Source organism: Pseudomonas sp. B21-036 (genome assembly GCF_024748925.1).
GTDB lineage: Bacteria > Pseudomonadota > Gammaproteobacteria > Pseudomonadales > Pseudomonadaceae > Aquipseudomonas > Aquipseudomonas palmensis.
Window position 1 is genome coordinate 1,992,758 of record NZ_CP087178.1, and the last position, 226,129, is coordinate 2,218,886.

Sequence of the window (226,129 nt, forward strand, 5' to 3'; positions counted from 1 at the left end):
CGAGGCGCTGCTGGGCGGTTTGCCGCAACAGCCGCTGGTGCGCTCCGAGTACCGTGGCGTGCAGTTGGAGGAAATGGACCTGGACGGCCTGCTCAAGGCCGCCCCGCAACTGGCGCTGGTGGACGAGCTGGCCCACAGCAACGCACCCGGCAGCCGCCACGCCAAGCGTTGGCAGGATGTGCAGGAGCTGCTGTCGGCCGGTATCGACGTGTACACCACGGTCAACGTGCAGCACCTGGAAAGCCTCAATGACCATGTGCGCGGCATCACCGGCGTGCAGGTGCGCGAAACGCTGCCCGACTGGGTGCTGCAGGAAGCCTTCGAACTGGTGCTGATCGACCTGCCGCCGCGCGAGCTGCTCGAACGCCTGCGCGACGGCAAGGTGTACGTGCCGGAGCAGGCGCGGGCGGCGATCGATGCGTTCTTCACCCAGACCAACCTGACGGCCCTGCGCGAGCTGGCGATGCAGACCGCCGCCGCCCAGGTCGATGCCGACCTCGCCCACGGCTACCGCAGCCTGGGCCAGGATGCGCCGGCGCTGCGTGGGCGCCTGCTGGTGGGGGTGGATGGCGATGCCCAGGCCGAGCGTCTGGTACGTCATGCCAGCCGCGTGGCACAGCGCCGCCACCTGCCCTGGAGCCTGGTGCACGTGGACAACGGCCGCCTGCGCGACGAAACCGCACGCCAGCGCCTGCAGGCCGCCCAGCAGCTGGCCGAGCGGCTGGGCGGCGAAGTGGTGGTGCTGCGCGCCGGCGAGGTGGCCAACACCTTGATCCAGCATGCGCTGGAGCGGCGTGCGAGCCTGGTGCTGGTGGGCCAGTCGCGTGATCGGCTGCGTCGGCGCTGGTTCGGTGCCGGTGTGGCGGCGCGCCTGTTGCGCGAGGCCCACGGGCTGGAAATCAACGTGCTCGACCGCGACGCACAGCCAGAACCGGTCAGCGCTCCGGTGGCGCGAGCCTGGGCCTGGCGCCACTACCTGCTGGCGCTGCTTGCCACCGTGCTGGCCAGTGCACTGGCCTGGGGCGTGGCCGGTGTGCTGGCGCTGCCCAACATCTCGCTGGTGTTTCTGGCAGCAGTGCTGCTGGTGGCGGTGCGCAGCAGCTTGGGCCCGGCGCTGGTGTGCGCCGCGCTGTCGTTTCTGGCCTACGACTTTCTGTTCATACCGCCGAATTTCTCGCTGAGCATCCAGCGCGAGGAGGACGTGCTGACCCTGGTGTTCTTTCTGCTGATGGCCGCCCTGACCGGCAACCTGGCGGCGCGCCAGCGGCGTCAGTTGCAGGCGCTGCGCGAAACCCAGGAGCAGACCGGCCAATTGCTGGACCTGACCCGCCGGCTGACCGCAGCCACCGACCGCCAGGCGGTGTTCAATGCCGCCAGCCACCACCTGGAGGGCTGGACGGACGTGCAGATGTGCCTGCTCGAACGCGATGCCGAAGGTCGCCTGCAGGTGGCCAGCGGCGGTGCCCTGCAGTTCAATGACACCGAGCGGGCGGCCGCCGACTGGGCCTGGCAGCATGACCAGGCCGCCGGCCTTGGCAGCGACACCTTGCCCAACGGGCGCTGGTGGTGGTGGCCGCTGTCGGTGGAGGAAGGCCCGCTGGCCCTGCTGGGGGTACGCCCGCGCGAGGGCCAGGTGCTGACGGCTCAGCGCCGGCGCCTGCTCAAGGCCCTCAGCCAGCCATTGGCCCAGGCCCTGGCCCGGGCGCGGCTGGCCGATCAGCTGGAGGCGGCGCGCCTGCACGGCGAAACCGAGCAGTTGCGCAGTGCCTTGCTGGCCTCGGTGTCCCACGACCTGCGCACCCCGTTGACTGCCATGCGCGGCAGCATCGACAGCCTGCTGGCACTGGGTGAGGCAATCAGTCAGCACGACCGTCGCGAGCTGCTCGAAGGCACCCGCGACGAGGCCGAGCGCCTGGACCGTTACATCCAGAACCTGCTCGACATGACCCGCCTGGGGCATGGCGGGCTCAAGCTCGCGCGGGACTGGGTGGCGCCGACCGACATCGTCGGCAGCGCCCTGAGCCGCCTGCGCGTGGTGCTGGCCCCGTTGCAGTTGCGCACCGAGGTGCCGGCAGAGCTGCCGCTGCTGTTCGTGCATGCCGCACTGATCGAGCAGGCCCTGATCAATGTGCTGGAGAACGCGGCACGCTTCTCGCCGGCCCACGGGCGCCTCGAACTGCGGGTGAGTGTGGAAGGCGAGCAGCTGTGCCTGGCCGTCGCCGACGAGGGCCCGGGGATTGCGCCGCAGGACCGGGCGCGCATCTTCGACATGTTCTACACCGCTGCGCGCGGGGACCGGGGCGGGCAGGGCACGGGGCTGGGGCTGGCGATCTGCCAGGGCATGATCGGCGCCCATGGCGGGCAGATCCGTGTAGAGGACGGCATCGATGGCCGTGGCACCTGCATCACACTATGCTTGCCGCTTCCGGCCCAACCTGAACTGGACAGCGAGACCCCATGAGCCAGACCGCGACCGTGCTGGTCATCGACGACGAACCGCAGATCCGCAAGTTCCTGCGCATCAGCCTTGGCTCGCAGGGCTACAAGGTGCTGGAGGCGGGCACCGGTGCCGAGGGCCTGAGCCAGGCGGCGCTGGGTCGGCCGGAGCTGGTGGTGCTCGATCTGGGGTTGCCCGACATGGACGGGCAGCAGGTGCTGCGCGAACTGCGCGAATGGAGCCAGGTGCCGGTGCTGGTGTTGTCGGTGCGGGCCAGCGAAGTGCAGAAGGTCGAGGCGCTGGACGGCGGGGCCAATGACTACGTGACCAAGCCGTTCGGCATCCAGGAGTTTCTGGCGCGGGTGCGCGCGTTGCTGCGCCAGGTGCCCCAGGCGGTGGCCGAAGAGTCGGCGCCGCGCTTCGGCCCGTTGACCGTGGACCTTGCCTACCGGCGCGTGACCCTGGCGGGCGAGGAGGTGGCGCTGACCCGCAAGGAGTATGCGTTGCTGGCGCAACTGGCGCGTCACCCGGGGCGGGTGATCACCCAGCAGCAGTTGCTCAAGGATATCTGGGGCCCCACCCATGTGGAGGACAGCCACTACCTGCGCATCGTGGTGGCGCATGTGCGGCAGAAACTGGGGGACGACCCGACGGCGCCGCGGTTCATCGTGACCGAGCCGGGGGTGGGGTATCGGTTGATCGGGCCGGAGCAGGCTTGAGGGCCTCTTCGCCGGCCTAGCGCCTCTCGGCCTCATAGTTGTCCAGCGTATCGCGTGCAATCTCGCGTCCCAGCGCGATCAGCTCCGGCGCCTTGTAGAACTCGAAGAACCGGCACACCCGCTTGGGCACGTTGATCAGTACATCCGGCGGGTAGCCGGCGATCTTGTACTGCGCCAGCGACGTCTGCATCACCTCGAAGCTCTGGTTGATCAGGTCCAGCAGCGAAGCCGGGCCCACGTTGTCGACAATGAACGAGCCGGCTGCCGATTTCGGCGCGCCGTCAGTCTCGGGCGCCGCCGAGGGCTGCTGCGCCTCGGGCTCGGCCGCATCGCTGAGCCACGGGTTGGGCGCCGCCTGCTCGATGCGGATCAGCCCTTCGGCGGCCTTGCGCCGGAACGGCAGGTGCGAGCCCAGCGAGTTGATCAGGTTGTCGAAGCGCAACTTGAACGCTGCCGGCCGCTCGATCACCGGCAACTGGTAATGCTTCTGGTTGGTGGAGTTGAGGTTCACCGCCACGATCAGGTCGCAGTGGCTGGACACCACCGGGATGATCGGCAACGGGTTGAGGATGCCGCCATCGACCAGCATGCGGTTGCCCTGCACCACCGGGGTGAACAGGCTGGGGATCGCCGCCGAGGCGCGCATGGCCTGGTGCAGGCAGCCTTCCTGGAACCAGATCTCCTGCTGGTTGGTGAGGTCGGCCGCCACTGCGGTGTAGGGGATGCGCAGGTTCTCGATGTTGACCTCGCCGACGATCTTGCGGATCTGCCCGAACACCTTCTCGCCGCGAATCGCGCCCAGCCTGAAACTCACGTCCACCAGGCGCAGCACATCCAGGTAATCCAGGCTCTCGATCCAGCGTCGGTATTCGTCGAGCTTGCCGGCGGCGTAGATGCCGCCGATCACCGCGCCCATCGAACAGCCGGCAATGCAGGCGATGTCGTAGCCGCGCCGCTCCAGCTCCTCGATCACGCCGATGTGTGCATACCCTCGGGCGCCCCCCGACCCCAGCACCAGTGCTACGCGTTTGCTCATGGTCGTTCCTTGCGGCTGTTCTGCTCGTGGGCCTAACAATGCACCCATTCAGGGCTGTGCTTCAATCGTGACAAGCGCTGGGCTACGCTGAGCAGGGCACTTTTCAGCGTGCGTGCCGTCGAAGTGCCACCCCGAACATTTTCCTTTTGAGGTAACACCGATGAAAGCCTGGATCTGCCTGCCCCTGATTGCCCTGGTACTGAGCGGCTGCGCCGGCAAGACGGCGTACCGGGACAGCTGCGCCAATCAGCTGGATTCGGCCTGGAAGGAGCTGGACCTGGCCAAGGCCGAGGGCTTCGCCGGCACGGTCAGCTATTCCAAGGCCCTGTCGCTGCTGACCGGCGCCAAGACCCAGCAGCAGTTCGAAGCCTTCGAAGGCTGCAGCAACAAGGCCGAGAAGGCACGCTTCTACATCCGTGAATCGCGCGCCGGGCGCTGAGGGAGGACCAGGCCATGTCGGCAATGCTCGACCATGTGATCGCCCAGGTGCTGACCCTGCACGTGCGTCTGCTGGCCTGCCAGGCGCGCCTGGCGGCCAATACCGACAGTGAGGCGCTGCATGACCTGCGTACCAGCGTGCGTCGCCTGCGCAGCCTGCTGCGGCCCCTGCGCGGGCTGCCGGGGGTGGACAAGCTGGAGGATGCTGCCGCCGAGCTGGGGCGCCTGACCACGCCGCTGCGCGATCGCGAGGTGCTGACCGCGCAGTTGCTCGAACGCGGGCTGCCCGAGGTGGCCCGCCAGCAGCTTGGCGACCCGGCCCGCACCTTTGCCCGGGTGGCGGCCAGCGCCGAGCTTGCGCGGCTGCTGGCGATCATCGATGCCTTCCCGATGTTCCTGCGCGCGGCCCAGCGCCAGGGCCTGGTACGCCGCCTGGAGGCGCGGGTGGGCAAGCGCCTGCACAAGCAGTGGCGCAACCTGCAGGCTGCCATGAACGACCCGGCGCACGACCGCCACCGCCTGCGCCTGCTGATCAAGCGGGTGCGCTATGGCGCCGAGGCCTATCCACAGCTCGAACGCCTGCGCCCGGCCCTGCGCCGCGGGCTCAAGCGCGCCCAGGGCGATCTGGGCGACTGGCACGACCTGTTGCAGTGGCTGTTGCAGGCCGAGCAGCAGCCTGGCCTGGCGCCCTGCGTGGCGCACTGGCAGGCGCAACAGGCGGCGGCCGAGCAACGTGCCGACCGCACGCTGGAGACACTGCTGAGCGAAATCCAACGTCGATAAGTCGCGTGTTTGGCGCAAATGCGGCCTGTGCGCGGCGCGGCGGCTGGTTAACATCGCCACATTTGCCCACTGGTCGAGGTCCCGATGAATTTTTCCCAACTGCTCACCGCCGTGCGCCTGCAGCCCCAGGCGGTGACCATCCCGGCCGAATGGGCCCAGGGGCGTGCCTGTTTCGGCGGGCTGATGGCGGCGCTGGTGTACGAGGCCATGCACGCCAAGGTCGCCCCGGACCGTCCGGTGCGCTCGCTGGCCATCACCTTCGTAGGGCCGGCCGAGCCTGGGGTGCCGATCAGTTTCGAGGTGGAGCTGTTGCGTGACGGCAAGGCGGTCAGCTCGCTGCTGGGGCGCGCGGTACAGAATGGCCAGGTGGTGACCCTGGTGCAGGGCAGTTTCGGTGCCGGGCGCGATTCGGTGGTGCAGGTGTCAGGGCTGGCGCCGGTGCCGATGAAAAGCCTTGCCGAGTCCAGCCCCGAGTTGCCCTTCATCAAGGGCGTGACCCCCGAGTTCATTCGCCACCTGGCCATGCGCTGGGGCATTGGCGGCTTGCCGTTCAGCGGTAGCCGGTCACGCGAGATGGGCGGCTGGGTGCGCCTGCGCGGTGAGGATGTGGTCGAGGAGCCGGTGACCGAAGCCCACCTGCTGGCGCTGGTCGATGCCTGGCCACCGGCGTTGATGCCGCACCTGAGCAAGCCCGCTGCCGGCAGCACCCTGACCTGGACCATCGAGTTCGTGCAGCCGGTGGCCAGCCTGACCACCCTGGACTGGTGCCAGTACTGCGCCCAGATCGACTACGCGCGTGACGGCTACGGCCATGTGGCGGCCGCCTTGTGGAACGGAGCCGGTGATTTGCTTGCCATCAGCCGCCAGACGGTGACCGTGTTCGCCTGAATCACTGGCGCTGGCGCTCCACCGCCACACCGGCCAGCAGGCCGATGACGCCGACGGCCAGGGTGCCCAGGTCGGCGTCGAGCGCGCCGCTCAAGACCAGCAGCGCGCCGATGGCCAGCAGCGGCAGTGCAATCAGCTGCAGCGCGATGTTGGTGGGGGTACGAGGGGCGTGATGCCAGTGGGGCAGGTGAAACAGGTGCTTGTTCATCACGGTTCTCCTCAAGGTGCAAAACGGATAACCCAAGCGTAGTTTGGCCCCCGCCAGGGGGCCAATTGCGCGCGGCTATCGCGTTTATAGCTTGAGTTGACCGATGGCCTTGTTCAGCTCGCCGGCCAGGGTGGCCAGTTCGCTGCTGGTGGTGGCCGAGTCGACGGTCTGCTGCACGGTCTCTTCGGTCACGTCGCGGATGCTCACCACTGCGCGGTTCATCTCTTCGGCCACCTGGCTCTGCTGTTCGGCCGCCACGGCGATCTGGGTATTGCTCTCGCGCATCTGCGCCACCGCGCCGGTGATCTCCGCCAGGGCCTCGCCGGCTTCCTGGGCCTGCTTGACGCAGTCGTCGGCCTTGAACGAGCTCTCGGTCATGAACTCCACCGCATCGCGGGTGCCGGCCTGCAGGGCAGAGACCATGGTGGTGATTTCATCGGTGGAGCTCTGCACGCGCTTGGCCAGGTTGCGCACCTCGTCCGCCACCACCGCGAAACCGCGGCCCAGGTCGCCGGCACGGGCCGCCTCGATCGCCGCGTTGAGGGCCAGCAGGTTGGTCTGTTCGGCGATGCTGTGAATCACCCCGACCACGCTGTTGATCTTCTGGCTGTCCTCGGCCAGTTGACGGATCATCTCGGCCGTCTGCTGCACGCCGGTGGAGAGCCCCGAGATCGACGACTGCACGCGGCTGACCACGTCCTTGCCGCTGCCGGCCAGGGTGTCGGCGCTTTGCGACAGGTCGCGTGTGGCACCGGCATGCTGGGCGATGTGGTAGACGGTGGCGGTCATTTCGTTGATGGCGGTGGCGGCCTGGTCGGTTTCGCTCTGCTGGCCGAGCATGCCGTGGCGCACCTCGTTCATGCTGGCGGCCAGGCGCGCGGCGCCGGCATCCAGCTGCGCGGCGGTTCGCGCCACGGTGTTGACCACGCGGTGGTAGGTGGTCTGCATGGCGTTGAAGGCGCTGGCCATCTGGCCGATCTCGTCGCCGCAGGACAGCGGCACCCGTGCCGACAGGTCACCGGTCTTCTCGACGTGCAGCATCACGTCCTTGAGGATGTTGAGCTGGCTGAGCAGGAAGCGGATCAGCAACTGCGAGGCGCACAGCATGGCCAGCATCAGGATCAGTACGCACACCGCATAGTTGACGAAGCGGTCGGTGAACACCTGCGCCATGCTCGGGGCCTGGGCCAGTACCGCGATCTGCTGGCCATCGCGCTGGATGACCTGCGCACCGATCAGCGGGTCGCTGCCCAGCAGCGGCATGCCGTTCAGCTCGACCCAGCCCTGGGCAGTGGCCAGGGCCGGCAACGCCTGGCCATCGAAGGTGGGCGCCTGCCCGGGTGTGAAGCTGACCCAGGTGGCGTTCTGCGGCAAGGCCTGGCCGGCGGGCCAGGCGGCCAGCAGGCGGGCTTCGGATTGCACCCGGGCCTGGGCCGTCTCGGCCCTGGCGCGGGTTTCCAGGTGCACCGCATACAGCACCACGAACAGGGTTGTGACGAAGGCGACTGCGTTCACCGCCCAGAACTTGTACTTCAGTGAGATATTGCTGAGCCAGGCACCCATGGATAGGTCTTCTCTGATTGAGCGGAAACAATTTGGCAAGGTGCCATCAGTGTGCCAGCCAATTCAAAGACAAATCTTGATATGCGTCAAACTATGTCGGGGAGCCCGAAGAAGCGCCGGGCGCAGTCGCTGGTGTGCGCAGCCACTTGCTCGGGTGTCTCGCCCCGGTGCAGGGCCACTTCGCGCAGCACTTCGGGCAGGTAGGCCGGTTCGTTGCGACCGCTTTTGGGTTTGGGGCGCAGGGTCCGGGGCAGCAGGTAGGGGGCGTCGCTCTCCAGCATCAGGCGGCCAGTGGGGATGCTGGCAACCAGCGGGTGCAGGTGGGTACCGCGACGTTCGTCGCAGATCCAGCCGGTGATGCCGATGTGCAGGTCCAGGTCCAGGTAGCTGAACAGGGCGCTGCGCTCGCCGGTAAAGCAGTGCACCACGGCGGCTGGCAGGCGGTCGCGGTAGTCCTTGAGAATCTGCAACAGGCGTTCGTTGGCATCACGCTCGTGCAGAAACACCGGCATCTGCAGCTGCACCGCCAGCGCCAGTTGTTCTTCCAGGGCCTTTTCCTGTTGCGGGCGCGGCGAGAAGTCACGGTTGAAGTCCAGCCCGCATTCACCCACCGCGTGCACCCGTGGCTGTTCGAGCAGCGCGCGCAGATGGCGCGCGGTGTCGCTGTTCCAGCTGCTGGCATCGTGGGGGTGTACACCGGCCGTGCTGAACAGGCGCCGGGCCTGCGGGTCGAGTTGCTCGCACAGGTGTAGCGCGGCTTCGCTGCCGGCCAGGCTGGTACCGGTCACCAGCATCTGATGCACCCCGGCGGCCTCGGCACGCTGCAAGATGGCCTCGTGCTTGCCGTCGAAACTTGGGTTGGTCAGATTGACGCCGATGTCGATGAGTTGCATGGTGCTACCTCAGGTTGTGCGGCAAAAGCGCTTGGCAGCGCCGGAAAATACCAATAACGCCAAGAACTTCAAGAAGTTGTCGCGGTCTTTTGCGGTCAATTGTCACGGACCGACCGCTCATTATGGCGTCAAATACTCAATCGCGGCCCTTTGCCGGAGACCGGATGACGCGATCACTTTGGCTTTTTTTGCTGTGTGTGGGCCTGCTGTGCGCCGGCCCGGCCCACGCACGCCTGCCCGGCCCGCAGCAGGCGGTGCCTGCGGCCAAGGTGCGCGACCTGGCGCAGATCCGTGAAAGCCGGGTGTTGCGCGTGCTGGTCAACCAGAGCCGCAACAGCTCCGGCGAAGTCAAGGGCCAGCCGGTGGGCATCGAGTACCATCGGCTGATCGCCTTCGAGCACTACCTCAACGGGCGTGCCCGTGACGGTCAGCAGATCCGCCTGAAGATCATCCCCAAGGCCAAGGACCAGTTGATCGGCGCATTGCAGCGTGGCGAGGGCGATCTGGTGGCGCCCGGCGAGCTGATCGATTTGAGTTCCACCCGCGGGGTGATGGCCAGCGACCCGGTGCTGGAGAATGTGCCGCTGGTGCTGGTGGGGCGCAAGGGCGAACGGACCTACCAGCGCGTCGAGCAGCTTGCCGGCCGCACCGTGACCCTGACCAGTTCGAGTGCGGCAGGCGATACCCTCCACGAAATCAACCAGCGCCTGGCCCTGCGCAAGCTGGCGCCGCTCAAGGTGGAATGGGCGGACCCCAGCCTTGCGGTGGAGGATGTGCTGGAAATGGTGCAGGCCGGCATCTTCCACCTGACCGTGGTCGAACAGCCGATTGCCCGGCGCTGGGCGCAGGTGATGCCCAAGCTGCTGGTGCAGCGCAAGGTGCAGCTGGCCCAGCCCGAGGCGATGCATTGGTACGTGCGCCGCGACGCGGCGATGCTGCACGCCAGTGTCGATCGCTTCCTCAAGGGGTATCACGCCCCGGCCGATCAGGATGTGGCGTTCGAGCGTATCTACCGGCGCCTGTACAAGGTGCATTACCCGCTGGCCCAGGCCAACCGCCAGCGCCTGGAAAAACTGCGGCCGGTGCTGCAGCGTCACGCCCAGGCCCAGAACCTGGACTGGCTGAACCTGGCGGCACTGGCGTTCAAGGAGTCGGCCCTCGACCCGGCGGCCAGGGGCGCAGGTGGCGCCCATGGGCTGATGCAGATCACCCCCGGTGCGGCGCAGCGGGTGGGGATCAGCGATATCGCCAATGTCGATGGCAATGTACAGGCCAGCGCGCGCTACCTGGCACTGATCCGGCGCAAGTTCTTTTCCAGCAACCAGCTCAACGAACGCGAGCGCATGGCGTTCGTGCTGGCCGGCTACAACCTGGGGCCGGAGCGGGTTCAGGCCATGCGGGCCGAGGCGCGGCGACGCGGCCTGAACCCCAACCAGTGGTTCTTTCAGGTAGAGCGTGTGGCGCTCGAGCAGGTGGGAATGGGGCCGGTCAGCTATGTTAATAGCGTCAACAAGTACTTTCTGGCATTCGACCGCGAACGCGACGCGCTGGAAGCCCGGGGACGAAAAGTGGCCTCACGCAAGTAATCGAAAATTACGATTTGTATGTGCAGATAATCGCGATTTTAACATTTGAAAATATGATTAAGATGGCGACCTCTACCACACACCTGCATCGCTTAAGGAAGACAGCATGAACGCCATCAACTCCGTATTGTTCACCCGCGCCGGCTGGGGCATTACCGTACTGCGCATCTTCATCGGCATCATCTTCATGGCCCATGGCTCGCAGAAGCTGTTCGGCCTGTTTGGTGGCGGCGGGCTGGCAGGCACCGCGCAGTACATGGAAAGCCTGGGGCTGACCCCGCCGACACTGATGGCGGCGCTGTCCGGTGGGGCCGAGTTCTTCGGCGGGCTGGCACTGGTCATCGGCCTGCTGGCACGCCCGGCGGCCCTGGCGCTGGTGGGGTTGCTGCTGGTGGCGATTTTCTCGGTGCACATCGGCAACGGTCTGTTCATGGCCAACAACGGCTATGAGTTCGCCCTGGCGCTGCTGGGTGGCGCGATTGCGGTACTGGTGGAAGGGGCGGGTAGGGCGTCGGTGGACCGCATGATCGCCAAGTGAGCCTTGGCGTTGTGGCAAAAAAAGGGCCTGCATTGCAGGCCCTTTTTTGTGCCCGACCCGGCTGCTTGCTTCTGCGGCAACGCAGGCGCCTTCAGGGGCACCGACAGGTGCAGGAACCGGCGTCGCCGTCGAATGCGAGAAACTCGCTTGTTTTTCCGGCGTCCGGGTCGTTTATCAGACGATGGCATTGTTGACAGCCGGGCCGGCGCTTCTCTAGGATGTTGGCTTGCGCCGATTTAAACAGCTACTTGCGGGGCGCAGGAAGACCACCAGCAGGTCGTCCGAATACCGCTAAAGCGCTGGTTCGGTGACGCCTCGCACCGCAGCCCAGCGGGATCTGCGAGGCACAGAGAAGTACACCATGAGTTGCCCACGTACCAGCGTTTGCCTCACCCCTCTCCCTACCAGCCAGGCGACTCGCACGCCGCGCATTATGCTGAGCGGCAAACACCAGCCGACCCTGCTGCGCTACCTCGATGGCTGGCCCCGCCCCAAAGGCCGCGCCACGGCGTTCCTGATCCAGTTCGCCGACTCCTGCGAAACCCTCGCCCGGTTCGGTAACGACCGTTTCGACCTGGCCGTGGTGCAGGCGCCCTCGAGGGCCGATGCCGCCGAAGTGATCCACCACCTGACCCGCGTCGCCCGCCAGGGCTTGATCACCCGCGCCTGATCGCTCAGGGGTACTCGATCTCGACGATGTACACCGTCTGTTCGCCAGTCGGTGTCTGCACCCGCACTTCAGCGTCCAGCGCCTTGCCGATCAGGGCGCGGGCCAGGGGCGAATCGATGCTGATCAGGCCCAGTTTCAAGTCCAGCTCGTCGGGCCCGACGATGCGGTAGCGCGATTGTTCGCCGTCTTCGTTCTCGACCGTGACCCAGGCCCCGAAGTACACCTTGTTCGGGTCGCTGGGCCGTTCGCTCACCACTTTCAGGTTTTCCAGGCGCTTGGTCAGGAAGCGCACGCGGCTGTCGATTTCGCGCAGCATCTTCTTGCCGTAGGTGTACTCGGCGTTTTCCGAACGGTCACCTTGCGCTGCTGCCTCACTGACCGACTGGGTCACCTGGGGCCTGCGCACATGCCACAGTTCATGCAGCTCGGCGCGCATGCGCGCCTCGCCCTGTGGGGTGATCAGTGCGGTGCCGGCAGTGCGGGGCGGGCGGTATCGGCTCATGGGCTTCCAGGCTCGGGTAGGTAGCCGCCGAGTCTATCAGCCCTCGCGAAGCACTGTCAGCGGGCTGGCATTGAGCGCCCGGCGCGTGCCGAATACCCCCGCACCCCCCACCAGCAACGCACCGATCACCGGCAACAGCAGCAGCCACGGGTGCGGGCTCCAGTGCAGGTCGAATGCGTAGCGGTACAGCAGCAGGCTGATCAGTTCGGTGCCCAGCGCCGCGAGCAGGCCGCTGGCAGCGCCCAGCAGGCCGAACTCGATGCGCCGGGCCTTGACCAGCAGGCTGCGGCTGGCGCCCAGTGCCCGCAGCAGCGCACCCTGGTGGATGCGCTCGTCCAGGGTGGCCTGCAGCCCGGCGAACAACACGGCCAGGCCCGCCGCCAGCACGAACAGCAGCACATACTGTACCGCCAGGGTCACCTGGGCCAGGATGCTGCGCAACTGCTCCAGCAGCGCATCGACCTGCAGGATGGTGGCTGCCGGGAACGCTCGCGACAGGGCCACCACCTGCTGGTCGTGGCCTGGGGCCAGGTAGAAGCTGGTGAGATAGGTGGTCGGCAGGTCCTGCAGGGTGCCGGGCTGGAAGATCATGTAGAAGTTGGGCTGGAAACTGTCCCAGTTGACCGTGCGCAGGCTGCTGACCTGTACCTGGCGCTCCAGGCCACCGATGCTGAAGGTCAGGGTGTCGCCCAGCTTGAGCTTGAGGCTCTCGGCCAGCTGCGCCTCCACCGACACGCCGGGTAAGGCATCGGCCGTTGGCTGTGCCTGCCACCACTGGCCGGCGCTCAAGGTGTTGCCCTGGGGCAGGTCGGCGGCCCAGGTCAGGCTCAGGTCGCGCTGGACGGCGCGGTCACCGGTGGATTCCTTGCTGACGATCTCGCGCACCGGCTCGCCATTGATGAGCGTCAGGCGCCCGGGAATCACCGGGAACAACGGCGCGGCATGGACCGAGAATTCGTTCAGGCGCTGGGCGAAGGTGTCCTTGTCGTCCGGCAGGATGTTGAGCACGAAATAGTTGGGAGCATCCTTGGGCAGCTGGTTCTGCCAGGTGTCGAGCAGCTCGGTGCGCAGCAGGGCGATCAGGGCCATGGCCAGCAGGATCATGCCGAAGGCCAGCGACTGGCCTGCCGCCGCCAGCGGATGCTTGAGCAGTTGCCCCAGGCCCAGGCGCCAGGCCAGCGGGGCGCCGGCCAGCAGCCTGCGCAGGCTGCGCAGGCCGAGCAGCAGCAGACCGCCCAGCACCAGCGCGGCCACCAGACCACCGCCGAGCAGGGCGAAGGTCAGCAGCAGGTCCAGGCTCAGGCGCCACATGATGAGGCCCAGGGCCAACAGCGCTGCGCCATACACCAGCCAGCTGCTTGCCGGCACCGGCAGCAGGTCGCGGCGCAGTACACGCAGCGGCGGCACCCGGCCCAGCGCTGCCAATGGCGGCAGGGCGAAGCCGGCCAGCGCCACCAGCCCGGTGGCGATCCCGGCCAGGGCCGGGGCGATGCCACCTGGCGGCACCTGCGAAGGCAGCAGGCCCTGCAGCAGGGCGAACAGACCCAGTTGCGCCAGCCAGCCGAGCAATGCGCCCCCCAGGGCTGCCACGCTACCCAGGATCGCCAGTTGCAGGCAGAACAGGCTCAGCGCCTGGCGCCGGGACAGGCCCAGGCAGCGCAGCAGGGCGCTGGCATCGAAGCGGCGCATGGCAAAACGGCTGGCCGACAGCGCCACGGCCACGCCGGCCAGCAGCACCGCCACCAGGCTGGCCATGTTCAGGTAGCGTTCGGCCTTGCCCAGTGCACCGCCGATCTGCTGGTTGCCGTCACGCGAGTCGCGCAGTTGCTGGTGGGCGGCAAGCCCCGGCTTGGTAGCCTGGGTGTAGCTTGCCAGGGCCTGGGGCTCGCCGCGCCACAGGTCGCGGTAGGTGACCCGGCTGCCGGGCTGCACCACGCCGGTGGCATCCAGGTCAGCCAGGTTCATCAGCACCCGCGGAGTGAGGCTGTAGAAGTTGCCGGCGCGGTCCGGCTCATAGGTCAGCACGCGGCTCAGGCGCAGGGTCTTCATGCCCACGTCGACGCTGTCACCGATCTTGAGGTTCAGCGCCGCCAGCAGGCGCGACTCGACCCAGGCTTCGCCCGGCGGCGGACCACCGCCGGCCACGTCCGGCCCGTAGGCCTCGGCGGCACTGCGCAGCTCTCCGCGCAGCGGGTAACCCGTGCCGGCAGCCTTGACACTGGAGAGCTGGATGCCGTTGTCGGTGGCGATCACGCTGGAGAACTCGACCACTTTCGCATGGGCCAGGCCCAGCTGCTCGCCGTTGCGGATCTGTTCCGGGGTGGCCGGGGCGCTGCCCTGCAGCACCAGGTCGGCGCCAAGGAACTCGGTGGCACGCAGCAGCATGGCGCCGTTCAGGCGGGCGCCGAAGTAGCCGATGGCGGTGCTGGCGGCCACGGCCACCAGCAGGGCGAAGAACAGCACGCGCAGTTCGCCGGCGCGTGCATCGCGCATCAGTTGACGCAACGCCAGGCTCGGCAGGCGCAGAAACGACAGGTGTGCCATCTAGGGCTCCAGCGGGGTGACCAGGTGGCCGGCTTCCAGGCGAATCAGCCGTCCGCAGCGGTGCGCCAGGCGTTCATCGTGGGTGACCAGGACGAGGGTGGTGCCGCGTTCCTTGTTCAGTTCGAACAGCAGGTCGCTGATGCGTTCACCGGTGTGGCTGTCGAGGTTGCCGGTGGGCTCGTCGGCGAACAGCACCGCAGGCTCGGCGGCAAAGGCGCGGGCAATTGCCACCCGCTGCTGCTCGCCGCCGGACAACTGGCGTGGCGAATGGCTCAGGCGCTGGCCCAGGCCGACCCGTTCGAGCAGGCTGCGGGCGTGTTCGCGGGCATCGCGGCGTCCGTCCAGCTCCAGCGGCAGCATCACGTTCTCAAGGGCATTGAGGCTGTCGAGCAGCTGGAACGACTGGAACACGAAGCCGACATGCTCGGCGCGGACCTGGGCGCGCTGGTCTTCGTCGAGCGGGCCCAGGTCGTGCCCGGCCAGTGTCACCGAGCCTGCACTGGGCAGGTCGAGGCCGGCCAGCAGGCCGAGCAGGGTGGACTTGCCCGAGCCGGAGGCGCCGACAATGGCCAGGCTGTCGCCCTGTTTCAATTCCAGGCTCAGTTCGTGCAGGATGGTCAGGTCGCCTTCCGCGCTGGGGACCACTTTGCTAAGGTTGCGCGCAGTCAAGATGCTGGGGCCCATGGAGAATCCAATGCGAGTGTGGTTATTGAGTGCAGGCCTGGCCTTGCTGTGCATGGCCCAGGGCGCATCGGCAGGAACGGTGTTGATCGTTGGGGATAGTATCAGTGCCGCTTTTGGCCTGGATACCCGTCAGGGGTGGGTTGCCCTGCTCGAACAGCGGCTCAAGGCCGAGGGTTTCGATGACAAGGTGGTCAATGCCTCGATCAGTGGCGACACCAGTGCGGGGGGCCAGGCGCGGCTGCCTGCGCTGCTTGCAGAGCACAAGCCCAGCCTGGTGGTGGTGGAGCTGGGTGGCAATGACGGGCTGCGCGGGCAGGCACCGGCGCAATTGCAACAAAATCTTGCCTCGATGATCGATCGCTCCCGTGATGCCGGTGCCAGGGTGCTGCTGCTGGGCATGCGCCTGCCACCCAACTATGGCAAGCGCTACACCGATGCGTTCGCACAGGTGTATGCCGATCTTGGCAAGGAAAAGGACGTGCCGCTGGTGCCGTTCTTTCTCGAAGGGGTAGGTGGCGTGCCCGAGCTGATGCAGGCCGATGGCATCCATCCGGGGCAGGGCGCCCAGGCGCAGTTGCTGGAAAATGCCTGGCCATCAATAAAACCGCTGCTTTGACGCTTTTATACTGATCGGCTTTCGGCTAATGTTGCGCCCCCGATTTGGAGCCCCCGATGCCGCGTCCCGCCTGGTCCCTGTATGCCTATCAATTGATCGAGCCTGACGAACAGCTTGACCTGTTCGCCTGCCAGGAGAGTCGCGTCCACCTGATCGCCCGCCAACTCGAACTGGGCGGCTCCGTCGACCGTACCCTGTGTGGCACCCTGTTGCCGGCGCAACCGCGCTGGTCGGGTGTGGAACGCAGCATCTACCGTGACCAGCGCCTGTGCCGCCTGTGCCGGGCGATCCTCGAGGCGCAGCGGCGCGGCACGCGTCCGGTATGGCCCGAGCTGCAGGCCTGACGTCGGATCTTTTACGTTTGGCAAGGGTTCTGTGCCCGGATGCCTCCCGATCCCGCAGGGGGCGGTGTACAATTGCCCGCTTGACCCACCTGAATTAGCGAAGGATTTCCCGGATGTTGCCGCGCTTTCCCGCCGTCACCCGTTGCCTGTCCCTGGCCGCCCTGCTGGCGGCGGGCCCTGTTGCCGCTCTGGAGTTCCCCCTGCCGCCGCCGGGCGAGGATGTCATCGGCCAGGTCCAGGTGATCAAGGCCAAGTATGAGGACACCTTCGCCGACATCGGTACCGCCAACGACCTGGGCTACCTGGAAATGGTCGCGGCCAACCCGGGCGTGGACCCCTGGCTGCCAGGCGCCGGCACCGAGATCGTGCTGCCGACCCGTTTCATCCTGCCGCCGGGCCCGCGCGAAGGCATCGTGATCAACCTTGCCGAGTACCGCCTGTACTACTACCCCAAAGGCGAGAACGTGGTGCACACCTTCCCGCTGGGCATCGGCCGCGAAGGCTGGGGTTCGCCTATTGCCAACACCAAGGTCACGGCCAAGACGCCGAACCCGACTTGGACCCCACCGGCCTCGATCAAGGCCGAGCACGCCGCCGACGGTGATCCGTTGCCCAACGTGGTGCCGGCCGGCCCGGACAACCCGCTGGGCCCGTTCAAGTTCACCCTGGGCGTACCGGGCTACCTGATCCACGGTTCCAACAAGAAGTTCGGCATCGGCATGCGTACCAGCCATGGCTGTTTCCGCATGCTCAACAACAACGTGCTGCAACTGGCGAGCATGGCCCCGGTGGGGACTTCGGTGCGCATCATCAACGAGCCGTACAAGTTCGGCCTCAGTGGTGGCAAGGTCTACCTCGAGGCGCATACCCCGCTGGATGACAAGGGCGACCCGTCGGTGGTCGACAAGCACACCGCAGTGATCAATGCCCTGCTCAAGCGCGAAGACCTGGCCAACAACCTGCGCATGAACTGGGACATGGTGCGTGACGTGGTGGCGGCCGAAGATGGTATCCCGGTAGAGATCGCGGTGCCGGGTGACGCCAGTGCGCCGATGGTATCGAGCGTTCCGCTCGAAATGCAGTAACCCGCTTGTGTTTGCACGAGGCCCGCTTCATGCGGGCCTCGTCGTTTGCGCAGGACGGTTCTGCAGGCAATAAAAAAGCCGACCCACAGGTGGGTCGGCTTTTTAACAATCCCGAGGGATTATTACTTGCGGCTGGCTTTTTCCAGCATACGCAGAGCGCGCTCGTTAGCTTCGTCAGCAGTTTGCTGAGCTTTCTGAGCGGCGGCCAGAGCGTCATCAGCCTTGCGGTAGGCTTCATCGGCACGAGCTTGTGCACGGGCTGCTGCGTCTTCGGTTGCAGTCAGACGGGCTTCGGTTTCTTTGGAGACGCTGCTGCAACCGGTGGCCAGTACTGCGGCCAGAGCCAGAGCAGAGAATTTCAGAACGTTGTTCATCGTGTTCCCCTTCAAGGACTTTCTATTAAAGAGCCATCTCTCAACAAAGAGAAACTGGCCGGCGTACATAGTACCCATTACTTGTAGTAAGTAAACTGACCGAGCGCAAGAACCGGAAAAAAATTGCGCGGTTGCGCAGGCCGCCCCGGCGGGGGTGTGAAAAGAATGCAGGCGCTTTTGTAGCGGCGCTGAAACACCGCTGTAAATGCGTCTTTGTAGTGAACTAAAAGTGACTCCAAGTGTCATTGTTCGTCTTACCACTACATCATCCGGCTACTGTTGGCAGTGTGGCTCGCTGCCGTGTTCGCATGCTGCAAGTGCAGGTTTTTTACGATCAAGTACCTTGAGCATCTGTGCACTGGGCGCCTACTATTTGTGGGTGCTCAGTTGCCAGAGAACAACCAGGCTGTTCTCGCTGTCCAAACGGGCACGGGGTGGCGTAGAGGTTCCTTCGCCGGACAAACATCGGTAAGGTAAGGGTCTGACGAGAAGACCCGCGAGGAGTAGTGATGAGCGAGGCGTTGTCCATCCACCATGACCAGGCTGGTCATCAGTTCGAGACCAATGTGGACGGTCATCGTGCCTACCTGACCTACATGGACCTGGGTAAGCAGACATTGGATATCTACCGCACGTTCGTGCCCAATGCGCTGCGTGGGCGAGGCATCGCTGCGGCACTGACCGAAAAGGCCCTCGCCTATGCCGAGGACATGGGCTACACCGTGATCCCCTCGTGCTCCTATGTCGAGCGCTACATGGAACGTCATCAAAAGCATTCCAACAAGGCCTGAGCCTGCTGACACCCTGTTGAAAACGAAAACGCCGGGCATTGCCCGGCGTTTTCGTTGATGGCTTTCAGCCGCGGTTGCGCTTGGGCAACACGTCCTTGAGCTTGGCGCGCATGCTGCGCACGGACTTCTCGGTGGCTTCCCAGTCGATGCAGGCATCGGTGATCGACACGCCGTACTGCAGTTCGGCAAGGTCCTTGGGGATGGCCTGGCAGCCCCAGTTGAGGTGGCTTTCGACCATCAGGCCGATGATCGACTCGTTGCCTTCGAGGATCTGGTTGGCCACGTTGTCCATCACCAGCGGTTGCAGGGCCGGGTCCTTGTTGGAATTGGCGTGGCTGCAGTCGACCATGATGTTCGGCTTGATCCTGGCCTTGGCCAGGGCCTGCTCGCACAGGGCGACGCTGACCGAATCATAGTTGGGCTTGCCGTTGCCGCCGCGCAGCACCACGTGACCGTAGGCGTTGCCCTTGGTGGTGACGATGGACACGCCACCTTCCTGGTTGATGCCCAGGAAACGGTGCGGGCTGGAAACCGATTGCAGTGCGTTGATCGCCACGGTCAGGCCGCCGTCCGTACCGTTCTTGAAGCCGACGGCCGACGACAGGCCCGAGGCCATCTCGCGGTGGGTCTGGGATTCGGTGGTGCGCGCGCCGATCGCCGACCAGCTGATCAGGTCCTGCAGGTACTGCGGGGAGATCGGGTCGAGGGCTTCGGTGGCGGTGGGCAGGCCCATTTCCGCCAGATCCAGCAGCAGCTGGCGACCGATGTGCAGGCCGTCCTGGATCTTGAACGAGTCATCCAGGTACGGGTCGTTGATCAGGCCCTTCCAGCCCACCGTGGTGCGCGGCTTCTCGAAATACACGCGCATCACCAGGTACAGAGTGTCGGCGACTTCGGCCGCCAGCACCTTCAGGCGCTCGGCGTATTCATGTGCGGCCTTGAGGTCATGGATCGAGCAGGGGCCGATCACCACGAACAGGCGGTGGTCCTTGCCGTCGAGGATATTGCGTACCACTTCGCGGCCCGCGGTCACGGTCTGCAGGGCGGTGGCGCTGAGTGGAATGTCCTTCTTGAGCTGATCGGGGGTGATCAAGGTCTCGTTGGAGGCAACGTTAAGGTCGTCGATCGGTAAATCAGCCATCGTGTTACTCGTCAGGTCACGGGTGCCGGCCGCCAGCTACCCGCGCGGCGGAGCAGCATGATTGAACGCGGCGGGGTGCCGAACCTTAGCGCGTTACACCGTGATTCGACAATGGGCAGGGCCCGCTTTCCTGCCGCTTTGGCCCATTGGTATGGGCTTTTCTGATCAAAAGTGCCGTCACCCGACACGCTCGCAGGTTGCGGGCGGCAGCGCCCGGCCTGATAGTGTGTCGATTGTTTGACCTTATGGCGCCCGATGCAGGGCAGTGCGGAGCAGAGCGGCGATGAGCAAAGGCCTTGGCGACAAACTGGTGGTAGCCATTTCATCACGGGCACTGTTCGACCTCAGCGAGAGCCATCGACTGTTCCTGGCCGAGGGTGTCGAAGCCTACCGCCAGTACCAGATCGAGCACGAAGACGAATACCTGCAACCGGGTGATGCGTTCCCGTTGGTGGAAAAGCTGCTGGGCCTCAACGCCAGCCTCGGCCAGGCCCGGGTCGAGGTGGTGCTGGTGTCACGCAACAGCGCCGACACCGGGCTGCGGGTGTTCAATTCCATCGAGCATTATGGTCTGGGTATCTCGCGGGCAGCCTTCGTTGGCGGGCGCAGTCCGTATCCGTACCTGGCCGCCTTTGGTTGCCACCTGTTTCTGTCCACCGATGCAGAAGATGTGCGCCGCGCACTGGACGCCGGCTTTGCCGCTGCCACCATCCTTTCCGGCGGGGCACGGCGTGCGGCCAGCGCGGAGCTGCGTATCGCCTTCGATGGCGATGCAGTGGTGTTTTCCGACGAGTCCGAGCGCGTCTATCAGCTAGGCGGCCTGGAGGCGTTCCAGGCCAGCGAGCGCGAGTCGGCCCGCGAGCCGCTGCGCGGCGGGCCGTTCAAGGCCTTCCTGGCGGCGCTCAACGTGCTGCAGAAAGAGTTCCCCAGTGGCGCCTGTCCGATTCGCACCGCACTGGTGACGGCGCGCTCGGCGCCGGCCCACGAGCGGGTCATCCGCACCTTGCGCGAATGGGACATTCGCCTGGACGAGTCGCTGTTTCTCGGCGGCCTGGACAAGTCGGCGTTTCTCGAGGCGTTCGCGGCCGATGTGTTCTTCGACGACCAGGCAGGGCACTGCGAACGCGCCAGTGCAGTGGTCGCCACCGGCCATGTGCCCCACGGCATCAGCAACGAACGTACCCCCGGCTAGGCCGCCTGGCAGGGCGCCGGACGGCTCTGCGCGTCGTTTTGGCGCTGCTAAGCTGAACCTTGCCCTGCCGTATCGGCAGCTAGGAGGTCAAATGATCCGTTCGATGCTGTGTGCCACCGACCTCGGTTGTTACTCCCCTTATGTCATGCAACACGCGCTGGCGCTGGCACGCAGCTTCAGCGCCGAACTGTACGTGGTCCATGCCGTGGAACCGATGGGCCAGTTCGCCGAATCGCTGCTGGAAAGCTACCTTGATGAACATACCCTGTCCCATATGCGCGGTCGGGCGCTCAATACCGTGATGGCGAACATCGAACAGCGGGTGCTGGAGAACTTTCAGGATGAACTGGGCGAGAAGGAAGACCTGGCGCTGATCCGCGCGGTGCGGGTACGCCAGGGCGACCCGGCCGACGTGATCCTGGAGCAGGCCCAGCGCCTGAGCGTCGACCTGCTGATCGTCGGCAGCCACAGCCAGGGCGCCGGTAGCGAGATCCCCTTGGGGCGCACGGCGGTACGCGTCCTGCAGCTGTCGCCCGTGCCTGTGTACATGGTGCCCCTGGCGCAGTACCTGGGGCGGCGCAAGTCATAGGGGAGGCGGTGTAGGACGTTGTAAGAAAGCTGAAGAAATAGTTCTAGATTTATTCTTCAAACCACTAATATAGTTATAACTCGTCGCTGCTGCCGGTGACGCCCAGTTGATTTGAGGGATACCTATGAAGCTTCAACAATTGCGCTACATCTGGGAAGTGGCGCACCACGACCTCAACGTCTCCGCGACAGCGCAGAGCCTGTATACCTCCCAGCCGGGGATCAGCAAGCAGATTCGCCTGTTGGAAGACGAGCTGGGTGTGGAAGTGTTCGCCCGCAGCGGCAAGCACCTGACCCGCGTGACCCCGGCAGGTGAGCGCATCATCACCACCGCCGGCGAGATTCTGCGCAAGGTCGAGAGCATCAAGCAGATCGCCCAGGAATTCTCCAACGAGAAAAAGGGCACCCTGTCGATCGCCACCACCCACACCCAGGCACGCTACGCCCTGCCGCCGGTGATCAGTTCGTTCATCAAGCAATACCCTGAAGTGGCGCTGCACATGCACCAGGGCTCGCCGATGCAGATCGCCGAGATGGCGGCTGACGGTACCGTCGACTTCGCCATCGCCACCGAGGCCCTGGAGCTGTTCGGTGATCTGGTGATGATGCCGTGCTACCGCTGGAATCGTTGCGTGGTGGTGCCGCAGGGTCACCCCCTGACCAAGCTGCCCAAGCTCACCCTGGAGGCGTTGGCCGAATACCCGATCGTGACCTATGTGTTCGGCTTCACTGGCCGCTCCAAGCTCGACGAAGCCTTCAGCCATCGCGGCCTGACCCCCAAGGTGGTGTTCACCGCGGCCGATGCCGACGTGATCAAGACTTACGTGCGCCTGGGCCTGGGCGTGGGCATCGTGGCCAAGATGGCGGTGGACACCAAGCTCGACAACGACCTGGTGGTGCTCGATGCCAGTGAGCTGTTCGAGTCCAGCATCACCAAGATCGGTTTCCGTCGTGGCACCTTCCTGCGTGGTTTCATGTGCGACTTCATCGAGAAGTTCGCGCCCCACCTGACCCGTGAAGTGATGGCCAAGGCCATCCAGTGCCACAACAAGCAGGAACTCGAAGAGCTGTTCGCTGGCGTCGAACTGCCAGTGCATTAAGCCCTTGCAGTGCCTTCAGGCCGCCAGCACGGTGGCCTGAAGGCGCTCCTGCAGATAGCCCCGCGAGCAGGTAGCCCAGCCACTGGCCACGATGCCCTTACTGCTGACGCGATGTCTGGCAGGTGGGGCCAGGTGCTGCGCTCAGGGTGTGCATGTTCAGCCCTTGGTAATCAGGTTGCCGGCGTGCAGCCCGCATTCCTTCTGAGTCGACTCCTCCCACCACCAGCGGCCTTCGCGCTCGTGCTGGTTGGGCAGTACCGGGCGCGTGCAGGGTTCGCAGCCGATGCTGATGAAGCCGCGTTCATGCAGGCTGTTGTAGGGCAGCTCGAGCATGCGGATATAGCCCCACACCTCTTCGCTGCTCATCTGCGCCAACGGGTTGAACTTGTACAGGGTGCGCTCGGGGGTGGAGAAGGCGCTGTCGATTTCCAGCGCGGCCACCTGGCTGCGGGTGCCCGGGCTCTGGTCGCGGCGCTGGCCGGTGGCCCAGGCGCTGACGGTGCTCAGCTTGCGGCGCAGCGGCTCGATCTTGCGGATGCCGCAGCATTCGCCGTGGCCGTCCTTGTAGAAGCTGAACAGGCCCTTTTCCTTCACGAAGGGGTCGAGTGCACTGCGATCAGGGGAAAGGATCTCGATCGGCAGCTTGTACTGCTCGCGCACCTGGTCGATGAACCGGTAGGTTTCCGGATGCAGGCGGCCGGTGTCGAGGCTGAACACCTTGACGTTCTTGTTCAGCTTCCAGGCCATGTCCACCAGCACCACGTCTTCGGCGCCACTGAAGGAGATCCACAGGTCGTCGCCGAAGTGTTCGAAGGCGAGCTTGAGGATGTCCTGCGGGGACTTGTTGGCATAGGTCGCGGCGAGGGCGGCGACGTCGAAGGGTTGGCTCATCAGGCGGCTTCCGGTCATTGAATGGCGCTTGGCGCTCGTAATGGGCGAATGTTAACAAAAATTGCCGGGTTAGACGGCGCGCCTGTAGAGTGCGCCTTCCATTTTTAGCGTTGTTCGAGGAGTGAGCTGTGGAAATTGCCTGTCTCGACCTGGAAGGTGTACTGGTCCCGGAGATCTGGATCGCCTTTGCGGAAAAAACCGGAATCGAATCGTTGCGGGCCACCACCCGCGACATTCCCGATTACGACGTGCTGATGAAGCAGCGCCTGCGCATCCTGGATGAGCATGGCCTCAAGCTCTCCGACATCCAGGCAGTGATTGCCACGCTCAAGCCGCTGGACGGCGCCATCGAGTTCGTGGACTGGTTGCGCGAGCGTTTCCAGGTGGTGATCCTGTCCGACACCTTCTACGAATTCTCGCAGCCGCTGATGCGCCAGCTGGGTTTCCCGACCTTGCTGTGCCACCGCCTGATCACCGACCAGAGCGATCGTGTGACCGGCTACCAACTGCGCCAGAAAGACCCCAAGCGCCAGTCGGTGCTGGCATTCAAGAGCCTGTACTACCGGGTGATCGCGGCGGGTGACTCGTACAACGACACCACCATGCTGGGCGAGGCGGATGCAGGCATCCTGTTCCATGCGCCGGAAAACGTGATTCGCGAGTTCCCGCAGTTCCCGGCGGTGCATGATTTCGAGGCGCTGAAGAAAGAGTTCATCAAGGCCTCGAACAGGTCGTTGAGCCTGTAATACCGCCTTCTCCGGCAAGGCCGGCTCCTGCACGCTGTAGGAGCCGGCCTTGCCGGCGAAGCGTTCTAGAGGCCCTGCAGGGTCTGGAGCAACACCCTGACCTTGGTGATCGACTCCTCGTACTCCGCCTCCCACTGCGAGTCCGCCACCACCGCACCGCCTCCCCAGCAGCACACCTGGCCGTCCTTCACCAGCAGGCTGCGGATGGCGATCGAGCTGTCCATCTCCCCGCGCACGTCCACATACAGCAGCGAGCCGCAATACAGTGCACGTCGGCTCGGCTCCAGTTCGTCGATGATCTGCATCGCCCGAATCTTCGGCGCCCCGGTGATCGAGCCGCCGGGGAAGCTGCCGGCTATCAGGTCCAGCGCATCCTTGCCCGGTGCCAGGCGTCCGGTCACGCTGCTGACCATGTGGTGCACGTTGGGGTAGCTCTCCAGGCTGAACAGCTCCGGCACCTGCACCGAGCCGGTAGCGCAGCTGCGCCCCAGGTCGTTGCGCAGCAGGTCCACGATCATCAGGTTCTCGGCGCGGTCCTTGGTGCTGGCCAGCAGCTCGGCAGCATTGGCGGCATCCTGCACGGGGTCGGCGCTGCGCGCACGGGTGCCCTTGATCGGGCGGGTTTCGACCTCGCCCTGGCTGACCCTGATGAAGCGCTCGGGCGAGAAGCTCAGCAGCGCGCTGCCATCGGCCAGTACCTGATAGCCGGAGAAGGGCGTAGGGCAGGCAGCCCGCAGCGCCTGGTAGGCCGTCCACGGGTCGCCCTGGCAGGGTGCGCGAAAGCGTTGGGTAAGGTTGATCTGGTAGCAGTCGCCGGCATGGATGTACTGCTGCACCCGCTCGAACGCCTGACGGTAATCCTCGGCTGCGAGGTCGCCGCGCATTGGCGCCGCAAGCCTGAATGCGCCGGTTGCCGTCGGGGCGTCGTGCTCGAACAGTGCCACCAGGCGCTCGCGTTCGGTGGCGGGCAGCGCCGGATGAAACACCAGCTGGCTGCGCTGCAGCTGATGGTCGCTGATCAGTGCCCAGGCATACAGCCCCAGGCTTGCGTCACCCAGCCCCAGGTCGTCGCAGGCAATGGCGGGCAGGCGCTCCAGGCGCCGGCCGAAGTCGTAGCTCAGGTAGCCGATCAGGCCGCCGGCGAACGGCAGCTCGACACCTGCCGGCAAGTGCGCGCGCCCAAGCCCGGCCAGTTGCTCGCGCAGGCGCTGCAGGTAGTGCTGGCCGTCTTCTTCGGCGTCCGGGGTCAGCGTGCACAGTGGCCAGGCGCTGAGCAGGTCGAAGCGCCCACGCACGGCGCCAGGCCGTGCGCTGTCGAGCAGCACGGCGCCAGGTGCCTGGCGGATACGGGCAAAGTAGGCGGCCGGGTCGGCCTGGTAGGGCAGGGGGTGAAGTGTGCAGGTCGGCATTCGGGTGAACAGCTGTCGAGGCGGGGCGAGCATTGTAGCCCTGTGCAGGCGATGCTCCTAGCGGATCGGCGACCGCCCTGTGCGCGGCTGCGCCAGGGCGGTGGCAGATTACTGCGCCGGGATGTGGCCGAACAGTTCCTGGGCGAAGCGCACGCGCTCTTCGACGCTTTCCTTGATGCCATTGCTGGCCAGTTCCTCAAGGTGCGCCTCGACGGCGTGGGTGCGCAGGGTCAGGCCGCAATCGTTGGCGATCTGGATGTTCAGGCCGGGGCGGGCGTTGAGTTCCAGGATCAGCGGGCCCTTGTCCTGGTCCAGCACCATGTCCACGCCGATGTAGCCCAGGCCGCACAGTTCATAGCAGCCGGCGGCCAGCTTCATGAAGCCGTCCCAGTTGGGCAGTTGCACGCCGTCCACCGCATTGGTGGTGTCGGGGTGCTTGCTGATGATGTTGTTCAGCCAGGTACCGCGCAGGGTCAGCCCGGTCGCCAGGTCCACACCCACGCCGATGGCGCCCTGGTGCAGGTTGGCCTTGCCGCCGGACTGGCGCGTGGGCAGGCGCAGCATGGCCATGACCGGGTAGCCCATGAGCACGATGATGCGGATGTCCGGCACGCCTTCGTAGCTGATGCTCTTGAAGATCTGGTCCGGGGTTACCCGGTACTCGATCAGCGCGCGGTCGCGATGGCCACCCAGCGAATACAGCCCGGTGAGGATGCTTGATACCTGGTGCTCGATTTCCTCGTGGGTGATGATCTTGCCGGACACCGTGCGGTAGCGGTTCTCGAAGCGGTCGGCGATCACCAGGATGCCGTCACCACCGGCGCCCTGCGCCGGCTTGATGACGAAATCGCTGCGCCCGCCGATGATCTCGTCGAGCTTGTCGATGTCCTTTTCGGTGGAGATCACCCCGTACATTTCCGGCACGTGGATGCCGGCCTTGATCGCCCGCTCCTTGGTGATGATCTTGTCGTCGACGATCGGGTACAGGTTGCGCTTGTTGTACTTGAGCACGTAGTCCGCGTTGCGCCGGTTGATACCCATGATGCCCCGGGCTTCCAGGGCCTTCCAGGTTTTCCATAGGCCGAACATCAGGCGTCAGCCTTCACGAAGGCCTTGAAGCGCACCAGCTCCGTCAGGCGGTAGCCGCGGTAGCGGCCCATCGCCAGCATGAAGCCCACCAGAATCAGCAGCACCGCCGGGAAGGTGAACACGAAGTACACCAGTTCGGGCACGCTCATCAGCAGGTGCGCGACCGAGGCGGCGAACAGGGTGCCGATGGCGACTTTCATGGCATGGCCGCCGCCGCGTTCCTCCCAGGTGATCGACAGGCGTTCGATGGTCATGGTCAGAATTACCATCGGGAACAGTGCCACCGACAGCCCGCGCTCCAGGCCCAGCTTGTGGCTGAACAGGCTGATGGCCGCGATCAGCACCACCACGAAGGTCAGTACCACCGACAGGCGCGGCAGCATCTGCAGCTTCAGGTGTTCGAGGTAGGAGCGCAGGGTCAGGCCCAGCGCGGTGATCACCGTGAACAGGGCGATACCGAAGCCCAGCTGGGTCTCACGGAAGGCCAGGGCGATCAGCACCGGGGTGAAGGTACCCAGGGTCTGCAGGCCGATCAGGTTGCGCAGCACCAGGATCACCAGCACGCCGATCGGGATCATCACCATGATCATGAAGGTCTGCTGGGTCTGCAGCGGCAGGCCGTACAGCGAGTATTCGAGGAAGTCGGCGTCGGTGTTCTCGTCGGTCAGCTTGGCCAGGCGGATGGCGTTCATCTCGCTGTTGTTCAGGCTGAAGCTGACGTTGACCTTCTTGCCGCCATCGACGGTGATCAGCGGGTCATCGCCGGTCCACCACAGCAGGCGGTCGGCCGGCAGGCCCTGCTCGCCGGTGTCCGGGTTGAAGTACAGCCAGTCGTTGCCGTTGAAGCTGCGCAGCCACAGTTCCGGGCTCTGCGGCTGGTCGGCCAGCAGGCGGATGGTGTGCACCTTCTCCACCGGTACGTGGGCGATCGACAGCAGCAGGTCGATGACCTTGGCCTTGTTCAGCGAAGAGGCATCGCCGGCCAGCAGCAGCTTGACGTTGTCGTCGTTGGGGTTGTTGACCCGCTTGATGGTCTCGCTGACGAAGGTCTCGACGTCGGCCGAGTGCTGGCGGATAGGTGCCATCAACGCTTCGGCGGCGATCTTCTCCGGCCCTTCGACCGGCTGGCTGTCACGGAAGGTCGGGCCCTTGATCTTGACCTTTTCGCTGCTGTAGCGCTTGGTCAGTACCAGGCGGTAGTAGAGGGTCTGGTTGCCCTTGGCGCGCCGCGCCGACCAGGTCACCTTGCGGTTGCCATCGACACGGTTGACGCTCACGCCGTAGTTGTTGGAGATGAAGCTCTCATTGAGGCTGACGTAGTCGTTGCTCAATGGCGGCACGAACATCTGGATCTTGATCGGGTCCTTGGGGCTGGCGACGAACTCGACCTTGGCATCGATGTTCCACAGGTCGTCGGTTTCGTCTTCGGTCACCGGGATGCCGAGCATGAAGATCTGGTACGCCGTGATCGACACACCCAGCAACACCAGGAGGGTGATCAGGACTTTCAGATGAAGGGTAAGAGAGCGCATCGAAATTACTCTGCGGTATGAGCGTCAGTGGCGCAGGCAGGTTTGCCGGCAGCGTATTTAAGGCTTGGGTCGACCAGCGCGTCGAAGTGCTTGAGCGCCTCGGAGCCGATCAGTAGCGGGTACTGGAAGGCACTGCGGTCGGTCAGGTTCACTTCGATGCTGCGCAGGGCCGTACCCATGCAGATATTCAGCGCGATCACCGGGCGGGAGGTATAGGCCTTGCCTTCGTCCGGGTTGTAGTCACCGGCGCGTCGCTTGATCTTGCTGACACGAGCCAGTGGTCGTTCTATCGGATGCGAATGGGCTGCGTCAATTGCCAGATAGAAGCGCACCCACGATTCGCCGTTGCGCTTGAAGCGCTTGATATCGCGCGCGCTCAGCGAGGCGGTCTTGGCCCCGGTGTCGAGCTTGGCCGCAACCTCGAGGTCGATATCGACAAGGCGGGCATATTCATTGAGGCCATAGACAGTCTTGTCTGCCGCCTGGCTCAGGGCAGGCAGCCCACAGAGGCTGAGTAACAGTAGAAAGGGTGTGAGTCTCATAAATCCTGACGCGATGCTGTGGGGGTTTGCCCCCTCAGAGGCGGCGGCATTCTACCACGCTGGTGTGTCGATGCCAGCGGCTGGAGTCAGACAACACCGACAGACACGAAGTTCGTTCTTAGGCGATTGTCGACAATATTGAATTTGTCTTTGACTGGGGTGGCTTAATTAGCTAATTTTAGCCCTACAGATTTTCAAGGTGTCGACAATATGCTGGATGCAGCCCAAGCCTCCGCCCCCCTTCAGGAAGATTCGGAGACGCTTTCCGAAAACGTCTTCCGGCGTATCCAGGCCGCGATCGTCAAGGGCGAGATCGCCCCCGGCAGCAAGATCTCCGAGCCGGAGCTGGCGCGTACCTACGGCATCAGCCGCGGCCCGCTGCGCGAGGCCATCCACCGCCTGGAAGGCCAGCGCCTGCTGGTGCGGGTGCCGCACGTAGGGGCGCGGGTGGTGTCGCTGAGCCATGCCGAGCTGATCGAGCTGTACGAGATTCGCGAGTCCCTCGAGGGCATGGCCTGCCGCCTGGCCGCCCAACGCATGAGCGTAGCCGAGATCGACGAGTTGCGCCGGGTGCTCGACACCCATGAGCGTGATGCCGCGTTCCAGGCCGGGGTGGGCTACTACCAGCAGGAGGGCGACTTCGACTTCCACTACCGCATCATCCAGGGCAGCGGCAACCGCACCCTGGTGCAGATGCTGTGCGGCGAGCTGTACCAGCTGGTGCGCATGTACCGCATCCAGTTCTCCGCCACGCCCAACCGCCCGCACCAGGCGTTCGCCGAACACCACCGGATTCTCGATGCCATCGCCGACCGTGACGGCGAGCTGGCCGAATTACTGATGCGCCGCCACATCGGCGCATCCAAGCGCAATATCGAGCGTCATTACAAAGACGCCACCGCCCCTAGCCCACGAGGTGAGTCATGAGTCAGAAAAGCAGTCCCGGCCAGCGTTTTCGCGATGCAGTCGCCGCCGAGCACCCGCTGCAGGTCGTCGGCGCCATCAATGCCAACCATGCGCTGCTAGCCAAGCGCGCCGGGTTCAAGGCCATCTACCTCTCCGGTGGCGGTGTGGCGGCAGGCTCGCTGGGCCTGCCCGACCTGGGCATCACCGGCCTGGATGACGTGCTGACCGACGTGCGCCGCATCACCGACGTGTGCGACCTGCCGCTGCTGGTGGACGTGGACACCGGGTTCGGTTCGTCGGCGTTCAACGTGGCGCGCACGGTCCGCTCGATGATCAAGTTCGGCGCCGCCGCCATTCATATCGAGGACCAGGTGGGCGCCAAGCGCTGCGGCCATCGTCCGAACAAGGAAATCGTCTCGCAACAGGAGATGGTCGACCGCATCAAGGCGGCCGTGGACGCGCGTACCGACGACAGCTTCGTGATCATGGCGCGTACCGACGCCCTGGCGGTCGAAGGCCTGGAGGCCGCGCTGGATCGCGCTGCGGCGTGCATCGAGGCCGGTGCCGACATGATCTTCCCCGAGGCCATCACCGAGCTGTCGATGTACAAGACCTTCGCCAACCGCGTGAAGGCGCCGATCCTGGCCAACATCACCGAATTCGGCGCCACGCCGCTGTACACCACCGAAGAGCTGGCTTCGGCCGACGTGTCGCTGGCGCTGTATCCGCTGTCGGCGTTCCGCGCCATGAACAAGGCGGCCGAGAACGTCTACACCGCGCTGCGCCGCGACGGCACGCAGAAAAACGTCATCGACACCATGCAGACTCGCATGGAGCTTTACGATGCCATCGACTACCACGTGTTCGAGCAGAAGCTCGACGCACTGTTCGCTCAGAAGAAGAGCTGAACCGCAGCACACCGCAATTAGCCGATTCCCATAACAAATTCAAAAGTGGAGAAAACCAATGGCCGAAGCAAAAGTACTCAGTGGTGCCGGCCTGCGTGGTCAGGTGGCCGGGCAAACCGCACTGTCGACCGTGGGCCAGGCCGGCGCCGGCCTGACCTACCGTGGCTATGACGTTCGCGACCTGGCCGAGCACGCGCTGTTCGAAGAGGTCGCCTACCTGCTGCTGTACGGCGAGCTGCCGACCCAGGCCGAGCTGAGCGAGTACCAGCACCAGCTCAAGGCGCTGCGCGACCTGCCCCAGGCGCTCAAGGAAGTGCTCGAGCGCATTCCGGTCACCGCCCACCCGATGGACGTGATGCGTACCGCCTCCTCGGTGCTCGGCACCCTGGAGCCGGAGCTCAACTTCGGCCTGCAGCACGAGAAGACCGACCGCCTGCTGGCGCTGTTCCCGGCGGCCATGTGCTACTGGTACCGCTTCAGCCACCATGGCGTGCGCATCGACTGCACCAGCGACGAAGACACCCTGGGCGGGCACTTCCTGCACCTGTTGCACGGCAAGAAGCCGAGCGAGCTGCACGTCAAGGTGATGAACGTTTCGCTGATCCTGTACGCCGAGCACGAATTCAACGCCTCGACCTTCACTGCCCGGGTGTGTGCCTCGACCCTGTCGGACCTGTACTCGTGCGTGACGGCGGCCATCGGCTCGCTGCGCGGGCCGCTGCACGGTGGTGCCAACGAGGCCGCGATGGAAATGATCGAGCGCTTCAAGACCCCGCAGGAAGCCGTTGCCGGCACCCTCGGCATGCTCGAGCGCAAGGACAAGATCATGGGCTTCGGGCATGCCATCTACAAGGAGTCCGACCCGCGCAACGAAGTGATCAAGGGCTGGGCGAAGAAGCTCGCCGACGAGGTGGGCGACACCGTGCTGTACCCGGTGTCCGAAGCCATCGACAAGACCATGTGGGAACAGAAGAAACTGTTCCCCAATGCCGACTTCTACCATGCCTCGGCCTACCACTTCATGGGTATCCCGACCAAGCTGTTCACCCCGATCTTCGTCTGCTCGCGCCTGACCGGCTGGGCGGCGCATGTGTTCGAACAGCGTGCCAACAACCGCATCATCCGCCCGAGCGCCGAATACACCGGCGTCGAACAGCGCAAGTTCGTGCCAATCGAACAACGCTGAGACTGGCGTGCAGTACCTTTGATATGGCCCTGCCGAACCTGGTGGGAGCGGGCTTGCCCCGCGATAGCCGCTGCGCGCAGTAGCTGATACCGCGCCGATGCCATCGCGGGTCGAGCCCGCTCCCACAGGGGGCGGGGTATGCCATCAGGGGGACTGCGCACCGCCGACTTATCCGTGATTGAGTCCCGCGTCCATGAATACTGAATTTCGCAAGCACCTGCCGGGCACCACGCTCGACTACTTCGACGCCCGCGCCGCCATCGACGCCATCAGCCCCGGCGCCTACGACAAGCTGCCCTATACCTCCCGCGTACTGGCCGAAAACCTGGTGCGCCGCTGCGACCCGGCAACCCTCGATGCCTCGCTCAGCCAACTGATCGAGCGCAAGCGCGACCTCGACTTCCCCTGGTACCCGGCCCGCGTGGTGTGCCATGACATCCTTGGCCAGACCGCACTGGTTGACCTTGCCGGCCTGCGTGACGCCATCGCCGACAAGGGCGGCGACCCGGCCCAGGTCAACCCGGTGGTGCCGGTGCAACTGATCGTCGACCACTCGCTGGCCGTGGAGTGCGGCGGCTTCGACCCGCAGGCGTTCGAGAAGAACCGCGCCATCGAAGACCGTCGCAACGAAGACCGCTTCCACTTCATCAACTGGACCAAGAAGGCGTTCAAGAACGTCGATGTGATCCAGCCCGGCAACGGCATCATGCACCAGATCAACCTGGAGAAGATGTCGCCGGTGATCCACGCCGAGCAGGGCGTGGCCTATCCCGATACCTGCGTCGGTACCGACAGCCACACCCCCCACGTGGATGCCCTGGGCGTGATCGCCATCGGCGTCGGCGGCCTGGAGGCCGAGAACGTGATGCTGGGTCGTGCGTCCTGGATGCGCCTGCCGGAAATCGTCGGCGTGCAGCTCACCGGCAAGCCGCAGCCAGGCATCACCGCCACCGACGTGGTGCTGGCGCTCACCGAGTTCCTGCGCAAGGCCAAGGTGGTAGGCGCCTACCTCGAGTTCTACGGCGAGGGCGCCCGTGCGCTGACCCTGGGCGATCGCGCGACCATCTCCAACATGGCCCCCGAATACGGCGCGACGGCGGCGATGTTCTCCATCGACCAGCAGACCATCGATTACCTCAAGCTCACCGGTCGTGAAGACGCCCAGGTCAAGCTGGTGGAAACCTACGCCAAGGTCGCCGGCCTGTGGTCCGACAGCCTGGTCAATGCCGAATACGAGCGTGGCCTGCAGTTCGACCTGTCGAGCGTGGTACGCAACATGGCCGGCCCGTCCAACCCGCATGCCCGGGTGGCCACCAGCGAGCTGGCTGCCAGGGGCATTGCCGGGCAATGGGAAGAGGTGCCGGGGCAGATGCCTGACGGCGCGGTGATCATCGCTGCCATCACCAGTTGCACCAACACCAGCAACCCGCGCAACGTGATCGCTGCCGGGCTGCTGGCGCGCAATGCCAACAGGCTGGGGCTGACGCGCAAGCCGTGGGTCAAGTCGTCGCTGGCGCCAGGCTCCAAGACCGTGGCCCTGTACCTCAAAGAGGCGGGCCTGGAGGATGAGCTGGAGCAGCTGGGCTTTGGCATCGTGGCGTTTGCCTGCACCACCTGCAACGGCATGTCCGGCGCTCTGGACCCGGTGATCCAGCAGGAAATCATCGACCGCGACCTGTACGCCACCGCCGTGCTGTCGGGCAACCGCAACTTCGACGGGCGTATCCATCCGTATGCCAAGCAGGCCTTCCTGGCCTCGCCGCCGCTGGTGGTGGCCTACGCCATTGCCGGTACCATCCGTTTCGATATCGAGAAGGACGTGCTGGCCGTGGTGGGCGGCAAGGAAATCCGCCTCAAGGACATCTGGCCCAGCGACGAAGAGATCGATGCAGTGGTCAAGGCTGCGGTCAAGCCGGAGCAGTTCCGCCAGGTGTACATCCCGATGTTCGCCGTGCACGAAGACACCGGGCCCAAGGTCGACCCGCTGTACGACTGGCGCGCCATGAGCACCTACATCCGTCGCCCGCCGTACTGGGAAGGCGCGCTGGCAGGCGAGCGCTCGCTCAAGGGCATGCGCCCGCTGGCGGTGCTGCCGGACAACATCACCACCGACCACCTGTCGCCGTCCAACGCGATCATGCTCGACAGCGCCGCAGGCGAGTACCTGGCGAAGATGGGCCTGCCCGAAGAGGACTTCAACTCCTACGCCACCCACCGTGGCGACCACCTGACCGCGCAGCGCGCGACCTTCGCCAACCCCAAGCTGTTCAACGAGATGGTGCAGGAGAACGGCAAGGTCAAGCAGGGTTCGCTGGCGCGTATCGAGCCGGAGGGCAAGGTGACACGCATGTGGGAGGCCATCGAGACCTACATGCAGCGCAAGCAGCCGCTGATCATCGTGGCCGGTGCCGACTATGGCCAGGGCTCGTCGCGCGACTGGGCGGCCAAGGGTGTGCGCCTGGCCGGTGTCGAGGCCATCGTGGCCGAGGGCTTCGAGCGTATCCACCGTACCAACCTGGTGGGCATGGGCGTGTTGCCGCTGGAGTTCAAGCCGGGCACCGACCGCAAGACCCTGGGTATCGATGGCAGCGAGACCTATGACGTGGTGGGGCAGCGGACACCGCGGGCCACCTTGACCCTGGTGATCACGCGGCGTGACGGCGAGCGCCTGGAGGTGCCGGTGACCTGCCGTCTGGACACGGCGGAAGAGGTGTCGATCTACGAGGCGGGCGGTGTACTGCAGCGCTTTGCCCAGGACTTCCTCGAGTCGTCGGTGGCTTGACGTACACCTGACCTGTAGGAGCCGGCTTTGCCGGCGAAGGGAGCGACGCAGGGTGCATTGATGTACCAGCCCCTTCGCCGGCAAGGCCGGCTCCTACACAGGATTGTGTTGTATTCCAGAGGACACATGTTTCCATGCCACACGTACCCCAGATCAGAATCCCCGCCACCTACATCCGTGGCGGCACCAGCAAAGGCGTGTTCTTCAACCTCGAAGACCTGCCCGAAGCCGCACAGCTCCCCGGCGCCGCGCGCGATGCGCTGCTGCTGCGGGTTATCGGCAGCCCCGACCCCTACGGCAAGCAGATCGACGGCATGGGCGGGGCCACCTCCAGCACCAGCAAGACAGTCATCCTGTCGCGCAGCATCAAGCCCGGGCACGACGTCGACTACCTGTTCGGCCAGGTCGCCATCGACAAGGCCTTCGTCGACTGGAGCGGCAACTGCGGCAACCTCTCGGCGGCAGTCGGCTCGTTCGCCATCAGCGCCGGCCTGGTCGACGCCAGTCGCATCCCGCGCAATGGTGTGGCTGTGGTGCGCATCTGGCAGGCCAACATCGGCAAGACCATCATCGCCCACGTACCGATCACCGAAGGCGAAGTGCAGGAAACCGGCGACTTCGAACTCGACGGCGTGACCTTTCCGGCCGCCGAAGTGCAGCTCGAATTCCTCGACCCGGCCGCCGACGAAGACGGCGCGGGCGGCTCGATGTTCCCCACCGGCAACCTGGTCGACGACCTGGTGGTGCCCGGTGTCGGCACCTTCAAGGCAACCCTGATCAACGCCGGCATCCCGACCATCTTCATCGACGCCCAGGCCCTGGGCTACACCGGCACCGAGCTGCAGGACGCAATCAACGGCGACCCCGAGGCCCTGGCGCGTTTCGAAACCATTCGTGCCCACGGCGCCGTGCACATGGGCCTGATCGAGCACGTCGAGCAGGCCGCGCAGCGCCAGCACACGCCCAAGGTGGCGTTCGTGGCACCGCCGGCCGACTACCAGTCCTCCAGCGGCAAGACCGTGGCAGCGAGCGATATCGACCTGCTGGTGCGTGCGTTGTCGATGGGCAAGCTGCACCACGCCATGATGGGTACGGCAGCGGTGGCCATCGGCACCGCGGCGGCCATCCCCGGCACCCTGGTCAACCTTGCTGCCGGTGGCGGCGAGCGCAGCGCCGTGCGCTTCGGTCACCCCTCGGGCACCTTGCGCGTGGGCGCCGAGGCGCGCCAGGTGAATGGCGACTGGACCGTTACCAAAGCAATCATGAGCCGCAGCGCTCGCGTGCTGATGGAGGGTTGGGTACGCGTACCTGGCGATACCTTCTAGAGGCAGCGGTGCTCGGCTCTCCTTTCACCCCATGTGAACAGAGAGACGACAATGAGTGCCAATGTTGACCTGAACGACCGCCCCGACTACGACCGGGTCCTGCAGGACATTGCCGACTATGTCCTGCACTTCAGGGCCGAGCCGGGGGAGGCGCTGGACACGGCGCGCAACTGCCTGATGGACACCCTGGGTTGCGGCCTGCTGGCGCTGCGCTTTCCCGAGTGCACCAAGCACCTGGGGCCGCTGGTGGAGGGTACCGTGGTGCCCCATGGCGCGCGGGTGCCCGGTACCGCGTACCGCCTCGACCCGGTCAAGGCGGCCTGGGACATCGGCTGCATCGTGCGCTGGCTGGACTACAACGATACCTGGCTGGCCGCAGAATGGGGTCACCCCTCCGACAACCTCGGCGGCATCCTCGCGGTGGCCGACCACCTCTCGCAAAAGCGCGTGGCCAACGGCGACGCGCCGCTGACCCTGCACACGGTGCTCGAGGCCATGATCATGGCCCACGAGATCCAGGGCGTGCTCGCGCTGGAAAACGCTTTCAACCGGGTGGGCCTGGACCACGTGCTGCTGGTCAAGGTCGCATCCACGGCGGTGTGCGCCCGGCTCATGGGCGCCAATCGCGAGCAGTTGCTGGCGGCCCTGTCCCAGGCCTTTGTCGATGGCCAGGCGCTGCGCACCTACCGCCATGCCCCCAATGCCGGCTCGCGCAAGTCGTGGGCGGCCGGTGATGCGTCGAGTCGCGGGGTGCGCCTGGCGGACATCGCCCTGCGCGGCGAGATGGGCATCCCCGGCGTGCTCACCGCGCCGCAGTGGGGCTTCTATGACGTGCTGTTCAGCCATACCAACAAGGACCTGGCGCTCAAGCCCGAGGGCAAGCGCGAGTTCAGCCTGTCGCAGCCGTTCGGCAGCTACGTGATGGAGAACATACTGTTCAAGATCAGCTTTCCGGCCGAGTTCCATGCGCAGACCGCCTGCGAGGCGGCGGTGACCCTGCATCCGCAGGTGCGCAATCGCCTGCATGAAATCGAGCGCATCGTGATCACCACCCATGAGTCGGCGATTCGCATCATTTCCAAGGTCGGCACGCTGGCCAACGCAGCGGACCGGGACCACTGCCTGCAGTACATGACGGCGGTGCCGCTGATCTTCGGCAACCTGGTGGCCGAGCATTACGAAGATGATTTCCATGCGGCGCACCCGACCATCGACCGCTTGCGCGAGAAGATGGTGATCGTCGAAGACCCGCGTTTCAGTCGCGAGTACCTGGAGGCCGACAAGCGCTCGATCGCCAACGCGGTGCAGGTGTTCTTCACCGACGGCTCGAGCACCGAGCAGGTGGTGGTGGAGTATCCCATCGGGCACCGGCGCCGACGCGCCCAGGGCATCCCGCTGCTGGAGGACAAGTTCAAGGCCAACCTGGCGACGCGGTTTACTGCGCAGCGTTCGGCCGAGATCCTTGCGTTGTGCAAGGATCAGGCGAAGCTTGAGGCGACGGCGGTGCATCGGTTCATGGATCTGTTCGTGATCTGAGGGGCGAAGCTTTTCAGAAGACAACAAAAAGCCCCGCCAATTGGCGGGGCTTCTTTTCACGCTAAGTCAGCTTACGCTTGAACGACAGGGATATTGGCGTTCGCAGCGGCTTCACGGAACTCGGCGATCTGGTCGAAGCTCAGGTAGCGGTAGATGTCGGCAGCCATGCTGTCGATATTCGCCGCGTACTCCATGTACTCCTCGACGGTTGGCAGCTTGCCCAGGATCGAGGCAACGGCAGCCAGTTCGGCGGAGGCCAGGAACACGTTGGCACCATCGCCCAGACGGTTCGGGAAGTTACGGGTCGACGTCGACACAACGGTCGAGTTCGGCTCTACGCGTGCCTGGTTACCCATGCACAGCGAGCAGCCCGGCATTTCCATGCGCGCGCCAGCCTTGCCGTAGATGCCGTAGTAGCCTTCCTCGGTCAGCTGGTGAGCGTCCATCTTGGTCGGCGGCGACAGCCACAGACGGGTTGGCAGCTGACCCTTGACCTTGTCCAGCAGCTTGCCGGCAGCGCGGAAGTGACCGATGTTGGTCATGCACGAACCGATGAACACTTCGTCGATCTTCTGGCCCTGGACGCTGGACAGCAGGCGAGCGTCGTCCGGGTCGTTAGGAGCGCAGAGAACCGGCTCCTTGATATCGGCCAGGTCGATCTCGATGACTTCGGCGTACTCGGCATCGGCGTCGGCCGACAGCAGCTCGGGCTTGGCCAGCCAGGCTTCCATCGCCTGTGCACGGCGCTCCATGGTGCGCGCATCGCCGTAGCCTTCGCTGATCATCCAGCGCAGCAGGGTGATGTTCGACTTCAGGTACTCGGCAATGGCTTTTTCAGGCAGCTTGATGGTGCAACCGGCAGCCGAACGTTCGGCCGAGGCGTCGGACAGTTCGAATGCCTGTTCCACGGTCAGGTCGTCCAGGCCTTCGATTTCCAGGATGCGGCCGGAGAAGGCGTTGATCTTGCCCTTCTTCTCGACGGTCAGCAGGCCTTTCTGGATGCCGTAGTAAGGGATGGCGTGAACCAGGTCACGCAGGGTGATGCCTGGGTTCAGCTTGCCCTTGAAGCGCACCAGTACCGACTCCGGCATGTCCAGTGGCATCACGCCAGTGGCAGCGGCGAAGGCGACCAGGCCGGAACCGGCCGGGAACGAGATGCCGATCGGGAAACGGGTGTGCGAGTCACCACCGGTACCGACGGTGTCCGGCAGCAGCATGCGGTTCAGCCAGCTGTGGATGATGCCGTCGCCTGGACGCAGGGACACGCCGCCACGGGTGCGGATGAAATCCGGCAGGGTGTGGTGGGTGGTCACGTCGATCGGCTTCGGATAGGCCGCGGTGTGGCAGAACGACTGCATGACCAGGTCGGCCGAGAAGCCCAGGCACGCCAGGTCTTTCAGTTCGTCACGGGTCATCGGACCGGTGGTGTCCTGGGAGCCGACGGTGGTCATCTTCGGTTCGCAGTAGGTGCCAGGACGAACGCCCTTGCCCACTGGCAGGCCGCAGGCCTTGCCGACCATCTTCTGGGCCAGGGTGTAGCCCTTGCCGGTGTCGACAGGTGCTTCAGGCAGCTTGAACAGGTCGGTCGGGCCCAGGCCCAGCTCGGCGCGCGCCTTCTCGGTCAGGCCACGGCCGACGATCAGCGGGATACGACCACCGGCGCGGACTTCGTCCAGCAGCACGGGGGTTTTCATCTCGAAGGTGGTGATGACTTCGTCGGTACCGTGCTTGCACACCTTGCCGGCGTGCGGGTACAGGTCGATCACGTCGCCCATTTGGATGTTCGACACGTCGAATTCGATCGGCAGGGCGCCGGCGTCTTCCATGGTGTTGTAGAAGATCGGGGCGATCTTGGAGCCGAAGCAGAAACCGCCAGCGCGCTTGTTCGGCACGTAAGGGATGTCGTCGCCGAAGAACCACAGCACCGAGTTGGTCGCCGATTTACGCGAGGAACCGGTACCGACCACGTCACCGACGTAGGCGATCGGGAAGCCTTCGTTGCGCATCTGCTCGATCTGCTTCATCGGGCCGATGGCGCCTTGTACGTCCGGCACGATGCCGTCGCGGGCCATTTTCAGCATGGCCAGGGCGTGCAGCGGGATGTCAGGGCGCGACCAGGCGTCCGGGGCAGGGGACAGGTCGTCGGTGTTGGTTTCGCCGGTGACCTTGAAGACGCGCAGGCTGATCTTGTCGGCCAGGGTCGGACGCTTCTTGAACCACTCGCCGTCAGCCCAGGACTGCAGTACCGCCTTGGCGTGAACGTTGCCGTTCTTGGCTTTTTCGGCCACGTCGTGGAAGGCGTCGAACATCAGCAGGGTGTGCTTGAGCTGTTCGGCGGCAACGGCGGCCAGTTCGGCGTCGTCCAGCAGCTCGACCAGGGTGGCGATGTTGTAGCCGCCCTGCATGGTGCCCAGCAGTTCAACGGCGCGCTGCTTGCTGATCAGCGGGGAGGTGGCTTCGCCCTTGGCGACCGCCGACAGGAAACCGGCCTTGACGTAGGCGGCTTCGTCCACTCCTGGTGGTACGCGGTTGGTGATCAGGTCGACGAGGACGGCTTCTTCGCCAGCGGGGGGATTCTTCAGCAGCTCGACCAGGCCTGCGGTTTGTTCGGCGTTAAGCGGCTGGGGCACGATACCCTGGGCGGCACGCTCTTCGATGTGTTTGCGGTAGGCTTCAAGCACAGTTATTACCCTCATCAGTGGTCCCAAATGGGTGTCCGGGACGCTCATCCAGAATGGCCGGCACCCATGCGCAATACGGCTTTTTGAGCCGCGTAGCCAGGGTTGCAGGACATCCTTACAGAAGCTGCTTTCAAAGTTTTACGCCTGTAGAACGGAGGCTGATGAGGGCTGGCGCGGTGCATTCGATGTTCGAATACCCCGAGCCAACGCCGTTCTACCGGATCAACTGTGCTCGTGACGCTTTGAAAACAGCTTCTAACGGACATTGCTGCCTTAAAAAGGCCGGGTGATTCTACGGTAAAAACGCGCCAAAGGTAAGGCGATTGCAACGACTTTACGGCGTGACCCTCGTTAGACAAAGGGCTAACATGGCCGTCTGTTCCATCGCCATGCCGTTGAATCTTTCATGTCCAATCAGTCAATAAAAACGCCTTGTGTCGGCCTGTGTTCCACGGTTTACGGGGACCTGGTGTGTCGCGGGTGCAAGCGTTTTCACCATGAGGTGATCCACTGGAACGGCTACAACGACGATGAAAAGCGTGCGGTGTGGCTGCGCCTGGAACACCTGCTGGTGCAGGTGATGGCGGCCAAGCTGGAGGTGTTCGACGCCGACAAGCTGCGCGGCCAGCTGGAGCTGCGCAAGATTCGATTCGTGCCGCATCAGTCCGAGTATTGCTGGGCTTATCAGCTGATTGCGCGGGGCGCGCGGGTGATTCGCGAGCTGGAAGCGTACGGGATGGTGCTGCTGCCGGAGTTTCGCGACTGGGAGCTGCCCGAGCTGCGCGATGCCATCGATCGGGAATTCTTTCTGTTGTCCGAGGCGCATTATCAGCGCTACATCGCGCCGGGCTTTCTCAAGGATGCGCTGGGTTAAGCGGTGTTCCCATCGCGGGTCACGCCCGCGCCCACTGGATCACCGCTTACCCTGTGGGCGCGGGCTTGACCCGCGATGGGGTCTTCAGCCTCTGGCCAGCTCGTCCAGGTGCTTCACCTGGTCCTCGGTCTTGAGCACCAGCACATCGCATTCCAGCGAATCGAGCACCACCTCGGCGGTGTTGCCGATCAGCGCACCGGTAATCCCGCTACGCCCCACCGTACCCATCACCGTCACCACGGCTTCGTACTTTTTAGCCGTGTGCGGAATCAGCACGTCCGCCGGGCCTTCGGCCACATGCAGGCGATCGTCGGCGATATCGAATTCGGCCTGGAACGCAGCGCATTCGTCGCGGTACTTCTTCTCGATGGTGTCCTTGAGCTGGTACACCGGGTCCGCCGCCGAGAGCATGGGCGAGGGGTGGGCGCTGATCACGTGCAGGTTGCCCTTGGCCACGCTGGCAATGGCATAACCGTGGTCGATGATGCTGGCGTGCAGCTTGCGATGCTCCTGATCGTCGTTGCCCACGTCCACCGCCGCCAGAATCACGCCACCGGTCCAGGGGCGCTCGGTCTTGACCATCAGCACCGCGCACGGGCACTGGCGCAGCAGTTTCCAGTCCGAAGGCGTCAGCAGGAACTTCTTCAGCGCGTTTTCCGGCCGGTGTTCCTTGATCACCAGCTCACAGCCTTCGGCTTTCTGCACGTCGATGATCGACTCGTGCAGAGTGTCGTGCCAGGCCTGCTCATAGGTGACATTGTCGTAGCCATCGTCGTGCAACTGGCTGGCGAGCAGGCTGAGCAGGGCACTGTGGTCCTGCTTCTTGTCGCACATCAGCAGGTGCAGGCGTGCCTTGGTGACGCCGGCGATCAGCTTGGCGCGGGTCAGGGCCTTGCTGTGGGCGTGGTCGGGGTCGAGCACCACCAGGATGCTGCGAACTTCTAAAAGCATGAGGGAGAACTCCTTCGACAATGGCATGCGATGCCTGACTATAGTCGGCGCCCCGGATGCGGTGGATGTTGATATGCATCAAGCATAGTCACTGGTGATCGCCACTGCCGCCGGTATAATCGCCGGTCTTGTCGACACCCCATGCCCGTTTGTGAGCCTATGTCCCTTATTCCCGAAATCGAAGCCTTCCTCGCCTGCCGCACCCCGGATGCCTGGGTCGATGCCGCCCTGGCCGACCAGGAGACGATGCTGATCGACCACAAGAACTGCGAGTTCAAGGCCGCCAGCACGGCGCTGAGCCTGATTGCCAAGTACAACACGCATGTCGACCTGATCAACATGATGTCGCGCCTGGCCCGCGAGGAGCTGGTGCATCACGAGCAGGTGCTGCGCCTGATGAAGAAGCGCAAGGTGGCCTTGCGCCCATTGTCGGCAGGGCGCTATGCCTCGGGGCTGCGCAAGGTGGTGCGCGCGCACGAGCCGGTGAAGCTGGTGGACACGCTGGTGGTCGGCGCGTTCATCGAGGCGCGCAGCTGCGAGCGCTTTGCTGCGGTGGTGCCGCACCTGGACGAGGAACTGGGCAAGTTCTACCACGGGCTGCTAAAGAGCGAGGCGCGCCATTACCAGGGGTACCTGAAGCTGGCGTATCAGTATGGCGAGGCGGCGGATGTGGAGCGCACCGTGGAGCGGGTGCGCGAGGTGGAAGCCGAACTGATCACCACGCCGGACGTGGAGTTTCGCTTCCATAGCGGCGTGCCGGCCTGAAGCATCGCGGGCCAAGCCCGCGCCCACAGGCTGATGACCCATCCTGTGGGAGCGGGCTTGGCCCGCGATACGGGCGCCGCAATACCTCCTTTTGTCGATCAAATAGAAAGCAAGCTAATTAATGCTTGGCCATTCGCTGCCTGAGCAGTAATATCTGCGGCATCCACTGCCTAAGCAGGTATCTCCCTTCATGCAGCACTTCACCCCCGAAAACTTCCAGTCCTGCACCATCGGCATGCTCCTGGGGCGCGCCGCACTGGTGAAGGACCGCATTCTGGACAGCCACCTGCAGGACTTCGGCGTCACCGCCGCGCAGTTCAAGGTGCTGATCATCGTGTCCCAGTACGGGGTCGATACCCCCGCCGAACTGTGCCGTTTCCTCAGCCTGGACAGCGGGTCGATGACGCGCATGCTCGATCGTCTGGAGCAGAAGGGCCTGATCGCCCGCAGCCGCTGCCCGCAGGACCGGCGCCAGGTACGCCTGGAGCTCACCGCCGATGGCGATGTGCTGGCCGGCCAGTTGCCCCAGATCGGTGCCTCGGCGATGAACGAGCTGGTTGGCGTGCTGGCCCCGGACGAGCTCAAGACCCTGGAAAAAATTCTGACCAAGGTGCTGCTGGCGGCCGGCGATGCCGTCACCGCTCTGCGCGTGGAGGCCCAATGAAACCACGAGCCCTGCGTGCCGGTGCAAGCCTGCTGGTGCTTGCCCTGAGCCTGGCCGGTTGCGCCAACTACAGTGGCCTCGATACTCAGGGCCGGCGCCTCGGCGCCGCCGACCTGCAGGCTGGCAAGACCCTCGGCGGCGTTGCCCTGTCGCCTGCGGCCTGGCCCAAGGGCGACTGGTGGACCCGCCTTGGCGACCCGCAACTGAACAGCCTGATCGGCGAGGCCTTGCGCGACAGCCCCGACATGCAGGTTGCCAGCGCCCGTGCCCATCAGGCCAGCGCCGCAGCCTACGCTGCCGACGCCGAGCGCATGCCCACGCTGGATGCCAGCGCCGGGGTCAGCCGCTCGCGCCTGGCCCGTGACCAGGACCCGACGGGGCAGGGCGGCAGCTACTCCACCCTGCGCAGCCTGAGCGCGACCTTCAACTACACCTTCGATCTCTGGGGTGGGCAACGCGATGCCTGGGAAGCCGCCCTGGGCCAGGCCCGTGCCGCCGAGGTGGACCGCCAGGCCGCACAACTGACCCTGGCCGCCGACGTTGCCCGTGCCTACAGCCAGCTGGGCCAGGCGCACATCGTCAACGACCTGACCCAGGAAGACCTCAAGCGTACCCGCCAGATGCTCGAACTCAGCCAGCGCCGGTTGGCCTCGGGTATCGACAGCCAGTACCAGCTGCAGCAGACCGAAAGCCTGGAGGCCAGCTCCCAGGAGCAGGCCATCAATGCCCAGAAGCAGCTGCGCAGCGCGCAGATCGCGCTGGCGGTGCTGCTGGGCAAGGGCCCCGACCGTGGCCAGCAGATCGCCCGCCCCAATGTGCTCAAGCCTGCTGCGGTGGCGCTGCCCTCGGTGCTGCCGGCCGAGTTGCTGGGCCGGCGTCCGGACCTGGTGGCCGCGCGCTGGCGGGTCGAGGCGGCGAGCAAGTCGATCGATGCGAGCAAGACACGCTTCTACCCCAACCTCAACCTGAGCGCCGCCGCCGGCACCCAGGCACTGCTGGGCGATGCGATCTTCGGCGCGCCGAGCCGCTTCTTCAACATCGCCCCGACCGTGTCGCTGCCGATTTTCGACGGCGGGCGCCTGCGCGCCGACCTCGATGCCCGTGATGCCGACTACGACCTGGCCGTGGCGCAATACAACAAGAGCCTGGTGCGTGCACTGGGCGAGGTCAGCGACAGCATCGACCAGTTGCATGCACTGGGCCAGCAGATTGCAGCCAAGCAACGTGCCACCGACATCGCCCAGCAGTCCTACGACACCGTGATGCAGCGCTATGGCTCCGGCATCGGCAACTACCTGGATGTGCTGAGCATCGAACAGCAGCTGCTGCAGTCGCAGCGTCAGCTGGCCGAACTGAACGCCGAACAGATCGACCTGTCGATCCAGTTGATGCAGGCGCTGGGGGGCGGCTACCAGGCCGACACCCAGGCCGCCGCATTGCCCTCGACTTCCCGCAATCAATAAAACGCCAAGGTATTTCTCATGGCCACTGCATCCTCCCCGGACACTGCCCCTACCGAGCAGGACCTCAACAATCAGCGCAAGCGCAAGACGCTGCTGCTCGGGCTGCTGGTGCTCGTACTCGTACTTGGCGCCGGTGTGTGGGCCTGGCACGAGCTCTACGGACGCTGGAGCGAAAACACCGACGACGCCTATGTGAACGGCAACGTGGTGGAAATCACCCCGCTGGTCACCGGCACCGTCACCAGCATCGGCGCCGACGATGGCGACCTGGTGCACGCCGGCCAGGTGCTGATCCAGTTCGACCCGAGCGACACCGAGGTCGGCCTGCAGAGCGCCGAGGCCAAGCTGGCCCGCGCCGTGCGCCAGGTGCGTGGGCTTTACAGCAACGTCGACGGGCAGAAGGCCCAGGTGGCGGCGCGCAAGGCCGAGCTGCAGAAGGCCCAGGAAAACTACAACCGACGCAAGACCCTGGCCGCCGGCGGGGCGATCTCGCAGGAGGAGCTGTCCCACGCCCGTGACGACCTGGCATCGGCACAAAGCGCGCTGAGCAATGCCCAGCAGCAGCTCAACACCACCACCGCGCTGGTCGACGACACCGTGGTCTCCTCGCACCCCGAAGTGCAGGCTGCCGCCGCCGACCTGCGCCAGGCCTACCTGGACAATGCCCGCACCACCCTGGTGGCGCCGGTCACCGGCTATGTGGCCAAGCGTACGGTGCAACTGGGCCAGCGCCTGCAGCCGGGCACCGCGACCATGGCGGTGATTCCGCTGGATCAGCTGTGGATCGACGCCAACTTCAAGGAAACCCAGCTGCGCAACATGCGTATCGGTCAGCCGGTGGACATCGTTGCCGACCTGTACGGCAGCGACGTGAAGTACAGCGGCACCATCGACAGCCTGGGCGCCGGTACCGGCAGCGCCTTCGCCCTGCTGCCGGCGCAGAACGCCACCGGCAACTGGATCAAGATCGTCCAGCGCGTGCCAGTGCGGATCCACATCAACCCCGAGCAACTGGCCGAACACCCGCTGCGGATCGGCCTGTCGACCCAGGTCGACGTCGACCTGCACGACCAGAGCGGCCCGGTGCTGGCGCAACAGCCGCCGCAGAAAGCCTCGTTCGCCACCCAGGTGTACGACCGCCAGCTGGTGGAGGCCGATACCCTGATCGCGCGCCTGATCCATGACAACAGCGCCGCCAGCGGCAAGACTGCGCAGCGATGAGCGGGCAGGCTTCGTTCACCCCGCCAAGCCTGCTGCTGACCACCATCGGCCTGTCGCTGGCGACGTTCATGCAGGTGCTCGACACCACCATCGCCAACGTCGCCCTGCCTACCATCTCCGGCAACCTGGGGGTGAGTTCGGAGCAGGGCACCTGGGTCATCACCTCGTTCGCGGTGAGCAACGCGATAGCCTTGCCGCTGACCGGCTGGCTGAGCCGGCGCTTCGGCGAGGTGAAGCTGTTCATCTGGGCCACGCTGCTGTTCGTGCTGGCGTCGTTTCTGTGCGGTATCTCGCAATCGATGCCCGAGCTGGTCGGCTTTCGCGTGTTGCAGGGCGTGGTGGCCGGGCCGTTGTACCCCATGACCCAGACCCTGCTGATTGCGGTGTACCCCCCGGCCAAGCGGGGTATGGCCCTGGCGCTGCTGGCGATGGTCACGGTGGTGGCGCCGATTGCCGGGCCGATACTCGGTGGCTGGATCACCGACAGCTACAGCTGGCCGTGGATCTTCTTCATCAACGTGCCGATCGGCCTGTTCGCTGCCGCCGTGGTGCGTCAGCAGATGCGTACCCGGCCGGTGAGCACCAGCCGCCAGCCGATGGACTACATCGGGCTGTTGAGCCTGATCGTCGGGGTGGGGGCATTGCAGATCGTGCTCGACAAGGGCAATGACCTGGACTGGTTCGAGTCCAGTTTCATCGTCATCGGCAGCCTGATTTCGGTGGTGTTCCTGGCGGTGTTCATCATCTGGGAACTGACCGACAAGCACCCGGTGGTGAACCTGCGCCTGTTCGCCCACCGCAACTTTCGCATCGGCACCATCGTGCTGGTGGGCGGGTATGCGGGGTTCTTCGGCATCAACCTGATCCTGCCGCAATGGCTGCAGACCCAGATGGGCTACACCGCCACCTGGGCGGGGCTGGCGGTGGCGCCGATCGGCCTGCTGCCGGTGCTGATGTCGCCGTTCGTGGGCAAGTACGCGCACAAGTTCGACCTGCGTGTGCTGGCGGGGCTGGCGTTCGTGGCAATCGGTGCCAGCTGCTTCATGCGGGCAGGGTTCACCAACGAGGTGGACTTCCTGCACATCGCCCTGGTGCAGCTGTTCATGGGTATCGGCGTGGCGCTGTTCTTCATGCCCACCTTGAGCATCCTGCTTTCGGACCTGCCGCCGCAGCAGATCGCCGACGGCTCGGGGCTGGCGACCTTCCTGCGGACCCTGGGCGGCAGCTTTGCCGCGTCGCTGACCACCTGGATCTGGATTCGCCGGGCCGACCAGCACCATGCGTACCTGAGCGAAAGCATCAGTACCTATGAGCCGGCCACCCGTGACATGCTCGGCCACCTGGGAGGGGCGAACGGGCAGTCGTATGCGCAGCTGGAGCAGATGCTCAACAGCCAGGCGTACATGATGTCGACGGTGGATTACTTCACGTTGATGGGCTGGGTGTTCGTCGGGCTGGTGCTGCTGGTGTGGCTGGCCAAGCCGCCATTCGCGGCCAAGGCCGGGCCGGCGTCGGCCGGGCACTGAAAAAGGCTTCGCCGGCAAGACCGGCTCCTACAGGATTACGCAAAACCTGTAGGAGCCGGCCTTGCCGGCGAAGGGGTCAGGCAAAGTCGAAGGGTGCCAGCTGGAACCCTTGTTCATCCACCTGTAGCGCCCACCCCTGGCGATCCCAGTCGCCCAGCACGATACGCCGCGCCGGCGCATCGCCCACCATCAGCTTGTGGATCGCCGGGCGATGGGTGTGCCCATGCACCAGAGTGTGCACGCCATGCTGCTGCATCACCCGCGGTACCTCCTCGGGCGTCACATCGACAATGTCATTGGCCTTCATGCGCGTCTGCGCGCGGCTTTCGCTGCGCAGCTTGCGCGCAAGCTTGTGCCGCGTGCGCAACGGCAGGTGGCGCAGCACCCACAGGCTCACGGGGTTGCGCAGGTAACGGCGCAGCTTCATGTAGCCTTCGTCACGGGTGCACAGGCTGTCGCCATGCATCAGCAGCACCGGCTCGCCGCCCAGCTCGACCACGCTGGGGTCGGGTAGCAGGGTGGCGCCTGCGGCCTTGCAGAACGCCTGGCCGATGAGGAAGTCGCGGTTGCCGTGCATCAGGAACACCTGGGTGCCCGTGTCGCTCAGCGCACGCAAGGCCTGGCAGATCGACGCCTGGTAGGGCGTCATGGCATCGTCGCCGATCCAGGCCTCGAAAAAGTCCCCGAGAATGTACAGCGCTTGCGCGCTGCGGGCACGGGTGGCCAGCAGATCAAGAAACGCCCGGGTAATGTCCGGGCGTTCTTCTTGCAGGTGCAGATCGGAGATCAGCAGTATCACCCAATGATCTCGGCTTTCTCGATGATCACGTCTTCGGCTGGCACGTCCTGGTGGCCGGCTTTGGAACCGGTGGCAACGGCCTTGATCTTGTCGACCACGTCGGTGCCTTCGGTGACTTTGCCGAACACCGCATAACCCCAGCCCTGCACGTTCTTGCCGCTGTGGTTGAGGAAGCTGTTGTCGGCGACGTTGATGAAGAACTGCGCCGAGGCCGAATGCGGCTCCATGGTACGGGCCATGGCGATGGTGTACTTGTCGTTGCTCAGGCCGTTGTCGGCTTCGTTCTGGATGCTCGGGCGCTTGTCTTTCTTCTCTTTCATGCCCGGCTCGAAACCGCCGCCCTGGATCATGAAGTTGCCGATGACGCGGTGGAACACGGTGTTCTCGTAGTGACCGGCTTTGACGTACTCGATGAAGTTGGCCACGGTGATCGGGGCTTTCTCGGCGTTCAGCTCGATGACGATGTCACCGTGATTGGTGGTCAGTTTGACTTGGGTCATGCTCAAATTCTCGCTTTTCAGGCATTCAAGAAATGGGTGCGCAGGATCGCGTAGTAACCCTGACGCACAGTTTACAGGCCACGATACGCACGTCACGGCAGTTTTTTTGCCCGGCCAGCCGAATATAGCGCCAGTTTGTCGGCGCTGCCCTGTCGGCAGCTCGGGCGCTTGGGCTATGATAAGCGCTTTGATTCAGTCGGCCTACCCGGGCCGTGTACCGGTATTTCAAGGATCCTATGAGCAAGCCCACCGCTGACAACGCTCCCAACGCCGCTGCCAAAGGCGCGCCCGCCGTCCCTGTGAACTTCCTGCGTCCGATCGTGCAGGCCGACCTGGATTCGGGCAAGCACACCAGCATCGTCACCCGTTTCCCGCCGGAGCCCAACGGCTACCTGCACATTGGTCACGCCAAGTCGATCTGCGTGAACTTCGGCCTGGCCCAGGAATTCGGCGGTGCCTGTCACCTGCGCTTCGATGACACCAACCCGGCCAAAGAGGACCAGGAGTACATCGACGCCATCCAGCGTGACGTCAAGTGGCTGGGCTTCGAGTGGACCGGCCCGGTGCGCTATGCCTCGCAGTACTTCGAGCAGTTGCATGCGTGGGCGGTCGACCTGATCAAGTCGGGCAATGCCTATGTGTGCGACCTGACCCCGGAGCAGGCCCGCGAGTACCGCGGCAACCTGACCGAGCCGGGCAAGAACAGCCCGTTCCGCGAGCGCAGCGTCGAGGAAAACCTCGACCTGTTCGCGCGCATGAAGGCTGGCGAGTTCCAGGATGGCGAGCGCGTGCTGCGCGCCAAGATCGACATGGCCTCGCCGAACATGAACCTGCGCGACCCGATCCTGTACCGCATCCGCCATGCCCATCATCACCAGACCGGTGACACCTGGTGCATCTACCCGATCTACGACTTCACCCATGGCCAGTCGGACGCCATCGAGGGCATCACCCACTCGATCTGCACCCTGGAGTTCGAAAGCCATCGTCCGTTGTACGAGTGGTTCCTCGACCACCTGCCGGTGCCGTGCAAGCCGCGCCAGTACGAGTTCAGCCGCCTGAACCTGAACTACACCATCACCAGCAAGCGCAAGCTCAAGCAACTGGTGGACGAGCAGCACGTACAGGGCTGGGACGACCCGCGCATGTCCACGCTGTCGGGCTTCCGCCGTCGTGGCTACACCCCGGCGTCTATCCGCAATTTCTGCGAGATGGTCGGCACCAACCGTTCCGACGGCGTGGTCGACATGTCGATGCTCGAATTCAGCATCCGTGACGACCTGGACCGCACCGCGCCACGGGCCATGTGCGTACTGCGCCCGCTGAAGGTAGTCATCACCAACTACCCCGAAGGCCAGGTCGAGCAGCTCGAACTGCCGCGTCACCCCAAGGAAGACATGGGCGTGCGTGCACTGCCGTTCGCCCGCGAGATCTACATCGACCGCGACGACTTCATGGAAGAGCCGCCCAAGGGCTACAAGCGCCTGGAGCCGGCCGGTGAAGTGCGCCTGCGTGGCAGCTACGTGATCCGCGCCGACGAGGCGATCAAGGATGCCGAGGGCAACATCGTCGAGCTGCGCTGCTCGTACGACCCCGACACCCTGGGCAAGAACCCCGAGGGCCGCAAGGTCAAGGGTGTGATCCACTGGGTGCCGGCCGCGGCCAGCGTCGAGTGCGAAGTACGTCTGTATGACCGCCTGTTCCGTTCGGCCAACCCCGAGAAGACCGACGACGGCGGCAGCTTCCTTGACAACATCAATCCCGATTCGCTGCAGGTGCTGAGCGGTTGTCGTGCGGAACCTTCGCTGGGCCAGGCCCAGCCCGAAGACCGCTTCCAGTTCGAGCGCGAAGGCTACTTCTGCGTCGACCTGAAAGACTCCACGCCGGGTAAGCCGGTGTTCAACCGCACCGTGACCCTGCGCGATTCGTGGGGCAGCTAAGGAACTCTACGTGCTAAGCATCTACAACACCCTGAGCAAGACCAAGGAAGTTTTCGTTCCGCTCGATGGCAACAAGGTTCGCATGTACGTGTGCGGCATGACCGTGTACGACTTCTGCCACCTGGGCCATGGGCGCAGCATGGTCGCGTTCGACCTGGTCACGCGCTGGCTGCGCTACAGCGGCTACGACCTGACCTATGTGCGCAATATCACCGACATCGACGACAAGATCATCAACCGCGCCAACCAGAACGGCGAATCGTTCGAAGCGCTGACCGCGCGCATGATCGACGCGATGCACGAGGACGAGCGCCGTCTGAACATCCTGCCGCCGGACCAGGAGCCGCGTGCCACCGACCACATCGCCGGCATGCACGCGATGATCCAGACCCTGATCGACAAGGGTTATGCCTACGCGCCGGGCAATGGCGACGTGTACTACCGCGTCGGCAAGTTCGTCGGCTACGGCAAGCTATCGCGCAAGAAGATCGAAGACCTGCGCATCGGTGCCCGCATCGAGGTCGACGAGGCCAAGCAGGACCCGCTCGACTTCGTGCTGTGGAAGGGCGTCAAGCCCGGCGAGCCGAGCTGGGAATCGCCGTGGGGCCCGGGCCGTCCGGGCTGGCACATCGAGTGCTCGGTGATGTCGACCTGCTGCCTGGGCGAGAGCTTCGACATTCATGGTGGCGGCAACGACCTGGAGTTCCCGCACCACGAGAACGAGATTGCCCAGAGCGAGGCGGCCACCGGCAAGCAGTACGCCAAGGCGTGGATGCATTGCGGCATGATCCGTATCAATGGCGAGAAGATGTCCAAGTCGTTGAACAACTTCTTCACCATTCGCGACGTGCTCGACAAGTATCACCCGGAGGTGGTGCGCTACCTGCTGGTGTCGAGCCACTACCGCAGCTCGATCAACTACTCCGAGGACAGCCTGCGCGAAGCCAAGGGCGCGCTGGAACGCTTCTACCATGCGCTGCGCGGCTTGCCGCGCGTGGCCGCGCAAGGTGGCGAGGCGTATGTCGAGCGTTTTGCCGCGGCCATGAACGACGACTTCGGCACGCCTGAAGCCTGTGCGGTGCTGTTCGACCTGGTGCGCGAGATCAACCGCGTGCGCGAGGCCGAGCCTGAGGTGGCCGCTGGCCTGGCGGGCCGTTTGCGCGAGCTGGCCGAGCTGCTGGGCGTGTTGCAGCTGGAGGCCGACGACTTCCTGCAGGCGGGCGCCGAAGGCAAGGTCGATGCAGCTGAAGTGGAGGCGTTGATCCAGGCGCGTCTGCAGGCACGTACCGACAAGAACTGGGCCGAATCGGACCGCATCCGCGACCAGCTGACCGCCATGGGCGTGGTGCTGGAAGACGGCAAGGGCACGACGACCTGGCGCCTGGCTGACTGATCGCGCTGCCCTCATCGCGGGTCGAGCCCGCTCCCACAGGTTGATCACTGTGCTCTAGATCAGTGATCAACCTGTGGGAGCGGGCTCGACCCGCGATGAGGCCCTAACTGGCCACCTTCGGCCGACACTGCAACACCAGCCGCGCCCCGCCCAATTCGCTGTCTCCTACCTCCAGCTCAAACCCATGCAGGTCGACGATCGCTGCAACGATCGAAAGCCCCAGCCCGAACCCGTTGTGCCGATGACCTTCCTCGCTGCGGTAGAACCGCTTGAGCACGGCCTCGCGCTCGTCCGCCGGAATCCCCGGCCCGCTGTCCTCCACCTCGATCAGCACGCCCTGGGCGTCTTCACGGGCTCGCATCCGCACCTGACCACCGGCCGGGGTGAACTTGATGGCATTGCCCAGCAGGTTGGCCAGGGCCTCGAACAGCAGCTCGCGGTCGCCCTTGAGCGCCGGCAACTGGTCGGGCAGCACCAGGGTCAGGCGAATTTCGCCGTCCTCGGCCAGCGGCAGGTAGAAGTCATGCAGCTCTACCAGCAGGGCACGCGGGTCCAGCTCGACGAAGCCGGCACGGCGCTGGCGGTCTTCCAGTTCGCTGATGCGCAGCAACCCGCGAAAACGCGCCATCAGGGTGTCGGTTTCGCTGATGGCCTGGTCCATCTGGTCGGCCTGGATCGAGTCGTCGCCGACCTGCTGGCGGATCCGGTACAGCTGGGCCCGCAGGCGCGTCAGCGGGGTGCGCAGGTCGTGGGCAATGTTGTCGCACACGCCTTTGACCTCATGCATCAGCCGCTCGATGCGGTCGAGCATGGCGTTGACGATGGCTGCCAGCATGTCCAGTTCGTCACGGCGCGACGACAGCGGCAGACGGTGGGTGAGGTCGCCGGCCACGATCAGCTCGGCACTGGCCTGGATCGCCCTTATGCGCTTGAGCGGGCGGCGACGCAGCAGGTACCAGCCGGCGATGCCGGGAATGATGGTCAGCGACAGCCCCCACAGCAACGCATGCAGAATGATCCGCGTGACCACGAACAGCGAACCGTTGTCGCGTACCAGCACCAGCCAGCGGCCATCGCGCACCTTGAGCGCCACGGCATCACAGCTGTCTTTTGGCATGCGCGGGTCGTCAGCGTCCAGGCAGCGGCTGAGCTCGTGGATCCTGCCATCCAGGCCCAGCTCGGGCGGGATCTGGCGGATCTGCCCGCCCAGTGGGTTGAACTGCGCGTCGAACAGCCCGTAGGCATCGAAGCTGCGTTCGTCGAAGGCCTGGCTGGCGATCAGGGCGTCGTCGAGCTGCTTGCCGCTCATGTGTGCGAACAGATGCTGGCGCTGCAACAGGGAATGGCGGGTGAGCTTGTTCAGGTAGCCGGACACCTCGAAGTACAGCACCCCCATGAGGATGCTGCTCCAGGCCACGAACAGAAAGCTGTACAGCGCCAGCAGGCGGCTGGTGGACGAACTCCAGCCCTTAGACGGGTTCGGCAATGGCATAGCCGGAGCCCCGCACGGTGCGAATCAGCGGGGTTTGCCCGGCGGCGTCGATCTTCTTGCGCAGACGCCCGATGTGCACGTCGATCAGGTTGGTGCCGGGGTCGAAGTGGTACCCCCAGACTTCCTCGAAGATCATCATGCGGGTGATGACCTGGCCGGCGTGGCGCATCAGGAATTCCAGCAGCTTGTACTCGGTGGGCAGCAGGTTGAGGGTCTGCTCGCCGCGCCGGGCCTCGTGGCTTATCAGGTCCAGCTCCAGGTCGGCGACCTGCAGGCGGGTCTGGGCCATCGGCACGCTGTTGCGGCGCAGCAGCACTTCCACGCGCGCCGCCATCTCGTCGGAGGCAAACGGCTTGGTCAGGTAGTCGTCACCACCGGCGCGCAGGCCGCGCACGCGTTCGTCGACATCGGAGAGGGCGCTGATCATCAGGATCGGCGTGGCGATCTTGAGGTTGCGCAGGGTGGTGACGATTGTCAGGCCGTCGACTTCGGGCAGCATGCGGTCGAGGGTGATCAGGTCGTAGCCGCCGGCGATTGCCTTGGCCAGGCCTTCACGACCGTTGTCGGCCCAGTCGACCTCAAGGCCGTGGCTGGAGAGTTCGGCGACGATTTCCTGGCCGGTGACGGCATCGTCTTCGATAGTCAGTACGCGGGGCATGCTTTTACCTGGGCGGCGTGTGGAGACTCGATTGTGCCAAAGAATAGGCGGTGCCCGGGTTAAAGAAAAATTCATCTTGAAAAAGGGCTGCTGCGCAGCCAGTCACGGGTCGAGCCCGCTCCCACAGGGTTGCGATGAACCTGTGGGAGCGGGCTTGACCCGCGATGCATTCAGGCGACCTTGACGATCCAGCCCGCCGGCGCTTCGACGTCACCGCTCTGGATACCGGTCAGCTCGGCGTAGAGCTTCTGGGTCACCGGACCGACTTCGGTCTCGCTGTGGAACACGTGCAGCTTGCCGTTGTACTGGATGCCGCCGATCGGGGTGATCACCGCAGCGGTGCCGCAGGCACCGGCTTCGATGAAGCGGTCCAGCTGGTTGATCAGCACGTCGCCCTCGATCACCTTCAGGCCCAGGCGCGATTCGGCCAGTTGCATCAGCGACAGGCGGGTGATGCCCGGCAGCACCGAGGCGGATTTCGGGGTCACGAACTCGTTGTTGGCGGTGATGCCGAAGAAGTTGGCCGAACCCACTTCCTCGATCTTGCTGTGGGTCAGCGGGTCGAGGTAGATGCAGTCGGCAAAGCCGGCCTTCTTGGCCTCATAGCCTGGCTGCAGGCTGGCTGCGTAGTTGCCACCGACCTTGGCGGCGCCGGTGCCCTGGGGCGCGGCACGGTCGAAATCGGAGATCAGGAACTTGTGCGGGGTCATGCCGCCCTTGAAGTACGAGCCAACCGGGATGGCGAAGATCGAGAAGATGAACTCCGGCGCGGTGCGTACGCCGATGTTGTCACCCACGCCGATCACGAACGGACGCAGGTACAGGGCACCCTTGCCGTGCGGCGGTACGAAGCGTTCGTTGGCCTGGACCACCTGCTTGCAGGCCTCGATGAACTGTTCGGTCGGCACCCGCGGCATCAGCAGGCGATCGCAGCTGCGCTGCATGCGCAGGGCGTTCTGGTCGGGGCGGAACAGGTTGATCGAGCCATCCTTGCAGCGGTAGGCCTTCATGCCTTCGAAGCATTGCTGGCCGTAGTGCAGCGCGGTGGAGCCTTCGCTGATGTGCAGTACGTTGTCTTCGGTCAGGGTGCCCTTGTCCCACTCGCCATCACGGAAGTAGGAAAGGTAGCGCTTGTCGGTCTTGATGTAGTCAAAGCCCAGCTTGTCCCAGTTAATGCTCTCGTTACTCATGGCACCCTCGATCGGTTGGCAAATGCCTGTATGGTCAGGCCACGCATATTGCGCAAGCAGCCACGATAATACATCCCGTGCAGATCGGAAACGGGCAGATGCCGATTGCGCCGGTGCCCGGCCGCCAGCGCTTCAGGTCCGGCGTGACGAGCGTGAGTGGTCGCGCCGCCAGGGGCTTGACCGACGCAGGGCTCGTGGAGCATTGTGCGTGACATGAATATCGACCTGTTGACCTCGACCCGCACCACCACGACCGCCATCGGCGGGCGATGGGTGGCTGTGTAAAGCGAACGCAGCAGGTCACCCAAGGCCCCGCCAGCAATGGACGGGGCCTTTTGGTTGGCGCGTCCGGCTGGCATCTTAAGGAGAGACACCATGCCCGTACGGCGCGCGTTACTGATTCTGGATATGCAGGTAGGCCTGTTCCATGGCCCCGAACAGCCCTGGCAGGGCGAGCGGATACTGGCCAACATCAACCGCCTGATCGGCACCGCACGGGCGGCCCGGGCGCCGATATTCGTCGCGCGCCACACCGGCCCGCAGGGTTCGCCGATCGAGGCCGGCAGCACACCCTGGCAACTGCTCCCGGCGCTGGAGGTAGACGAGCAATACGACCGCGTGTTCGACAAGTTCCGGCCCAGTGCCTTCTGGAACACGCCGCTGCGTGAGTGGCTGCAGCAGGCGGGCGTTGAAGAGCTGGTGGTGGTCGGCATGAAAACCCAGTACTGCGTCGATACCAATTGCCGCGTTGCTGCCGAGCTGGGCGTGCGCCCGGTACTGGTCAGCGACGCGCACACCTGCATGGATACCCCCGGCCTAGGCGCCGAGGCCATCGTCGCCCATCACAACCTCACCCTGGGCAGTGGCTTTGCCACCTTGTGCGTCACCGAAGCCGTGCAGTTCTGATTGCGGCATGCACAGCTGCCCCTGCAACTGCAGGTGTTGCAGGAACACCAGGTCATGGGACGCCACCAGCAGGGTCCCCTGATACTGGCAGAGCATCTGTTCCAGGGCCTGCAACGATGGCAGATCGAGGTGGTTGCTGGGTTCGTCGAGCAACAGCAATTGCGCTGGCTGGTCGCTGTAGAGTACCGCGGCCAGCGCTGCCTTGAGCCGTTCGCCGCCACTGAGCAGGCCGCTGGGCAGGGTGATGCGGTCTGCATCCAGGCCCAGTTGTGCCAATCGGGTGCGCACGCTGCTCTGGTCGAGTTGACGGCACGCCTCGCGCACATGCTCCAGCACGCATACGCTCGGGTCGAGCAGGCTGCACTGCTGATCCAGGTACGCCACGCTGGCGCGGGTCTCGCATTCACCCTTGCGGGGCGGCAGTTGCCCGGCCAGCACCTTGAGCAACGTGGATTTGCCGCTGCCGTTGGCGCCGGTGAGGGCAAGGCGTTGGCCGACGTACAGCACCAGGTCGAGCGCGTGCGGATGCTCGATGTGGGGTAGCTCAAGGTCACGCAGCCAGGCGATCTGGCTGCCTGGCGGCAACTGACGTGCCGGCGCGTGCAGTACCACCGGCTGCTGTGGGTCCAGGCGTTGAGCGGCTTCACGCACCTGGGCGTCCATGGCCTGGCGCGTGGCCAGGTGGTTGCGCTGCTGCCTGCCTGCGGTGGCCTCGCTGCGTTGCTGTTGACGGTCGAGCAGGATCTTCGCCTGGTTGCTGTGCCTGGCCTCGTGGCCGGCCCTGGCCTGGTGGCGTTCGAGGCGCTCGTGTTGACGCTGCAGGTCGCGGGCCTGGCGCTGGCGTTCGAGCTTCAGACGCTCGAGATTGCGCTCGGCCAGTTCGGTGTCGCGGGCCTTGCAAGCGGTGAATGCGCTGTAGTCGCCCCCGTAGCTGTGCAGGCCCGAGGGCGACAGCTCGACGATGCGCTGCATGCTGGCGAGCAGCGTGCGGTCGTGGCTGATGACCAGCAGCCCCTTGTTCCAGCGTTCGAGCATGATCATCAGGGCGGCGCGGCTGGGGGCGTCCAGGTGGTTGGTGGGCTCGTCGAGAATCAGGTAGTCGGCGTCGCCGAGAAACGCACCCAGCAGTGCCACGCGCATGGCCTGGCCGCCGCTCAGCGTTTCGGCGGGGCGATCCCAGCGCAGCATGCCGAGCTGCTCGCGGGCCAGGTGGCTGTGCAGTTGCTCGCGTATGTTCCAGCGTTCGCCGACGGTCTCGAAGTCGCTCGCGGCGGTACTGCCAGCCTCGATGCGTTGGAGCGCTTCTATCACCTGGCGTACCTGGGCCAGGTCGGCGACCGTGGTGCGGGAGGTGATCGGCTGTTGAGCGAGGTAGTGCACGCGCCCCTGGCGCAGGCAGCGGCCATCGCTGGGCTCGAGCTGACCGGCCATCAGGCGTGCGAGTATGGATTTGCCCACGCCGTTGCGCCCCACCAGGCCGGTGCGGCGCTGGTCGAAACGTTCGGTGAGGTTGGAAAACAGCAGCCTGCCGTCTGGCAGTGCATAGGTGACGCTGTCCAGCGTCAGGGATGACGTGTTCGTCATGCGAACCTCCAAGGATGCCTGGTGCTTCCCCCGGTGAAGGGGCTGAAGACGGGCCGTCTGAAACGACGGTGGCATCAATGGCGCATTGGACGAATACCTCGGGATGCGGGAAAAGGCCTGTAGTCTAAGGGGATAGCGGCAGTCGGTAAAGGCCCTCCAGTGCCATTACCGGTCGAGTTTTTCATAGCCTATCGCGCCCGAGACGGGTTGTGCCCGGCTGATATCGAAGGCGTGTTCGAGTAGCGGCCTGGCTTGCTCCCATTGCGCGGCGCCCGTACCGTCGCGCCCTGTTACCGAGAGTGCGATCAGCTGTGCACTGAGGTGCTTCAGATCAAGTGGCTGGGCGTCATTGGCCGTTTCCGGCAGCCTGTCTGCCACCTTGTGGCGGCTCGAGTCCTGTTTGGCATAGTTGCCGAACTGTTCGACGCCCTGCACCCCTGCCAGCCGAGAGACGTGCTCATCATGCAGGGGGAAGCGCCGTACATGGCTGTCGGAGAAGGAGTCCTGCAGCAGGTGGAGCAACGAGCCCAACGCCAGGTTCTGGATGGTGCTGGCAGCATGCTCATTGTGCGAATCGTCACAGCGCGACTCTGTCCAGCCGTGTCCTCGCAGCATTGCCTTGAGTGCGGGCATACGCGTGCAGTTCCTGCTGAAAAGGTCTTCGGGCTGCCATAGCAGCCGTCGGGTGTTGCTGTGGGTGAGCGACTGGCTGAACTGCTCGCCACCTTCGGGGCTCATCAGTTGCGGCACGCTGCGAAAGTAGCGGTTCTTGGGGATTTCTCCGGTGGAAACACGGAATGTGAATTCGGCCCACATCATGATTCTGGCGCGTGTTTGTGTCGTGGTTTCCAGAGCGCTTGAGGCCATGGCGTGAAGGTACTGCATGTCGCCGCAGTGGGTGCGATACATGAGGTCCCAGGTGGGATTGATCTGTGTTGAACGCTTGCACGAGTCTTTGAACGACAGGTAGAAATCCACTGGTACACCCGTCTTCATGAAACCCAGCGGATCATCGTTCCAGCGTGCGCCCGCGATGAGGCTTTCGATGAAGTTCTGATCCGCTTTAAGGGCATCGGGAATCGCTGCCTGCCTGATCGATGCCAGGGTCAGGTTTTCGTGTACCGCCTCGCTGAAGACACGAGTGTAGGCACCATTGTTCACCTTGCCGTAGGGTGACAGTTGGAAAGCGCTGGCCGATGCACTGACCAGGCACAGTGTTGCGGCGGACAGGATACGGTAGGCTCGCACGCTCGAACTCCCTTTCAGTGTGCCGGCAGGCTTTTGAGCAGCGTAGACGAGTTGCGTTTAGCGCGCGCGGGCTGAACGGCCCCTTTGGTCTATCCGGCAACGAGTACTTTGAAAGGGCGGTGCAGGTCAACGCTGTTGCACCAAGAAGGCTTCACCGCGGCTTGCCATACGCCTGGGTGATGCGGTCGATCACGATCGCCAGCGCAACGATGGCCAGCCCGGCCTCGACCCCCTTGCCCACGTTCAGTGTCTGGATGCCGGCCAGCACGTCCTCACCCAGGCCGCGTGCGCCGATCATCGAGGCCACCACCACCATCGACAGCGCCATCATCACCGACTGGTTCAGGCCGGCCAGGATGCTCGGCAGCGCCAACGGCAATGCCACCCGGCGCAAGCGCTGCCAGCGGTTGGCGCCCAGCCCCTGGGCGGCCTGGGTCAGCGACGGGTCCACCTGCGACAGGCCCAGTTCGGTGAGGCGTACCAGCGGCGGCAGGGCATACACCAGGGTGGCGAAGATCGCCGGCACCTTGCCCAGCCCGAACAGCATCAGCACCGGGATCAGGTACACGAAACTGGGCAGGGTCTGCATCACGTCCAGCACCGGCATCAGCAACCGGCGTGCCAGTGGCCGGCTGGCCAGCAAGATGCCGAACGGAATGCCGATCAGGAGGCACAGGCCGGTACTCACCAGCACCAGCGCGCAGGTCTGCAGCAGCTTGTCCCACAGGCCGACCACCCCGATCAGAAACAGCAGGCCGCTCAGCAGCAGCGCCCGCCGCACACTGCGTGTGGCGTGCCAGGTCAGCAGTGCCACCAGCGCCAGCAGCAACCACCACGGCGTGGCGCGCAGCAGGTTTTCCAACCCTACCAGCAGTTGCAGCAGCCCGTCCGAGACCGCCCGAAGCTGGTCGCCGTAGGCCAGCACCAGCCAGTCGACGAAGCGATTGACGCTGTTTGCGAACGAAACGTGCAGCGCCTCGGGAAAGCCCGTACTCACAGGGCCGACTCGACCCTGGTCGCCACCTCGGCGGGCAGCCAGGCCTTCCAGATGCTCGGGTTCGCCTTGAGAAAGGCCTGCGCTGCAGCGTCCGGTGCCTGGCGCTGCTCGCTCATCGTTGCCAGGGCGCTGTTGAGGGTGGCGATCGGCAGATCGACCTTGGCGAAGAATGCCACCAGCTCCGGGTATTGCTGGCGAAACGGCGCCGATACGCCGATCGACAGCCTGGCCGGCAGCGAGCGGGTGCCTTTGGGCTCGGGGTTGCTGGGGTCGGTGAGGGTGGCCCAGGCCTGGGCGTCGAATGGCGGCTCTTCAAGGCGCACCAGCTCGTAGCGGCCCATCAGCGGGGTGGGCGACCAGTAGTAGAACAGCACCGGCTTGCCACGGCGGATGGCGGAGGTGATTTCGGCGTCCAGCGCCGCGCCCGAGCCGCTGCGAAAGTTCACGTACTGCCCGTCCAGCCCGTAGGCCTTGAGCTTCTGGCTGTTGACGGTCTCGGAGGTCCAGCCGCTGGGGCTGTTGAGAAAGCGGCCCTTGTCGGGTGACTCGGGGTCCTTGAACAGTGGGGCATGGCGCTTGAGGTCCTGGACGGAACGCAAGTCCGGGGCCAGTGCCTTGAGGCCGCGCTGTTCATCGCCCTTGATCACGTAGGCGGGCACGTACCAGCCTTCGTCGGCGCCCTTGACCGTGTCCCCGATGCTGAACACCTGGCCGGCCTGCTCGGCCCTGGTCCAGGCCGGGCTGCGGCCAGCCCATTCCTCGGCGATCACCTGGATGTCGTTGCGCGCCAGCGCCACCTCCATGCTCACGGTGCTGCCGGGCAGGGTGTCGGTGGGGTAGCCGTAGCCTTTCTCGACGATAAAGCGCAGCAGTTGCGTGGTCAGGCTGCCGCTTTCCCAGGTGATGTCGCCAAAGTGGATGGGGGCCGCAGCGGGCGCCGCCAGGCTCTGGGAGGCTACGCCCAGTGCCAGCAGGGCGCCGCCGATCAATTGTGTCAGTCGCTTCATGTCGTCTCACTTGCCGCGCCGCTTCAAGGTCAGGCAAGTGTAGTAGACCCGCGCCAGGGGTTTAGCGCAGTACCGCCAACTTGATGCTGAAGCCCACCAGGCACATGCCGGCCAGGCGTTCGAGCAGGTTCGAGACCTTGGGGTTGGCGCGCAGGCGGGCGGCCAGGTTGTGGGTCAGCAGCACGGCCACCAGGCCATACAGGAAGGTCAGCACGGCAATGGTCACCGCCATGAAGCCGAACGTCACGAAGCCCTGATGCCGGACCGGGTCGACGAACAGCGGAAAGAACGCCATGTAGAACATGATCGCCTTGGGGTTGAGCAGGGTGATCATCATGGTCTGGCGCAGGTAGTGCTTGGACTTCATCGGCCGTACCGGCGTGCTGCCGGGTTTGGCCAGGGCCATGCGCAGGCCCAGGTAGGCCAGGTACGCTGCACCCAGCCATTGCACGGTATGGAACGCTGCCGGGTAGGTGGTGAGCAGCGCTGCCACACCGGCCACGGCCAGCCACAACAGCACCTGGTCACCCAGGATGACGCCGAAGGTGGCGCCCAGGCCGCCTTTGATGCCGCCCTTGCCGGTGGCAGTGATCAGCGCGAAATTGCCCGGCCCCGGGATCGCCAGCAGCACCAGGAAGGCAATCACGAAGGCACCGTAGTCCGTTACGCCAAGCATGGGGAAACTCCGTGTTACCTATCAGGATTCGAGTGCATACGATACGCCTGCGCTGCGCCGGTGCGAACCCCGTGTTGTGCATCTGGCCCGAACAATCGCACAGCGATGTGCGCCTGCTGCCAGCCCGGCAGGTCACGCCCGGGCCCGTGCAACTTCCGGTTTCTCACGTACACGCTGGGCTTTGCCCGGCTGATCCGGCCGGGCTGCGCTGTTCTACTGGGGGCTCTTTGTACCTCTGGAGCAGGCGATGCAACTTTGTTACGCAGCCAACATGCACGGCATCTTCAACCGTGCTTTCCCTACCGAGTCGCAGCCTGTGGCTGGCGGTTGCCGGGTAGTCGTACACCGGGGCGTGCTCTATTGCGCCTACAACGCCGACGGCAACGTGGCCGAATTCGTCGCGAAAGTGAGTGGCATCGACGTATGGACGACGCCGGCGGTGCTGCCACTGATGGTGACCCCGAGCAGGTCACTGGCGCTTTTTGTGTTCAAGGACAAGGTCCATGCGTTTCGAAGCGATGACCAGGGTGAATACACCCTGGCCTCCTACAACGACACGCTCATGGGGTTCGAGCCCATGACGTTGAGTCAGCCCATGCACGGCTCGCCGTCGCTGGTGGAGTTTCAAGGGCGGTTGCACGCCTTCTATCGGCACGGCCACACGAGGCAGATCGAGTGCCTGAGCAGTGAAGACCTGGAAAACTGGGGCAATGGCCCGGTGCTCAGGGCCAGGGGGGTAGCGGTGACCACCCCCGACGACCCGATCGCCATTGTCTACCAGGGCCTGATCCACCTGTTCTACAAGGATGGCGATGGTCGGACCCTGTTGGTGAAGTACGACGGCAAGCAGGCCTGGACCGAGCCACGGGTGTTCATCGAGCAGGCCTACCCGTTCATGCCGGGTGTGACGGTTCACGCGGGGCTGCTCAAACTCGCCTTCACCCGCAGCATTGCCAATGCCAACGGTCGCGCGCTCTATCAATACGCCTATGACGGCAATGCCCTCAGCCCGGCAACGGTCAGCAGCAACCTGGCCGCTACCGAGCGGGTGGGGCTGGGCGTGCTCGATGGCGAGCTGTTTGCGCTGTTCCAGAAGGCCTGACCCGGTGGAGGTGTTCCCATGCCCGTTGACCGTGTCATTGGCCTGTACATCGACAACAACCTGGTGCCCGACATGCCGGCCGTTGCGTTCGAAGAGCAGGTCGACGTGGTGTTCATGGACGCGGTGGCGCTGCTCGCCGCCGCCAGGCCCCGGGACTGCGTGCATACCCTGGTCTACCTGAACTACATCGTTTCGGCACGCCTGATACGCAGCAGCAACCATGAGGCACAGGCCGGCTATGGGGCATGCATGACCACCCTGTTGCGCCGCTGGTACAGCGACACCACGGTGCTGTAGCATCTGCAGGCCTCGCCAGGGCTGTATCGTCATGGCGTGATGATCGGGCTCTACCGTGTGCACCATGCCCTGGTCATGAATGGCCTAAGGAGCGTACAGGGGCCACACCTGCTGGATCCTGGCGACCCCTTGCGCATGCTCCAGCACGGGGTCATGGCCATCTTCGGCCCGTGGCATGCGCACATTCGCCTGCATGGGCGCATTCGTGATTACTACCACAGCCGATTGAACACTGCAGGGCCCTCGGCACAGATCGAAATAGGTCGCAGCGCGCGCACTGAGGTCCCGATACGGGTGGCCACCTGGAACCTGCAGGGCGCATCGGTCAGCACCGAGAGCAAATGGTTGACCGGGGTCCTGCCGCTGCTGCGCAGCAACGATGTGGTGGTTCTGCAGGAGGTCGGCGTTGCCCCGCATTCTGCGGTGTTCAGCCGCACCGAACGGGTGGCCGACCAGTTCGGCAGTCACCACGACATCCATGTCTACAGCTGGCAGGCCGGCACCCGCAGCCGGCCCGAGCGCTACCTGATCTACTTCCTCGATGTGCAGCGGTTGCGGGTGAACCTGGCGATCGTGATGCCTGACCCCGGCGAGTTCATGGTCAGCCAACTGGCCATCATCTCGGACGGGCAATTGCCGGTGGCGGGCCCGCCCCTTTACCGCCCGGCCATGGGGGTGCGTGTGAGGCGACGAGCGCTGGCGGGCAACACGCCGGAGCTGGCTATCTTCAACCTGCATGCCATTTCCGGCGGGGGCGTCAACGCCGCGCGCATGTTGAGGGAGATCAGCTGGCACACCGATACGCCGTTCGCGCTGCTGGGGGATTTCAACCGCGATCCGCGACCGACCACTCCCCCGGTGCCGACGCGTGGCAACTGGGTGTCGCCCGAAGACATCGCCCGTATCGAGCTGGCGGGCGGCAGTACCCACCCCAGCGTGGCGCCGAGCAACATGCTGGACTATGCGGTGACCAATGGCACCTCGCAGGTGCCGGCGCCGGGGAACGTCTCTGCGCCGGGGGCATCGGACCACCGCTCGGTGCATTACAACCTGACCTTCAACTGCTAGCGCCGGCAGGTGCCGCGGGATTTTCCCAGCGTCGCTAATTTATCCGCACGCCGCTTCGTCTCCTCCAGTAGCGCCCGTACGCCTCCCGCGCCACGAGCCTCATTCAACCAAGGAGACAGGCAATGACTTCCGTATTCGATCGCGACGATATCGTGTTCCAGGTTGTGGTCAACCACGAGGAACAGTACTCCATCTGGCCGGACTACAAGGCTATCCCCAACGGCTGGCGCACCGTCGGCAAGAGCGGTTTGAAGGCTGAGTGCCTGGCGTACATCGATGAGGTATGGACCGACATGCGCCCGCTGAGCCTGCGCCAGAAGATGGCCGAAACCGCTGCGGCGCAGTGAGGGGCGGCACGTGTCGTCACTGACCCTGTTGTGCCTGCCGTACTCGGGTGCCAGCGCCATGGTCTTCAGCCGCTGGCGGCGCAAGGTGCCCGCCTGGTTGAACGTGCGCCCGGTGGAGCTGCCAGGGCGGGGTGCACGCCTTGGCGAGCCGTTGTACACCGACATGCAGGCCCTGGCCCGGCAACTGGCCGCCGAACAGAGCCTTGTCGCCCACCAGCCCTACGCGGTGCTGGGGCACAGCCTGGGGGCGCTGCTGGCGTTCGAGCTGGTGCACGAGCTGCAGGCGCTGGGCTGCCCGCCACCGGTGGCGTTGTTTGCCAGCGGCACGGCGGCGCCAACCCGTCGTGAAGGCTACGACGACGAAAGCTGGCGAGAACCCAAGAGCGACCCGCAACTGATCGAAGAGTTGCGCACCCTGGGCGGTACTTCGGAGGAAGTGCTGGGCAACGAGGAACTGATGAGCCTGACCCTGCCGGTGTTGCGCGCAGACTTTCTGTTGTGCGGACGCTACGCCTATCGGCAGCGCCCGGCACTGCGTTGCCCGCTGCATGTGCTGGGGGGCGAGGAGGATCGCGCGACCCAGGAACAGTTGCTGGCCTGGCGTCAGGAGAGCCAGGGTGATTTCTCGCTGGCGCTCTTCCCCGGCGGGCACTTCTTCATCCATGAGCATGAAGAACAGGTGCTGGGCGTGCTCAGCCAGGCCCTGGAGCCGCACCGCCTGACCGCATGAGCCTCGCGTGGTAGCATCCGACCGGGCCCGGGCAGCCATCGCGCTGCCCGGGTTTCTGTCCGCAAGCCGCCTGGTGGTGACACCCATCGCCCCGGCGCCCGCCATGGAGCGCACGCAATGCTGATCGACCCTACCCAGGCCACGCTGCTGGTCATCGACGTTCAGGAAAAACTCATCGGCGCGGTCAGCGACCCGGCCGGCACGCTGGCCCGTACCCGCTGGTTGCTGGCGGCGACGGCCGAACTGGGGTTGCCCACGGTGATTTCCGAACAATATCCCAAGGGCCTCGGGCACACCGTCGGTGCGCTGCTCGAGGCGGCGCCCGCTGCCGAGGTGGTGGAAAAGGTGCACTTTTCCTGCGTGGCTGCCGACTGCCTGCCCGCCAGCCTGCTGGCCCGCCACCAGGTGATTGTGTGCGGCATGGAAACCCACGTGTGCGTGCTGCAGACAGTGCTCGGCCTGCTGGCGCTGGGCAGGCAGGTGTTCGTGGTGGAGGACGCCTGCGACAGCCGCAGCCTGCTCAGCAAGAGCGCCGGCCTGCAGCGCATGCGTGATGCCGGCGCGCAGATCGTGACCCGCGAGATGGTGCTGTTCGAGCTGCTGGGCAGCGCGGGCCACGAGAAATTTCGCCACATCAGCAAGACCTTCCTGGTCGGCGAGCAACCTTGAGGGTGGGCGGATCATGTTGTTCGTGGTGATGCTGGGGGGCAAACACCCCCGGGCCCGCATCGAAGTGCACGATGTGGTGTTCGTGGTGGCCCCGACCCTCGAAGCGGCCTACCCGCAATTGCGCGAGCAATGGTTCGGCAGCGCCAGGGGCGTGCATATCGATTCCTGGCTGGAGGTCGACGGGGTCGACGGCTACAAGCTGCACTGGTCGGACATGCAGCCGGCTGCCGGCGAGCCACGCCTGTATTTCATCAACCTGGGCGGCTACGAGCCCGGTGCGTTCGGCGAGGCGCACCAGTACCTGTTGGTGGTGGCCACCAGCAAGGCCCAGGCCAAGGCCATCGGCAAGCAACGCATGGCACGTCACTGGAGCCAGGCGCACACCGATGCAGTGATGGACGTGGATGACTGCATCGCCATCGACCAGCTCGGTGGCCGATACGTGCGCCTGATTGCAGGCGAGCATGCCCCGCTGGTGCAGCGCAGCGACTACATCGTGCTGGGCTGATGGGCGAGCTTGATGGCTATTTGCCGTTAGCCTGGATTACAGTACGCGCTTAATTTTCTGCCCTTACAGGATGTTCCGATGCGTTCACGTGCACTGTCTGGCTTCTGCTGCGCACTCACCCTCAGCGCTCTGCCGAATCTGGCCCTGGCCCAGGCCACGGTGGCCCAGGTGTTCAATGGCGAGATGCTGGGCACCAACCTGCGTTTCTTCGAGTCGGTAGCCGGTGTTGCGCGTACCTCGTTCGGCGACACCCATACTTACAAGGTGCAAGGCTGCGAAATCACCGCCACGGCCGGCGGCGGCACGGTCAGCGAGCTGCGCATGGAGCTCTCGTCCACCTGCAAGGCAGACCTGAGCACGTTCATCGGCGACTTTGCGCCGCCGGCCGCGCAGCCCCTGACGTTCGGTGCAATGGCCGGGTCTTCGGGAGGCGGGCTGGAGTTCTACGCCAGTTGCCTGAGCATGTGCGGCAATGCCGCCGACCCGTCGGTGTACGCGCTCTGGCAAGGACCGCGGGCAGTGGGGTTTACCGAAGTGCTGCTGGAGGTGGTGCTGGTGGATGATGAGGCCAGCGCGGCGGCCGGTCACTGGAGCGAGGCCATGCAGAAGGCCAAGGGTGACGACTTTGTGGTGGACACCCGCTTCAACTGCGAGCGCACCTTCGATGAAGTGGCGCAGGCCAGCTTCGACAAGGTCAAGGTCAATGCGGTCACCATCGGCACCGAGTTGACCAAGCCGGGCTGCTGACGGTTTGCACGGGCCGGCCCCGGCTGTGTACTGTGGGGCCCTCGACCGATAGCCGGGGGCTGTATGCCTTTACGCGGATGGATGGTGCTGGCCACGCTGGCGCTGCTGTTGCAGGGGTGCGCCGGCCAGCGTGGGGCGCAACAGACCACGCCGGCCCAGGTGCGCGCCACGGTGGTTGCACTGATGCCAGCCGCCACTGGTGACCGTGAAGGGTGGGCGGCGGACATTCAAACGGCGTTTGCCGCACAGAAGCTCGACCCCAGCCGCAGCAACCTGTGCGCGGTGCTGGCGGTGACCGAGCAGGAGTCGACCTACCAGGCCGACCCGCAAGTGCCCGGCCTGGGGCGCATTGCCCGCGCCGAGATCGACCGGCGTGCGGCGCGTCTGCATGTTCCGCAGCGGCTGGTGGAGGCCGCGCTGCAAACCCACTCGCCCGATGGCAGAACCTACAGCCAGCGACTGGCGGCGGTGCGCAGCGAGAAGCAACTGAGTGCACTGTTCGACGACCTGATCGGTTCGCTGCCGCTTGGGCGTACCTTGCTCGGCGACCTGAACCCGGTGCGCACCGGGGGGCCGATGCAGGTCAGCATCGCGTTCGCCGAACGCCACGCCCAGGACTACCCCTATGCCTACAGCGGCACCCTGCGCCAGGAAGTGTTCACTCGGCGCGGCGGGCTGTACTTCGGCATCGCCCATCTGCTGGGTTACCCAGCCAGCTACGAGCAGCCGCTGTATCGGTTTGCCGACTTCAATGCAGGCTGGTACGCAAGCCGCAACGCGGCGTTCCAGCATGCGGTCAGCCAGGCGTCGGGCGTGGAACTGGCGCTGGACGGCGACCTGATCGCGCCAGGGGCGATTTTTCCGGGGGCCACCGAACAGGCGGTACGGCGCCTGGGTGACAGGCTCGGCCTGCGCAACCCGACCATTCGCAGTCAGCTGGAGGAGGGGGACAGCCTGGCATTCGAGCGCACGCGGCTGTATCAGCGGGTGTATGCACTGGCCGAGGCGGCTGCGGGCAAGCCGTTGCCGCGGGCGCAGTTGCCAGGCATCGAACTCAAGAGCCCCAAGATCACCCGAAAGCTGACCACTGCATGGTTTGCCAAACGGGTGGATGAGCGCTATCGGCGCTGCATGCAGCGCTGATAGCACGGGGCAGGCTCAGGCGCTGGCCAGGGTCGCGCTGGCGCGGGCGTTGCTGGCGCGCTGGCCCAGGCTCTGGTACAGCGACTGGCCGATCTCGGCTGCGCGCACCGGCAGTACCGACAGCAGGGTATCGCTCAGGCCGTGTGACGCTTCGCAGAAGCCCTGCAGGTAGACCGCCGCGTTGAGCTCCGGGCTGGCCAGCACGCGATAGTCGCGGTCCACTTCGAAGTCCTTGAGGTGCTGTTGCAGCGGCGCCAGCAGCTCGCGATGGGAGCGGCGCTCATAGCCGGTGGCAAGAATCACCGCGTCGTACACGTGGGTCTGCTGGATGCCGGTGGCCAGGTCGCGCAGGGTCAGCTCGATGCCCTTGTCGGTGCTGACGGCGGCCTCGATGTTGCGTCGGCACAGAACGGCGTGACGGTACTGATGGGCGACTTTCTGACGGTAGAGCATGCCGTAGATGCGTTCGATCAGGTCGATGTCCACTACCGAGTAGTTGGTGTTGTGGTACTCGGAGATCAGCTTGGCACGCTCGGCCTGGGGCTGGTTGAACACCAGGTCGGTGTAGTCGGGGGTGAAGACCTCGTTGACGAACGGGCTGTCATCGGCCGGCTTGAGTGCCGAGCCGCGCAGGATCATGTCGGCCTTGACCGACGGGTAGCTGTCGTTCAGGTCGATCAAGGCCTCGGCGGCGCTTTGCCCCGAGCCGATGATCGCGATGCGCATGGGCTTGCCCTGGGTGCACGGCAGTTGTTCCAGGCTGTTCAGGTACTGGGAGTGGTGGAACACGCGCGGATCGTCCTTGAAGGGCGCGAATACCGGCGGGATCTTCGGCGTGCCGCCGCTGCCCACCACCACCGAGCGTGCCCGGCGCAGTCGTTCATGGCCCTGGGCGCTGCGGGAGATCACGCGCAGGTGGTCGATACGCCCGTCCAGCAGTTCAGGTTCCACGCGCAGGATCTCCTCGCCATACACCGCCTGGGTGGCGAAGTGCTCGGCGGCCCAGCGCAGGTAGTCGTTGTACTCCAGGCGGCAGGGGTAGAAGGTGCCCAGGTTGATGAAGTCGGCCAGGCGCTTCTTCTGGTGCAGGTAGTTGACGAAGCTGTAGGGGCTGGTGGGGTTGCGCAGGGACACCAGGTCCTTGAGGAAGGAAATCTGCAGTTCGCTCTGGGTGGCCAGGGTGTTGCCGTGCCAGCGGTAGTCGCTCTGCTTGTCGATGAACAGCGCATCGAGGGCATGGCCGTTGGTCTGGGCGAGTTCTTCCAGGGCGATGGCCAGGGCCAGGTTGGAGGGGCCGAAGCCGACGCCGATCAGGTCGTGGATTGTTTCGGATGTTGAGGGCTGGTTCATGGGTGCGGCTCCCGTGTGTGGTCGAGGTGGGGCGCCAGTTTTTTGCGCCCCTGATCCTGCTCAGGTACTCCGATAGAACGAGCTGTGAGGCTTGGAATTTACCGCTGACCCTGCTTCAGGGAGCCCTGCCGCCCGGCGGCAGGGCTGGAAACGGGCTCTGTCAGAGGTATTGGGTCAGCAGGGCCATGGCCCGATCGATCTGCTGTTCGTCGTTGAGCAGGCCGGGTGCGAAGCGGATCACCGGCCCGGCATCGCGGGAGACGGCATCGACCATCACGCGGTTGCGTACCAGATGGGCGGCCACGGCGCGGGCGTCGTGGTCCTTGATGCGCAGGAAAGTAAACCCAGCGGAGTACTCGGTGCTCAACGGGGTCACCAGCTCGATCGCCTTGTGTTCGAGCAGGCGCTGTTTGAGCGCGGTGTTGAGCTGGTGGATGCGTGCCTGCACCTGCGCCTTGCCCAGTTGCAGGTGCAGTTCGAAGGCCTTGCCCAGTGCCCATCGATGCTCGAAGGCGTGGTAGCCCCCGGGGGTCATGATGGTGGCGAAGTCCTCATCCTCGGAGAAGGTCGCGAAGGTGGGCACCAGATGCTGCATTTTTTCCGAGGCGGCGCAGATGATTCCCGTACCCCGCGGACCGAACATCCACTTGTGGGTGCCAGCGATGAAATAGTCGCAGTTGAAGTCGTCGAAGCGCTGGTTGTCCACGCCGAACCCATGCACGCCGTCGATCACATACAGGATGCGGTCCTGCTCGCTGCGTTCGCGATTGTGGCGGCGCACCAGAGCGCCGATCTCGCCCACCGGCAACTTGACCCCGCTGCCCGAGTGCACCCAGGTCATGCCGAGCACGCGGGTGTTGGGGCGGATATTCTGGTCGATTGTGCTCAGCACCTGGTCGGTGGACACCTGCCAGGGCTGCTCGAACAGGCGCAGTTTGCGCACGGACGTGCCCTGGCGCTGGTGGCGGAAGGCCAGGCATTTATGCGTGGAGTAATGCTCGTGCTCGGTGGTCAGGATCTCTTGCCCGGGGCCCACCTGCAAGCCACCGTAGATCATGCCCAGCCCTTCGGTGGTACTGCCGGTAAGGGCGATCTGGCGGGGCTTGACCTCCAGATAACGGGCCGCCCAGTTGCGCACTTCGCCTTCACGCTTCCACTCGTTCTGGCTTTCCCAGTCCATCTGCTCGGCGGGATTGAGATCGACTTCGGCACGAAACCGATCGATGGCCTCCTGAACCGGCCTGGGGTGGGCGGTGACCAGGAAGTTGGCGAAGTGGGCCACATTCGGGTCCAGCGGGAACAGTTGACGCAGGTTTCGCCATTTGTCCGGGCCGTTTAGCTGCGCGGTAGGGGCCGCCTGGGCGGCAGGCAGCAGGCTGGTGCCTAGCGGCAGGCTGGCGGCAAGTACCCCGGCCTGCTTGAGGAATGTACGACGGTCGGTCATGTCGGCGCTCGATAAGGGTCAGGGGGCTAGCGTGGCAACGGGTTGTGCGGCTTTTTGCACCTGGGCCCACACGCGCAGGAAGTTGCCACCCCACAGCTTGGCGATGTCTGCTTCGGAGTAGCCGCGGCTGAGCAGTTCGGCAGTCACGTTGCGGGTTTCGCTGGCGTCCTTCCAGCCGTCCAGGCCGCCACCGTCGTTAAAGTCCGAGCTGATGCCCACATGGTCGATGCCGATCTTCTTCACGACGTAGTCGATTGCATCGCCGAAATCCTTGAGGGTGGCCTTGGGCTCCTCATCGATGATGCCGTAGAGGTTGCCGGCATACTCGCCAAAGCGCGCCTCGGGCCAGATCGCAATCACCGCATCGCCCGGCATCAGCGCATTGGCCAGCCCCTGCAGGGGCTGCAGGTCGAAGCGGGCGCGCAGAGCCTCGAGTTTGTCCAGGGTCGGTTTGCTCAGGGGCTTGAGATAGGTGCCGAAGCCGACGACCTGGACCACGCCGTCGCTGTCCCTGATCAGTTTCAGTTCCTTGTCGCTGAGGTTACGCGGGATATCTACCAACGCCCGTGGCGCCGAGTGCGAGGCCACGATCGGGGTGCGGCTCAGGCGAGCCACGTCCTCCAGGGCCAGGGTCGACATCTGCGAGACATCGATGATCACCCCCAGATCGTTCAGGCGCTTGACCGCCTGCTTGCCGATTGGCGACAGCCCGCCCAGGGCGTCAGCGGTGTCGTTGAAGAACGGCAGCGGCCGCGAGGAGTCCGCCCAGTCATTGTTGCCGGTGTAGCTGAAGCCGAACATGCGCATGCCACGGGCCGCCCACAGGTCGAGCTGGGACAGGTCGTTTCCCAGTGGGTAGGCGTTGAGCATGCTGATGAAGATGGCGAACCTGCCCTCGCCATGCAGGCGGCGCATGTCGTCGGGGGTGTAGGCGATGCCGATCTGGTTGGGGAAGTCGCGCACCATGGCGCTGATGATCTTGTAGCGCACCTCCTGTTGGTGGCGGGCCTCGTCGACAAATCCCGGAGTGGGGCGGTGGGGCGCATTCGGGCCGTTCCACAGTTCGGGCCAGCCGAAGATCGTCAGCGCCGCGCCGGATAGTCGCCCCTGGCCGGCCTTGACCAGATCGAGCTGGCCGCCGCTGTTCTTGTCCACCTCGTGGCCAGCGGTGCCCATGTCCAGCGGTACGGTGACGTGGCTATCGAAGGACAGCATGTGCTCGTGCAGGGCATTGGCCTGCTCGACGATCTCGCGGGGGTAGGCAGGCCCTTGCTTCCAGTACAGGTAGCCAGCGGCGGCTGCGCCCACGACTGCTGCCAGGGCAAGCGGCAGGCCGATGTACAGGGCTTTTCGGGAACGGTTTCTGGTCATTGCCATCTCGGTCGCAGTACTGATCGGTCCGACGGCCTGGCTGTGTCAGGCGAAGGTCGGGTGTCAGGGGAAGGACGATTGATGGAGGGCTAAATTTACAACCTCCGGCGCGCGCTCGGAGTTGTGGCTTCACGCTCTTGGCGGGTGGGGTGTCTGCCGTGCGCGAGGCACGGCAGTGTGTGCGATCAGTCGACCGCAGGGCGGTTCTGGCTGCGTTCGGCCTTGTAGCGGATCGCGACGGCCGGGGCGGGTTTGGCGTCGCCGGTTTCCAGCCATTGGCGCATGCGGCTGGCATCGGCGAAATGGGTGTACTTGCCGAAGGCATCGAGTATCACCATGGCCACCGGGCGATTGTCCATCCGCGTCAGCAGCACCAGGCAATGGCCGGCCTCGTTGGTGAAGCCGGTCTTGGTCAGCTTGATGTCCCAGTTGCTCTTGTTGACCAGGTGGTCGGTGTTGCGAAAGCCCAGGGTGTAGTTGGGTTTCTTGAAGGCCACGGTCTTTTCGCGGGTGGTGCTCAGCTCGCTCAGCAGCGGGTAGCTGCGCGCGGCCAGCAGCAGCTTGCTCAGGTCGCGGGCGGTGGACACGTTGCTGGTCGACAGGCCGGTGGGTTCCACATAGCGGGTATGGCTCATGCCCAGGGCCTTGGCCTTGGCGTTCATGGCCTTGATGAAGGCGGCGTAGCCACCGGGGTAGTGGTGCGCAAGGGTCGCGGCGGCCCGGTTTTCCGAGGACATCAGGGTAATCAGCAGGGTGTCGCGACGGTTCAGCTCGCTACCCAGGCGAACCCGCGAGTACACGCCCTTCATTTCCTTGGTCTGGGCGATGGTGATGGTCAGGGGTTCGTCCATGGCCTGCTTGGCATCGAGCACAACCATCGCGGTCATCAGTTTGGTGACCGAGGCGATCGGCACCACACGGTCCGGGTTGCTCGCATAGAGCACCTTGTTGGTCTGCAGGTCGATCAGCAGTGCACTGCCCGAGGCCAGGTGCAGCTTGGCAGGGTCGCGCTGGACCTGGGGGGCCGGTTGGGCAACAGCGTTCGACGTGACGCTGGCAGTGCCAGTGAGCATCAGCAGCAGGCTGAGAATAGACAGGGAGGTTTTCACGTTGGTGCTCACTAAATGTAGGTATGTCGTTGGCTGTACACGGGTTTTTTATTACAAGCCGTTACATTCTAGGAGTATGGTCGAGTCTGTGTCGATTGCCCCGTAAACATTGGGCGAACTATGAAATTTATTTAACCCTGGGCTTCGTTTGCAGCGGCTGGATCGGCGTGCCGAACCAGCCGAGCGGGACCTTAGCGGGACTTGAGGTAGCCGGCGGTGACGGCCTTGAGCAGCTCGTGACCTGCCTCGGCCGCCTTGGCGGGCGTCTGCGGCAGCTTGTACTGGCCGCTGAGGATGATCGCGAGGGTCATCTGCTGCGCGGCGGCAAGGGGGTGTTGGGCTGGGTCGAGCGGGGCTGGAAATCCTTTTTCAGCGGTCATGCGAACTCCTGGGTTCAGGCTGTGAGGGTATGCCAGCCTAGGCCTGAACGGCGATCAAGCCAATGCGGGCGGTTTCCCCGACAGCCTGCGCCCTGCCCGCAGGCAGGGCGCTGGGCCGGTGCTACCAGCGGGGCGGTCCGTAGTACACCGGTGGCGGGCCGTAGTAGCGCTCGCGATAATACGGCGGCGGCACCGGTACGTAGCGCTCCACTACCGGATACGGCGGGTACGGCTGGTAGTACACCGGCGGCGGCGGGGCCTGGACATACACCGGCGGGGGACCGTAGTAGGCCGGCTGGCGCTCGACGTAGACGGTACGGTCGTGATTGCCGGACACCACCGCACCCACCACGGCACCGACGACGGCCGCGCCAAGCACCGGGCCGGCACCGCCGTGCCAGCCGCCGCCACCACCGTGGGCGGCCGCTTGCCCGCAGACGGCCAGGGCGCCAACCAGCAGGGCGATTCTCGGGATGTGACGGTTCATGAAGACTCCTCGGTTTGCAGCCCCGGCGCTGGTGCTGTCGAGACACCCAAGACGTGGCGCGGGGATACCCATAAGACCGCAGCCCCCGGAAAAATGGCACGGGCGTTGAGTAAAGGTTGTGTAAGCCCCGATCAACGGTTCGGTGCGCAGTGAGTGCATACTGGTGCCCCAGCCGTTTCAGGAGCCAATCGATGACCCCCAGCAAAGACACCGTTTTGTGCATGTCCCTGGCCGGGCGCCCCGGTACCTTCGGCGTGCGCTTTCATAACCATCTGTACCAGCAGCTGGGGCTGGATTACTACTACAAGGCCATGACCACCACCGACCTGCCGGCCGCCGTGGCCGGCATTCGCGCGCTGGGTGTGCGTGGGTGCGGTGTGTCGATGCCGTTCAAGGAGGCCTGCATTGCGTTGCTCGATGAGCTGGACCCCTCGGCGGCGGCCATCGATTCGGTGAACACGCTGGTCAACACCCAGGGGCATCTCAAGGGCTTCAACACCGACTACCTGGCGGTGCGTCAACTGATCCACCAGCATCGCCTGGACCCTGCATGGAGCGTGGCGCTGCGCGGCAGCGGCGGCATGGCCAAGGCGGTGGCGTGCGCGCTGCGCGATGCCGGTTTCAGCGACGGCACGATCGTTGCGCGCAATCGCGAGGCTGGCGAGCGGTTGGCCCGCACCTGTGGCTATCGCTGGCAGGCCGAGCCACACGGTGTGAGGGCCCGGTTGCTGGTGAACGTGACGCCGATCGGCATGGCGGGCGGGGCCGAGGCGCAGCAACTGGCCTTCGAGCACGAGCAGATCGAGGCGGCGCAGGCGGTGTTCGACGTGGTGGCGATGCCGGCGCAGACGCCCTTGATCGTGGCCGCCCAGGCTGCTGGCAAACCAGTGGTTAGCGGGCTGGAGGTGATTGCGCTGCAGGCGCTGGAGCAGTTCGTGCTGTATACCGGGGTGCGCCCCGATTCACGGCAGATCGCCGAAGCGGTGGCGTTTGCGCGGGGCGATTGAGCCCTGCAGGCAGGTTCGCGCCAGGCAGTGAGCGGGAGCGACTGAACGCGCTCCCGCAAAGCATTGCTCGACCCTGTGCCGAGCTGGCTACTCCAGCTGCGCCAGGCGTTCTTCCAGCGCCGCGATACGCGCCTCCAGTGCCTCGATGCGCTCGGCCGACACGCCGCCGACAGGGCGTTCCGCGCCTTGCTGGCGTGCCGCCAGAATCGCTTCGATGTCGGCCGGGTCGCCGAAGGCATGGGTGTAGCGGTCTTCGCGCTGGCCTGGCTGGCGCGGCAGGTGCAGGGCAAAGCCCCGGGCTACCAGGCGCTCCAGCTGATGCAGCACCTGTTCGGCATCCTCGAATTCATGCATGCGGTTGCTGCGCGTCAGCAGCTCGCTGACAGTCTGCGGCCCGCGCAGGAACATCAGCCCCAGCAGCACCTGTTGCGCCGGTACCAGCTCCAGCGCCTTGTCGACGCGGTGCTCCCAGCGGTCGGCCCGGCTGCCCATCTGCAGGCGCGCCAGGCCCTGGCTTTCGAGGGCACGCAGGCTCTGGCCGACCTGGCCCTGGGTCAGGTTCATCACCGGCTCGCGGCTGGTCTTCTGGTTGCAGGCCAGCACCACGGCGTTGAGGGTGAGGGGGTAGGTTTCGGGGCTGGTGGCCTGCTTTTCGATCAAGGCGCCGAGGATACGGATTTGCGTGCTGTCGAGGCGCTGCTCGTCAACGGGGGTGTCCAACTCAGTGCTCATCGCGCGTTCCCTATGCTGTGGAAGGCAACTAGCCTAATCCTTGCAGAATAAAAGACAAGCCGCCGGGCGCCGCCAAGCGTGTCTATAATCGGCCACGCTCAATCCATCACCCAGCGAGACTGTCATGACCATTTCCCTGTACGCCGCCTCTGTTCCCGTTTTCAAGCAGATGCTCAATGCCCTGAGCGATGTGCTGGGCAAGGCCCAGGCGCACGCCGAGGCGAAGAATATCGACGCCAATGTCTTCCTGCAGGCGCGCCTGTACCCCGACATGTTCCCGCTGGTTCGCCAGGTGCAGATTGCCGTGGACTTCGCCAAGGGGGTTTCGGCCCGCCTGGCCGAGGTCGAACTGCCCAAGTACGACGACACTGAAACCACCTTTGCCGAGCTGCAGGCGCTGATCGCCAAGGTGTTGGCCTTCGTCGAGCAGATCGAGGCGAAGCAGATCGACGGCAAGGAAGGCATCGAGATCATCACCCGCCCGGGTACGCCGAAAGAAAAACGCTTCACCGGCCAGAGCTACCTGCTGACCTACGGCCTGCCGCAGTTCTTCTTCCACGTGACCACGGCCTACGCCATCCTGCGCCACAATGGCGTGGAAATCGGCAAGCGCGACTACATGGGCGCGTTCTGATTACCCAGGCATGAAAAAAGCCCGGCAAGGTCAACGCCTTGCCGGGCTTTTTCATGCCTGCCAGGATCAGCTCGCCTGGCGTTCCTCGGCCTCGCACGCGGCGGCCGTGAACAGCACGTCGGTGGACGAATTGAGCGCCGTTTCGGCCGAGTCCTGCAGGATGCCGATGATGAAGCCTACCGCCACCACCTGCATGGCCACCTCGCTGGGAATGCCGAACAGGCCGCACGCCAGCGGAATCAGCAGCAGCGAGCCGCCCGCCACACCCGAGGCGCCGCATGCGCACACGGCGGCGACCACGCTGAGCAGGATGGCCGTGGGCAGGTCGACGCTGATGCCCAGGGTATGCACCGCCGCCAGGGTCAGCACGGTGATGGTGATGGCCGCGCCGGCCATGTTGATGGTCGCACCCAGCGGGATCGACACCGAGTAGGTGTCCTCATGCAGCCCGAGCTTTTCGCTCAGTGCCAGGTTGACCGGAATGTTGGCGGCCGAGCTGCGGGTGAAGAACGCGGTGATGCCGCTTTCGCGCAGGCACAGCAGCGTCAGCGGGAATGGGTTGCGACGGATTTTCCAGTACACGATCAGCGGGTTCATCACCAGCGCCACGAACAGCATGCAGCCGATCAGCACCGCCAGCAGGTGCAGGTAGCCCAGCAGGGCCCCCAGGCCGGATTCGGCCAGGGTCGCCGCCACCAGGCCGAAGATTCCCAGAGGCGCGAAACGGATGACCATGCGCACGATCAGCGTTACGCCCTTGGACAGGTCGTCGACCACGGTGCGGGTGGTTTCACCGGCATGTCGGATAGCCACGCCCAGGGCGATCGCCCAGGCCAGGATGCCGATGAAGTTGGCCTCCATCAGCGCAGTCACCGGGTTGGCCACCACGCTCAGCAGCAGGCCTTGCAGCACTTCGCTGATGCCACCAGGCGGGCTCATCGCCACATCATGAGTGGCCAGCACCAGTTGGGAGGGGAACAGCATGCTGGCGACCACCGCCACTACCGCTGCGGAAAAGGTGCCGAAAAGATAGAGCACCAGAATAGGACGGATATGGGTTTCCTGGCCGTGCCTGTGGTTGGCGATGGAAGCCATCACCAGGATGAACACCAGAATGGGTGCCACCGCCTTGAGTGCACTGACAAATACCTTGCCGATAAATGCCAGGTTCAGCGCGGCGGCTGGCCAGAGCAGCGCCACGGCAATGCCGGCCACCAGGCCGATCACGATCTGCAGTACCAGACTGGTACGGTTCAACAGGTTCAGAAGTGGGGTCATGACAGGTGTTTCTCGTTCTTGTGCAAGGTCCGGGAGGCCCGGATAGCGTAGCAAAGGCATGCCGCGGGCTAGCCCTGCGGCGAAAGGGGCGGGACTTTAGCACAGCACGCGGGCCCTGACCGCAGCACACTGCCTGGCGGTAGGTGGGGCGTGTTGTCGCGATGCGTCGGCGCGTCCTTGTATCGACGGTTCGGGCCGTGGAATGTTTAGGCCCGGGATGTGATGTCGGTGCCGTGTGTCTCTCAGGGCGCAGGCCAGTTGAACAGCTCGCGGCGGGCACCTTCGGTGATCGCGACGATACCCGGGTGCTTGACCTTGCGCTCTACCGAAATGGCATAGAACGACTCGGTGACGGCATCGGTCTGGCCGATCAACTCCACCCCGTACTGGCGGCAGACCTCGTCGGCGATCACGCTGGGGGCGATGAAGATGCCGCTGCCCGACTGCCCGAATGCCTGCATCAGCGCACTGTCATCGAATTCGCCGACGATGCGCGGCTGCAACTGTTGCTCGGCGAACCAGCGCAGCAGCCGGCTGCGCACCACCGTCTCCTGGCCGGGAATGAGCATCGGTGCATGCTGCAGGCCGACAGGAAAGGGCGCCGGATGCAGGGCAGCCAGTGCCGGGGTGGCGAAGAAACTGATGCCGCACTCCCCGAGCTTCTGGCTGTAGCCCTTGATGTCGAGATGGCTGGGCATCGGGCTGTCGGAGATCACCATGTCCAGGCGCTGTACTGCCAAATCTGCCAGCAGGCGTTCGAGCTTGTCCTCGCGGCAGGTCAGGCGCAGCGGGTCGGGCAGCTCCATGGTCGGCGCCAGCAGCCGGTACACGATCGACTTGGGCACCACGTCGGCCACCCCCACGCGAAACAGAATCTGCTGCTCATCGGGCTGGGCGCGCAGCACTGCTTCCAGTTCGCCGCCAATCTGGAACATCTGCTCGGCGTAGGACAGGGCCTGGCGCCCGGTCTCGGTCAGTTCGAGCTGGCGTCCCACACGGCGAAACAATTCGATACCGTAGCTATGCTCAAGCAGGCTGATCTGCCCGCTGATGGTCTGCGGGGTGAGATTGAGCTGCTCGCCGGCACGCACGATGCTGCCGGTCTTGGCCACGACCCAGAAGTAATGCAGTTGTCGGTAGTTGAGCATGTGCATCTCCGATTCGTAAAAACCGAAGTATAACTGCTGAAAATACGAATTTTCCGGATGTTTCAGTCTCTTTAGAATGCGTCGCTATCAAGGCAAGACCTTCAGAGAGGAACCCATGCTGTATTTCAAATCGATTGGCACACCCCTGGTGATGGCGCTGGCGCTGCTGGCCATGAGCGGTTGCGAGCAGGCGGAAAAATCTGCCCAGCAGATGCTCAACCAGGCTGCCCAGTCGGCCAAGGAAGCGATCGACAAGACCAACGATGCCGCCCAGCAGGCGCTCAGCGACGCGACCGGTTCGCCCCTGGCGAAAAAGCCCGATGAGGCCCAGGACAAACCCGAGCGCGACGACAGCGCCCGGGAAATCTGATTTTTTACCCACACTGATTCAGGATTGATTCATGGAATACCTGTTGGAACTTGCTGCAAGCCCGACCGCCTGGGTGGCCCTGGCTACCCTGGTGGCCATGGAGATCGTGCTGGGCATCGACAACCTGATCTTCATCTCGATTCTCACCAACAAGCTGCCTGAGCAGTTCCGCTCCAAGGCACGGCGCATCGGTATCAGCATGGCGCTGGTGATGCGCCTGGGCCTGCTCAGCACCGTGGCGTGGATCGTGCAGCTTACCGAGCCGGTGGTGGACGTGTTCGGCCATGCCTTCTCGTGGAAGGACATGATCCTGATCGCCGGTGGCCTGTTCCTGCTGTGGAAGGCGACGTCCGAGATTCACCACAGCGTCGACCCGCGTGCCAAGGAAGAGACCAAGGCGTCGTCTACCGTGACCCTGGGCTTTGCTGCGGCGATCGGGCAGATCCTGGTACTGGACATCGTGTTCTCGATCGACAGCATCATCACGGCCGTGGGCATGACCGAGCACTTGCCGATCATGATCATCGCGGTGATCAGTGCGGTGATCGTGATGCTGGTGGCCGCCGACCCGCTGGCCCGATTCATCAACGACAACCCTACCGTGGTGATGCTGGCCCTGGGCTTCCTGATCATGATCGGCATGACCCTGATCGCCGAAGGCTTCGGTGCCCATGTGCCCAAGGGTTATGTGTATGCGGCGATGGCGTTCTCCACCGCGATCGAGGTGCTCAACATCATGTCGCGCCGGGCTCGCGAGCGGCGCGAGGCGCTGCAAGCGAAACCTGACTGACCGCTTCGCCAGCGACGTCGGCTCTGCAGGACGCACCTGCAGACGCCGGCGTTATCGGCGAAGGTTGTTATGCAGTGTCGCGTCAGTGCGCGTTGGCGTGGCGGCGAGCGTGCCGCTGTGCCTCGGATGCAGCCCTGGTCGGCTGCGGATGGTGAAGATGGTGGCGGCGCGCGATGCGCAACACCCCCCAGAGCATGGCTGCGGCTACCACCAGCCACGTGCCTATCAACAGAAAGATTCCCATCGTCAGACTCATTGCGTGCCTCCTTCGACTGGGCAAGCTGCACTCGCCATTCGGACACAAGCTCAGTCTAGCCCATCGTCTGTGACAGACGGTTGACCAGTGGTCCAGCGCCTTGGTTCAGTTCGCTCTAAGCGTGCCGCGGGCTATACCGCAGGCCTGCGCCAGCCTATGATCGCAAGCCAGGGCCGGGCGTCGTCTGCCCGGCATCAGCACAAGCGAGTGTCCATGTTGCCCACCGCCCCCAAACGTCGCGTGTCCCATCGTCTGCTGCTGGCTTGCCTGCTGGCCGCCAGCCTGGCCGGTTGCGCCAGCCAGCCTTCATCCCAGCTCAACAGCCTGCCCCAGCGCGTGGAACTGGGCGCGGTGCCGTTCTACCGTGGTAACGCCAACCAGAGCGCGCCGATGGCGCTGGCCGCGATCCTCTCGCAGCAGGGGGTGCGCATCACCCCCGGCCTGCTCGAAGGGCCCTTGCAACTGCCACAAGGTGTCGACAGGCTGCAGGCCTCGGTAGCGACCGTGGCACGCCAGTACGGCATGGTGGTGTACCTGCTCGACGGCACCCTGCCGGCGTTGCTGACCCAGGTGGCCGCGGGCAATCCGGTGCTGTTGCGCTATCAGGAAGGTTCGGCGTTCTGGAGCGAGCCGCGCTATGCCCTGCTGGTGGGCTATGACCGCTACAAGTCGCGGGTGCTGCTGCGTGCGGGCAACAATCGGCGGTTGCTGATGGACTTCGACGATTTCGCCGCAGCCTGGAAGAAGGAGGGGAGCTGGGCGGTGCTGGTGCAGCCGCCCGGCCAACTGCCGGCCCAGGTGGACCGCCAGCGCTGGCTCAAGGCCGCCAATGAACTGGCCCAGGCAGGCCAGGAGCAGGCGGCCCGCCAGGCCGTCAATGCCGTGGGGCAGTGACGGCCCGGGGTTGCCGGCTTACACGCCCAGGCGGTCGCGCAGGCTGTAGTACCACGCGCCCAGGGCACTGAACGGAACGCGCAGCATCTGGCCACCCGGGAACGGGTAGTGCGGCAGTTCGGCGAAGGCGTCGAAACGCTCGGCCTGGCCGCGCAGGGCCTCGGCCAGCACCTTGCCGGCCAGGTGGGTGTAGGTGACGCCGTGGCCGCTGCAGCCCTGGGAGTAGTAGATGTTGTCGCCCAGACGACCTACCTGCGGCAGGCGCGACAGGGTCAGCAGGAAGTTGCCGGTCCAGGCGTAGTCGATCTTCACGTCCTTGAGCTGCGGGAAGGCCTTGAGCATTTTCGGGCGGATGATCGCCTCGATGTTGGCCGGGTCACGCGCGCCGTATACCACGCCACCGCCGAAGATCAGGCGGTTGTCGCCGGTCAGGCGGTAGTAGTCGAGCAGGTAGTTGCAGTCTTCCACGCAGTAGTCCTGCGGCAGCAGGGTACGTGCCAGCTCTTCGCTCAGCGGCTCGGTGGTGATCACCTGAGTGCCGCATGGCATCGACTTGGCGGCCAGTTCCGGTACCAGGTTGCCCAGGTAGGCGTTGCCCGCCACGATGATGAACTTGGCGCGCACCTTGCCCTGCGGGGTATGCACGACCGGGTTGGCACCGCGCTCGATGCGGATGGCCGGGGACTGTTCGTAAATCTTGCCACCCAGCGATTCCACTGCGGCGGCTTCGCCCAGGGCCAGGTTGAGCGGGTGGATATGGCCGCCGCTCATGTCCAGCATGCCGCCGATGTAGCTGTCGCAGGCGACCACTTCACGGATGCGGCGCTGGTCCATCAGTTCCAGCTGGGTGTGGCCGTAGCGTTCCCACAGGCGTTGCTGGGATTCCAGGTGGCCCATCTGCTTTTTGGTCAGGGCGGCGAACACGCCACCGTCCTTCAGGTCGCACTGGATGTTGTACTTGGCCACGCGCTCGCGGATGATGCGCCCGCCCTCGAAGGCCATCTGGCCGAGCAGCTGTGCCTGTTTGGGGCCGACGGTACGTTCGATCACGTCGATGTCGCGGCTGTAGCTGTTGACGATCTGACCGCCGTTGCGGCCAGAGGCACCGAAGCCGACCTTGGCGGCTTCAAGCACGGTGACGCTGAAACCGTTCTCGAGCAGGAACAGGGCACTGGACAGGCCGGTGTAACCCGCACCGATCACGCAGACGTCGGTCTGTACTTCTTCCTGCAGGCTCGGGCGCTGCGGGACGGGGTTGGCCGATGCGGCGTAATACGACTGGGGGTAGGGGGTGTTGGCCATGTGCGGGCACCTCAGGGTTTGTAGTTGTATGTTCTATATTTTTTACGATTGTGCAGATCGTATCAACAATAATAAACACCCGCCAGCCAGACGGTAAAAATCGCGCAAACCCGGGCTGGGGTAAAAAATATTAGTATTCAGTGGCTTAGCGTGAAAAAAAGTATTGACACGCTGCGTCGATTGCGTAGAATGCCGCCTCACAGCAGGCACATAGCTCAGTTGGTTAGAGCACCACCTTGACATGGTGGGGGTCGTTGGTTCGAATCCAATTGTGCCTACCAAACATCACCGCCCCTGCTGGCGGTACACGAAAAAGGCGATCCGAGAGGGTCGCCTTTTTCGTTTGGGCCGTTTTCATGGGCGCGGCAAAGCTGCTGATTTTTTTGTACATTTCGCTTTACGAGGGGGCTTGAACCTGAGTAGAATGCGCCCCGCAGCAGGCACATAGCTCAGTTGGTTAGAGCACCACCTTGACATGGTGGGGGTCGTTGGTTCGAATCCAATTGTGCCTACCAAACATCACCGCCCCTGCTGGCGGTAACACAAAAAGGGCGACCCGCAAGGGTCGCCCTTTTTGTTTGCCTGAAGCAAAGGGCGCGGCCGGATTGCTCGGGCCGCGCGGTGCATCAGGGGATACGGGTGATCTCCACGCCGCTCTGTACCAGCTCGAAGCGATCCTCGCCCAGGTGGTTGACCCGATCGCCGATGGCCAGGCGATAGCTGGTGATCGGCAAGGAGTCGGCACTTCCATCGGCCTGCAGGGTGGCTTCCTGAAATTCATGAACGGGGTAGATGCGTCCTTCAGCATCCCGAGCATGAAATTGTCCGACCAGTACTGCTGTCATTTGGCGTGTGCCCTCTGAAATGTTCTCTATGGGCCATAGACCACTGTTTTGCCTGGGAAGTTTAGTCCCCCTGGAAAAAAACCTGTGGGCCGCGCCGTAGCGTCTATAACTACCACTTCTCTATGTCGATCAGGTTGGAGCGTGGTCATGAGCCAGGTCTATTCGGTTGCGGTGTTGGTAGGCAGCTTGCGCAAGGAGTCGATCAACCGCAAGGTCGCCAGGGCGCTTGCAGAGCTGGCACCGGCCAGCCTCAAGCTCGGTATCGTCGAAATTGGCGAGCTGGCGTTGTACAACGAGGATATCGACACCGACCCACCGGCAGCCTACAAGGCCTTTCGCGACAAGGTGCGTGCCAGCGACGCGGTGCTGTTCGTGACCCCCGAGTACAACCGCTCGGTGCCCGGGGTGCTCAAGAACGCCATCGACGTCGGCTCGCGCCCGTATGGGCAGAGCGTGTTCAGCAAGAAGCCGGGGGCGGTGATCAGTGTGTCGCCGGGGGCGGTGGGGGGCTTTGGTGCCAACCACCACCTGCGCCAGTCCCTGGTGTTTCTCGATGTGCCCTGCATGCAGCAGCCAGAGGCCTATGTGGGTGGGGCGGCGACGCTGTTCGACGAGCATGGCAAGCTTTCGGAGAAGACCCGGCCGTTTCTGCAGAGCTTCATCGACAGTTATGCGGCGTGGGTGGCGCGGCACCTGGCATAGGGCCCAGGCGCGCCCTTGGCTGGCGAGGGCGGCTCCTGGCCTGCAGGAGCCGCCTTGCCGATTGCAGGAGCCGGCCTTGCCGGCGAAAGCCCCAACGCGGTCTATACCCCCTGCGGCATCTCACCCTGCGCCAAACGCCGATTGATATCCTCCACCACCTGCGGCAGGTCATTGATGGTGTCGATCAGGTAGTGCGGGCGTGACCCTTCGAACAGTGCATGAATGCGCGCACGCTCGCTGGCCAGTTGCTCGGCATCCAGCGCCAGGTAGCCTTCATGGGTCAGCCCCAGCGCGTTGCCCGAGCACACCAGCGCCACGGTCCACATGCCGGCACGACGCCCTTCCAGAATGCCCGGTACGGTGTCGTCCACCTTCACGCACGCCGCCACATCGTCGATACCCAGCGCAATCACGTTGGCCAGCGCCTGGGCCGGCCACGGGCGACCGTTGGGGGTCTGGTCGGTGGCCACCACATGGTCGGCCACATAGCCATTGTGCCCAGCCAGTTCCACTACCTTGTCCATCACCACCTTCGGATAGCCGGAGCACGAACCGATCTTCAGGCCCTGCCGGCGCAGGGCGCTGATGGTCTGCAGTGCGCCGGGGATCAGCGCCGAATGGGTGGCGATCTTTTCGATCTGCAGCGGCATGAAGCGGTTGTAGAGCGCCGTCACGTCATCATCGCTTGGCACGCGGCCGAACACCGCGCGATAGCGCTCGGCAATCTGCGGCTGGTCGCACAGCGTGCGGATATGGTCCCACTTGCCCATGCCCATGGGGCCGCGGGCCTCCTCGATGGACACCTGCACATCGAATTCGGCAAAGGCCTCGACGAAGATCTGCGTGGGGGCGAACGAGCCGAAGTCGACCACGGTTCCGGCCCAGTCGAGAATGGCCGCTTGCAGCTGTGTGGGGTTGCTGTAGTTCATCATTGCGTTCCTTGTTCGGTATACCGCAGAAAAGGGGGATAAAACGGAATCAGATGTGCAGCACTTCCATTTCCCGCAGCGCATCGGCCACGGCCCGGACCGCGGCGCGCATCTCGTGGGGGCCGACGCAGCCGATGCAGCCCACGCGGAATGTCTCGACCTGGGTCAGCTTGCCGGGATAGAGGATGAACCCCTTGGCCTTGACCCGTTCGTAGAAGTCCGCGAACTGGTAGCGCGGGTCACGCGGGGCGTGGAAGGTGACGATGATCGGGGCCTGGATGGCGGCGGGCAGAAAGCTGCGCAAGCCGATGGCCGCCATGCCGTCGAGCAGGGTCTTGCAGTTGCTTGCATAGCGCTGGTGACGCGCCGCCAGGCCGCCTTGCTCGTGGTACTGCAGCAGCGCCTCGTGCAGCGCCGCCACCACGTGGGTGGGCGGGGTGAAGCGCCACTGGCCGGTGCGGGCCATGTAGGCATGCTGGTCATGCAGGTCCAAGGCCAGCGACGGCGAGTTGCCCTTGGCGCCAGCCAGTGCGGCCTTGTCGGCGAACACGAAGCCCATGCCCGGTACGCCTTCGAGGCACTTGCCGGACGCCGCGATCAGGGCGTCGAAAGGCACCTGGGCCGCGTCGATCGGCAGGGCGCCGAACGAGCTCATGGCGTCGATGATCAGGCGCTTGCCGTGATCGGCGACGACCTGGGCGATCTGCGCCAGCGGGTTGAGGATGCCAGTACTGGTTTCGCAGTGAATCAGCGCCACGTGGGTAATGCTGGCATCGGCGCGGATCAGGCGTTGGACATCGGCGGCGGTGGTGGGCTGGTCTTCGGCGGTCTCGAAGGTGGTGAATGCGCGGCCCAGCACCTGGCAGATCCTGGCCAGGCGTTGGCCATAGGCGCCGTTGACCAGTACCAGCACCTTGCCGTCACGGGGCACCAGCGTGCCGATGGCCGCCTCCACGGCGAAGGTGCCGCTGCCTTGCAGGGGCACGCAGTGGTGGCTGGCGTGGCCATTGACGATGCTCAGCAACTGCTGGCACAGGTTGGCGGTCAAGGTGTTGAATTCGCGGTCCCATGAGCCCCAGTCGAGCATCATCGCCTGCCGCGTGCGTGCCGAGGTGGTCAGGGGGCCCGGCGTCAGCAGGACGGGGGTGTGGGTCATGGCGATGCTCCTCGCAAGCGGTGGGCTGAAACTACGGTGCCTACGTTGCAATTGCGCGCTTCATCAATCAAATTGTTTGTCGTTATGCCAACCATAAGTCAGGCCGATAGATATGAACCTGTTCCAGCTTCGCGCTTTCGATGCGGTGGCCCGCGAGGGCAGCTTTACTCGCGCTGCCGCGCGCCTGTTCATCAGCCAGCCAGCGGTCACCGGGCACATCAAGGCACTCGAGGAGCATTACCAGATCACCCTGCTGCGGCGCACTGCGCGGCGTGTGGAGCTGACCGAGGAGGGCACCCGCCTGGCCGCCATCACCCGCGCGATGTTCGGCCTGGCCGAGGAGGCGCAGGTGATGCTCGAAGCCAACCGCCAGTTGCTTACCGGGCGCCTGGAAGTTGCCGCCGACGGGCCACACCAGGTCATGCCGATGCTGGCCCAGCTGCGCGTGCGCTACCCCGGCATCACGGTCAACCTGCGTCTGGGCAATGCCCAGGAAACCCTGGCGGCGCTGCTGTCCGAGCATGCCGACGTGGCCGTGCTGACCGAGGTCGAACCGCGCAAGGGCCTGCACCTGCAGGCCCTGGGCCCGTCGCGTATCTGTGCCTTGCTGCCGGCCGGCCATCGCTGGGCCAGCCGCCCCGAGTTGCCCCTTGCCGAACTGGACCAGCAGATCATGGTGCTGCGCGAACCCGGCTCGATCACCCGGCGCACCTTCGATCAGGCCTGTGCCCGGGCCGGGGTGCAGCCACGGGTGCTGCTGGAGCTCGACAGCCGCGAAGCGGTGACCGAGGCGGTGGCCGCGCAGCTGGGGCTGGGTATCGTCTCGTCGATGGAGACCAGCCACGATCCGCGGGTGGTGGCCCGGCCCATAGAGGGGCCAGGGCTGGTCAACCAGCACATGCTCGGTTGCCTGGAGCGGCGCCGCGAGTTGCGCCTGATCCAGGCCTTTCTCGGGCTGGCGTCATCGGCATGACACGGCGTTGGCGTTTTGCCGTCGGCCCCCTAAGATGGCCGGCACACACCACCTGCAACACGAGTGAGGGTCGATGAAGGAGAAAGACACCATCTCCATGCAACTGGTGCGCGAGGCCCTGTTGCAAAGCAGCGCACCCGGCGCGGCGGCTGCGGCGTTGCTGCAGCGGGTGGGGATCGACCCGCAGCAACTGGAGCAGCCCCAGGCCCGCGTGCCGGCCAGTGCCTATGCCCGGCTGTGGCGGCTGCTGGCGCGTCGCTGCAACGACGAGTTCTTCTGCATGGACCCGCGCGGGCTGCGCAGCGGCAGCCTGGCGTTCATCTGCCGCTCGTCCATGGCCCAGCCGACCCTGGGCGCGGGCCTGGAGTGCGCGCTGGGGTTTCTGTCGCTGATGCTCGAGCACTTGCACCCGGTGCTGGTGCGCCAGCAGAGCCTGGCTGAAATCGTGATCGGCGAACCCGCCGAGGCGCCGCGCCGACCCTTCACCTATTTCACCTTCTGGATGATCGTGCATGGTGTGGCCTGTTGGCTGGCGGGTCGGCGCATTCCGATTCTGGCCATCGAATTGCGCTGCGCCGAGCCGGACTACTGCGATGACTACCGCGTGATGTTTTCACAGAACCTGCAGTTCGAGCGCCCACGCACGCGGCTGATTTTCGCTGCCGATTGCCTGGACCTGCCGCTCAGGCGCACACCCGAAGAGCTGCAGCGTTTTCTGGCCGAGGCGCCGGCCAACATTCTGGTGAAGTACCGCGACCCCACCAGCCTGGCGCGGCGGATCCGCGACGACCTGCGCCAGTTGCCCGCCAGCCAGTGGCCGGATGCCGAGGCACTGGCCCAGCAGCTGTGCCTGTCGGCCTCCACCCTGCGCCGACGCCTGGCCGAGCAGGGCCAGACCTACCAGGCCCTCAAGGACAGCGTGCGCCGCGAGCTGGCCATCGGCTGGCTGGCCGATGCGCAGGTCAGCTACGTGGAGATCGCCGAACGCCTGGGGTTTGCCGACACCAGTTCGTTCTACAAGGCCTTTCGCAAGTGGTCGGGGTGCAACCCCGGGCATTACCGCAGCCTCGTGCTGGGTTCGGGCTGAGGCCGCGAGGCAAGCCTTCCCGCTCCCTTGCCGGCGGGGCTGTTCCTAGTCTGGGTGCCCACCCCTTGATGGAGCAGGCGCCATGAGCCCGACCTCGAGCACCCGCAAAACCACCGGCACCACAGACGATCCCACCATTCTCGATCAATTCATCGCCGAACGCCTGCCGGGTTGGCTGCGCACGGCATCCAGGGACCAGGCGCGCGCAGTGAGCGCTGCATTGATCCGGCATCAGGCGTCGCTTGAAGCGTTGACCGAGTTGTTCCAGCTCCTGCAGTCGCCCGACGTGTTCGCTGCGCCCCTGCTGGACAAGGCCTTGCGCGACACCCTGGGGCTGCAACTGGACACGCGTGCGGCGCACTGGAAGGAAGTGCGCCTGCGTCAGTACCGCCCGGGGCTTTCGGCCACGCCCATGCCTTATCTGGAGGCGATCGAGATCCAGAGCCCGCTGTTGCAGCGTGCCCTGCAGAACTTCAGCGAGACTGCCGGCGGCTACTGGGGATTCTTTCGCGGCACGGCGATCGTGTCTGCGGGTCAGGCACTGGGCGTCGCGCCCGAGCGGTTTGCCGGCCTGTGCCGCACGCTGGACCTGGGCCAGAAGTATCAGGCTCATCTGGACAGTGTGCTCGACCCGCCGGATGACGCACTCAAGCGCCAGCGCCATGCGCTGCTGGCCCGCGAACAGCGCGATCAGCTGGATGTGGCCGCCCAGGTCGGCTACCTGAAAAAGGACATCGACGAGGTGGCCTACCGCATGCTGCGCCAGGTGGTCGACGGGGCGAGCCAGGTGACTTACGCCGAGCACCCGGTAAGGGTGCGCAGCATCGAGGTGCTGGGGCAGCAGGTACAGGGCGCGGTCGCCTTTCTGGCCCGTGGCGAACCCCTGGAGGGGGCGATACGCTGGACCGAGGCCGGCCTGGTGCGCCAGGTGGTGGTGTTTCTGCCTGGCGATCCGCAGCGCCCGCTGCGTCAGTATCCGACCTGGTATGCCTGTGCAACCGATCTGGGCCTGGCCTTGAAATCGGCTGGTTACCTGAGCTACTTCCAGAGCCTGATCAGCCTGCAGGAGCGTGCAGCTTTCGGCGCGGCCTGGCAGGCGCAGCGAGACGCGGCGCGCCCGGACCTGGAACTGCTCGATTACCCGCTGGCCGGAGAGTTGTTCGCCAGCCTTGCGCAATGGCGTATCGCCCGGCTCAAGGCCGACGCTGCGGTGCTTGCCGTGCCTACGGCCAGGGTCGACGATGCGCTGGCCGAAGCACGTCGCGAGGCCTACCTGGCCGCAGGTGAAACCCTGCTCGGCATAGCGGCCTCGTTCGTCCCCGGGGTTGGCCAGATCATGCTGCTCAGTAGCGTCGGGCAGTTGCTGGGCGAGGTCTATGAGGGCGCCGTCGACTGGAGCAAGGGCCAGCGCAAGGAGGCCCTGGCGCATCTGACCGGCGTGGCCGAAAACGTGCTGGCCAGCGTTGCAACAGGGGCGGGTGTGGCGGGCCTGGTGGCGGTGGCCAAACGGTCGGCCTTCGTCGACGGCCTCATGCCGATAGTGCGCAGCACGGGCCAATACAGGCTGTGGAACGAAGACCTGGCAAGCTACCGTCATGCCCACCCTTTGCCTGAAACCCTGGTGCCGCGCAGCGATGGCTTGTATGAGGATGCAGGCGCGCTGTGGCTCAGGCATGAAGGGCAGACCTATCAGGTTCAGCAGCGCGATGGGCGCTGGGTTATGGTGCACCCGCAGCGTGCCGAAGCCTACTCGCCCGGCCTGGAAACCAATGGCGAAGGCGCCTGGCGCCTGCCTGGCGAGCATGCGCTGCAGTGGGCGGGCAATGCCCTGCTGGTGCGGCGCCTGGGCCCGCTGGCCGAAGGGCTGAGCGATGCGCAGATCGACCAGGTCATGGTGATTGCCGGTATGGACGAGGCGCGTTTGCGCGGCCTGCACGTGGAGAACCGGGGCATGCCGGTTCGCCTGCGCGATACCCTGGTCCGCTTCGGTATCGATACGCGCATCTCGACATTCTTCGAGCGTCTGCACCGGCAAACCGATGCCCAGGGCCTGGACCCTGTGCTCCATGCCTTCTGCAGGGAGCATCTGCAGGGTGTCGAAGACGCGGGGCAGGACTCGGAGCTCGATCATATCTGGGAGCAGATGCCGCGCTTGCGCTTCGAACTGTTCGAGCACCTTGAGGCGGCCACGCTGACCGCTGCCGATAGCCGTGTGAGCCTGTTGCAACGTGACTTTCCCGGGCTGGCGCGACGCTATGCCCAGGCGCTGGCAGAGCAGGCCGATGCCACGCAGCGCCAGATGATGGATCAGACTCGGCGCATTCCCCTGGCGGTCGCCGAGCAGGCACGCCACACCTTGCGTGAGGCGCGATTGAGCAGGGCGCTGGAGGGGTTGTGCCTGCAGAACGTGCACAGTGACGACAGCGTGGGCCTGGCCTTCGGCTTGCTGCGACGCATGCCGGCCTGGCCCGACGGGCTGAACCTGGAGCTGCGCGAAGGTTCGTCCAGCGGGCGGGTGATCGAGCGCCAGTTGTCACTCAGCGATACCCGCCAGACGCGCGTGCTGGTGCGTCGCGACGGGCAGTTTTCGGTGTACGACACTGAAGGCTACGAGCTCGACGACGAGATCCCGGCGCCCCAGGGGATGTTCGAGGCGATTGCCTGCTGCCTGACGCGCGAGCAGCGTCGCGCCCTGGGCTGGACGCGTCATGACAGCGCGGCACAAATGCGCGAGGCCCTGGCTGCGCGGGCCCTGGCCAATCCCTCCGAGGCCGCGCAACTGATCGGACAGGCGCGCTCGACCGGGCGCTTCAGCCCGCCCCAGCGCTTGCCCGACGGTCGCATCGGGTATCCGCTCAGTGGCCGGGGCAGTGCGACACGACGGTCCCTGGTCAGTGTGGTGCGTGTACTGTTCCCGGGCTATGACCAACTCCAGATCGATGTGCTTCTGACCGAACTGCAGGGGGGCTCGGTTGAACCGATGACGGCACTGATGCGCCTGCTGGACCAGTACCAGCGCCTCGATGCGAGCCTGCAGCTGTGGTGTCGGGAGGTCTTTGGCCAGTCCCGCGAGTGGCGACGCCTGGTGGCCGATGAGCTGCGCCGGTGCTGGCGACGACAGACCGATCGCGTGACCAATGGGGGTGGCACGCTGATCGGCTATCGCCTGAACCTGGTGGCGATGCCGGTGGGGCATCTGCCGCCGCTGGGGGCCGGTATCGATTTTTCCCACGTGATAGACCTGAGCCTGGTGGGCATGGGGCTGACCGAGCTGTCGAACAGCTTCCTGCAACGCTTTGTCGGCGTGCGCTGGCTCAACCTGGCCAACAACCGCTTCGGGCGCATACCGCCTGCCTTGAACGGCATGAACTGGTTGCGTGAGGTGAACCTGAACCTCAACCAGATCAACCTGCGCAACACCGGGGTCAATACCCTTGCGTCCCTGCATCGGCTTGAAGTGCTGAACCTGGACAACAATCCCATCGAGATCCTGCCGAACATGGCCGGCATGTACAACTTGCGCCACGTGTGGTTGCGCAGCACGCGCCTGCAGCTGTTCCCGACCGGGTTGCTCGAATGTCCGTTTCTGGATGTGGTCGACTTGCGCGACAACCTCATCACCCAGTTACCGGAGACGTTCTTCGTGCCCGAGTCGCTGAACATCTACCTGCTCCAGCGTAACCCCCTGCCGCAGGCCACCTGGGACCGCATCAACGATCTGCAGCAGTTGCTGCCCGTGGTGGAGGCTGCGGCCGGTGTCATGGTACGTGCTGAAACGACTGCGCAAGCCCGCGCACTGTGGCTGGAGCTGGCGAACGAGGCGCAGCTGGATGTGCGCAGCCGTTACTGGGACAGCCTGATTGCAGAGCCTGGCGCCGCAGACTTCTTCCAGTTGCTGACCGAACTGACCGGGTCGGCGGATTTCCAGCATACCCGGGCCGAACTGGACCAGCGCGTGTGGCGCATGCTCGAGGCGATGGCGCAGCACACGGCGCTGCGCGAGGAACTGTTCGAGCTGGCGGCCAGCCCGACCACGTGCGTGGACAGCGTGTCGTCCACCTACAGTGCGCTCGAAGTGCGGTTTTTGCTGTTTCAGACCGTGCGCGCAGACAGCCCGAACGAGCAGCAGGGCGAAGCGTTGCTCGCCTTCGCGCGGCGTCTGTTTCGTCTTGAACAGGTCGAACAGTTCGCGCGTGCCGACATCCAGGCCAGGACGCAGGAGGCGCGTGGGGTGGACGAGGTCGAGGTGAGCCTGGCCTATCGCACCCGTCTGGCCGCTGCACTGGACCTGCCCGGGCAACCGCGCAACATGCAGTTCGCCGAAGTGGCCGCCGTGGCCCCGGCACAGATACACGAGGCCCAGCGGGTGGTGCTGGCTGCCGAGCAGACCGACCAGCTGGCAACGTTCATCAGCGGCCGGGATTTCTGGCTGGCCTACCTGCGCCAGGCTCACGAAGGCGAGTTCGAGCAGGTCGAACAACCGTTCTGGGATCGACTCGAGGTGCTGGCCGCGCAACAGGGCACGCTGCAGGAAGGGGTGTACCTGACGCGAATGAACGCATTGCGCAGCGAACGCGAGGCGGCAGTGCAGGCGCTGGCATTGCGCCTGACCCAGGCGGCGCTGGAGGCTGCCGCGCCGCCTGCGGGCTAGCGCCGGGGGCTGTGCAGGCAGTGGCCAAACCAGTCATCCAGATTGACAGCTTTGGCCATTGTCGCTGCGCGCTGGTGGCGCGACTATCGTCAGATCATTCGTTCTATTCCAACAATAAGAAACGAGGAGTCTGGCAATGCGTGATTACCACGACGCGCAGCGTGCTTTCGATTACCTGCACACTGCCGATGCCGTGCTGGCGGGCAACCTGGGTGCGCTCAACGCCTGCGTCGAGTGTTGCGACCGGCACGCCGCCGAGGGCGGCGTGGCCTTGTACTGGGAGCGCCACGACGGGGCCTGCGCGCAGTACACCTTTGCCGACCTGCAGCAGCGCGCCGCACGCCTGGCCAATGTGCTCAAGGCGCAGGGCGTGGGGCCGGGCGACCGGGTGGCGGGGCTGCTGCCGCGCACCGTCGAGCTGCTGGTCACGGTGCTCGCCACCTGGCGCCTGGGGGCAGTCTACCAGCCGCTGTTCACTGCCTTCGGGCCCAAGGCCATCGAGCACCGCCTGCACAGTTCCGGCGCCCGCGTGGTGGTCACCGACCGCACCAACCGCCCGAAGCTCGACGAGGTCGAGGGCTGTGCGCGGATCATTACCGTCGATGCCCAGGCCGGCAGCGGCGACCTGGATTTTCACACTGCCCTGGACGCTGCCAGCGCCGACTGCGCGCCTGTGCTGTTGTCCGGGGAGGCCCCCTTCCTGCTGATGTTCACCTCCGGCACCACCGGCCCGGCCAAGCCGCTGGAGGTGCCGTTGCGGGCCATCGTGGCGTTTCAGGGCTACATGCGCGACGCCATCGACCTGCGCCCCGAAGACAACTTCTGGAACCTGGCCGACCCCGGCTGGGCCTACGGCCTGTACTACGCCGTCACCGGGCCGCTGGCGCTGGGCCAGGCCACCACCTTCTTCGACGGCCCGTTCAGTGTCGAAAGTACCTGCCGGGTGATCGACAAGTACGCCATCACCAACCTGGCCGGGTCGCCCACGGCCTATCGCATGCTGATCGCTGCCGGCCAGGCCTTCGCCGAGCCGATCAAGGGCCGCCTGCGGGTGGTCAGCAGCGCCGGCGAACCGCTCAACCCGGAAGTGATCCGCTGGTTCGCCGAACACCTGCAGGTGCCCATCCACGATCACTATGGCCAGACCGAACTGGGCATGGTGCTGTGCAACCACCACGGCCTGCGTCACCCGGTGCACCTGGGCTCGGCCGGCTTTGCCATCCCGGGTCATCGCATCGTTGTGCTTGATGAACAGCAGCGCGAACTGCCGCCCGGCCAGCCCGGCATCCTCGCGGTGGACCGCGAGCAGTCACCGCTGTGCTGGTTCGGTGGCTACCACGGGGTGCAGACCAAGGCCTTCGTCGGCAAGTACTACCTCAGCGGCGACACGGTGGAGCTGAACCAGGACGGCAGCATCAGCTTTGTCGGGCGCAGCGACGACGTGATCACCACCTCCGGGTACCGGGTCGGGCCCTTCGATGTGGAAAGCGCGCTGATCGAGCATCCGGCGGTGATCGAGGCCGCCGTGGTCGGCAAGCCGGACCCGGAGCGCACCGAACTGATCAAGGCGTTCGTGGTGCTGGCCAGCGGCGTGGAGGGCACGCCGGAGCTGGCCGAAAAACTGCGCCAGCATGTGCGCCAGCGCCTTTATGCACATGCCTACCCGCGCGAAATCGAATTTGTCGGCGAGCTGCCCAAGACCCCGAGCGGCAAGCTGCAGCGTTTCATCCTGCGCAATCAGGAAATAGCCAAACAACACACCGCGCCGGCGCCCGTCGCCAGCGCCTGAGGACCCCTTATGCAGATTGCCAACAAGAACTTCATCGTCAGCGGCGCCGCCTCCGGGCTGGGCGCCGCCACCGCCGAGATGCTGATCGGCGCCGGTGCCCAGGTGATGCTGGTGGACCTTAACGCCGAGGCCGTTGCAGCCAAGGCGCAAGCCCTGGGTGACAAGGCCCGTTTCGCCGTGGCCGACATCAGTCAGGAGGCCCCGGCCAAGGCCGCCGTGGACGCGGCCGTCAGCGCCTTTGGCAGCCTCCACGGGCTGGTCAACTGTGCCGGCATCGTCGGCGCCGAGAAGGTATTGGGCAGGCAGGGGCCGCACGGCCTGGACAGCTTCAGCCGGGTGATCAACGTCAACCTGATCGGCAGCTTCAACCTGCTGCGCCTGGTGGCAGCGGCCATGGCCGAAGGCGGTGCCGACGCCGACGGCGAGCGCGGGGTGATCATCAATACCGCCTCCATCGCCGCCTATGACGGGCAGATCGGCCAGGCGGCCTACGCTGCCTCCAAGGGCGCGATTGCCAGCCTGACCCTGCCGGCCGCCCGCGAACTGGCGCGCTTCGGTATCCGCGTGATGACCATCGCGCCGGGCATCTTCGAAACCCCGATGATGGCCGGCATGACCCAGGAAGTACGCGACTCGCTGGCGGCCGGCGTGCCGTTCCCGCCGCGTCTGGGCCGCCCGCAGGAGTACGCGGCGCTGGCGCGTCACATCATTGAAAACAGCATGCTCAACGGCGAGGTGATCCGCCTCGACGGTGCCTTGCGCATGGCTGCCAAGTAATTCAGGAGAACCGCATGAGCATGTCCCATGATCCCATCGTAATCGTCAGCGCCGTGCGCACGCCCATGGGCGGCCTGCAGGGCGATCTCAAAAGCCTGACTGCACCGCAACTGGGCGCTGCCGCCATTCGCGCAGCCGTCGAGCGTGCGGGCGTGGCTGCCGACAGCGTCGACCAGGTGCTGTTCGGCTGCGTGCTGCCGGCCGGTCTCGGCCAGGCCCCGGCACGCCAGGCGGCCCTGGGGGCCGGCCTGGACAAGGGCACCACCTGCACCACCCTGAACAAGATGTGCGGCTCGGGCATGCAAGCCGCGATCATGGCCCATGACCTGCTGCTGGCCGGTACCGCCGAGGTGGTGGTGGCCGGCGGCATGGAGAGCATGTCCAACGCCCCGTACCTGCTGGACAAGGCGCGCAGCGGCTACCGCATGGGGCACGGCAAGGTCATCGACCACATGTTTTTCGACGGCCTGGAAGATGCCTACGACAAGGGTCGCCTGATGGGCACCTTTGCCGAGGACTGCGCCCAGGCCCAGGGCTTCAGCCGCCAGGCTCAGGACGACTTTGCGATTGCCTCGCTGACCCGTGCGCAACAGGCGATCGAGAACGGCAGCTTTGCCGCCGAGATCGTACCGGTGGAGGTGACCGAGGGCAGGCAGACCCGCCTGGTCAGCCACGACGAACAGCCGCCCAAGGCCCGCCTGGACAAGATCGCGCAGCTCAGGCCGGCGTTTCGCGAAGGCGGTACGGTCACGGCAGCCAACTCCAGCTCGATTTCCGACGGTGCGGCGGCGCTGGTGCTGATGCGCAGGTCCCAGGCCGAGCAGCGCGGCCTCAAGCCACTGGCGGTGATCCACGGGCATGCGGCGTTCGCCGACGAGCCTGCACTGTTCCCCACCGCGCCGATCGGCGCCATCGATGCGCTGCTCAAGCGCACCGGCTGGAGCCTGGCCGAGGTCGACCTGTTCGAAATCAACGAGGCGTTCGCGGTGGTCACCCTGGCGGCGATGAAGCAGCTGGACCTGCCCCACGACAAGGTCAACATCCACGGCGGCGCCTGCGCCCTGGGCCACCCCATCGGCGCATCGGGCGCGCGTATTCTGGTGACCCTGCTTGCCGCGCTGCGCCAGAAGGGCCTGCGCCGCGGCATCGCGGCCATCTGCATCGGCGGTGGCGAAGCCACGGCCATGGCTGTCGAGTGTCTGGACTGAGGTGCACCATGCTAGTCAACGATGAACAACAGCAGATCAGCGACGCCGTTCGCCAGTTTGCCCAGGAGCGCCTGCGGCCGTTTGCCGAGCAGTGGGACCGCGAGCACCGCTTCCCGCGGGAGGCTATCGAGCAGATGGCCGAGCTGGGCCTGTTCGGCATGCTGGTGCCGGAGCAGTGGGGCGGCAGCGACACCGGCTATGTCGCCTACGCCATGGCCCTGGAGGAAATCGCCGCCGGCGATGGTGCCTGCTCGACCATCATGAGCGTGCACAACTCGGTGGGCTGCGTGCCGATCCTCAAGTTCGGCAGCGAGCAGCAGAAGCAGCAGTTTCTGACGCCGCTGGCCACGGGCGCGATGCTCGGTGCCTTTGCCCTGACCGAGCCCCAGGCGGGCTCCGATGCCAGCAGCCTGAAAACCCGTGCGCGCCTCGAGGGCGATCACTATGTGCTCAACGGCTGCAAGCAGTTCATCACCTCGGGGCAGAATGCCGGCGTGGTGATCGTGTTCGCGGTGACTGACCCGGCAGCCGGCAAGCGCGGCATCAGTGCCTTTATCGTGCCCACCGACTCGCCTGGCTACCAGGTGGCGCGGGTGGAGGACAAGCTCGGCCAGCATGCCTCCGATACCTGCCAGATCGTCTTCGAGAACGTGCGTGTGCCGCTGGCCAATCGCCTGGGCGAGGAGGGCGAGGGGTACCGGATCGCCCTGGCCAACCTGGAGGGCGGGCGCATCGGTATTGCCGCGCAATCGGTGGGCATGGCGCGGGCCGCGTTCGAGGTGGCACGTGACTATGCGCGCGAACGCGAGAGCTTCGGCAAGCCCCTGATCGAACACCAGGCGGTGGCGTTTCGCCTGGCCGACATGGCCACGCGCATCGCCGTGGCCCGGCAGATGGTGCATCATGCCGCCGCCTTGCGTGATGCCGGGCGCCCGGCGCTGGTGGAAGCCTCGATGGCCAAGCTGTTTGCTTCGGAAATGGCCGAAAAGGTCTGTTCCGATGCCTTGCAGACCCTGGGCGGTTATGGCTATCTGAGCGACTTCCCGCTGGAGCGGATCTACCGTGACGTGCGGGTTTGCCAGATCTACGAAGGCACCAGCGACATTCAGCGCATGGTCATTGCGCGCAATCTTTGAAGGGAGCAGCTTGCATGAGTTTCGAAACCATTCTGTTGGACATCCGTGGCAAGGTCGGCCTGATCACCCTCAACCGGCCCCAGGCGCTCAACGCCCTCAACGCGCAGATCGTGCGCGAGCTGAACCAGGCGCTGGACCAGCTCGAAGCCGACCCGAACATCGGCTGCGTGGTGCTGACCGGTTCGGAGAAAGCCTTCGCCGCCGGTGCCGATATCAAGGAAATGGCCGAGCTGAGCTACCCGCAGATCTACATCGACGACCTGTTCAGCGACAGCGACCGCATCGCCAACCGCCGCAAGCCGATCATCGCCGCGGTGTCCGGCTTCGCCCTGGGCGGTGGTTGCGAGCTGGCACTGATGTGCGACTTCATCCTGGCCGCCGACAATGCCAAGTTCGGTCAGCCTGAAATCAACCTGGGCGTGTTGCCGGGCATGGGCGGCACCCAGCGCCTGACCCGCGCGGTGGGCAAGGCCAAGGCCATGGAGCTGTGCCTGAGCGGGCGCATGATGGGGGCCGAGGAGGCCGAGCGTGCCGGCGTGGTGGCGCGTATCGTGCCCAAGGAGCAGCTGCTCGAGGAGGCCCTCAAGGTGGCGGCACAGATCGCCAGCAAGTCGGTGCCGGTGGCGATGATGGTCAAGGAGAGCATCAACCGTGCTTTCGAGGTGAGCCTGTCCGAAGGCGTGCGCTTCGAGCGCCGGGTGTTCCATGCCGCGTTTGCCACCGAAGACCAGAAGGAAGGCATGGCGGCGTTCATCGCCAAGCGCGAGGCTCAGTTCAAGGACCGCTGAGCAACATCTACCACCTGCCCGGCAGGGCGTGACGCTGTACTGCGGCTTCTTTACTCACAAGGAAGTCGCATCATGGATGCAGCAGATACGCTTTTCGGGCAGTTGGCCACACACGCTTCGCTGTGCGGCCCCATCGGCCGCCAGATGGTCACCCGGCCCTCGTTGCACGCCGTGGCTGCGCAGGTGTGCGCGCAGCAATGGCAGGTGCGCGGGATCAAGGGCCCGGCGCCATCGGCCTTGACCCTGGTCAGGGGGCGGCCGGGGCAGGGCGCGCGGCTCGATTCGCTGGCCGATGCCCTGATACGGCGCTATTGCGAACGCACCTGCCTCAACCTGGCCAGCGGGCTGGACTACCTCACCCTGCAGCGCGGCGCCGAGTATCCGCAGGCCGCCGATGTCGACCTGCACGCGGTCGAAACCCTGCTCAATGAATGCGGGCCGTTGCTGCTCGATGAATACAAGCGTGTGCTCAGCCGTTACTGGGGCCAGGCCGAGCCGGGCCAGACCGCGCGCTGGGACTGGCTGGCCGATTACCTCAAAAGCCGTTTTTCCAGCGCCTGCGAACTGGCCCGAGGGGCTGGCGTGCTGGACGGGCTGGAGCTGGCCACGGCGACGATGGTCGGCATCTATCCACGGGCGACGCAGCGCGCGCAGTTCGGCAACGGCGCGGATGTACGCGTGTCGCTGCTGTGCCTGGATGCCGAACCCGGTGGCGGGCTGGACCCTGAACTGGCCAGCGCGGTGCTGATCGAGCGCCAGGTGCTCGGCCAGTTGCGCACTGTCGTGGTGCTCTACACCCTGGCGGGTGGGCTGTATCGCTTCGATTCGCGCCAGGCACTGCTGGAGGCATTGGCCAGGGGCTGGGGCGCGCAGGCTTCGGGCACCTTCAAGCTCAACCTGTACCAGACCGAACTGTCGATTTTCCAGGCCCAGGCGCGGTTGTTGTTCGAACAGCAATTGCGCCTGATCGATGCCATCGCCGCCGCACCTCTCGATTCGCAGGTCGACCCGGTGCAGACGCTGGTCGCGCGCCTGGACGAAGCCACCTCGCTGGTGCAGGTGTGCGATGTGAGCGAGCGCCAGACCCTGGCCAGCCTGCGCGGGCTGTTGCCGACGTGGTTGCGCGACGCTGACGAGGCGCCGCGCCTGCAGTACACCGAGATGCTGGTGCGCCTGGCGCGGGCGCAGCAGCGCAGTGGCGGGCAGTCGTTCCTGCATGACCTGCCCGGCATGCCGGAGTACGCCTGGGCCCAGTGGCAGGCGGCGGTGCATGCCGGGCACCCGGGCTTTACCCGTGCCGAGCTGGAGGATGTCGAGCTGGTCAACCGCCAGGTGATTGCCGGCGCCGGCGGCAGTGGGGGGGATTTTGCCCCGGCGGGCAGCATTCGCGAGGTGACGCTGAACCTGGCCCAACTGGCGGTGGGCAACCTGGGGCTGCTCAGGGCAGGCAGCGTCACCTTGCGCAGCCGCAGCGGCGCAGTGCTGCCGACATGGCTGGATCTTGCATTCATCAAGGCCCAGGTCACCCGCCTGGACGTGGGCCAGACCTACCCGGACCTGTTGCAGCACAGCCTGCTGGATGACCCTGTGCAGTCGGCCAGTCGCCAGCAGCTGTTCGTCGATCAGTTGCGCGAACAACTGCCGATGCTGGTGCTGGAGTATTGCCTGCGTCAACGCGAAGGGGTTAGTGCACTGAGTGCCCGGCGGGTCACGGCACTGTGCCGTGGCGAGGAAACCGACGCGGTGCTGCGTCCGTTGGGCCTGTTGCGCGAGGCGGGTGCACACCCCGATGTCGCGCTCAATGCGTACCTGGTCGAGGGCCGCGACCCGCGCCAGGGGCCGTGCCTGCTGTATCGCCCACTGCACCGCGAGCCGCTGCAGGAGTTCAGCTCGCGCCAGGCCCTGTTCGAGCGGTTGTGCGAGCCTGGCGCGCTGCACGACGATCTGCTGAAGCGGCTGCCTGCCAAGGCACAGCCGGTGTACGCGCGTGGCGGGCTGGAGCAGCCGCATACGGTGCGCTTTCTGCCCGGCTCGGACTTCGCTCCCCTTCAGGTGCCGGCCCCGGCGTCGTTCAGCGACGCGCTGATCGATGGCGACCCGCTGGTGCATCTGTACCGTAGCTGCGCCCAGGAACTGGTGGCCCGCGCCCGGGCCGGCTCGCAGTCATCCAGCGAACAGCGCTGGGCGGCCTATGCCGAACTGGGCTGGCTGATGTTCAACACGCTGTTGCCACTGTGCAATGGCCCGGTTGCGGTGGCCGGCTGGCTTGTGCAACTGACGGCAGGCCTGCGCGATACCTTGCAGCAACACCAGAGCGAGGGTGACGGGCAGCTGGCGGAATGGTTGTTCAACCTGGCGCTGACGTTGCTGGCGAGCAGGACCGACACCACCCGGCTCAAGCTCTCAACCCCTGCGCAGAGGGGCGAGTCGCCGCTGGCCCAGGTGCTGGAGCCCGAGTTCGGCCATGCCCTTGCTTCGCCCTCGGGCCAGGCGCTGGACAGCCTGGATTTCAGCTGGGCAGCGGCGGCGGACCGACTGAACGGCGAACAGCGCGCGCGCCTGGTGCCCCTGCAGCGCGTGCAGGGCCGCGAGGGGCTGGGAGCACCGATCAGCCACGGGCCCTGGCAGGGGTTGTACCTGCATGAGGACCGTCTGTGGGTGGGTGTCAGCGGGCAGGTCTACCCCGTGGTGGAGGAGGATGCCGGCCTGCGAATCCGCGACGCGCAACAGCGTCCCGGGCCCTGGCTGCGGCACGCCGCCGATGGCAGCTGGCAGTTCGACCTGGGCTTGCGCTTGCGTGGCGGCATGCCGCTGAATCGGCGCATCCAGCAGTTGCGCCTGGCCAACCAGGCTCGCGTGGAGGTTCTGCAGAAGGAACTGGACGACTACCAGCCGGTGCGCCAGGCCAGCGCCTTGCAGCTCAAGCGCGATCTGGACGAGGTGGTGAAACAGGAGCCGCAGCCCTCGGCCGAGCGATTGCAGCGCTATGTGGATGATCTGCGACGGCACGGGCAGGGGCTGGCCAAGGCGCGGGAAAGCCATGCGCAACTGAACCAGCTTAAAACCCTGGCAAACTTTCGCGCCCAGCAGGGCAACTACCTGTTCGAGGAGTCCAGCATTACCGTGCAGTTGCTGTACGCCTTGCGAAGCCTGTTCATGCATAACAAGGACGGCATAAACAACCTTCGCGGCGGCCAGGGTCAGGACCGTCTGCGCGAACTGGTGCTGGAAGGCACTTCGCCCACCTATCGGCAATTGGTGGTGCTGCTCGAAGGGGCCAAGACCCTGACCGAGCAGATCATCGACTGCTATCAGGCCCTCGATCGCCTGACCGGGCAGCTGCGCCAGATCCTGCCCGGCGGCCCGGCCCAGGCAAGCAGGATCGAGGCGATGCGCGGTGAAGAGCTGGCAGTCCAGGCCTGGCGTTCGTCCCAGATCAACATGCTGGGGGTGTTGGTGCTGCAGGCAGACCGCGGGCACGCCGGAGGCGAGGGTATCTACGAGACGGTGTTGTCTGCCCGATTGGGCTTGCAGCTGGAGCTCGAGATGGGCGGGGCGTTCACCGATCAGGAACGGGTGCAGATGCTCGACAGCAGTGTGCGCCACTATGCCAGTGCACTGCAGGGCACCCAGCTGTACAAGGCCTCCAGCGCGGTTTTGCAGGGGGCGGCACAGGTGGAGGAGTACCAGCAGGTGCTGCAGGCCCTGCATGATGCTGCCCAGAAGCGACTGGCCGGGCTGATTCGCGACCTGCCACGCCAACCTTCGGCGCCACCGGCCTCAGGCAGCCGCTCGCGCACGTTGATACGCACCCGCAACCGCGGCGTGGTGGTGGGGCAGCAGCGTCGGCTGGCCGGGGCCGACAGCGACGTGGTGGTGGTGATCGACCCGGTGGAACAGCGCGAGCTGGCCCGCTACGAGGAAACCGCCGAGGCCGGTATCTGGCAGCCGGTGGAGCGCCCCCGCCCAGCACCTGCGCGCGCCACCCAGGCGCAGTTGCCGGGCTTGCTGGAGCGCTCCACGCGGTTGCTGAACGACTCGACGCAGCAGCTCAGGCGCGCCGTCGCCCAGGCCAGGACCGCCATGCTTCCGGTGGAGATGGAAGAAATCCTGACGCAGCAGGCGCGCCCGCTTGACGAGCTGGCCCGGCAGATCGAACAGGCATTGACTGCCGGCAACGACACCGACCGGTCTGCTGCCGGCCAGGATGCGGCGCTGCAAGCCAAGGCCCTGCTCGAGCAGGCCAAGCACCTGCGTGATGAAGGGCGGCGTCTGCGTGTGCAGATGACCCTGGCACAGTTGCCGACGGTCAGTCGGGTGGCCTACCTCAAGGCCCAGGGCGAGGTCAGCCTGCACAGGCTCCAGCCGCGCAAGCCCACGCGAAAACGCAAGGGTCATGCCCAGGATTTCCTTCAGGAGTACGAAATCCACGACAAGGCGGGGCAGTTGCTGTGGGTGGCGCACTTTCATTACGCGACCCTGGACGCAGAGCCTGGGCTGTACACCGCGGCGCATCTGAAAACCGCCGCACAGCGGTTCGAGGGGGGGCAGTACCAGTTGCCGGCAGACGCCGACAATGAGCGCGTGATCCAGATCTACCGCAGCCAGATCGACAGCCGCTCGGCCCGGGCGCTGTTCCTGGACCTGTAGCGGCGCCCGCGCCTACTACCAAATGACGAGTTGTCCTCTGCCAAAGGGCGATTCGTCAGCCGCCCCGGGCTGCCTAAGATCCGTACACCGCCTGTCGTCATGACAGGCCCGGATCAACAGAGGCCCGAACATGATCTATGCAGCTCCCGGCACCGAAGGCGCCCTTGTCAACTTCAAACCGCGTTACGGCAACTACATCGGCGGCGAGTTCGTTGCCCCGCTGAACGGCCAGTACTTCACCAACAGCTCGCCGGTGAACGCCCAGGTCATCGCCGAATTTCCACGTTCCAGCGCCGAAGACGTCGAGCGCGCCCTGGACGCCGCCCATGCCGCTGCCGATGCCTGGGGCCGTACCAGCGTGCAGGACCGCTCGCGCATCCTGCTCAAGATTGCCGACCGTATCGAGCAGAACCTCGAAGTGCTGGCCATTGCCGAAACCTGGGACAACGGCAAGGCCATTCGCGAAACCCTGAATGCCGACGTGCCGCTGGCCGCCGATCATTTCCGTTACTTCGCCGGCTGCATCCGTGCCCAGGAAGGCAGCGCCGCCGAGATCAACGAAAACACCGCCGCCTACCACTTCCATGAACCGCTGGGCGTGGTCGGGCAGATCATTCCATGGAACTTCCCGCTGCTGATGGCCGCCTGGAAGCTCGCCCCGGCCCTGGCCGCCGGCAACTGCGTGGTGCTCAAGCCGGCTGAACAGACCCCACTGTCGATCACCGTGTTCGCCGAGCTGGTGGGCGACCTGCTGCCGCCGGGCGTGCTCAACATCGTGCAGGGCTTCGGACGCGAGGCCGGTGAAGCGCTGGCCACCAGCAAGCGCATCGCCAAGATCGCCTTCACCGGTTCCACCCCGGTGGGCTCGCACATCATGAAGTGCGCTGCCGAGAACATCATCCCCAGCACCGTGGAACTGGGCGGCAAGTCGCCGAACATCTTCTTCGAAGACATCATGCAGGCCGAGCCGAGTTTCATCGAGAAGGCCGCCGAAGGTCTGGTGCTGGCGTTCTTCAACCAGGGCGAAGTGTGCACCTGCCCATCGCGTGCGGTGATACAGGAATCGATCTACGAGCCGTTCATGGCCGTGGTGATGAAGAAGATCGCCCAGATCAAGCGTGGCAACCCGCTGGACACCGAAACCATGGTTGGCGCCCAGGCGTCCGAGCAGCAGTACGACAAGATCCTCTCGTACCTGGACATCGCCCGCGAAGAGGGCGCGCAGGTACTGACCGGTGGCGCCAGCGAGCGCCTGGCCGGCGACCTGTCGAGCGGCTACTACATCCAGCCGACCCTGCTCAAGGGCCACAACAAGATGCGCGTGTTCCAGGAAGAGATCTTCGGCCCGGTGGTGGGCGTGACCACCTTCAAGGACGAGGCCGAGGCCCTGGCAATCGCCAACGACACCGAGTTCGGCCTGGGCGCCGGGCTGTGGACCCGCGACATCAACCGTGCCTACCGCATGGGCCGTGGCATCAAGGCCGGGCGCGTGTGGACCAACTGCTACCACCTGTACCCGGCGCACGCCGCGTTCGGCGGGTACAAGAAGTCCGGCGTGGGTCGTGAAACCCACAAGATGATGCTCGACCACTACCAGCAGACCAAGAACCTGCTGGTGAGCTACGACATCAATCCGCTGGGCTTCTTCTGACGCCCGATGGCTGTGGGAAAATCTGTTCCAAAGTAGCATTCGACCTGCGCCGGCAACGGTGTATTAATAGACGCACCGCAATCCTGTGGTGCCAGAAGAGGATGGACCTATGTGGAAAAAACCCGCGTTCACTGATCTGCGTATCGGCTTTGAAGTGACCATGTACTTCGCCAGCCGTTGATCCCTCTTGCGCCGGTGCCCCAAGGCACCGGCGCTGCCTTGTGCATCCCCCCTATCGTCTGATTGCAAAACCCTCCTGATGCTTTAGGCTGGCGCTACCTTAAAAGAACAAGAAGGCGTCGCATGAGCCCGAACCTGAGCCAGTTGCGTAAATTCGTCTCTCCGGAAATCATCTTCGGTGCCGGCTGTCGGCACCATGTGGCCAATTACGCCAGGACCTTCGGCGCGCGCAAGGTACTGCTGGTCAGTGACCCTGGCGTGATCGCCGCCGGCTGGGTCGGCGACATCGAGGCCAGCCTGCAGGCGCAGGGCATCGATTACTGCCTGTACAGCGACGTGTCGCCCAACCCGCGGGTCGAAGAGGTCATGGCCGGCGCCGAGCGCTATCGCAGCGAACAGTGCGACGTGATCGTGGCCGTTGGCGGCGGCAGCCCGATGGACTGCGCCAAGGGCATCGGCATCGTGGCGGCCCACGGCCGGCACATCCTGGAGTTCGAAGGGGTCGACACCATCCGAGTGCCGAGCCCGCCGCTGATCCTGATCCCGACCACCGCCGGCACCTCGGCCGACGTGTCGCAGTTCGTGATCATCTCCAACCAGCAGGAACGCATGAAGTTCTCCATCGTCAGCAAGGCGGTGGTACCCGATGTGTCGCTGATCGACCCTGAAACCACCCTGAGCATGGACCCGTTCCTCTCGGCCTGTACCGGCATCGACGCGCTGGTGCATGCCATCGAGGCGTTCGTGTCCACCGGTCATGGGCCGCTGACCGACCCCCATGCCCTGGAGGCAATGCGCCTGATCAACGGCAACCTGGTGCAGATGATCGCCAACCCGCAGGACATCGCCCTGCGCGAGAAGATCATGCTCGGCAGCATGCAGGCCGGGCTGGCCTTCTCCAATGCCATCCTCGGGGCGGTGCACGCCATGTCCCACAGCCTGGGCGGGTTTCTCGACCTGCCCCACGGTCTGTGCAATGCGGTGCTGGTCGAGCATGTGGTGGCCTTCAACTACAGCGCCGCCCCCGATCGCTTCAAGTTGATCGCGCAGACCCTGGGTATCGATTGCCGCGGGCTGAACCACAATCAGGTCCGCCAGCGCCTGGTCGAGCACCTGATCGCGCTCAAGCACGCCGTGGGCTTTCACGAAACCCTGGCCTTGCATGGGGTGGGCAGCAGCGACATTCCGTTCCTGTCGCAGCATGCGATGGACGACCCGTGCATCCTCACCAACCCGCGGACTTCGAGCCAGCGTGACGTCGAGGTGGTGTATGGCGAAGCCCTCTGAGCCTGGCGCGAATGCGCTGGCCGGGCTGCTGGGGCTGAGCAACCACACTGTTCGCAAAAGCCACTACCCGGAACTGGCGGCGCGCCTGGACGAGCTGGAAACCGAGCGCAAGCGCTATTCGTGGCTGTTCGAGCATGCGGTGCACGGCATCTTCCAGGCCAGCCTCGACGATGGCCTGCGCGCCGCCAACCCGGCGCTGGCGCGCATGCTGGGGTATGCCGACCCCCAGGCGGTGCTGTTTTCCCGGCGTGACCTGGCCAGCCACCTGTTCGTGGGCGGCCAGGCCGAGTTGCAGGACATTGCCCAGGTGCTGCAGCGCGAGCAGGCCCTGCTGGGTTACGAAACCCAGCTGCGACGCAAGGACGGCAGCAGCATCGATGTGCTGATGAACCTGTTGCTGCGCCCGGACGAGGAGGGCGTGGTCGAGGGGTTCGTCGCCGACATCACCGAGCGCAAGCTGGCGCAGGAGCGTCTGCAGCAACTCAACGACGAGCTGGAGCAGCGCGTGGCCGAGCGTACCCGCCAGCTGATGGAGGCACGCGATGCGGCCCAGGCGGCCAACCGCAGCAAGGACAAGTACCTGGCCGCCGCCAGCCACGACCTGCTGCAACCGCTCAACGCTGCACGCCTGTTGATTTCGACCCTGCGCGAGCGCCAGTTGCCGCAGGCCGAGCAATTGCTGGTGGAGCGCGCGCACCAGGCGCTGGAAGGCGCCGAAGACCTGTTGAGCGATCTGCTGGATATTTCCCGGCTCGACCAGGCGGCAATCAAGCCTGACCTTGACCTGTACCTGCTGGACGATGTGCTGGCGCCGCTGGCCTCGGAGTTTCAGCCGGTGGCGGCTGCCGAGGGCCTGGGCCTGCGTTTGCGCAGCGGACGCCAGGTGATCCGCACCGATGTGCGGCTGCTGACGCGGATCCTGCGCAACTTCCTCAGCAACGCCTGCCGCTACACCGAACAGGGGCGCATCCTGCTGGGGGCGCGGCGGCGTGGCGACTGCCTGCGCCTGGAGGTCTGGGATACCGGGCGCGGCATTGCTGCGCAGCGCCTGCAATCGATCTTTCTCGAATTCAACCAGCTCGATGTGGGCCGCGCCGCCGATCGCAAGGGGGTGGGCCTGGGCCTGGCGATCGTCGAGCGCATTGCGCGGATCCTCGATTACCCGGTACGGGTGCGCTCCTGGCCGGGGCGCGGTTCGGTGTTCAGCATCGATGTGCCGCTCTCCACCGAACGTCGTTGCCCGCCGGTGCTGGCGCCAGCACCGCTGCCGAGCGTCGGCGACCCGCTGCCGGGGCGCCGCCTGCTGGTGCTGGACAACGAACTGAGCATCCTGCAGAGCATGGCCGCCCTGCTGGCCCAGTGGGGGTGCGAGGTGCTGACCGCGACCGACCGCAAGACGGCATTTCAGGTGTTGCAGGGGCGCGCGCCGGAACTGGTGCTGGCGGACTTTCACCTGGACCACGGGGTGACCGGCTGCGAAGTGGTGCGCGACCTGCGTGAGCATTTCGCGGTGACCATACCCGCCGTGATGATCACCGCCGATCGCAGCGACCAGAGCCGCCGTGCGATGCAGCGCCTGGGCGCGCCATTGCTCAACAAGCCGGTCAAGCCGGGCAAGCTGCGTGCGGTGCTGAGCCAGCTGCTGGGCGAGGCGGGCGTGCGATAAACAGCGAGACTACCCCCGCGGACGAGTTTTTTTGCTATAAAGGCCGCCCTCAGGGGAGCGTTGACGCTCGTTCGAGGGGCATTTCGGACAAAACCACCTTCATTTGTATTGCCCCTTGCGAAACTCGGCCTTAGACTGCCGCCCCCTGTAAATTGAGTGCCGGATGGTGCTTGAAGAATTGCGCCGCCGGCGAGCTGTTCGCCGGTAGCACCCGATCGCCTAAATGCACGTATTTTTTATAGAGAAATCAATGACAAAGGAAAAGTTGCTGGCCATGCCGGCCGATGACTACATGAACGCTGAGCAGCATGCCTTTTTCACCGAGCTGTTGCAGTCGATGAAAGTGGAGATCCATGAGCGCATCGAGAAAAGTCGTGTAGCCATCGAAAGCCTGGACACCCCTGCTGATCCTGCCGACGCCGCCTCGGTCGAAGAAGAGCGTCACTGGCTGGTCAACACCATCGACCGCGACCAGCGCCTGCTGCCCCAGCTGGAAATTGCCCTGGGCCGCATCAAGGACGACAGCTTCGGCTGGTGTGAAGACAGCGGCGAGCCGATCGGCCTCAAGCGCCTGCTGATCAGCCCCACCACCAAGTACTGCATCGAGGCGCAAGAGCGCCACGAGCAGCTCGACAAGCACCAGCGTCAGGCCTGACGCCCGCTGTCGTGCCAGCAAGCCCCGGGTTCACAGCCCGGGGCTTTTGCGTTTCTTTGCCTTGCATCAAGCAGGAGGGTCTTACATCCAACGAAGCATGGATAATGGCCTTGTAGTGGCGTTTAATGGGGGCACAATAACGACACTGCGGGAACCATTGTTATGATGCGAGAAGGATCTCTGCCTGGCACGCTGGTGCCGCTGCAAGGTACGTCCACTGGCGCCCGGCGCTGGTCGGGCACGGCGCTGCAAAGCCTGGTGCTGGTGGTGTTGCTCAGTGCCATGGCGTTTGCCGATGTGTCCTTCTACCTGTGTCTGCCACTGGCCTTGCTGGCCCTGTGGCTGCCGTTGATGCGCAAGCGGCCGGCCGAGGTGGTGAGCGAGCAGGACCCGCTGGGCGACCTGACCCGTGACCTGGCCCAGGCCACCAGCCACAACGCGCTGTCTGCCGCTGGCGTTGCCCATGCGGTGCAGCAACTGGCCGACAAGCTGCAATCGCAACTGGTGTCGGCGGCGCAGATCGTCAGCAGTGCCGAAGTCATGATCGGTACCGAGAAAGCCACTTCGCAGCTCAGCCAGCAGGCCCTGGGCGCGGCCCGCGAGGCCCACCACAGCAGTGCTGCCGGCAGAACGGTGCTGGCCGAGTCGATCCAGCGCATGCACCAGCTCAGCGCCCGTGCCAACGACAGCCGCGAACTGATCGAGGCGCTGCACCAGCGCAGCGAAGACATTGCCCGGGTTACCCTGGTGATCCAGACCATCGCCAGCCAGACCAACCTGCTTGCATTGAACGCGGCCATCGAGGCCGCGCGCGCCGGCGAACATGGTCGTGGCTTTGCCGTGGTGGCCGATGAGGTGCGTGGCCTGGCCGGACGTACCGCCAGTGCCACCGAGGAGGTCGGCCTGATGGTGGCCGATATCCAGCAGCGTACCGCCCAGGTGGTGGAGCAGATCCGTGAGTTGTCCGATGACCTGCACCAGGGGGTGGACCAGGTCGAGCACACCGGCGAGCAACTGGACGCCATCGCCGGGCTCGCCGCTGGCGTCGAGCAGCAGATCGATGCGATCGCTGCCGGTACCGAGACCAACCGTACTCAGCTCGACAGCCTGTTCCAGGCCGTGGCGCAGATGCGCAGCGACCTGGTGGTGAGCGACCAGCAGACCCAGCGCCTGGCCCAGGCAGCCGTGCAGATGGAAGGTCAGGCCGAGCGTATCAGCGAGCGTCTGGCCGAGGTGGGGCTGGATGACTACCACCAGCGCGTATACGACCTTGCCCGCCAGGGGGCCCAGAAAATCGCCGATTGCTTCGAGGCCGACATCGCCCAGGGGCGCATCAGCGTCGATGCTCTGTTCGATCGCCAGTATCAGTTGCTGCCCGGTACCCGCCCGGCCCGTTACCGCACGCGTTTTGACGACTACACCGACCAGGTACTGCCCGCGATCCAGGAGCCGCTGCTGGCCCAGCATGAAGGCCTGGTGTTCGCCATTGCCTGTACTCAGCAGGGCTATGTGCCGACCCACAACAACGCCTTCAGCCAGCCACTGACCGGTGACGAGGCGACCGATACCGCGCACAACCGCAGCAAGCGCAAGTTCGACGACCGTACCGGTATCCGTTGCGGCAGCCATCAGCAACCGGTGCTGCTGCAGACCTATACCCGTGACACGGGCGAGCTGATGCATGATCTGTCGGTGCCGATCCAGGTACAGGGGCGCCACTGGGGCGGCTTGCGCCTGGGCTATCGACCCCAGCACAGCGTGATTTCCTGAGTCGGATTTGTTGCGCTTGATGCAAAACAGCTATGCCGGGGATAGCTTTTTCCCGCAAGGGGCAGGGGTTTATCATCGCCTCATCGTTAGGCTGCTAATTAAATTCCGGAGGGAATCATGCAGTGCAAGGTCGATGTGGCGGTGATGATCGGCAGTGGCGTTCCCATTTCGCTGCGTTCGGTGGGCATGCGCGTGTGCTGGGTGGTGCTGGTCAACGGTGAGCGCAGAGGCACCGCGTTCGCCAGCCGTGACGAGGCACACGCCTGTCGCGCCGCCTGGCTGGCACAGTTCGATGGGCAGGGGCTGGACGCCTGTCAGGCCGGGTAGGCGCGGGGCCTGGCCTCGAGGGTCCTTGCCAGGTCGCAGGCCTCCCCGTGATGTCGGCGAAAGCCTTTCACCCGGCCCGTGGCAGACTCCGTGATATGGAAAAAACCGACGCCAGCCGGCACTACAATGTAGCGCGGCCGGGTTTTGCCGGATGCACTCCCGATATTTTTTGATACTTCTAGTGTATTGCCCACTCGACGTGTTTCGGTGTTTTCGTGCATATTCGCTTCCCTGTGCAGTGAACATGTTCGTCCAGAGGTCCTTCGTTCTGGGATCTTTCTTTCAGCTATCGCATTTTTTCAGCGAGCACGCTGTCAGAGAAATCGGTTGCACTTTGGGAAATGGCTGTTTGTAGCCGCCGGTTATCAACTGGCAGGGCACGACGTGTTTTCCTTCGCAGCCTGGTGTCTGTGCGTACGAACAACCCTGGCACTGATCCACTAGTCTTTCAGACTTCAAATTGAAAACCGGGACCTTCGCGGCGCAGTGCCGCCTGCGAGGTGGCGGGGTGATGCTGGTTTTGAGGAATTAATCATTGGCAGTCAGTAATCTGGATATGCACGCCCTCTTCGTGTTGGGCGACCTGCGGGCCAAGTTGGTCAAACAGTTTCAATCGCGCTTCGTCTACGTGACCGAACAAAGTGCCGAAGGTATCTACCTTGCCGAGATCGATACCGAAGAGGCCCTGGTGGTCGATGACAAACAGCGGCTTGAACTGAAAGTGGGCGATCACTTTCGGGCGGCGGTATTGCCCAGCCGCGAAGGTGGCAAGTTGGAGATCCGCTTTCGCGACATCAAGCTGACCGTCTACGAACTGGGCGATTATGCGTTCGTGACCGTGCCCGAAGGGCATGGCATCGTGTTCCGCGAGGGGCAGACCGTGGTGATGGTGTTTGCTGCCCACGAGCAGATCAAGGAAGGCCTGACCAAGACCCTGAAGGCTGCCACGGCCAAGGCCGCCAAATGGCGCAAGGGCGAACTGACCTTCAAGGCCAGCGAGTGAGCAGTACCGCTGCGGCGTCGGGGCGTGCGCGCTTCCACGCCGAGCATCAGGCCCGCGCCCAGGCCCAGGCCCTGGAGTGGCTGGCACAACGCGCGGTGCTGCAGGGCGCCTGGTTGAACTGGGTGGCAGGGCAGCTGTATCAGCTGAGCCCGCCGGAATATGCGGCAATGGTGCGCCGCGAGCTGCAGGTGTTGGCAGCTCGATAGGGCCAGGTGTCAGTGCCCGGTATCGCGCCCGCGGCCACTGCTGACCTCTTCGGGTACGTCATCCCCGGCCATGCGCTTGCGAAACAACCCGGCCCGCGCCAGCAGCAGGGTGGTCACCGGCACGGTGATCGACAGCAGGATCGGGATCAGCCAGGCGTGCAGTACGGGCGAGTGCTTGAGGCCCGAAAAGTACAGGATCGAAGCCATGGCCACGCACCAGGTGCCGAAGGTCGACGCCAGGGCGGGCGGGTGCATGCGCTGGAAGAAGGTCTTCAGGCGCAGCAGGCCTACCGCGCCGCTCAGGGCGAACAGGCTGCTGACGACCAGCAGCACAGCCGTGACCACTTCAAGCCAGAACGGCAATTCGACGGTCGAGTTCATTCGATCACCTCGCCACGCAGCAGGAATTTGGCCAGGGCAAACGAGCCGACAAAGCCGAACAGGGCTATCAGCAGCGCACCTTCGAAGTAGGTGTCGCTGGCGTAGCGAATACCCAGCACCAGCATCATCAGCATGGCCAGAATGTACAGGTAGTCCAGCGCCAGTACCCGGTCCTGCGCCGAAGGGCCCTTGAACAGGCGCACCAGGGTCAGGGCCATGGCCAGGGCAAAGATGAACAGGCTGGCGAGAATGGCGTTGGCGAGCAGGCCAGTCATTCGAAAATCTCCATCAGCGGACGTTCGTAGGTGTGCTTGAAGTGGTCGATGAACTGCGTTTCATCGTCCAGATCGAAGACATGCAGCAGCAGGATGCTGCGGTCCAGCGCCAGCTCCGACCAGATGGTGCCGGGAATGACCGTGGTGATCATCGACAGCGCCGCCAGGCCATGGGCATCGCGCAGGTCCAGCGGAATACGTATGAAGCGCGAGCGTGGCGGCCGGCCACCGGCCTGCCATACGCTACGGGCAACCTGCAGGTTGGACATCACCACATCGCCCCCCACTCGCAGAATCAGCCGCACGATGGTGCCCGGCTTGCGTATGCGCACCGGTAGCGGACGCAGCGGCGCCATCAGGATGGGTGCCAGGATTGCCAGCAGTGCGCCAAGCAGCAGGTTGCCGGCACTCAGCGAGAGGTTGAGCAGCAACCACAACCCCCAGAGCGAAAGCGACAGCAGTGGCGCGGGAAACAGGCGCTTCATGGCTGCACCTGCCCGGCAATCGCCTCGCTGGTGGGGCCGGGCACCGGTCGCGTGCCGAGTACCGCATTGACGTAGCTGGCAGGGTCCTTGAGCCCGGCTGCCGTGTCCTGGGTGTAGCGCAGCAGTGGTTCGGCGCGCACGCTCAGCAGTACGCACAGCCCCAGCAGCAGCACGATGGGAATGCACTCATTGCGCCGTAGCAACGGCGAGGGGCGCTCCTGCGGGGTCCAGAAGCGCTGGATGCCGACACGGGTCAAGGCGATCAGCGATGCCAGGCCCGAGAGCACCAGCAAGGCCACCAGGCCCCAGCCGGCTGCGGACAGCGGCTGGTCGACCGGCACGCCCAGGCCGTTGGGGTTGAACAGGGCGCTGATCAGGCTCAGCTTGCCGATGAAACCGGACAGCGGCGGCATGCCGATGATCAGCAGCGCGCAGGCGATGAAGCTCAGGCCCAGGAATGCCATGGTCCAGGGAATCACCTGGCCGATCACCGCCTTCTGTTCATCGTCCAGGTTGATGCCCTTGGGCGGCTGCAGCGATTCCAGGGGCGAGGGCAGCGCATCGGTGTCGTCTTCCAGCGGGATCTCGTTGGCCGAGCGCGAGCGCTCGATCAGCTCGGCCAGCAGGAACAGCGCGCACAAGGCCAGGGTGGAGCTCACCAGGTAGAACAGGGCGGCGGCGGTCAGCGCCGCCTGGCCGAAGCCGATGGCGGCCAGCAAGGTGCCGGCCGAGACCAGGATGCTCAGGCTGGCCATGCGCTCCAGGCGTTGCGCCGCCAGGATCGACAGCGCCGCGCAGCCCAGGGTGGCCAGGCCACCGATGACCAGCCACTCGCCGCCGAAGAACGCCGAAGCGCCGGCCTGACCGGAGAACAGCAAGGTCCACAGGCGCAGCACGGTATAGGTGCCCACCTTGGTCATGATCGCGAACAGTGCGGCAACCGGGGCACTGGCCGACGAGTAGGCCGGGACCAGCCAGAAGTTGAGCGGCCAGATACCCGCCTTGGCCAGAAAGGCCGTGGCCAGAATCGCCGCGCCGGCATGCAGCAGGCCGCGGTCGGCCTCGGGCACCAGCGGAATCTTCAGGGCCAGGTCAGCCATGTTCAGGGTACCGGTGACCCCATAGAGCATCGCCGCCCCCACCAGGAACAGCGAGGAAGCGAGCAGGTTGATGGCAATGTAGTGCAGGCCGGCCTTGACCCGCGCACGACCCGAGCCATGCAGGATCAGGCCGTAGGAGGCGGCCAGCAGCACTTCGAAGAACACGAACAGGTTGAACAGGTCGGCCGTCAGGAAGGCGCCGTACAGGCCCATCAGCTGGATCTGGAACAGGGCGTGGAAGCTGGCGCCTGCGCGGTCCCAGCGCGCGGTGGCGAACACCAGCGCGCTGACCCCGACGATGCCGGTGAGTACCAGCATCAGTGCCGAAAGGCGGTCGAGTACCAGCACGATGCCGAAGGGGGCCTGCCAGTTGCCCGGCAGGTACACGCCGATCGAGCTGGCCTGGCCCTGCTCCTGCACCCACAGCAGCAGGCAGATCGAAATACCCAGCCCGGCCAGGCTGGAGATCAGGTTGATGCGGGCCTTGAGCGGCCGGCGCTTTTCGCCCAGCAGCAGCATCAGTGCGGCGGTCAGCAGCGGCAGCAGAATGGGCGCGACGATCAGTTGGTTCATCACACTCATTCTTTAGGCTCCCGGCCATCCACGTGGTCGGTGCCGGTCAGCCCGCGCGAAGCCAGCAGCACCACCAGGAACAAGGCGGTCATGGCGAAGCTGATGACGATGGCCGTCAGTACCAGTGCCTGGGGCAACGGGTCGGTGTAATGGAGCAGGTCCTGGGGTACGCCGTCCTTGATGATCGGCTCCTTGCCGATGAACAGGCTGCCCATGCTGAAGATGAACAGGTTGACGCCGTACGACAGCAGACACAGGCCCATCACCACCTGGAAGGTCCGTGGGCGCAGGATCAGCCACACGCCTGACGCGGCGAGCACACCGATGGCAATTGCAATCACTTCTTCCATCAGGCGGCTCCCGGGTTGACGGTGGGTTTGGGCTGGCTGCTCGGCCGGTGGCTGCGCACCGACTGGTGGGCCAGTGCGGTGAGGATCAGCAGGGTGGACCCGACCACCACGGTAAAGATGCCCGTGTCGAAGAACAGGGCGCTGGCGACATGGATGTCGCCCAGTATCGGCAGGTCAAGGTGCGCGGTATGCGTGGTCAGGAACGGGTAGCCGAGCAGCATCGCCCCGGCCCCGGTGAGGGTTGCCAGCAGCAGGCCGGTGCCCATCCAGCGCAGCGGACGCAGGCTCATCTGGGCTTCCACCCACTGGGTGCCGGCGACCATGTACTGCAGGATGAACGCCACCGACATCACCAGGCCGGCGACGAAGCCGCCACCGGGCTGGTTGTGGCCGCGCATGAACAGGTACATCGAGATCACCAGCGCGATCGGCAGCAGCAGTCGCACCAGGGCAGCGGGCACCATCATGAAGCCCAGCGCGGTATCGGCGGCCTGACGCGGGTTGACCAGGTCGGTGACCACGTCCGGCGCCAGCAGGCGCTGCTGGGCAGGTAGCTGGATGCTCTCCTTGGGCGGGCGGAAGCGGCGCAGCAGGGCAAACACGCTCAGTGCCACGGCCACCAGTACGGTGATTTCACCCAGGGTATCGAAGCCGCGGAAGTCAACCAGCATCACGTTGACCACGTTGGTGCCGCCACCCTCGGGCAGCGCCCGGCTCAGGTAGAAGGAAGAAATCACGTTGGGTGTCGGGCGGGTCAGCATTGCGTACGACAGCAAGGCCATGCCACCGCCGACCAGCACCGCCAGCAGCAGGTCGCGCAGGCGGCGTGCCACAGCGCGCTCCTTGCTGCCGGGCAGGGGCGAGATGTCTTCGATACGCCGTGGCAGCCAGCGCAGGCCCAGCAGGATCAGCACCGTGGTGACCACTTCGACCACCAGTTGGGTGAGTGCCAGGTCCGGCGCCGAGAACCAGACGAAGGTGATGCAGGTCATCAGGCCGCAGACGCTGACCATGGTCAGGGCCGCCAGCCGGTGGTACTTGGCCTGCCACGCAGCGCCGATGGCACAGATGATCGCGATCAGCCAGAGCATCACGAATACACCTGAGCCCGGGATCTTGGGCCGGTCGCCCCAGCTCAACCCGGTTTGCAGCATGGGCAGCACGCCGGCGAGCAGGGCGATGAGCACCAGCATGAACAGCTGCTTCTGCAGGCGGCGGGTGGTGAACAGGCGCTCGAAGCGGCGCGCCACACGCATCAGCAGCACCTGGCCGTGTTCGAAGAGGCGCTTGCCATTGAACAGCTCGATCAGCGGCGGGTAGAGGAAGCGCCCGCGCTTGAGCTGATTGCGCAGCACCAGGTAGAGCACCACGCCGCCGCACATGGCGATCAGGCTCATGATCAGTGGTGCATTCCAGCCGTGCCAGATGGCCAGGCTGTACTCGGGCAGCGTGCCACCCACCACCGGCAGTGCGGCAGCGGCCAGCAGCGGGCCCACCGACTGGGCAGGGAAGATACCCACCACCAGGCAGGTCAGCACCAGCAATTCGACCGGCGCGCGCATCCAGCGCGGCGGCTCGTGGGGGGTATGGGGCAGGTCGGTGGCCGGCGGGCCGAAAAACACGTCGACGGTGAAGCGCAGCGCATAGGCGACGCTGAAGGTGCCCGCCAGGGTCGCGATGATCGGCAAGGTGGTTTCGACCCAGGCCGTGGAACTGATGAACACGGTTTCGGCGAAGAACATTTCCTTGGACAGAAAGCCGTTCATCAAGGGTACGCCGGCCATCGAGGCACTGGCGACCATGGCCAGGGTGGCGGTGAACGGGATCAGCCGGAACAGCCCGCTGAGCTTGCGGATATCGCGGGTGCCGCTTTCATGGTCGATGATGCCGGCGGCCATGAACAGCGAGGCCTTGAAGGTGGCATGGTTGAGAATGTGGAACACCGCCGCTACCGCTGCCAGCGGGCTGTTCAGGCCCAGCAGCAGGGTGATCAGGCCCAGGTGGCTGATGGTCGAGTAGGCCAGCAGGCCCTTGAGGTCGTTCTGGAACATGGCCGCATAGGCGCCCAGCAGCAGGGTGCAGGCCCCTGCGCCGCTGACGATCCAGAACCATTCTTCGCTGCCGGCCAGCGACGGCCATAGCCGGGCCAGCAGGAACACCCCGGCCTTGACCATGGTGGCCGAGTGCAGATAGGCCGAGACCGGCGTGGGCGCGGCCATGGCGTGGGGAAGCCAGAAGTGGAAGGGGAATTGAGCGCTCTTGGTCAGGGCGCCGAGCAGGATAAGGGGAAGCAGAATGGGGTAGAGGGCATGACTGCGAATCAGGTCACCGGCGGCCAGGACCTTGTCCAGGTCATAGCTGCCCACCACATGGCCGAGCAGCAGTACCCCCGCCAGCAGGCACAAGCCACCGGCCCCGGTGACCATCAGCGCCATATAGGCGCCGCGCCGTGCATCGGCACGGTGGTGCCAGTAACCGATCAGCAGGAACGAGAACAGGCTGGTCAGTTCCCAGAAGAACACCATCTGGATCAGGTTGCCAGAGATCACCAGGCCCAGCATGGCACCCATGAACGCCAGGAAAAACGCGAAGAAACGCGGAACCGGGTCCTGGGGTGACATGTAGTAGCGCGCATACAGCGACACCAGGGTGCCGATGCCCAGCACCAGCAGCGAGAACAGCCAGGCGAACCCGTCCATGCGCAGCACGAGATTGAAGCCCAGGCTCGGCAGCCACAGAAATTCTTCACGGATGACGCCGCCATCGGCAATTTGCGGGTACAGGAGTGCGACCTGCACGGTACCGACCAGCGCGACAAGGCCGGCCAGAAGTGATTCGCTGTTACGCGCGTTGTGCGGCAGTACAGCCGCCAGACAGCTGCCAACAAACGGCAGAAGCAGTAGAACTATCAAGGACATAGATTTCTAATCTGCAGAGGTTTGTAAGGGATCATACGTGGCGCCCCGTCGATCACCAACACGCAAGCTGTCGCAGAATCCTACTTTTGCGCCTCATCAACGCGTTTTTTTATAACAGTTTTTTACAAGAATTGTGCCGCTATTGCAGATTACCGGTCCGTTTGTTGCACCTGTTGATCGTCATCACTGGCGCCGAGGGGCTCGCCACGACGTTTGATCTTCAGTTCGCTGACCACCACCGCGATCACGATCAGTAGCCCGCCGAGCAGTGCGATGCCCGGCAGACGCTCGCCCGCCAGGCGGCCGACGATACCGGCCCATACCGGCTCTGCAGCGTAGATCAGCGTAGCCCGGGTGGGCGAGACTGATTGCTGGGCCCAGTTCATTGCCACCTGGATCACCGCACTCATGGCGCCCAGGCCGACGGCACTACCCAGCAGCAGCCAGGAAAAGTCCGGCAGGGCTTCCCGGGTGGGCACCACCATCATGAACGACAGCGCCGACGCGGTAGCCAGTTGCACCACGGTCACGCGGCGCACGTCGACCTTGCCGGCATAGTTGCTGATCAGAATGATCTCGGCTGCGATTGCCACGGCGCCGATCAGCGTGGCGATTTCGCCGGGGCTGAACTGCAGCGAGCTGCCACTGGGGCCGGCCACCAGCATCAGTCCGGCGAACGCCAGGCCAATGCCCAGGCTCGGCATCAGCCCCGGGCGCCGGCCCAGCACCAGCCACTGCAGCAGCGGTACAAAAGGTACGTACAAGGCGGTGATGAATGCCGACTGGCTACTGGTGATGGTTTGCAGGCCCACGGTCTGCAGGCCGTAGCCCAGCATGATCGAGGCGCCGATCAGCACGCCGGCCTTGACTTCGAACCAGGTCAGGCCGGACAGCGCACGCGCACTGAACGCTCCGACAAACAGCGCCGCCGCTGCAAAGCGCAGGCCGACGAAGAACATCGGGCCGCTGACGGTCATCACGTTATGCACCAGCAGAAAAGTGGCGCCCCAGAGCATGGTGATGAACACCAGCACCAGTTCGGCCTTGCTCAGGCGCAATGAAAGGAAGAGGGATCGGGCAGTGGTCGGCGAGGTCATGGGCTTGCACACGTGGGGCGAGCGACGCACAATGCGTCGGAAGGTGGGCAGTATACTGCGCAAGCCATGTGAGTGAGCAATATAGTGCACAAAGATTCCAGTCAGCGGGCCTCCGTGCTTCAGCACGTGAGCCAGAATATCCGGCGCCTGCGCCATGCGGCAGAGCTGAGCCAGAGCGCCCTTGCAGAAAAATCCGGTGTCAGCCGACGCATGCTGGTGGCAATAGAAGCGGGTGAAAAGAATGTCAGCCTGACCACCCTCGACCTGATCGCCGAGGCCTTGTCGGTGGCGTTCAGCGACCTGATCCAGGCACCTGACAGCCGTGACCCTGATCGCATCAACGAACTGGCCTGGGCCGGTGTGCACCCCGGCAGCAAGGCCGTGTTGCTGGCAAGTTCCAGGGCCAGCCGCGAGGTGGAGTTGTGGGAGTGGCGCCTGGAGCCGGGCGAGGTGTACCCGGCCGAGGCCGATTTCGACGGCTGGAGCGAACAGATCTACGTGTTCGAGGGGCGCCTTACCCTGGTGATAGAAACGCAGGAATATGTGCTGGCGGCTGGCGATTTCTACAGCTTCGCCAGCAACCGCATGCATGCCTACCGCAACGATGGCGACGTGGTGACGCGCTTCGTGCGCAACGTGGTGATCTGAAGGCCTGTCAGCGCCGATTGGCGTCAAGCCACTCCTGGGTGGAGACCACCTGCGCGTAGGCGAAGGCCAGCGACGCCATGTACGCCGCGTGGGCCTGGGCCGCCGGTACGACCACGCCGTTGAATTCCAGGTCGCGGGTGGCGCAGGCATCGTGCACCACCGTGGTGCCATAGCCCATGTCCGAGGCGGCCCGGGCGGCGGCATCGATGCACATGTGGCTCATGCTGCCGACCAGGGTCAGGCCGGTAATCTTGTGCTGGTCGAGCAGGGCCTTGAGGTCGGTGCCCAGAAAGCTGTTGACGTTGTGCTTGAGCACCACCGGCTCGCCCTCGCGAGCGGCTGCTTTCGGATGAATCTGCGCGCCTTCGGAGCCCGGAGTGAAGAAAGGTGCATCGGCGGACTCGAACTCATGACGTACATGGACCACCAGGTCGCCGTTTTCGCGGGCGGCCTGGATGATCCGTGCGGCGTTGTCGGCGGCCGCATCGGCGCCGTGCAGCGTCCATTTGCCGCCGGGGAAGTAGTCGTTCTGGATGTCGACGATGATCAGTGCCTGTTTGCTCATGGTGCAGTCCTTCAGGAGAATGGTTGTGACGTGCTGATAGTTATAGGCTTGTGCGACAGGCTTGCGCATTGGCGCGACCGACAAATTGGCGGGAAAAACTGACAATGGATGCAATCGGCGATCAGGTCGAGATCGGTATTCTGGTTTACCCAGGTGCCCAGATGGCGGCAGTGCACGGCCTGACCGACCTGTTCGCGGTAGCCAACCGCATGGCCGCCGACCTCGGGGCGCGACGCAGCCCGCTGCTGCGGGTGTGCCACTGGGCCGAGGTGCCGGGACAGCCGCTGGCGGTGAGCTTCGACAGTCACCCGCAGGCGCATCACCGCCCACGAGTGATGATCATCCCGCCCAGCCTGACCGAGGAGCCGGGCCCCGAACTGATCGAACGTTTCTGCAACGACCTGCGTCAGTGGCACCGCGAAGGCGCGCTGCTGGTGTCGGTGTGTGTCGGGGTGTTCTTCATTGCCGCCAGCGGCCTGCTCGACGGTCGCTCCGCCACAACTCACTGGAATTTTGCCCAATCGCTGGCCGAGCGCTTTCCCCTGGTCAAGGTCGAGGCCAACCTGCCGTTGCTGGAAGATGGCGACATCATTACCTCGGCCGGATTGATGGCCTGGACCGAGTTGGGGCTCAAGCTGGTCGAGCGCTTCCAGGGGCAGACCCTGGCGGCTGAGACGGCGCGATTTCTCGCGGTGGCGCCAGTGCATGCCATGCCTGGGCCGGGCAGCGTGTTCAGCCCGCGCCTGGACCATGGCGACGAAGCGGTGCTCAAGGTGCAGCACTGGCTGCAGAGCACGGGGGCGCGGGAGGTCAACCTGGCCTTGATGGCCGACTGCGCAGGGCTCGAGCAGCGCACCTTCCTGCGGCGTTTTCGCAGCGCCACCGGCCTCAAACCCACCGAGTACTGTCAGCAGGTGAGGGTAGGGCGCGCTTGCCGGATGCTCGAGTTCACCAACCGCAGCATCGACCAGATCGCCTGGGGTGTTGGCTACCAGGACCCTGGTGCGTTTCGCAAGGTCTTCCACAAGGTCACAGGGCTTGCGCCAGGCGAGTACCGCAAGCACGTGGTCGGTCCTGCGGGCTGATCCTCCTTTGGTACCGCACCGCTGCCCTTGCGGTGGATTGCTGCTTATTATCCGGTCTCCCGGGAAAGGAGATACCGATGCACGAACAACAACCGGCACCTGCCTGCGACGACATGGCGGATGTACTGATCATCGGGGGTGGCCTGAGCGGCGCCTTGTTGGCGGCGCAATTGCTGCGTCGCCCCGGACGCCGGCGCCTGCTGGTGGTCGAGCCGCGTGGGGAGCTGGGGCGTGGCGAAGCCTACAGCGCTACCGAAAACGGTCATACCCTCAATGGCAATGCGGCGCGCATGAGCGTCGATCCGGACAATCCCGATGACCTGACCCACTGGCTGCAACAGCAGATCGATGCCGGGCAGTGGCCCGAATCCGCCGAGCAGGGCGTGCCGGTGGCCGAATTGTTCCCGCCGCGAGGTCTGTTCGGTCGCTATGCCCGCCAGCGTCTGGCAGAGGCCGAGTGTGTCGGCGCCAAGGCCGGCTCCACGCTGGAGCATGTGTGTACCGAGGTGGTTGACCTGCAGGTGCACAGTGACAGGGTTCAGGCGCAATTGCAGGATGGGCGCCGGGTGCAGGCGCGCCAGGCGGTGCTGGCTACCGGCATGTTTGCCGCAGCGCGCACGGCGCAGGTGGGTGAGAACAGCCTCAACGCTGCAGCCATCGACCCCTGGGACGTGGGCGCCATGCGCACGATCGACCCGCAAGGCACAGTGTTGATCATCGGTTCCGGGCTGACCATGGTCGACACCCTGGTGTCGTTGCAACTGGCCGGGCATCGTGGGCCTGTCGAGGTATTCTCGCGCCACGGGTTGTGGCCCCACGAGCGCCGTCAGCCACCGCCCTGGGAGGATTTTCTCGAGGCGGACCCTTCGCTGCGCAGCCCGCGCCAGTTGCTGCGTGCGCTGCGCCGGCAATGCAGGCTGGCGTTGGCCCAGGGCATCGACTGGCAGGCCCCGCTGGACACTGTGCGGGTGCATATCCCCAGGCTGTGGAGCCAGGCCAGTGACCGCGAACGCCGCCAGTTCGTGCGCCATGTGCGGCCCTGGTGGGAAAGCCATCATCACCGTTCGCCGCCCCAGGGTGCAGCGCTGCTGGAGCGGTTGCGCCAGGAGGGGCGCCTGCATATTCATGCGGCCTCCCTGCAGAGGGTCGAACCGGCTACCGGAGCCGGGGTGGGGGTGCGTCTGCGGTTTCGCGGCGAGGCCCAGGCGACGCGGGTCGAGGGTGCCGCGCTGGTCAACTCCACCGGTATCGAGTATGACTGGCGGCGCGTGGCGCGCCCGCTGCCGCAAGCATTGCTGCAGCGCAGGCTGATCCGGCCAGGGCCGCTGGCCCTTGGAATTGATGCCGACCCGCAGGGCGCAGTGATCGATGCCGATGGCGCGGTCAGTACGCGCCTGTTTGCGATGGGCCCGCCGCTACGTGGCCTGTGGTGGGAAAGTACTGCCGTCACCGACGTGGCGTTGCAGGCCAAGGGATTGGCTGCTCGTCTGACGCGGGAGCCTGAGTCATCACCGTAATGATATTTTCGTTATATAAATATGAAAATTGATAATTAATGGTTCTATGCGTGTTCGTGCACTATAGATGCACGACTACTCCACGCATTCAGGAAGCGCCTGGCCATGACCACACTCCCGCTGTATTTCGACTACGCCGCCACGACACCCGTCGACGAGCGAGTCATTCAAGTAATGGTGGAGTGTCTGGGGGTATCCGGGCGTTTTGGCAATCCGGCCTCCAGCTCCCATCGGTATGGTCAGCAGGCACGCCTGGCGGTCGAGCAGGCACGGTCCCAGGTCGCCGGCCTGGTAGGGGCGCGGGCCGACGAGATCATCTGGACGTCGGGTGCCACCGAATCCAACAACCTGGCCCTCAAAGGGCTGGCTCAGGGCCGCACAGGTGGGCATGTCATCACCAGCCGCATCGAGCACAAAGCCGTGCTCGATACTGCCCGACAGCTCGAGCTGGCAGGCATCGAGGTGACGTGGCTGAGCCCAGATGCCCAGGGGTTGATCACTGAACAGGCGGTATCGGCGGCGCTGCGTGACGACACCTTTCTGGTATCGCTGATGCTGGTCAACAATGAACTGGGCACCCTGAACGATGTGCAGGCCATCGGCGAGCGGGTGCGCCGCCACGGTGCATTGCTGCATGTGGATGCCGCCCAGGGGGCAGGCAAGGTGCCTATCGACCTGTCACGCTGGCCGGTGGACCTGATGTCGTTTTCGGCGCACAAGGTGTATGGGCCCAAAGGGATCGGTGCGCTCTACGTCGGCAAGCGCGCCGCGCCGCTGCTGCAGGCACAGATTCACGGTGGCGGGCACGAGAACGGATTGCGCTCGGGCACCCTGGCCACTCACCAGATTGCCGCCATGGGCGCAGCCTTCGCACTGGCCGGGCAGGTGCAGCAGCAGGAGGTTGCACGTATGCACCGGTTGCGTGAGCGGCTGCTGGAGCAGTTGGCCGATATTCCCGGCCTGGGGCTCAACGGCAGCCCTGTCCAGCGCATCCCTCATACGTTGAGCCTGACCTTTGGCGGTGACGGTATCGATCTGCAGGCGCTGGCCCGTACGCTGGCGTTTTCCTCGACGTCGGCCTGCAATTCGGCCAGCAGTGCGCCTTCGCATGTGCTGCTGGCGCTTGGGCATGACGAGCGTGCGGCACGGCAGACGTTGCGTCTGAGCCTGGGGCGCTATACCCGCGAAGAGGATATCGACGCCGCTGCCGGTGCCATCCACGCAGCGTTACACAATGTGCCTTTCTGGGCGGTTGCCCACGGTTGAGTGCTGCTTCATTATCGTCCACCAGAACATTGGTCGCGGTGGTGGCACAACATAATGAACAGTCAGCCTGGAATGCAGGAAGCAGTAACCGCGCGCCTGGCGCGCATGCGTGCAGTGATGAACCGCGAAGGGGTCGATGCACTGCTGGTGCCCTCGGCAGACCCGCACCTGTCCGAATACCTCCCAGGCTACTGGCAGGGGCGCCAATGGCTGTCCGGGTTTCATGGCTCGGTGGGTACGCTGGTGCTGACGGCCGATTTTGCCGGGCTTTGGGCCGACAGTCGTTACTGGGAGCAGGCCGAAAAGGAGCTGGCGGGTAGCGGTATCGCGTTGATGAAGCTGATGCCGGGTCAGCCGGGGGCCCTTGACTGGCTGGCAGAGCAGGCGCCCGCAGGCGGCACGGTGGCAGTAGACGGTGCGGTGATGCAACTGGCGTCGGCGCGGCAGCTGCAGGATCGCCTCAGGGTGCGCAATGTGCGCCTGCTCAGTGACAGGGACCTGCTGGCACAGGTGTGGCTGGAGCGGCCTGCGTTGCCAGGCAGCCCGGTTTACCAGCACCTGCCGCCGCACGCGAGCGTCAGCCGTGCCGACAAGCTGGCGCAACTGCGCACAACGCTCAAGGAGCGCGGCGCAGATTGGCATTTCATTGCGACGCTGGATGACATCGCTTGGCTGTTCAACCTGCGTGGCAGCGACGTTTCATACAACCCGGTATTCGTTTCCTTCGCATTGATCGGTCAGCATCAGGCCATTCTGTTCGTGGCATCGAGCAAGGTCGACAGCGCTGTGCGCGAGGCACTTGAGTCTGACGGGGTGCAACTGCGCGAGTATGAAGCAGTGGGCAGCGCGCTGGCAGGCATCGAGGCGGGCAGTGTCCTGCTGGTAGATCCGGCACGGGTGACCAGCGGGTTGCTGGCCAACCTCGGTGCCCAGGTGCAGCTGCTCGAAGGCATCAATCCAAGCGTTCTGTCCAAGTCGAGAAAGAGCGAGGCGGACCTCGTTCATATCAGGCAGGTGATGGAACAGGACGGTGCGGCGTTGTGCGAGTTCTTCGCGGACTTCGAAGCCGCACTGGGGCATTCGACCCTTACCGAGGTCAGTGTTGACACCTTGCTCGGCGCAGCCCGGGCTCGACGTCCCGGTCATGTGTCCCCAAGCTTTGCTACCATTGCCGCCTTCAACAGCAATGGGGCCATGCCGCATTACCGCGCCACCGACGCCTCGCATGCGCTCATCGAAGGTGATGGGCTGTTGTTGATCGATTCAGGTGGGCAGTACCTGGGAGGGACCACCGACATTACCCGTATGGTGCCCATCGGCACGCCAAGCCTGGAACAGAAGCTGGATTGCACGCGGGTGCTCAAGGGCATGATTGCACTATCCAGGGCGTGTTTTCCGCGGGGCATTGCCTCGCCTTTGCTCGATGCGATTGCCCGAGCACCGTTATGGGCCGAGCATGTGGATTACGGGCATGGCACCGGCCACGGCGTCGGCTACTTCATGAACGTGCACGAAGGGCCACAGGTGATCGCCTATCAGGCCTCGCCTGCGCCGCACACAGCCATGCAGGCCGGCATGATCACCTCCATCGAGCCGGGCACCTATCGGCCTGGGCAGTGGGGCGTGCGCATCGAGAACCTGGTGTTCACCCGGGATTCGGGCAAGAGTGGGTTTGGTGACTTTCTTGAATTCGAAACGCTGACCTTGTGCCCTATCGACACACGATGCCTGTTGCCTGAGCAACTGGGCAGCGAAGAACGCGAATGGCTCAATGATTACCACCGCACGGTGCGTGAACGGCTTTCGCCACTGCTGGCAGGTGCTGCTCTGCACTGGCTGGAACAAAGAACCGAAGCTGTCTGATCGGGCACATGAAAAAGGGCAACCTGCGGGTTGCCCTTTTTCGTTACTTGCAGATGACGATCATGCTTCGGCTGGTGTAGCCGGCGGGGTTGAGACCGAAGGGGTAGTCCCCTGGCTCGTCTTCGCCATCGCCAGACTTGGCGACGACTTTGTAGCCTTTGGTGCCGCAGGAACTGGCGGCCTTGGCGTAGCACTTGTTCCATGAAGACGACAGGCCCGAGCAGTTGATGTGCATGCCCTTCTTGCCGTGTTTGACCTCAGTTTTGGCGTTCGCCGCACAGCCAGCAATGGCCAGAATGGCTAGGATGAGCAAAATTCGTTTCATTCCTGTCCTTACAAAGAGTGTCGGGTCTGCAAGCCCGAGACGGTTACCTGCGCCTCTTCCTGATGCCTCTCGCGTCCTTGTCTTAAGTTAAAACTTCAAGCAGTGCATTGAATTACAGCTTAAACAGGGTGCCATGGCGACACAATGACAAAAACAGGTTCAAATGGAAATATTTCTCAAATCAGTCGGCTGGCACCAGTGCTGGGCTTTCCCTGCGCATGGACAGTGTGGCACCCACCGAGGCAGTAATGATCGCGGCGATGGCCAGCCATTGCGCCATGCTCAACACTTCGTTGAGAAACAGTAGTCCCGACAATGCGCCGAATGCCGGTTCGATGCTCATCAGTGTGCCGAAGGTTCGGGCGGGCAGGCGTGTCAGGGCCACCATTTCCAGGCTGTACGGCAATGCTGTCGACAGAATGGCCACGCCAATCGCCACGGGTAGCAGGGCAGGGTTGAGCAGGGCGCTGCCGGCATGAACGATGCCGATCGGCGCAACGAACAGTGCGGCAACCATGACGCCAAGTGCGGCGGTCTGAATGCCGTGCTCGGCCCCGGCTTTCTGCCCATATAGAATGTAGAGCGCCCAGCACGCGCCGGCGCCCAGTGCGTAGCCGGCGCCTACCAGGTCGATGGCCGCCCCGGTCTGCCCGATGGGTATCAGCAGCAACAGGCCGATCACTGCCAGTCCGATCCATACGAAATCCATGGCCCTGCGCGATGCGTACAACGCCACGGCCAGCGGGCCGGTGAACTCCAGGGCAACGGCGATACCCAGCGGGACACTGCGCAAGGACATATAAAAGAGAAAGTTCATGCCGCCCAATGCCAGGCCATAGATGATGACCGACTTGAGGGTGCTGGAGGTGAAGCGCGCGCGCCAGGGGCGCAGCAGCACCAGCATGATGAGGCTGGCGAAAATCAGGCGCAGCGTTGTGGTGCCTTGCGCACCTACCAGCGGGAACATGCTTTTTGCCAGCGAGGCGCCGGACTGGATGGATGCCATTGCAATTAGCAGCAGGCCAATGGGGAAGAGGCTGGAGGCCAGGCTGCGGGGGTGGGTGTTCATTGTTGGAGTTGCTTCCTTATATAGAGAGAGGCGTGTGGCCTGGCGTCTATGATGCGCAAGGAGGCGAAGATGAGCAATATAGTGCGCAACTTTCTTTGTTCATCGAATATCGCCAATTAGCCCTTGACGCACGATTTAATTTCTCTATAATTCGCCCCACTTCCGGCGCAGTCGGAACGAAAAACTCCTTGAATATCAACGAGTTGGACGTTTCAGGTCAGGCTGGAGGTGCTTCGATCGAAAGATCGGCAGCGGTGAAAAAGGTGGTTGACAGCAGGTTGTAACGCTGTAGAATTCGCCTCCCGCTACGAGAGATCGAAGCGAGTCAAGTGTTTGAAGTGAAACGAAAAACTTCAAAATAAACGCTTGACAGACCCTGAGGAAAGCGTAGAATGCGCGCCTCGGTTGAGACGAAAAGTTCTTGACCAACCGCTCTTTAACAATTGAATCAAGCAATTCGTGTGGGTGCTTGTGAGCTCAGACTGATAGTCAGAAAGATTATCAGCATCACAAGTGACTGCACGAAAATCGAAAGATTTGAAAGTAAGTCATTTGAGAATGCTGAGCCAAGTTTAGGGTTTTCTCAAAACCCAAGCAGTATTGAACTGAAGAGTTTGATCATGGCTCAGATTGAACGCTGGCGGCAGGCCTAACACATGCAAGTCGAGCGGATGAGAAGAGCTTGCTCTTCGATTCAGCGGCGGACGGGTGAGTAATACCTAGGAATCTGCCTGGTAGTGGGGGACAACGTTTCGAAAGGAACGCTAATACCGCATACGTCCTACGGGAGAAAGCAGGGGACCTTCGGGCCTTGCGCTATCAGATGAGCCTAGGTCGGATTAGCTAGTTGGTGAGGTAATGGCTCACCAAGGCTACGATCCGTAACTGGTCTGAGAGGATGATCAGTCACACTGGAACTGAGACACGGTCCAGACTCCTACGGGAGGCAGCAGTGGGGAATATTGGACAATGGGCGAAAGCCTGATCCAGCCATGCCGCGTGTGTGAAGAAGGTCTTCGGATTGTAAAGCACTTTAAGTTGGGAGGAAGGGCAGTAAGCGAATACCTTGCTGTTTTGACGTTACCGACAGAATAAGCACCGGCTAACTCTGTGCCAGCAGCCGCGGTAATACAGAGGGTGCAAGCGTTAATCGGAATTACTGGGCGTAAAGCGCGCGTAGGTGGTTCGTTAAGTTGGATGTGAAATCCCCGGGCTCAACCTGGGAACTGCATCCAAAACTGGCGAGCTAGAGTAGGGCAGAGGGTGGTGGAATTTCCTGTGTAGCGGTGAAATGCGTAGATATAGGAAGGAACACCAGTGGCGAAGGCGACCACCTGGGCTCATACTGACACTGAGGTGCGAAAGCGTGGGGAGCAAACAGGATTAGATACCCTGGTAGTCCACGCCGTAAACGATGTCAACTAGCCGTTGGAATCCTTGAGATTTTAGTGGCGCAGCTAACGCATTAAGTTGACCGCCTGGGGAGTACGGCCGCAAGGTTAAAACTCAAATGAATTGACGGGGGCCCGCACAAGCGGTGGAGCATGTGGTTTAATTCGAAGCAACGCGAAGAACCTTACCAGGCCTTGACATCCAATGAACTTTCCAGAGATGGATTGGTGCCTTCGGGAACATTGAGACAGGTGCTGCATGGCTGTCGTCAGCTCGTGTCGTGAGATGTTGGGTTAAGTCCCGTAACGAGCGCAACCCTTGTCCTTAGTTACCAGCACGTTATGGTGGGCACTCTAAGGAGACTGCCGGTGACAAACCGGAGGAAGGTGGGGATGACGTCAAGTCATCATGGCCCTTACGGCCTGGGCTACACACGTGCTACAATGGTCGGTACAGAGGGTCGCCAAGCCGCGAGGTGGAGCTAATCTCACAAAACCGATCGTAGTCCGGATCGCAGTCTGCAACTCGACTGCGTGAAGTCGGAATCGCTAGTAATCGCGAATCAGAATGTCGCGGTGAATACGTTCCCGGGCCTTGTACACACCGCCCGTCACACCATGGGAGTGGGTTGCACCAGAAGTAGCTAGTCTAACCTTCGGGAGGACGGTTACCACGGTGTGATTCATGACTGGGGTGAAGTCGTAACAAGGTAGCCGTAGGGGAACCTGCGGCTGGATCACCTCCTTAATCGACGACATCAGCTGTCTCATAAGCTCCCACACGAATTGCTTGATTCATTGAAGAAGACGATTAGGTTAGCAACCTTCGATTGGGTCTGTAGCTCAGTTGGTTAGAGCGCACCCCTGATAAGGGTGAGGTCGGCAGTTCGAATCTGCCCAGACCCACCAATTTGCTGGGGCCATAGCTCAGCTGGGAGAGCGCCTGCCTTGCACGCAGGAGGTCAGCGGTTCGATCCCGCTTGGCTCCACCACCCCGCTTGCTAGTTTGTCAAAGCTTAGAAATGAATATTCGCATCGAATATTGATTTCTGAACTTTATCAGAATCGTTCTTTAAAAATTTGGGTATGTGATAGAAAGATAGACTGGACAGCACTTTCACTGGTGTGTGTTCAGGCTAAGGTAAAATTTGTGAGTAATTACAAGTTTTCGGCGAATGTTGTCTTCACAGTATAACCAGATTGCTTGGGGTTATATGGTCAAGTGAAGAAGCGCATACGGTGGATGCCTTGGCAGTCAGAGGCGATGAAAGACGTGGTAGCCTGCGATAAGCTTCGGGGAGTCGGCAAACAGACTTTGATCCGGAGATCTCTGAATGGGGGAACCCACCTGGCATAAGTCAGGTATCTTGTACTGAATACATAGGTGCAAGAGGCGAACCAGGGGAACTGAAACATCTAAGTACCCTGAGGAAAAGAAATCAACCGAGATTCCCTTAGTAGTGGCGAGCGAACGGGGACTAGCCCTTAAGTGGCTTTGAGATTAGCGGAACGCTCTGGAAAGTGCGGCCATAGTGGGTGATAGCCCTGTACGCGAAAATCTCTTAGTCATGAAATCGAGTAGGACGGAGCACGAGAAACTTTGTCTGAATATGGGGGGACCATCCTCCAAGGCTAAATACTACTGACTGACCGATAGTGAACCAGTACCGTGAGGGAAAGGCGAAAAGAACCCCGGAGAGGGGAGTGAAATAGATCCTGAAACCGTATGCGTACAAGCAGTGGGAGCCTACTTTGTTAGGTGACTGCGTACCTTTTGTATAATGGGTCAGCGACTTATATTCAGTGGCGAGCTTAACCGAATAGGGGAGGCGTAGCGAAAGCGAGTCTTAATAGGGCGTTTAGTCGCTGGGTATAGACCCGAAACCGGGCGATCTATCCATGGGCAGGTTGAAGGTTAGGTAACACTGACTGGAGGACCGAACCGACTACCGTTGAAAAGTTAGCGGATGACCTGTGGATCGGAGTGAAAGGCTAATCAAGCTCGGAGATAGCTGGTTCTCCTCGAAAGCTATTTAGGTAGCGCCTCATGTATCACTGTAGGGGGTAGAGCACTGTTTCGGCTAGGGGGTCATCCCGACTTACCAAACCGATGCAAACTCCGAATACCTACAAGTGCCGAGCATGGGAGACACACGGCGGGTGCTAACGTCCGTCGTGAAAAGGGAAACAACCCAGACCGTCAGCTAAGGTCCCAAAGTTATGGTTAAGTGGGAAACGATGTGGGAAGGCTTAGACAGCTAGGAGGTTGGCTTAGAAGCAGCCACCCTTTAAAGAAAGCGTAATAGCTCACTAGTCGAGTCGGCCTGCGCGGAAGATGTAACGGGGCTCAAACCATACACCGAAGCTACGGGTATCACTTAGGTGATGCGGTAGAGGAGCGTTCTGTAAGCCTGTGAAGGTGAGTTGAGAAGCTTGCTGGAGGTATCAGAAGTGCGAATGCTGACATGAGTAACGACAATGGGAGTGAAAAACTCCCACGCCGAAAGACCAAGGTTTCCTGCGCAACGTTAATCGACGCAGGGTTAGTCGGTCCCTAAGGCGAGGCTGAAAAGCGTAGTCGATGGAAAACAGGTTAATATTCCTGTACTTCTGGTTATTGCGATGGAGGGACGGAGAAGGCTAGGCCAGCTTGGCGTTGGTTGTCCAAGTTTAAGGTGGTAGGCTGAGATCTTAGGTAAATCCGGGATCTTAAGGCCGAGAGCTGATGACGAGTTGCCATTAGGCGACGAAGTGGTTGATGCCATGCTTCCAAGAAAAGCTTCTAAGCTTCAGGTAACCAGGAACCGTACCCCAAACCGACACAGGTGGTTGGGTAGAGAATACCAAGGCGCTTGAGAGAACTCGGGTGAAGGAACTAGGCAAAATGGCACCGTAACTTCGGGAGAAGGTGCGCCGGTGAGGGTGAAGGACTTGCTCCGTAAGCTCATGCCGGTCGAAGATACCAGGCCGCTGCGACTGTTTATTAAAAACACAGCACTCTGCAAACACGAAAGTGGACGTATAGGGTGTGACGCCTGCCCGGTGCCGGAAGGTTAATTGATGGGGTTAGCTAACGCGAAGCTCTTGATCGAAGCCCCGGTAAACGGCGGCCGTAACTATAACGGTCCTAAGGTAGCGAAATTCCTTGTCGGGTAAGTTCCGACCTGCACGAATGGCGTAACGATGGCGGCGCTGTCTCCACCCGAGACTCAGTGAAATTGAAATCGCTGTGAAGATGCAGTGTATCCGCGGCTAGACGGAAAGACCCCGTGAACCTTTACTATAGCTTTGCACTGGACTTTGAATTTGCTTGTGTAGGATAGGTGGGAGGCTTTGAAGCGTGGACGCCAGTCTGCGTGGAGCCATCCTTGAAATACCACCCTGGCAACTTTGAGGTTCTAACTCAGGTCCGTTATCCGGATCGAGGACAGTGTATGGTGGGTAGTTTGACTGGGGCGGTCTCCTCCTAAAGAGTAACGGAGGAGTACGAAGGTGCGCTCAGACCGGTCGGAAATCGGTCGTAGAGTATAAAGGCAAAAGCGCGCTTGACTGCGAGACAGACACGTCGAGCAGGTACGAAAGTAGGTCTTAGTGATCCGGTGGTTCTGTATGGAAGGGCCATCGCTCAACGGATAAAAGGTACTCCGGGGATAACAGGCTGATACCGCCCAAGAGTTCATATCGACGGCGGTGTTTGGCACCTCGATGTCGGCTCATCACATCCTGGGGCTGAAGCCGGTCCCAAGGGTATGGCTGTTCGCCATTTAAAGTGGTACGCGAGCTGGGTTTAGAACGTCGTGAGACAGTTCGGTCCCTATCTGCCGTGGACGTTTGAGATTTGAGAGGGGCTGCTCCTAGTACGAGAGGACCGGAGTGGACGAACCTCTGGTGTTCCGGTTGTCACGCCAGTGGCATTGCCGGGTAGCTATGTTCGGAAGAGATAACCGCTGAAAGCATCTAAGCGGGAAACTTGCCTCAAGATGAGATCTCACTGGAGCCTTGAGCTCCCTGAAGGGCCGTCGAAGACTACGACGTTGATAGGTTGGGTGTGTAAGCGCTGTGAGGCGTTGAGCTAACCAATACTAATTGCCCGTGAGGCTTGACCATATAACACCCAAGCAATTTTCGTCGAACGACCAGATTGCGGTGTTGTGAAGACACAGTAAGCCGAAGATTTGTAACTCACGAACATCACATACCCGATTCGCTGGAGTGTCTGAACAAGACCTTCTGGCAACAGAATTTCTTGACGACCATAGAGCATTGGAACCACCTGATCCCATCCCGAACTCAGTAGTGAAACGATGCATCGCCGATGGTAGTGTGGGGTTTCCCCATGTGAGAGTAGGTCATCGTCAAGATTAAATTCCGAAACCCCTATCTGCATCTGCAGGTAGGGGTTTTGTCTTTGTGGGCCGAAAGTTTCCTGCAAGGCGGGCATAAAAAAACCACCTTGGGAGGTGGTTTTCAGATATGTCACTGTCAGCTCAGTCGCCGTAATACTCGCAGCCACTGGTGCAGGTCTCATGGATACGCACCTTGCTCAGTTCTGGCAGCAATGGCTTGACCTGGTCCCAGATCCATTTGGCAATCACTTCGCTGGTCGGGTTCTCCAGGCCAGGGATGTCATTGAGGTAGTTGTGGTCTAGCTGCTCGTACAGCGGCTTGAAAATCGCCTTGATCTCCGAGAAGTCGCGAATCCAGCCGGTATGCGGATCCAGCTGGCCGGTCAGGTGCAAGGCAACCTTGAAGGAGTGGCCGTGCAGGCGCCCGCATTTGTGCCCGGCGGGCACATTCGGCAAGCGGTGGGCCGATTCGAAGGTGAACTCTTTGAAAATTTCCACGGTATCTTAGAACTCTGAAAACCAATGCTGACCGGCAGTTTAACAGCAAGCCTACTTCAACGGTTGCAGATGCTGGTGCAGCTTGCCGGTTTCCACCAGTTCCAGAAACTCGTCGCCCAGCCGCTGGCTTTCGCTCATGGCGGTACGCCAGTAACGTTGGCGGTTACCGGCATCGCCCATGAAGCGCTTGAAGTCGCTGCGATCCGGCAGCTTGCCGTAGGGCAGGCGGGCCAGGTACTGCGGCGAGGGTGCCAGCAACAGCACGTTCTGCAGGTACTGCGCATTGCTGCGCCGCCAGGGCAGGGCCTTGTCGAACCACCCCGGCACCACCTTGTGGGTGAAGTGAGGGTAAAGCACGATGTCCTCGCCGCTGTAGGGCAGGTCGAGGTGATAGTCGAGTAAGCCACCATCCCGGTAGGTGCCCGCCCCGACCCCCGGAATGTCCCGCACGCCTTCCATCACCATGGGAATGGAGCCTGAAGCGAGCAGGGCATGACGCAGGTTGTCGACCGCCAGCGGCAGGCAGCGCGAAGGGAAGTCCGTGAGGGGGTTCAACGGCGGTGCGCAGCGTGCGTCATGCAGGATCACGCGTTCGAAGTGCCGGGCCAGCCGCGAACGGCTCACGAGGTTGTCGGCAATCACCGACGACAGGCCTACGCCCAGTCGGCCTCGATGATCGTGCTGAAGCAGGCCGTGGCTTCTGACCAGCATGATGTTGAGCCGATAGTGGGGGTTGTCGAGAATGCGAGCATCCTGGCCCTCCAGCAGGTCATCGAGCATGCGACGACAGCTCTGGCTGACCTGGGCCTGGGTCACGCCCTTGGCGAAATCCTGCTCGGTATACAGATGGCCCAGGCGCAGCAGGGCCTGGGCGGGCTCGGGCAGGCAGGCACTGGCGAAGCGCCAGGAGCCGATCGATGCCCCGATCAGCGAGCGCGCGCGCGGTGCTGTGGGCAGCCACTGGCCGAACAGCGCCAGGTCGATACCCTGGATACCCAGCGCCTTGGGGCCGCCTGCAGCGCCCGGTAGCACCCCCACGTCTGCAGCCTGCAGACCGCGTTCGTGTACATGGGCGAACGCCCGCGTGCCGGCCTTGAGTGTCAGCGCTGGAAACTTGATCTGGATTGAGCTCATAAGGGCCTCGTTGTCCTGGATCAACGATTATAGAGAAGCGTGGACGGAACAGGGGCGCGCCTGAGCTATCATGGCGCCAGTTGTTTTCAGTTTCAGTTAAGTTCGGTTCGGTATTCTGAACCCGTAAGCAAGATTGATCCTAAATGGAGAGACACGATGAAAACATTGACTGCCCTGTTCGCCACCGCCGCCCTTGCCCTGAGCGCCAACGTTGCGCTGGCTAAAGACATCCCCACCAATGAAGTCGTGCAGCTGGTCCAGGCCAAGACCATCCTGTCGCTGGATGACCTCAACGCAAAAGCGCTGGCCAAGCATCCGGGTGCCACCATCAAGGACTCCGAGCTCGAGGACGTGTACGGCCGTTATGTGTACAAGGTCGAACTGCGTGACGCGCAGAACGTCGAATGGGACGTGGACCTTGATGCCAAGACCGGTGAAGTACTCAAGGACGCCAAGGACACCTGATGACTGCACGCAAGCGAACGGCACCGTGGCTGTTCCTCGCATTGCTGGTCTTCTGTACGCCGGCCCTGGCCCGCGACCTCGATCAGGATGAAGCCCTGGAGCTACGTCAGAAGGGCATCATCCTGCCGCTGGAGCAATTGTTGAACTCCGCCCTGGGGCGTTACCCCGGGGCGAAGTTGCTTGAGGCGGAGCTGGAAGAGAAGCACAACCGCTACGAGTACGAAGTCGAGCTGGTCACCCCGCAAGGGGTCGTGCGTGAAATCAAGTTCGATGCACGCACGGGTGTGCTGATCAAAGATGAGGAAGATGACTGATGCGCCTGTTACTGGTCGAGGACAACGTCCCGCTGGCCGATGAACTCACCCAGAGCCTGCAGCGCCAGGGCTACGCCATCGACTGGCTGGCCGACGGCCGAGATGCGGTGTACCAGGGTAGCAGCGAGCCCTATGACCTGATTATCCTGGACCTGGGGCTGCCCGGCCTGCCCGGCCTCGAGGTGCTGGCCCAATGGCGCGCCGGCGGGCTGTCGACCCCGGTGCTGATCCTGACCGCACGGGGTTCCTGGGCCGAGCGCATCGAGGGCCTCAAGGCCGGTGCCGACGATTACCTGAGCAAACCCTTTCACCCCGAAGAGCTGCAACTGCGCATCCAGTCGCTGCTGCGCCGCGCCCGTGGCCTGGCCAACCAGCCGACCCTGCAGGCCGCCGGCCTGCACCTGGACGAAGGCCGCCAGTGCGTGAGCCGCGACGGACAGGACGTGCAACTGACCGCCGCCGAGTTTCGCCTGCTGCGCTACTTCATGTTGCACCCGCAGCAGATCCTTTCCAAAAGCCACCTGGCCGAGCACCTCTACAACGGCGAAACCGAACGCGACTCGAATGTGCTCGAAGTACACGTCAACCACCTGCGCCGCAAGCTGGGGCGCAGCGTGATCGAAACCCATCGCGGCCAGGGCTATCGCTTTGGCGGAGTGGTCGAGTGAAGTCGATCCAGGCGCGCCTGAGCCTGGGGCTGGTCGGTGTACTGGTGGTGGTCGGCCTGGCCCTGGCGCAGATCAGCCTGTGGCTGTTCGAGGTCGGGTTGCAGCGCTACCTGGAGACGGGGTTGCGCAAGGAAAGCGAAAACCTGCTGGTGGCGCTGGTGCGCGGCCACAGCGGCCTCGAACTGGACGAGCGACGCCTGTCGTCGGCGTACCAGCGGCCGTTTTCCGGCTACTACTTCCGTATCGATTTCGAAGGGGGCAGTTGGCGTTCCCGCTCGCTCTGGGACATGGACATGCCCCGTCCGCCAACTCCCGGCCTGCACGCGGGCCTGGAGCTGGGCCCGGCTGGCCAGCAACTGCTGGTGCTGCGTGCCGACTACCGGCGCCTGGGCCAGGCGATCTCGATCAGCGTGGCGCAGGACTATACCCCCGTGCGCGACGGCTTCCGGCGCATGCAGCAGCTCGGCCTTGGCCTGGGGCTGGTGGCGCTGCTGTTGATTCTGGTGCTGCAACGCATCACGGTCACACGCTCCCTGCGCCCACTGGAACGCACGCGCGAACAGATCGCCCAACTGCAGCAGGGCAAGCGCTCGCAGCTCGACAGTGAGGTGCCTGTCGAACTTGAGCCCCTGGTGGCGCAGATCAACCACCTGCTGGCACACACCGAAGACAGCCTCAGGCGTTCACGCAACGCGCTGGGCAACCTGGGGCATGCCCTGAAGACCCCCCTGGCGGTGCTGATGAGCCTGGCGTCGAGCGAGCGCCTGAACGACCTGCCCGAGGTTCGCGCCCAGTTGCAGGCTCAGCTGGAGCAGATCCAGCAACGCCTGAGCCGCGAACTCAATCGCGCCCGGCTGGCCGGCGATGCCCTGCCGGGGGCGCATTTCGATTGCGCCACCGAACTGCCGGGCCTGCTATCGACCCTGGGCATGATTCACGGCGATCACCTGCTCATCCGCCATCAGGTGCCCGATGGGCTGTCCTTGCCCTGGGACCGCGAAGACCTGCTCGAGCTGCTGGGCAACCTGCTGGACAACGCCTGCAAGTGGGCCGACAGCGAGGTCTGCCTGAGCATCGAGCAAGAGGGCGGGGTGTATCGCTTGTGGGTGGACGATGATGGCCCGGGCATCCCCGAAAATGCCAGGGCCGGGGTGCTGGAGCGCGGTGCGCGGCTCGACGAACAGGTCGATGGCCATGGGCTTGGCCTGGGCATCGTTCGCGATATCGCCGAAGCCTGGGGTGGGCAGATGAGGTTGCTGGAAAGCCCGCTGGGCGGGCTGCGGGTGAGCATCGAGCTACCCCGCAGGGCAGCCCGATAACACCATCAGACGCGGAACTGGTCCATCAGCCCCTGCTGCTGGTTGGCCAGGCTGTTCAGCGACTGGCTGACCCGCGCCGACTCATTGGCCTGCTCCGAGAGTGACTCGGTCACATCGCGAATGGTCGCCACGTTGTTGTTGATTTCCTCGGCCACCGCGCTCTGCTCTTCGGCGGCACTGGCAATCTGCAGGTTCATGTCGCTGATCACGGTGACGGCCTCGCCGATCTGGCGCAGCGCAGTCACCGCCTGACCGACCTGGTCGACGCTACCCTGGGCCTGGCGGTGGCTGCTGTCCATGGCGCCCACCACCTCGCGGGTGCCGGCCTGCAGTTGCTCGATCACCTGACGGGTCTCCTCCACCGACTCCTGGGTGCGTCGGGCCAGGTTGCGCACCTCGTCGGCCACCACCGCAAAGCCGCGCCCGGCTTCCCCGGCACGGGCCGCCTCGATGGCGGCATTGAGCGCCAGCAGGTTGGTCTGCTCGGCGATGGAGCGGATCACTTCCAGTACCGAACCGATCTTCTCGCTGTTGTCGGCCAACCCTTCGACCTGGGCCATGGCGGTGTTCATGTCGGCTGCCAGGGTATCGATGCTGGTGGTGGTGCGGTCGATCACCGCCAGGCCCTGACGGGTCGCCTGGTCGGCGTCACGCGCCGCCTGGGCCGCTTGCGCAGCACTGCGCGCCACATCCTGGGCGGTGGCGCTCATTTCGTGGGACGCCGTGGCCACCTGGTCGACCTGACGGTACTGCTGCTCCATGCCGGCGCTGGTCTGCGAGGCAATCGCCGAAGACTGGTCGGCAGTGTCGCGCGCCGCCTGCACCGAGCGTTTGACCTCGGCGATGATCGGCTGCAGCTTGTCGAGGAAGCGGTTGAACCAGCCGGCCAGTTCCCCCAGCTCGTCGCGCTTGTCGTAGTTCAGGCGGCGGGTCAGGTCGCCTTCGCCGCTGGCGATGTCCTTGAGCATGGCGGCCACGCCCAGGATGGGGCGGGTCACACTGCGCGCCATCACCCAGATCAGCAGCAGCCCCACGATCGCGGCCAGCACACCCAGGCCCAGCTCGATCAGGGTGCCACTGGTATTGCGCTGGTCGAGCTCGTTCTTGAGGGTCTCGGCCGGGCCGGTCAGGGCGCTTTGCGGCACATCCAGCAGCACGCCCCAGGGCTTGCCCCCCGGAATCGGTGCAAACGATGCCAGCACCTTCAGGCGCTCGTCCTTGTGGAGGCTCTGCAGGGGCGTGCCGCTGCTCAGCAGGCCTATCAGCTCCTTGCCGCTGGTGCTGTCGACCTGGTCGAAGCGTTGCGCCAGCTTGCCCGCATCCGGGCTGTAGCCGGCCAGCAGGCCGACCGGGCTGATGATGCCGATGCGGGTCTGGCCCTGGTACAGGTTCTGGCTGGCCTGCTGGCTCAGCGCCTGCAGGCTGTTCAGGTTGATGTCGATCGACAGGGTGGCGACCACCTTGTCGGCCACGATCAGCGGGAACACGATGCTGGTCATCAGCACCCGCTGACCGGCGATGTCATAGAAGTAGGGTTCGATCACGCAGGTCTTGCGCGTGGTACGCGGGCACACCGACCAGGTGTTGGCCGGCTCGCCGCTGGGGCCGATGCTGGTGTCGGTCATGTCCTTTTCGGGCAGCGCCATCGAGGTCAGCTTGCCGGGCGTGGGCTGCGACCAGTACAGGGCAAAGCGGCCGGCCTCGTTGCTGCCCAGCTCGGCCTGGTTGGCGAACAGGGCATCCTTGTTGTCCAGGGCGTTGGGCTCGAACACCAGCGACAGCCCCAGCAGGTCGGGGTTGGCCTGCAGCGCGGCGCGCACCTGGCGGGTCATGTCCTCGCGCAGGTCGAAGGCGTCCAGAAAGCGCTTTTCGGCCTGCTCGCGCAAAAACAGCACCTGGCGCGCAAAGCCTGCACCGTATTGGTAGGCATCCATGAACTGGCGGCGGATGCTCAAGGCCTGGACTTCGCCCTGGGACTCGATACGCGACTGGGCCGCTTCGGTCAGCATCTGCATGCTGCTGGCCTTGACCAGCTCGGAGTTGTGCTCCATGCGGTACAGCGAAAGGCCCACCAGCAGCGTAACGATGCTGGCCAGGCAGAGCCCGGCCAGCAGGGTGATTTTCCACTGGATGGAAAGTTGTCTCGACGACATGACGAAGTCCTTTGATCCAAAAAAAGATTGAGGCTGACGACTGTAACGGCCAGGCGCAGTTTTTCTTTATTCAAACGTTCAATTGAAATGCGTCGTTTTCAGTCATGCATGCGACCCGCGTGCAGCCGTCTAGCCCCGTACTTTGACAAGTGGCGGGTGCTGCTTCAGAGTGTGCGCCCTCCCATAAAAACACCTGTCGTTCGGCCACTGCGCTCGCAGTCTGTCGCCGCAGCGCAAGCTTTGTCTGGTTTCTAGAGGTCATGAAATGAATGCAGTAATTGCCGCGGTCGGCATCATGCTGATATTGAGCCTGGCCCGTGTGCACGTGGTCATCGCCCTCATCATCGGCGCGCTCGCCGGCGGCCTGGTGGGCGGCCTGGGTATCGAAGGCACGCTCAAGGCGTTCAACGGCGGCCTGGGTGGCGGTGCCACGGTGGCATTGTCGTATGCGCTGCTGGGCGCATTCGCCGTGGCCATCGCCAAGTCCGGGCTGGCCCATGCGCTGGCCGATCGCGCCCTGTCGATGTTCCATGGTCAGCGCAATGCCGAAGGCGGCAAGATCAAGTGGCTGCTGATCGGCCTGTTGCTGGTGGTGGCGATCTCGTCGCAGAACATCCTGCCCATTCATATCGCCTTCATTCCGCTGCTGGTGCCGCCGCTGCTGTACGTGCTGACCCGCCTGCAGATCGATCGGCGCCTGGTGGCCTGCGTGATGACCTTCGGCCTGATCACCCCGTACATGTTCCTGCCAGTGGGGTTCGGCAACATCTTCCTCAATCAGATCCTGCTGGCCAACGTCAGCCGCAGCGGGGTGGACGTCAGCGGCGTCAACGTGACCCAGGCCATGGCGATACCGGCGGCGGGCATGCTGTTCGGGTTGCTGCTGGCGGTGTTCTTCAGCTACCGCAAAAAGCGCGTGTACGACGTGGCAAAGATCGAGCAGGTCGAGCAGGTGGCGGTCAGCTACAACCCGCTGACGCTGATGGTGGCCGGCTGTGCGATCGCCGCGGCGTTCATCATCCAGCTGTGGCTGGACTCGATGATCATCGGTGCGATGGCGGGCTTTCTGATCTTCTCGCTGTCGGGCATCGTGCGCTGGAAGGACACCGATGACCTGTTCACCGAAGGCATGAAGATGATGGCCATGATCGGCTTCATCATGATTGCCGCGTCCGGCTTTGCCGAGGTCATGAAGGCCACCGGCGAAGTGAAGACCCTGGTGGAGGCCTCGGCCGGCTGGATCGACCACAGCAAGGCGGTCGGGGCGCTGCTGATGCTGCTGGTGGGGCTGCTGGTGACCATGGGTATCGGTTCGTCGTTCTCCACGGTGCCGATCCTGGCGGCGATCTTCGTGCCGCTGTGCGTGCAACTGGGCTTCGACCCGCTGGCCACCGTGTGCATCGTCGGTACTGCCGGCGCGTTGGGTGATGCCGGCTCACCGGCGTCGGACTCGACCCTGGGCCCGACCTCGGGCCTGAACGTCGACGGCCAGCACCATCACATCTGGGACACGGTGGTGCCGACCTTCCTGCATTACAACCTGCCGTTGCTGGCGTTCGGCTGGGTAGCGGCGATGGTGCTGTAGCGCGCCAGGGCGCAGGAGCTGGGCGCGAGGCTCAGCTTTTTCGCGGGGGCGGCGAGATGCGGTTGAGCACCGTATCGCCGTTCTTGTTGCGCGTCAGGTACACCGGCAGCACCTTGGGCATGTTGCTCACCAGGCGATTGACCTCGGTGGTGTTGTAGATGCCGCTGATGCGGATGCTGCCGGTACTGGCGTCCGCCAGCAGCAACGGCGTTTCCAGGTAGCGGTTGATCAGCGGCAGGGCCTGGTCCAGTGGCAGATTGTCGAGGATCAGCTTGCCGCCGCGCCAGGCCAGGCTGGTGTCGTGGGCATAGGTCTGGCTGAGGGCCGGCTCGTAGTCGCCGCGACGGTAGCTGGCCTGCATGCCGGGGCCCAGGCGATAGCCGCTGTCCGGGTCGCTGCTGTTGCTGCTGACCAGCACCGAACCTTCCACCAGGGTGACCTTCACCTGGTCCTGATACTTCCAAACGTTGAACTGGGTACCGGTCACCCGGGTCTGGCCCTTGCCGGCACGCACCACGAACGGGTGCTGGGTATCGTGCTGCACCTTGAAGAAGGCCTCGCCGTTGACCAGCGTCACCCGTCGTTCGTCCTTGTAGTTGGCGTAGCGCAGGGTGGTGTTGAGGTTCAACTCCACCTCGCTGCCATCCGGCAGCACCGCGCGGGCGATGGCATTGCCGCTTTCAACGCGCTCATAGCTGTTGGGCAGCCAGCCCTGTTCCCAGCCCACCCAGGCGCCAATCGGCAGCGCCACCAGCGCCACGGCCGCAGCCGAGGCCAGCCGACGCAGGGCGCGCCCGCGTGGCCTGGCTGACAGATTGATTACCGGGGCAGCAGGGCGGGGCAGGTGGTCGGCGGTCTGCCAGATCTCCTGCATGGCCTGGAATTCCTGCTCGTGCAGTGGGTCGGCTGCGCGCCATTGCGCGCAGGCGGCACGTTCCTGTTCACTGCAGTCCTCAGCATGCAGGCGCATGCACCAGTGCGCAGCGGCATCGGTGATGGCATCAAGTTCGGCTGCGCTGAGGCTGGTTTGGTTCATTGATACTCCCGGTTTTGGCCATTCTACCCTTGGCAGGTGGCCAACGAGAACCGAGTTCATCGTGAATGACTATCAGTTGTAAGAAATATTTGAACGAAAAACCACGCAAATGCGTGGTTTTTATCGTTTAAGCACCCGCCTGGAGCGTTGCGCGGCTCAGAACAGCTCGGCTGGCAACTGGTACAGCGGCGCACTGCCTGCGCGGATGCTGGCCTGCAACGACAGTACCCTGGGCAGCAGACGCTCGACGTAGAAGGTAGCCGTGGCCAGCTTGGCCTCGTAGAACGCCGGCTCCTGCTCGCGCCGTTCGCGGGCAGTGGCCGCCATGCGCGACCACATGTAGGCGTAGGCCACATAGCCGAACAGGTGCAGGTACTCCACCGACGCCGCGCCCACGGCATTGGCATCACCGGTGGCCTGCTCGCGTACCCACTGGCTCACGCTTTCCAGCTGCGCCAGGGCATGCAGCAGCGGTTCGCACAAGGGCGGACGGGTTTCACAGAAGCTGCGGATCTCGTTGGCGAACAGCGCCAGCGACTGTCCGCCATCGGCCACCACCTTGCGCCCCAGCAGGTCCAGCGCCTGGATGCCGTTGGTGCCTTCGTAGATCTGCGCGATGCGAACATCGCGCACCAGCTGTTCCTGGCCCCATTCGCGAATGTAGCCATGGCCGCCGAACACCTGCTGGCCCAGCACGCAGCTTTCCAGGCCCATGTCGGTGAAAAACGCCTTGGCCACCGGTGTCAGCAAGGCCACCAGGCGCTGCGCGGCCTCGCGCTCCTCCGGCTGCTCGGCGTACTTGGCGATATCCAGCTGCAGGCCGACATAGGTGGCGAACGCCCGGCCGCCTTCGGTCAGGGCGCGCATGCTCAGCAGCATGCGCCGTACATCGGCATGCACGATGATCGGGTCGGCCACCTTGTCGCTGGCCAGCGGCCCGGTGGCGGCGCGGCTTTGCAGGCGGTCCCGGGCGTAGCGTGCGGCGTTCTGGTACGACGCCTCGGCGCAGCCGATACCCTGGATGCCGATGGACAGGCGCTCGTAGTTCATCATGGTGAACATCGCCGCCAGGCCGCGGTTGGGTTCGCCCACCAGGTAGCCCACGGCGCCATCGAAGTTCATCACGCAGGTGGCCGAGGCCTTGATGCCCATCTTGTGCTCGATCGATCCACAGCTCACCGCGTTGGTTTCACCCAGGCTGCCGTCCTCGCCCACCAGGCGCTTGGGCACCAGAAACAGCGAGATGCCCTTGGGCCCGGCCGGCGCGTCGGGCAGCTTGGCCAGCACCAGGTGCACGATGTTCTCGGTCAGGTCCTGGTCGCCGCCGGTGATGAAGATCTTGGTGCCGCTGACCCGGTAGCTGCCATCGGCCTGGGGTTCGGCCTTGCTGCGGATGATCCCCAGGTCGGTACCTGCATGCGGTTCGGTCAGGCACATGGTGCCGGCCCACTGCCCGCTGTACAGCGCCGGCAGGTAGGTGGCCTTCAATGCATCGCTGGCGTGCGCGTCGATGGCCAGGCAGCAGCCGGCGCTCAGCGCCGAATACAGGCTGAAGCTGCAGTTGGCGGCGTAGAGCATCTCCTCGAACTGCACCGCGAGCATCTTGGGCATGCCCAGGCCGCCGTACTCGGGGTTGCCCGCCAGCCCGACCCAGCCGCCTTCGCGGTAGGTCTGCCAGGCCTGCACGAACCCCTGCGCAGTGGTGACCCGACCCTGCGCGAAGTGCACGCCTTCCTCATCGCCGCTGCGGTTGAGCGGCGCAATCAGCTGGCCGGTGATCTTGGCCGCCTCTTCCAGTATCGCATCGGCGGTATCCGCGTCGACGCTGGCCGCCAGCGCCGGCAGGCGTGCCCACAGGGCCGGGCCCTGGAACACTTCGTGAAGAACAAAACGCATGTCGCGCAGCGGTGCATTGAACTCAGGCATAACGGTTTCCGAATAAAGGTGAAAAAAGGTCAGAGCGCCTTGGCCCAGTCGCGCAACAGGTACTTCTGGATCTTGCCCGTGGAGGTTTTCGGCAGTTCGCTGAACACCACGGTCTTGGGCAGCTTGAAGCCGGCCAGATGCTCGCGGCAGAAGGCGATGATGTCCGCCTCGCGGGTACCTTCGAAACCGGCCTTGAGGGTGACGTAGGCACAGGGGGTTTCGCCCCATTTTTCATCCGGGCGGGCGACCACCGCAGCCTCGAGCACGGCCGGGTGGCGGTACAGCGTGTCTTCGACCTCGATGGTCGAGATGTTCTCGCCTCCGGAAATGATGATGTCCTTGAGCCGGTCCTTGATCTCCACATAGCCGTCGGCATGCCACACTGCCAGGTCGCCGGTATGGAACCAGCCGCCTCGGAAGGCTTCGGCGGTGGCCTCGGGGTTCTTCAGGTAGCCCTTCATCACGGTGTTGCCGCGCATGAAGATCTCGCCCAGCGTGTTGCCGTCGCGGGCCACCGGCTCAAGCGTTTGCGGGTCGGCCACCATCAGCCCCTCGAGGGTAGGGTAGCGCACGCCCTGGCGCGACTTGATGCGGGCCCGCTCCTCCAGCGGCTGCGCGTCCCATTCGGCATGCCAGGCACACACCGTCACCGGGCCGTAGACCTCGGTCAGGCCGTAGACGTGGGTCACCTTGATGCCCATTTCCTCCACCGCGCCGATCACCTTGGCGGGTGGCGCCGCCCCGGCCACCATCGCGTTCACGGGGTGGTCGATGGCGGCCTTGGCCGAGTCGGGCATGTTGATCAGCGCATTGAGCACGATCGGTGCGCCGCACAGGTGGGTGACCTGGTGCTCGCGAATCAGGGTCAGGATCTTCTGCGGGTCGACCCGGCGCAGGAACACATGGGTGCCGGCCAGGGCCGTCACGGTCCACGGGTAGCACCAGCCATTGCAGTGGAACATCGGCAGGGTCCACAGGTACACCGGGTGGTTGCCCATGGCCCAGGTCATCTGGTTGCCCAGTGCGTTCAGGTAGGCGCCGCGGTGGTGATAGACCACCCCCTTGGGGTTGCCGGTGGTGCCGGAGGTGTAGCTCAACGAGATCGCCTGCCACTCGTCCTCGGGCCAGTGCCACACGAACTCGGGGTCGCCCTCGGCCAGGAAGGCTTCGTAATCCAGGTCGCTGACGGCGCGGCCCTCGCCGTACTCCGGGTCGTCCACATCGATCACCAGCGGCGGGTGGGCCATCAGGCCCAGCGCTGCTTCGATCACCTTGTGGAATTCGCGGTCGGTGATCAGCACCTTGGCTTCCCCGTGCTCGAGCATGAACGCGATGGCTTCGGCATCCAGGCGCACGTTCAGGGCGTTGAGCACCGCACCGATCATCGGCACACCGAAATGCGCCTCGAGCATGGCCGGAATGTTGGGCAGCATCACCGCCACCGTATCGCCCAGCCCGATGCCGCGGCCGGCCAGGGCGCTGGCCAGGCGGCGGGAGCGCTGGTAGGTTTCCTGCCAGTTGCGGCGGATGGCACCATGGATCACCGCCGGGTAATCGCCATAGACCGCAGCCGTGCGTTCGATGAAACTCAGCGGGGAAAGGGCGACATGGTTGACGGGGGCGGGCTGCAGGCCCTGGGAGAAGATCGACATGAACGGTTCCTGTGCAGGAGGCAGCCGCGATCAGGCGCTGGCTGAAACCTCCGATGGCTGATTGTTAGCTCTGATCAGGTTTCTGGAAGGCGGTACGTATACCGACTTCGGTGTTTCATTTTTACGCTGTTCTCCATATTACTTGGAAGATAGACTATAGCAATATGGTATAAATACTATAAAAAGCCGGAGCCCCAAGTGACCTTTCCTCCCTCGGCCTTGCTCGACAAGGACCCGCAACCCACCGTGCTGCTCGATGCCGCCGCCCAGGTGGTGGCCGCCAACCCGGCGGTGCAGGCGTTGTTCGACACCTGGCCCAAGCCGCCCGTGGGCAGCCTGCTGCCCGCCAACTACAAGGCGCTGGTGAGCGCCTGCCTGCACCAGCAGCGGGCGATTGCCGAGGTCGAGGCCCTGGTGCAACAGCGTATCCTGTTGTGGACCTTCGTCCCGCTGGAGGGCGGCCTGCAGGTGCTGGCCCGCTGCCGCGACGCCACGGTTGAGCGCCTGGCCGAGCGCGAGGCCAGCCAGGCACGTCGGTTGTACCGCCTGATCACCGAAAACACCACCGACCTGATCTCGCGCCATACCCCCGACGGGTGTTTCCTGGATGCTTCGCCGGCCTCCTATCGCCTGCTGGGCTACTGGCCGGAAGAGCTGCGCGGGGTGGCGGTGCAGTCGCTGTTTCACCCCCAGGACCGCCAGCAATCGCTGCTGCAGGCCTCCCAGGCGCTGGAGCAGGACGGCTACCAGACCATGACCTGCCGCGTGCGCCACCGCGATGGCCGCGACCTGTGGTTCGAGATCGCCAGCCGCGCCATCCGCGAAACCTACACCGGTGCGGTGGTCGAGATCGTCAGCGTGTCACGCGACATCACCGTGCGCATCGAAGCCCAGGAAAACCGCCGGCGCCTGGCCGAGGTGGTCGAGGCCAACACCGACCTGGTGCTGTTCACCGACCCCGCCGGCCAGCTCACCTACCTCAACCGTTCCGCCCGGCGTGCACTGGGCCTGCTGGAGGTGCAGGCCGTGCCGCCCCTGCGCGAGCTGCTGGACGAAGAAGCCCTGCAACGCCTCGACGAAGAGGGCTGGGCCTGCGCCGAGCGCGAAGGGGTGTGGCAATGCGAGGCGCGGCTGGCGCCCTACAACGGCTCGGCGCCGTTCCCGGTGTCGCTGGTACTGCTGGCGCACCGGGCCGCAGGTGGCGAGCGCTACTACTCGCTGGTGGCTCGCGACATGACCGAGCGCGAGCTGCGTGAACGCCAGCAGCGCCGGCACCAGGATGAACTGGCGCACACCGCGCGGCTGGTCACCCTGGGCGAGCTGGCCTCCGGCATCGCCCACGAGATCAACCAACCGCTGGCAGCGGTGGTCAACTATGCCAGTGCCAGCCAGCGCTACCTGCTGGCGGTGGAGCGTGACCCGCAGGCGGCCGGGCGGGTCGCCCAGGGCCTGCAGCGCATCACCGAGCAGGCCACCCATGCCGCCGAAGTGATCAAGCGCCTGCGCTCGTTCCTGCGCAAGGAGCCGCGCCGCTTGCAGGCGCTCAACGTGGCCGATGTATCGCGCGAGGCCGTGCGCCTGTGTGCCTGGGAGGCGGCGCAGTCCCAGGTGACCATCGAGCAGCACATGGTGTACAACCTGCCGCCGGTGTACGCCGACCGTGTCTTGCTCGAACAGGTCCTGCTCAACCTGTTGCGCAACGCCATCGACGCCAACCGCGAACAGCATGCCGGGGCGCCCTCGCGCGTGTTGATCAGCGCCGACCAGCAGGCCGGTTGGCTGCGTATCCAGGTGGCCGACCAGGGCCCCGGGGTGGCCGCCGAGCAGCTGGACGGCATCTTCACCCCGTTTACCACCAGCAAGCCCGAAGGGCTGGGGCTGGGCTTGAGCATGAGCCGCAGTATCGTCGAAGGGTTCGGCGGTACCTTGCAGGCGCACCCGGGTGATACCGGCGGATTGATTTTGTGCTGTCGGCTGGCGCCGGTGGCCAGTGCATGAACAAGGGGATTTCCATGCAGGAACCGAAGGTGTACGTGGTCGACGACGATCAGGGCATGCTCGACTCCACCGTCTGGCTGCTGGAGTCGGTGGGCCTGCAGGCGCTGCCGTTCACCAGTGGCCAGGCTTTTCTGGAGGCCTGCGATGCGGCGTTGCCGGCGTGCGTGCTGCTGGATGTGCGCATGCCCGGCATGGGTGGGCTGAGCGTGCAGGAAGCCTTGCGCGCCCGGGGCGTGCAGGTGCCGGTGATCTTTGTCAGCGGGCATGCCGATGTGCCGATCGTGGTACGCGCCTTCAAGGCCGGGGCCATCGATTTCATCGAGAAGCCCTACAACGACCAGTTGCTGCTCGACAGCGTGCAGGATGCCCTGGGGCGCTCGTCACGGGTTCAGGTCAGCAGTCGCCAGCGCGATGAAGTGCAGGGGCGCATCGACAGCCTCACCCCGCGTGAGCGCGACGTGTTCGTGCCCCTGGTGCAGGGCTATACCAATCGGGAGATTGCCGAGCAGTTGCAGGTCAGCGTGAAGACCGTGGACCTGTACCGTTCGCGGGTGATGAAGCGCATGCAGGCCGAACACCTGCCTGATCTGGTGGGGATGGCGATTGCGTGTGGGGTGGTGGACCCCTTGAAACTGCGTTGAATGCATCGCGGGGCAAGCCCGCTCCCACAGATACAGTGCAAGCCTGTGGGAGCGGGCTTGACCCGCGATTGGGTGTCAGGAGCGACGTCCCAGCAACAGCCCGACCACCAGCCCGAAGCCGGCCGAAATCGCCACGGTCTGCCACGGGTGGCCGCCAATGTAATCCTCGGTGGCATCCACCGCCGGCTTGGCCTTTTCACGCACGCCGCCCACCGCATCCAGGGCCTGCTTGAGCTTGAGGCCCACCTGTGCGCGCAGGGTCTCGGCTTCTTCGCCCACCAGGGTGGAGCTGTCCTTTAGCAGCTTGTCAGACTCTTCGATCAGCGCCTGCAGTTCGCTGAAGGCCTGATCCTTGATTTGTTCGGCATCGGCTTTAAGGGTGCTTTTCCTGGCCATGTACGCTTCCTCGTTGAATGATGGTCACTGTATCAATGGATGCCTGAGCGCGCCGAAAGTTGCAGCGCCTTGGCGGCGCTCGGTGGCTACAGTGTAAGATAGCCCCCATTTTCAAGTGGCAGGAATCACCATGAGTTTCAATCTGGCCAACATGAGCTTCGCCGAGCGGGCACAGATCGAGGACGAGAAGTCGCGACTGTTCGAGCTCTGGCAATCGAACCTGGGCAAGGCCAAGGCCGAAGCCGCGCGGCTGATCAGCGAGAAGCCGCGGCGCAAGGGCAAATGGGCCGAGTGGGTGCGGGCCGAGCTCGACGGCATGTCGCCGCCGGAGTTCGCCAACATGGTGCGCAGCGAAGTCAACAAGCTGATGGCGGCTGCCAAGTAGCCGCCCCCCCAGCGCTACCACGCCGTATCGGTGGGCTTGGGCAGCGCCAGCCGCCCGCTGTCGGTGAAGCGCATCGTGCCGAAGGCGCCCCCGGCCAGCTTGCCGCGCAGCACATAGGGCATGCCATCCAGGTTGCTCACCCGGCTCAGGCCCACGGCCTGGCGCAGCATCGAGAACGCGGTGATGCTCACCGGAATGCTCAGTACCGCTTCGTCATAGCGCCCGATGCTGCCGTGCTGATCGCTGACCCCGGTTGCCAGCGGCTGGCCATTGACCTCCAGGTTGAGCGCCACGCCGTTGTAGTCGATGGGCGTTTCATTGGGGTTCTGCACCCGCAGTTTCACCGCCATGCGCATTTCCAGGTCCTGGCCGGGCAGCGGCTCGATGCCGATCACGCTGATGGTCAACGGGTCGCGCCCCTGCAGCAACGCGCAGGCGCTCAGGCTCAGGGCCAGCAGCAGGCCCAGGCCGACACGCAGGGTATGACGCAGGAAACAGGGCATGGGGCTTGGCTCCGGACAAATGTCTCTGCAGTGTGGCAAATGCCCGGCGCGGTTGAAAGTGGCGCAAGCAGCGTAACAATCTGAATCATCTCTGGCCCGGCAACGGGTTTCATCGCGAACCTCTCGCGCCGTAGGCTATCCAACGCCTGGGGCCACTGACGTTGTGCAGGAGATGAACGCGATGAACCGATGGTTGCCGGCACTGACCGGCGCAGCACTGAGCCTGATACTGGGCATGCCTGTTCAGGCCGCCGACGCGGGCAATCCCTACAACGACCCGGTGCGCCGCGCCAACCCCAATTCCCAGCAGGGCACCGTGCGTTCCACGCCACCGCCGCGCGGGCCTTCCACCCAGCCGCTGCCGCGCCCACCCACCCTCGACAATGGCGGCATCGGCAACGGCCAGAACCTGCGCCGTGAACAGGTGCCGCCGCGCCTGGACCCCTCCCGCCCGCCGCGCGAATCGACGCGTACGCCCTGATCGCTTGGCCCACTGCAAGGAACCCTGCATGTCTTCACGTACCTGGCTACTCTCCCTCTGCGCTGCGGCGCTGTTGCCGCTGACCGCCACCGCCGCCCCCGAGCGCACCTTCCCCAGCGAAGAAGGCCAGCTCACCGTCAGTACCCTGGCCGAGGGGCTGAAGAACCCCTGGGCGCTGGCGTTCCTGCCCGACGGGCAGGGCATGCTGGTGACCGAGCGCCAGGGCAACCTGCGCATCATCAGTGCCGACGGCAAGGTCGGTTCGCCGTTGAGCGGCGTGCCGCAGGTGTGGGCCAAGGGGCAGGGCGGGTTGCTCGACGTGGCGCTGTCGCCGCAGTTCGAGCAGGACCGCATGGTCTACCTCTCGTATGCCGAAGGCGGGGGTGATGGCGACACGGCCGGTACTACCGTGGGGCGCGGCCGCCTGTCGAGCGACAACCTGCGCCTGGACGACTTCAACGTGATCTTCCGCCAGCAGCCCAAGCTGTCCAGCGGCAACCACTTCGGTTCGCGGCTGGTGTTCGACCGCGACGGCTACCTGTTCATCGCCCTGGGCGAGAACAACCAGCGGCCCACCGCCCAGGACCTGGACAAGCTGCAGGGCAAGGTGGTGCGCATCCTGCCCGACGGCCAGGTGCCCAAGGACAACCCCTTTGTCGGCCAGAGCAACGTGCGCCCCGAGATCTGGTCGTATGGCCATCGCAACCAGCAGGGCGCGGCATTGAACCCGTGGACAGGCGAACTGTGGACCAACGAGCACGGGCCTCGCGGCGGCGACGAGATCAACATTCCCAAGCCGGGCAAGAACTACGGCTGGCCCCTGGCGACGCACGGCATCAACTACTCGCTGCTGCCGATACCCGATGCCAAGGGCAAGCGCGTCGAGGGCGCGGTGGACCCGCTGCACGTGTGGGAGAAGTCCCCGGCCATCAGCGGCATGGCGTTCTACGACAACCCGCGTTTCAAGGCCTGGGACCACAACCTGTTCATCGGCGCGCTGGCCGCCCAGGAGCTGATCCGCCTGCAACTGGATGGCGACAAGGTGGTGCATGAAGAGCGCCTGCTGGGGCAGTTGAATGCGCGTATTCGCGATGTGCGGGTGGGGCCGGACGGCTTTCTCTATGTGCTGACCGACGAGAGTGACGGTGCGCTGCTGAAGGTGGGCCTGACGCAGTAAGCGGCGGCGCGGCCTTTGCCGGCAAGGCCGGCTGCTGCAGGCGAAGGACGCCCCGCAAACCTCACTGATGCTACCCTTGGCCTTTTTCCGCACAGGCCCCCGGCATGTCCAGCCTCACCCCGCTGTCGTTGTACCAGCAATCCATCGAGCTCAATGGCTTTGTCCCCGACGCTGCGCAGCAGCATGCCGTCGACTGCCTTCAAGCCTGCTTCGAGGCTCTTGAGCGCGGCGAGGTGGCGCGTGGGGTATACCTGTGGGGCCCGGTCGGGCGCGGCAAGACCTGGCTCATGGACCAGTTCCACCGCTGCCTGCAGGTGCCCGCCCGCCGCCAGCACTTTCACCACTTCATGCGCTGGGTGCATCAGCGCCTGTTCCAGCTCAACGGCACCGCCGACCCCTTGCAGGCCCTTGCCCACGGCCTGGCCGAAGAGATCCGCGTGCTGTGCTTCGACGAACTGTTCGTCAACGACATCGGTGACGCCATCATTCTCGGTCGCCTGTTCCAGGTGCTGTTCGACAGCGGCGTGGTCATCGTCGCCACCTCCAACCAGCCGCCGGCGCAGCTCTACGCCGACGGTTTCAATCGCGAACGCTTCGTGCCGGCGATTGCCGCCATCGAGCGGCACATGCACGTGGTGGCGGTGGACGGCGGCCAGGACCATCGCCTGCATCCCGGTGCCGAACTGCAACGCTACTGGGTGCGCCAGCCGGGCCAGCCCAGCGCGCTGGCCCGGGTGTTCGAGCAGTCGAGCGCGGGTGAACCGGTCAGCCGCGAGGACCTGAGCCTGGGCTACCGCACGGTCAAGGTGGTGCGACGCAGCACCTCGGCGGTGTGGTGCACTTACAACGAACTGTGCGAGCAGCCCCTGGCCGCCATGGACTTCATGGCCCTGTGTGATCGCTTCAAGGTCATTCTGCTGGGCGAGGTGCCTGCACTCGGGGCCCGGCAACGACCGGGCAGAATCGCCCGCGGCACCGAGGACGGCGCCGAGCGGGTAGTGGCGGGGGATCGCGAACTGCCGCAGCTGTCGATTCACGACGACAGCGTGCGGCGCTTCATCGCGCTGGTCGATGAATGCTATGACCGCCGCGTGGCGCTTTACGTGGAGGCCGAGGTGGCACTCGAGGCGCTGTATACCGAAGGCTACCTGGAGTTCCCGTTCCGCCGCACCCTCAGCCGGCTGCGCGAGATGCAACTGCAACGATTCTGCTGAAGCCGCTCAGCTGTGCACCCAGCCCAGGGTCAGCAGCACCAGCACCAGGTAACGCCCGGCCTTGGCCACGGTCACCAGCAGCATGAAACGCCAGAATGGCTCGCGCATGATCCCGGCGATCAGCGTCAGCGGGTCGCCGATCACCGGCATCCAGCTCAACAGCAGCGACCACTGGCCATAGCGCTGGTAGCGCTGCTGGGCCTTGTCCAGCTGGGCCTGGCTGAACGGAAACCAGCGCTTGTCGCGCAAGTGCTCGATACCCCGGCCCAGCAGCCAGTTGACCACCGAGCCCAGTACATTGCCGGCGGTGGCAATCGCCAGCAGCAGCAACCAGGCATCAGGTTCGTGCAGCAGCAGCCCGACCAATACCGCCTCGGACTGCAACGGCAGCAGGGTGGCGGCGCCAAAGGCGCTGAGGAACAGCCCCCAGCCGCTCAGCATGGCGCCGTGCTCACGGGTAGTTGGCGACCACTTCGTCGGTGCCGTCGCGGGTCAGGCCGATGACCTGATAGGCATCCTTGTGATCGCCCATCTCCATGCCTGGCGAGCCCATCGGCATGCCCGGCACGGCCAGGCCGCGCAGGTCGGGACGCTTGGCCAGCAGCTGGATCTGCTCGGCCGGCACATGGCCCTCGACGAACTTGCCGTCGATCACCCCGGTGTGGCACGACGCCAGGCGCGGCGCCACGCCCAGGCGCTGCTTGACTGCACTCATGTTCGGCTCCACATGGTCATTCACGCTAAAGCCGTTGTCGCGCAGGTGGCTGATCCATTCCTTGCAGCAACCGCAGTTGGGGTCGCGGTACACATCGATGGTCTGGCCGGCCTGGGCCAGCGCACTCATGGCCAGCAGGCCGAAGGCAACGAAATTCTTTTTCAGCATCGTGGATCTCCGGGGCCGCCGTCAGGGCAACCCGCGTCTCGAATGATCGGTGGTCGGTCAGTGCAACAGGGTAACCGGGCTCATGGCTGGAGCATAGCCGGGTGAAGCTGTCGCCAGACTGAGCGCTGCATTACAGATTTGTAAGGTAGGACACTGCCTGCGTGACCTGTGGGAGCACTCGCTCCTCTAACCCCAAACGATGGCGTCGTGCCTGGTCAGGGCGACCATCGGTGATGGAGTACCACAGTCAATCAAGGAAACATGACCCATGCAGGCACTCAAGGCCTACTTCAAGCGTCACGGGCACGAGCCGTTCCGGTTCGGTGAAGGGCGTATCAGCGGCTACCTGTCGGCCATGCTCGGCTTGCTCAGCCTGCTGGCGGTGCTGTGCTTTCTGTTCCCGCAGTGGCTGACCTTCGGCGAGTTCCGCAAAGTCTACAGCGAGCAGTTCGCCCGCACCCTGCTGCTGGCCGGGCTGGTGCTGGCTTTCAGCCTGGGCACCCTCAACATCCTGCTCAACCGGCGCAAGCGCCTGGGCTTCACCGGCATCAGCGCGGCGGGCCTGGCCGTGTTTCTGGGCGGCACCAACATTCAGACCGAAACCATCGGTCAAACCCCGTATTCCCTTGGCCTTGACTGGTTCGTGCTGGCGCTGCTGGTTTCGGCGATCATCTTCATCCCGCTGGAAAAGCTCTACGCCAAGGACCCGCAGCAGAACATCCTGCGCCCGCAGTGGCGTACCGACCTGAGCTACTTCTTCGTCAGCCACATGCTGGTGCAGTTCATCCTGATCTTCGTCACCGCCTCGTCCACCTGGCTGGCCGGCTGGGTGGTGTCCGAAACGCTGCAGGCCAAGGTGCAGAGCCTGCCGATCGTGGTGCAGTTCGTGCTGGCGGTGTTCGTCGCCGACCTGGGGCAGTACTGGCTGCACCGCCTGTACCACGTGGTGCCGTGGATGTGGCGCTTCCATGCGGTGCACCATTCCAGCACCGCGATGGACTGGCTGGCCGGCTCGCGCATCCATTTCGCCGAAATCCTGCTGACCCGCACCGGCGTGCTGGTACCGCTGATCCTGCTGGGCTTCTCGCCGCAGGCGATGAATGCCTACGTGATCCTGGTGGGCGTGCAGGCGGTGCTGGCGCATGCCAACGTGCGAATCGACGGCGGCTGGCTGAACTACGTGCTGGTGATGCCGCGCTACCACCACTGGCACCATGCCCGGCACAAGGACTACATCTACAAGAACTACGCGATCCACCTGCCCCTGGTCGACATGCTGTTCGGCACCTTCAAGCTGCCGCGCAAGGAATGGCCGACCCGCTACGGCGTATTCGGCAAGGACCTGCCCGAAGGCATCGTGCGCCAGCACCTGTACCCGCTGCAAAAGCCCGAGCCCAAGGCCTGATAGCCCTTTGCCCGCTGCCCCATGCTGCGTTAGCCTTGCCGGGTGAACGGCATTGGGGCCAGGAGTATCCATGGACAACGTGATCATCATTACCGGCGCCGGTCGCGGCATTGGCGCGGCCACTGCGCTGGCCGCTGCGCGGGCCGGCTACCGCATCTGCATCAACTACCTTGCCGATGACGCCTCGGCCCATCGCGTGCTGGAGCAGGTGCGCGCGCTGGGTGCCGAGGCGATCACGGTGCGCGCCGATGTCAGCGTCGAGGATGAAATCATCCAGCTGTTCCAGCGTGTCGACAAGGAACTGGGCCGGGTCACGGCGCTGGTCAACAACGCCGGCACCATCGGCCACCAGAGCCGGGTGGAAGAGATGTCCGAGTTTCGCCTGCTCAAGCTGATGAAAACCAACGTGGTGGGGCCGATGCTGTGCGCCAGGCATGCGCTGCAACGCATGTCGACCCGCCATGGCGGGCCGGGCGGTGCCATCGTCAACGTGTCATCGGTGGCCGCGCGGTTGGGTTCGCCCAACGAGTATGTCGACTACGCCGCCTCCAAGGGCGCGCTGGACACCTTCACCCTGGGCCTGGCCAAGGAAGTGGCGGGCGAGGGCGTGCGTGTCAATGGCGTACGGCCGGGCTACATCTTCACCGACTTCCATGCCCTCAGCGGCGATGCCGAGCGGGTCCGCAAGCTGGAACCGGGCATCCCCATGGGCCGTGGCGGGCAGGCGGCCGAAGTGGCCGAAGCGATCCTGTGGCTACTGTCGGACAAGGCCTCCTACACCACCGGCAGCTTCATCGACCTGGGCGGTGGGCGCTGAGCGCGCAGCATGGCCAAGGATATCGACAACCCGTGCATTTCGGCGTGCAAGCTCAGCGGCGAGCTGTGCGTGAGCTGCGGGCGCAGCAAGGACGAGATCAAGCAGTGGAAGCGCATGAAGCGGCCCGAGAAGATGGCCACGGTGGAGCGGGCGGCCAAGCGCCTGAAGGCCCTGAAGAAGAAAAACAAGCGCTAGGCCGCAGGTAGCGCGCCATCCTGACGCGCCCCCAGCGGTGGTCAGTGGGTGTTGACCAGGTCCTCTTCCTCCAGCCCGCGCGAGGCGCGGCCGACCAGCAACGGGTCGGGCTGGTGGGCGACTTTCGGGTCCTTGTCGGGGTAGTCCAGCGTGTGCAGGAAGTGGCGGATGCAGTTCAGGCGCGCCCGCTTCTTGTCGTCCGACTTGATCACGGTCCACGGTGCATCGGCAGTATCGGTGTGGAAGTACATCGCCTCCTTGGCGGCGGTGTACTCGTCCCACTTGTCCAGCGACTTGATGTCGATGGGCGAGAGCTTCCAGTGCTTGAGCGGGTCGTCACGGCGCGAGATGAACCGGCGCAGTTGCTCTTCGCGGTTCACCGAGAACCAGAACTTGAACAGCAGGATGCCGCTGTTGCACAGCATGCGTTCAAGCTCCGGGGTCTGACGCATGAACTCCAGGTACTGCATCGGCGTGCAGAAGTCCATCACCCGCTCGACGCCGGCGCGGTTGTACCAGGAGCGGTCGAAGAAGACCATTTCACCGGCGGTGGGCAGGTGCTGGATATAGCGCTGGAAGTACCACTGGCCCTTCTCCTGGTCGGAAGGTTTTTCCAGGGCCACGATACGTGCGCCACGCGGGTTCAGGTGCTCCATGAAGCGCTTGATGGTGCCGCCCTTGCCGGCGGCATCGCGGCCTTCGAACAGCACCACGATGCGCTGGCCGGTGGCTTTTACCCAGTTCTGTACCTTCAGCAGCTCTATCTGCAACTCATGCTTGGCCTTTTCGTACTCGGCGCGGCGCATGCGGTTGCGGTAGGGGTAATTGGCGGGCAGGGCGGCAGACACGCTGTCTTCGTTGGAGCCGCGACGCGGCGCACTGGCCACCTGCAGCGCGGCAGGCTCGTGGCTGATGGCACTGATTTCGATTTCGGCAGGGATCACCTGAGCAGGCTTGCGCGGGGCGCGTGGGCGGCGCGAACGAGTGACGGCCGCTTTGGGCGTGGCCGGCGAACTGCTGTCGTTGGACGAGGCGGATGGCAGGGGCAGGGGGTGTACGGTGGATTCTTCGCTCATGGTGGGCCTGTTTTGCGTTCTGATTTCCTCTATCTAGTGTAGGAGTGTGATTTTGCGATCTGTTGATCCTGGTCAATAGCGTGGAGGCAAGTGGCCATATATCACGCGGTAACGGTGGTGCTGCAATCGCGGGTCAAGCCCGCTCCCACAGAAACCGTCGAACCTGTGGGAGCGGGCTTGACCCGCGATTGCAGACGGCACGGTCTCAGATCTGCACCAACCGCCCCGCATGCTCGGCCGGCAACCGATCCCCACGCCCGAACAGCTTGTGGCGCAAGGTGCCCGCCTCATACTCGGTGCGATAGCGCCCGCGCCGCTGCAGTTCCGGCACCACCGTGTCGACCACCGCCTGCAGGTCATCCGGCACCACCGCGTAGGTGAGGTTGAAGCCGTCGATGCCGGTGGCATCCAGCCATTGCTCCAGCTGGTCGGCAATCTCCACCGGCGACCCCAGCAGCACCGGGCCACGCCCGCCCAGGCTGACGAACTCCGCCGCCTCGCGCACGGTCCAGCGCCGGTTCGGGTCCGACCTGGTAAAGGCGGCCAGCGCCGTGCGCCCGGCATCGTTCTCGATGTACTCGATCAGCGCATCCGGCTCCAGGTTGGAAAAATCGATCCCGGTCCAGCCCGACAGCAAGGCCAGCGCCGCCTCGATATCCACGTACTGGCGGTACTCGTCCAGCCTGGCCTGGGCCGCTTCGCGCGTGTCACCCACGATCAGCAGCGCCTGCGCGTATATCAGCACCTCGTTCTCCTGGCGCCCGGCCTCGCGCGTGGCCTGGCGAATGCCGTCCACATAGCTGCGCAGTACCGTCTGGGTCGGGCCGCTGATGAACACGCATTCGGCATGGGTAGCGGCAAAGCGCTGCCCGCGTGCCGAGGCGCCGGCCTGGAACAGCACCGGGGTGCGCTGGGGCGATGGTTCGCTCAGGTGCACGCCAGGCACCTGGAAGTGCGCACCGGCATGCCCGATCGGGTGCACCCGCGCAGGCTCCACGAACACCCCGCGGGCCCGGTCGCGGACCACCGCATCGTCGTCCCAGCTCTTCTCCCACAGCTTGTAGAGCACCTGCAGGTACTCCTCGGCCAGCTCGTAACGCTCGTCGTGGGCCAGCTGCCGGGCCAGCCCCAGGTTGCGCGCGGCGCTGTCCAGGTAGCCGGTGACGATGTTCCAGCCCACCCGCCCGTCGCTCAGGTGATCGAGGGTCGACATGCGCCGGGCGAACGGGTACGGGTGCTCATAGGTGAGGCTGAAGGTGATGCCGAAGCCCAGGTGCTCGGTGACCCCGGCCATGGCCGGCACGATCAGCAACGGATCGTTCACCGGTACCTGCACGCCGCCGCGCAGGGCTGCGTCGTGGCTGCCCTGGTACACGTCGTACACGCCCAGCACATCCGCGATGAACAGCGCGTCGAAACGTCCGCGCTCCAGCAGCCTGGCCAGCCCGGTCCAGTAGCTCAGGCGATTGAAATCGCTGCTGGTGTTGCGTGGGTGGCGCCACAGCCCCGGCGACTGGTGCGTGGCGGCGTTCATGCTGAAGGCGTTGAAACGGATGGGCTTGGACATGCTCGAATCGCTCGCGGTCAAGGCAGTACGGAGACGGGGTACACGGCGTCGGCGACCTTGAGCGGCTTGGGAATCAGGCCCAGGCCCTGGAAGGTGTCCGCCAGCTTCTGCTGTTCGGCCGTGATCTCGGGGGTGATGGCCACCGCGTTGTAGTTGCGACGCTCGCTGGCCACTTCCAGCACGTCGGCGCCGATACCCAGTTGCGGAGCCAGCAGGGCCGCCACTTCCTTGGGTTTTGCGTTGGCCCAGTTGCTGACCTTGCCCAGCTCGGTGAAGAAGGTCTTGAGCACACCACGGTTCTCGTCGGCAAAGGCCGGTGAAGACAGGTAGAAGGTGCGGTTGTTGGTCAGCCCGGTGCCGTCGCGCAGGGTCTTGAGGCCGGGTTGTTTTTCCGCTGCGGCGAGGAAGGGGTCCCACAGGGTCACGGCCTTGACGCTGCCCGATTGCAGGGCGGCCACGGCATCGGCGGCGTTGTTGACGTAGGCCGGGTCGATGTCCTTGTAGCTCAGGCCGGTGTCCTGCAGGGCCACGGCCAGCAGATACTGGGCATTCCAGCCGCGACCGGTGGCCACGCGCTGGCCCTTGAGGGCGGCGATATCGGCGACCTTGTCCTGCTCGCGCACCACAATGCCGATGCCGCGCGGGTAGGGCTGTTCGGCGGCCAGGTACACCACCGACTTGCCCGATGCCTGGGCGAACACCGAGGGCGCATCGGCGGCGTGCCCCAGGTCGATGGCGCCGGTGCTCAGGGCCTCGAGCAACTGCGGGCCGGCGGCGAACTCGTACCAGCTGACCTTGATGCCTTGCGGCGCCAGGGCTTTTTCCAGGGCGCCGGAGCCCTTGAGAATGTTGACGCTGTTGAACTTCTGGTAGCCGATACGCAGGTTCTTGGTTGGCTCGGCGTAGGCGGCCGGGCCAGGCAGTACCAGGCTGGCGAGCGCGGCAAAGGCACCGCCAAGCAGCAGGCGGCGCAGGGTCGAAGGAGGTTTGCTGGACATGGTGAGGGCTCCGCAGGCGGGTTCGTCAGGTGTTTTCTGGTAGGGCCTGAAAGTAAAGGCTGATGCCCGCGGAGTGCAATTTTTTTATTACTTTTAGTTAGAACAAATAGTTATTTTTATATCCTTTTTGAATTTATCGGCCGTGCCAGTCGCCCACAAAAAAGCCCCCGACGGGTCGGGGGCTTTGTGTGTGCATCAATGCATGAACAAGGCGATCAGAATGATGATCGGGATAGGCACACCGAGGAAGAACAGCAGTATCGAGCGCATGGTGAATCTCCTGTCAGAGGGTACGGGCAGTGGTGGGGTCGACGCGCACCGGGTCGGCCGTCAGGAACACGGCGGCATCACGGCGACGGCCACCCCAGATGGCGAACAGGCTGGCGAAGAACGCGCCGCACAGCAGCGCCACGAACATCCACAGCGCAGAGGCGGCAGCGGCCTTGCGTGCGGCGTCGGCCAGTTGCTTGGCCTCTTCGATGGCCTGGCGGGCTTCGGCGAACACAGTGTCGATGCGCTGTTCGGCTTCTGCCTGGCTGATCTGGGTGCGCTGGGCAATCACGTTGGCCAGGTAGGCACGGTCTTCGGCGTTCAGCTGGCCGTCGGCCAGGCCACGCACGAAGATGCGCGCGGCAATGCCGTGGGCCGCGTCATCGGTGACCGCCACCGGGCGTTCGTCACGGAACAGCATGTCGATGAAGTAGGCCGAATCGTCATTGCTCGCCTTGCTGCTGTTGGCAGCCGCGCCGGCCCCAGCCGCAGCCACGCCAGAGGCCGCCATCGCGCCGGCCTGGACGCCGCCGCTCACCACCGAGCTCACCGAACCCACCACCAGCACCGCAGTTACCAGCGTGGCAAAGGCCCAGGCCAGGAAACCGTGGGCGGTATCGCGGAAATACACTTCATCGCCATGCAGGTTGGCCCATTTGACCCGCAGCCGCCCGGCGATGTAGCCGCCCAGGCCCGAGGCAATGATCTGCGTCAGCGCCAGCCACACGATGCTCGAAATACCCAGTTGCTTGGCCGTGGCGCCATCACCCGGCCACGGCGAGACAGCCGAGAACCCCAGGCCGAAGCCCAGCACGATAAGGATCAGCGACAGTGCGGCGGCACCGGTGGCACCGGCGAAGATGGCCGCCCAGGACACCCCTGAGTGGCTGGAGGTGTCCCCCGCGGGGACGGCGTAGGTATCGGCACTTGTAATCATTGTTGGTGCTCCAGTCATGAAATGGGTCTTCCCCCTCCTGTAGAGCAGTTGCTGTGCCAAATGCTACGAAATATTTATCCTTTCAAAATCAATCAGTTGTAAAACAGAACCGTCCTAAGGCCATGCAGCCTGCATGAGTGCCCGTTTTGCCTCATGCAAATTGCAACCTTGCGCCCGACGGGGATTCCCCACACCCCGCCTGGTGGCTTACCCTAGCCGCCGGTTGGCGCCAGTGGGCGTCACGCATTCCTGCCGTTGGAGCTCTAGCATGTATCAAGACACCGCCACCGTGACCGTCAGCGCCGAATACGCAGGCAAGGAGACCGAGGCCGTGGACAATGCCAATGTGTTGATCGGGTTGAAGGTCGATGGCGAAACCCGCTTCACGGTCGAGTTCAACGGCAAGCTGGACGCCCCGCAGGACCCCACCCACATCTGCGTCACCCTGAGCAACGGCCTGTCCTATCATGGCGAGATCACCGATGGCAGGGCCGATGAAGTGGGTGGCTACATCGCCTTCGACTGCGATGGCATCGACCCGGCACTGCTTGGCTGATTCGGCCGTTCAGGCCCGGTCAGCGGCAGGAGCGCAGCCTTGCGTTCCTGCCATAACCCTCCCGCCGGCTCATCCAGCAAAATAATTGCACTCAAGCTGCATTTTTTTGCGTTGGAGCCCATCCCCGCTTTTGTTCAGACTGCGCGCATCCGAACCCCCGGATTTCCATCTCCAGGGACGGAGCCCTTTGCGTATTGCCCCCTCGCGATACAAAGCCCCCTCGTCTTGGGCGGGCTTCTTTTATTTCAACAGGTACCAGGTCGTCGCATGCCCACCCGCCGTCTGAACAACTGGCTCGATCGCTTCATCCCCGCCGCGTTGCATATCCCGCCCAAAGAGTGGCTGCGGGCCGGCCTTGGCGCCGTGCTCGGCCTGCTGGTGGCCGGCGGGCTGTGCAGCGTGCTGTTCGGCAACGCCGTCACCCTGCACCTGATGGCCCCGCTGGCTGCGTCGGCGGTGCTGCTGTTCGGGGTGTCTTCGGGCGCACTGTCGCAGCCCTGGCCGCTGCTGGGCAGCTACAGCTGCGCGATGCTGGTAGGCCTGGTGCTGCACCACTGGCTGGGCGCGAGCCTGGTGGTGGTGTGCATGGCGCTGGTGCTGGTGGTGCTGCTGATGTGCCTGCTGCGCTGCCTGCACCCGCCGGGCGCGGCACTGGCGGTCAGCCTGGCGATGGCCGACCCGTCGCTGGCGAGCCTGGGCGCCCAGGTGGTCGAGCCGGTGCTGCTCAATGCCCTGTGCCTGCTGCTGGTGGCAGTGGTGTACAACCGCCTGACCGGGGTGCGCTACCCCAAGATCGTCGCCCCGCGGCCCGACCTGCACCGTACCCAGGATGCGCCCGTGAGCGAGCGGGTAGGGGTGAGTGCCGGCGACCTGGACCGCGCATTGAATGAACTGGGCGAGTTCGTCGACGTGACCCGTGATGATCTGGAGCGCATCATCCTGGCCACCGAGCGCCATGCCTTGCAGCGCAGCCTGGGCGGCATGACGGCTGCCCGGGTGATGTCGCGCGACGTGCAGTCCGCCAGCCCGGACACCACGCTTGAGCAAGCCTTCAAGATGCTGGGCGAGCATCGCCTGAAGATCCTCCCCGTGCTCGACGAGGCGCGCCAGCTGGTGGGTATCGTCAGCGTCGGCGACCTGCTCGATTCGGCAATGGCCGCACGCCGTTTCAGCTGGCGCGCGCTGTTCGGCCGGCGTCGCCCGGTGCGCCTGGAACAGGTCATGACCAAACCGGTACGCAGCGTGAACAGCGACGAACCGGCGGTGGCCCTGATCCCGCTGCTGTGCGACCAGGGCCTGCATTGCCTGCCGGTGCTCGAAGCCGGGCAACTGGTGGGGGTGGTCACCCAGACCGACCTGATCGGCGCGCTGCACCAGCAACTGCTGCAGCGCGAGCAGGCCGGTCTAGATCAGCGGGTCCCAGCGCTGGGACCAGTCACTGTCCCCCGCGACCACGCCGCGTAACAGGCCAAACGCCTGTTGCAGCGCTGCCGAGTCGCGCTCGCGGGCGTACACCAGGTAGGTCGGGTAGGTGAACTCCGGCGCCTGCGGCACCCGTTCGAGCACGCCGCAGTCCAGGTAGCTCTGCACAACGCGGGCGCGAAAGTAGCCGCTGCCGCCGTGTTCGAGGATGTACTGCAAGGCCATCGGGCCGAGGTTGAAGCTCAAGGCAGGGCGCGCGTGCTCGGGCAGCGCTGCGTCATGCTGGCGGCGGAACGCCTCGCCCCAGTCGATGTAGATATACGGCTCGGGCTGGCCGGCACGGCGCACGCACACCAGCTTCTCTTCCAGCAGTTGCTCCACCTGCACCCCCGGGCCGTACCCTGGCTGGTACACCAGCGCGGCATCCAGCAGGCCCATGTCCAGTTTGCGCAGCAGCGTGTCGCTGTCGCCCACCTCGCTGCGGATGGCATGGCTGGGCACCTCCTGATGCAGTACGCGAACCCAGTCCAGCAGCAGCGGGTTGCACAGGCTGACCTCGCCGCCGATGTGCAGCACCTGGTAGCCGCCGGCGGGCAACGGCAGGTCGCGCCGCGCCGCCTCCCAGGTGTGCACCAGCTGGTTGGCGTAGGCCACGAAGCCCTTGCCGTCGGCGGTCAGGCTGGCGCCGTTGCGGCTGCGCACGAACAATTGGCAGCCGAGCAACTGCTCGAGCTTCTGCACCCGTGCGCTGATCGCGGTCTGGGTCACGTGCAGGTGCTCTGCGGCGGCCACCAGGCTGCCGCTGCGCACGATTTCGATGAAGGTACGCGCCAGGTCGATATCCATGGGGGCCTCGTGTTCTACCAGTGCACAGTCTAGAGCTTTCAGTGCCCTTGTAGGAGCCGGCGTTGCCGGCGAAGGCCACGCAACGGATTTTGCGTCAGGCACAAAACCCCTTAGCCTAGGGCGACCACACCGCCGGAGCGCGCCTTGAACCCCACCTTCGCCTCGTTGAGCCTTGCGCACCTGCGTACCCTCGACACGCTGTTGCAGCTCAAGAACCTCAGCCATGCCGCCGAGCGCCTGGGCAGCAGCCAGTCGGTGCTCAGCCGCCAGCTGGCGCACATGCGCGAAGCCTTCGACGACCCGCTGCTGGTTCGCCAGGGCCGCGGCTATGTACTCAGCGAACGGGCCCAGGCGCTGGTGCTGCCCCTGCGCCAGGTACTGGGCGAGCTCGACGCCCTGCGCCAACCCGAGGCCTTCAGCCCGCAGCGCTGCGAGCGGCGCTTCTGTCTGGCCGCCTCCGACTACATCGCCGAACACATGCTGCCATTGCTGGTCAGCCGCCTGGCCGAGCAGGCGCCGGGGGTGTCGATCGACTACCGCAGCTGGTCGCCGGACCAGTTCGAACGCCTGGCCAGCGGTGAAATCGACCTGGCCACCACGCTGTTCGACAGCGCCCCGGCCAACCTGCACGGGCGCATGCTCGGCGAGGATCGCGCGGTGTGCCTGATGCACCGCGAACACCCGCTGGCCCGGCACGCCGAGCTGAGCCAGGACGACTACCTGGCCTGGGGGCACGTGCGCATCTGTGGCGGCGGCGACAAGGACAGCTTCATCGACCGCCACCTGCGCGGCCAGGGCCTTGCCCGGCGCATAACCCTGCAGGTGCCGTTCTTCTCGGCGGCGGTGCAGGTGGTGTGCGCCAGCCAGACACTGGTCACCGTGCCCGAACACATCGCCCGCCAGCTCAGCCGCCTGCACCCGGTGGTGTGGTGCCCGCTGGCGTTCGTCGAACACACCCAGCGCTACTGGGTGGTGTGGCACCAGCGCCTGCAGGCTTCGGCCGAGCACCGCTGGTTTCGTGCGCAGGTGTTCGAGCTGTGGCAGCAGTCGCAGTTTGGCGTCACCGGCAGCTATGTGGATTCGCCATAGCAGCTATGCGCGGCGCGGCGTGTTTCAGCGGCCAGCCAGCGCCTAGACTCGCTGGCACTGCAATCACCCCCACAGGAGCCAGCGCGTGAGCCCAGAAGAATTTCGCCAGCAAGGTCACCAACTGATCGACCGCATCGCCGATTACCGTGCCAATGTCGCCAGCCTGCCGGTCATGGCCCAGGTCGAGCCGGGCTACCTGAAGCACGCCTTGCCCCAGGCCGCGCCGCAGCAGGGCGAGCCTTTCGAGCAGATCCTCGCCGACGTGGACCAGCTGGTTATGCCCGGCCTGTCGCACTGGCAGCACCCGGACTTCTTCGGCTACTTCCCCTCCAACGGCACACTGTCTTCGGTGCTGGGCGACTTTCTCAGCACCGGCCTGGGCGTGCTCGGCCTGTCGTGGCAGTCGAGCCCGGCGCTGAGCGAGCTGGAGGAAACCACGGTCGACTGGCTGCGCCAGATGATCGGCCTGTCCGGTGCCTGGAGTGGGGTGATCCAGGACACCGCCTCCAGCAGCACGCTGGTGGCGCTGATCTGCGCCCGCGAGCGCGCCAGCGACTACGCGCTGGTCAAGGGTGGCCTGCAAGCGCAGGCCCGGCCGCTGATGATCTACACCAGCGCCCAGGCCCACAGCTCGGTAGACAAGGCCGCGCTGCTGGCCGGCTTCGGCAAGGACAACATCCGCTACATCGAAGTCGACAAAGCCTTCGCCATGCGCCCTGAAGCGCTGGCAGCGGCCATCGAGCAGGACCTTGCCGCAGGGCTGCAACCATGCGCGGTGGTCGCCACCACCGGCACCACGGCCACCACCGCCCTCGACCCGCTCGAACCGATCGGCCGCATCGCCCGCGCCCATGGCCTGTGGCTGCATGTGGACTCGGCCATGGCCGGTTCGGCGATGATCCTGCCCGAATGCCGCTGGATGTGGACCGGCATCGAGCAGGCCGACTCCATCGTGGTCAATGCGCACAAATGGCTGGGGGTGGCGTTCGACTGCTCGCTGTATTTCGTGCGTGACCCGCAGCACCTGATCCGTGTGATGAGCACCAACCCCAGCTACCTGCAGTCGGCGGTCGATGGCGAAGTGAAGAACCTGCGCGACTGGGGCATCCCGCTGGGGCGCAGGTTCCGTGCGTTGAAGCTGTGGTTCATGTTGCGCAGCGAAGGCGTGGAAGGCTTGCAGCAACGCCTGCGCCGCGACCTGGGCAATGCTCGCTGGCTTGAACAGCAGGTAGGTGCGGCGCCGGGCTGGGAGGTGCTGGCGCCGGTGCAGTTGCAGACCCTGTGCATTCGTCACCAGCTTGGCGGGCTGGAAGGCGAGGCACTGGACCGCCACACCCGCGCCTGGGCCGACCGGCTCAATGCGTCGGGCGCGGCGTATGTGACCCCGGCGACGTTGAACGGGCAGTGGATGGTGCGGGTGTCGGTGGGCGCGTTGCCCACCGAGCGCGAGCATGTGGCAAGGCTCTGGGAGGGGTTGCAGCAGGTGGTCAAGGGCTGATCCCTGCGGCCCCTTCGCCGGCAAGGCCGGCTCCTACCGATAGCAGGCGCCGGCCTTGCCGGCGAAGGGGCCCATGAAAAGTACAACCTTGCCTCTGGAAGGTGCATTTTCCCCCCGTCACACCCATCCCATACTGGCCCTGCATCCGCCGCCAGCTGCCCACCTCGCAGCCCGGCCCGGACATCCAATAATAAGCAGGGCCCTCCATGAAAAAGCCAAACCCGCTGCTTGAAGACCTCAAGCCACTGTTGCCGACCATCGCTGCCAACGCCGCCCGTGCCGAGCAGGATCGCCAGGTACCCGCCGAAAACATCGCGCTGCTCAAGGGCATCGGCCTGCACCGCGCCTTCCAGCCCAAGCTGTATGGCGGCCTGGAAATTTCCCTGCCCGAATTCGCCGACTGCATCGCCGCGCTGGCCGGTGCCTGTGCCAGTACCGCCTGGGCCATGAGCCTGCTGTGCACCCACAGCCACCAACTGGCGATGTTCCCGGCCCGGTTGCAGGAAGAGATCTGGGGCACCGACCGCGACGCCACTGCCAGCAGCAGCATCGCGCCGTTCGGGCGTATCGAGGAGGTCGAGGGCGGCCTGCTGTTCAGCGGCGAGATGGGCTGGAGCAGCGGCAGCGACCATGCCGAATGGGCCATCGTCGGCTGTCGCCGCGCCAACGCCGAAGGCACCCAGGACTACTGCTTCGCCGTGCTGCCGCGCAGCGACTACGTGATCCGCGACGACTGGCACGCTGCGGGCATGAAGGGCAGCGGCACCAAGACCCTGCTCATCGACAAGGCCTTCGTGCCCGAGTACCGCATCCAGAAAGCCAAGGACATGATGGAAGGCAAGTCCGCCGGCTTCGGCCTGTACCCGGACAGCAAGGTGTTCTATTCGCCGTACCGGCCGTACTTCGCCAGTGGCTTTTCCACGGTCAGCCTGGGGGTGGCCGAGCGCATGCTCCAGGCCTTCCGCGAGAAGACCGCCAACCGCGTGCGCGCCTACACCGGTGCCGCGGTTGGCGCAGCCACCCCCGCATTGATGCGCCTGGCCGAGTCCACCCACCAGGTGGCCGCCGCGCGGGCTTTTCTCGAAAAAACCTGGCAGGAGCACGCCGACCACAGCGCCCGCCACCAGTACCCCAGCCGCGAGACCCTGGCGTTCTGGCGCACCAACCAGGGCTATGCGGTGAAGATGTGCATCCAGGCCGTGGATCGCCTGTTCGAAGCCGCGGGCGGCACCGCCTGGTTCGAGGCCAACGAGATGCAGCGCCTGTGGCGCGACTCGCACATGACCGGCGCCCATGCCTACACCGACTACGACGTCTGCGCGCAGATCCTCGGTCGCGAGCTGATGGGCCTGGAGCCCGACCCGAGCATGGTGTGAACACCGCGCCCTGCCCATAACAACAACGTACGGCTGCCCTGGCGGCAGCCGGGGAGTCTTGCATGTCTACTGAACCTGCCGTGGCCTTCGACAGCCGCGCGTTCCGCCGCGCCCTGGGCAACTTCGCCACCGGCGTCACCGTGGTCACCGCCGCCGATGCCGCGGGCAACAAGGTCGGGGTCACGGCCAACAGCTTCAATTCGGTCTCGCTGGACCCGCCGCTGATCCTCTGGAGCCTGGACAAGCGGTCCAGCAGCCTCGCGGTGTTCGAGGCCGCCAGCCACTTTGCGGTGAATATCCTGGCCGCCGACCAGATCGAGCTGTCGAACAACTTCGCCAAGCCACGGGAGGACCGCTTTGCCGGCATCGAGCACCGGGCGGGCGAGGGGGGCGCACCGCTGCTGGCCGATTGCGCCGCGTGCTTCCAGTGCGAACGCCATCAGCTGCTCGACGGCGGTGACCACTGGATCATGCTGGGCAAGGTGGTAGCGTTCGACGATGGCGGGCGTTCGCCGTTGCTCTACCACCAGGGTGCGTACTCGATGGTGCTGCCGCACACCCGCATGACCCGACGCGAAGAGGGGCAGGCCCCCAGCAGCCATTTTCAGGGGCGCCTGAGCCACAACCTGTACTACCTGATGACCCAGGCGCTGCGTGCCTACCAAGCCAGTTACCAGCCGCGCCAGCTGTCCAGTGGCTTGCGCACCAGCGAGGCGCGCATGCTGATGGTGCTGGAGAACGATGCGGGGTTGAACCTGGCCGACCTGCAGCGCGAGGTGGCGATGCCGGCGCGAGAGATCGACGAGGCGGTGGCCAACCTCAAGCGCAAGGGGCTGGTGTGCGACAGCGAGGCGGCCGGGCATGTGCGCCTGAGCGTGGCCGGCATCGACCAGACCGAGGCCCTGTGGACGATTGCGCGCGAGCAGCAGGACACGGTATTTGCCGCGTTCAGCGACGAGCAGATCGAGACGTTCAAGACGGTGCTCAAGGCAGTGATTCGCGCGTGAGCCAAAGGCTTTGCCAAGGACGGCCCCTGTAGGCGCCAGCCTTGCTGGCCAAGCGCTTTCAACCCATCGGCGAGCACAGCTCCACCAGCACCCCGGCCGGGCAGCGCAAGTAGGAAACCGTCTGGCCCCAGGGCTTGCTCTGCGGCGCCCTGATTTCCTCGGCGCCGTTGACCAGGGCATTGGCGTGGGCCGCCGCGACCTTCTCGGTCACCAGCGCGATCTCCATGCCCAGGGGCTTGTGGCTGTTGCTGGCGGCAACGAAACCTTCCGGGAAATTCGACTCGCCCAGTTCCAGCGACGCGAAGGCCAGGGTGGTTGGCCCGGTGTCCAGCTCGCCGTAATCGCCGGACTCATGCAGAAAACGACGCTTCAGGCCGAAGGCATTCTCGAAGAAGCTCAACGATGCCTCGACATCGGGTACATAAACGATGGTGTAGCCCAGTTTCATACACATTCCTTGTCGGTGGTTTCTGTAGGGGCCGGCCTTGCCGGCGAAGCAGCCGGCACGGGCCTAAGCCCCGGTTTTTTTCGCTTTGGTGGCACGGGGTCGCTTGCCGGCCGTGGCGCTGCTCTTGCGCTTCTTCTTCCACGGCGCGCCGCCGCGCCCGGCCGGCACCGGCGGCCCTGAAATGCGCAGGCTCATGCCCGAGCAGCGCTCCACCTGCTTGCTCATCCACGCCGACTGCTTGGCCACGAACGCTTCCAGGCTCATTTCGCCGCTCTGCACCATGTCCAGCGCCTGCTCCCAGATCGCCGTGGTGCCAGGGTCGGCAATCGCCCTTGGCACCGCGTCGATCAGGCTGAACGCCGCCGGCGTGGCCGACAGCGCCTTGCCCTGCTTGACCAGGTAGCCCCGGTCGAGCAGGCCCTGGATGATCCCGGCGCGGGTCGCTTCGGTGCCGATGCCGGTGGTGTCCTTGAGCTTCTGTTTAAGGCGCGGGTCGTCCACCAGCTTGGCGACGTTCTTCATCGCCTTGATCAGGTCGCCTTCGGTGAAGGGCTTGGGCGGTTGGGTCCACAGGTCCTTGAGGTTGACCCCGGCCACCTCGCACAGCTGACCCTCGTGCAATGCCGGCAGCACTTGCGCCACCGGCGCCTCGCGGCCCTTGGGCGGGGTCAGGGCTTCGGGCAGCGCGCGCCGCCAGCCCGGCTCGACGATCTGCTTGCCCACCGCACGCAGCGCCTGCCCGGCGCAATCGAAGTCGGCCTGGGTGCGGTCGTATTCATGGTTGGGCAGAAACTGCGCCAGGTAGCGGGCACGAATCAGCACGTACACCGACTTGTGCTTGGGCGGCAGGCGCGCCGGGTCGAGCGCGGCGGCGGTGGGGATGATGCCGTGGTGGGCGCTGACCTTGGCGTCGTTCCACGCGCGTGAGCGGCGTTGCGCCTGCAGGTGCGGCTGCAAGGGCGCCAGGCTCGGGTCGGCGCGCCCCAGCGCGGCAAGAATCGCCGGCGCCTCGGCGTGCTGGCTCAGGGGCAGGTAGCCACAGTCGCTGCGCGGGTAGGTGATGACCTTGTGGGTTTCGTACAGCGCCTGGGCGATGTCGAGGGTTTCCTGGGCGCCCAGGCCGAATTTCTTCGAGCACAGCTCCTGCAGGGTGCCCAGGTCGAAGGGCAGCGGCGCTGCCTCGCGCACGCGCTCGGTGGTCAGCGTCAAAAGGCGCGCCGTGGGCGCCGCCTGGATGGCCGCAGCCGCCTGCTGCGCGAACGCCCGGTTCAGGCAGCGGCCCTGGTCGTCGCACAGCTCGTCGGGCGCACGCCACTGGGCATTGAACACCTCGCCGGCGCTGCGCAACTGCACATCGATGGCCCAGAACGGCACCGGCACGAAATCGGCGATGCTGCGGTCGCGGTCCACCACCAGGCGCAGTGTCGGGGTTTGCACCCGGCCCACCGGCAACACGCCCTGATAGCCGGACTGGCGGCCGAGCAGGGTGAACAGCCGGCTCATGTTCATGCCGATCAGCCAGTCGGCACGCGAGCGGCCCAGGGCCGAGTGGTACAGGTTGAAGGTGGCGGCGCCGGGCCTGAGGGCGGCCAGGGCCTTGCGGATCGAGGCGTCGTCCAGCGCCGACAGCCACAGGCGCTGGATCGGCCCGCGATAGCGGCAGTGCTCCACCAGCTCGCGGGCGATCATTTCGCCCTCGCGGTCGGCGTCGGTGGCAATCACCAGTTCGGCCGCCTCGCCGAGCAGGCGCTTGACCGCCTTGAACTGGGCGGCCGTCCTGGGTTTTACCAGCATTTTCCATTGCGCCGGGATGATCGGCAGGTCGGCCAGCGACCAGCGCTTGTAACGGGCATCGTAGGCGTCGGGCGGGGCGGTTTCGAGCAGGTGGCCGATGCACCAGGTCACCGTGACGCCCGTGCCGACCCAGCAACCGTCGCCGCGGCGGCTGGCGCCAAGGACCTTGGCGATGTCCTTGGCCTGGGAGGGTTTTTCGCAGAGGTACAGGCGCATGGCCGGGTGAGCTCTTGGTCGGGCTGTGATGGGCCCTAGAATGCGCAGGATTGGCGATGCAGGCAAGGTTTATCTGTATGGATATACAGATGAATGTGTAGCGCTTGCCTGCCCGCCGATGCCTCAGCCGCGCGACGCTTCCAGTGCCTGGGCCAGGTCGGCCAGGATGTCGTCGCTGTGTTCGATGCCGATCGACAGGCGCACCATGTCACGCGGCACGCCGGCCTTTTCCAGCTCTTCGTCGTTCAACTGGCGATGGGTGGTGGAGGCCGGGTGGCAGGCCAGCGACTTGGCATCGCCGATGTTCACCAGGCGCACCACCAGCTTGAGTGCGTCGATGAAGCGTGCACCGGCCTCCTGGCCGCCCTTGATCCCGAACGACAGGATCGACGCCGGCTTGCCCTCGGTGTAGCGCAGCGCCAGCGCGTGCTCGGGGTGGTCCGGCAGGCCGGCGTACTTGACCCACGCCACCTGCTCGTGACCCTGCAGGTAGTGGGCCACCTTCAGGGCGTTCTCGGTGTGACGCTCCATGCGCAGGGCCAGGGTCTCCAGCCCCTGCAGGATCAGGAAGGCGTTGAACGGCGACAGCGCCGCGCCGGTGTTGCGCAGCGGCACCACGCGGCAGCGCCCGATGAACGCCGCCGGGCCGAAGGCCTCGGTGTAGGTCACGCCGTGGTAGGACGGGTCGGGGGTGTTGAGCAGGGCGAAGCGCTGCTTGTGGTCAGCCCACGGGAAGTTGCCCGAGTCGATCACGATGCCGCCGATGCTGGTGCCGTGGCCGCCGATGTACTTGGTCAGCGAGTGCACCACCACGTCGGCGCCGTGCTCGAACGGGCGGCACAGGATCGGCGTGGCCACGGTGTTGTCGACGATCAGCGGCACGCCATGGCGGTGCGCGGCATCGGCCAGCGCGCGCAGGTCGACGATGTTGCCGGCCGGGTTGCCGATCGACTCGCAGAACACCGCCTTGGTCTTGTCGTCGATCAGCGCCTCGAGGGCGGCGATGTCGTCATGGGCGGCGAAGCGGGTCTGGATGCCGAAGCGCGGCAGGGTATGGGCCAGCAGGTTGTAGGTGCCGCCATACAGCTTGGCCACCGAGACGATGTTGTCGCCGGCCTCTGCCACGGTCTGGATGGCGTAGGTGATCGCCGCCATGCCCGAGGCCACCGCCAGTGCGCCCACGCCGCCTTCCAGCGCGGCCATGCGCTGTTCCAGCACATCGTTGGTGGGGTTCATGATGCGGCTGTAGATGTTGCCGGCCACCTTGAGGTCGAACAGGTCGGCACCATGCTGGGTGTCATCGAAGGCGAACGAGGTGGTCTGGTAGATCGGCACCGCAACCGCTTTGGTGGTCGGATCGGGGCTGAAGCCCGCATGGATCGCCAAGGTTTCCAGCTTCATGATGCAGTCGTTCCTTGAAAGTCGTGGAGGCCGAAGCATGCGCGGCGCGCAAACGCGGGGTCAAGCCTTGCCCCGCTGAACGATGACCTGCGCCAGCCGGTCGGATGGTCATTGCCTGCCACCCTGCAACGGAGTCGCCCATGCTGCCCCACCTGATTGCACCCGGTTTCGCCCTGCTGGCCCTGGCCAGCACCCTGGCCATCGCCGCCGAGCCCTTGCGCATCACCGGCCTGCAGCGCTGTGGCGATGTGCTGAGCGCGGTGCAGCAGCAGTGGTGCGTGAGCACCCGCGGCCTGGCGCAGGGCACGCCCGGGGTGCATCTGGACGGGCACGTGCTGCCCGCCGCCCGTGTCACCCGCGATGGCGATACGCTGCGGCTGAACCTCGATACGGCGCGGTTGGACAGCGGCCCGTTGTGGCTGCAGGACGCGGGCGGCCAGGCCAGCAACCCGGTGTGGCTGTCGCTCAAGGCCAGCCATGTGGTGCCCGCCGGGCCGGGCGAGGTGGCGAAGAACATGGACGGCCTGACCACCTATGTCGACCTGGTCAGCCTGCTGATCGAAGAGCGCCACGACGGCCTGCAGGAGGCCCGGCGCCTGGCCGACAAGTACGGCGCCAAGGTGGTGGGGGCGATCGCGCCGCTGAACGTCTACCAGCTGCGCCTGCCGGTCAGTGACCTGGTGCAGCGCGATGCCATGGTGCTGCGCCTGGGCAGCGAGGTCAGCGTGGACGCCGTGGTGATCGAGGAGTCCGCGCCGGAAAAGGGCGAGGAGCGCGAACCCGCAGATGCGCAGGCCCGGCCCGGCGGCGAGGAGTGGGCCGCCAACCGTTTCATGGACGCGGTCAACTTCTACCAGCGGCGCATCCCTGCCCGCGATGCGGCGGTACCGGTCAGCCCGGTTCGCATCGGCGTGATCGAGCGCGACGTGGATTTCGACGCCCCCGATTTCGCCGATTACCTGGGCCCGTGCCGCGGCGAGCGACCACGCACCTGCCTGTACGCGCGTGACGCCGACAAGCCCGACGGGCATGGCAGCACGGTGGCCGGGGTGCTGGCCGCGCGCTGGGAGCAAGGCGGCAATACCGGTTTTCTGCGCGGGCTCGACCCGGCCAGCCCCGGCTTCGAGGTGATCGTGGAGCGCAATTCCGACGCCGGCATCACCGCCAACATCGCCGCCTCGGTCAACCTGGTGGAGGATGGCGTGCGGGTGCTGAACTGGAGCTGGGGCATCCACCGGGTGGGGGCGAAGAACGTCGAGGGCGACGAGGTCGACTCGCTGGTGCGCTCGGGCCTGGCCATGAGCGGCTATGAAGAGCTGCTGGAGGAGTTTTTCCTGTGGCTGCGCAAGGAGCACCCGGACGTGGTGGTGATCAACTCGGCGGGCAATGGCGCGTCGTACTCGGGTACCGACGAGTACCGCCTGCCGTCCTCGTTCGTCACCGAGCAGTTGCTGGTGGTGGGCGGGCACCAGCGCAGCGAGCGCCCGGTGGCGGTGGATGATCCGGCCTATGTGGTCAAGCGCGCCGCCTCCAACATCGACGCGCGCGTGGACATCACCGCCGCCGCCTGCGTGCAGGCGTCCGCTGCGCAGGCCGACCAGCGCGGCGAGGTGCACTGCGGTACCTCCTATGCCACGCCGATGGTGGCCGGGGTGGTGGCGGCCATGCTCTCGATCAACCCGCGCCTGCAGCCCGAGCAACTGCGCCTGTTGCTGCGCCGCAGCGCCATGACCCTGGGCAGCGAGGGCGACTTCGAGCCGATGGACGCCGAAGACCTGACCGCGCCGATCCTGCCGTCCGAGCGCAACTACCAGCTCAATGACAAGGACGTCGGCCGCTCGGCGCGGCTGGACATGCACAAGGCCCTGGACCTGGCGGTGCAGAGCCGCGACCGGGTGCGATGAGGGTGTCGCCTTCATCGCGGCTCCAGCCCGCTCTGCACAGTCCTGTGGGAGCGGGCTTGCCCCGCGATGGCTGCGACGCCGTTTGTGTTTGAGGTAAGCTAGCCAACCTTTTGCACCCCCTCGATACCCTGTCACCCCCGCAGGCGATGCCCTGCCGATTGGAACCCCGATGCAGCCCACACGCAAACCCTTCCGACTCGCCCCCGTGCGCGCCGACGTGCTCGCCGGCCTCACCACCGCCTTCGCCCTGGTGCCCGAGTGCATCGCCTTCGCCCTGGTCGCGCACCTGAACCCGCTGATGGGCCTGTACGGCGCCTTCATCATCTGCACCCTGACCGCACTGTTCGGTGGGCGCCCGGGCATGGTTTCCGGCGCCGCCGGCTCGATGGCGGTGGTGATCGTCGCGCTGGTGGTGCAGCACGGCGTGCAATACCTGCTGGCCACGGTGCTGCTGGGCGGGCTGGTCATGCTGCTGTTCGGCCTGCTGCGCCTGGGCAAGCTGGTGCGCCTGGTGCCGTACCCGGTGATGCTCGGCTTCGTCAACGGCCTGGCCATCGTGATTGCCCTGGCCCAGCTCGAACACTTCAAGTCCGGCCAGGCCTGGCTTGCCGGCAATGCGCTGTACCTGATGCTCGGCCTGGTGGCGCTGACCATGGCCATCGTCTACGTGCTGCCACGCCTGACCCGCGCCGTGCCGCCGGCGCTGGTGGCGATTCTCGGCGTGGGCCTGCTGGTGTACCTGTTCGACCTGCCCACCCGCACCCTGGGCGACATGGCGCACATTGCCGGAGGCCTGCCGGGCCTGGCCCTGCCCGAGGTGCCATGGACCCTCGACACCCTGCGCATCATCGCGCCATATGCAGTACTGATGGCCATGGTCGGCCTGCTCGAAACCCTGCTCACCCTCAACCTCACCGACGAAATCACCGAGAGCCGCGGCCACCCCGACCGCGAATGCGTGGCGCTGGGCGCGGCCAACATGGTCTCGGGCCTGTGCGGCGGCATGGGCGGCTGCGCGATGATCGGGCAGACCGTGATCAACCTCGGCTCCGGCGGGCGCGGCCGGCTGTCGGGCGTCGTGGCCGGGGTGATGATCCTGATGTTCGTGCTGTTTCTCGCGCCGCTGATCGAGCGCATTCCGCTGGCGGCACTGGTGGGGGTGATGTTCGTGGTGGCGCAGCAGACCTTCGCCTGGGCATCGCTGCGGGTGCTGCACAAGGTGCCGGTGAACGACGTGCTGACCATCGTGGCGGTCACCGTGGTCACGGTGTTCACCGACCTGGCGGCTGCCGTGATGTTCGGCATCATCATCGCCGCCCTGAACTTTGCCTGGCAGCAGGCCCGCGAGCTGTACGCCGACAGCGACGTGCACGCCGACGGCAGCAAGCTGTACCGCGTGCACGGCACCCTGTTCTTTGCGTCGGTCACCACCTTTCTGAACCAGTTCACCCCGGCCGACGACCCGGCCGAGGTGACCCTGGACTGCGCCCACCTGCGGGTGGTCGACTACTCGGCGATCGCTGCCATCAAGACCCTGCGCGAGCGCTATGCCAAGGCCGGCAAGCACCTGCGCGTGGTGCACCTGACCGAGCGCTGCAAGCAACTGCTCAGGCGCGCGGGGGAGCAGCACACCGCCTGAGCCCACGCGCATTTTTAAGGATCTGCTGATGGTCCGCGCTGCGGCATGTGCCTGAACATTGGCCTGTCACGGGAGTGACGTTCTCTGACGGCAAGCCTGTTGATTGGAGGAGTCTTTCGAAGCGGTGGATGGGCTATGGCACGCCTGCGTGGGAGGGGTGAGTGATGAATCAGTCGGCGCTTTACGTGGTCTCGACGCCCGTCGCGAGTACGTCGTTGCAGTCGGACCTCGGAAGGGCCCTGGAGCGGGATCAGTTCGAACTGCATTATCAACCGCTCTACCGCGTCGATCAGGGTCGCCCCTACATCGCGGGTGTCGAGGCGCTGCTGCGCTGGCGATCTGCCGGGCAACTGGTGCCGCCGCTGGCGTTCATCCCCACCCTTGAAGCCACCGGGCAGATCGTGCCGGTTGGCGAGTGGGTGCTGCAGCGCGCCTGTCGACAGGTCCGCGACTGGCAGCTGGCCGGGCAGGGGCAGCTGCACTGTTCGGTCAACGTCTCCAGCCTGCAGCTGGAGCAGGTCGGCTTCGCCGCCTCGGTGCGGCGCGTTCTGCAGGCCTGCGGGCTGCCGCCGGCGAGCCTGATCCTGGAAATCACCGAAAGCCAGTGGGTCAGCGACAGTGCCCAGGTCAAGGCCTGCCTCGATGAACTGGTGAGCATGGGTGTGCGGCTGGCGCTGGATGACTTTGGCACCGGCTACTCAGCCCTGAGTTGCCTGCTGCGTTTTCCATTGAGCATCCTCAAGGTCGACAGAAGCTTCGTCAGCGGCCAGCCCCAGAGCGGCAAGCTGCACGCGATCTGTCGTGCAATCATCGGGCTGGGGTGCGAGCTGGGCTTCGAAGTGGTTGCCGAAGGCGTCGAGGAGGCTGACCACCTGGACTTCATCGTGGGCCAGGGCTGCCATTACGCGCAGGGTTACCTGCTCAGCCGTCCCTTGCCGCCGACGGAGTTGCAACGCCTGTTCAACTAGCGGCTGCCACCTCCACGCAAGGGCGCCTGGCCGCTCGGAGTGTGGGCGTACCTCGATCGCCGATCATCGGAGGGCGGTGCGCAGGCCCGTTTTAAGGCTTGCCTGATAGGCTATTTCAAACGCCCTCATTAAAGTCCCCACCAGCAACGACGCGGAGTCGGGTGCCTCCGATTTTCTGCTTGTTTCTATGAGGGATTGAACATGCTGCTTAGAAATTTCAGGCTGGGCCATCGAGCAATACTGGTGTTTTTCGTATTGAACGTGCTGGTCATTGTTCTGGGTGTGGTTTCCATCATGCAAATGGGCCGAGTGCGTGCCGCTGCCCTGGAAATCGAGAAGAACTGGATGGAAAGTGTGCGCCAGGGAGGCGCGATCGACGCGCTGGTGCTGCGCCTGCGGCTTGAAAGCTATCGCCTCCTCAGTACCGATGACCCAGCGATCAGGAAGATGTCCATCGAGACCATCACCGGTGCACGCAGCGAGCTCGACAAGGCGGTCACCGACTATCGTCACCAGGTGTCCAGCCCGGACGAACAAGCGGCCTACGACGATGTCAAGACAGGGATCGCCAACTACATAGGGCAGCTGGACAGCTTTCTGGAACGGGTGCAGGCCGACCACGCCGCCGAAGCCACCGAGTACCTCAACCAGACGACTCGGCCGCTGGCGAACAGCCTGCAGGTCGTTATCGGCAAGATGATGGACATCAACCGCGAAGGTGCCCGCCAATCAGGGATCGAGTCCGAGGCCATCTATCAGAGCTCGGTGAAGACCGTGATCGTGATCATCAGCGTGGTCGTGGTGTTGAGCATCCTGATGGGGGTTCTGTTCGCGCGCAGCATCACCGTGCCGTTGCTGGCGGTGCTGGGGATCAACCAGCGGATTGCCGAAGGCGACCTGCGCAGTGTCGTGCCGATGTCCGGCAAGGACGAGCTGACCGACCTGATGGCCTCGACCGCGAGCATGCAGGCCAGCCTGCGTGACACCATTCGTCTGATGGGCGACTCGTCGAACCAGTTGGCCGCAGCGGCCGAACAGATGCATTCGGTGGCCGAGGAATCGAGCCGCGGGCTGCAGCAGCAGAGCGATGAAATCGAACAGGCCGCTACCGCAGTGAACGAGATGACGGTTGCGGTCGAAGAGGTGGCGCGCAACGCAGCCTCCGCGTCGGAAGTCACCCAGCAGTCCGCCAGTTCGACCCGCACCGGTTCCGAGCGGGTGACCCAGGCGGTTGTCGCCATCCAGAACCTGACAACGATTGTCGAGTCCACCAGCGGGGAAGTCGAAGGCCTTGCGAACAGGGCACAGAACATCAGCAAGGTGCTGGACGTGATTCGCGCGATTGCCGAGCAGACCAACCTGCTGGCCCTCAATGCTGCCATCGAGGCTGCCAGGGCCGGTGACCAGGGGCGGGGGTTCGCCGTGGTGGCCGACGAGGTGAGGGCACTGGCCCACCGCACCCAGGAGTCCACCAAGGAAATCGAGACCATGATCGCCGACATCCAGGCGGGGGCCGAGCAGGCGGTAACGGCGATGTCGCAAAGCCGCGTCAATGCCCAGGACACCCTGGGGATCGCGCAGGAAGCCGGCGCCGCACTGGATGCGATTGCCCGTTCGATCACCGAGATCAACGACCGCAACTTCCTGATTGCAACCGCTTCCGAAGAGCAGGCGCAGGTGGCACGTTCGGTGGACCACAACCTGGTGAGCATTCGCGATCACTCGGTGCAGACCTCCGACGGCGCCAGCCAGACGGCCACTGCAAGCAACGAGCTGTCCAGGCTGGCGATTGCCATGGCCGACCTGACCCGGCGTTTCACCACGTGAAACCGCGCCGGTGCACCAGCCACGGCATGCGCATTCGCGGCGGTACATCGAGCTGAGCCAAGCGCCCTGGCTGTGCTGGGGCGCATTTTTAAGGCTTGCCTGATAGTGCTGCGCAGCAAAGGGCACTTAAGCTGGCGCCATGAAATTGAAGCATTTCCTGCAACCCACCGACTCGTTCTTCTCCACCCCCAAGGCCGTGCGCCGGCTGCTGCGATTGTTCGCCCAGTTGCTGGTGCTGGGCATGGTGGTGGGTGCGATCATTTCCCTGAGCTCGATTCTCAGAAACGAAGTTTCCCGTCGTCAGGGGCTCATGAGCGATGCCATCGCCAATGCACGGGTGTTCTTCACCCAGCGCGAGGCGTTGCTCAAGAGCCTCGCGCTGTCGGCGGTGGCGAAGCCACCTGGGCAACAGTTCGCGGTGGCGCAACAGGTCGGCCACCGACAGCCCGGTGACGACCTCCGCTGGGACCTGCAGTTGTCCGGGCGCATGGTGGATTTCCTCACCACAAACCGCATCAACCTGCTGTACGTCGCCGATCAGGTGGCGGCCCGCGTGGTGTACCTGAACCGCACGGTCAGCTTCGATACGCCGATCCCTGGCGCGGTGCTGAGCCGCCTGCAGCGTATTGATCCCACCCTGCCCGAGGCGGACCAGGCGGTCTGGCTCAGCGATCAGCAGGCGTCGACGCCGCGGCTGTATCTGTTCGTGCGGGTGGATTTCCACCAGCCCCGATCGGGCTGGCTCGGCATGGAGATGGATGCCAGCGACGTGGCCAGCACGCTGCACGATGACGCGGCAGGGCAGTTCATGATGCTCAACCCCAGAGGCGATGTGATGATGCGCAGCGTGTCGAGCGTGTACCCGTCGCTGCCCTTGCCGAAGCTGGAGACAGGCCATGACTTCGGCTTCTCCGGGGAAGGCTTCTGGCCCGACCAGCTGGTGATGCGCAAGAAGCTGGGCTACTCGGATTGGAAGCTGTTCTATGCCATTGGGCTGGAGGCCTTGCTCAAGGTGTTGTGGTGGCCGTTGCTGGCTGCCAGCACCCTGATCCTGCTGATCGGCGTGCTGGTGGGGCGCCTGGTGACGCGCGTCGAACGGCGCCTGATCACCCCGGCAACCCAGCGCATCGATGCACTGATCGAAAGTGAAGCGTTCAACCGCGCGATCATCCAGACCGCCCCGGTGGCGCTGTGCGTGCTGCGCCGCGCGGATGGCCAGGTGGTACTGGAGAACACCTTGTCGCAGCAGTGGCTGGGCGAGTGCAAGGAGCGCGAGCGCCTGTGCCATGGCTGGATCGAACAAGCCTTCAGCGACCGCGAAATTGTCCAGTCCGACGAGTTCCAGGCCGGCGACGGTCGCCACCTGCACCTGAGTTTCGTGCGCACCCGCTACAACGGCGAGGATGTGCTGTTCTGCGCCTTCAGCGATATCAGTACGCGCAAGCAGGCCGAGGCCGCGATGACCATGGCCAAGCAGATGGCCGATGCCGCCAATGAAGCCAAGACACTGTTCCTGGCGACCATGAGTCACGAGATACGCACGCCGTTGTATGGCGTGCTCGGAACCCTGGAGCTGCTGGCCCGTACCGAGCTGAGGGGGCCGCAGAAAGACTACCTGCACGCCATCGAGAGTTCCTCGGCAGCGCTGCTCAACCTGGTGTGCGATGTTCTCGATGTGGCCAAGATCGAAGCCGGTCAGTTGGCCCTGGAGGCCAGCGAGTTCTCGCCGCTGGAGCTCATCCACGACGTGACCCAGAGCTACGCCGGTGCTGCGCGCAGCAAGGGGTTGTATCTGTATGCCTTCGTCGACCCGCACATGCCGGCGCTGTTGCGCGGCGACATAACGCGCATCCGCCAGGTGCTGAACAACCTGCTCAACAATGCGGTGAAGTTCACCGAGAGCGGGCAGATCGTACTGCGTGCCAAGGTCGGCTCGATGACCGAGGAACGGGCCGACATCCTCTGGCAGGTCAGCGACAGCGGCCCGGGCATTGCCCCGGACGACCAGGCCTTGCTGTTCGAGCCGTTCTACCAGTCCTCGACCAAGACCAACGTGGTGCCCGGCACCGGCCTGGGCCTGTCCATCTGCCAGCGCCTGGCCGCCTTGATGAACGGCAGCATCCGCGTGGTCAGCGCCGTGGGCCTGGGCAGCAGCTTTACCTTGAGCATTCCGCTGGGGCGTTCGTACCCGATGCCGGCGAGCGATACACCGCGCCTGGCCGACGAGATGATCTACGTGCATTCCCCGGTGCTGGAAATGGCCGAATACGTCAGTGGCTGGCTACGGCGCTGGGGCGCACAGACCCATATCGGGCTGCCACCCGAGATCCAGGCCGCGCATGACGTGCTGCTGGTGGAGGCCCACCCGCACACCGCGCACCCCGTCCTGCTGGAGTGGAGCGGGCCGCGTGTAGTGATATGCCCGCAGGAGTGCGAGCCGCCGTCGCAGCAACGCTACTGGCGGGTCAAGCTCAACGACCTGAACGGGCTGCTGGCGGCCGTCAGCCAGGCCCAGGGCATCGCCCCCCCGGCGCCTGGCCGGATCGAGCACGAGATCACCCGGCAACTGGACCTGAGGGTACTGGTCGCCGAAGACAATGTGATCAACCAGCTGATCGTCAAGGACCAGCTGGAGGAGCTGGGGTGCAGCGTGGGCCTGGCCCGCGATGGGCATGAGGCCCTGGCGCTGTGGCAGAACGAGGTGTTCGACGTGGTGCTCACCGACATCAACATGCCGCGCATGAATGGCTATGACCTGGCCAAGGCCCTTCGTCGTCAAGGTTGCGTGGTGCCCATCATCGGTGCCACGGCCAATGCCATGCGCGACGAGGGCGATCGGTGCCTGGCGGTAGGCATGCAGCAGCTGCTGGTCAAACCCTTCGGCCTCGGTGCGCTGTTCACCTGCCTGCAGCACTGCCAGCGTGAAGAGAGGCGAGCGTGACGTCGTTGGCCAGAAGCTCCCTACGCCTCGGTATCGGCTTGCTGCTTGGCATTGCCCTGATCTTCCTGCTGGCGATGACCCACGAGCAATGGGCAGCGCAGTACTGCGTCGATTGCGTCAGCTTCATCCGTGGGGCGAATTTACCGCTGCTGCGCATCGTGCTGGCATTCGCGTTGCTCAGTGCCCTGCTGGGGTGGCTGTACTACCACTATCGCCGGCAGGTCATCGCGCCGGCTCGCCAGGCCCGGAGCGAGCTGCTCGACAGCCAGGCGTTCAGCCTGGCGGTGATCGAAAGTGCACCTGCCGGGCTGATTGTCATCCGCCTGCACGACCACCAGGTGGTGGTGGAAAATCAGCGTGCCAAGGACAGTCGCGAAGTGGCGCAGTCCATCGTCGAGATGGCGCGCCAACCCGGCATCGAACTGTGCGGCGAGGCGAGCATGGTGCTGCAGGGTCGCTGTTTCCGGCTCAGTTTCTCCTCGACCCGCTACCAGGACCAGCAGGTTCTGCTGTGCGCGTTCACCGACGTCACCGAACACCTGGAACGCGCGGTGGCCTTGAGCCAGGCCAAGTCCATGGCCGACAAGGCCAGTGAAGCCAAGACCCTCTTCCTGGCGACCATGAGCCACGAGATCCGCACCCCGCTGTACGGCGTATTGGGCACCCTGGAGCTGCTCGGCCTGACCGGCCTCGACCAGCGCCAGATGGATTACCTCAGCATCATCCAGCGCTCGTCCTCCACATTGTTGCAACTGATCAGCGATGTGCTGGACGTGTCCAGGATCGAGTCGGGTCAACTCACCCTTGAGTCGGTGGCCTTTTCGCCATTGGGCCTGATCGAGGACGTGATGTCCGCGCACATCGCCAACGCGCGTGCCAAGGGCCTGCAGATCTATGCCTGCGTGGCACCGGAAATACCCGACCAGCTGGTCGGGGACGAGGTGCGCATCTGGCAGATCCTCAACAACCTGCTGGGCAACGCGATCAAGTTCACCGACATCGGGCGGGTTGTGCTGCGCTGTCGCGTGGTCAGGGGCGAAGGGCAAGACATCACGCTGGAACTCCAGGTCACCGACACCGGCATCGGCATTTCCCCGGAGCAGCAGCTGCACCTGTTCGAGCCGTTCTACCAGGCCCGCGCGAGCAACCTGGTCAGCGGCACCGGGCTTGGCCTGTCGATCTGCAGCCGCTTCAGTGCGTTGATGGGCGGCGAGGTGAAGGTGGTCAGCGAACAGGGGTTGGGCAGCAGTTTCACGGTGCGCCTGCCGTTCGTGCTGCCGGACACGCCGTTGCCGGCAGAACCTGGCATCGACCTCGGCGGCGTGCAGGTGTACGTGCGTGCGCCCGTGCTGGAGCTGGCCGAGAACATCGGCAGCTGGCTGCTGCGCTGGCATGCCACGGTTACGGTGCTCAGCGCCGCGCAGCACGAGGTGCACAGCGGGGCGCTGCTGGTCGAGGTACTGGGCAACGGCAAGTGGTTGCCGGACTGGAACGGCCGGCGCCTGTTGTGCGACTACGACGGCCCGCAGGTTCCCGAGCCGATGGAGGCGGGCTGGCGCGTCAGCGCCAATCATGTGCGGGCGATTGCCGGCGCCGTGCTGATGGAAAAGAACGGCGTCACCGAGCCCGCGCCGCCTGGCGCAGCCCCTGCCTTGCCGGCGCTTGGCCTGCAGGTGCTGGTGGCCGAGGACAACCTGATCAACCAGGCCATTCTCAAGGAACAACTCGAAGCCCTGGGCTGCACCGTGGAACTGGCCAGCGATGGCCAGCAGGCGCTGCAGCAGTGGCGCAAGTACCGCTTCGACGTGCTGCTGACCGATGTCAACATGCCGGTCATGAACGGCTACGAGCTGGCGCGCGCGATACGCCTGCAGAACGCCAAGGCGCCGATCATCGGCGTTACCGCCAATGCCATGCGCGACGAGGGCGAGCGTTGCCAGGCAGCGGGCATGACCTGCTGGGTGGTCAAGCCGCTGAGCCTGACCACCTTGCGCAACCTGCTGCTCAATGTCACCCCGGCGCTGGCGCACGAGGAGGCCGGGCGCCAGCCGTCGCTAGAGCTGTCGGTGCAGTTGGCCGAGGCGGAGTCATCGGCAGCGGGCATCGTGTTGTCGCCGGCCATGCGCGACCTGTTTTTGAGTACCATGGAGAAGGACATCCGCGCCATTCGCCTGGCCCTGGCGGCCGGCGAGCAAACCGACGTCCTGCACAAAGTGCATGGTGTCAGTGGCGCACTGTCGGTGGTGCAGGCGCACGCGCTGGCCAGGCTGTTCGGTGAGCTTGAGCACCGCCTGCGCGCGCCCAGCCTGCAGCTCACCTTGATTGACGATATTCACCAGGCGCTCGACCGGCTCTGCGACTTGATGAGGTCGGTATGACCCGGGCCGAGACTTGCCACACTTTGTGCACACCGGAGCGATCATGCATAAAATCACCGTAGTCATCGCCGATGACCACCCGATCGTGCTGTTTGGCGTACGCGAACTCATCAAGTCCGACCCGCGCTTCGAGGTGGTTGGCGAAGCGGGCAGCTCCACCGAACTGATCAACGTGCTGCACGACAAGCAGCCCCAGATCCTGATCACCGACTACAACATGCCGGAGAGTTCCCAGTATGGCGACGGCCTGCGGCTGATCACCTACCTGACGCGCAACTTCCCCGCGCTGCGCGTGCTGGTGCTGACGATGGTGTCCAACAGCCTCATCCTCACGCGGCTTTACAATCTGGGCGTGGCGGGTGTGATCGACAAGCGTACGGTGAACGAAGAGTTGCTGCGCGCACTGGAAGCCTTGAGCCAGAACCGCATCTACAAGCTGGCGCCGGCGAACCGGAACTCGGTGATCGACAACGGCTACCAGATCGACGAGCGCATGGCTTCGCTTTCCACCCGCGAAGTGGAGATCCTGCGTCTGTTCGTGGCGGGCATGAGCCTGCGCGACATCGCGATCAATCAGAATCGCAGCCCCAAGACCATCAGCACGCAAAAGATCGCGGCCATGCGCAAGCTGGATGTGCGCAGCGACCAGGAGCTGATCTCGTACTGCCTGGAGGCCAACCTGTTCCAGTAGGCGTGCCCGCGTTTTCAGGTTTGCCTGATGGCACGGGGCCCGGCTGTATCGTTCAATGGCGTCAAGCGACGGCAGCATTCCACAGGAGGCAATCATGGCGCCCGATCTTGAGCAGCGATGCCCCGACAGCGTGCGGACAATCTTCATTTCACACAGCGAGACAGCGGATGTTCGCCAGTTCATAGGTCAGTACATCGACAGCCGTTGCCTGCGTTCCAGCCCTGCGGTGCGGAACATGGTCCTCGCCGTACTGGCGGACTACCCGGGTGAAGCACCGGTGCGCCTGTACGAGCTCAATGCCTGGCTTGACCACACACTGAGCAGGCGCCCCTTTTACCGGCCAAGTGTACACCTGCTGCAGCTGGTGGTCAGCAATCAGCACATCCCTGCACCCAGCGACCGGGTCGGCGGGGCGTCGACCGTGCAGTAATCGCGCGACGACCTAGCCCTGCTTTTTGATGATGGCATCGGCCACGCTCGCCGGCGCCTCGGCATACTTGGTGAACTCCATGGTGTAGCTGGCGCGGCCCTGGGTCATCGAGCGCATCTGCGTCGAATAGCCGAACATCTCGCCCAGCGGCACGTCGGCGCGGATCACCTTGCCGGCCGGGGTGTCCTCGCCTTCCTGGATCAGCCCGCGGCGCCGGCTGAGGTCGCCGAGGATGTCGCCCTGGTACTCCTCGGGGGTCACCACCTCGACCTTCATCACCGGCTCCAGCAGCACCGCACCGCCTTTCTGCGCCAGTTGCTTGGTGGCCATCGACGCCGCCACCTTGAACGCCATCTCGTTGGAGTCGACGTCGTGGTACGAGCCGTCGAACACCGTGGCCTTCAGGCCGATCAGCGGGTAGCCGGCCAGCACGCCGTTCTTCATCTGCTCCTCGATGCCTTTCTGGATCGCCGGGATGTACTCGCGCGGTATCACGCCGCCGACCACCTCGTTGACGAACTCCAGGCCTTCCTTGCCTTCCTCGGCCGGGGCGAAGCGGATCCAGCAGTGCCCGTACTGGCCGCGCCCGCCAGACTGGCGCACGAACTTGCCTTCGATCTCGCAGGTGTTGCGGATCTTCTCGCGATAGGCCACCTGCGGCTTGCCCACATTGGCCTCGACGCCGAATTCGCGGCGCATGCGGTCGACGATGATGTCCAGGTGCAACTCGCCCATGCCGGAGATGATCGTCTGCGCGGTTTCTTCATCGGTGCGCACGCGAAATGACGGGTCTTCCTGGGCCAGCTTGCTCAGGGCGATGCCCATCTTCTCCTGGTCGGCCTTGGTCCTGGGTTCCACGGCCACCGAGATCACCGGGTCTGGGAAGTCCATGCGTTCGAGGATGATCGGCTGGTTGATGTCGCACAGAGTGTCGCCGGTGGTCACGTCCTTCATGCCGATCAGTGCGGCAATGTCGCCGGCGCACACCGCCTTGATCTCGGCGCGCTGGTTGGCGTGCATCTGCACCATGCGGCCCACGCGCTCCTTCTTGCCCTTGACCGAGTTGAGTACCGCATCGCCCGAGTTCAGTACCCCGGAGTACACCCGGGCGAAGGTCAGGGTGCCTACAAAGGGGTCGGTGGCAATCTTGAAGGCCAGCGCCGAGAACGGCTCGCTGTCGTCGGCATGGCGCTCCAGGTGCCGGTCTTCATGATCCGGGTCGGTGCCGTTGATGGAGGGGATCTCGGACGGGGCGGGCAGGTAGTCGATCACCGCGTCGAGCATCAGCGGCACGCCCTTGTTCTTGAACGACGACCCGCAGATGGCCGGCACGATCTCGTTGTTGAGGGTGCGCTGGCGCAGCCCGGCCTTGATCTGCTCGTTGTCGAGTTCGGTGCCGTTGAGGTACAGCTCCATGAACTCGTCGTTGGCCTCGGCGGCGGCCTCGATCATGTGTGCACGCCACTCGGTGGCCAGCTCCAGCATGTCGGCCGGTATCGCCTCTTCGCGGTAGCTGGTGCCGTTGTCGGCCTCGTTCCAGTAGATGGCCTTCATCTTCACCAGGTCGATCTGGCCGATGAAGTGTTCCTCGGCGCCGATGGCCAGCTGGATCGGCACCGGGTGGTGGCCCAGGCGCTTGTCGATCTGTTTGACCACGCGCAGGAAGTCCGCGCCCTGGCGGTCCATCTTGTTGACGTAGGCCAGGCGCGGCACATGGTACTTGTTGGCCTGGCGCCACACCGTCTCGGACTGCGGCTCGACCCCGTCGGCGCCGCTGAACACCACCACCGCGCCATCGAGCACGCGCAGCGAGCGCTCCACCTCGATGGTGAAGTCGACGTGGCCGGGGGTATCGATGATGTTGAAGCGGAATTTCTCGGGGAACTGCTTGGTCGAGCCCTGCCAGAAGGCGGTGGTGGCGGCGGAGGTGATGGTGATGCCGCGTTCCTGTTCCTGGGCCATCCAGTCCATGGTCGCGGCGCCGTCGTGCACTTCGCCCATCTTGTGGTTGACCCCGGTGTAGAACAGGATGCGTTCGGTGGTGGTGGTCTTGCCCGCGTCGACGTGGGCGACAATGCCGATATTGCGGTACAGCTCGATGGGGGTGGTGCGCGCCATGGTCGTTCACCTGTGCAAAGGCGGGCAGCCTGTGGCCCGGGTTCTTCCAGTTAAGCAGAAGAATGCACGGCTGCTGCTACCGGTCGGCGCGTGTGTTCAGACCTCCACGGTGTAGTTCAGGCCCAGCTCGTCGCCGGGCAGGCCGCGTATGCCCCAGTTTTCGCGGGGGGTCTCGAACAGGGTGATCTCGATGTCCTGGGCGCCGATGCCAGTGTGCTCGCCGATGCGCTGGAACAGTTGGCGGATGAGGTCTTTCCTTGCGGCGCTGGAGCGGCCTTCGAACAGGCTGATCTCGATGATCAGGTAGTGTTCGCTGCGGTCGTCGGGGTAGAGGAAGTCGGCGGGGTCCAGGGCCAGGTAGCGCTGGAAGCGTTTTTCCGGCGGGTACTGCAGGGCGCTCATCACCGCGCCATGGATGGCTTCGGCAAGGGCAGGGCGGTGCTGGTCGAGGGTGGTGCGCAATCCATAGATCTTGATCTGGGCCATGCTGACGTTCCGTGTAGGGCGGGGGGAGGTGCATCGTGGCCGATGGCCCTGGCGCCGGCAAGGCCCCCGCTATCATCAGGCCCCGCCGCCAACCCTTCCAGCACCGCCATCGCCCGCTGCGCATCGGCCTGCGCGACGAAGATATGGTCATGGTAGAACGCGGCCACCACGTTGCAGCTGATGCCGGCCTGGCCCAGCGCCGTGGCGAACGCCGCGGTCAGGCCCACCGCCTCCAGCGACGAATGCACCATCAGGGTGATCCACGCGGCCTCGTAGCTGAAAGGCAGTTTCAGCGCCTCGGCCCGCCCACGCGACACGATCACCGTCAGCCCCTCCTGCTCGCGAAAACTGCCGATCACCTCGCCAGGCTGCAGCCCCGACCAGTCGGCCAGCGTGCAGAACACGTAGCTGCCTTCATTCAACTGCGGCCGCATGCTGCGCAACAGCGCGGCCAGACTTGTTTCACCCGACATGATCGTGCCCCTGCAAAAGAAATCGGCCGCCAGTCTGGCAGCCGATTGTTGATCAGCAAAATCAATTCTGCTGGGCCTGCATAAGTGCAGCTTCTGGCGTTCAGGCCTGCGTCCAGCGCCCATCCGCCGCATCCGAGCGCACGCAGGCATCAATGAAGCGCATGCCGCGTACCCCATCCTCGGCCGTCGGGCACAGCAGCGACTGCGCGCTCGGCGCACGGTGCTCGCGGCGCGCCATGATCCGCTCGGCCGCCTCGCTGTAGATGTTGGCGAACGCCTCCAGCAGCCCCTCCGGCTGGCCCGCCTTGATTCGCGTCGACAACCTGGCCGACTCGCTCAGCCAGGCCTCGCCACGACGCAGGATCTGGTGCGGCTGGTCCTGATGACGCAGCTCCAGCCGGTCGGGTTCCTCTTGATGCCAGTACAGCGACCCGGTGGAGCCGAACACGCGCAACTGCAGGCCATGCCGGTGCCCGGCCGCCACGAAGCTGGCCCACAGCATGCCGCGCGCGCCATTCTGCAGGCGCAGCTTCACGTGTGCGTTGTCGTCCGACTGGCGCCCCGGCACCAGGGTGCTCAGCTCGGCCGACACTTCACTGACCTCCTGCCCGGTGACAAAGCGCAGCAACTGGTGGGCATGCACGCCCACATCCGCCAGCACCGATGAGGCCCCGGCCTGGGCCGGATCGGTGCGCCAGGCCAGCGCCTTGACCCCTTGCTGCTCCAGCGGGTGGGTGCCGAAGGCGCTGGCGTGTTCCACCTGCACCAGGCGCACCTCGCCGATGGCGCCGCGCGCGATCAGCTCGCGGGCTTCGCGCACCAATGGGTAGCCACTGTAGTTGTGGGTCAGCAGGTGCAGCGCCGGGCCCTTGCGTGCGCGTTCAAGCAGTTGCTGCGCCTGGGCCAGGCTCGAGGCCAGCGGCTTGTCGCAGATCACGTCGATGCCCTGGTCGAGAAACGCCAGGCTGGCCGGCACGTGCACCGCGTTGGGCGCCATGATCGCCACCGCCTGCACGCCATCGGCGCGCGCGGCTTCGGCCACGGCCATGCCCTGGAAGTCCGGGTACACCCGCTCCGGCGCTACGCCGTAGGCCTGGGCAGCGGCGCGGTTGCGTGCCGGGTCGCGGGCGAAGACCCCGGCCACCAGTTCGAAGTGCCCGTCCAGTTGCGCGGCGTAGCGGTGGGTGGCGCCGATCGACGACTCCAGGCCGCCACCGACAAAACCCAGGCGCAGGCGCTGGCTGGGGTTGGCTACGGTTTTCATTGCGCGGCTCCTTGCGCGGTGCGCTGCAGGTGGGCGAAGTGGTTGATGGCCAGCACGTAGCCATGGGTGCCGAACCCGGCCAGTACCGCCTGGGTCACCAGCGACACATAGGAGTGGTGGCGGAAGGCTTCACGCTTGTGCACGTTGGAAATGTGCACCTCGATCACCGGTACCTCGGCGGCGATCAGTGCGTCGTGGATCGCCACCGAGGTATGGGTCCAGGCACCGGGGTTGATCACGATGCCGGCCACGCGGCCACGGGCCTGGTGAATCCAGTCGATCATCTGGCCCTCGTGGTTGGTCTGGTGGAACTCGATGTCCAGGTCCAGGCGTTGGCCGGCGCTGTGGCACAGCGCCTGCACATCGGCCAGGGTTTCGCGGCCGTACACCTCGGGCTGGCGCAGGCCGAGCATGTTGAGGTTGGGGCCATTGAGCACGAGCAGGGTCTTCATTGGGCGGTTTCCGTAGCAGGGGTGGTGCGCAGGGCCTTGGCCCGCAGCGCGTCATACACGGGTTTGTCGAGGGCCACGGCGTCCGGCTTGCCGAGCTGGTCCAGGGGCGTGCGGTAGGTTTCCGGAGCGCTCCAGGCAGCCACGGCCGAAATGGCGGTGACCGCGCAGGTGATGGCGCCGATCAGCAGCGGCACGTTGTTCGAGCCGGGCGGGGCCACGGCGGTGAACAGCGCCGGAAGCAGGGCGGTGATCATGTAGCCGACGTTCTGCGCGATGGCCATGGCCGACACGCGGTAGTGGGTCTGGAACTGTTCGGGGAAGAAGCTTGGGAAGATCGCGTTGTAGCCCTGGTAGACCATGCCCCACATCAGCAGCGAGGCGCCGAACGCCAGCGGCAGGTTGTGCAGGCTGATGGCATACAGGTAGACGAACGACATCAGCCCGCAGCCCAATGCGCTGCCGATGATCAGCGGGCGCCGGCCGATGCGGTCGGAGAGGTTGCCCACAAACGGGATCACCAGCACCGCGACGATGTTGCCCACCACCGGAATCCACAGGTACACGCTCTTGTCGAAGCCCACGCCATAGGCCGGCTGCACCGCGTAGGCGGCGCCGAAGATGGTGGTCACCACCGGGATCACGTTCATCAGCGACACGCCGAACACCACCAGCATGCCGCGCCAGCTGTAGGTGAAGGCATCGCGGATCGGCGAGCGCGCGGTCTGCTTGGCGGCCACCTTGAAGGCCTCGGGCTCCTTGACCTCGCGGCGAATGATGTAGGCGGCGATCAGCACCGCGGCGCTGAGCAGGAACGGGATGCGCCAGCCCCAGCTGTTGAAGGCGTCGCTGGGCATGAAGTACGCCAGCGGCAGGAACACCGCCGCTGCCATCACCTGGCCGGCCTGTACGCCCTGCAGGGTGAAGCTGGCAAAGAAGCCGCGGCGCCCGGGCGGTGCGTGTTCGAGAATCATCGAGCTGGCCCCGGCGATCTCGCCGGCCACCGCAAAGCCCTGCACCAGGCGCAGCACCACCAGCAACGCCGGCGCCCAGTAACCGATCTGCTCGAAGGTCGGCAGCAGGCCCACGGCCATGGTCGCGATGCCCATCAGAAACATGCACAGCAGCAACACGTTCTTGCGCCCGCGGGTGTCGCCCCAGTGGCCGAGCACGAAGGCCCCGACCGGGCGCGCCAGGTAGCCCACGCCATAGGTGGCCAGGGAGGCGAAGATGGCCAGCTTGGGGTCGGTGCTGGGGAAGAAGATCTGCGGGAAGATCAGCGCCGCGGCCTGGGCATAGATGAAGAAGTCGTAGTACTCCAGCGCGGAGCCGACCCAACCGCTGGCGGTGGCTTTGCGGGTTTGGCGCGCACTGTGCGCGGCGTCATGTGTGGCCATCGCAATTCTCCGTTTGTTGTTTTTATTGGGGGCACGCAGGCGTCCCGGCGCAGGGCCGGGGCACCGATGTTCAGAGGCTGTCGATCATTACCGTGTGGCCGCAGCGGGCGGCTTGGCCAATGGCGTCGATGACCTGCAGGTTGCGCAGGCCGTCGCGCACGCTCACCAGCGGCCGGGCCTGGCCACGGATCACCTGGCAAAAGTGCGCCAGCTGGCGGGCCAGCGGGTCGGCCTCGTCGAGGCTGGCGGTGGCGCACTGGAACGGCCGCCACCACGAGCGCTGTTCGTCGCGGGCGTAGTACTTGAGGCGCATGGTCGGTATCGACAGCGAGCCCTGGGTGCCGGCCAGTACGTAGCAGTCCTCGTCGGCGTAGCTGGGATAGTCGAGGTTCTCGCGGGCGGTCTGCTCCCAGCTGCGCGCGCAGGCGGCGGTGTCGGAGAGCATGAAGGTGCCCAGCGCGCCGCTGGCAAAGCGCAGGCTGATGGCGATGCTGTCTTCCACGGCAAAGCCGCGGGTGGCGTTGGACGCCTGGGCCTGCACCGCGACGATCTCGCCGCACAGCGAACGCAGGTTGCCGATCTCGTGGATCAGGTTGATCAGCACCGGGCCGCCGCCGGCCTCGCGGCGCCAGGGGGCGGCGTCGAAGTAGTCGTCGGGCTTGTAGAACAGCGCGCTGCCCATCACCGCCACCAGGTTGCCCAGTACCCCTTCGGCAATCACTTCGCGGGCCTTGTGCAGGATCGCACTGTGGGCGCGGTGGTGGCCCACCAGCAGGCGTGCATCACGCTGCTCGGCGATGGCCAGCAGGCGCTTGCCGTCTTCCAGGGTATGCGCCACCGGCTTTTCGATCAGTGCCGGTATGCCGTGCTCCACGCAGGCCAGTGCGCCGTCGACATGCAGGTGGTTGGGCGTGGCAAGGATCACCCCGTCCGGGCGCTGCGCGCCGAACAGTTCGGCCAGCCCCGGGTACAACGGTACGCCGCAGGCGTTGGCCAGTTCGGCGGCGGCGGGCGAGGGGTCGACGATGGCGGCCAGCTGGCACTCGGCGCTGGCCTGGATCAGTTCGATATGGCGGCGGCCGATCAGGCCGGCCCCGGCCACGGCAAGGCGTAATGCAGTCATGGTTCTCACTTTCTTGTTCTGGGTCGAAGCGCGTTTGTGAGAGGCTAATAAAAAAGCGCCAGGAGATAATCGGGCCAGATGAAGAATCAGAATGCGCTGATAGCGAATAATGAGCCGTTGCTGCGTGACCTTCAGTTGTTCTGCGAGGTGGCGCGGCGCTCCAGCTTCATCGCGGCAGCCACCGAGACCGGGCTGTCGCCGGCGCATGTGAGCAAGCGCATCGCCACCCTGGAGACGATGCTCGGGGTCAAGCTGTTCAACCGCACCACGCGGCGGGTCAACATCACCAGCGATGGCGAGGCGACGTTCGTGTGGGCGCAGAAGATCCTCGAGGACGTGGGCGCGATGTTCGATGCGTTGTCCGGCGGGCAGCGCGAGCCGCAAGGCACCTTGCGCGTGTGCACCAGCCTGCGCCTGGGGCGCGAGCACGTGGCGCCGATCCTGTCGTTGCTGCGGCGCCAGTACCCGGCGCTGGAGGTGTGGGTGGAGCTGCTGGACCGGCGCGTGGACCTGATTGCCGACAACTTCGATATCGATGTGCGGGTGGGCGAGGTGCAGGAAAAACACCTGATCGCGCACCGCATCGCCAGCAGCTCGCGGGTGCTGGCTGCCGCCCCGGACTACCTGGCGCGGCGCGGCCAGCCGCGGGTGCCGGCCGACCTGGCGCAGCATGACTGCCTGCTGTTTCGCAGCCGCGACGACCGTTTCGGGGTATGGCGCCTGGTGGGGCCCAATGGCGCCGAGACGGTGAAGGTGACCGGGCCGATGGCCTCCAACCACAGCGACATCGTGCGCCAGTGGGCCCATGACGGGCACGGCATCATCATGGCTTCGCGCTGGGACGTGGCGGCCAGCCTGACCAGCGGGGCGCTGGTACAGGTGCTGCCGGGGTATCACCAGCCGGCGGACATCTGGGCGGTGACGGCGGTGCGCTCGTCAAGTTCGGCCAAGGTGCGCAGTTGCGTGGCGTTTCTGCGTGAGCAACTGGCGCAGGGGCCCTATGCGCTGGCTGGGGGAAGGGCGGGGCAATAGTGGGACGGCCTTCGCCAGCAAGGCTGGCGCCTGCACCCTGCGGGCGAAGGCCGGGCCCTCAGAACCAGCGGTCGCTGCGCTTGCGCCCGCGGCTGAGCATCGGCAGGATCAGCCCCGCCAGCAAGCCGGCCCCGGCAATGCCGCCGCCGTACACCATGTAGCGCATCAGCACCTGCTTGTTCTCGTCGCCCAGCTGCGCCTGGGTAGCGCGCAGTTGCGATTGCGCATCGCCCAGCTCGGCATTGAGCGCGGTGCTGCGCGCCTCCAGTTCGTCGATCAGGGCCTTGCGTGAATCCAGTGTCTCCTGCATGCCCTGCACCCGGGTCTTCCAGCTGTCGTCGATGGTCTTGAGCTGCTCGCTCAACTGGCTCACCTGTTCGCTCAGTTGCGGCACGCGCTCTGCCTGGCCGGGCACCGTCTGCAGGTCGCTGCTGTTGATCCACACGGTATCGCCCGACTCGCCACGTACCTGGCTGTAGTTACCCTGGCTGGTCAGCAGGGTGACCTTCTGGCCGGATTTGAGGTTGCCGACGATCCGGTGCCCGTCGGTAGGGCCGCTGCGCACGTAGGTGCTGAGGCTGTCGCTGACCCAGCGTTCATTGCCGCTGCCTTCTTCGGCGTGGGCCGGGCCACACAGGATGACCAGGCTGCCGAGCAGGCCGGGGATAAGAGAGCGCCGTGCGCGAAGCTGAAAAGATGGGGGCATGGTGATCTTCTTGAAAACGGAAAAAATGAAACCCACAGACCATTTTTTGCCCGTCAGGTTCACTGCGCACTGACGAAGGGCAGGCACGAATCGTGGCAATGCCGGAGAAGTTTCCTACCTGACAGCAGGATGCCCCCTGATAGGGGCGGGGCATGACCGGGAATAGTCTTACGCGGCTTGAACAATGGTCTGTCTTTCTCATGTTATGGAGTCTTTCAATGGTTGCTAAACGCACCACGAATTACCTGGCCGCCAGCAGCCTGCTGATGGTGCTGGCCGGTTGTGCCGGCGTGCCCGTGCCCACCGAGCAGGTCGAACTGACCCGCAACGCGGTCAGCCGCGCCGTGACCGCCGACGCCACCCAGTACGCGCCAGCCGAAATGAAGGCCGCCCAGGACAAGCTGTACGCCGTCGAACGCGCCCTGGGCGAACGGAACCTTGTCGCGGCCCGCACCCTGGCCGAGCAGGCCGAGGCCGATGCCAACCTGGCCGAGCGCAAGGCGCGTGCCGCCAAGGCCCAGCAGCAACTGCGCAGCGCGCAGCAGGGCATTGAAGTGCTGAAGCAGGAAATGCTCCAGTCGCCCGACGCCATCACCCCCACGATCACGCCGTAAGGATGCCCGTCATGTCCGTCAAATACCTGTTGCCTGCCGTTTCCGTGATGGGCCTGTTGCTCGCCGGTTGCAGCACTACCGCCGAAAACCCTGGCCTGCTGCAAGCCCGCGAGCACTTCAGCGTGCTGCAGAGCAAGCCGGAGTCCAGCCGCCTGGCGGCACTGGAAACCAAGGATGCGTTCAATGCCCTGGGCAAGGCCGAGCTGGCTTCGATCAAGGACCGCAAGGCCCCGCAGATCGAGCAACTGGCCTACCTGGCCAACCAGAAGATCGCCGTCGCCGAGCAGACCATTGCCCTGCGCCAGGCCGAAGCCGGCCTGCAGGGCATCGAGGCGCAGCGCACCCAGGCCCGCCTGGACGTGCGTACCGCGCAGCTCAAGGCCCTGCAGCAGCTCAAGGCCAAGCAGACCGAGCGTGGCACCGTGGTGACCTTCGGCGATGTACTGTTCGACACCGGGCGTGCCGAGCTCAAGGCTGGCAGCCAGCGCAACATCGACCAGCTGGCCGAGTACCTGCGTGCCAACCCGGAGCGCAAGGTGCGGGTCGAGGGCTTCACCGACTCGACCGGCAGCGACAGCCTCAACCAGCAGTTGTCAGAGCGTCGCGCAGCGGCTGTGACCAACGCCCTGCGCCGCAACGGGGTGGATGCCGGGCGCATCATCAGTGCCGGCTATGGCAAGGAGTACCCGGTGGCCTCCAACGCCGACGCGCAGTCGCGTCAGCTCAACCGCCGCGTCGAAGTGATCATCTCCCACGGCAATGCTGCCGTCGGCCAGCGCTGAGGCCTACAGCAGCCGGGTCAGCAGCCAGTACAGCCCGCCCGACAGCATGATCGCTGCGGGCAGGGTCAGTACCCAGGCCATCGCCAGGTTGGCGATGGTGCGCAATTGCAGGCCCGAACCGTTGGCCACCATGGTGCCGGCCACCCCGGACGACAGTACGTGGGTGGTCGACACCGGCAGCCCGTACATGTCCGCCGCACCGATGGTGCACATCGCCACCAGCTCCGCCGAAGCCCCCTGGGCGTAGGTGAGGTGGGTCTTGCCGATCTTTTCGCCCACCGTGACCACGATGCGCCGCCAGCCGACCATCGTGCCCAGCCCAAGGGCAATCGCCACCGCCACCTTGACCCACAACGGAATGAACCGGGTGGCGTCGTCGATGCGGCTCTTGAACAGCTGCACCTGCGCGGTGGCGGCCGCGTCGAGCCCGCCGTGCTGGTGCTTTTGCATCAGGCGGATGGCTTCGCTGGTCAGGTACATGTCGTTGCGCACGTTGGCCATGGCCTCGGCCGGTACGTGGGTCAGCGAGCCGTAGCCTGCGACTTCCTCGCCGATCAGGCCGGCCAGTGCCGCCAGGGCCGGTACCAGCTCGGCGCTCGGTTGCCGCTCGCGCAGGTACAGGGTGAGGGTGGCGCGCGGGTCGCCGACATGAGGCTGCGCCGACTGGCCGAGCAACTGCTGCTGGGTGGCCTGGGCCACGGCGGCAAACTGCAGCGACTGGTCGGCCGGCATGGTGCGGTTCAGCGCGTAGGCCATCGGCAGGGTACCCACCAGAATCAGCATGATCAGGCCCATGCCCTTCTGCCCGTCGTTGGAGCCGTGGGCGAACGACACCCCGGTGCAGGTGGCGATCAGCAGGCCGCGAATCCACCAGGGCGGCGGGGCGTCGCCGACCGGCGCCTGGTACAGCTCGCGGCGCTTGACCAGCATGCGCAGGCCCACCAGCAGCAGCGCCGCACAGGCAAAGCCCACCAGGGGCGAGAACAGCAGCGCGTAGCCCACCTTGCTGGCCTGGGTCCAGTCCACGCCGCTGGTGCCGTCGCGCCCGTTCATCAGCGCATTGGCCACGCCCACGCCGATGATCGAGCCGATCAGGGTGTGCGAGGAGGAGGCCGGCAGCCCCAGCCACCAGGTGCCCAGGTTCCAGATGATCGCGGCCAGCAGCAGGGCGAAGACCATGGCAAAGCCGGTGGCCGAACCCACCTGCAGGATCAGCTCCACCGGCAGCAGGGCAATGATGCCGAAGGCCACCGCGCCGCTGGACAGCAGCACCCCGATGAAATTCCAGCACCCCGACCACACCACGGCAAACTGCGCCGGCAGCGAGTTGGTGTAGATCACGGTGGCCACGGCGTTGGCGGTGTCGTGGAAACCGTTGACGAATTCGAAACCCAGGGCAATCAGCAGTGCCAGGCCCAGCAGCAGGAAGGGCGTCCAGGTGGTGACCACGGTACCGGCGGCATCGATGTCGCGGAACAGGCTCCAGGCGGTGTACACCAGGCCCCCCAGCAACAGGCAGACGAACAGGGTGACGGAGGCGCGGCCGGGGCGGGTGGCCAGTTGTGCAAGGGAGGGGCGGCCACCCGCGGAGTCAAGGGTGGTGCTGATCGGGGTTGTCATTAGACGGGTCCGGTAGGGTGGAAGTCGTGCCTGGCGCATCAAGGATAAAAACCCTGAGTGATGGCATAGTGACTTCGATCAACAAAAACGCGGGTTGCCCAGCTACGCTTACACCCAGGCAGTGGGAGGAACGTGCCGATGATTCAGTGCAAACGGGCCTATGAGGCGCCTGCGCCGCAGGATGGCGAGCGGGTGCTGGTGGATCGGATGTGGCCGCGCAACCGGCGCAAGGATCAGTTGCACCTGAGTGCCTGGCTACCGGAGGTGGCGCCGTCGTCGGCCTTGCGCCAGGCCTTTCACCGCGGTGAGGTGGACTACGACGGGTTCTGCCAGCGGTATCGCCAGGAGCTGGCCGACCGGCCGCAGCATTGGTGGGGGCTGCTGGACAAGGCCCGTGGCGGCACCCTGACTCTGGTGTATGCGTTCAAGGATGAACAGCACAACAATGCGCGGGTGCTGGCCCAGTGGCTGGAGGATGAGCTGGATCGCCAGGGGCCCGGGAGTTCGCCGGTTTGCTATGCCGATGAGCTGGGGCCTAAAGTGTGACTCTCTGAATCTGCGTTACGGCCATCGCGGGTCAAGCCCGCTCCCACAAGGCCCCGCCTTACCTGTGGCAGCGGGCTTGACCTGCGATGGCCGCGCCGAAAATCCCCTGACGGGCACCCAAATGACCCCAACCCTGACCCCCGCCACCGACCTGCACCGAACCTTCGCCCGCGACCTCACGCGCCGCGCCATGCTGGCGTACTACCGCGAATTCGATCTGCTCTGGCTGGAGGAAGCCTTCGACCAAGCCTGGGGCTGGCGCGAGCAATGGCTGATTGTCGACGCCGAACAGCCCCTGGGCTTCTGCAGCCTCAGCCAGGACAGCCGTGCGCTGTACATCCGCGAACTGCACCTGGTCGAGGCCGCCCGCGGCAAGGGTATCGGTGGCTGGGTGCTGGAGCAACTGGCCGAATGGGCCGGCAGGCGCCATCTGCCGCTGCTGCGCCTGACCGTGTTCAAGAGCAATCCGGCCCAGGCCCTGTACCTGCGCCACGGCTTCGTCGCGCAGGGTGAGGACGAATGCTTCGTGCGCATGCAGCGGGTTATCGGCTAGCACTCTGCACGCAGGTCAGCCCCGACTGCGGGGTACCGGCGGCCACCCGGCTTACCTGCACCACGCAGCCCTGGCGCACGGTGGCGTCGAGCAAGGGGCCCTGCACCGGCAGCAGGTCGCCGATCAGCAGGTTCTGCAGCAATGGCTTGCCCTCGAAACGGTTGCTGCCCAGCAGCACCTGGTCCATGCCTTCCACCCGAACCACCGCCTTGCCCACCCGGCCCAGGGTGTTGCCGCCCAGAATCAGCGGCCCGGCCAGCGGCTGGGTGTTGCGCAGGCTGATGGCGTACTCGGGGGTGTTGCCGATGTGGTTTTCCAGCATGACCGCGCCAGCCACGTCGCTGGCGTCCACCGCGCTGCCCTGGCTGTTGCCGATGAAGTTGCCTTCGATCAGCACCGGCATCTCGCCCTTGAGGTTGCGCAGCAGCACGCCGTTGCCGCGGCTGGCGCCAATGCGGTTGCCGCTCAGCAGCAGGGCGCCTTGCTGGTCGCTGACCTCGATGGCGGCCTTGTGCGTGCCCAGGATCAGGTTGTCGTCGAGCCAGGCGCGGGTCTGCCCGCGCAGGCGGATGCCGCTGTTGTTGTCGACCCCGCGAATCTGGTTGTGCGCCATGCGCATCTGGCTGTCGCGCACGTCCACGCCATACTGCTGGGCACTTTCGAAGCGGCTTCCCTCGATCACCCCACGGCTGTGCTGCAGCTCCACCGCCGACAGCTCGCTGAACTGGCTGTCGCGTATCAGCACGCTGGCCGGCCGGGTGGCCGGCGATTGCTGGCTGCTCAGGGCAGTGGTCAGGCCCCGCGACAGGTTGGCGTTGTAGCCCAGGCGGTTGAGGGTGGCGCCGATCAGCTGGGTATGGCTGCCGGCCCAGGCCACCACGAACGGGCGCCAGGCGCGCTCGGTGTTGCCGGCCTTGTCGCCGGCCACGCTTTCCAGGCGTGACTGGTTCAGGCCCAGCCAGCCCTGGTTGATCAGGGCCGTGCCCGAATAGCTGTAGAGGTACAGGCTGGTGCCCTCCAGCACCAGCCCGCCATCGGCGGCGATCATCAGCGGGTAGCTGAGCAGGTAGCCGTCCTTGTAGCGCTTGAGTACCTGCGGGTTGTTCAGGGTGTCGGCCAACTGCGCCAGGGTGATGCTGCCACCCTGGATCAGCACCGCCTGCGGGTGGTGCGCCTGGTAGCCGGCCACGGCGCGGAACAGGCCGTTGTTGACGAACGGCTCGAACGGCCAGCTGCCGCCCTGGGCCGAGAACATCGGTTGCAGGCTGACAGTGGCACGCCCGCCGGGGCGCGGGCGTTCCTGCAGGGTGAAGCTCACTGCTTCGCGGGTGCTGGCCTGCACCTGTTGCACCTGCGCCTGGTAGTCGTTGGGGCTGACCACGCGCAGTGCCTGCTGCATCGGCAGGCCCTGGGGGGCGGCGTGGGCCACGCCGGCGAGGCCGGCCAGCAGCAGGCCGGCCAGTCGGGTAAAGCGGAAAATGCGGGCAGGCTGGGCCATGGCGATTCGTCCTTGGGTTACGGCAAAGGGGGGTAGAAGGGCTTGAGCGGGCCGCCGATCTGACTGTAGTTGTCGACGTTGCCGTCCTCGCTTTCGTACAGCTGGCGGGCCAGGCGATTGTTGGGCGCGCGGTACAGGAACGGGATCAGCCAGGCCAGCTTGTAGGGGGCTACCTCGGTCTGGGCCTGGCCCATCAGTTCGGGCAGCGGGCCGGGGTCGAGCACCGTGCGTGCGGCGAAGTTGCCCAGCAGCTCCAGGGTCTGCTGGTCGTGTTCGCTCCAGGGCAGGCCATTGGCCCGCGCCGACTCGGCCAGCAGCACCAGCGGCACCAGCGCGTACTGGCTGTAGGTGGCGGCAAGCCGGGCACGCGCCACTTCCAGCGGCAGGTAGGCATAGCTGCCGTCCCCGCTGCGCACCGCCTGCTGCAGGCCGCGACGCAGATTGCCGTCGGCCCAGCGGATGAAGTCGTCGCGCTGCACCAGCATGCCGCTGGCGGCCACGGCCCAGGCGGCCCAGTAGTCGTGGTTGTTGAACCAGGTGAAGCTGGCGGCCTGGCGTGGCTGGTACTCGCGGATGATCAGTTCGCCGAGCTGTTCGAACCAGCGCGTCTGGGCCGGCGACAGCTGCACCTGGCCGTTGCTGGCGGCCTGGGTCAGCAGCAGCGTCGAGGCCATGGCCGCCACCGCCCACTTGCGCGCCGCCATGCCGGTGCTGCTGGCATCCGGGTTGAGCAGGGCACCGGCCTGCGCCCAGTGCTCCAGCCACTGGTCCTGGCAGGCCAGGGCCATGTTGGCCTGCTGCGGGGTCTTGGCGCGCTGGAAGCGCTTGCTGGCGAAGATCAGCCCGGCGATGAACTGCTTGACCTGCTTGCTCGCCGCCTCGGTGTCGGCATCGGGGCGGCTGCGCAGGGTCGACTTGCTGGCATCGCGCTGGTCGTACTTGCTCTGCATGCGCAGGCTGGCGGTGTACGGTGGCGGCGGCTGTTTGCTGCACTGCAGGGTGCGGTAGTCGGCGATCATCGCCGACTGGGCGGTGGCCCGCGCCGGCCAGATCGATTGCGCGGCCAGGCTGCTGCCCAGCTGCAACCCGGCGCACAGGCCCAGGGTGGCGACCAGCCAGGGCTTCAGAGGCATAGACGGGTTTCCACCTGGGTGGCGGCCTGGCTCGGCTTGGTCGGCTCGAGGAACACCGAGAGCAGGTTGGCCCCGGCGAACTCCTTGGCCTTGCTCAGCTCCAGGTAGTACTGGCCACCGCTGACGGCCGCCTCGCGGCGAAACCACACCTTGTCGCGGGCACCGTTGTCGTAATACACGATCACGTAGAAGTCCTTGACGTTCTTGTCGCTGATGCGGATGTCCAGAAAGCCCTGGCCGCTGCCCAGTGCCTTGCGACTTTCGCCGGCGTTGCTCAGCAGTTCGATGCGGTCGTTGACGCGCAGCGCCGGGCGCTGCAGGCGGTTGCCCAGCACCGGTGTGGAGGTGCTGCAACCGCCCTTGACCGCCGGAATCAGCTGGCGGTACATCTGGTCGGACTCCAGCTGGTAGTTGGCCGGCAGCTCCCAGATGATCAGTCTGGGCGGTGCGTCGGGCTTGTAGTTCTCGGACAGCAGGTATTCGAGCAGCGAGCCGTCCTGGCCAACGCCGGGCAGGGCGTAGTTGAGGATGTCGACATCCAGGTACTGCTTGAGGTAGCCGTCGAAGTTGAACTGCTTGCTCTCGTCCTCACGGGCTGCGGCGTTACTGTCGCCCACCAGGATCACCTGCGGGTCGGGGGCTTCGTCGAACAGTGCGTCGGCATCGTCGGCCACCGGGATGGTCTGGTAGCCGCGCACATACTGGAAGCCGTAGTTGTTGCCGCAGATGCTGCTCATCGCCAGGTTCATGGTGCCGTCCTTGGGCACCATAACGCCGGGCTCGGTGCGGTAGTGCTTCTTGGTCAGGTCGGCATAGAACGGCTGGCGGCGCACCTCATCGGCCACCAGGCGTGCGGTGGCCTCGGCACCGCTGGGGGTCCAGTGGTGGTCGCGGCGAAAGAAGTACTCGCCCGCCGGCGGGGTGCGCACCAGTTGCATCAGGTCGGGCACCACCGCGCCGCCGCTGCGCAGCTGCTGCAGGTAGCTGGCCAGGTTGTTGCTGGCGCGCTCGAAGTCGAACCCGTGCAACTGCCCGGGGTAGAGCTTGTCGCGGTGCATCAGCCCACGGGTGGGCTGCACGGCCATGGCCACGTGGATACCCTGCTGGCGGAACGCGGCCATCAGGCGCGCGAACTCCGGGCGCATGGGCGCGGGGATGCCGAAGTCGTTGGTCAGGTCGACGGCCGAACGGAACAGCCAGCGGTCCTTGCCCGGGACGATCTCGCGCATCAGTTTCATCCGCCCTTCGGCGTATTTCTGCGGATCGCTCAGGGCCGGGCAGACCATGCACTCAAGGCTGGTGCAGCCGGTGCTGGGCGCCTCGGCGGCCTGGCCGGCCTGGCTGGCGGCAGCGAGTACGGCCATCAGGCCGAGGGAGGTAAGGATCTTCATGCGCGGTTCATCATCCTGTGTTCAAGGCCAGCCTGCGGTTACAGCGTGGGGTCGATGCTGTTGGCCACGCTGATGCTCTTGTAGCCATTGGCGGCGGGCAGCAGCACGTAGCTGTACGAGCGGCCTTTCTTGAGGAACAGGTCGTCGAACTGGGCGACGTTGCGCTGATCGACATAGGCGGCGAAGCCGATCTTGATTTCGTTGACCAGGCGGCTGCCGGTCTGGTCCTTGCCCAGTGGGTCGATGACCGAGGTCTTGCCGTCGGAGGTCTTGAGGGCGGCCTGCGCGGGGGTCAGGTTGTAGAAGGCGATCTGGGCCTTTTTAGGTTCGTTGACGTATTTGTCGGCGATCAGGGTCAGGCCCTTGCCGTCATACACCACGGTGCTGGCGGCGTTGGCCTTGAGCTGCGGCTCGATGGCCTGCTTGTCGACCGCGATCTTGTGGCTGCCGGCAGGGGTGAAGCGGTAGCCGCTGAGCTGGCCGGGGGCGACCTTCTGGGGGTTGACCTTGCCGCTCAGGGTCACGTCGATGCTGCGATCGCTCAGGTTGAGCACGCGCACGAAGGCCGAGTCGGCCGGGGCCACGGCGTCGTAGAGGTCGGCATTGCCGTCGTTGGCGAGGCTGGCGGTGCTGACCAGCAGCAGGGCGGTGGCGGCGAGCAGTTGGCGTGGCGAACGGGTCATGGTGTATCTCCTTAGAAGTGTTGGGTCTGGTTCATCTGACGCTGGCCGCTGACCCGATGGGCCAGCAGGGTGCGCAGCGGGAATTCCCAGACCACGGTGTCGATGTCAGGGTTGCCCAGCTCATCGCTGGCCAGAAACTGGTTCATTGCCTCGAACGGCCCGCGGGCCTCCACGGCAATGCTCAGCAGGTCACGGTTGAGGGCTTCCTTGAGAAAACCGACGAAGTTCCAGTCGTCGATCTTGCTGTAGCTGGTACCTACCAGCAGCAGGCTTTGGGCCTGGTCGGCGAACAGCTCATCGCTGCTCTGTTCGGCCTTCAGGGTTTCGTACACGGCGATCTGGTTGGCGCCAAAGTCCGGCATCAGCCGGCTCTGGTCGAACTGGATGTAGTTCATCAGGTCGCCCTTGACGGTCTTTTGCGCGACCTGGTGCGACACATAGCGCTCCTGGCCCAGCAGCTCCGGGTGCTGGCGCGCCAGTTCGAAGGCGGCCAGGCGTGCGCCATCGGGGCTCCAGTGGGTGTCGGACTTGAGAAACAGCGGTGGGCCGCCGAGGTTGTCCAGAAACGCCGAGCGCAGTGGCGTCACCGTGACGTTGCGTGCCTGCAGCTGCGCCACGAAGCGGTCGTACAGGCTGATGGCGCGCGGATCGAACGGGTGCTCGGCATGCGCGGCATAGATGTCCAGCTTCATCGGCAACGGCAGCAGCACCAGGCGCTTGCCGTGCTGCGCCAGTTGCGCCTGCACGGCGTCGATCTGTGCCAGCTGGCCTTGCAGGTTGGCCTCCAGGTCATTGGGCACACGGTATTCCTGGGAGGTATAGAGCCAGCCGTCCTTGCCCAGTACCACGCCCTTGGTGCCCTCCCTGAACAGCAGGTACTGCGCGTCGGCCCACAGCTGCACCGAGGGCTCGCGCAGGAAGAAGCGCTTGTCGTAGGCCTGCTCGAACTTGCGCAGCAGCTTGCCGTCGACGAACAGGTTCCAGGCGTCACTCTGGTTTTTCGCGAAACTGAAAACCGGCGGCAGGGAGTAGACGAACATCCCCGCCAGCACCAGGCAGAACAGAATGCCGTTGACCTTGCTTGCCGAGTTCATCACCGGGTACATGACAGTCTCCTAGAACTGGAAGTAGAGGAAGGGGGAGAACGAGTGCGCAGCCAGGCTGCTCAGCGCCAGCGCGAAGCCGGCCCACAGCAGCACGGCCTTGAGCCCGCCGACATGGGCCATGAAGAAGTGCTGCTTGTTGCCGGCGTAGTAGCGCACGTTGTTGCTACCGGCCAGGATCAGCCAGCACAGCGCCACCGCCACGAACGACATGGCCATCTTCGAGGCGCCCAGCACGTAGAGCTCCAGCGAGCCCAGGCCGTTGAAGCCGAACAGCGCCTGGTAGATGTCCAGGCTATGGCGCAGGTCGTTGGTGAAGAACAGCGGCATGCTCAGGATGATCAGCAACCCGGTGCGCAGGTTGCGCCCCAGGCGGTAGGGCGTGGTGACCTTGGTGGCCAGGTTGAACTTGCGCTCGATCACCATGCCCAGGCCGAAGAACAGCCCCCAGCAGATGAAGGCGAAGCTTGCGCCGTGCCACAGCCCCGACAGCAGCATGGTGTACACCAGCGCCGGCATGGCCCCGGCGATGCGCTTGCGCACCAGCGGCATGTACACGTAGTCGCGCAGAAAGTGCGCCAGGGTCATGTGCCAGCGGCTCCAGAACTCGGTGATGCTCTGCGAGACGTAGGGCTGGTTGAAGTTCTCCGGGAAGCGAAAGCCCATCATCAGCGCCAGGCCCAGGGCCATGTGGCTGTAGCCGGCGAAGTCGAAGTACAGCTGCAGGGTCGACACCACCAGGCCGAACCAGGCATCGCTCAGCTGCAGGCTGCCCTCGCTGATGAACAGCACGTTGATCGGCGCCAGCTGGTCGGCGATCAGCACCTTCATGATGAAACCGAGCATGAACCGGCATACCCCCAGCGAGAACATCTCCAGCGAGTGGGTACGCTGGCGCAGCTGCGGGGCCAGTTGGCTGTAGCGCAGGATCGGGCCGGCCACCAGATGCGGGAACAGCGCGACGAATGCGGCGAAGTCGATGAAGTTGTTGGTGGGCGTGGCGTCCTTGCGGTAGATGTCGACGATATAGCTCAGGGCATGGAACACGTAGAACGAGATGCCCAGCGGCAGGAAGATCGTCTCCAGGGTGAAGGTGTTGATGCCCAGCGGCGCCAGCAGTGCGCCCAGCACCTCGGCGCCGAAGTTGGCGTACTTGAAATAGCCCAGGGTCGACAGGTTGCCGATGATGCCGATCCACAGCAGGCGGAACGCCCAGCGCTTGTCGCCGGCGTCCAGACGCGCCTTGATGCGCAGGCCGAACCAGTAGTTCCAGTAGGTGATGCCGACGAACAGCAGCAGGAAGTCCGGGCGCCACCAGGCATAGAAGATGTAGCTGGCGGCGACGATCACCGTGGAGCGCCACGGCGCACGCGCCAGGAAGTACACCGCCAGGAACAGCGGCAGGTAGAGGAACAGGAACACGTTTGAGGCGAAAATCATCGCGGGGCCCGCCCTTAGTAACTGATCACGACGCCGACCGTCAGCTGGTAGTCGTCACCGGTATCCAGCGCATTGCCGGCATTGAGGTAGCTGGCGCTGACCAGGGTGTTGACGTCCAGGTGCTTGCCGTCGAGGGCGACCGGAAACATCTTCCAGTAGTAGTTGAGGTCGAGCATCTGCCCCACGTGCTTGCCTTTGCCGTTGCTGCCCTGGGCGATGGCCTGGTTGCGTGCGCTGCGCTGGTCGCCGTCGACGCGGATCGGCAGGGTGCCACTGGCATCGCGCAGCTTGAGTTCGGTGAGGCGAAAATCCAGGGCGCTGCGCGGCGTGGGCCGGGTTTCCACGGCAAAGCCGTAGTAGCTCAGGTTGCGCAGGTCGAGGCTGACGAACGAGCTGGCCAGGCGGGTGCTGTAGGAGCCCTGGCGGGTGATGCGGTCGGACTGGATGGTGTTGAGACGAAAGCCGTCGTTCTCGTTGCTCGGCTTGTCGGTCAGCCCGCCGCGCAAGGCCAGGCGCGGGGTCCAGGGCAGGTCGTCGAAGCGTTTGCCGATCTCGCCCAGCGCCGCCCAGCCGCTGGCGTTGTGGCCGGTGGTGGTCAGGCCGTTGCCGTCGGTGTTGTCGACCTTGCCGTCGAGTGCGGCCAGTTCCAGGTGGTAGTCGCTGAACAGCGGACTGACCTGCAGGTTGTCGGCCTTGAAGAACAGCCCGTAGCGCATGCCGGTGAAGTCGTAGCGGTCACGCGGGTCGTGCCCGCTGTGGTCGTCTTCGTACATCACGCGCGTGCCGGCCCAGTTGTTCTCGCTCCAGCGGTAGGCGTACTCGCCCATCAGGTAGGTGGTGCGTTCTTCGCTGTCGGCCAGGCGGTTGACGTCGCTGTTGTAGTTGTAGAACTTCTGCGCCACGGCGAAGAAGCCCTTGGCGAAGGTGTCCTTGTAGTCGAAACGCAGCGACTCGATGCTGTCGTCCCACCAGATGCCGTAGTCGTCGGCAAAGCGCTGGCGTCCGGCCGACAGCGAGAAGCGTGGGTCGTCGCCCAGCAGGTTGCGCTTGACGTACAGCTCGCGCAGCTCGGCGTACCAGCCTTCGGGCTGCTCGCGGTCGAAGGCGTTGGTGCTTTCGTTCTGGCTGTTGGCCGTCTGGCTGGAGTCGTAGTTGAGCCAAAGGCGACCGTAGACCATCCACTTGGCCCAACGTTTTTCCGGCGAATACCAGGCGAACGAGGGTTCGTAGCGCAGGCTGTAGAAGCTCTCGCGGCTGCGCCCCACCTGGGAGTCTTCGGGGCCGTAGCCGGTCTGCACGGTGAGCTTGTTGAAGAATTCGGAGGTGATCACCGGCGTGCTGGCGTCGGCGTCTACTCGCACCGGCTCGCTGCTGTCGGCCTCGGGGCCGGTGATTTCTTCGGCGGCGAACGCGGTGTACAGCGGCGCGAGCATGAGCAGGGCGCCAAACAGGGACGGATGCGCTTTCACAGGGTGGTCTCCTTGAGCAGGTCATTGCGTGCCGCCATGGCGCGCTCGATGTCAGCCGTTTTCAGGGTTTTGTCCAGGCGCTTGAGCAGCCCGCGGGCGCGGCGCTCGCCCAGGTCCAGGGCAAGGCGCGCGTAGGTGTAGGCCTTGACCGGGTCGTGGCAGATGGCGCGGCCGCTCGCGTAGATGGTGGCCATGCGGTACCAGGCGGCAGTGGCGCCGCGCTCGGCCTGTTCCTGGTAGATCGCCAGGGCACGCTCCTGGTCGGGCTGGTCGAGGCCGCCCTTGCTGTACAGGTCGGCCAGCAGCAGGTGCGCGTCGCGAAAGTTGCTGGCGATCAGTTCGTCGATCAGCACCTGGGCCTTTTGCGGGTCCAGGGTCAGCCAGTTGGTGACCATGTACAGCGAGGCATTGAGCGCCTTGGCCCGGGTCGGGTCCTTGGCCTGCACCTGGGCAATCAGCGCCTGTACCTGGTCGGCGTTGTGCTCGGTGGGGTTGGAGATCATGAAGTTGGCCTTGGACACCAGCGCCGGCACGAAACCGCGCTGCGCGGCGTTGTCGAACCAGCGCTGGACCTCGGCCATGGCGGCCGCCCATTCATCGGCCAGGGCCTTTGCACGGGCCTGCTGTTCGGGGGTGGGCGCGGGCCTTGGGGCACCCATGGCGTTGCCCAGCTGCTCATCCTGTTCGGCCTGCTGGTCGGCACGCTGCACGGTGCTGATGGTGTCGAGCAACGAGCCGATACGGTGCACGATCTCCACCGGCAACTGCGCCATCCGGGGCTCCAGGGTGCGGGCGAAGGCGGGGAACGCGGTGTCCTGGCGCTCGCCGAGGAAGGCGTAGTAGCGGTCGACGCCACGCGGGTCGACGCGTACCGCCTGCTGGTACCAGTGCTCGGCAGCGGCGCGGTCGCCCTGGCGCTCGGCGACCACCGCACGGTACAGCTCGGGGTGGCAGTCGAGCAGGCAGGACTGCTCGTACAGCGCCAGCAGCTGCGCGGCCTCGGCGGTGGGCACCAGGTCCGGGTAGGTCAGGAACACTTCCAGCGTGGCATTGGTGTTGCGCGGGTCCAGGGTGGCCGGGTAGCGGGTCAGCGCCTGGGCCACCCAGGCGCGCTGCTGCTGGCGCAGGCCGGGGCTGCGGTCAAGCAGGCGGGCCAGCGAGGCCAGCGCCGGCACCAGGCCGCGACCCTCGGCAAACGCTTCCTGGTACAGGCGGATCGCCTCCTGGCGGTTGGCGCTGTCGCTGCTGGCCAGCACATCGCCCAGCAACTGCTTGGATGCCAGGTCACCGCGCTCGGCGAGCACGCGCAAATCGGCGCTCACATCGGCTTGCGGGTCCTTGTACAGCGCATAGCGGATCTGCTCCAGGCTTTGCCCGGCAAGGGCAGGGCCGGTGCAGGCGAGGGCGGTGAACAGCAGCCAGGCGGGCGTCATCGGTTTCATCTGGGGGCCCTTCAGCGCGACAGCGACGGCAAGGCCGGCAGGCCCAGGTACAGGTCCACCGCCACCGGTTTCTGGTAGGCCGCCAGTGGCAGCGGACGGTCCGGCCGGATGGTCAGGGCGAGGTTCTTGTTCAGTGCGTCGACCCGCGAGTCCACCACGGTGCCGCCGAAGCGTTCGTCCAGGCCGAATACCTGCAGGTCCACGGATCTGACCCGGCTGATGTCGCTCAGCTTGTCGAACGGCACGTTGGCGCTGACGTACAGCGGCTGGTCCTTGGGCAGCAGGTGCAGCAGCGGCGCCTGCTTGTAGCCGTAACCGTTCATGGGCGTGCTGGGGAAGTACACCTGGCAGTCGCACGGGCTGTTGATCACGGTCTCGATGGTGGCGCGCCCCAGCAGGGTCTGCAGGTCGCCGGGCGCGAGGTCGGCCAGCGCCTTCATGTCGGCCGGGCTGGTGAAACTGGTGGCCAGCTGGGTGGAGATGTTGGCCAGCGGCTCGCCGGCCTTGACCTCGCTCTGCCCAGGCTGCAGCAGGAACTTCACGTAGCCGTTGTCGGGCATGCTGATGATCTGCGCATCGGCACTGACCTGGGCCTGCACGGCCGGAATGCGGAAGAACAGCAGGTAGCTCTTGTAGGCCACGAAGCTCAGGGCGGCGATGCCGGCGGCGGTGAACAGCAGGGTGCCGCCGATGGCGCGCAGGCGATCGCCTGCATTGCGTGCGCTGGCGTACTTGTGCTTGCGCTCCTTGATGTAGTTCTCGCGCTGCATCACGTTGAACAGGCCGTTGACGTCGGCAATTTCGCCCGACAGGTAGGCGCTGATGATGTAGCGCAGGATGTCGCGCTTCTGGGCGTCGAGGTCGACGAACTGCGCGCCGACTTCGGCGCCGCGCTGCGAGACGATCTTGATCTGGCTGTCGATGTTCAGGTCGACCTGGTTCAGGCGCAGCTGGATCGAGGCGTTGTACAGGCTGCCGATCTTCAGCGGGGCGCTGTGCACCAGGCCCAGGCCGCCCAGGGAGATGTCCTGCAGGGTGCTGTCGATGGGCGCCTGGCCGGGGGCGCTGAGCCTGACCCGGGCATTGAGCTTGGTGCGCACGTACTGGCGTTCGTCGATGGCCTCGTGGACCACGTTGGCTGCAGTGGTGCCGGGGGCTGCTGGGATGTTCGAGCTACTCATGGCAGGCGCCTTTCCTTAACGTTGCGTGAGTTCGAGAAGTACCGAGATGGCACCGAAGAAAATCGCGATGGATGAAAACAGCATCGCCTTCGATGACCAGCGGTTCAGGGCCGTGTCGAAATCGACAGTGCCGTTGCTTAGCGTGGTTTTTTGCCGGGTCCAGCTCTGCTGGTCCATGTGGAACAGTGCGTACACCTTCATCAGCGAGCCCACGATCTGGTTGTAATAGAGAACGAACGGGTACACCGGGCTGACCGGGTGACCGGCGAACAGGAACAGCACCGTCACCAGGCTGCGCGAGAGCAGTACCCAGAACAGGTACACCAGCAGGTACTCGATGCCGAACACCACGCCGGCCACTACCGAGGCGGTCAGGCCCATCAGGCAGGTCCACATCGACACGCGCTGGTCGAGCAGCACGTACAGGGTGAACAGGCCCAGGCGGGCGCGGCCCAGCAGGTGGGTGGCGCGAAAGTTCTGGCGCAGCGAGTTGCCGTACCAGCGGAACATCAGCTGGCGGGTGGCGCGCCAGAAGCTGTTGTCTGGTGGATGCTCCACGGTCAGGGTGTTGCTGTCGGGCACGTAGAAGGTGTCCCAGCCGGCGCGCATCAGGCTCAGCCACGAGGACTTGTCGTCGCCGGTGAGAAACTGGAAGCGGCCCAGGCGCCAGTGTTCGAGAAAGTCGGCTTCCACGTCGCGGATGAATTCGGGGTCGGTCATCACGCTGGCGCGAAAGAACGACAGCCGGCCGGTCAGGGTCAGCACCCGGTGCGACAGGGCCATCGAGCACATGTTGATGTGCCGCTGCACGAAGCGCATCGAGTGCCACTGGCGCATCAGCGGGCTGCCTTCGACCTCGCAGAACTCGTTGGTGGTCAGGCCGCCGACATTGGGCAGGTAGGCGAACAGCTTGACCGCGCGCTCGACGCAGCCGGGCAGCATCATGGTGTCGCCGTCGACCACGCCGACCACCGCGTCCTGCAGCGGCATCTGCCGCGACAGGGCACGGAAGGCATGGGCCAGGCCGTCACGCTTGCCGGTGCCACGGGCGCGCACGATCACCAGCTTGATGTCGTCGCGATCGACCACCTCGTTGCGCATGATGGTCTTGATGAACTGCTCGTCGCCTTTTTCCACGATCGAGGCGATCACCGTGCACGGCACGTTCAGCCGCTGCACTTCCTGGAATACCGACTGGTACACCTTGAAGGTGGTGTGGGTGGGGATGCGAAAGCTGGTCACCACCATGAACATGTGCGAGGGCAGGGCATCGTCGCCCATGCGCTCGACCGCCTTGCGGATGCGCGGGAACTTCCAGTGCAGGAAGTACATGCCGCGGATGTAGTGGACGATGGCGTTGCCGTAGCGCCACATGCCCAGGGTACCGATGATGAAGATGAACGTGTGGTGGCTGGGGTCCAGGTACTGCGGCGCGATCATCTGCGACGCCAGCGCGACCAGGCCGAACAGGCAGGCCCAGGCACAGAAGCTGGCGCCTGCCTGCAGGTAGCCGGGTCGGCCCTCGGGCCGCTGTTGCTGTGGTTTCATGGTGCCGTTTCTCCTTGGTACGGGCAGCGCGCACCCGGCCGTTCACGCACATGAGGTTCGCCGGCGCTCCGAAGGAGGCGGCACTCAGGCAGGTAAACAGTCGGGTGACGCGTGGAGTCGAACGCCTTGGGCTCTCTTGACGGAGCCTGTGGCCTTACCAGCAGATCCCTTCCTGGGTGGCGTTGCTGGCGTTGGGCATGAAACCGACCAGGTCGACGATCTGCTTGTCGCCATTGCCTTCCAGGGCCTGGGCGAAACGCGGGTCGTTGTTGCCCAGCACGATGATCTCGGCGCCGTCTATCACCTGGTCGAGGTCGTTGCACAGCAGCGACGACACGTGCGGGATCTTCGACTCGATGTAGTCGCGGTTGGCGCCGAACACCCGGGCATACTCGACGTTGGCGTCGAAGATGCGCAGCTCGTAGCCCTTGCCGATCAGCATTTCGGCCAGCTCCACCAGCGGGCTTTCGCGCAGGTCGTCGCTGCCGGCCTTGAAGCTCAGCCCCAGCAGGCCGATACGGCGCTTGTTGAAACCGCTGACCAGGTCGAATGCGTTCTGCACCTGGCTGCGGTTGCTGGACATGATCGAGGCCAGCAGCGGGTGCTCGACGTCCAGCTGGCCGGCGCGGTAGGTGAGGGCGCGCACGTCCTTGGGCAGGCACGAGCCGCCGAAGGCGAAGCCGGGGCGCAGGTAGTAGCGCGACAGATTGAGCTTGTGGTCCTGGCACACCACGTCCATCACCTCGCGTCCGTCCACCCCGGAGGCCTTGGCGATGTTGCCGATCTCGTTGGCGAAGCTCACCTTGGTGGCGTGCCACACGTTGCAGGTGTACTTGATCATCTCGGCCACTTCGATCGACTTGCGGATCACCGGGGCGTCCAGGCCCTCGTACAGCGATTGCAGGATGTCGCCCGACTGGGTGTCGAGTTCGCCGATCACGGTCATGGCCGGGAAGTCGTAGTCCTTGATGGCCGTGCTTTCACGCAGGAACTCGGGGTTGACCGCCACGCCGAAATCGACGCCGGCCTTCTTGCCCGAGGCTTGCTCGAGCAGCGGGATGACCACGTTGTTGACCGTGCCTGGCAGCACGGTGCTGCGCACCACCACGGTGTGACGGCCAGCCTTGTCGCGCAGGGCTTCGCCGATCTGGCGGCATACGGCCTCCATGTACACCAGGTCGAGGTCGCCGTTCTTCTTGCTGGGCGTGCCCACGCACAGCAGCGACAGTTCGGTGTCGAGCACGGCGCGTTGTACGTCGGTGGTGCCGTACAGGCGCCCTTGCTGCACGGCCTGTTGCAACAGCTGCTCGAGCCCCGGCTCGACGATGGGCGACTTGCCCTGGTTGATCATGTCGATCTTGGCCGGGGAGATATCCACCCCCACCACATTGTGGCCACGTGCCGAGAGGCACCCGGCGCACACGGCACCTACATATCCGAGCCCGAAAATACTGATGTTCATAGAGATCCCTTTAGCACTGTTCGCCTGAGCGAACCCTTGTGTAGTTGATAAATGTTCAGGCGGCAGGCGCAAACTGAAACGCGGCGAACGTTGATGTTCGTCGGCGGCTTATCTCTCTTTTTTTCATCCTATAGCGTTTAATTTTGGAACGGCAACACTTCATATCAAATTAACTAGAAAAAAATATAGTTTGTTTTGTGAAAGTTAAAAAACCGTTTAAAAACAATGACATATAGTTTGTAGAAAGTTCGACGTCAAAAAATTGATATGTGTATTTGGTGCGTTTTAATGGCGCCAAAAAAATGCTTCCACGGGGTTTTTACATAACTTTAAATAGTGGCCAATCGCCTTCATTTAATTAGATGAACCGTTTCAGCTTAATGTTTTGAAAGTTCCACTCGGGCGACGGGTTAGTTGTGTTGATGAGTGCGTCGTGAGCGTGAATAGCCTGTTTTATTGGCGTTGCTTTTTTTGCATTCGCCACCGCTTGTGCTCCGCGTGGCGAGCCGGGCATAGTTTCAGTTTCATGCGTGGCCTGTGCCTGTACAGGCAGGTCTGCTCATCCAGGCAGAAGCCAAGCTGCAGTGACGATGAGTCGCGTAGGAAGCCACGTAGGAAGGCTGGGAAATTGACGTCAGCCAGATGGCGTTTACAGTTAGCTCACCCGGTCGATTTTTTGCTAAGGTGGCCGGATACAATTCACACCGTAACGCGAGGTGTCTGCTTGATCAGGGTCCTGGTGGTCGATGACCACGATTTGGTGCGTACGGGCATTACCCGCATGCTGGCCGACATCGACGGCCTGCAGGTGGTAGGGGAAGCCGATTCCGGCGAGGCAGCACTGAAACTCACCCGCGAACTCAAGCCCGACGTGGTCCTGATGGACGTCAAGATGCCCGGCATCGGTGGCCTGGAGGCGACCCGCAAGCTGCTGCGCAGCCACCCCGACATCAAGGTGGTGGCCGTGACCGTGTGCGAGGAAGACCCGTTTCCCACCCGCCTGCTGCAGGCCGGTGCGGCCGGCTACCTGACCAAGGGCGCCGGGCTGGGTGAAATGGTCCAGGCCATTCGCCTGGTGTTTGCCGGGCAGCGCTACATCAGCCCGCAGATAGCCCAGCAGCTGGCACTCAAGTCGTTCGAACCGCAGAATGCCTCGCCGTTCGACAGCCTGTCGGAGCGGGAGATCCAGATCGCCCTGATGATCGTCGGTTGCCAGAAGGTGCAGATCATTTCCGACAAGCTGTGCTTGTCGCCGAAGACGGTGAATACGTACCGTTACCGGATCTTCGAGAAACTTTCCGTTACCAGCGACGTGGAACTGACGTTGCTGGCCGTGCGCCACGGTATGGTTGACGCCAACCTCTGATATGACCCCAGCGTTTGATTCAAGTGCCTTTCTGGCGACCTGCAGCGGACGTCCGGGTGTCTACCGGATGTTCGATGAAGGCGCGCGCCTGCTGTATGTCGGCAAGGCCAAAAACCTCAAGAAGCGCCTGGCGAGCTATTTTCGCAAGGCGGGCCTGGCGCCCAAGACAGCCGCGCTGGTGGCGCGCATCGCCCAGGTCGAAACCACCATTACCGCCAACGAGACCGAGGCGCTGCTGCTCGAGCAGACCCTGATCAAGGAATGGCGCCCGCCGTACAACATCCTGTTGCGCGACGACAAGTCCTACCCCTATGTGTTCCTCAGTGATGGCGACTACCCGCGCCTGGGCATCCATCGCGGGGCCAAGAAGGCCAAGGGCAGGTACTTCGGCCCTTACCCCAGTGCCGGTGCCATTCGCGAAAGCCTGAGCCTGCTGCAGAAGACCTTCTTCGTGCGCCAGTGCGAAGACAGCTATTACGCCAACCGCACCCGGCCGTGCCTGCAGTACCAGATCAAGCGCTGCAAGGCGCCGTGCGTCGGCCTGGTCGAGCCACAGGAGTACGCCGCCGACGTGCGCCACTCGGTGATGTTCCTGGAGGGGCGCAGCCACCAGTTGACCAACGAGCTCAACGAAGAGATGGAGCGCGCCGCGATGGCCCTGGAGTTCGAGCGTGCCGCCGAGCTGCGCGACCAGATCGCCTTGCTGCGTCGCGTGCAGGATCAGCAGAGCATGGAGGGCGGCAGCGGCGACGTGGATGTGGTGGCCGCCTTCGTCAACCCGGGCGGGGCGTGCGTGCACCTTATCAGCGTGCGCGGCGGGCGGGTGCTGGGCAGCAAGAACTTCTTTCCGCAGGTGGGCATCGAGGAAGACGTGGCCGAGGTGCTGTCGGCGTTCCTGGCCCAGTACTACGTGGGCAACGCCGAGCGCGAACTGCCTGCCGAGCTGATCGTCAACGTGGTGCACGAAGACTTCGAAGCCCTGTGCGCCGCCGTCGAGGCCCTGCGGGGTCGCGAGCTGACCATCAGCCATCGGGTGCGCGGCACCCGCGCGCGCTGGCAGCAACTGGCCGTGACCAACGCCGAGCAGGCGCTGATGGCGCGTCTTGCCAACCGCCAGCACATGGCCGCGCGCTTCGATGCGCTGGCCCAGGTGCTGGACCTGGATGAAACCCCTCAGCGCCTGGAGTGCTACGACATCAGTCACTCCAGCGGCGAGGCCACCGTGGCCTCCTGCGTGGTGTTCGGCCCCGAGGGCCCGATCAAGTCCGACTACCGGCGCTACAACATCGAGGGCGTGACCGCCGGCGATGACTACGCGGCCATGCACCAGGCCCTGACCCGGCGCTTCTCGCGGATCAAGGACGGCGAGGGCAAACTGCCGGACGTGCTGCTGGTGGATGGCGGCAAGGGCCAGCTGAACATGGCCCGCGACGTGCTGCAGGAACTGGCCGTGCCCGACCTGATTCTGCTGGGCGTGGCCAAGGGCACCACGCGCAAGGCCGGTTTCGAAACCTTGTACCTCAACGATGTGGCCCACGAGTTCACCCTCAAGGGCGACTCGCCGGCGCTGCACCTGATCCAGCAGATCCGCGACGAGGCGCACCGTTTCGCCATCACCGGTCATCGCGCGCGGCGCGGCAAGACGCGGCGCACCTCGACCCTGGAAGGCGTCGCCGGGGTAGGGCCCAAGCGCCGGCGCGACCTGCTAAAACACTTTGGCGGACTGCAGGAACTGAGCCGTGCCAGCGTCGAAGAAATCGCCAAAGCACCCGGAATCAGTAAAAAGCTTGCCGAGTCGATTTATGACAGCCTGCATAGCGAGTAGAATGCCCGCTCACCTCGCAGCCAGTTGTGCCGATGAATATCCCGAATCTGCTTACCGTACTACGCGTTCTGCTCATACCGATCTTCATACTGCTGTTCTATGTGCCGTATCACTGGAGCTACATAGCCGCCAGCAGCGTGTTTGCCGTTGCCGCCGCCACCGACTGGCTGGACGGTTACCTGGCTCGTCGGTGGCAGCAGAGCACTCCGTTTGGCGCCTTCCTCGACCCGGTCGCGGACAAGCTGATGGTGGCCGTGGCCCTGGTGCTGCTGGTGCAGGTGCATGCCAACCTGTGGCTCACGCTGCCGGCGGCGGTCATCATCGGTCGCGAGATCGTGGTGTCGGCGCTGCGTGAATGGATGGCCGAGATGGGCGCACGTGCCCATGTGGCGGTGTCCAACCTGGGCAAGTGGAAGACCGCGGCGCAGATGCTGGCGCTGGTGATCCTGCTGGGCAACCCGCCGGTGTGGGGGTTCTGGGTAGGCCTGGGTTATGCGCTGCTGCTGGTGGCGGCGGGGCTGACCCTGTGGTCGATGGTGCACTACCTGCGTGCAGCCTGGCCGCACCTGCGTGAAGGCTCTGAAATAAAATAAACTTTTTTGAATCAAGGGGTTGACGGCGTTTTTAAAATCGCTAGAATGGCCCCCATCAACACGACGCGGGAATAGCTCAGTTGGTAGAGCACGACCTTGCCAAGGTCGGGGTCGCGAGTTCGAGTCTCGTTTCCCGCTCCAGTATTTGGAGCTACAGATCGAAAGGTCTGTAATTCGTCAGAAAGAAGGGCCACTGAAAAGTGGCCCTTTTTTCGTTGCGCAACAATCCTCTTCGAATACGCAAGACAGGACGGCTTCAACCGTCCAGGGCCTGCTGTGTGTTCAGCACGGTCTCCAGGCGCGTTTGCACCTGGCGTACTTTCCGGGCCAGCTGCGGCGTGATGTGCGACCCCGCAAGCTGGCATTCCAGTTCGGCGCACAAGGTGGCCAGGGCGAACGCCTGAACCGAGCACAGGGCGCCGCCCAGGCTGTGCAGTACCTGCGCCAGGACGCCGGCATCGGCGTTGTCCAGTGCGACGTGGATCTTGCGCAGGTCGTCGCGCATCGAGGTGATGAACAGTTTTCGCATCGCAGGCGGAACGTGGACGGTGTCGACGTCGCTCGATGGTGTGGTGGCGGGTTCGTCGACCTCGGTGAAGGGCTGCGGCAGAACCAGCTCGCAGTGCTGCAACAGCTGAGTACGCAAGGTGTGCAGGTTCAGGGGCTTGACCATCCAGGCGTTCATGCCCACGGCCGCGCAGCGCTCGCCTTCATCGCGCATGGCGTTGGCTGTGATGCCGATCACGGGCAGGTCGGCATCCTGCTGGCGCAATGCCTGGGTCAGCTCATAGCCATTGATAACCGGCATGTTGACGTCGGTGAGCACCAGGTCGTAAGCCCCGGGCGCCCAGAGTGCCAGTGCCTGCTCACCGTTGAACGCCACCGTGACCACGCAGCCCAGGGCTTCGAGTTGCTCCTTGATGATCGCCTGATTGATGGGGTTGTCTTCGGCTACCAGAATCCGCAGGTCCAGTGGCTGGCGGGTGCCCGCTGGCCAGGCGCTGTGCTGCGTGTCGTGACCGCCGTGCGCCAGGCCCACCGCCCTGGCGATCGCGCGAACGTCGTAGGCATCGACCTCCCAGCCATCAGCGCCGTGGTCGGGTGGGTTGGGCCCGCCCGGTACGGCGTTGATCCGGGGGCCAGCCCACGCTTGACCGGACGCGAGCATGTCCACCAACAGTGTCGCGTCGTTGCCCGAACCCATGTCGCTGGCCAGCGGACGGGCGTCGACCCCCAGCCGAACGAGCCAGGCGCAAAGGTGCCGGGCCAGTTCCGGGACGGGTGCGCGCACGTACACAGGGGCGGTGGATGGCTCGAGTTCAGGACAGTCGGTGAGTGCGCCGGGCGCGCGGGGCAGCTTCAGCTGCAGGGTGAAACTGCTGCCCAGCCCGATTGCACTGACCACGTCGAGCTGGCCGTCCATCAGTTCGCAGAGCCGGCGGCAGATGGACAGGCCCAGGCCTGCGCCGGCCTCGCTGCTGGCGTCGCGCACCTGATAGAACGGGTCGAACAGATGCACCTGCTGGGCCTGGGAAATACCCAGTCCCGAATCGCTGACCTGCCACTGCAACTGGCTGTATTCGCTGTCCTGTTCCACGACCCGAGCCCGCAGCACCACCCGGCCGCTGTCGGTGAACTTGATGGCATTGCTCAGCAGGTTGTTGAGGATCTGGCGAATGCGCAACGGATCGCCGCGCAGCCGGTCGGGCAGGTCGGCATCGATGCAGGCATACAGTTGCAAGCCTTTGGCCTGGGCGTATGCACTGTAGGTGCCGAGTGTGGCCTCGATCATCTCCAGAGGGCAGAAGTCCAGATCGTCGATGGTCATCTGTCCGGATTCGATCTTCGACACATCCAGCACGTCGCTGATCAGCTGGAACAGGGTGGCCGATGATCGCTGGATGGTCTGCAGGTAGTGCTGCTGGCGCGGGTCGAGCGCGGTCAGCCCCATCAGCTCCAGGGTGCCCAGTACGCCGTACAGCGGTGTGCGGATCTCATGGCTCATGGTGGCCAGGAAACGTGTCTTGGCTTCATTGGCGGAATCGGCGGCCAAGCGCGCCTGTTCAAGGCTGGCGGCATCTTCGACAAGCCGGGTAACGTCATGAAAGGCACACAGCCAGGCGTTTTCGCCGTGGTAGCGGGTAGGCACAAGGCTCACGTGCCAATGGCGGCCTTCAACCTGCAGATCGGTTGAGCCCCGCTCGGGCAGGTCGTGCTGTCGACGCAGGGCGCCGATCAGCGTGGCGCTGCCGTGGGACTGCTGGGCGTGCTGGTTTTCCAGCAGCACCGCGTAGTCGCTGCAACGCAGCACGCACAGACCGGCTGGCGCCGTGTCGATGACGGCTCGACTGAAAGCCTCGCTCTCGGCGATGTCTTCAAGTGCACGGTGGGCAGGCAACACCACATGCTTGCGATACCAGTGATTGAACGCCCAGCCGCCGCCCAATCCGGCCAGCATCAGTGCAACCAGCCCCAGCAGCGGCCAGAAGGCATAGTCCACAAAGCTGTTGAAACCGATCACATAGATGCCGGTCCAGGGCTGCTCGCCCGGGCTTGTCACACGGAACACCAGCCCGTCAGCGTTCAGGTTCAGGCCTTCATGCAGCACCCGATCGGGCTTGAACTCGCCCACCAATGCCTCGCGGGTGGGGGCGATCAGGCTGAAGTGATCGTAGATCGACCATTGCATGATGCGTTCGATGTTGTTGACCTGATCCAGCGTGAACATGGACGCCACCACCACCGAGGGGCTGGCCCCTGAAATGTGCAGCCGGGTTGCCGACAGGTCGATGTCGACATACCCCAGCACAGTGGCAGGGGCATCGGGGCCTGCGTCATAGGGCACCCACTGCACCTGGTGGTCCTGCGGCGCGTGGTCGTGCAGGCTCTTGCCCACCTGGCGCACCACACGATCGAAGTCCTCTTGTCGGGGCCGACCCGTGCCGCGCAGGCGCCCCATGGCCGGTACGCTGATATCGAAGTTGTCCGGCAGGTTGAACAGCAGCACCTGGGGCGATTGATAGTGCGAAGCCGACCAGAATGCACTGTAGTAGTTGGCCAGGTTCGCCCCCAGGGTAGAGACGCTGGCGTGTTGCGAGGCTGCGATCCTGGCCGGGTTGATCTTCACGCTGAACGGCAGGGAGAAGGCGTATTCGATTTCTTCATAGACCGCACCGGTGGCATCGGACGAAGACCGTTGCACCACCACCGGCACACTGGAGGCGCCCAGCAGTTGGCCTTCGGCGCTTTTGCGCGACACGGCGCTGAGAAAGGCTTCCTGCTCGCGGATGTTTTCCATCAGGCGGGCGAAGTGAAACTTCACCGTGTCTTCCTGCTTCTGCAGCACGCGATTCACGCCCCAGTAGCATAAGCCAGTCAACAGCAGCGCCAGGCCCAGGAGCACGGCGAGCCCCATGTTCAGGCGCAGTGAACTGCTGGCCAGCCTGTCCAGGCGGGTGTAGCGGTGATTCATCGTGCAATCCCGTGAGTGAGTCGCGTCCAGACCCAGTCTATATAAGAGCTGGAGTGCTTGCCGTCGAACTGATGGGCTGATCGGGCACCCAGTCACGCACTACGCCCCGTTGCCTGCCTCTTCCTTCAGCCACGCAATGAACTGCCGGGCCATGTCGCTGATCTGCTTGTGCGGCTTGGTCAGCAGGTAATACGCCAGCTGATGCGGCATCACCAGCTCGGGGAAGGGCATCACCAGTTCGCCGCTGCGCACCGCCCGTTCGGTCAGCTCGATCGCACACAGGGCGACACCATGCCCCTCGATCGCCAGCTGCGCGAGCACATTGGAGTCGGTGACCACGTGCCCGCTGCGCACCTCCAGCCCTGGCGTGGGGTACAGCGCCTGCCAGGCTTCCCAGTCGTGATGATGCCGGTCATGCAGCAGCGGGTGACGCGCCAGGTCGGCCGGCACCCGCAGCGCGTCGGGCCCTTCGAGCAATGCGGGCGAGCAGATCGGCACGTAGTTCAGGCCCATCAGAAACTGCGTCTCGAAACCCGGCCAGTCGGCCGTACCCCACTTGATCGCCAGCTCCACCTCGTCGGGAAACTCGACGCGCTGGGTGCTCAGCAGTTGCTGGATGCGCAGCGCGGGGAAGCGCTGGGTGAAATGCTTCAGGCGCGGGGTCAGCCAGAACGCGCTCATCACCGGCTCGGCCTCGATGTGCAGCACCGACGGTGCGGCCTTGCGCGCGCATTTCTCGAAGGCGGCCACCAGCTGGTCGAAGGGGGCGCGAATATCGTCCAGCAGCGCGGCGCCGGCCCTGGTCAGGGCCACGGTACGGGTCGAACGCACGAACAGCGTCACCCCCAATGCCTCCTCCAGCTTGACCACCTGCTGGCTGATGGCCGACTGCGACAGGTGCAGCGCGGTGGCGGCACGGGTGAAGCTGCCGTGCTCGGCAACGGTCTTGAAGGCCAGCAGCAGGGTCATGTGCGGCAGGCGGGTCAGGGCGAATTTATTCATAAGACTTCGTTATTAGTCCATTACCAAATCGCGATTCTCTCGGCGCTGGGCACCAGCTTACATTAGCCGCCGAGCCTGCCAATACGGGGGTCTGTCCAATAATTACAACAGTTGGGACTCACTATGCAGCAGAACACCCAGAAAGACCTGACGCTGATTTTCACCAGCATCGTGGTGATATCGCTGACGGTCATCGGTTTGATGATGTTCCCCGATCAGGCCAAGGTACTGGCCGATCAGCTCTTCACCCGTGCCACCACCACCTTCGGTGTGCTGGTCCAGGTACTGGGCTTTGCCTGCGTGGTGCTGGTGATCGGCCTGGGCATGAGCAAGTACGGCAACATCCGCCTGGGCGAGGGCAAGCCCGAGTACAGGAACACCAGCTGGATCTTCATGTTCATCTGCGCCGGCCTCGGCTCGGCGACCATGTACTGGGCGTTCATGGAATGGGCCTACTACTACCTCACCCCGGGCCTGAACATCACCGCCGCCAGCAAGCAGGCGCTGGAGATGAGCATCGCCTACTCGTTCTTCCACTGGGGCGTGACCCCGTGGGCCATCTACGGCATCGCCTCGCTGGCGATGGCGTATCACTTCCATGTGCGCAAGAACAAAGGCTTGAGCCTGGCGGGCATCATCGAGTCGATCACCGGCTACAAGGCCCACGGCCCGGTCGGGCGGGTCATCGACCTGATCTTCCTGTTTGCCACCTTCGGCGGGCTGGTGCTGACCACCACCCTGACCACCTCCACCGTGGCCAAGGGGCTGTCGGACCTCACCGGGCTTGCCGACGGCTTCATGCTCAAGGCGTCGCTGGTGATCCTGGTGACACTGGTGTTCTCGCTCAGCTCCTACATCGGCATCAGCTCCGGCATGCAGCGCCTGGCAAAACTGGCCTGCGGCATGACCATGCTGTTCGCCCTGGTCGTGCTGCTGCTGGGGCCCACCCAGTTCAGCGTCAGCAACATCGCCAACGCCATCGGCCTGACCCTGCAGAACTTCATCCACATGAGCCTGTTCACCGACCCTACCGGGGACGGCGGCTTCTCCCGTGACTGGACCGTGTTCTACTGGCTGTACTGGATCACCTACACGCCGGGCGTGGCAATTTTCGTCACCCGCGTCTCCAAGGGCCGCACGATTCGCGAGGTGGTACTGGCGATGATCCTGGGCGGCTGCGGCGGTTGCTGGTTCTTCTTCGGCAGCCTGCAGAGCTTTGCCATTCACCAGTTCGTCACCGATGTGGTCAATGCCCCGGCCATGCTCAGCGGTGCCGGCGGCGAAGCGGCGGTGTCGATGCTGCTCGCCAGCCTGCCGTTCGGCAAACTGCTGTCGGTGGTGTACTTCCTGCTCATGCTGGTGTTCCTGGCCTCGCACCTGGACGCCGTGGCCTACACCGTGGCCGCCACCAGCACCCGCAACCTGCGTGAAGGCCAGGACCCGTCGCCGAGCCTGCGCCTGTTCTGGTGCCTGATGCTGGCCGTGCTGCCGCTGGCGATGCTGTACATCAATGCCTCGCTCAACACCCTCAAGACTGCCGTGATCCTCACCGCCATCCCGTTCATCTTCATCCTCATGGTGAAGATCTGGGGGCTGCTGAAGTGGCTGCGCGAAGACTACGCGGCAATGCCCGCACACCTGATCGAAGCGCAGTCCGCCCGCCTGGCCCAGAGCACAGCATGCGACGCCGAACAGGCCCCTCGCCAAGCTCGCCAGGGCGCCCCGAAAACTCTGGAAAACCTGCAATGAAAATAGTCGATGTAGAAGCGATCTGGTTGCGCGTGCCTGCGCTCGACCAGCCCTGCGAGTGGGGTGAGGATGCGTTGATCGTGCGCATCTACACCGACAGCGGCCTGCTGGGCATCGGTGAAACCGACAGCTCGCCGGCCGTGGTCAAGGCCCTGATCGAAACCCCGGCATCCCATGAAACCTGCCAGGGGCTGCGCGACATCCTGGTCGGCGAGAACCCGCTGGAAATCGACCGGCTGTGGAAGAAGATGTACCGCCACTGCGAATACATGGGCCGGCGCGGCGTGGCCATCCATGCCATCAGCGCGCTCGACATCGCCCTGTGGGACATCGCAGGCCAGCACTACGGCGTGCCGGTGCACACCCTGCTCGGCGGCAAGTACCGTGAGCGCATCGCCGCCTACGGCACCTTCATCCCGCGGCCCGACGAGGCCGGCAACCGCGAGCGGGTACGCGGCCTGCTGGCCCAGGGCCTGCGCAGCATCAAGCTCGGCGGCGCAGGTTTTGGCGAAGACCTGCCCAGGGACAAGGCATTGCTGCAACTGGTGCGCGAGGAGATCGGCGACGACGTGCAACTGCAGATCGACCTGGTGGGGCGCTGGCGCAACTACTCCCACGCGCTGGTGCAATGCGATGCACTGCGCCAGTTCAACCTCAACTGGATCGAGGAACCCTTGCCTTCGGACGACACCCGCGGCCTGGCGTACCTGGCCGAGCGCTCCGGGCTGCGCGTATCCGGCGGCGAGGGGCTGGCCACGCGGCACGAGTTCCGTCACTTTCTGGAGGCTTCGCGCCCGGCGATCATCCAGCCCGACATCACCCGCTGCGGCGGCATCAGCGAGATGCGCCACATCTATGAACTGGCGCAACTGCACGGCGCGCAACTGGTACCCCACGGCTTCAGCACCGGCATCCTGCTGGCAGCCACCGTGCACTTTCTGGCGGCCAGCGAGTTTGGCGAGTTGATCGAATACTCGCAAAGCGAAAGCCCGTTGTTCCGTGGCCTGGTGAGCAACCTGCTGGCGCTGGAGGACGGCCATGTGCGCGTGCCCGACAGCCCAGGCCTTGGCGTGATACTGGACGAGGCGATGATCGAGCGTTATCGCGTTCGCACCTAGAGGCGGGAGGCCCCCATGCACAACCAGATCATCGACCGGGTCGAGGTGTTCGTGTGCGCGCCGCCGCTGCGCGGCTCCACCTGGACCCCGGAGCAACCGGCGCCGTGCACCACGCACACCTTCATCCGCATCAGCACCTGCGACGGCATCGTCGGCGTGGCGGCTACCGATTCGTACACCACGCACCACCCCGACGCGGTACTGGCCGAGACGCTGCGTGACATGATCCCCGACCTGCTCGGGCGCTCGGCACTGCAGCGCGAAGGGCTGTGGATGCACTTCAAGCCCAGGGCCTATGCGCGCTCGGCCCAGGCCCAGGCGCTGATCGACGTGGCGCTGTGGGACATCGCGGCGCAGGCGGCGGGCCTGCCCCTGTTCAGGCTGCTGGGCGGCTACCGCGAGCGCATCGACGCCTACGCCAGCACCCCGGTGCTGGCCACGCCGCAGGCCTATGTGGACGCCGTGCAGCAACTGGTCGAGGCGGGCTTTGCGGCCATCAAGTTCCATTGCTGGTGCGACCCGGCGCGCGACCTGCAACTGCTCGAGCAGGTTCAGCGGGCCCACGGCGACAAGGGCCTGGCGCTGATGCTGGACGTGGAACAGCGCTACGACCTGGACGCCGCGCTCAAGGTCGGGCGGGTGCTGGGCGAGCTGGGCTACGCCTGGTTCGAGGCGCCGCTGGACGACTACGACCTGGCCGGGTACCGACACTTGAGCACGCGGCTGCAGGTGCCGGTGCTGGCCGCCGGCAACGCCATCACCGACAGCCAGCTGGTGGCGTTTGCCGCCAGCCAGCAGTGCTGGAGCCGTGTGCGGGTGGATGTGATGACCTGCGGCGGCATCACCCCCGCGCTGAAGATCATCCACCACGCTGCGGCCAGCGGGCTCAAGGTCGAACTGCAGAGCTGGGGGCATTCGCTGGCACAGGCGGCCAACCTGCACCTGATGCTGGGGCAGCCGGTGTGCAGCTACTTCGAACAGGCGTGCGAGGTCGAGCTGTTCGAGTTCGCCACCGCCAACCCGATCCGCACCAACGCGCAAGGGCAGGTGACGGTGTCGCAGCTACCGGGCCTGGGCCTGCAGATCGACTGGGAGCAGATCGGGCGCGTTGCCCAGTTGCAGCTGAGCGTCGGCCGCCAGGCGGGCGCTGCGTAACTGCCGTGGTGCCGGTTTTGCAGTCATGGCGCGGGCAGCGTACGCTGCCTTGCTGCAAGGTTGGAGAAAGCTACACAGCCTAAGATTTGGTACGTGCAGTTGTGCACTGGCGACAACCCGCCCGGTGCGCAACTGCCAAGTCATACCAAAAACAATAACAGGCGACCGCCATGACGTTTTTCCTGCGCAGTATCTGCTCGATTGCTTGCTCCCTGTTCGCCACTTCGTTGCTGGCGGCGCCGCCGTCTTCGC

198 protein-coding genes, 5 tRNA genes, 3 rRNA genes and 2 pseudogenes (2 of these 208 cut by a window edge) are annotated in these 226,129 nt (G+C 64.8%); 118 read left to right on the forward strand and 90 right to left on the reverse strand.

Annotated features, from left to right (window positions below; genetic code table 11):
* Positions 1 to 2,461, forward strand: partial view of a sensor histidine kinase KdpD gene (locus LOY33_RS08825; protein ID WP_043863104.1) — the 3' portion only. 194 nt of this gene lie to the left of the window's left edge; only the last 2,461 of its 2,655 coding nucleotides appear in the window; its start codon lies beyond the left edge, outside the window; its stop codon occupies positions 2,459 to 2,461.
* Positions 2,458 to 3,156, forward strand: a complete 699-nt coding sequence (locus LOY33_RS08830; RefSeq protein WP_043863103.1) for a response regulator — start codon at positions 2,458 to 2,460, stop codon at positions 3,154 to 3,156. Before LOY33_RS08825 ends, LOY33_RS08830 begins: the two co-directional genes overlap by 4 nt.
* A 16-nt stretch (positions 3,157 to 3,172) precedes the next feature.
* On the opposite strand, the gene LOY33_RS08835 is transcribed toward LOY33_RS08830, so the two are convergent.
* Positions 3,173 to 4,192: a patatin-like phospholipase family protein gene (locus LOY33_RS08835; protein ID WP_043863102.1), complete on the reverse strand. Its 1,020-nt coding sequence runs from the start codon at positions 4,190 to 4,192 to the stop codon at positions 3,173 to 3,175.
* Between the two features lie 160 nt (positions 4,193 to 4,352).
* Here LOY33_RS08835 and LOY33_RS08840 point away from each other — a divergent pair, with 160 nt between their 5' ends.
* The 3 genes from LOY33_RS08840 to LOY33_RS08850 all read left to right on the forward strand — a co-directional run bounded on the left by LOY33_RS08840 (position 4,353) and on the right by LOY33_RS08850 (position 6,301).
* Entirely contained in the window at positions 4,353 to 4,631 is a 279-nt protein-coding gene (locus tag LOY33_RS08840) for a hypothetical protein (protein ID WP_043863101.1), read from the forward strand.
* A gap of 14 nt (positions 4,632 to 4,645) precedes the next feature.
* Positions 4,646 to 5,413, forward strand: coding sequence for a CHAD domain-containing protein (locus tag LOY33_RS08845; protein ID WP_258662463.1), 768 nt, complete (start codon positions 4,646 to 4,648; stop codon positions 5,411 to 5,413).
* 84 nt (positions 5,414 to 5,497) lie between these two features.
* Positions 5,498 to 6,301 carry an acyl-CoA thioesterase II gene (locus LOY33_RS08850; RefSeq protein WP_043863099.1) on the forward strand — a complete coding sequence of 268 codons (804 nt, stop codon included), beginning with the start codon at positions 5,498 to 5,500 and terminating at the stop codon, positions 6,299 to 6,301.
* Position 6,302: 1 nt separating this feature from the next.
* Here LOY33_RS08850 and LOY33_RS08855 read toward each other — a convergent pair whose 3' ends face one another.
* The 3 genes from LOY33_RS08855 to LOY33_RS08865 all read right to left on the reverse strand — a co-directional run bounded on the left by LOY33_RS08855 (position 6,303) and on the right by LOY33_RS08865 (position 8,965).
* Entirely contained in the window at positions 6,303 to 6,509 is a 207-nt protein-coding gene (locus LOY33_RS08855) for a hypothetical protein (protein WP_052504289.1), read from the reverse strand.
* 84 nt (positions 6,510 to 6,593) lie between these two features.
* Entirely contained in the window at positions 6,594 to 8,072 is a 1,479-nt protein-coding gene (locus tag LOY33_RS08860) for a methyl-accepting chemotaxis protein (protein ID WP_054915686.1), read from the reverse strand.
* An 86-nt stretch (positions 8,073 to 8,158) separates the two neighbouring features.
* Positions 8,159 to 8,965, reverse strand: a complete 807-nt coding sequence (locus tag LOY33_RS08865; protein ID WP_043863097.1) for a TatD family hydrolase — start codon at positions 8,963 to 8,965, stop codon at positions 8,159 to 8,161.
* Positions 8,966 to 9,129: 164 nt separating this feature from the next.
* On the opposite strand from LOY33_RS08865, the gene LOY33_RS08870 reads away from it, so the two are divergent.
* The 3 genes from LOY33_RS08870 to LOY33_RS08880 all read left to right on the forward strand — a co-directional run bounded on the left by LOY33_RS08870 (position 9,130) and on the right by LOY33_RS08880 (position 11,759).
* The gene (locus LOY33_RS08870) at positions 9,130 to 10,551 is read left to right on the forward strand and encodes a transglycosylase SLT domain-containing protein (RefSeq protein ID WP_043863096.1); all 1,422 of its coding nucleotides are present in this window, start codon (positions 9,130 to 9,132) and stop codon (positions 10,549 to 10,551) included.
* A gap of 106 nt (positions 10,552 to 10,657) precedes the next feature.
* The gene (locus LOY33_RS08875; RefSeq protein WP_043863095.1) at positions 10,658 to 11,089 is read left to right on the forward strand and encodes a DoxX family protein; all 432 of its coding nucleotides are present in this window, start codon (positions 10,658 to 10,660) and stop codon (positions 11,087 to 11,089) included.
* A gap of 361 nt (positions 11,090 to 11,450) precedes the next feature.
* On the forward strand, positions 11,451 to 11,759 hold the full coding sequence (locus tag LOY33_RS08880) for a hypothetical protein (protein WP_258662465.1): 309 nt from the start codon (positions 11,451 to 11,453) through the stop codon (positions 11,757 to 11,759).
* Positions 11,760 to 11,763: 4 nt separating this feature from the next.
* On the opposite strand, the gene greB is transcribed toward LOY33_RS08880, so the two are convergent.
* From greB to LOY33_RS08895, 3 genes are read right to left on the reverse strand one after another with little or no spacing between them, the layout of a single operon-like run.
* The gene (gene greB / locus LOY33_RS08885; protein WP_043863093.1) at positions 11,764 to 12,261 is read right to left on the reverse strand and encodes a transcription elongation factor GreB; all 498 of its coding nucleotides are present in this window, start codon (positions 12,259 to 12,261) and stop codon (positions 11,764 to 11,766) included.
* Positions 12,262 to 12,297: 36 nt separating this feature from the next.
* Positions 12,298 to 14,805, reverse strand: coding sequence for an ABC transporter permease (locus tag LOY33_RS08890; RefSeq protein ID WP_258662467.1), 2,508 nt, complete (start codon positions 14,803 to 14,805; stop codon positions 12,298 to 12,300).
* The gene (locus tag LOY33_RS08895) at positions 14,806 to 15,489 is read right to left on the reverse strand and encodes an ABC transporter ATP-binding protein (RefSeq protein ID WP_043863091.1); all 684 of its coding nucleotides are present in this window, start codon (positions 15,487 to 15,489) and stop codon (positions 14,806 to 14,808) included. It lies immediately after the preceding gene.
* A gap of 10 nt (positions 15,490 to 15,499) precedes the next feature.
* Here LOY33_RS08895 and LOY33_RS08900 point away from each other — a divergent pair, with 10 nt between their 5' ends.
* The 3 genes from LOY33_RS08900 (at position 15,500) to LOY33_RS08910 (ending at position 17,534) form a co-directional block, all read left to right on the forward strand.
* The gene (locus LOY33_RS08900; protein WP_043863090.1) at positions 15,500 to 16,105 is read left to right on the forward strand and encodes an arylesterase; all 606 of its coding nucleotides are present in this window, start codon (positions 15,500 to 15,502) and stop codon (positions 16,103 to 16,105) included.
* A 56-nt stretch (positions 16,106 to 16,161) separates the two neighbouring features.
* Positions 16,162 to 16,449, forward strand: coding sequence for a hypothetical protein (locus LOY33_RS08905; protein ID WP_043863089.1), 288 nt, complete (start codon positions 16,162 to 16,164; stop codon positions 16,447 to 16,449).
* 113 nt (positions 16,450 to 16,562) lie between these two features.
* Positions 16,563 to 17,534, forward strand: coding sequence for a L,D-transpeptidase family protein (locus tag LOY33_RS08910; protein ID WP_043863088.1), 972 nt, complete (start codon positions 16,563 to 16,565; stop codon positions 17,532 to 17,534).
* 122 nt (positions 17,535 to 17,656) lie between these two features.
* Here LOY33_RS08910 and oprI read toward each other — a convergent pair whose 3' ends face one another.
* On the reverse strand, positions 17,657 to 17,908 hold the full coding sequence (gene oprI, locus LOY33_RS08915; RefSeq protein ID WP_037058464.1) for an outer membrane lipoprotei OprI: 252 nt from the start codon (positions 17,906 to 17,908) through the stop codon (positions 17,657 to 17,659).
* Positions 17,909 to 18,417: 509 nt separating this feature from the next.
* Between oprI and LOY33_RS08920 the strand changes: the two genes are divergently transcribed.
* Positions 18,418 to 18,699 carry a GNAT family N-acetyltransferase gene (locus LOY33_RS08920; protein ID WP_043863087.1) on the forward strand — a complete coding sequence of 94 codons (282 nt, stop codon included), beginning with the start codon at positions 18,418 to 18,420 and terminating at the stop codon, positions 18,697 to 18,699.
* Between the two features lie 64 nt (positions 18,700 to 18,763).
* Here the strand turns inward: LOY33_RS08920 and LOY33_RS08925 are convergent, their stop codons facing one another.
* Positions 18,764 to 19,840: a 3-deoxy-7-phosphoheptulonate synthase gene (locus LOY33_RS08925; protein WP_043863086.1), complete on the reverse strand. Its 1,077-nt coding sequence runs from the start codon at positions 19,838 to 19,840 to the stop codon at positions 18,764 to 18,766.
* Positions 19,841 to 20,123: 283 nt separating this feature from the next.
* Between LOY33_RS08925 and LOY33_RS08930 the strand changes: the two genes are divergently transcribed.
* The 3 genes from LOY33_RS08930 to cysB all read left to right on the forward strand — a co-directional run bounded on the left by LOY33_RS08930 (position 20,124) and on the right by cysB (position 22,720).
* Entirely contained in the window at positions 20,124 to 21,032 is a 909-nt protein-coding gene (locus LOY33_RS08930) for a 5'-nucleotidase (protein ID WP_043863085.1), read from the forward strand.
* Positions 21,033 to 21,123: 91 nt separating this feature from the next.
* Entirely contained in the window at positions 21,124 to 21,621 is a 498-nt protein-coding gene (locus tag LOY33_RS08935) for a universal stress protein (RefSeq protein ID WP_043863084.1), read from the forward strand.
* Positions 21,622 to 21,745: 124 nt separating this feature from the next.
* Positions 21,746 to 22,720, forward strand: coding sequence for an HTH-type transcriptional regulator CysB (cysB, locus tag LOY33_RS08940; protein ID WP_043863083.1), 975 nt, complete (start codon positions 21,746 to 21,748; stop codon positions 22,718 to 22,720).
* Between the two features lie 156 nt (positions 22,721 to 22,876).
* Here the strand turns inward: cysB and LOY33_RS08945 are convergent, their stop codons facing one another.
* A complete protein-coding gene (locus LOY33_RS08945; protein WP_054915690.1) occupies positions 22,877 to 23,611 on the reverse strand; it encodes a phosphoadenylyl-sulfate reductase in 735 nt (244 codons plus the stop codon).
* A 128-nt stretch (positions 23,612 to 23,739) separates the two neighbouring features.
* Here LOY33_RS08945 and thrH point away from each other — a divergent pair, with 128 nt between their 5' ends.
* Entirely contained in the window at positions 23,740 to 24,357 is a 618-nt protein-coding gene (gene thrH / locus LOY33_RS08950) for a bifunctional phosphoserine phosphatase/homoserine phosphotransferase ThrH (protein WP_043863081.1), read from the forward strand.
* A gap of 65 nt (positions 24,358 to 24,422) precedes the next feature.
* Here the strand turns inward: thrH and pabB are convergent, their stop codons facing one another.
* The 4 genes from pabB to LOY33_RS08970 form a co-directional block, all read right to left on the reverse strand.
* Positions 24,423 to 25,766: an aminodeoxychorismate synthase component I gene (pabB, locus tag LOY33_RS08955; protein ID WP_258662469.1), complete on the reverse strand. Its 1,344-nt coding sequence runs from the start codon at positions 25,764 to 25,766 to the stop codon at positions 24,423 to 24,425.
* 108 nt (positions 25,767 to 25,874) lie between these two features.
* On the reverse strand, positions 25,875 to 26,855 hold the full coding sequence (locus LOY33_RS08960) for an alpha-L-glutamate ligase-like protein (protein WP_043863079.1): 981 nt from the start codon (positions 26,853 to 26,855) through the stop codon (positions 25,875 to 25,877).
* On the reverse strand, positions 26,855 to 28,387 hold the full coding sequence (locus LOY33_RS08965) for an inactive transglutaminase family protein (protein ID WP_043863078.1): 1,533 nt from the start codon (positions 28,385 to 28,387) through the stop codon (positions 26,855 to 26,857). The genes LOY33_RS08960 and LOY33_RS08965 overlap by 1 nt, the downstream gene beginning before the upstream one ends.
* Before the next feature lie 5 nt (positions 28,388 to 28,392).
* The gene (locus tag LOY33_RS08970) at positions 28,393 to 28,929 is read right to left on the reverse strand and encodes an ATP-dependent zinc protease (RefSeq protein WP_043863077.1); all 537 of its coding nucleotides are present in this window, start codon (positions 28,927 to 28,929) and stop codon (positions 28,393 to 28,395) included.
* A 210-nt stretch (positions 28,930 to 29,139) separates the two neighbouring features.
* Here LOY33_RS08970 and LOY33_RS08975 point away from each other — a divergent pair, with 210 nt between their 5' ends.
* The 6 genes from LOY33_RS08975 (at position 29,140) to prpD (ending at position 37,572) form a co-directional block, all read left to right on the forward strand.
* Positions 29,140 to 29,856 carry a GntR family transcriptional regulator gene (locus LOY33_RS08975; protein WP_043863076.1) on the forward strand — a complete coding sequence of 239 codons (717 nt, stop codon included), beginning with the start codon at positions 29,140 to 29,142 and terminating at the stop codon, positions 29,854 to 29,856.
* Positions 29,853 to 30,743, forward strand: a complete 891-nt coding sequence (gene prpB / locus LOY33_RS08980; RefSeq protein ID WP_043863075.1) for a methylisocitrate lyase — start codon at positions 29,853 to 29,855, stop codon at positions 30,741 to 30,743. Before LOY33_RS08975 ends, prpB begins: the two co-directional genes overlap by 4 nt.
* A 58-nt stretch (positions 30,744 to 30,801) precedes the next feature.
* Positions 30,802 to 31,929 (forward strand): 2-methylcitrate synthase, encoded by a 1,128-nt coding sequence (prpC, locus tag LOY33_RS08985; protein ID WP_043863074.1) that lies wholly within the window; start codon positions 30,802 to 30,804, stop codon positions 31,927 to 31,929.
* 193 nt (positions 31,930 to 32,122) lie between these two features.
* A complete protein-coding gene (gene acnD / locus LOY33_RS08990; protein ID WP_213607265.1) occupies positions 32,123 to 34,711 on the forward strand; it encodes a Fe/S-dependent 2-methylisocitrate dehydratase AcnD in 2,589 nt (862 codons plus the stop codon).
* 134 nt (positions 34,712 to 34,845) lie between these two features.
* Positions 34,846 to 36,036 (forward strand): 2-methylaconitate cis-trans isomerase PrpF, encoded by a 1,191-nt coding sequence (prpF, locus tag LOY33_RS08995; protein WP_104572282.1) that lies wholly within the window; start codon positions 34,846 to 34,848, stop codon positions 36,034 to 36,036.
* A gap of 51 nt (positions 36,037 to 36,087) precedes the next feature.
* A complete protein-coding gene (gene prpD, locus LOY33_RS09000; protein WP_100634724.1) occupies positions 36,088 to 37,572 on the forward strand; it encodes a 2-methylcitrate dehydratase in 1,485 nt (494 codons plus the stop codon).
* Between the two features lie 71 nt (positions 37,573 to 37,643).
* Here the strand turns inward: prpD and acnB are convergent, their stop codons facing one another.
* Positions 37,644 to 40,253, reverse strand: a complete 2,610-nt coding sequence (gene acnB / locus LOY33_RS09005) for a bifunctional aconitate hydratase 2/2-methylisocitrate dehydratase (RefSeq protein ID WP_258662879.1) — start codon at positions 40,251 to 40,253, stop codon at positions 37,644 to 37,646.
* A 406-nt stretch (positions 40,254 to 40,659) separates the two neighbouring features.
* Here acnB and LOY33_RS09010 point away from each other — a divergent pair, with 406 nt between their 5' ends.
* Entirely contained in the window at positions 40,660 to 41,127 is a 468-nt protein-coding gene (locus LOY33_RS09010) for a DUF1289 domain-containing protein (protein ID WP_043863069.1), read from the forward strand.
* Between the two features lie 84 nt (positions 41,128 to 41,211).
* Here the strand turns inward: LOY33_RS09010 and LOY33_RS09015 are convergent, their stop codons facing one another.
* Entirely contained in the window at positions 41,212 to 42,078 is an 867-nt protein-coding gene (locus LOY33_RS09015) for a universal stress protein (RefSeq protein ID WP_043863068.1), read from the reverse strand.
* Positions 42,079 to 42,237: 159 nt separating this feature from the next.
* On the opposite strand from LOY33_RS09015, the gene LOY33_RS09020 reads away from it, so the two are divergent.
* The 5 genes from LOY33_RS09020 (at position 42,238) to LOY33_RS09040 (ending at position 47,717) form a co-directional block, all read left to right on the forward strand.
* Positions 42,238 to 42,843, forward strand: coding sequence for a tRNA-(ms[2]io[6]A)-hydroxylase (locus LOY33_RS09020; RefSeq protein WP_043863067.1), 606 nt, complete (start codon positions 42,238 to 42,240; stop codon positions 42,841 to 42,843).
* A 190-nt stretch (positions 42,844 to 43,033) separates the two neighbouring features.
* Positions 43,034 to 43,507: a MarR family winged helix-turn-helix transcriptional regulator gene (locus tag LOY33_RS09025; protein ID WP_043863066.1), complete on the forward strand. Its 474-nt coding sequence runs from the start codon at positions 43,034 to 43,036 to the stop codon at positions 43,505 to 43,507.
* Positions 43,504 to 44,970 carry an efflux transporter outer membrane subunit gene (locus tag LOY33_RS09030; RefSeq protein WP_123752236.1) on the forward strand — a complete coding sequence of 489 codons (1,467 nt, stop codon included), beginning with the start codon at positions 43,504 to 43,506 and terminating at the stop codon, positions 44,968 to 44,970. Before LOY33_RS09025 ends, LOY33_RS09030 begins: the two co-directional genes overlap by 4 nt.
* An 18-nt stretch (positions 44,971 to 44,988) precedes the next feature.
* The gene (locus LOY33_RS09035; RefSeq protein WP_043863064.1) at positions 44,989 to 46,191 is read left to right on the forward strand and encodes an HlyD family efflux transporter periplasmic adaptor subunit; all 1,203 of its coding nucleotides are present in this window, start codon (positions 44,989 to 44,991) and stop codon (positions 46,189 to 46,191) included.
* A complete protein-coding gene (locus LOY33_RS09040; RefSeq protein WP_258662471.1) occupies positions 46,188 to 47,717 on the forward strand; it encodes a DHA2 family efflux MFS transporter permease subunit in 1,530 nt (509 codons plus the stop codon). The genes LOY33_RS09035 and LOY33_RS09040 overlap by 4 nt, the downstream gene beginning before the upstream one ends.
* Before the next feature lie 76 nt (positions 47,718 to 47,793).
* Here the strand turns inward: LOY33_RS09040 and lpxH are convergent, their stop codons facing one another.
* Positions 47,794 to 48,516 carry a UDP-2,3-diacylglucosamine diphosphatase gene (lpxH, locus tag LOY33_RS09045; protein WP_258662472.1) on the reverse strand — a complete coding sequence of 241 codons (723 nt, stop codon included), beginning with the start codon at positions 48,514 to 48,516 and terminating at the stop codon, positions 47,794 to 47,796.
* Positions 48,513 to 49,016 carry a peptidylprolyl isomerase gene (locus LOY33_RS09050; protein ID WP_043863061.1) on the reverse strand — a complete coding sequence of 168 codons (504 nt, stop codon included), beginning with the start codon at positions 49,014 to 49,016 and terminating at the stop codon, positions 48,513 to 48,515. Before LOY33_RS09050 ends, lpxH begins: the two co-directional genes overlap by 4 nt.
* A gap of 236 nt (positions 49,017 to 49,252) precedes the next feature.
* On the opposite strand from LOY33_RS09050, the gene LOY33_RS09055 reads away from it, so the two are divergent.
* Entirely contained in the window at positions 49,253 to 50,956 is a 1,704-nt protein-coding gene (locus LOY33_RS09055) for a glutamine--tRNA ligase/YqeY domain fusion protein (protein WP_043863060.1), read from the forward strand.
* A 10-nt stretch (positions 50,957 to 50,966) separates the two neighbouring features.
* Complete coding sequence (gene cysS, locus LOY33_RS09060; RefSeq protein WP_043863059.1) at positions 50,967 to 52,349, forward strand: cysteine--tRNA ligase; 1,383 nt, start codon at positions 50,967 to 50,969, stop codon at positions 52,347 to 52,349.
* 103 nt (positions 52,350 to 52,452) lie between these two features.
* On the opposite strand, the gene LOY33_RS09065 is transcribed toward cysS, so the two are convergent.
* From LOY33_RS09065 to LOY33_RS09075, 3 genes are all read right to left on the reverse strand, one after another.
* The gene (locus tag LOY33_RS09065; RefSeq protein WP_054915700.1) at positions 52,453 to 53,841 is read right to left on the reverse strand and encodes a HAMP domain-containing sensor histidine kinase; all 1,389 of its coding nucleotides are present in this window, start codon (positions 53,839 to 53,841) and stop codon (positions 52,453 to 52,455) included.
* The gene (locus LOY33_RS09070) at positions 53,819 to 54,499 is read right to left on the reverse strand and encodes a response regulator transcription factor (protein WP_043863057.1); all 681 of its coding nucleotides are present in this window, start codon (positions 54,497 to 54,499) and stop codon (positions 53,819 to 53,821) included. The genes LOY33_RS09065 and LOY33_RS09070 overlap by 23 nt, the downstream gene beginning before the upstream one ends.
* A 170-nt stretch (positions 54,500 to 54,669) precedes the next feature.
* Entirely contained in the window at positions 54,670 to 55,689 is a 1,020-nt protein-coding gene (locus tag LOY33_RS09075; protein WP_043863056.1) for a branched-chain amino acid aminotransferase, read from the reverse strand.
* Between the two features lie 375 nt (positions 55,690 to 56,064).
* Between LOY33_RS09075 and LOY33_RS09080 the strand changes: the two genes are divergently transcribed.
* Positions 56,065 to 56,595, forward strand: coding sequence for a cysteine hydrolase family protein (locus LOY33_RS09080; protein ID WP_043863055.1), 531 nt, complete (start codon positions 56,065 to 56,067; stop codon positions 56,593 to 56,595).
* Here the strand turns inward: LOY33_RS09080 and LOY33_RS09085 are convergent.
* The 5 genes from LOY33_RS09085 to LOY33_RS09105 form a co-directional block, all read right to left on the reverse strand.
* Positions 56,506 to 58,179 carry an ABC-F family ATP-binding cassette domain-containing protein gene (locus LOY33_RS09085; protein WP_258662473.1) on the reverse strand — a complete coding sequence of 558 codons (1,674 nt, stop codon included), beginning with the start codon at positions 58,177 to 58,179 and terminating at the stop codon, positions 56,506 to 56,508. The two genes, LOY33_RS09080 and LOY33_RS09085, sit on opposite strands and share 90 nt — an antisense overlap.
* A 165-nt stretch (positions 58,180 to 58,344) precedes the next feature.
* Positions 58,345 to 59,427, reverse strand: a complete 1,083-nt coding sequence (locus tag LOY33_RS09090; RefSeq protein ID WP_104572286.1) for a hypothetical protein — start codon at positions 59,425 to 59,427, stop codon at positions 58,345 to 58,347.
* A 151-nt stretch (positions 59,428 to 59,578) separates the two neighbouring features.
* Positions 59,579 to 60,424 (reverse strand): proline/glycine betaine ABC transporter permease, encoded by an 846-nt coding sequence (locus LOY33_RS09095; RefSeq protein ID WP_258662474.1) that lies wholly within the window; start codon positions 60,422 to 60,424, stop codon positions 59,579 to 59,581.
* Entirely contained in the window at positions 60,421 to 61,431 is a 1,011-nt protein-coding gene (locus LOY33_RS09100; RefSeq protein ID WP_258662475.1) for an ABC transporter substrate-binding protein, read from the reverse strand. Before LOY33_RS09100 ends, LOY33_RS09095 begins: the two co-directional genes overlap by 4 nt.
* Positions 61,432 to 61,492: 61 nt before the next feature.
* Positions 61,493 to 62,107: a LysE family transporter gene (locus tag LOY33_RS09105; RefSeq protein WP_043863051.1), complete on the reverse strand. Its 615-nt coding sequence runs from the start codon at positions 62,105 to 62,107 to the stop codon at positions 61,493 to 61,495.
* 247 nt (positions 62,108 to 62,354) lie between these two features.
* Between LOY33_RS09105 and LOY33_RS09110 the strand changes: the two genes are divergently transcribed.
* From LOY33_RS09110 to LOY33_RS09150, 9 genes are all read left to right on the forward strand, one after another.
* Positions 62,355 to 63,209 (forward strand): hypothetical protein, encoded by an 855-nt coding sequence (locus tag LOY33_RS09110; protein WP_253087348.1) that lies wholly within the window; start codon positions 62,355 to 62,357, stop codon positions 63,207 to 63,209.
* Positions 63,210 to 63,227: 18 nt separating this feature from the next.
* A complete protein-coding gene (locus tag LOY33_RS09115) occupies positions 63,228 to 63,506 on the forward strand; it encodes a hypothetical protein (RefSeq protein WP_258662476.1) in 279 nt (92 codons plus the stop codon).
* 39 nt (positions 63,507 to 63,545) lie between these two features.
* Complete coding sequence (locus LOY33_RS09120) at positions 63,546 to 64,574, forward strand: endonuclease/exonuclease/phosphatase family protein (protein WP_258662477.1); 1,029 nt, start codon at positions 63,546 to 63,548, stop codon at positions 64,572 to 64,574.
* Positions 64,575 to 64,696: 122 nt separating this feature from the next.
* Positions 64,697 to 64,921 (forward strand): MbtH family protein, encoded by a 225-nt coding sequence (locus LOY33_RS09125; protein WP_043863048.1) that lies wholly within the window; start codon positions 64,697 to 64,699, stop codon positions 64,919 to 64,921.
* A gap of 10 nt (positions 64,922 to 64,931) precedes the next feature.
* Entirely contained in the window at positions 64,932 to 65,651 is a 720-nt protein-coding gene (locus tag LOY33_RS09130) for a thioesterase II family protein (RefSeq protein WP_043863047.1), read from the forward strand.
* 117 nt (positions 65,652 to 65,768) lie between these two features.
* Positions 65,769 to 66,320: a hydrolase gene (locus LOY33_RS09135; RefSeq protein WP_043863046.1), complete on the forward strand. Its 552-nt coding sequence runs from the start codon at positions 65,769 to 65,771 to the stop codon at positions 66,318 to 66,320.
* Between the two features lie 13 nt (positions 66,321 to 66,333).
* A complete protein-coding gene (locus tag LOY33_RS09140) occupies positions 66,334 to 66,828 on the forward strand; it encodes a DUF1543 domain-containing protein (RefSeq protein WP_043863045.1) in 495 nt (164 codons plus the stop codon).
* A gap of 78 nt (positions 66,829 to 66,906) precedes the next feature.
* A complete protein-coding gene (locus LOY33_RS09145) occupies positions 66,907 to 67,575 on the forward strand; it encodes a hypothetical protein (protein WP_054915706.1) in 669 nt (222 codons plus the stop codon).
* Positions 67,576 to 67,638: 63 nt separating this feature from the next.
* Complete coding sequence (locus LOY33_RS09150) at positions 67,639 to 68,718, forward strand: DUF1615 domain-containing protein (protein WP_043863043.1); 1,080 nt, start codon at positions 67,639 to 67,641, stop codon at positions 68,716 to 68,718.
* 15 nt (positions 68,719 to 68,733) lie between these two features.
* Here the strand turns inward: LOY33_RS09150 and LOY33_RS09155 are convergent, their stop codons facing one another.
* The 6 genes from LOY33_RS09155 to LOY33_RS09180 form a co-directional block, all read right to left on the reverse strand.
* Entirely contained in the window at positions 68,734 to 70,068 is a 1,335-nt protein-coding gene (locus LOY33_RS09155) for a lysine N(6)-hydroxylase/L-ornithine N(5)-oxygenase family protein (protein ID WP_104572292.1), read from the reverse strand.
* A 160-nt stretch (positions 70,069 to 70,228) separates the two neighbouring features.
* Complete coding sequence (locus LOY33_RS09160) at positions 70,229 to 71,512, reverse strand: aminotransferase class V-fold PLP-dependent enzyme (RefSeq protein ID WP_213607274.1); 1,284 nt, start codon at positions 71,510 to 71,512, stop codon at positions 70,229 to 70,231.
* 18 nt (positions 71,513 to 71,530) lie between these two features.
* Positions 71,531 to 72,883 carry a pyoverdine-tailoring dipeptidase-like protein PvdM gene (pvdM, locus tag LOY33_RS09165; RefSeq protein WP_258662479.1) on the reverse strand — a complete coding sequence of 451 codons (1,353 nt, stop codon included), beginning with the start codon at positions 72,881 to 72,883 and terminating at the stop codon, positions 71,531 to 71,533.
* 185 nt (positions 72,884 to 73,068) lie between these two features.
* Positions 73,069 to 73,992 (reverse strand): D-alanyl-D-alanine endopeptidase, encoded by a 924-nt coding sequence (pbpG, locus tag LOY33_RS09170; protein ID WP_043863168.1) that lies wholly within the window; start codon positions 73,990 to 73,992, stop codon positions 73,069 to 73,071.
* 191 nt (positions 73,993 to 74,183) lie between these two features.
* Positions 74,184 to 74,372 carry a hypothetical protein gene (locus tag LOY33_RS09175; RefSeq protein ID WP_043863041.1) on the reverse strand — a complete coding sequence of 63 codons (189 nt, stop codon included), beginning with the start codon at positions 74,370 to 74,372 and terminating at the stop codon, positions 74,184 to 74,186.
* 121 nt (positions 74,373 to 74,493) lie between these two features.
* Positions 74,494 to 74,859: a hypothetical protein gene (locus tag LOY33_RS09180; RefSeq protein ID WP_054915708.1), complete on the reverse strand. Its 366-nt coding sequence runs from the start codon at positions 74,857 to 74,859 to the stop codon at positions 74,494 to 74,496.
* Positions 74,860 to 75,050: 191 nt separating this feature from the next.
* On the opposite strand from LOY33_RS09180, the gene LOY33_RS09185 reads away from it, so the two are divergent.
* Positions 75,051 to 75,866: a shikimate 5-dehydrogenase gene (locus LOY33_RS09185; protein WP_054915709.1), complete on the forward strand. Its 816-nt coding sequence runs from the start codon at positions 75,051 to 75,053 to the stop codon at positions 75,864 to 75,866.
* An 87-nt stretch (positions 75,867 to 75,953) separates the two neighbouring features.
* Here LOY33_RS09185 and LOY33_RS09190 read toward each other — a convergent pair whose 3' ends face one another.
* Positions 75,954 to 76,598, reverse strand: coding sequence for a YceH family protein (locus tag LOY33_RS09190; protein ID WP_043863038.1), 645 nt, complete (start codon positions 76,596 to 76,598; stop codon positions 75,954 to 75,956).
* 124 nt (positions 76,599 to 76,722) lie between these two features.
* Between LOY33_RS09190 and LOY33_RS09195 the strand changes: the two genes are divergently transcribed.
* On the forward strand, positions 76,723 to 77,232 hold the full coding sequence (locus LOY33_RS09195) for a DUF1993 family protein (RefSeq protein WP_043863037.1): 510 nt from the start codon (positions 76,723 to 76,725) through the stop codon (positions 77,230 to 77,232).
* Between the two features lie 66 nt (positions 77,233 to 77,298).
* On the opposite strand, the gene sstT is transcribed toward LOY33_RS09195, so the two are convergent.
* Positions 77,299 to 78,510: a serine/threonine transporter SstT gene (gene sstT / locus LOY33_RS09200; protein WP_043863036.1), complete on the reverse strand. Its 1,212-nt coding sequence runs from the start codon at positions 78,508 to 78,510 to the stop codon at positions 77,299 to 77,301.
* Between the two features lie 242 nt (positions 78,511 to 78,752).
* Positions 78,753 to 79,658 (reverse strand): transcriptional activator NhaR, encoded by a 906-nt coding sequence (nhaR, locus tag LOY33_RS09205; protein ID WP_043863167.1) that lies wholly within the window; start codon positions 79,656 to 79,658, stop codon positions 78,753 to 78,755.
* Between the two features lie 115 nt (positions 79,659 to 79,773).
* On the opposite strand from nhaR, the gene LOY33_RS09210 reads away from it, so the two are divergent.
* Together LOY33_RS09210 and LOY33_RS09215 are read left to right on the forward strand one after the other, a co-directional pair.
* Positions 79,774 to 80,028 carry a hypothetical protein gene (locus LOY33_RS09210; RefSeq protein WP_043863035.1) on the forward strand — a complete coding sequence of 85 codons (255 nt, stop codon included), beginning with the start codon at positions 79,774 to 79,776 and terminating at the stop codon, positions 80,026 to 80,028.
* Between the two features lie 31 nt (positions 80,029 to 80,059).
* Positions 80,060 to 80,818: a TerC family protein gene (locus LOY33_RS09215; RefSeq protein ID WP_043863034.1), complete on the forward strand. Its 759-nt coding sequence runs from the start codon at positions 80,060 to 80,062 to the stop codon at positions 80,816 to 80,818.
* 82 nt (positions 80,819 to 80,900) lie between these two features.
* On the opposite strand, the gene LOY33_RS09220 is transcribed toward LOY33_RS09215, so the two are convergent.
* Positions 80,901 to 81,074, reverse strand: coding sequence for a hypothetical protein (locus tag LOY33_RS09220; protein ID WP_167400240.1), 174 nt, complete (start codon positions 81,072 to 81,074; stop codon positions 80,901 to 80,903).
* A gap of 156 nt (positions 81,075 to 81,230) precedes the next feature.
* Between LOY33_RS09220 and LOY33_RS09225 the strand changes: the two genes are divergently transcribed.
* A complete protein-coding gene (locus LOY33_RS09225; protein WP_123752231.1) occupies positions 81,231 to 81,968 on the forward strand; it encodes a peptidase C39 family protein in 738 nt (245 codons plus the stop codon).
* A gap of 18 nt (positions 81,969 to 81,986) precedes the next feature.
* On the opposite strand, the gene LOY33_RS09230 is transcribed toward LOY33_RS09225, so the two are convergent.
* Positions 81,987 to 83,270 carry an FAD-binding oxidoreductase gene (locus LOY33_RS09230; RefSeq protein ID WP_043863032.1) on the reverse strand — a complete coding sequence of 428 codons (1,284 nt, stop codon included), beginning with the start codon at positions 83,268 to 83,270 and terminating at the stop codon, positions 81,987 to 81,989.
* Between the two features lie 204 nt (positions 83,271 to 83,474).
* Between LOY33_RS09230 and LOY33_RS09235 the strand changes: the two genes are divergently transcribed.
* Positions 83,475 to 83,551 (forward strand) — tRNA-Val (locus LOY33_RS09235).
* A gap of 157 nt (positions 83,552 to 83,708) precedes the next feature.
* Positions 83,709 to 83,785, forward strand: a tRNA-Val gene (locus LOY33_RS09240).
* Positions 83,786 to 83,896: 111 nt separating this feature from the next.
* Here LOY33_RS09240 and LOY33_RS09245 read toward each other — a convergent pair.
* Positions 83,897 to 84,115 carry a hypothetical protein gene (locus tag LOY33_RS09245; protein WP_043859680.1) on the reverse strand — a complete coding sequence of 73 codons (219 nt, stop codon included), beginning with the start codon at positions 84,113 to 84,115 and terminating at the stop codon, positions 83,897 to 83,899.
* Positions 84,116 to 84,262: 147 nt separating this feature from the next.
* Between LOY33_RS09245 and LOY33_RS09250 the strand changes: the two genes are divergently transcribed.
* Positions 84,263 to 84,817: an NADPH-dependent FMN reductase gene (locus LOY33_RS09250; RefSeq protein WP_043859679.1), complete on the forward strand. Its 555-nt coding sequence runs from the start codon at positions 84,263 to 84,265 to the stop codon at positions 84,815 to 84,817.
* A 101-nt stretch (positions 84,818 to 84,918) separates the two neighbouring features.
* Here LOY33_RS09250 and phnX read toward each other — a convergent pair whose 3' ends face one another.
* Together phnX and LOY33_RS09260 are read right to left on the reverse strand one after the other, a co-directional pair.
* Positions 84,919 to 85,746 carry a phosphonoacetaldehyde hydrolase gene (phnX, locus tag LOY33_RS09255; RefSeq protein ID WP_258662481.1) on the reverse strand — a complete coding sequence of 276 codons (828 nt, stop codon included), beginning with the start codon at positions 85,744 to 85,746 and terminating at the stop codon, positions 84,919 to 84,921.
* A 49-nt stretch (positions 85,747 to 85,795) separates the two neighbouring features.
* On the reverse strand, positions 85,796 to 86,902 hold the full coding sequence (locus tag LOY33_RS09260; RefSeq protein WP_258662482.1) for a 2-aminoethylphosphonate--pyruvate transaminase: 1,107 nt from the start codon (positions 86,900 to 86,902) through the stop codon (positions 85,796 to 85,798).
* A 112-nt stretch (positions 86,903 to 87,014) separates the two neighbouring features.
* Here LOY33_RS09260 and LOY33_RS09265 point away from each other — a divergent pair, with 112 nt between their 5' ends.
* From LOY33_RS09265 to LOY33_RS09350, 18 genes are all read left to right on the forward strand, one after another.
* Positions 87,015 to 87,875, forward strand: coding sequence for a LysR substrate-binding domain-containing protein (locus tag LOY33_RS09265; RefSeq protein WP_116053428.1), 861 nt, complete (start codon positions 87,015 to 87,017; stop codon positions 87,873 to 87,875).
* Positions 87,876 to 87,948: 73 nt separating this feature from the next.
* A complete protein-coding gene (locus LOY33_RS09270) occupies positions 87,949 to 88,962 on the forward strand; it encodes an AraC family transcriptional regulator (RefSeq protein WP_043859675.1) in 1,014 nt (337 codons plus the stop codon).
* 82 nt (positions 88,963 to 89,044) lie between these two features.
* Positions 89,045 to 93,613: an NEL-type E3 ubiquitin ligase domain-containing protein gene (locus LOY33_RS09275; protein WP_258662483.1), complete on the forward strand. Its 4,569-nt coding sequence runs from the start codon at positions 89,045 to 89,047 to the stop codon at positions 93,611 to 93,613.
* A 136-nt stretch (positions 93,614 to 93,749) separates the two neighbouring features.
* Complete coding sequence (locus tag LOY33_RS09280; protein WP_258662484.1) at positions 93,750 to 95,402, forward strand: AMP-binding protein; 1,653 nt, start codon at positions 93,750 to 93,752, stop codon at positions 95,400 to 95,402.
* 9 nt (positions 95,403 to 95,411) lie between these two features.
* On the forward strand, positions 95,412 to 96,179 hold the full coding sequence (locus tag LOY33_RS09285) for an SDR family NAD(P)-dependent oxidoreductase (RefSeq protein ID WP_058541897.1): 768 nt from the start codon (positions 95,412 to 95,414) through the stop codon (positions 96,177 to 96,179).
* A gap of 14 nt (positions 96,180 to 96,193) precedes the next feature.
* Positions 96,194 to 97,387, forward strand: a complete 1,194-nt coding sequence (locus LOY33_RS09290; protein ID WP_058541898.1) for an acetyl-CoA C-acyltransferase — start codon at positions 96,194 to 96,196, stop codon at positions 97,385 to 97,387.
* A gap of 8 nt (positions 97,388 to 97,395) precedes the next feature.
* Entirely contained in the window at positions 97,396 to 98,523 is a 1,128-nt protein-coding gene (locus LOY33_RS09295; RefSeq protein WP_043860115.1) for an acyl-CoA dehydrogenase, read from the forward strand.
* 14 nt (positions 98,524 to 98,537) lie between these two features.
* A complete protein-coding gene (locus tag LOY33_RS09300) occupies positions 98,538 to 99,311 on the forward strand; it encodes an enoyl-CoA hydratase (protein ID WP_043860114.1) in 774 nt (257 codons plus the stop codon).
* Between the two features lie 72 nt (positions 99,312 to 99,383).
* On the forward strand, positions 99,384 to 103,961 hold the full coding sequence (locus LOY33_RS09305; RefSeq protein ID WP_258662486.1) for a hypothetical protein: 4,578 nt from the start codon (positions 99,384 to 99,386) through the stop codon (positions 103,959 to 103,961).
* Positions 103,962 to 104,091: 130 nt separating this feature from the next.
* Complete coding sequence (locus tag LOY33_RS09310; RefSeq protein WP_123752225.1) at positions 104,092 to 105,612, forward strand: aldehyde dehydrogenase family protein; 1,521 nt, start codon at positions 104,092 to 104,094, stop codon at positions 105,610 to 105,612.
* 109 nt (positions 105,613 to 105,721) lie between these two features.
* Positions 105,722 to 105,793, forward strand: a complete 72-nt coding sequence (pqqA, locus tag LOY33_RS09315) for a pyrroloquinoline quinone precursor peptide PqqA (RefSeq protein WP_020289857.1) — start codon at positions 105,722 to 105,724, stop codon at positions 105,791 to 105,793.
* A 122-nt stretch (positions 105,794 to 105,915) separates the two neighbouring features.
* The gene (gene ercA, locus LOY33_RS09320; protein WP_043860111.1) at positions 105,916 to 107,079 is read left to right on the forward strand and encodes an alcohol dehydrogenase-like regulatory protein ErcA; all 1,164 of its coding nucleotides are present in this window, start codon (positions 105,916 to 105,918) and stop codon (positions 107,077 to 107,079) included.
* A complete protein-coding gene (locus LOY33_RS09325) occupies positions 107,063 to 108,745 on the forward strand; it encodes a NahK/ErcS family hybrid sensor histidine kinase/response regulator (protein WP_078480516.1) in 1,683 nt (560 codons plus the stop codon). Before ercA ends, LOY33_RS09325 begins: the two co-directional genes overlap by 17 nt.
* A gap of 250 nt (positions 108,746 to 108,995) precedes the next feature.
* Entirely contained in the window at positions 108,996 to 109,400 is a 405-nt protein-coding gene (locus LOY33_RS09330) for a TraR/DksA C4-type zinc finger protein (protein ID WP_043860109.1), read from the forward strand.
* Positions 109,401 to 109,940: 540 nt separating this feature from the next.
* Positions 109,941 to 111,170, forward strand: a complete 1,230-nt coding sequence (locus LOY33_RS09335; protein ID WP_408980702.1) for a methyl-accepting chemotaxis protein — start codon at positions 109,941 to 109,943, stop codon at positions 111,168 to 111,170.
* A 117-nt stretch (positions 111,171 to 111,287) separates the two neighbouring features.
* Positions 111,288 to 111,497, forward strand: a complete 210-nt coding sequence (locus tag LOY33_RS09340) for a hypothetical protein (RefSeq protein WP_054915725.1) — start codon at positions 111,288 to 111,290, stop codon at positions 111,495 to 111,497.
* Positions 111,498 to 112,032: 535 nt separating this feature from the next.
* Entirely contained in the window at positions 112,033 to 112,500 is a 468-nt protein-coding gene (locus tag LOY33_RS09345) for a hypothetical protein (protein ID WP_043860106.1), read from the forward strand.
* Positions 112,497 to 112,706: a hypothetical protein gene (locus tag LOY33_RS09350; protein WP_235384112.1), complete on the forward strand. Its 210-nt coding sequence runs from the start codon at positions 112,497 to 112,499 to the stop codon at positions 112,704 to 112,706. Before LOY33_RS09345 ends, LOY33_RS09350 begins: the two co-directional genes overlap by 4 nt.
* Before the next feature lie 9 nt (positions 112,707 to 112,715).
* Here LOY33_RS09350 and LOY33_RS09355 read toward each other — a convergent pair whose 3' ends face one another.
* The 7 genes from LOY33_RS09355 to LOY33_RS09385 form a co-directional block, all read right to left on the reverse strand.
* On the reverse strand, positions 112,716 to 113,087 hold the full coding sequence (locus tag LOY33_RS09355) for a Na+/H+ antiporter subunit G (RefSeq protein WP_043860104.1): 372 nt from the start codon (positions 113,085 to 113,087) through the stop codon (positions 112,716 to 112,718).
* The gene (locus tag LOY33_RS09360; protein WP_043860103.1) at positions 113,084 to 113,362 is read right to left on the reverse strand and encodes a K+/H+ antiporter subunit F; all 279 of its coding nucleotides are present in this window, start codon (positions 113,360 to 113,362) and stop codon (positions 113,084 to 113,086) included. Before LOY33_RS09360 ends, LOY33_RS09355 begins: the two co-directional genes overlap by 4 nt.
* Entirely contained in the window at positions 113,359 to 113,847 is a 489-nt protein-coding gene (locus tag LOY33_RS09365; RefSeq protein WP_043860102.1) for a Na+/H+ antiporter subunit E, read from the reverse strand. The genes LOY33_RS09360 and LOY33_RS09365 overlap by 4 nt, the downstream gene beginning before the upstream one ends.
* Positions 113,844 to 115,529 carry a monovalent cation/H+ antiporter subunit D gene (locus tag LOY33_RS09370; RefSeq protein WP_043860101.1) on the reverse strand — a complete coding sequence of 562 codons (1,686 nt, stop codon included), beginning with the start codon at positions 115,527 to 115,529 and terminating at the stop codon, positions 113,844 to 113,846. Before LOY33_RS09370 ends, LOY33_RS09365 begins: the two co-directional genes overlap by 4 nt.
* Positions 115,526 to 115,870 (reverse strand): Na+/H+ antiporter subunit C, encoded by a 345-nt coding sequence (locus LOY33_RS09375; RefSeq protein WP_007986256.1) that lies wholly within the window; start codon positions 115,868 to 115,870, stop codon positions 115,526 to 115,528. The genes LOY33_RS09370 and LOY33_RS09375 overlap by 4 nt, the downstream gene beginning before the upstream one ends.
* On the reverse strand, positions 115,870 to 118,788 hold the full coding sequence (locus LOY33_RS09380; RefSeq protein WP_054915726.1) for a monovalent cation/H+ antiporter subunit A: 2,919 nt from the start codon (positions 118,786 to 118,788) through the stop codon (positions 115,870 to 115,872). The genes LOY33_RS09375 and LOY33_RS09380 overlap by 1 nt, the downstream gene beginning before the upstream one ends.
* Before the next feature lie 149 nt (positions 118,789 to 118,937).
* Positions 118,938 to 119,885, reverse strand: coding sequence for a DMT family transporter (locus tag LOY33_RS09385; protein ID WP_078480523.1), 948 nt, complete (start codon positions 119,883 to 119,885; stop codon positions 118,938 to 118,940).
* Positions 119,886 to 119,969: 84 nt separating this feature from the next.
* On the opposite strand from LOY33_RS09385, the gene LOY33_RS09390 reads away from it, so the two are divergent.
* A complete protein-coding gene (locus LOY33_RS09390; RefSeq protein ID WP_258662491.1) occupies positions 119,970 to 120,533 on the forward strand; it encodes a helix-turn-helix domain-containing protein in 564 nt (187 codons plus the stop codon).
* Positions 120,534 to 120,540: 7 nt separating this feature from the next.
* Here the strand turns inward: LOY33_RS09390 and LOY33_RS09395 are convergent, their stop codons facing one another.
* On the reverse strand, positions 120,541 to 121,098 hold the full coding sequence (locus LOY33_RS09395) for a cysteine hydrolase family protein (protein ID WP_054915728.1): 558 nt from the start codon (positions 121,096 to 121,098) through the stop codon (positions 120,541 to 120,543).
* Positions 121,099 to 121,202: 104 nt separating this feature from the next.
* On the opposite strand from LOY33_RS09395, the gene LOY33_RS09400 reads away from it, so the two are divergent.
* From LOY33_RS09400 to LOY33_RS09415, 4 genes are all read left to right on the forward strand, one after another.
* Positions 121,203 to 122,183, forward strand: a complete 981-nt coding sequence (locus tag LOY33_RS09400) for a GlxA family transcriptional regulator (protein ID WP_058540605.1) — start codon at positions 121,203 to 121,205, stop codon at positions 122,181 to 122,183.
* A gap of 77 nt (positions 122,184 to 122,260) precedes the next feature.
* A complete protein-coding gene (locus LOY33_RS09405) occupies positions 122,261 to 123,700 on the forward strand; it encodes an FAD/NAD(P)-binding protein (protein WP_210015193.1) in 1,440 nt (479 codons plus the stop codon).
* 105 nt (positions 123,701 to 123,805) lie between these two features.
* Positions 123,806 to 124,966 (forward strand): cysteine desulfurase family protein, encoded by a 1,161-nt coding sequence (locus LOY33_RS09410; protein WP_078480526.1) that lies wholly within the window; start codon positions 123,806 to 123,808, stop codon positions 124,964 to 124,966.
* A 54-nt stretch (positions 124,967 to 125,020) separates the two neighbouring features.
* A complete protein-coding gene (locus LOY33_RS09415) occupies positions 125,021 to 126,829 on the forward strand; it encodes an aminopeptidase P family protein (RefSeq protein ID WP_078480528.1) in 1,809 nt (602 codons plus the stop codon).
* Positions 126,830 to 126,872: 43 nt separating this feature from the next.
* On the opposite strand, the gene LOY33_RS09420 is transcribed toward LOY33_RS09415, so the two are convergent.
* Together LOY33_RS09420 and rhtA are read right to left on the reverse strand one after the other, a co-directional pair.
* On the reverse strand, positions 126,873 to 127,154 hold the full coding sequence (locus tag LOY33_RS09420; RefSeq protein WP_043859840.1) for a hypothetical protein: 282 nt from the start codon (positions 127,152 to 127,154) through the stop codon (positions 126,873 to 126,875).
* Positions 127,155 to 127,335: 181 nt separating this feature from the next.
* Entirely contained in the window at positions 127,336 to 128,223 is an 888-nt protein-coding gene (gene rhtA / locus LOY33_RS09425; protein WP_078480529.1) for a threonine/homoserine exporter RhtA, read from the reverse strand.
* 602 nt (positions 128,224 to 128,825) lie between these two features.
* Here rhtA and LOY33_RS09430 point away from each other — a divergent pair.
* The 5 genes from LOY33_RS09430 (at position 128,826) to rrf (ending at position 133,975) form a co-directional block, all read left to right on the forward strand.
* Positions 128,826 to 130,362 (forward strand): 16S ribosomal RNA (locus LOY33_RS09430).
* Between the two features lie 84 nt (positions 130,363 to 130,446).
* A tRNA-Ile gene (locus tag LOY33_RS09435) sits at positions 130,447 to 130,523 on the forward strand.
* Positions 130,524 to 130,530: 7 nt separating this feature from the next.
* Positions 130,531 to 130,606, forward strand: a tRNA-Ala gene (locus LOY33_RS09440).
* A gap of 224 nt (positions 130,607 to 130,830) precedes the next feature.
* Positions 130,831 to 133,721 (forward strand): 23S ribosomal RNA (locus LOY33_RS09445).
* Between the two features lie 138 nt (positions 133,722 to 133,859).
* Positions 133,860 to 133,975: ribosomal RNA gene (gene rrf / locus LOY33_RS09450) — 5S ribosomal RNA — on the forward strand.
* The 16S, 23S and 5S rRNA genes sit together here with 2 tRNA genes alongside, the layout of an rRNA operon.
* A gap of 126 nt (positions 133,976 to 134,101) precedes the next feature.
* Here the strand turns inward: rrf and queD are convergent.
* Positions 134,102 to 134,458 (reverse strand): 6-carboxytetrahydropterin synthase QueD, encoded by a 357-nt coding sequence (gene queD, locus LOY33_RS09455; RefSeq protein ID WP_043861143.1) that lies wholly within the window; start codon positions 134,456 to 134,458, stop codon positions 134,102 to 134,104.
* Between the two features lie 51 nt (positions 134,459 to 134,509).
* Entirely contained in the window at positions 134,510 to 135,592 is a 1,083-nt protein-coding gene (locus tag LOY33_RS09460; RefSeq protein ID WP_123753242.1) for a patatin-like phospholipase family protein, read from the reverse strand.
* Between the two features lie 156 nt (positions 135,593 to 135,748).
* On the opposite strand from LOY33_RS09460, the gene LOY33_RS09465 reads away from it, so the two are divergent.
* Genes LOY33_RS09465 through LOY33_RS09480 form a run of 4 tightly spaced genes read left to right on the forward strand, consistent with a single transcriptional unit; the run spans position 135,749 to position 138,358 of the window.
* Positions 135,749 to 136,057: a PepSY domain-containing protein gene (locus tag LOY33_RS09465; protein ID WP_043861141.1), complete on the forward strand. Its 309-nt coding sequence runs from the start codon at positions 135,749 to 135,751 to the stop codon at positions 136,055 to 136,057.
* On the forward strand, positions 136,057 to 136,371 hold the full coding sequence (locus tag LOY33_RS09470) for a PepSY domain-containing protein (RefSeq protein ID WP_043861140.1): 315 nt from the start codon (positions 136,057 to 136,059) through the stop codon (positions 136,369 to 136,371). The genes LOY33_RS09465 and LOY33_RS09470 overlap by 1 nt, the downstream gene beginning before the upstream one ends.
* Positions 136,371 to 137,039 carry a response regulator transcription factor gene (locus LOY33_RS09475; RefSeq protein ID WP_043861139.1) on the forward strand — a complete coding sequence of 223 codons (669 nt, stop codon included), beginning with the start codon at positions 136,371 to 136,373 and terminating at the stop codon, positions 137,037 to 137,039. Before LOY33_RS09470 ends, LOY33_RS09475 begins: the two co-directional genes overlap by 1 nt.
* Positions 137,036 to 138,358 carry a sensor histidine kinase gene (locus tag LOY33_RS09480; RefSeq protein WP_043861138.1) on the forward strand — a complete coding sequence of 441 codons (1,323 nt, stop codon included), beginning with the start codon at positions 137,036 to 137,038 and terminating at the stop codon, positions 138,356 to 138,358. Before LOY33_RS09475 ends, LOY33_RS09480 begins: the two co-directional genes overlap by 4 nt.
* Positions 138,359 to 138,363: 5 nt before the next feature.
* On the opposite strand, the gene LOY33_RS09485 is transcribed toward LOY33_RS09480, so the two are convergent.
* Positions 138,364 to 140,511, reverse strand: coding sequence for a methyl-accepting chemotaxis protein (locus tag LOY33_RS09485; RefSeq protein ID WP_054916516.1), 2,148 nt, complete (start codon positions 140,509 to 140,511; stop codon positions 138,364 to 138,366).
* Between the two features lie 265 nt (positions 140,512 to 140,776).
* Here LOY33_RS09485 and LOY33_RS09490 point away from each other — a divergent pair, with 265 nt between their 5' ends.
* A complete protein-coding gene (locus LOY33_RS09490) occupies positions 140,777 to 142,096 on the forward strand; it encodes a Na+/H+ antiporter family protein (protein ID WP_054916515.1) in 1,320 nt (439 codons plus the stop codon).
* A 31-nt stretch (positions 142,097 to 142,127) separates the two neighbouring features.
* On the opposite strand, the gene LOY33_RS09495 is transcribed toward LOY33_RS09490, so the two are convergent.
* The 3 genes from LOY33_RS09495 to LOY33_RS09505 form a co-directional block, all read right to left on the reverse strand.
* Positions 142,128 to 143,132 carry a FecR family protein gene (locus LOY33_RS09495; RefSeq protein WP_058540429.1) on the reverse strand — a complete coding sequence of 335 codons (1,005 nt, stop codon included), beginning with the start codon at positions 143,130 to 143,132 and terminating at the stop codon, positions 142,128 to 142,130.
* A 156-nt stretch (positions 143,133 to 143,288) separates the two neighbouring features.
* Positions 143,289 to 145,058, reverse strand: coding sequence for an acyl-CoA dehydrogenase C-terminal domain-containing protein (locus tag LOY33_RS09500; RefSeq protein WP_043861135.1), 1,770 nt, complete (start codon positions 145,056 to 145,058; stop codon positions 143,289 to 143,291).
* A gap of 29 nt (positions 145,059 to 145,087) precedes the next feature.
* Positions 145,088 to 146,710, reverse strand: a complete 1,623-nt coding sequence (locus LOY33_RS09505; protein ID WP_088514884.1) for an acyl-CoA synthetase — start codon at positions 146,708 to 146,710, stop codon at positions 145,088 to 145,090.
* A 198-nt stretch (positions 146,711 to 146,908) separates the two neighbouring features.
* Here LOY33_RS09505 and LOY33_RS09510 point away from each other — a divergent pair, with 198 nt between their 5' ends.
* Both LOY33_RS09510 and LOY33_RS09515 read left to right on the forward strand, forming a co-directional pair.
* Positions 146,909 to 148,708 carry a PAS domain S-box protein gene (locus LOY33_RS09510; protein ID WP_309475764.1) on the forward strand — a complete coding sequence of 600 codons (1,800 nt, stop codon included), beginning with the start codon at positions 146,909 to 146,911 and terminating at the stop codon, positions 148,706 to 148,708.
* A 14-nt stretch (positions 148,709 to 148,722) separates the two neighbouring features.
* Complete coding sequence (locus LOY33_RS09515; RefSeq protein ID WP_088514900.1) at positions 148,723 to 149,349, forward strand: response regulator transcription factor; 627 nt, start codon at positions 148,723 to 148,725, stop codon at positions 149,347 to 149,349.
* 75 nt (positions 149,350 to 149,424) lie between these two features.
* Here LOY33_RS09515 and LOY33_RS09520 read toward each other — a convergent pair whose 3' ends face one another.
* Positions 149,425 to 149,745 (reverse strand): YqjD family protein, encoded by a 321-nt coding sequence (locus LOY33_RS09520; protein WP_043861132.1) that lies wholly within the window; start codon positions 149,743 to 149,745, stop codon positions 149,425 to 149,427.
* Between the two features lie 130 nt (positions 149,746 to 149,875).
* Between LOY33_RS09520 and LOY33_RS09525 the strand changes: the two genes are divergently transcribed.
* Positions 149,876 to 150,130 (forward strand): hypothetical protein, encoded by a 255-nt coding sequence (locus LOY33_RS09525; RefSeq protein WP_043861131.1) that lies wholly within the window; start codon positions 149,876 to 149,878, stop codon positions 150,128 to 150,130.
* A 14-nt stretch (positions 150,131 to 150,144) separates the two neighbouring features.
* Here the strand turns inward: LOY33_RS09525 and LOY33_RS09530 are convergent, their stop codons facing one another.
* Entirely contained in the window at positions 150,145 to 150,633 is a 489-nt protein-coding gene (locus LOY33_RS09530; RefSeq protein ID WP_043861130.1) for an LEA type 2 family protein, read from the reverse strand.
* Between the two features lie 181 nt (positions 150,634 to 150,814).
* Between LOY33_RS09530 and LOY33_RS09535 the strand changes: the two genes are divergently transcribed.
* From LOY33_RS09535 to zapE, 3 genes are all read left to right on the forward strand, one after another.
* The gene (locus tag LOY33_RS09535; protein WP_043861129.1) at positions 150,815 to 151,114 is read left to right on the forward strand and encodes a hypothetical protein; all 300 of its coding nucleotides are present in this window, start codon (positions 150,815 to 150,817) and stop codon (positions 151,112 to 151,114) included.
* 28 nt (positions 151,115 to 151,142) lie between these two features.
* Entirely contained in the window at positions 151,143 to 152,291 is a 1,149-nt protein-coding gene (locus LOY33_RS09540; protein WP_258662496.1) for a PQQ-dependent sugar dehydrogenase, read from the forward strand.
* A 104-nt stretch (positions 152,292 to 152,395) separates the two neighbouring features.
* Positions 152,396 to 153,505, forward strand: coding sequence for a cell division protein ZapE (gene zapE, locus LOY33_RS09545; RefSeq protein ID WP_088514881.1), 1,110 nt, complete (start codon positions 152,396 to 152,398; stop codon positions 153,503 to 153,505).
* A gap of 6 nt (positions 153,506 to 153,511) precedes the next feature.
* Here the strand turns inward: zapE and LOY33_RS09550 are convergent, their stop codons facing one another.
* Positions 153,512 to 153,946: a YqaA family protein gene (locus tag LOY33_RS09550; protein ID WP_058540424.1), complete on the reverse strand. Its 435-nt coding sequence runs from the start codon at positions 153,944 to 153,946 to the stop codon at positions 153,512 to 153,514.
* A gap of 10 nt (positions 153,947 to 153,956) precedes the next feature.
* Positions 153,957 to 154,388, reverse strand: coding sequence for a DUF411 domain-containing protein (locus tag LOY33_RS09555; protein ID WP_043861125.1), 432 nt, complete (start codon positions 154,386 to 154,388; stop codon positions 153,957 to 153,959).
* A gap of 268 nt (positions 154,389 to 154,656) precedes the next feature.
* Here LOY33_RS09555 and LOY33_RS09560 point away from each other — a divergent pair, with 268 nt between their 5' ends.
* From LOY33_RS09560 to LOY33_RS09570, 3 genes are all read left to right on the forward strand, one after another.
* Positions 154,657 to 155,793: a sterol desaturase family protein gene (locus LOY33_RS09560; RefSeq protein WP_043861124.1), complete on the forward strand. Its 1,137-nt coding sequence runs from the start codon at positions 154,657 to 154,659 to the stop codon at positions 155,791 to 155,793.
* A 70-nt stretch (positions 155,794 to 155,863) separates the two neighbouring features.
* Entirely contained in the window at positions 155,864 to 156,610 is a 747-nt protein-coding gene (locus tag LOY33_RS09565) for an SDR family oxidoreductase (RefSeq protein ID WP_043861123.1), read from the forward strand.
* A gap of 9 nt (positions 156,611 to 156,619) precedes the next feature.
* The gene (locus LOY33_RS09570; protein ID WP_043861122.1) at positions 156,620 to 156,805 is read left to right on the forward strand and encodes a DUF1289 domain-containing protein; all 186 of its coding nucleotides are present in this window, start codon (positions 156,620 to 156,622) and stop codon (positions 156,803 to 156,805) included.
* A gap of 41 nt (positions 156,806 to 156,846) precedes the next feature.
* On the opposite strand, the gene ppk2 is transcribed toward LOY33_RS09570, so the two are convergent.
* From ppk2 to LOY33_RS09590, 4 genes are all read right to left on the reverse strand, one after another.
* A complete protein-coding gene (ppk2, locus tag LOY33_RS09575) occupies positions 156,847 to 157,881 on the reverse strand; it encodes a polyphosphate kinase 2 (RefSeq protein ID WP_043861121.1) in 1,035 nt (344 codons plus the stop codon).
* Between the two features lie 205 nt (positions 157,882 to 158,086).
* The gene (locus tag LOY33_RS09580) at positions 158,087 to 159,448 is read right to left on the reverse strand and encodes an LLM class flavin-dependent oxidoreductase (RefSeq protein ID WP_116053525.1); all 1,362 of its coding nucleotides are present in this window, start codon (positions 159,446 to 159,448) and stop codon (positions 158,087 to 158,089) included.
* Positions 159,449 to 159,465: 17 nt separating this feature from the next.
* Positions 159,466 to 160,446, reverse strand: coding sequence for an aliphatic sulfonate ABC transporter substrate-binding protein (locus tag LOY33_RS09585; protein WP_054916509.1), 981 nt, complete (start codon positions 160,444 to 160,446; stop codon positions 159,466 to 159,468).
* Between the two features lie 283 nt (positions 160,447 to 160,729).
* Entirely contained in the window at positions 160,730 to 161,653 is a 924-nt protein-coding gene (locus LOY33_RS09590) for a membrane protein (protein WP_043861118.1), read from the reverse strand.
* 268 nt (positions 161,654 to 161,921) lie between these two features.
* Here LOY33_RS09590 and LOY33_RS09595 point away from each other — a divergent pair, with 268 nt between their 5' ends.
* Together LOY33_RS09595 and LOY33_RS09600 are read left to right on the forward strand one after the other, a co-directional pair.
* A complete protein-coding gene (locus LOY33_RS09595) occupies positions 161,922 to 162,209 on the forward strand; it encodes a hypothetical protein (protein ID WP_043861117.1) in 288 nt (95 codons plus the stop codon).
* Between the two features lie 267 nt (positions 162,210 to 162,476).
* A complete protein-coding gene (locus tag LOY33_RS09600; protein WP_229590253.1) occupies positions 162,477 to 163,673 on the forward strand; it encodes an HPP family protein in 1,197 nt (398 codons plus the stop codon).
* Here the strand turns inward: LOY33_RS09600 and LOY33_RS09605 are convergent.
* The gene (locus tag LOY33_RS09605) at positions 163,614 to 164,477 is read right to left on the reverse strand and encodes a LysR family transcriptional regulator (protein WP_116053531.1); all 864 of its coding nucleotides are present in this window, start codon (positions 164,475 to 164,477) and stop codon (positions 163,614 to 163,616) included. The genes LOY33_RS09600 and LOY33_RS09605 overlap by 60 nt on opposite strands.
* Before the next feature lie 144 nt (positions 164,478 to 164,621).
* Between LOY33_RS09605 and LOY33_RS09610 the strand changes: the two genes are divergently transcribed.
* The 4 genes from LOY33_RS09610 to LOY33_RS09625 all read left to right on the forward strand — a co-directional run bounded on the left by LOY33_RS09610 (position 164,622) and on the right by LOY33_RS09625 (position 169,447).
* Positions 164,622 to 165,566 (forward strand): LysR family transcriptional regulator, encoded by a 945-nt coding sequence (locus tag LOY33_RS09610; RefSeq protein WP_043861114.1) that lies wholly within the window; start codon positions 164,622 to 164,624, stop codon positions 165,564 to 165,566.
* A gap of 85 nt (positions 165,567 to 165,651) precedes the next feature.
* Positions 165,652 to 167,064, forward strand: a complete 1,413-nt coding sequence (locus LOY33_RS09615; RefSeq protein WP_258662499.1) for a DOPA decarboxylase — start codon at positions 165,652 to 165,654, stop codon at positions 167,062 to 167,064.
* Between the two features lie 206 nt (positions 167,065 to 167,270).
* Positions 167,271 to 168,440, forward strand: coding sequence for a p-hydroxyphenylacetate 3-hydroxylase oxygenase component (locus tag LOY33_RS09620; protein ID WP_043861112.1), 1,170 nt, complete (start codon positions 167,271 to 167,273; stop codon positions 168,438 to 168,440).
* Between the two features lie 62 nt (positions 168,441 to 168,502).
* Positions 168,503 to 169,447 carry a p-hydroxyphenylacetate 3-hydroxylase reductase component gene (locus LOY33_RS09625; protein WP_043861111.1) on the forward strand — a complete coding sequence of 315 codons (945 nt, stop codon included), beginning with the start codon at positions 168,503 to 168,505 and terminating at the stop codon, positions 169,445 to 169,447.
* A gap of 58 nt (positions 169,448 to 169,505) precedes the next feature.
* Here the strand turns inward: LOY33_RS09625 and LOY33_RS09630 are convergent, their stop codons facing one another.
* The 3 genes from LOY33_RS09630 to LOY33_RS09640 form a co-directional block, all read right to left on the reverse strand.
* The gene (locus LOY33_RS09630; protein WP_054916504.1) at positions 169,506 to 169,895 is read right to left on the reverse strand and encodes a VOC family protein; all 390 of its coding nucleotides are present in this window, start codon (positions 169,893 to 169,895) and stop codon (positions 169,506 to 169,508) included.
* Positions 169,896 to 169,958: 63 nt separating this feature from the next.
* Entirely contained in the window at positions 169,959 to 171,905 is a 1,947-nt protein-coding gene (locus LOY33_RS09635) for a DNA topoisomerase III (RefSeq protein WP_258662502.1), read from the reverse strand.
* 123 nt (positions 171,906 to 172,028) lie between these two features.
* Positions 172,029 to 173,306, reverse strand: a complete 1,278-nt coding sequence (locus tag LOY33_RS09640; protein ID WP_054916502.1) for a bifunctional O-acetylhomoserine aminocarboxypropyltransferase/cysteine synthase — start codon at positions 173,304 to 173,306, stop codon at positions 172,029 to 172,031.
* Between the two features lie 140 nt (positions 173,307 to 173,446).
* Between LOY33_RS09640 and LOY33_RS09645 the strand changes: the two genes are divergently transcribed.
* From LOY33_RS09645 to LOY33_RS09680, 9 genes and pseudogenes are all read left to right on the forward strand, one after another.
* The gene (locus LOY33_RS09645; RefSeq protein ID WP_258662504.1) at positions 173,447 to 175,210 is read left to right on the forward strand and encodes a S8/S53 family peptidase; all 1,764 of its coding nucleotides are present in this window, start codon (positions 173,447 to 173,449) and stop codon (positions 175,208 to 175,210) included.
* Between the two features lie 169 nt (positions 175,211 to 175,379).
* The gene (locus tag LOY33_RS09650) at positions 175,380 to 176,849 is read left to right on the forward strand and encodes a SulP family inorganic anion transporter (RefSeq protein WP_043861106.1); all 1,470 of its coding nucleotides are present in this window, start codon (positions 175,380 to 175,382) and stop codon (positions 176,847 to 176,849) included.
* Between the two features lie 164 nt (positions 176,850 to 177,013).
* A complete protein-coding gene (locus tag LOY33_RS09655; protein WP_088514871.1) occupies positions 177,014 to 177,817 on the forward strand; it encodes a bifunctional diguanylate cyclase/phosphodiesterase in 804 nt (267 codons plus the stop codon).
* Positions 177,818 to 178,018: 201 nt separating this feature from the next.
* A pseudogene (locus tag LOY33_RS26005) lies at positions 178,019 to 178,786 on the forward strand (MCP four helix bundle domain-containing protein); the annotation flags it as partial.
* Positions 178,787 to 178,855: 69 nt separating this feature from the next.
* Positions 178,856 to 179,644 (forward strand): methyl-accepting chemotaxis protein, encoded by a 789-nt coding sequence (locus LOY33_RS26010; RefSeq protein ID WP_404702909.1) that lies wholly within the window; start codon positions 178,856 to 178,858, stop codon positions 179,642 to 179,644.
* A 139-nt stretch (positions 179,645 to 179,783) separates the two neighbouring features.
* Complete coding sequence (locus tag LOY33_RS09665; protein ID WP_258662505.1) at positions 179,784 to 182,585, forward strand: ATP-binding protein; 2,802 nt, start codon at positions 179,784 to 179,786, stop codon at positions 182,583 to 182,585.
* A complete protein-coding gene (locus tag LOY33_RS09670; protein ID WP_258662506.1) occupies positions 182,582 to 184,963 on the forward strand; it encodes an ATP-binding protein in 2,382 nt (793 codons plus the stop codon). The genes LOY33_RS09665 and LOY33_RS09670 overlap by 4 nt, the downstream gene beginning before the upstream one ends.
* Before the next feature lie 43 nt (positions 184,964 to 185,006).
* Entirely contained in the window at positions 185,007 to 185,654 is a 648-nt protein-coding gene (locus tag LOY33_RS09675; RefSeq protein ID WP_043861102.1) for a response regulator, read from the forward strand.
* Positions 185,655 to 185,748: 94 nt separating this feature from the next.
* Positions 185,749 to 186,084: a hypothetical protein gene (locus tag LOY33_RS09680; RefSeq protein ID WP_258662507.1), complete on the forward strand. Its 336-nt coding sequence runs from the start codon at positions 185,749 to 185,751 to the stop codon at positions 186,082 to 186,084.
* 12 nt (positions 186,085 to 186,096) lie between these two features.
* Here LOY33_RS09680 and fusA read toward each other — a convergent pair whose 3' ends face one another.
* From fusA to LOY33_RS09715, 7 genes and pseudogenes are all read right to left on the reverse strand, one after another.
* Positions 186,097 to 188,202, reverse strand: a complete 2,106-nt coding sequence (gene fusA, locus LOY33_RS09685) for an elongation factor G (RefSeq protein WP_078481078.1) — start codon at positions 188,200 to 188,202, stop codon at positions 186,097 to 186,099.
* 96 nt (positions 188,203 to 188,298) lie between these two features.
* A complete protein-coding gene (locus tag LOY33_RS09690; protein WP_078481076.1) occupies positions 188,299 to 188,688 on the reverse strand; it encodes a tautomerase family protein in 390 nt (129 codons plus the stop codon).
* A 74-nt stretch (positions 188,689 to 188,762) separates the two neighbouring features.
* A pseudogene (locus LOY33_RS09695) lies at positions 188,763 to 189,161 on the reverse strand (ACT domain-containing protein); the annotation flags it as partial.
* A 100-nt stretch (positions 189,162 to 189,261) separates the two neighbouring features.
* The gene (locus LOY33_RS09700) at positions 189,262 to 190,425 is read right to left on the reverse strand and encodes a Gfo/Idh/MocA family protein (protein ID WP_258662508.1); all 1,164 of its coding nucleotides are present in this window, start codon (positions 190,423 to 190,425) and stop codon (positions 189,262 to 189,264) included.
* Positions 190,422 to 190,877 carry a type II 3-dehydroquinate dehydratase gene (aroQ, locus tag LOY33_RS09705; RefSeq protein WP_258662509.1) on the reverse strand — a complete coding sequence of 152 codons (456 nt, stop codon included), beginning with the start codon at positions 190,875 to 190,877 and terminating at the stop codon, positions 190,422 to 190,424. The genes LOY33_RS09700 and aroQ overlap by 4 nt, the downstream gene beginning before the upstream one ends.
* Positions 190,874 to 192,271 (reverse strand): MFS transporter, encoded by a 1,398-nt coding sequence (locus LOY33_RS09710; protein WP_043861096.1) that lies wholly within the window; start codon positions 192,269 to 192,271, stop codon positions 190,874 to 190,876. Before LOY33_RS09710 ends, aroQ begins: the two co-directional genes overlap by 4 nt.
* 70 nt (positions 192,272 to 192,341) lie before the next feature.
* On the reverse strand, positions 192,342 to 193,394 hold the full coding sequence (locus LOY33_RS09715; RefSeq protein WP_043861095.1) for a Gfo/Idh/MocA family protein: 1,053 nt from the start codon (positions 193,392 to 193,394) through the stop codon (positions 192,342 to 192,344).
* Between the two features lie 78 nt (positions 193,395 to 193,472).
* On the opposite strand from LOY33_RS09715, the gene LOY33_RS09720 reads away from it, so the two are divergent.
* Positions 193,473 to 194,426: a LysR family transcriptional regulator gene (locus tag LOY33_RS09720; RefSeq protein ID WP_043861094.1), complete on the forward strand. Its 954-nt coding sequence runs from the start codon at positions 193,473 to 193,475 to the stop codon at positions 194,424 to 194,426.
* A gap of 58 nt (positions 194,427 to 194,484) precedes the next feature.
* On the opposite strand, the gene LOY33_RS09725 is transcribed toward LOY33_RS09720, so the two are convergent.
* Positions 194,485 to 195,132, reverse strand: a complete 648-nt coding sequence (locus LOY33_RS09725) for a TIGR04211 family SH3 domain-containing protein (protein ID WP_054916521.1) — start codon at positions 195,130 to 195,132, stop codon at positions 194,485 to 194,487.
* A gap of 218 nt (positions 195,133 to 195,350) precedes the next feature.
* Here LOY33_RS09725 and LOY33_RS09730 point away from each other — a divergent pair, with 218 nt between their 5' ends.
* Together LOY33_RS09730 and LOY33_RS09735 are read left to right on the forward strand one after the other, a co-directional pair.
* Positions 195,351 to 195,746: a DUF4398 domain-containing protein gene (locus LOY33_RS09730; RefSeq protein WP_052504235.1), complete on the forward strand. Its 396-nt coding sequence runs from the start codon at positions 195,351 to 195,353 to the stop codon at positions 195,744 to 195,746.
* Between the two features lie 11 nt (positions 195,747 to 195,757).
* Complete coding sequence (locus LOY33_RS09735; RefSeq protein WP_043861092.1) at positions 195,758 to 196,528, forward strand: OmpA family protein; 771 nt, start codon at positions 195,758 to 195,760, stop codon at positions 196,526 to 196,528.
* A 3-nt stretch (positions 196,529 to 196,531) separates the two neighbouring features.
* Here the strand turns inward: LOY33_RS09735 and LOY33_RS09740 are convergent, their stop codons facing one another.
* Entirely contained in the window at positions 196,532 to 198,148 is a 1,617-nt protein-coding gene (locus LOY33_RS09740; RefSeq protein WP_054916494.1) for an inorganic phosphate transporter, read from the reverse strand.
* A gap of 138 nt (positions 198,149 to 198,286) precedes the next feature.
* Here LOY33_RS09740 and LOY33_RS09745 point away from each other — a divergent pair, with 138 nt between their 5' ends.
* Together LOY33_RS09745 and LOY33_RS09750 are read left to right on the forward strand one after the other, a co-directional pair.
* Positions 198,287 to 198,694: a DUF488 domain-containing protein gene (locus LOY33_RS09745; protein ID WP_054916493.1), complete on the forward strand. Its 408-nt coding sequence runs from the start codon at positions 198,287 to 198,289 to the stop codon at positions 198,692 to 198,694.
* Between the two features lie 121 nt (positions 198,695 to 198,815).
* A complete protein-coding gene (locus LOY33_RS09750) occupies positions 198,816 to 199,247 on the forward strand; it encodes a GNAT family N-acetyltransferase (RefSeq protein WP_043860275.1) in 432 nt (143 codons plus the stop codon).
* Here LOY33_RS09750 and LOY33_RS09755 read toward each other — a convergent pair.
* The 11 genes from LOY33_RS09755 to LOY33_RS09805 form a co-directional block, all read right to left on the reverse strand.
* Positions 199,237 to 200,745: a right-handed parallel beta-helix repeat-containing protein gene (locus LOY33_RS09755; RefSeq protein WP_258662510.1), complete on the reverse strand. Its 1,509-nt coding sequence runs from the start codon at positions 200,743 to 200,745 to the stop codon at positions 199,237 to 199,239. The two genes, LOY33_RS09750 and LOY33_RS09755, sit on opposite strands and share 11 nt — an antisense overlap.
* A 17-nt stretch (positions 200,746 to 200,762) precedes the next feature.
* Positions 200,763 to 201,878: a polysaccharide lyase gene (locus tag LOY33_RS09760; RefSeq protein ID WP_043860256.1), complete on the reverse strand. Its 1,116-nt coding sequence runs from the start codon at positions 201,876 to 201,878 to the stop codon at positions 200,763 to 200,765.
* Positions 201,869 to 203,269 carry an alginate O-acetyltransferase AlgX-related protein gene (locus LOY33_RS09765; RefSeq protein WP_058540405.1) on the reverse strand — a complete coding sequence of 467 codons (1,401 nt, stop codon included), beginning with the start codon at positions 203,267 to 203,269 and terminating at the stop codon, positions 201,869 to 201,871. The genes LOY33_RS09760 and LOY33_RS09765 overlap by 10 nt, the downstream gene beginning before the upstream one ends.
* A gap of 38 nt (positions 203,270 to 203,307) precedes the next feature.
* Positions 203,308 to 203,952 carry an alginate O-acetyltransferase AlgF gene (locus tag LOY33_RS09770; RefSeq protein ID WP_043860258.1) on the reverse strand — a complete coding sequence of 215 codons (645 nt, stop codon included), beginning with the start codon at positions 203,950 to 203,952 and terminating at the stop codon, positions 203,308 to 203,310.
* An 11-nt stretch (positions 203,953 to 203,963) separates the two neighbouring features.
* A complete protein-coding gene (locus tag LOY33_RS09775; RefSeq protein WP_043860259.1) occupies positions 203,964 to 205,058 on the reverse strand; it encodes an alginate O-acetyltransferase in 1,095 nt (364 codons plus the stop codon).
* A gap of 9 nt (positions 205,059 to 205,067) precedes the next feature.
* A complete protein-coding gene (locus tag LOY33_RS09780) occupies positions 205,068 to 206,495 on the reverse strand; it encodes an MBOAT family protein (RefSeq protein ID WP_043860260.1) in 1,428 nt (475 codons plus the stop codon).
* Between the two features lie 14 nt (positions 206,496 to 206,509).
* On the reverse strand, positions 206,510 to 207,964 hold the full coding sequence (locus tag LOY33_RS09785) for an alginate export family protein (protein WP_258662512.1): 1,455 nt from the start codon (positions 207,962 to 207,964) through the stop codon (positions 206,510 to 206,512).
* Positions 207,961 to 209,406 carry a sel1 repeat family protein gene (locus LOY33_RS09790; protein ID WP_052504205.1) on the reverse strand — a complete coding sequence of 482 codons (1,446 nt, stop codon included), beginning with the start codon at positions 209,404 to 209,406 and terminating at the stop codon, positions 207,961 to 207,963. The genes LOY33_RS09785 and LOY33_RS09790 overlap by 4 nt, the downstream gene beginning before the upstream one ends.
* A gap of 11 nt (positions 209,407 to 209,417) precedes the next feature.
* The gene (locus LOY33_RS09795; protein WP_043860263.1) at positions 209,418 to 210,587 is read right to left on the reverse strand and encodes a PilZ domain-containing protein; all 1,170 of its coding nucleotides are present in this window, start codon (positions 210,585 to 210,587) and stop codon (positions 209,418 to 209,420) included.
* A gap of 15 nt (positions 210,588 to 210,602) precedes the next feature.
* Positions 210,603 to 212,135 carry a glycosyltransferase gene (locus tag LOY33_RS09800; RefSeq protein ID WP_173925053.1) on the reverse strand — a complete coding sequence of 511 codons (1,533 nt, stop codon included), beginning with the start codon at positions 212,133 to 212,135 and terminating at the stop codon, positions 210,603 to 210,605.
* A gap of 154 nt (positions 212,136 to 212,289) precedes the next feature.
* A complete protein-coding gene (locus LOY33_RS09805) occupies positions 212,290 to 213,597 on the reverse strand; it encodes a nucleotide sugar dehydrogenase (RefSeq protein ID WP_043860264.1) in 1,308 nt (435 codons plus the stop codon).
* A 724-nt stretch (positions 213,598 to 214,321) separates the two neighbouring features.
* On the opposite strand from LOY33_RS09805, the gene uvrY reads away from it, so the two are divergent.
* The 4 genes from uvrY (at position 214,322) to LOY33_RS09825 (ending at position 217,522) form a co-directional block, all read left to right on the forward strand.
* Positions 214,322 to 214,963 (forward strand): UvrY/SirA/GacA family response regulator transcription factor, encoded by a 642-nt coding sequence (uvrY, locus tag LOY33_RS09810; RefSeq protein WP_043860265.1) that lies wholly within the window; start codon positions 214,322 to 214,324, stop codon positions 214,961 to 214,963.
* Between the two features lies 1 nt (position 214,964).
* On the forward strand, positions 214,965 to 216,788 hold the full coding sequence (gene uvrC / locus LOY33_RS09815; RefSeq protein ID WP_043860266.1) for an excinuclease ABC subunit UvrC: 1,824 nt from the start codon (positions 214,965 to 214,967) through the stop codon (positions 216,786 to 216,788).
* 32 nt (positions 216,789 to 216,820) lie between these two features.
* A complete protein-coding gene (gene pgsA / locus LOY33_RS09820; RefSeq protein ID WP_043860267.1) occupies positions 216,821 to 217,381 on the forward strand; it encodes a CDP-diacylglycerol--glycerol-3-phosphate 3-phosphatidyltransferase in 561 nt (186 codons plus the stop codon).
* A 65-nt stretch (positions 217,382 to 217,446) separates the two neighbouring features.
* A tRNA-Gly gene (locus LOY33_RS09825) sits at positions 217,447 to 217,522 on the forward strand.
* Between the two features lie 115 nt (positions 217,523 to 217,637).
* Here the strand turns inward: LOY33_RS09825 and LOY33_RS09830 are convergent.
* A complete protein-coding gene (locus LOY33_RS09830; RefSeq protein WP_258662514.1) occupies positions 217,638 to 220,853 on the reverse strand; it encodes a hybrid sensor histidine kinase/response regulator in 3,216 nt (1,071 codons plus the stop codon).
* 99 nt (positions 220,854 to 220,952) lie between these two features.
* Positions 220,953 to 221,855 (reverse strand): LysR substrate-binding domain-containing protein, encoded by a 903-nt coding sequence (locus LOY33_RS09835; RefSeq protein ID WP_078481055.1) that lies wholly within the window; start codon positions 221,853 to 221,855, stop codon positions 220,953 to 220,955.
* 123 nt (positions 221,856 to 221,978) lie between these two features.
* Between LOY33_RS09835 and LOY33_RS09840 the strand changes: the two genes are divergently transcribed.
* The 4 genes from LOY33_RS09840 to LOY33_RS09855 form a co-directional block, all read left to right on the forward strand.
* On the forward strand, positions 221,979 to 223,604 hold the full coding sequence (locus LOY33_RS09840) for a BCCT family transporter (RefSeq protein WP_058540399.1): 1,626 nt from the start codon (positions 221,979 to 221,981) through the stop codon (positions 223,602 to 223,604).
* A complete protein-coding gene (locus tag LOY33_RS09845; RefSeq protein ID WP_100632496.1) occupies positions 223,601 to 224,722 on the forward strand; it encodes a mandelate racemase/muconate lactonizing enzyme family protein in 1,122 nt (373 codons plus the stop codon). Before LOY33_RS09840 ends, LOY33_RS09845 begins: the two co-directional genes overlap by 4 nt.
* A 15-nt stretch (positions 224,723 to 224,737) precedes the next feature.
* Positions 224,738 to 225,877 carry a mandelate racemase/muconate lactonizing enzyme family protein gene (locus tag LOY33_RS09850; protein ID WP_043860272.1) on the forward strand — a complete coding sequence of 380 codons (1,140 nt, stop codon included), beginning with the start codon at positions 224,738 to 224,740 and terminating at the stop codon, positions 225,875 to 225,877.
* Positions 225,878 to 226,047: 170 nt separating this feature from the next.
* Positions 226,048 to 226,129, forward strand: partial view of a tripartite tricarboxylate transporter substrate binding protein gene (locus LOY33_RS09855; RefSeq protein WP_258662516.1) — the 5' portion only. 893 nt of this gene lie beyond the right edge of the window; the window shows 82 of its 975 coding nt (coding positions 1-82); the start codon lies at positions 226,048 to 226,050; the stop codon falls past the right edge of the window.

Excerpts from the sequence above, each read along its gene's own strand:
- LOY33_RS09360 (WP_043860103.1), bottom strand. The coding sequence starts at position 113,362 with ATGACTGGCCTGCTCGCCAACGCCATTCTCGCCAGCCTGTTCATCTTT.
- LOY33_RS09260 (WP_258662482.1), bottom strand. The coding sequence starts at position 86,902 with ATGACCCACACCCCCGTCCTGCTGACGCCGGGCCCCCTGACCACCTCG.
- LOY33_RS09030 (WP_123752236.1), top strand. The coding sequence starts at position 43,504 with ATGAAACCACGAGCCCTGCGTGCCGGTGCAAGCCTGCTGGTGCTTGCC.
- LOY33_RS09630 (WP_054916504.1), bottom strand. The coding sequence starts at position 169,895 with ATGAAACTGGGCTACACCATCGTTTATGTACCCGATGTCGAGGCATCG.
- acnD (WP_213607265.1), top strand. The coding sequence starts at position 32,123 with ATGAATACTGAATTTCGCAAGCACCTGCCGGGCACCACGCTCGACTAC.
- LOY33_RS09210 (WP_043863035.1), top strand. The coding sequence starts at position 79,774 with ATGCTGTATTTCAAATCGATTGGCACACCCCTGGTGATGGCGCTGGCG.
- LOY33_RS09365 (WP_043860102.1), bottom strand. The coding sequence starts at position 113,847 with ATGAAGCGCCTGTTTCCCGCGCCACTGCTGTCGCTTTCGCTCTGGGGG.
- LOY33_RS09805 (WP_043860264.1), bottom strand. The coding sequence starts at position 213,597 with ATGAACATCAGTATTTTCGGGCTCGGATATGTAGGTGCCGTGTGCGCC.
- LOY33_RS09465 (WP_043861141.1), top strand. The coding sequence starts at position 135,749 with ATGAAAACATTGACTGCCCTGTTCGCCACCGCCGCCCTTGCCCTGAGC.
- LOY33_RS08840 (WP_043863101.1), top strand. The coding sequence starts at position 4,353 with ATGAAAGCCTGGATCTGCCTGCCCCTGATTGCCCTGGTACTGAGCGGC.
- LOY33_RS09555 (WP_043861125.1), bottom strand. The coding sequence starts at position 154,388 with ATGCTGAAAAAGAATTTCGTTGCCTTCGGCCTGCTGGCCATGAGTGCG.
- LOY33_RS08920 (WP_043863087.1), top strand. The coding sequence starts at position 18,418 with ATGAGCGAGGCGTTGTCCATCCACCATGACCAGGCTGGTCATCAGTTC.
- LOY33_RS09560 (WP_043861124.1), top strand. The coding sequence starts at position 154,657 with ATGCAGGCACTCAAGGCCTACTTCAAGCGTCACGGGCACGAGCCGTTC.
- LOY33_RS09770 (WP_043860258.1), bottom strand. The coding sequence starts at position 203,952 with ATGACCCGTTCGCCACGCCAACTGCTCGCCGCCACCGCCCTGCTGCTG.
- LOY33_RS09120 (WP_258662477.1), top strand. The coding sequence starts at position 63,546 with ATGATCGGGCTCTACCGTGTGCACCATGCCCTGGTCATGAATGGCCTA.
- LOY33_RS09520 (WP_043861132.1), bottom strand. The coding sequence starts at position 149,745 with ATGGCCAGGAAAAGCACCCTTAAAGCCGATGCCGAACAAATCAAGGAT.
- LOY33_RS09490 (WP_054916515.1), top strand. The coding sequence starts at position 140,777 with ATGAATGCAGTAATTGCCGCGGTCGGCATCATGCTGATATTGAGCCTG.
- oprI (WP_037058464.1), bottom strand. The coding sequence starts at position 17,908 with ATGAACAACGTTCTGAAATTCTCTGCTCTGGCTCTGGCCGCAGTACTG.
- LOY33_RS09375 (WP_007986256.1), bottom strand. The coding sequence starts at position 115,870 with ATGGAAGAAGTGATTGCAATTGCCATCGGTGTGCTCGCCGCGTCAGGC.
- pabB (WP_258662469.1), bottom strand. The coding sequence starts at position 25,766 with ATGCCGACCTGCACACTTCACCCCCTGCCCTACCAGGCCGACCCGGCC.
- LOY33_RS09550 (WP_058540424.1), bottom strand. The coding sequence starts at position 153,946 with ATGCTGAGCGGCTGGGGGCTGTTCCTCAGCGCCTTTGGCGCCGCCACC.
- LOY33_RS09125 (WP_043863048.1), top strand. The coding sequence starts at position 64,697 with ATGACTTCCGTATTCGATCGCGACGATATCGTGTTCCAGGTTGTGGTC.
- LOY33_RS09040 (WP_258662471.1), top strand. The coding sequence starts at position 46,188 with ATGAGCGGGCAGGCTTCGTTCACCCCGCCAAGCCTGCTGCTGACCACC.
- LOY33_RS09305 (WP_258662486.1), top strand. The coding sequence starts at position 99,384 with ATGGATGCAGCAGATACGCTTTTCGGGCAGTTGGCCACACACGCTTCG.
- LOY33_RS09850 (WP_043860272.1), top strand. The coding sequence starts at position 224,738 with ATGCACAACCAGATCATCGACCGGGTCGAGGTGTTCGTGTGCGCGCCG.
- LOY33_RS08875 (WP_043863095.1), top strand. The coding sequence starts at position 10,658 with ATGAACGCCATCAACTCCGTATTGTTCACCCGCGCCGGCTGGGGCATT.
- LOY33_RS09760 (WP_043860256.1), bottom strand. The coding sequence starts at position 201,878 with ATGCCTCTGAAGCCCTGGCTGGTCGCCACCCTGGGCCTGTGCGCCGGG.
- LOY33_RS09295 (WP_043860115.1), top strand. The coding sequence starts at position 97,396 with ATGCTAGTCAACGATGAACAACAGCAGATCAGCGACGCCGTTCGCCAG.
- LOY33_RS09590 (WP_043861118.1), bottom strand. The coding sequence starts at position 161,653 with ATGATTACAAGTGCCGATACCTACGCCGTCCCCGCGGGGGACACCTCC.
- LOY33_RS09505 (WP_088514884.1), bottom strand. The coding sequence starts at position 146,710 with ATGTCGATCTTCTCCCAGGGCCTGCAGCCCGCCCCCGTCAACCATGTC.
- LOY33_RS09535 (WP_043861129.1), top strand. The coding sequence starts at position 150,815 with ATGAACCGATGGTTGCCGGCACTGACCGGCGCAGCACTGAGCCTGATA.
- LOY33_RS09100 (WP_258662475.1), bottom strand. The coding sequence starts at position 61,431 with ATGAAGCGACTGACACAATTGATCGGCGGCGCCCTGCTGGCACTGGGC.
- LOY33_RS09400 (WP_058540605.1), top strand. The coding sequence starts at position 121,203 with ATGGATGCAATCGGCGATCAGGTCGAGATCGGTATTCTGGTTTACCCA.
- LOY33_RS09515 (WP_088514900.1), top strand. The coding sequence starts at position 148,723 with ATGCAGGAACCGAAGGTGTACGTGGTCGACGACGATCAGGGCATGCTC.
- LOY33_RS09675 (WP_043861102.1), top strand. The coding sequence starts at position 185,007 with ATGCATAAAATCACCGTAGTCATCGCCGATGACCACCCGATCGTGCTG.
- LOY33_RS09460 (WP_123753242.1), bottom strand. The coding sequence starts at position 135,592 with ATGAGCTCAATCCAGATCAAGTTTCCAGCGCTGACACTCAAGGCCGGC.
- LOY33_RS09300 (WP_043860114.1), top strand. The coding sequence starts at position 98,538 with ATGAGTTTCGAAACCATTCTGTTGGACATCCGTGGCAAGGTCGGCCTG.
- LOY33_RS09470 (WP_043861140.1), top strand. The coding sequence starts at position 136,057 with ATGACTGCACGCAAGCGAACGGCACCGTGGCTGTTCCTCGCATTGCTG.
- LOY33_RS09245 (WP_043859680.1), bottom strand. The coding sequence starts at position 84,115 with ATGACAGCAGTACTGGTCGGACAATTTCATGCTCGGGATGCTGAAGGA.
- LOY33_RS09085 (WP_258662473.1), bottom strand. The coding sequence starts at position 58,179 with ATGACGAACACGTCATCCCTGACGCTGGACAGCGTCACCTATGCACTG.
- LOY33_RS09410 (WP_078480526.1), top strand. The coding sequence starts at position 123,806 with ATGACCACACTCCCGCTGTATTTCGACTACGCCGCCACGACACCCGTC.
- LOY33_RS09605 (WP_116053531.1), bottom strand. The coding sequence starts at position 164,477 with ATGGATATCGACCTGGCGCGTACCTTCATCGAAATCGTGCGCAGCGGC.
- LOY33_RS08895 (WP_043863091.1), bottom strand. The coding sequence starts at position 15,489 with ATGGGCCCCAGCATCTTGACTGCGCGCAACCTTAGCAAAGTGGTCCCC.
- LOY33_RS09065 (WP_054915700.1), bottom strand. The coding sequence starts at position 53,841 with ATGCCATTGCCGAACCCGTCTAAGGGCTGGAGTTCGTCCACCAGCCGC.
- LOY33_RS09730 (WP_052504235.1), top strand. The coding sequence starts at position 195,351 with ATGGTTGCTAAACGCACCACGAATTACCTGGCCGCCAGCAGCCTGCTG.
- LOY33_RS09220 (WP_167400240.1), bottom strand. The coding sequence starts at position 81,074 with ATGAGTCTGACGATGGGAATCTTTCTGTTGATAGGCACGTGGCTGGTG.
- LOY33_RS09775 (WP_043860259.1), bottom strand. The coding sequence starts at position 205,058 with ATGTACCCGGTGATGAACTCGGCAAGCAAGGTCAACGGCATTCTGTTC.
- LOY33_RS09020 (WP_043863067.1), top strand. The coding sequence starts at position 42,238 with ATGTCCCTTATTCCCGAAATCGAAGCCTTCCTCGCCTGCCGCACCCCG.
- LOY33_RS09710 (WP_043861096.1), bottom strand. The coding sequence starts at position 192,271 with ATGGCCACACATGACGCCGCGCACAGTGCGCGCCAAACCCGCAAAGCC.
- LOY33_RS09325 (WP_078480516.1), top strand. The coding sequence starts at position 107,063 with ATGGCGAAGCCCTCTGAGCCTGGCGCGAATGCGCTGGCCGGGCTGCTG.
- sstT (WP_043863036.1), bottom strand. The coding sequence starts at position 78,510 with ATGACCCCACTTCTGAACCTGTTGAACCGTACCAGTCTGGTACTGCAG.
- LOY33_RS09475 (WP_043861139.1), top strand. The coding sequence starts at position 136,371 with ATGCGCCTGTTACTGGTCGAGGACAACGTCCCGCTGGCCGATGAACTC.
- LOY33_RS09055 (WP_043863060.1), top strand. The coding sequence starts at position 49,253 with ATGAGCAAGCCCACCGCTGACAACGCTCCCAACGCCGCTGCCAAAGGC.
- LOY33_RS09635 (WP_258662502.1), bottom strand. The coding sequence starts at position 171,905 with ATGCGCCTGTACCTCTGCGAAAAACCCTCCCAGGCCAAGGACATCGCC.
- LOY33_RS09580 (WP_116053525.1), bottom strand. The coding sequence starts at position 159,448 with ATGTCCAAGCCCATCCGTTTCAACGCCTTCAGCATGAACGCCGCCACG.
- LOY33_RS08975 (WP_043863076.1), top strand. The coding sequence starts at position 29,140 with ATGCTGGATGCAGCCCAAGCCTCCGCCCCCCTTCAGGAAGATTCGGAG.
- LOY33_RS09215 (WP_043863034.1), top strand. The coding sequence starts at position 80,060 with ATGGAATACCTGTTGGAACTTGCTGCAAGCCCGACCGCCTGGGTGGCC.
- LOY33_RS09355 (WP_043860104.1), bottom strand. The coding sequence starts at position 113,087 with ATGAACTCGACCGTCGAATTGCCGTTCTGGCTTGAAGTGGTCACGGCT.
- LOY33_RS08865 (WP_043863097.1), bottom strand. The coding sequence starts at position 8,965 with ATGCAACTCATCGACATCGGCGTCAATCTGACCAACCCAAGTTTCGAC.
- LOY33_RS09485 (WP_054916516.1), bottom strand. The coding sequence starts at position 140,511 with ATGTCGTCGAGACAACTTTCCATCCAGTGGAAAATCACCCTGCTGGCC.
- LOY33_RS26010 (WP_404702909.1), top strand. The coding sequence starts at position 178,856 with ATGCATTCGGTGGCCGAGGAATCGAGCCGCGGGCTGCAGCAGCAGAGC.
- LOY33_RS08850 (WP_043863099.1), top strand. The coding sequence starts at position 5,498 with ATGAATTTTTCCCAACTGCTCACCGCCGTGCGCCTGCAGCCCCAGGCG.
- LOY33_RS09270 (WP_043859675.1), top strand. The coding sequence starts at position 87,949 with ATGAAGGAGAAAGACACCATCTCCATGCAACTGGTGCGCGAGGCCCTG.
- LOY33_RS09050 (WP_043863061.1), bottom strand. The coding sequence starts at position 49,016 with ATGACCCAAGTCAAACTGACCACCAATCACGGTGACATCGTCATCGAG.
- LOY33_RS08900 (WP_043863090.1), top strand. The coding sequence starts at position 15,500 with ATGCGAGTGTGGTTATTGAGTGCAGGCCTGGCCTTGCTGTGCATGGCC.
- LOY33_RS08845 (WP_258662463.1), top strand. The coding sequence starts at position 4,646 with ATGTCGGCAATGCTCGACCATGTGATCGCCCAGGTGCTGACCCTGCAC.
- ercA (WP_043860111.1), top strand. The coding sequence starts at position 105,916 with ATGAGCCCGAACCTGAGCCAGTTGCGTAAATTCGTCTCTCCGGAAATC.
- LOY33_RS09310 (WP_123752225.1), top strand. The coding sequence starts at position 104,092 with ATGATCTATGCAGCTCCCGGCACCGAAGGCGCCCTTGTCAACTTCAAA.
- fusA (WP_078481078.1), bottom strand. The coding sequence starts at position 188,202 with ATGGCGCGCACCACCCCCATCGAGCTGTACCGCAATATCGGCATTGTC.
- LOY33_RS08880 (WP_258662465.1), top strand. The coding sequence starts at position 11,451 with ATGAGTTGCCCACGTACCAGCGTTTGCCTCACCCCTCTCCCTACCAGC.
- LOY33_RS08935 (WP_043863084.1), top strand. The coding sequence starts at position 21,124 with ATGATCCGTTCGATGCTGTGTGCCACCGACCTCGGTTGTTACTCCCCT.
- LOY33_RS09765 (WP_058540405.1), bottom strand. The coding sequence starts at position 203,269 with ATGAAGATCCTTACCTCCCTCGGCCTGATGGCCGTACTCGCTGCCGCC.
- LOY33_RS09385 (WP_078480523.1), bottom strand. The coding sequence starts at position 119,885 with ATGACCTCGCCGACCACTGCCCGATCCCTCTTCCTTTCATTGCGCCTG.
- ppk2 (WP_043861121.1), bottom strand. The coding sequence starts at position 157,881 with ATGAGCGAAGAATCCACCGTACACCCCCTGCCCCTGCCATCCGCCTCG.
- LOY33_RS09275 (WP_258662483.1), top strand. The coding sequence starts at position 89,045 with ATGAGCCCGACCTCGAGCACCCGCAAAACCACCGGCACCACAGACGAT.
- LOY33_RS09735 (WP_043861092.1), top strand. The coding sequence starts at position 195,758 with ATGTCCGTCAAATACCTGTTGCCTGCCGTTTCCGTGATGGGCCTGTTG.
- LOY33_RS09740 (WP_054916494.1), bottom strand. The coding sequence starts at position 198,148 with ATGACAACCCCGATCAGCACCACCCTTGACTCCGCGGGTGGCCGCCCC.
- LOY33_RS09745 (WP_054916493.1), top strand. The coding sequence starts at position 198,287 with ATGATTCAGTGCAAACGGGCCTATGAGGCGCCTGCGCCGCAGGATGGC.
- LOY33_RS09135 (WP_043863046.1), top strand. The coding sequence starts at position 65,769 with ATGCTGATCGACCCTACCCAGGCCACGCTGCTGGTCATCGACGTTCAG.
- LOY33_RS09330 (WP_043860109.1), top strand. The coding sequence starts at position 108,996 with ATGACAAAGGAAAAGTTGCTGGCCATGCCGGCCGATGACTACATGAAC.
- LOY33_RS09190 (WP_043863038.1), bottom strand. The coding sequence starts at position 76,598 with ATGAGCACTGAGTTGGACACCCCCGTTGACGAGCAGCGCCTCGACAGC.
- LOY33_RS09180 (WP_054915708.1), bottom strand. The coding sequence starts at position 74,859 with ATGAACCGTCACATCCCGAGAATCGCCCTGCTGGTTGGCGCCCTGGCC.
- LOY33_RS09015 (WP_043863068.1), bottom strand. The coding sequence starts at position 42,078 with ATGCTTTTAGAAGTTCGCAGCATCCTGGTGGTGCTCGACCCCGACCAC.
- LOY33_RS09420 (WP_043859840.1), bottom strand. The coding sequence starts at position 127,154 with ATGAAACGAATTTTGCTCATCCTAGCCATTCTGGCCATTGCTGGCTGT.
- LOY33_RS09680 (WP_258662507.1), top strand. The coding sequence starts at position 185,749 with ATGGCGCCCGATCTTGAGCAGCGATGCCCCGACAGCGTGCGGACAATC.
- aroQ (WP_258662509.1), bottom strand. The coding sequence starts at position 190,877 with ATGAAGACCCTGCTCGTGCTCAATGGCCCCAACCTCAACATGCTCGGC.
- LOY33_RS09250 (WP_043859679.1), top strand. The coding sequence starts at position 84,263 with ATGAGCCAGGTCTATTCGGTTGCGGTGTTGGTAGGCAGCTTGCGCAAG.
- LOY33_RS09540 (WP_258662496.1), top strand. The coding sequence starts at position 151,143 with ATGTCTTCACGTACCTGGCTACTCTCCCTCTGCGCTGCGGCGCTGTTG.
- rhtA (WP_078480529.1), bottom strand. The coding sequence starts at position 128,223 with ATGAACACCCACCCCCGCAGCCTGGCCTCCAGCCTCTTCCCCATTGGC.
- prpC (WP_043863074.1), top strand. The coding sequence starts at position 30,802 with ATGGCCGAAGCAAAAGTACTCAGTGGTGCCGGCCTGCGTGGTCAGGTG.
- phnX (WP_258662481.1), bottom strand. The coding sequence starts at position 85,746 with ATGAACTACAGCAACCCCACACAGCTGCAAGCGGCCATTCTCGACTGG.
- LOY33_RS09335 (WP_408980702.1), top strand. The coding sequence starts at position 109,941 with ATGATCGGTACCGAGAAAGCCACTTCGCAGCTCAGCCAGCAGGCCCTG.
- LOY33_RS09230 (WP_043863032.1), bottom strand. The coding sequence starts at position 83,270 with ATGGCCAACACCCCCTACCCCCAGTCGTATTACGCCGCATCGGCCAAC.
- LOY33_RS09800 (WP_173925053.1), bottom strand. The coding sequence starts at position 212,135 with ATGAAACCACAGCAACAGCGGCCCGAGGGCCGACCCGGCTACCTGCAG.
- LOY33_RS09010 (WP_043863069.1), top strand. The coding sequence starts at position 40,660 with ATGTCCAATCAGTCAATAAAAACGCCTTGTGTCGGCCTGTGTTCCACG.
- LOY33_RS09110 (WP_253087348.1), top strand. The coding sequence starts at position 62,355 with ATGCAACTTTGTTACGCAGCCAACATGCACGGCATCTTCAACCGTGCT.
- LOY33_RS09780 (WP_043860260.1), bottom strand. The coding sequence starts at position 206,495 with ATGATTTTCGCCTCAAACGTGTTCCTGTTCCTCTACCTGCCGCTGTTC.
- LOY33_RS09720 (WP_043861094.1), top strand. The coding sequence starts at position 193,473 with ATGAAGAATCAGAATGCGCTGATAGCGAATAATGAGCCGTTGCTGCGT.
- LOY33_RS09750 (WP_043860275.1), top strand. The coding sequence starts at position 198,816 with ATGACCCCAACCCTGACCCCCGCCACCGACCTGCACCGAACCTTCGCC.
- LOY33_RS09290 (WP_058541898.1), top strand. The coding sequence starts at position 96,194 with ATGAGCATGTCCCATGATCCCATCGTAATCGTCAGCGCCGTGCGCACG.
- LOY33_RS09280 (WP_258662484.1), top strand. The coding sequence starts at position 93,750 with ATGCGTGATTACCACGACGCGCAGCGTGCTTTCGATTACCTGCACACT.
- LOY33_RS09640 (WP_054916502.1), bottom strand. The coding sequence starts at position 173,306 with ATGAAGCTGGAAACCTTGGCGATCCATGCGGGCTTCAGCCCCGATCCG.
- LOY33_RS09145 (WP_054915706.1), top strand. The coding sequence starts at position 66,907 with ATGCGTTCACGTGCACTGTCTGGCTTCTGCTGCGCACTCACCCTCAGC.
- pvdM (WP_258662479.1), bottom strand. The coding sequence starts at position 72,883 with ATGACCAGAAACCGTTCCCGAAAAGCCCTGTACATCGGCCTGCCGCTT.
- prpD (WP_100634724.1), top strand. The coding sequence starts at position 36,088 with ATGAGTGCCAATGTTGACCTGAACGACCGCCCCGACTACGACCGGGTC.
- LOY33_RS08870 (WP_043863096.1), top strand. The coding sequence starts at position 9,130 with ATGACGCGATCACTTTGGCTTTTTTTGCTGTGTGTGGGCCTGCTGTGC.
- LOY33_RS09070 (WP_043863057.1), bottom strand. The coding sequence starts at position 54,499 with ATGCCCCGCGTACTGACTATCGAAGACGATGCCGTCACCGGCCAGGAA.
- LOY33_RS08945 (WP_054915690.1), bottom strand. The coding sequence starts at position 23,611 with ATGAGCCAACCCTTCGACGTCGCCGCCCTCGCCGCGACCTATGCCAAC.
- LOY33_RS08910 (WP_043863088.1), top strand. The coding sequence starts at position 16,563 with ATGTTGCCGCGCTTTCCCGCCGTCACCCGTTGCCTGTCCCTGGCCGCC.
- LOY33_RS09370 (WP_043860101.1), bottom strand. The coding sequence starts at position 115,529 with ATGAGTGTGATGAACCAACTGATCGTCGCGCCCATTCTGCTGCCGCTG.
- uvrC (WP_043860266.1), top strand. The coding sequence starts at position 214,965 with ATGACCCCAGCGTTTGATTCAAGTGCCTTTCTGGCGACCTGCAGCGGA.
- LOY33_RS09075 (WP_043863056.1), bottom strand. The coding sequence starts at position 55,689 with ATGAGTAACGAGAGCATTAACTGGGACAAGCTGGGCTTTGACTACATC.
- LOY33_RS09150 (WP_043863043.1), top strand. The coding sequence starts at position 67,639 with ATGCCTTTACGCGGATGGATGGTGCTGGCCACGCTGGCGCTGCTGTTG.
- LOY33_RS09340 (WP_054915725.1), top strand. The coding sequence starts at position 111,288 with ATGCAGTGCAAGGTCGATGTGGCGGTGATGATCGGCAGTGGCGTTCCC.
- LOY33_RS09500 (WP_043861135.1), bottom strand. The coding sequence starts at position 145,058 with ATGCCTGAGTTCAATGCACCGCTGCGCGACATGCGTTTTGTTCTTCAC.
- LOY33_RS09525 (WP_043861131.1), top strand. The coding sequence starts at position 149,876 with ATGAGTTTCAATCTGGCCAACATGAGCTTCGCCGAGCGGGCACAGATC.
- LOY33_RS09725 (WP_054916521.1), bottom strand. The coding sequence starts at position 195,132 with ATGCCCCCATCTTTTCAGCTTCGCGCACGGCGCTCTCTTATCCCCGGC.
- LOY33_RS08925 (WP_043863086.1), bottom strand. The coding sequence starts at position 19,840 with ATGGCTGATTTACCGATCGACGACCTTAACGTTGCCTCCAACGAGACC.
- LOY33_RS09105 (WP_043863051.1), bottom strand. The coding sequence starts at position 62,107 with ATGCTTGGCGTAACGGACTACGGTGCCTTCGTGATTGCCTTCCTGGTG.
- LOY33_RS09715 (WP_043861095.1), bottom strand. The coding sequence starts at position 193,394 with ATGACTGCATTACGCCTTGCCGTGGCCGGGGCCGGCCTGATCGGCCGC.
- LOY33_RS09570 (WP_043861122.1), top strand. The coding sequence starts at position 156,620 with ATGGCCAAGGATATCGACAACCCGTGCATTTCGGCGTGCAAGCTCAGC.
- LOY33_RS09265 (WP_116053428.1), top strand. The coding sequence starts at position 87,015 with ATGAACCTGTTCCAGCTTCGCGCTTTCGATGCGGTGGCCCGCGAGGGC.
- LOY33_RS09415 (WP_078480528.1), top strand. The coding sequence starts at position 125,021 with ATGAACAGTCAGCCTGGAATGCAGGAAGCAGTAACCGCGCGCCTGGCG.
- pgsA (WP_043860267.1), top strand. The coding sequence starts at position 216,821 with ATGAATATCCCGAATCTGCTTACCGTACTACGCGTTCTGCTCATACCG.
- LOY33_RS09650 (WP_043861106.1), top strand. The coding sequence starts at position 175,380 with ATGCAGCCCACACGCAAACCCTTCCGACTCGCCCCCGTGCGCGCCGAC.
- LOY33_RS09285 (WP_058541897.1), top strand. The coding sequence starts at position 95,412 with ATGCAGATTGCCAACAAGAACTTCATCGTCAGCGGCGCCGCCTCCGGG.
- LOY33_RS08970 (WP_043863077.1), bottom strand. The coding sequence starts at position 28,929 with ATGAGACTCACACCCTTTCTACTGTTACTCAGCCTCTGTGGGCTGCCT.
- LOY33_RS09665 (WP_258662505.1), top strand. The coding sequence starts at position 179,784 with ATGAAATTGAAGCATTTCCTGCAACCCACCGACTCGTTCTTCTCCACC.
- LOY33_RS08965 (WP_043863078.1), bottom strand. The coding sequence starts at position 28,387 with ATGCGCTCTCTTACCCTTCATCTGAAAGTCCTGATCACCCTCCTGGTG.
- LOY33_RS09225 (WP_123752231.1), top strand. The coding sequence starts at position 81,231 with ATGATCGCAAGCCAGGGCCGGGCGTCGTCTGCCCGGCATCAGCACAAG.
- LOY33_RS09380 (WP_054915726.1), bottom strand. The coding sequence starts at position 118,788 with ATGTCCTTGATAGTTCTACTGCTTCTGCCGTTTGTTGGCAGCTGTCTG.
- LOY33_RS08835 (WP_043863102.1), bottom strand. The coding sequence starts at position 4,192 with ATGAGCAAACGCGTAGCACTGGTGCTGGGGTCGGGGGGCGCCCGAGGG.
- prpB (WP_043863075.1), top strand. The coding sequence starts at position 29,853 with ATGAGTCAGAAAAGCAGTCCCGGCCAGCGTTTTCGCGATGCAGTCGCC.
- LOY33_RS09595 (WP_043861117.1), top strand. The coding sequence starts at position 161,922 with ATGTATCAAGACACCGCCACCGTGACCGTCAGCGCCGAATACGCAGGC.
- LOY33_RS09645 (WP_258662504.1), top strand. The coding sequence starts at position 173,447 with ATGCTGCCCCACCTGATTGCACCCGGTTTCGCCCTGCTGGCCCTGGCC.
- LOY33_RS09835 (WP_078481055.1), bottom strand. The coding sequence starts at position 221,855 with ATGAATAAATTCGCCCTGACCCGCCTGCCGCACATGACCCTGCTGCTG.
- LOY33_RS09690 (WP_078481076.1), bottom strand. The coding sequence starts at position 188,688 with ATGGCCCAGATCAAGATCTATGGATTGCGCACCACCCTCGACCAGCAC.
- LOY33_RS09585 (WP_054916509.1), bottom strand. The coding sequence starts at position 160,446 with ATGTCCAGCAAACCTCCTTCGACCCTGCGCCGCCTGCTGCTTGGCGGT.
- LOY33_RS09195 (WP_043863037.1), top strand. The coding sequence starts at position 76,723 with ATGACCATTTCCCTGTACGCCGCCTCTGTTCCCGTTTTCAAGCAGATG.
- LOY33_RS09600 (WP_229590253.1), top strand. The coding sequence starts at position 162,477 with ATGCCCACCCGCCGTCTGAACAACTGGCTCGATCGCTTCATCCCCGCC.
- LOY33_RS09845 (WP_100632496.1), top strand. The coding sequence starts at position 223,601 with ATGAAAATAGTCGATGTAGAAGCGATCTGGTTGCGCGTGCCTGCGCTC.
- LOY33_RS09160 (WP_213607274.1), bottom strand. The coding sequence starts at position 71,512 with ATGACCGACCGTCGTACATTCCTCAAGCAGGCCGGGGTACTTGCCGCC.
- LOY33_RS09790 (WP_052504205.1), bottom strand. The coding sequence starts at position 209,406 with ATGAAACCGATGACGCCCGCCTGGCTGCTGTTCACCGCCCTCGCCTGC.
- LOY33_RS09565 (WP_043861123.1), top strand. The coding sequence starts at position 155,864 with ATGGACAACGTGATCATCATTACCGGCGCCGGTCGCGGCATTGGCGCG.
- LOY33_RS08960 (WP_043863079.1), bottom strand. The coding sequence starts at position 26,855 with ATGTTCGGCCTATGGAAAACCTGGAAGGCCCTGGAAGCCCGGGGCATC.
- LOY33_RS09795 (WP_043860263.1), bottom strand. The coding sequence starts at position 210,587 with ATGAGTAGCTCGAACATCCCAGCAGCCCCCGGCACCACTGCAGCCAAC.
- LOY33_RS08905 (WP_043863089.1), top strand. The coding sequence starts at position 16,162 with ATGCCGCGTCCCGCCTGGTCCCTGTATGCCTATCAATTGATCGAGCCT.
- LOY33_RS08855 (WP_052504289.1), bottom strand. The coding sequence starts at position 6,509 with ATGAACAAGCACCTGTTTCACCTGCCCCACTGGCATCACGCCCCTCGT.
- LOY33_RS09185 (WP_054915709.1), top strand. The coding sequence starts at position 75,051 with ATGACCCCCAGCAAAGACACCGTTTTGTGCATGTCCCTGGCCGGGCGC.
- LOY33_RS09405 (WP_210015193.1), top strand. The coding sequence starts at position 122,261 with ATGCACGAACAACAACCGGCACCTGCCTGCGACGACATGGCGGATGTA.
- LOY33_RS09035 (WP_043863064.1), top strand. The coding sequence starts at position 44,989 with ATGGCCACTGCATCCTCCCCGGACACTGCCCCTACCGAGCAGGACCTC.
- LOY33_RS09755 (WP_258662510.1), bottom strand. The coding sequence starts at position 200,745 with ATGGCCCAGCCTGCCCGCATTTTCCGCTTTACCCGACTGGCCGGCCTG.
- LOY33_RS09175 (WP_043863041.1), bottom strand. The coding sequence starts at position 74,372 with ATGACCGCTGAAAAAGGATTTCCAGCCCCGCTCGACCCAGCCCAACAC.
- LOY33_RS09025 (WP_043863066.1), top strand. The coding sequence starts at position 43,034 with ATGCAGCACTTCACCCCCGAAAACTTCCAGTCCTGCACCATCGGCATG.
- LOY33_RS09495 (WP_058540429.1), bottom strand. The coding sequence starts at position 143,132 with ATGAACCAAACCAGCCTCAGCGCAGCCGAACTTGATGCCATCACCGAT.
- LOY33_RS09115 (WP_258662476.1), top strand. The coding sequence starts at position 63,228 with ATGCCCGTTGACCGTGTCATTGGCCTGTACATCGACAACAACCTGGTG.
- LOY33_RS09530 (WP_043861130.1), bottom strand. The coding sequence starts at position 150,633 with ATGCCCTGTTTCCTGCGTCATACCCTGCGTGTCGGCCTGGGCCTGCTG.
- LOY33_RS09700 (WP_258662508.1), bottom strand. The coding sequence starts at position 190,425 with ATGAAAACCGTAGCCAACCCCAGCCAGCGCCTGCGCCTGGGTTTTGTC.
- LOY33_RS09140 (WP_043863045.1), top strand. The coding sequence starts at position 66,334 with ATGTTGTTCGTGGTGATGCTGGGGGGCAAACACCCCCGGGCCCGCATC.
- LOY33_RS08930 (WP_043863085.1), top strand. The coding sequence starts at position 20,124 with ATGAGCAAAGGCCTTGGCGACAAACTGGTGGTAGCCATTTCATCACGG.
- nhaR (WP_043863167.1), bottom strand. The coding sequence starts at position 79,658 with ATGCTCAACTACCGACAACTGCATTACTTCTGGGTCGTGGCCAAGACC.
- LOY33_RS09840 (WP_058540399.1), top strand. The coding sequence starts at position 221,979 with ATGCAGCAGAACACCCAGAAAGACCTGACGCTGATTTTCACCAGCATC.
- prpF (WP_104572282.1), top strand. The coding sequence starts at position 34,846 with ATGCCACACGTACCCCAGATCAGAATCCCCGCCACCTACATCCGTGGC.
- LOY33_RS09155 (WP_104572292.1), bottom strand. The coding sequence starts at position 70,068 with ATGAACCAGCCCTCAACATCCGAAACAATCCACGACCTGATCGGCGTC.
- cysB (WP_043863083.1), top strand. The coding sequence starts at position 21,746 with ATGAAGCTTCAACAATTGCGCTACATCTGGGAAGTGGCGCACCACGAC.
- LOY33_RS08860 (WP_054915686.1), bottom strand. The coding sequence starts at position 8,072 with ATGGGTGCCTGGCTCAGCAATATCTCACTGAAGTACAAGTTCTGGGCG.
- greB (WP_043863093.1), bottom strand. The coding sequence starts at position 12,261 with ATGAGCCGATACCGCCCGCCCCGCACTGCCGGCACCGCACTGATCACC.
- LOY33_RS08890 (WP_258662467.1), bottom strand. The coding sequence starts at position 14,805 with ATGGCACACCTGTCGTTTCTGCGCCTGCCGAGCCTGGCGTTGCGTCAA.
- LOY33_RS09655 (WP_088514871.1), top strand. The coding sequence starts at position 177,014 with ATGAATCAGTCGGCGCTTTACGTGGTCTCGACGCCCGTCGCGAGTACG.
- LOY33_RS09625 (WP_043861111.1), top strand. The coding sequence starts at position 168,503 with ATGTCTACTGAACCTGCCGTGGCCTTCGACAGCCGCGCGTTCCGCCGC.
- LOY33_RS09080 (WP_043863055.1), top strand. The coding sequence starts at position 56,065 with ATGCCCGTACGGCGCGCGTTACTGATTCTGGATATGCAGGTAGGCCTG.
- LOY33_RS09620 (WP_043861112.1), top strand. The coding sequence starts at position 167,271 with ATGAAAAAGCCAAACCCGCTGCTTGAAGACCTCAAGCCACTGTTGCCG.
- LOY33_RS08830 (WP_043863103.1), top strand. The coding sequence starts at position 2,458 with ATGAGCCAGACCGCGACCGTGCTGGTCATCGACGACGAACCGCAGATC.
- zapE (WP_088514881.1), top strand. The coding sequence starts at position 152,396 with ATGTCCAGCCTCACCCCGCTGTCGTTGTACCAGCAATCCATCGAGCTC.
- LOY33_RS09395 (WP_054915728.1), bottom strand. The coding sequence starts at position 121,098 with ATGAGCAAACAGGCACTGATCATCGTCGACATCCAGAACGACTACTTC.
- LOY33_RS09830 (WP_258662514.1), bottom strand. The coding sequence starts at position 220,853 with ATGAATCACCGCTACACCCGCCTGGACAGGCTGGCCAGCAGTTCACTG.